The organism is uncultured Comamonas sp. (genome assembly GCF_964277875.1).
In the GTDB taxonomy this organism is placed as follows: domain Bacteria; phylum Pseudomonadota; class Gammaproteobacteria; order Burkholderiales; family Burkholderiaceae_C; genus Comamonas; species Comamonas sediminis.
Genome location: NZ_CAXYJV010000001.1, coordinates 1 through 226,650, shown reverse-complemented (window position 1 = coordinate 226,650; position 226,650 = coordinate 1). Strand labels below are relative to the sequence as shown.

Sequence of the window (226,650 nt, the reverse complement as noted above, 5' to 3'; positions counted from 1 at the left end):
GTGGTGACCGGGCCCAGCGGCTCGGGCAAGTCCAGCCTGGTGTTCGACACGCTGTATGCCGAAGGGCAGCGCCGCTATGTCGAGACCTTCAGCGCCTATGCGCGCCAGTTTCTCGACCGCATGGACAAGCCTGCGGTCGACAAGGTCGAGGGGGTGCCGCCCGCCATCGCGATTGACCAGACCAACCCGGTGCGCAGCTCGCGATCGACGGTGGGCACGATGACCGAGCTCAACGACCACCTGAAGCTGCTGGTGGCACGCGCCGGCCACCTGTTTGACCAGCAGACCGCGTTGCCGGTGCAACACGACACGCCCGAGAGCATTTACGAGCAGCTGCTGCAGCGCACCCAGGCGGACGATCCGCGCATCGTCGTGACCTTCCCCGTCGAGTTGCCGGCCAACACCAGCGCCGAGCAGCTCGAGCAATGGTTGTCGGCCAGCGGCTTTACCAAGGTGCAGGCCGAGCGTGAGGTCGATGCCGTGCGCCACGCCGCTGCCGTGGACAGCAGCAAGAAAAAGCCCAAGGCCGGCAAGCAGGCCGCGTCGGAGGCGCCCCAGCGGGTCAAGCTGCTCGATGTGGTGGCCGACCGTTTCCGCCTCAGCAAGGCCGAGAAGGCGCGTGTGATTGAAGCCATCGAGGTGGCTTTGAAGCGCGGCAGCGGCCATATGACGGTGTATGCCATCGCCGAGGCGGATGCCGACGGCAACACCGCCGAGCCCGCGCTGTGGAAGTTTTCGTCTGGCCTGCACTGCCCGGAAAGCGGTCTGCGCTACCGCGAGCCGACGCCGTCGATGTTCTCGTTCAACTCGGCCGTTGGGGCCTGCGATGCCTGCCGGGGCTTTGGCCGGGTCATCGGTGTGGACTGGGGCCTGGTGATCCCCAACGACAAGCTGACCTTGCGCACCGGTGTGATCAAGCCGATCCAGACGCCGGCCTGGAAAGAGATCCAGGACGATCTGATGCGCCATGCCGAGGCGCAGGGCATTCCCCGCGATACCGCCTGGGCCAAGCTGACCGAGGCGCAGAAGGACTGGGTCATCAACGGCGAAGAGGGCTACAAGGATGGCAACTGGAGCCGCCAGTGGTATGGCATCCGCCGGTACTTCGAGTACCTGGAAACCAAGTCCTACAAGATGCATATCCGCGTCTTGCTGTCCAAGTACCGCAGCTACACGCCTTGCCCGGTCTGTGGCGGTGCACGTCTCAAGACTGAGAGCCTGCTGTGGCGCGTGGGCTCCAAGGCCGCTGCCGATGCGGCCCTGCCGCCTGCGCAGCGCTTCATGCCGCGCGGGGTGGCCTGGAGCCGCGAGCAGCTCGAAGCCCTGCCAGGCCTGAGCCTGCATGACCTGATGCTGCTGCCGATCGTGCGGCTGCGCCAGTTCTTTGCCAGCATGGACATCCGCCGCAGCAACGATGGCGACGCACAGGCGCTGCGGCTCTTGCATGAAGAGATCAGCAACCGCCTGCAATACCTCTGCGATGTCGGCATCGGCTACCTGACCCTGGACCGCCAGAGCCGCACCTTGAGCGGCGGCGAGGTGCAGCGCATCAACCTGACCACGGCGCTGGGCACCTCCCTCGTCAACACCTTGTTCGTGCTCGACGAGCCCTCGATCGGCCTGCACCCGCGCGACATGGAGCGCATCACCGTCGCGATGAAGCGGCTGCGCGACGCCGGCAACACCTTGGTGGTGGTCGAACACGACCCGGCGGTGATGTTCGCCGCTGACCGCATGATCGACATGGGCCCCGGCCCGGGCGAGAAGGGCGGCCAGATCGTGTTCGACGGCACCACGGCCGAGCTGCGCCATGCCGACACCCTGACCGGCGCCTACCTGGGCGGCCGCAAGCAGGTGGGCATGGGCGCCAAGCGCATGGTCACCGAGAGCACGCCACGCCTGATTCTGGAAGGCGCGACCGAGCACAACCTGCAGAACGTGTCGGTGGATTTCCCGCTGCAGCGCATGGTGGTGGTGACTGGCGTGTCGGGCTCGGGCAAATCCACCCTGATCCAGGATGTGCTGGCGCCGGCCCTGATGCGCCATTTTGGCAAGCCGACCGAGCTGGCAGGCGCCCACCAGCGCCTGCTGGGGGCCGACCACCTGTCCGATGTCGTCTTTGTCGACCAATCGCCGATTGGCAAGACCGCGCGTTCCAACCCGGTCAGCTATGTGGGCGCCTGGGATGCCATCCGCGAGCTGTTTGCGACGGCGCCGCTGTCGCTGCAGCGCGGATACACCGCCGGCAAGTTCAGCTTCAACAGCGGCGATGGCCGCTGCCCCACCTGTGGCGGTTCGGGCTTTGAGCATGTGGAGATGCAGTTCCTCTCGGACGTCTACCTGCGCTGCCCCGATTGCGATGGCAAGCGCTACCGCGCCGAGATTCTGGAGGTGCGCATCGAGCGCGACGGCCGCTTGATGAATGTGGCCGATGTGCTGGAGCTGACCGTCAGCGAAGCGGCGACCTTGTTCGCCAAGGACCGCGAGGTGATCCGTGCGCTGCAGCCCATCGTCGATGTGGGGCTGGAATATGTGAAGCTCGGCCAGCCGGTGCCCACGTTGTCGGGCGGCGAGGCCCAGCGCCTGAAGCTGGCCGGTTTCCTGGCCGAGGCCGCCAAGAGCGCCTCCAAATCCAAGCAGACCCTGGCGCGCAAAGGCAGCCTGTTCCTGTTCGACGAGCCCACCACCGGCCTGCATTTCGAGGACATTGCCAAGCTGATGCGCGCGCTGCGCAAGCTGCTGGAGGCCGGCCATTCGTTGATCGTCATCGAGCACAACCTCGATGTGATCCGTGCCAGTGACTGGCTGATCGACCTGGGGCCCGATGCCGGCGAAGACGGCGGCAAGGTGGTGGAAGAGGGCACGCCCGAAGAGGTGCGCAAGTCCGGCCGCTCCTACACCGCGCAGGCGCTGCGCGATTACGAAGTGGCGATGCTGGGCGGGCGTACCGACGGCCAGCCCCATGAGGTGCGCGAGCCGCGCGCCGGCTATGCGCTGGAGCGCAGTGCGCCGGCTACCGCAGCCGTGGCGCCCAGCGACAGCATCCAGATCATCAATGCCAAGGAACACAACCTGAAGAACCTGAGCGTGGACATTCCGCGCGGCAAGTTCAACGTGGTCACCGGGGTGTCAGGCTCGGGCAAGTCGACGCTGGCGTTTGACATTCTGTTCAACGAGGGCCAGCGCCGCTACCTGGAATCGCTGAACGCCTATGCGCGCTCGATCGTGCAGCCGGCCGGCCGGCCCGAGGTCGATGCGGTCTACGGCATTCCGCCGACGGTGGCGATCGAGCAGCGCCTCTCGCGCGGTGGCCGCAAATCGACGGTGGGCACCACGACCGAGGTCTGGCATTTTCTGCGCCTGCTGTATGTGAAGCTGGGTGTGCAGCACTGCACCAAGGATGGTGCGGCGGTGCAACCGCAAACGCCCGAGAGCATTACCGCGCAGCTGATGACGCAGTACCGGGGCCAGCTGATTGGCCTGATGGCGCCGCTGGTCGTCGCCCGCAAGGGCGTCTACACCGAGCTGGCGGACTGGGCGCGGCCCCGTGGCTATACGCATCTGCGCGTCGATGGCCAGTTCCTGCCGACCACCGGCTTTCCGCGCCTGGACCGCTTCAAAGAGCACACGGTCGAGCTGCCGGTGGCCAGCATCGAGATCAGACCCGAGAACGAGGCCCTGCTGCGCGACAAGCTGGCCACGGCGCTGGAGCTGGGCAAGGGCGTGCTGCATGTGCTGTCGGCCATCGACACGCTGGAGGCGGCGATGCTGGCCGGCAGCGACACGGCAGCCATTGGCCGGCTGCAGGTGTTCTCCACCAAGCGCGCCTGCCCCGTGTGTGCGACCAGCTATGCCGAGCTGGACCCGCGCCTGTTCTCGTACAACAGCAAGCATGGCTGGTGCCCCGATTGCGTGGGCACCGGCGTCAAGCTCACCAAGGACCAGCGCAAGGTCTATGACGACTCGGTGATGAGCCAGGACAACCGGGGCCGCGAGCAGAGTTTTGAAGAACCCGAGGCCGAGGACGTGGGCGAAACCACTTGCCCGACCTGCCAGGGCACGCGTCTCAATGCCACCGCGCGGGCGGTGCTGTTCTATGGCCAGTCGATCTCGTCGATCGCGCGCCTGTCGGTCACCGATGTGCGGCTCTGGATCGAGGGGCTGGCACTGTCGGGCCGCGAAAGCGATATTGCCCGCGACCTGGTGCCCGAGATCCACAGCCGCCTGGCCTTTCTGGAAGAAGTGGGCCTGGGTTATCTGACCCTGGACCGGGGCGCGCCGACCTTGTCGGGCGGCGAGGCGCAGCGCATTCGCCTGGCCGCGCAGCTGGGCAGCAATCTGCAAGGCGTCTGCTATGTGCTCGACGAGCCCACCATTGGCCTGCATGCACGCGACAACCACATCCTGCTCAATGCGCTGCACAAGCTGGGCGCCAAGGGCAATACGCTGGTGGTGGTGGAGCATGACGAAGACACGATCCGACGTGCCGACCATGTGATCGACATCGGCCCCAGCGCCGGCAAGCGCGGTGGCCGCCTGGTGGCCCAGGGCACAACCCAGGATGTGATGGACGCGGCCGATTCGCAGACCGGCCGCTACCTGCTGCATGCGATGCGCCATCCGTTCCAGCCGCGCCGCCTGGTGCATTGTGTGGCCGATGCGGTGGCTGTGCCCGCCGAGGAGGCCAAGCCGGTCGCCAAGAAGCGCACCAAGAAGCAGATCGCCGCCGATGTGGCTGCCGCCCTGGCGGCCGACAGCGCCGAAGCCAATGCCGCGCTGGCCGCACCGGCCCGGGCTGATGCGATGGCGCCGTTGCACTGGCTGACGGTGCTGGGTGCCAACCTGCACAACCTGCAGAACGTGGACGCACGCGTGCCGCTCAAGCGCCTGGTCGCGGTGACGGGGGTGTCTGGCTCGGGCAAATCGACCCTGGCGCGCGATGTGCTGCTGACCAATGTCGCGGCCTGGGTCGCCCAGCGCGCGACCAAGGCCGGGCGTGACGACATGGATGCCGGCAAGGCCCCGGCGCTGACGGGCTGCAAGGGCCTGCAGGGCTTTGAAGGCATCGACCGGGTGCTGGAAGTGGACCAGACACCGATTGGCAAGACGCCGCGCTCCTGCCCTGCCACCTATATCGGGTTCTGGGACACGATCCGCAAGCTGTTTGCCGAGACCCTGGAGGCCAAGGCCCGCGGCTATGCGGCCGGGCGCTTCTCCTTCAACACCGGCGAAGGGCGCTGCCCTGCGTGCGAGGGCCAGGGCATGCGGACCATCGAGATGAGCTTTCTGCCCGACGTGAAAGTGCCTTGCGAGGTCTGCCATGGTGCCCGCTTCAATGCCGAAACCCTGGCGGTGACCTGGCGTGGCAAGAGCATTGGCGAGGTGCTGCAGATGGAGGTGGATGAGGCCGTGGCCTTTTTCGCCAGCATGCCGAGCATCGCCCATCCGTTGCAGCTGCTGCAGGATGTGGGCCTGGGCTACCTGACCCTGGGCCAGCCTTCGCCCACCTTGTCGGGCGGCGAGGCGCAGCGCATCAAGCTGGTGACCGAGCTGACCAAGGTGCGCGATGACATCACGCGCCGTGGCAACAAGGCACCCCACACCTTGTATGTGCTCGATGAGCCCACCGTTGGCCTGCACATGGCCGACGTGGACAAGCTGATCCATGTGCTGCACCGCCTGGTCGATGCCGGCCACAGCGTCGTGGTGATCGAGCATGACCTGGACGTGATTGCCGAAGCCGACTGGGTGATCGACCTCGGACCGGAAGGCGGCAATGCCGGTGGCCGCATTGTGGCCGCTGGCACGCCTGAAGACCTGGTGCAGGCGGGCACGCATACCGGCAAGGCGCTGGCGCCTGTGCTGGCGCGCTGAGCCGGTGCCGGGCTGCCAGGGCAGGGCGTTTGCTGACAGCGCGCCCTGCCGGGCCTGGGCACAATCGCAGCATTGACCTGCAAGGAGCCCAGAATGCATATAGACCCCCGGCACCCGGAAGCCCCGCCTGTGAAAGACCCCGCCCCGGTGCAACCCCCACCGGTGCCCACGCCTGGCATTCCGTCACCCATCCAGGAGTAGCGCTGGGCATGGCGTGCCCGTGCAGCGGCCACTTGGGCGTATGATCGCGCTCTTTGTGGGTCTACGGGCGGGCGACAACGATGCGCATATTGCTGATTGAAGACGAGCAGGAGATGGCCGCCTGGCTGGTGCGCGCCCTCAAGCAATCGAATATCGAAGCCGTGCATGCCTCACAGGCTGCGATGGCCACGCGCCTGCTGCCCGATGGCCGCTTTGACGTGGTGGTGCTCGATCTGCAGCTGCCCGACCAGCATGGCTTTGACTGGCTGTCGGCGATGCGAGCGCAGGGCCACCGTGAGCCGGTGCTGGTGCTGACCGCGCAAGGAGCGGTGCAGGACCGGGTCGAAGGCCTGCACCGGGGCGCCGATGACTACCTGACCAAGCCATTTGAAGTGGCCGAGCTGGAGGCGCGCCTGGCCGCGCTGCACCGGCGCAGCCAGGGGCGGGCCCAGGCGATGCAGCAATGCGGCTCGCTGCGCTATGACAGCAACCACCGCACCTTCTGGCTGGCCGAGCAGATGCTGGCGCTGACCCCGCGCGAGCATGCGGCACTCGAAGCGCTGATGGCGCGCACTGGCGCGCCGGTGGGCAAGTCCAAGTTGACAGCCAAGGTCTTCCCGCAGGACAGCAGCGTGAGCCCCGATGCCATCGAGCAGGTGCTGCACCGGGTGCGGCGCAAGCTGGCGGGCGGTGACGTGCATATCGTGACGGTGCGCGGCCTGGGCTATATGCTCGAAACCCTGGTGCCCAAGGGCCCGGGCAGCACACTTTCTTCCTGAATCCGATGCGCCCGCGCCTGCGCTCCTCCAACGGCCTGCGTCTGCGCCTGCTGTGGGTGCTGGTGCCCGTGCTGATGGGCCTGCTGGTGCTCGACAGCTGGCGCGACAGCGTCAGCCTGGCGCGCGAGCTGGAGCGGGCCTATGACCAGAGCCTGCTGGAGCCCGCCCAGGCGCTGTCGGACAACCTGCGCTGGGACAACGACGGCCAGCTGAGCCTGGACGAGCCGCTGCACATCATCTCGATGTTCGAGGTGCTCAGCAGCCGGCGCAAGTTCTTGCGCGTGCAGCTGCAGACGCCCGACGGCACGCAGCAGCGCCTGCTGCTGGGTGCCGCCGAGTTCCCCGAGCCCGCGCATGACCCAGCCGACCCCAGCCGCCCCTTTCGCGCTGCCGACGATGGCACGCGGGTGTCGTATGCCGCCGAGGTGGACCACCAGCCGGTGCGGGTGCTGGCGCTGCTGCGGGTACTGCACGACCAGTCGGGCCAGGAGTGGCGCGTGCTGATCCAGACCGCACAGACCAGCGCCGGCATCGAGCGCACGGTGCGCAGCCTGATGTGGGACAGCCTGCTGCGCGATGGCCGCACCTTGCTCGTCCTGGTGCTGGTGGTGTGGCTGGGTGTGGCCTGGGGCCTGCGGCCGCTCCAGGCGCTGCGCCGGGCCGTGCAGCAGCGCCGCAGCGATGACCTGCAGCCGCTGGCCACCGAGGCCGTGCCCGGCGAGGTGCGGCCCCTTGTCGATGCGATGAACCTGCACCTGGCGCAGCAGCGCGATGCACTGGCCCAGCAGCGCCAGTTTCTGGCCGATGCCTCGCACCAGCTGCGCACGCCGCTGGCCATTCTGAGCACGCAGGCCGGCTATGCGCTGCGTGAGACGGACCCCGACGCCGTGCAGGCCACGTTGCGCAGCATGCTGCAGCAGCTGCAGCGGGGCCGCCGCGTGTCCGAACAGTTGCTGGCGCTGGCCCATGCCAGCCAGCCGGCATCTCCCCAGGCGCTGGACGGCGCGGTCTGCGACGCCAATGCGGTCGCGCGCGAGGTGGTGCTGGCCTACCTGCCACTGGCGCTCGACAAGCAGCAGGACCTGGGATGGACCGATGTGCGCGGCCAGGATTTTGAAGGCGATGCCGAAGGCGAGACCGACCCGGGCGCGGCGATGGCTGCACCGGTGCAGGCAGCGGCCACCGCTGTCTATGAGCTGCTGGCCAACCTGGTGCACAACGCGATTGCCTACACACCTGCCGGTGGCCGCATCAATGTGTCGGTGCAGCGCGAGGGTGCCTGGGTGGAGATCCGTGTGCAGGACAACGGCCCCGGCATTGCGCCCGAGGACCGCGAGCGCGCCTTTGCGCGCTTCAGCCGCTTGCAGGCCGATGCGGCGTTGGCGCCGGGAGGATCGGGCCTGGGACTGGCCATCGCCCGGGCCTATGTGCAGCGCTTCCATGGCGACTTGCTGCTGCAAGATGGCGATGCCAGCGATGGCGCGGCTGGCCGGGGGCTCACCGCGCTGGTGCGCCTGCCGCTGGCTCCCGATCCGGCCTGAGCGCACTGTCCTTTGCGGGACTGTTTTCGCTAAGTAGATTTACGTATTTTGAGGCGCTGCCTGGCGTTTGGCAGCTGTTTGGCAGCTTCGTTTTCTAGACTTTCCGCGCAAGTTGTAAGAAAAGGAGACGAATATGGGTCAACACAGGTCCACCCTTGCGGGTGTGCAGGGGCGCCAGGCGCCCGCCAAGGAGCGGCCATGAGCACCGGCGGCAAGAGCTACAACAAGGATTACTACGGCGGCGCGCTGATGGTCCTGATCGGTGGCAGCGCTGCCTATGCGGCACAAGGCTACAACATCGGCTCGCTGGCCCACATGGGTCCGGGCTACTTCCCATTTGCGGTCGGCGTTCTGCTGGCGCTGACGGGCGTGCTGATCGCGCTGAACGCCAAGAAAAAAGGCCCCGGTGACGATGCGGCACTGGTCGGACACAAGCACGAGATTCCGGATTTCCGGGGCGCTGCCTGCATCATTCTGGGCACCATTGCCTTCTACTTCTGTGGCGAATACCTGGGCCTGCTGCCGGCGACCTTTGCCATCGTGTTCATCTGCGCCCTGGGTGACCGCAGCAACAGCGTGATGGCCTGCTTTGTGCTGGCCATGTCGATGATGATCGTCGCCGTGTTGATTTTCTGGTGGGCGCTGCAGGTGCAGATGCCGCTGGTCAGGTGGGGGATGTAAGCCATGGGACAAGCACTGCAAGACCTTTGGTACGGCTTTGGCATCGCCTTCCAGGGCCATAACCTGATGTGGTCGTTCTTCGGCGTGCTGGTGGGCAACCTGATCGGCGTGTTGCCGGGCATGGGCGCGCTGTCGGCGATCTCGATTCTGCTGCCACTGACCTACACCATGCATCCGGTGCCTGCCATCCTGATGCTGGCCGGTATCTTCTATGGTTCGCAGTACGGTGGCGCCATTGGCGCGATCTTGCTGAACCTGCCATCGCACCCGCCCCATGCCGTGACCTGCCTGGACGGCTACCCGATGACCAAGAAGGGCAAGGGCGGAACCGCGCTCGGCATCACGATGATCTGCTCGTTCTTTGCCGCGTCGGTCGGCATCATCGTGATGATCTTCGCCTCGCCGCTGCTGACCACGATCGCGTTCAAGTTCGGCCCCGCCGAGCTGTTCTCCATCATGCTGCTGGGCCTGCTCGCGGGCTCGACGATGTCGCGCGGCTCGCCGCTCAAGGGTGTGGCGATGACCTTGTTCGGCCTGCTCTGCGGCGTGGTCGGTACCGACGTGAACAGCGGCACCTTCCGCTTCGCGTTCGACCTGCCTGATTTGAGCGATGGCCTGGAGATGGTGGCCGTGGCGATGGGCTTGTTCGGTATTGCCGACTTCCTGCTCAACGTCAACAAGATGAAGGCGATCACCAGCAACACCAAGATGCGCATCCGTGACATGCGGCCCTCGATGGCCGAGCTCAAGGAGGCGTTCTGGCCGATGGTGCGCGGCACCACGGTGGGCACGCTGTTTGGCGCCATGCCCGGCACCGGTCCGACGATCACCACCTTCATTGCCTACGCGCTGGAGCAAAAGGTGGCCAAGGACCCGAGCCGTTTTGGTACCGGCATGATCGCTGGCGTCGCAGCCCCCGAGGCCTCGGCGCACTCGAAGACCCAGGTGGACTTCATCCCGACGATGAGTCTGGGCATCCCTGGCGACGCCGTGATGGCGCTGCTGCTGGGCGCGCTGCTGATCCAGGGCATCCAGCCCGGCCCGCAGCTGATCACCGAGCATCCGGACATTTTCTGGGGCCTGATTGCCAGCTTCTGGATTGGGAATGTGATCCTGATGATTCTGAACGTGCCGCTGATCGGTGTCTGGGTCAAGATGCTGGCGGTACCCTACAAGTACCTGTTCCCGTCAGCAATGTTCTTCATTGCGGTCGGGGTATTCACCACGCAGAACAGCCTGTTCCATATCTGGGAGGTGCTGGCCTTCGGCATCATCGGCGCCATTTTGATGGTGCTGGACTTCTCGGTCGCGCCGATCATGCTGGGCTTTGTGCTCGGCCCGATGATGGAAGAGAACTTCCGCCGCGCGCTGCTGCTGTCCCGTGGTGACATGATGGTCTTCATGCAGCGCCCCATCAGCGCGACCTTTGTCTGCATCAGCCTGTTCCTGCTGGCTGCCGTGACCTGGTCGGCCTGGCGCAAGCGCTCCAGCGTGGGCAAGGTGGCGCAGGCCATCGCGCAAGAGACCTCTGGGGCGGGCGTCGTAGCGGCCAAGTAAGCCTCTGCTGCCCCTGCCAAAACCGCTCTCAGGAGCGGTTTTTGCATTTTTACGCTGGCGGAAATCAGCGCTGCAGCTGGGAGAATTCGCGCTCCACATCGGCATGGGCCTGCTGCATCGTGGCCGACGGTGGCGGCCCCATGCGGCTCACGGCTACGGCGGCGATCCATGCAAACGCAAAGCCCGGGATGATCTCGTACAGACCCAGCCAGCCAAGCTGCTTCCAGACCAGCACGGTGACAGCGCCAACGATGATGCCGGCCAGTGCGCCGCCTCGCGTCATGCGGCCCCAGAACAGCGACAGGATGATGACCGGACCAAAGGCCGCACCAAACCCCGCCCAGGCATAGCTCACCATGCCCAGCACCTTGGCTTCGGGATTGCTGGCGATGGCAATGGCAATCAGCGCCACGAGCAGCACCATCGCGCGGCCCACCCAGACCAGCTCGCTCTGGCTGGCCTGCTTGCGCAGGAACACGCGGTAGATGTCTTCGGTCAGCGCGCTGGAGCAGACCAGCAACTGGCAGGACAGGGTGCTCATCACGGCAGCCAGAATGGCGGCCAGCAGCGCACCCGCAATCCAGGGGTTGAACAGCTGCTTGGTGATCTCCATGAACACGGTCTCGGCATTGGCGTTCACGGCGGCTGCACCTTCAGGGTGGGCCGCGAAGTACGGAATGCCGATGAAGCCCACGGCCACCGCACCGCCCAGGCACAGCACCATCCAGGTCATGCTGATGCGGCGCGCCGCCGGAATGGTCTGCACCGACGAGGCGGCCATGAAACGCACGAGGATATGCGGCTGGCCAAAGTAGCCCAGGCCCCAGGCCAGCAGCGATACGATGCCCGCAACACTGGCACCGCGCAGCAGGTCGAACTTCTCGGCGCTGACGATGGCATGCAGATCCTGCCCCGGTTGCAGCTGGCCCTGCACCGCCAGCCAGGCGATCACCGGTGCCAGCAGCAGCGCGGTGATCATCAGCGAGGCCTGGATGGTGTCGGTCCAGCTCACCGCCAGAAAGCCGCCAATCAGCACATAGGCGATGGTGCAGGCAGCACCCACCCACAGCGCGGTGGTGTAGGGCATGCCGAACATGTTCTCGAACAGGCGCGCGCCTGCCACGACACCGGAGGCGCAGTACAGGGTGAAGAACACCAGGATCACCAGCGCGGTGACGATGCGCAGCACATTGCTGCGGTCCTCGAAACGGTTGGCCAGGTAGTCCGGCAAGGTCAATGCATTGCCGGCGCGCTCGGTATAGAGGCGCAGGCGCCCCGCCACAAAAAACCAGTTGAGGTAGGCGCCGAAAATCAGGCCGACGGCGATCCAGGACTCGGACAGCCCGGTGGCATAGATGGCACCGGGCAGGCCCATCAGCAGCCAGCCACTCATGTCGGACGCGCCCGCCGACAGCGCCGTGACAAAACTGCCCAGGCTGCGGCCGCCGAGGATGTAGTCGGACAGGTTCTTGGTGCCCAGGTAACCGAGCCAGCCGATGGCGAGCATGGCCACCAGGTAGATGGCGAACATGATCGCCGTGGGATCGTTCCAGGAAAATTGCATCACTGAGCCTCCATGGTGTTGTGGTATTTCGGGTTTGAAGAGCGAGCGCGTTTCTTGGCGAAAAGCCGGGTCCGCCGGTGCCATGGGCTTGGAATGCTCCCCAGACGGAGGCCGTCAAAGGAAGTCGCCACTGGCCTGGGCTGGTCAACGCGCCCGGCCTGCAATATGGCACGGTTGCCCGGTGAAATTAAGCCGGGTTATCTATTTTGATGTGACGATAGGTAAGAAAAAGCCCCTGGCTGGCAGGCCAGGGGCTGACGGCGAAGCAGGCGCCGTGGGGATCAGGCCGGCAGGAAGCCGTCCACCGACAGGTAGCGTTCGCCGGTGTCATAGGCGAAGCCCAGCACCTTGGCGTTGGGCGGCAGATCGGGCAGTTTCTGCGCGATGGCAGCCAGGGTGGCGCCCGACGAGATGCCGACCAGCAGGCCTTCTTCGCGCGCCGCGCGGCGTGCGTATTCACGGGCGGGCTCGGCATCGACCTGGATCACGCCGTCGAGTACGCTGGTGTCGAGGTTGCGCGGGATAAAGCCGGCGCCAATGCCCTGGATCGGGTGCGGAGCAGGCTGGCCGCCAGAGATGACGGGCGAGGCGGTGGGCTCGACCGCATAGACCTTGAGCTGGGGGAACTTGGCCTTGAGCACATGGGCCACGCCCGAGAGGTGGCCGCCGGTACCGACGCCGGTGATCAGCACATCCAGGCCATCGGGGAAATCGGCCAGCACTTCCTGCGCGGTGGTGCGCTCATGCACGGCGGTGTTGGCGGGGTTCTCGAACTGCTGCGGGATCCAGGAGCCAGGGGTCTGCGCGGCCAGTTCCTCGGCGCGGGCGATGGCGCCCTTCATGCCCTTTTCCTTGGGGGTCAGGTCAAAGCTGGCGCCATAGGCCAGCATCAGGCGGCGGCGCTCGATGGACATGCTCTCGGGCATCACCAGGATCAGCTTGTAGCCCTTGACCGCGGCGACCAGCGCCAGGCCCACGCCGGTGTTGCCGCTGGTGGGCTCGATGATGGTGCCGCCGGGCTTGAGCGCGCCGGACTTCTCGGCATCTTCGATCATCGCCAGCGCGATGCGGTCCTTGATGGAGCCGCCCGGATTGCTGCGTTCGGACTTGATCCAGACCTGGGCGCCAGCGCCGAACAAACGGTTGATACGGACCACCGGCGTATTGCCGATGGTGTGCAGAATATTCTCAACTTTCATGGTGCCTCCAGCAGATCAGGATGAACAAGGGGGTGGAAATTGCCGAACCATTGTGACGCAGTTGATCATTCCATCTGGAATATCAATATGCCTAGGATGTTCTTAGCGTCGCCGGCCGCATTCCTTGACGGGCATCAATACCGCCTCCGGCCTCTGGGGCGAAGATGCCTGTGCATGTTACTGCTGCGCAAGGAGGCGGTTTGCTGAGTTTCAACACCACCCTGGTCTTACTGGCCATCTGCTGCGTCAGCCTGTTGCTGGGTTTTTCCTGGCGCGACAAAGGCTGGGCGCCCTGGCTGATGCTGGTATCGGTCTGTGGCCTGCTGGCGCTGATGGCCAGGATCATCTACGACCTGCTGGCGATGGGCTGAGCAGGCCCTGGTTCGCCACCAGGTTCCCTGGCGTCAGGCCGCTGTGCTGGCGCGCGGTTTGGCGCGGCGCAGCGGCGTCTTCCACAGCTCGGCCAGCAGCACACCCAGGATGGTCATCGCGCCGCCGATCCACAGGTAGCTGTGCAACTGCTCCTTGGCCCAGGCCGAGGCGATCAGCGCGGTCAGCAACGGGGTCAGGTTGAAGAACATGATCGAGCGGCTGGGCCCGAGCTTGGCGACGGCCGTCATCCACATCCAGGTGGCCACGATGGACGCCATCGTGCCGGCATAGGCAACCAGGTACCAGTTGTCGGCATGGAGGCCGACCTTGGGCGAGGCCAGGTAGAACGGCAGCTGCGCGACCATGGCCACCACCATCTGCAGGTAGAGCAACTGCCAGCTGGGCACGCGCGGCATGGCCCAGCGCTTGAGCAGAATGTTGTAGGCCGCATAGGCCAGGCAGGCCAGCAGCATCAGCAGATCGCCCCGGTTGATGCCCTGGTCCAGCAAGGACCCGGGGTGGCCTTCGCTGATCACCAGCACCACACCGGCAAAGGCCAGCACCGAGCCGAGGGCGCCACCGGCCGTCAGCACCTGGCCGAGCAGGCCCACGCAGATGCCCAGCACCACCAAGGGCGACAAGGTCAGGATGATGCCCATGTGCGTGGCGGTGGTGTAGGCGGCGGCAAAGTACGCGCAGCTTTGGTAGACCACCATGCCGAGTACGCCCAGCACCAGGATCTGGCCGGCATGGCCCCGGATGGCCTCGCGGTTGCGCCAGACTGCCGGCAGCAGCACGGGGGTGACCAGCAGCACCGCCAGCACCCAGCGCAGAAAGCCGATTTCAATCGGCGCAATGGCGCCAGCGGCCTGTTTGCTGACAACGGTGTTGCCCGACCAGATCAAGACCGCCAGCAGCGGATACAGGTATTGCATATCTCAAGCATTCAAAAACATCTGGCTGCTATCATCGCCGTGGCGGGTTTAAAGCCTATAGCTGAAATCAGACATTTAAAGCACCAAGCCAGACATATTGCGCGGTGCGGCAGGCAAGGAGGCCGCGATGGCGACAGGCCAGGCACTGAAAATTTACGACGTGGATGCCGAGACGGCGCCCTATCTGGTGCGCTATGACGAGTTTGCCGCCGGCAGTTTTGCCGATGCGCACAGCCACCGGCCCGGCCACCTGAACTACACATCGCATGGCACGATGACCATCGTCACCCAGGGGCGGAGCCTGGTGGCACCGCCGCAGTACGGCATCTGGATTCCGCCGGCGGTGGAGCACAACTGCTATGTGCCGCAGGCGGCCGTCTACCGCTCGTTTTATGTGCAGCCGGCGCTGTGCACAGGCCTTCCCGAGCAGGCCTGCATCATCCGCATCAGCGCCATTGCGCGCAGCATCCTCGCCGATCTGGCACAGCGCGACATACGCCGGCCATCAACGGCCGAGGACCTGCGCCTGGCCGAGGTCATGGTGGACCAGCTGCGGCTGGCGCCGCCCGAGCACAGCTTTCTGCCATCGGCCCAGTCCAAGGCGCTGGTGGCCGTGCTCGATGCCCTCAAGGCCGAGCCTGGCAGCCGCCGCACGATGGCCGATTGGGCGGCTTCGGTGCATATGACCGAGCGCACCTTGGCGCGCCACTGCCACCAGGAGCTGGGCATGGGCCTGGCCGAATGGCGCCAGCGCCTGCGCCACCTCTGCGCGGTGGATGCGCTGGGCCAGGGCCGGACGGTGCAGGAGATCGCCTTTGACCTGGGCTACAGCACGGCCTCGGCCTTTATCGCGATGTTCCAGCGCGCTGCGGGCATGCCGCCCGAGCAGTTCCGGCGCGAGTTCGGCAACGCGGTGGCCGAATAGGGCGGCGGTTGGCCGTTTATCCTGGCAGCGGCCTGCAGTTTTTGCCCGGCTGGCGCGGGCGGCTGCCATTCGGTGGAATAATCACGCCTGTGAAGCCTGCCAGACCGCCGCTGGTGCTAGTGCCGAAAGGCCGCACTGGAGGAACGTCCGGACTGCACAGGACAGCGTAGCAGCTAACGGCTGCCCACCGTGAGGTGAGGATCAGAGCAACAGAGACGAGTCCGGGGGGCGTACCGCAAGGTAAACCACCCGGGGTGAAACGGGCAATCTCTACGCGCAGCAATACCAAGTAGGCCAGCGTTGATGTGGTTCCGCAGAGTTGGCGGGTAGGTAGCGTCGAGCCGTGGTGGTGACACCCGGCCCAGAGTAATGGCGGTCACGCCTGGGGCAACCCGGGTGCACAGAATCCGGCTTATCGGCAGACTTCACACCTGATCGCGCACAGCGGCCACCGATGCCCTTCGGTGGCCGTTTTGCTTTCCGCTCAGTCCTTTTTGCGGGCGCGCGGATGGGCCTGGTCGTAGACCTGGGCCAGGTGCTGAAAATCGAGCCGGGTGTAGACCTGGGTGGTGGTAATGCTGGCGTGTCCCAGCAGCTCCTGCACCGCGCGCAAATCCTGGCTGGACTGCAGCACATGGCTGGCAAAGGAATGGCGCAGCATGTGCGGGTGCACCGGCGTGGTCATGCCGGCGACCAGGCTGCGCTCGCGCAGGCGCTGCCAGACGCTGGCGGCCGACAGGCGGGCGCCGCGCACACCGATGAACAAGGCCGCATCGCAGGGCGCGACCTGGTCACGCACGGCCAGCCAGGCCTGCAGCGCCACCAGCGCCGCCTTGCCCACGGGCACCACACGGCGCTTGCTGCCCTTGCCCAGCACATGGGCCTCGGCTGCCTCCATATCGATCCAGCCCAGCGCCTGCACGCTGGCAGCGGTATCCAGGCCCACGAGCTCGCCCACGCGCAGTCCGCTGCCATACATCAGCTCGACCATGGCACTGTCGCGGGTCTGCACCCAGGGGTCGCCCTGCGCATGGCTGGCTTCGGAAAAGCGCACCGCATCGTCGACGGACAAGGCCTTGGGCAAGGGCTTCGGAGATTTAGGGGCGCGCACATCCTGCACGGGGTTGCGCTCGACCAGGCCTTCGCGGCCAGCCCAGTTGAAAAAGCCGCGCCAGCCGCTCAGGATCAGCGCAATGCCACGGCCGCTGCGGCCTGCGGCATGCATCTGCGCGACAAAGCGGCGGATATGCTGGGGCCCCAGTTGCAGGACCTCGGTGTGGGCCTCGGCGGCCATGGCCGACAGGCGCTGCAAATCCAGCGTGTAGAGCGTGTGTGTGCGCGGCGCCAGCCGCTTTTGCACGCGCACATGCTCCAGGTACTGGAGCATGGGGGCGCTGAGCGCGGCGCTGTCCATGGGCCTAGCGCAGGCGGCAGAGCACGCTGGCGGCAATCTCGCCCATGCGCTCGAGCAGATCGGTGTCCATGTCGGCCTGGAAGCGGGCCGGATCGGGAGAGCCCAGCACCAGCAGGCCCCAGGCGGGGGTGTCACCCAGGATGGCGCCGTCGCGCAGCGGCAGCAGCACCACCGACTGCACCTGCGCGCTGTCGGGCAGCCAGCCGGCCGGCTCGACGCCGACATTGGGGCCGCAGTAGGGGGTGGACAGCGAGCTCGCAAAGCTGCGCGCATCGGCGCTCACGCCCTGGGCGAAGGGCTCGTTCAGGTAGGTTTCGGCCACATCCCAGAGCCGCAGTGCGACCTGGGGCACCTCGAAGTGCTGCATCAGGCTGTCGGCAATCACCTCGGGCAGCTGCAGCGGGTTGCGGGTCTTGACGACATCGCAGGTCCAGTGGTGGATGCGGTCAATCGTGTGGTGGTTCTGGCTGCCGTTGCGCATCATGTCCATGATGCGGTGCTCCAGGCCCTTGATCTTGTCGCGCAGCATCTCGGCCTGGCGCTCCTGCAGGCTGACGGTGCGGTTGCCATAGGGGCTGACCATGTGCACGCCGGTCAGCACCTGGGCCTGGCGCTCGAAGAAATCCGGTGTCTGCACCAGGAACTCGGCGATGTCTTCTTCGGTAATGGGGGGAACCTGGTTGTTGTTTGCGCTCATCGGTCTCTCTCGTATCGGCTGCTCGCCGTCTCCTCAATCGGTAGCCGCAAGGTGCAGCGCCGTGCCTAGTCCGGAATGCGGATCTCACCTTCGAACACGGTCGTGGCCGGGCCGGTCATCATCACCGGGTCGGCGGCCTGGCCGCTCCAGGCGATGGTCAGCAGGCCGCCCCGGGTCTGCACATCCACCGGGCTTTGCAGCAGGCCCAGCTCGATGCCGGCCACCACCGCCGCGCAGGCGCCGGTACCGCAGGCCAGGGTCTCGCCGGTGCCGCGCTCAAACACCCGCAGCCGCACCTGGTGCGCCGTCTGCACCTGCAGAAATCCGACATTCACGCGTTCGGGAAAACGGGGATGGGACTCCAGCACGGGGCCCTGGGAGGCGACCGGCGCAGTGTCCACATCGTCGACCAGCATCACCGCATGCGGGTTGCCCATGGACACCGGTACGACGAACACGGTGGTGGGATCGGCCGGCACTTGCAGCGCCAGCGGCCATTTCTGGGTGTGGTGCTGGGCCACCGGCGTGAGGCCGCTGGTGTTGAAGGGCACGTCTTCGGGCACCAGGCGGGGCTGGCCCATGTTGACGGTGACGCGGCCGTCCGCCATCAGCTCGGGGGCGATCACGCCTTTTTGGGTCTGAACCCGGATCGCGCGCTTGTCGGTCAGGCCCTTGTCGTAGACAAAACGTGCAAAACAGCGCGCGCCGTTGCCACATTGCTCCACCTCGCCGCCATCGGCGTTGTGGATGATGTATTCAAAATCGATCCCAGGGGCGGGCGAGGGCCGCACCGTCAGGATCTGGTCGGCACCAACGCCAAAATGGCGGTCGGCCAGAAAGCGGTACTGGTCGGCACGCAAACCCAGCGGGCCGGCGGTCTCGTCGAGCACGACAAAATCATTGCCCGCGCCCTGCATCTTGGTAAAACGGATGTCCATCTGCGTATTATCGCTTTTTGGGCCCGGCCGGCTGCACTGCGGGACAGAGGGCCTCATTACCCGCACCGCGCCCCGAGGTTGCAGATGCGGACAGTCTGGGGCAATGCCGTCCTTGCCGGCCCTGCGCGTGACACGGGCCAGCCATGCAAGTGTTGATAATGGGCCCATGACCCGTACCAGCCAGCTCCTCCATGTGCAACGCGAGCCCGCGCCGGCCCGCGCAGCCGCCACGGCCCTGTTCTTGCGCGATGCGCCCGATCCTGATGCGGGGCCCGGCGCCACCCGGCTGGAGGTGCTGATGTCGCGCCGCTCCGACCAGGCGCGCTTTGCCGCCGGGCACTATGTTTTCCCCGGAGGGGCTGTGGATGCCAGCGATGCCCAGCACCACGACCTGTTGGCGCGCCGCACGGCGCAAACCACCGAGGAGCTGACCTACGCCCAGGCCGCCATCCGCGAGAGCATGGAGGAGATGGGCGTGCTGCTGGCCCGCCACGCCGATGGCCGCTGGGCCAGCCAGGCCGAGGTGGCCAGCATTGACCGCAGCCAGCCTCTGCTGCCGCAGTGCGCGGCGCTGGGCTTGACCTTGGCCGCCGATGTGTTGTGGCCGTTGGCACGCTGGACGGCGGCGCAGGAAATACCGATCCGCTTTGACGTGCCTTTTTTGGTGGCGCGCATGCCGCAGGGGCAGGAAGCGGTGACCGATGACACCGAACAGTTCGAGCCGCTGTGGGTGCACCCGGCACAGGCCTTGCAGCGCGCGGCCGACGGGCAAATGACGGTGATGTTCCCCACCCGGGTGACGCTGGAGCGCCTGGCCGCCTACCCCACGGTGCAGGCGCTGCTCGATGTGCTGCAGGCGCTGCAGCAGGTGCAGCCCGGCCAATGGCTCTGGCAGTCGATGCCGCGGGGCGCGGTGGTGAACGGCGAGGTGCGCCGATTCATGGAGCATGAGACCGCCTATGGCGAGCTGGCCCTGGTCTGCCCCGATGGCCAGCTGCACCATGCGCTGGGCTGGCAGAGCGCACAGCCGGTGCCGCTGCTGAAGAACGTGCAGCGCCTGACGGCCGACAACGGCGGCACGATGACCGGCCCCGGCACCAACACCTACCTGGTCGGTGACGCCGAGACAGGCTATATCGTCATCGACCCCGGCCCCAGGCCGCAGCCGCAGGACGACCCGCACCTCAGCCGCATCATGGCCGCCACCGGTGGCGATATCCGCGCCATCGTCTGCACCCATTCGCACGCCGACCATTCACCCGGTGCAGCGCCGCTGCAGGCGCTGGTTGCGCAGGCAGGCCGCAGCAAGCCGCTGATCTGGGGCCTGTCGTCTGCCTGCACGGCGCGCGCGGGCAGCCAGTTCACGCCCGACCAGGAACTTCAGGACGGCCAGGTGCTGCGATTGGCGCACCCGGGCGATCCCGCAGGCAGCCACAGCCTGCGCGTGGTGCACACGCCCGGCCATGCGGCCAACCATGTCTGTCTGGTGCTGGAAGAGGACGGCCTGCTGTTCAGCGGCGACCATATATTGAACGGCAGCACCACCGTGGTGGACCCGCCGGATGGCAATATGCGCCTGTACCTGGCCTCGCTGGCCAAGCTGGCCCAGGTATGTGAACAGGGGGAGATCGGCTTCATCCTGCCAGCCCATGGCTATGTGCTGGCCCAGCCGCTGCAGGTGATTGCCAAGCTGCAGGCACACCGCATGGCGCGCGAAGAGAAGGTGCGCCAGGCCATGGCGCAAGCGCCCGGTGGCACGCCGGAGGACTGGGTGGCGATCGCCTATGCCGACACGCCCGAGCGGCTGTGGCCGGTGGCCAAGCGGTCACTGCTGGCCCACGTCGAGCATATTCGCGGGATGTGATCGGGACGTGGGCGCGAGGCCCAGGCTCTTAAAGCTTGGGGATCTTGATGCGGCTGATCATCAACGAGCCCGACACGGCAAACAGCAGCACCAGCGGGTGCAGGGTGAAGCCGCCGATCAGCACCTTGCCGAACCACAGATCGGCCCGCACCGCATTCATGGCGGCGGCCAGTGCCAGCAGCGCGACCAGCACGATCGACGTGGGGATGGGGGTGCCTTCAAAGTACTTCACCTTGCCCGAGGGACCGTCCGACAGGGACTCTGCGGTGACGTTGTAGCGCGCCAGGCGCGAGACGCCGCAGGCCACAAAGTAGCCCAGCACGATGCGGTCCCACATGCCTTGCATGCCGCAGGCATAGGCAATGATGGCAGGTGCCACACCGAAGGAGATCACATCGGCCAGCGAATCGAGCTCGCGGCCCATCGCCGATGATTTTTGCCGCCAGCGTGCAATGCGGCCATCAAAGATATCGAAGATCAGCGCGGCCAGCACCAGGGCGGCGGCAAAGTAGATATGCCGGCGGTCCGAGGTTTCCAGAAAGGTCATCGCCGAGAACAGTGCGCCTACGCCGCAGACGGCATTGCCCAGGGTGAACCAGTCTGCGAGGTGGAACTCGCGAATCATCGAAAAGCGTTTGTGTGGACTATTCATGGAAGATGGTGTCTGCGGCTCAAATGCACGGGCCGCCTCTGGGGGCGCCCTGGTTGCCGACCATGGTACACCCTGTATGGGCCAGCGCCAAACCAGGCAGCCGCCATGCTCCATCAAGCGGGCAAGATCTCCATCAATCCTACAAACAATGTAGGCGGAGCCACAACATTGCAGGGCCAGACTGGCGGCACACAAAACTGGAGCCCTCCGCCGTGACTTTCAATACCGAACAACTGCTGGCTGATGAAGCCCAATACTGCTCTTTTGGCGACACCGTTCACTACGTCAATCCCCCCAAGATCTTCAGCGGCTGCGAGGGCAGCTACATGGTTGACCAGGAAGGCACGCCTTACCTGGATCTGCAGATGTGGTATTCGGCCGTGAACTTCGGCTACAAGAACAAGCGCCTGGAAGACAAGATGATCGAGCAGCTGCGCGAGCTGCCCCAAGTGGCCAGCCAGTACCTGCACCCGACGAAGATCGAGCTGGCCAAGTTCATTGCGCAGGATGCCGAGAAGAAATGGGGCATGCCAGGCCGCGTGCACTTCAACGTGGGCGGCGCCCAGGCGATTGAAGACTCGCTCAAGGTGGTGCGCAATGCCACCCATGGCAAAAGCCTGATGTTCGCGTTTGAAGGCGGCTACCACGGCCGTACCCTGGGTGCCTCGAGCATCACCTCCAGCTACCGCTACCGCCGCCGCTTCGGCCATTTCAGTGACCGCGCGCAGTTCATTCCCTTCCCGTATCCTTTCCGCCGCCCCAAGGGCATGACTGCGGAAGAGTATGCGGATTCCATCGTGCAGGAGTTTGCGCGCAAGTTCGAGAACGAGTACCACGCCGTCTGGGACCCCAAGACCCAGCAGTGCGAGTATGCGGCCTTCTACATCGAGCCGATCCAGGGCACGGGCGGCTATGTGGTGCCACCGCCCAATTTCTTCAAAGGCCTGAAGAAGGTGCTCGACGACCATGGCGTGCTGATGGTGGTCGACGAAATCCAGATGGGCTTCTGGCGCACCGGCACCCTGTGGTCGGTGGAGAACTTCGGCGTCAAGCCCGATGTGCTGGTGTTCGCCAAGGCGCTGACCAATGGCCTGAACGCGCTGTCCGGTCTGTGGGCCCGTGAGGAGCTGATCAACCCCACGGTGTTCCCGCCAGGCTCAACCCACTCGACCTTTGCCTCCAACCCGCTGGGCACGGCGCTGGGCCTGGAAGTGATGAAGATGACCCACGAGATGGACTTTGGCCGCCAGGTGCGCGAGTCGGGTGCCTATTTCCTCGATGGTCTGCAACAGCTGCAAAAGCGCCATCCAGAAATCGGCGATGTCGATGGCATGGGCCTGGCGCTGCGCGCCGAGATCTGCACGGCCGATGGCTTTACCCCCAACAAGGCGCTGCTGGACAAGATGGTCGACCTGGGCCTGGAAGGCAAGCTCACCTACCAGGGCCAAAAACGGGGTCTGGTGCTCGACGTGGGCGGCTACTACAAGAACGTGATCACCTTCGCGCCGTCGCTGATGATCAGCCGCAGCGAGATCGATGAAGCGCTGGTGCTGCTCGACCAGCTGATCACCCTGGCCAAGGCGTCCTGAACTTGAGTGAATCCTTGCGCCCCTCGCGCAACCAGTTGGAGCCCTCTGCGCTGATCCGGCAGTTTGCCGCGCATCCGCCCGAGGGCTTTGCGGTGTTTTCGGACCGGCCGTTCCCGGCCTTTCGCGCGCCCTTTGACCTGCTGACCACCGCTGACGAGGCCGTCAAGCGCTGGGTGCTGCAGCTGCCCGGCGGGGCCTGGCTGGCGCAGCGCTTGCGGCTGCGCACCGATTTTGTCGGCTCCACCTTGAGCGAGTACCTGGTGCTGCCCCCGGATGTGGCGATGGACAAGCTGGCCAGCCAGCTGTGCCGCTACGCCGGCCGCTGCATGCTGACCATCGTCAAGGACCTGCCGCAGGCATCGCCGCTGCTGCCGCCGGCCGACAATGCCGATGCCCATCGCTTGGCCCAGGCGCTGCAGCATGAAGGCTTCATCCTGGTGGAAGGCCAGGCGCTGGCCTATGTGCCTATCGATTTCGACAGCATTGACGGCTACCTGGCGCGGCTGTCCAAAAACCGGCGCTCCGACCTGCGCCGCAAGCTCAAGAGCCGCAGCCAGCTGCAGATCCGGCGCATTCCCACCGGCCCGGCCTTTGCCGACGAGGCCCTGGTCGATGCCTACTATGCGCTGTTCGAGGCCGTGTATGCACAAAGCGAGCTGCATTTTGACAAGCTCAGCCGCAGCTTTTTTGCCGCAGTGCTGCGCGATGCCGCCAACCAGGGCCTGGTGTTTGAGTACCGCGATGCGCAGGATGGCAGCTTGCTGGGCTGGAACCTGTGCTTTGCGCATGATGGGCGGCTGGTCGACAAATACATCGGCCTGTCCTACCCGCGTGCGCGCCAGACCAACCTGTACTTCGTCAGCTGGATCGTGAACCTGGAATATGCGCTGGAATGCGGCCTGTCACACTATGTGGCCGGCTGGACCGATCCCGAAGTCAAGGCGCAACTGGGCGCCAGCTTCACTTTTACCCAGCATGCGGTCTACATCCGCAACCCGCTGCTGCGGGCCTTGGGGCGGCGGTTTTCCCGGCATTTTGAAAGTGACCGCGCATGGCAGGAACAGCGATGACCCCGTTGGTGTTGGATGTCGATGGCTCCGTCGGCCCATTGGCGGGTGAGCTGCGCCTGCCGCTGGGCGACTGGCAGGAGGCGATCCGCTTTGGCGCATCGCTGGGCCGCTACCAGCAGTTCCGCCGCCATCTGCAGGCCCAGCTGCCGCCGCAGCATGGCACGGCCTGGATGGGCAGTGGCGATTATCACCACCTGTCCTGGCTGCTGATCGAGCACTGCATCGCCCGCCAGCGCTTCAGCCCCGCGCGCCCGTTGCGGGTGGTGGTGCTGGACAACCATCCGGACAACATGCGCTTTCCCTGGGGTGTGCATTGCGGCTCCTGGGTGCGGCGCATCGCCATGCATCCGGCGGTATCGCATGTGCATGTCGCGGGCATCACCTCGCCCGATATTGGCGCCGGCCATGCCTGGGAGAACTACCTGCGTCCGTTGCATGCCGGCAAGCTCAGCTACTGGAGCTGCGGCGTGGACACCGGTTGGGCGCGGCGCCTGGGCATGTCGGCCGCCTTTCGGGCTTTTCCCGGCCTCGATGCCTTGGCCGATGCCCTGACCGCCACCCTGGCCAGCGAGCGCCAAAGCACCTACCTCAGCATCGACAAGGATGTGTTTGCCAGTGACGTGGTCACCACGAACTGGGACCAGGGCCAGATGCGCGAGGCACAGGCGATGGGCATCATCGCGGCCTTGGGCGGCCAGCTGGTGGGCAGCGACATCACCGGCGATGTCTCGTCCTGGCAATACAGCACCTGGTGGAAGCGCTGGCTCAGTGCGGGTGACGGCCAGGACACGGCCATCGATGCCCCGGCGCTGGCGCAGGCACAGGCGGGCCAGCATGCGCTCAACCAGCGGCTGATGGCGGCATTGTCTGCCGCAACGCATCCAGCAACTGGCCAAACAACGCATCACTGAGCCAGGCGCTGTTGCTGATGGCCAGCAGGCGCTGTGCCCAATCGCGGGCCTGCGGCACCGGGTCATCCATCGCCTCGCCCAGGACGGGCGCATAGCGCTCGTAGTCGGGCAGCACCCGGCTGAAGGGCAGTGACAGCCCCCAGCCGCTGGCCCAGTGCGCCTGCATCAGCGCATCGCGCTGGGCGGCACTGGGCAAGCGCAGCAGAATCACCGGCCAGATGCCTTGCGCCTGGGGCGGGGAGTCCTCCACCACCTCCAGACCGGACAGCGTGCGCAGCTGGGCGATGCGCTGCTGCGCCTGCTGCTGCGCCTGCGCCCAGTGCGCATCCAGCCGGGCCAGCGCACGCAGGCCAACGCGCTGGCGCCAGGCGCCCAGGCTGTGCTGCGGGATGTGGCTGCCGAAGTCATCGCCAGCGGCTGTCACCCAGTCGCCCCGCGCCAGGCTGCGGCGCAGCGGTGCGCCGTAGACCCGGTCGAGCAGCGCCGGGCGGAAGGCTGCGGCATAGCCGAGCAGCTCCAGGCTGCGGCGCAGCTCCCAGGCCAGGTGGGGGCGTATCGATGCCTGGTGCTGTGCTCGCAGCGCCGCCATCAGCGCCGGGTCGCGGGCCAGCAGCACGCCGCCTTCGTAGGTGCTCAGGCCCTTGCCCACTGCCAGGCTGAACAGCGCGATGTCGCCCTGCAGGCCCACGCTGCGGCCGTGCACCCGGGCGCCCAGGGCCTGGGCGGCATCCTCGATCACATAGGCGCCGCAGGCCTGGGCGCGGGGCAGCAGCCGGGCGACATCGGCCACCCGGCCGCCCAGGTGGGTGGGCACCAGTGCGAGGGTGCGGTGGCTGAGCAGCGCATCGAGCGCATCGCCATCCATGTCCAGGCAGTCAGGTGACAGGTCGCAGAGCCGCAGCTGCAGGCCACACTGCGCGACGGCCAGCGCCACCAGCGGGCAGGTGTAGGCGGGCACCACCACCTCGCAGCGATCGGGAGCCCACTGCTGCAGCGTGCGCAGTGCCAGCACCAGCGCGGAGGTGCCCGAGCACTCCAGCAGCACCTCGTCCACTTCCAGCCAGGCGGCCAGCGCCCGGTCCAGGCGCTTGTCACCCCAGGGGCGCAGATCGGCGCAGCGCAGCGCCAAGCCTGCGGTGGGAGGCACGGAGATGCGGCGCGCAGTCATCGGCGGTGGCCCGGGCTGTGGCGCGCCATCAGCGTGCAGCGGCGCTGGCGCCGGTACCGTCCACCGGGTTCTCCGCCGGCTTGGCGGCACCATGGTCCCGGGCTTCGCTCAGGGCCAGGCAGGCAATGCCGGCCACGATGAACATGCAGCCCAGAATCTGGGGCAGGCCGATGGTCTCCTGGAACAGGTAGTGGGACAGCACCAGCACCGAGATGATCTCCAGGTGCGAGGCGGCAAAGGCGGGGCCGACGGGCGCGCGCCGCAGCAGATGCATCCAGGTGAAGAAGGCGCCGATGTAGCCGATCAAGGCTCCATAGATCCAGGGCTGGGCAAACACGCGCCAGAGCCAGGAGGGGCTGAACTCCAGCGGCAGTGCGGCATCGCCCGCCTTTTTGAAACTCAGCTGGGCCAGCGTGTCGAAGGCCATCAGCACCAGAAAGCCGACCAGGTAGAAGCGCTTCATGCCGTTACCCCTTGAGCCCGACGACGGCCACACCGATGGAGACCAGCACGATGCCTGCGACCCGCAGCGGTGCCAGCTTTTCCTGAAAGAACAGGCGCCCGGCCACCATGATGGCCACAATGTTGATGCTGCCCAGCAGTACGCCATCGGACAGCGGGACCAGCGACAGAAAGGCCAGCCAGGCGACGAATTCCACCACGTAGCAGGCACCGCCGATCCAGATCCAGGGGCGTGCCAGCATGAAGCGCCAGTGGGCCATGCCGGTGGCCGTGCTGGGGGTCTGGCTGGCAGCGGCCTTGAACGCCAGTTGCCCGCCGCTGTCGACCAGGATATTGATCAGCCACAGGCTGACCACCAGCGGCGTGATGTCAGCGCCCATGTGCCACTGCCTGTGTGCGTGCGCCGCCGATACGGGCGACAAAGTCATGCACCTTGGCGATCACCGTGCGGCGCTCGCGGTCGATCGTGATCATGTGGTAGCAGTTGTCGAGCAGCACGACCTCGACCCTTGCATGGACCGCGCCGGTGGCGATGTCCTCGGCATTGGAGCGGTGGGAGATGTCGTCCTCCCTGGCATGGATGGCCAGGCAGGGCGCGCGCAAATCCCGCAGGTGGCTGCGAACATGGGCCGAAAGCCTGCGCAGCTCGATGATGGACCACCAGGGATTGCCAGGCAGGCCGGCAGCAGCGCTGTCGCCGCTGTGCATCTGCGCCACCACCCTTGCGCGCAGGGCCTCGTCCTTGATGCCGTAAGGGGGGGCTTCCATGAACACGCGGTCGCGGCCGATGCCCAGCAGCCGAAACAGCGGCAGCAGAAAGGCCAGCCTGGTGTAGCGCGGAATGCTCCAGCCGTCATAGCGGAAGGTGGTGGACAGCGCCGCCACCCCGGCGACCTGGCGCGGGTGCGAGGTGGCCACCGCCAGCGACAGCAAGGCGCCCATCGACAGACCGCCGACGACGACCCGGTCCACATGGGGTGCAAAGCGCAGCAGCGCCGATTGCACGCTGGCGAGCCAGTCGGTCCAGCGCGTCTGGACCAGGTCCTGCATGCTGCCGCAATGGCCCGCCAGCTGCACCGCGTAGACGGTAAAGCCTTCGCGGTTGAGGCCCTTGGCCAGCAAGCGCATCTCGGCCGGGGTGCCGGTCAGGCCGTGCACCAGCAGCACGCCGGTGCGTGCGGCCGTGCCGGAGCCGGGCAGGGCGAATTCGTGGGGTGTCAGACACAGGGTTTGCAAGGCTGCTTCAGCGGCCCTTTCCTGCGGTTGGCCCGCCAGATGCTGGGCGAGTGCGTCATGGGGATTCATACGAGGGCCTCCTGCTGCTGCATGAACTGCTGCAGCCACGGGGTGGCGTCACTGAAACCGAGGAACGGTGCATGCGCAATGCCATGCCGCTCGCAGTGGCCGATCAGCCGGTACTTGGCCAGCACATAGTCGGCCTCATGGGAGACGCAAAAGTCCGACGTGCTGTCGCCCACATAGAGCACGCGCCCGGTGATTGCCTGCTGCGCCGCCAGGCGCTCGCACTTGCAGTTGCCGCTGGCACGCTTGCAGTGCGGGCTCGCCCAGGGGGCCTCCAGTGCCCAGCGCCGGGTGTCTTTCTGCACGAGGCGGTTGGCAATGACCTCCAGATGGCCCAGGCCGTGGCGTGCCAGCACGCGCTGGATCGCATAGTCGATTCCGTCGCTGACCACCTGTACCCGCAGACCCAGCACTTGCGCTGCCTGCACAAAGCCGGGGAAGCCGGGGTCGATGGCGATGCCGTCCAGGTGGGCGTCCAGCTCCTGCTGGTCCATGTCCAGCAGCGCGACCTGGCCTTGCATGCAGTCACGCGATCCGATGTCGCCACGCTCCCAGGCGTCTTCCAGACCGGTCCAGCCAGGCAGGCCAAAGCGCTGCAACAGGCTGTCGGTGACATCGACCAGGCTGATCGTGCCGTCAAAGTCGGACTGGATCATCCAGCCAGCGGCGTTGTGGCAGGCAGGCGCCTGCGCAGGCAAGTGTTTATTCATGGAAGCTCACTCTCACGTTCTGGCCCACACGCACATTGCCGGGAGCCGTCTCGAACTCGAGCACGCACTCGACCACGCGCAACGGTCCGCGCTGGGCGTCGTCCTGCAGGGTGGAAGGCCCATACATGGGGTTGATGCGCAGCACCCGGGCCTCGGGCAGCGCGGTGCTGCTGTCGTTGTCCAGCACCACGCTGGCGCGCATGCCTTTTTGCACCGTGCCGGCAAAGCTCTCGTTGAGCTCTGCGCGGATGCGCAGCGGGCGCAGCGGCAGCAGCCGCATCGCCGCCTGGCTGGTGTGTACCTGGCTGCCGACCTGGGCGCGCAGATGCACCACGGTGGCGGCCTCTGGCGCATGCAGGGCATACAGGCGCTGGCGCTCGCGCAACTGCTGGGTCTTGGTTTGGGCCAGCTTCACCTCGGCCTGTGCCACCTCGGCCTCGGACTGCGCATTGCGCAGCGCGGCCTGGGCGTTGTCCACCTCCTGCAGATCGGCCGCGCCATCGCGGGCAGCGGCCTGCAGGCGCTTGAGCTGGGTCTGCAGCAGCGGCAGCTTGGCGGCCAGCGCCTTGTGCCTGGCCTGGGCCAATTGGTACGAGGACTGGGCCACGGACAGCTCGGCACGCAGGTCCTCGTCATGGACCTTGAGCAGCAGCTGGCCGGCCTGGACCTGCTGGCCTTCGCGGACGGCAATTTGCTGCACGGTGCCGTCGACGGCGGTGGCCAACTCCAGCAGACCGCCGTCGACCTCGATCTTGCCCCGGGCCACGGCCACCGGGTTTTGGTGCTGCTGGGTGGTGTTGGCAACGGCCGGGCTATCGGCTGCCGGTGTGCAGCCTGCGAGCCCGCCGCCTGCCAGGCACAGCAGGCCCAGCAGATGCCAGGCATGCGGAACGGGCCAAGAGGTTGTGTGGGTCTTGGTCAAGTTGGGTTCTCCATCATGGTGTTTTGGCGCCGGTCGCGGTACACGGCGCCGTCTTCCATATCCAGTACGCGATCGGCATGCCCCACCAGGCGCGGATCGTGGCTGACGCAAAGCACCGTGGTGCCGTGGCTGCGGGCTACGCGGTGGAGGATGTCGATCACGCGTTGTCCGCTTTCGGCGTCCAGCGCGCTGGTGGGCTCATCGGCAAACAACAGCTGCGGGGCCTTGGCCAGCGCGCGGGCGATGGCGACGCGTTGCTTTTCGCCGCCGGACAGCTCGGCCGGCCGCATGTGCGCGCGGTGGGACAGGCCGACTTCCTCGAGCGCGTCCTGCGCCCGTTTCAAGGTCTCGGCGCGCCGTATGCCGAGGTACCCCAGCGGCAGCTGGACCTGCTCCAATGCCGTCAGCGCCGGAAACAGGTTGAAGCCCTGGAACACAAAGCCGGTGTGCAGCAACCGAAAGCGCTCCATCTCGCGGGCGGGCATGGTCGTCAGGTTCTGGCCCAGTGCAAACGTCTGGCCTTCATCGGGCGTGAGCAGGCCCGACATCAGCGACAGCAAGGTGCTTTTGCCGCAGCCCGAGGGGCCGGAGATCAGCGTCAACTCGCTGGAATACAGATCCACCGAAAGGTCCTGCAGAACCTGGATGCGGATGGCGCCGGACACATAGCTTTTGCGCAATCCGACGGCCTGCAGCGTGGGGGTGGAGCGGGGGGTATGGGTCATCGCACCACCTCTCATCGCAGCAGGGTGGCCGGATCGGTGCGCAAAAGCACACGCATCGCGCCGAGGCCCGACAACAACGCCAACGTAGCGACCAGTGCGGCGCAGGCCAGCACTGCTTGCAGATTGAGCGCGACAGGCACCCGGTAGACTTGGGCCAGCGAGACCAGCGCCACGCTGGCGATGGTGGTCAGCAGCAGGCCGGCGGCGCCGATCCAGCATGCCTGCTCCACGACCACCCGGCCCAGCGCTGCACGGCTGACGCCCAGCGCATTGAGCACCGCATATTCGCGCACCGACCCCGCGATCACGCTCTTGAGTGACTGGCTGGTGACGACAGCGCCGACCAGGCAGACGACGATGGCCATGAACAGCACGCCGGCACCGGCGCCGGTATCGAGCATCCAGTAGCGCTGGGAGCGGTGCGCAAAGCTGTCGGCAGTCCAGACTTCGTGCGGGCCGAAGCTGCGCGACTCGCTGCTCAGGCGCTGTTGCACGGCGTGGTTGTCCACCCCTTTGCGCACGCGCGCCAGCAGGTAGGTGCTGCCCTGGCTGGGTGCACTGCCCGCGATCTGGTGTGCGCTCTCCAGCGAGGCCAGTACATTGACGCCTCCCAGACCCCGCAAGCCATCGACGGCGGCCACCACCCGGACGCGGTGGTTGTTGATCCAGGCGGTGCCGCCCTCATGGGTGGCCAGACTGGCCAGATCGGCGCGGTCCACGATGACGGCGCCGGGCTCGCGCAGCAGCTTGCGCTGCCACGGCGCAATGACCCGGTCGAACACCATGGCGGTGCCGGAGGTGGAGATGCCCGAGAGGTAGACCGATACTGCACCGGCGGCCTGGCCCGTGCCCTGGTCGGCGCGCCAGTCGCCATCCACCCAGACATACGGCTCGACCGCGCGGATGTCCGGGTCCATGCGCAGGCGCATTTCCACATCCGGGCCGATGTTGCGGCCAAAGTTCACGCTTTGGGTGCCGGGGTAGCCGACCCACAGATCGGCCGAGCTGGCGGTGATGTAGATCGCCGCCGAGCTGAAAATGCCCAGCACCAGCGCAGCCTGCATGACCAGCAGCACACCGGCAAAGCCCACCGCGAAGACCGACGGGACAAATCGGCGCCACTCGTAGACCAGGGTTTTGCGCGCCAGGGCAATCATCGTGTGGCTCCCGGCGTGTCAGGTGGGGCTTGCGCTGGCAGCGGGGCGCCGCCCAGCGCCTGGAACAGGGCCACAAAGGCCAGTGCCTGTGCGGCCTGGGCCACGCTTTGCTGGCTTTGGTGCAGCAGCAGCTGGCGGCGCGGCTCCAGGGTATCCAGCTCGCTGGCCAGGCCCAGCTGCTGGCGGCGCTGCAGCTGCTGGGCGCGGCTGCGCAGCAGCGGCGTCTGGGCATCGAGCGATTGCTGGCGCAGCTGTTGTGCGCTCAAGCCTGCCAATGCGGTTTCCACCTCGGCCACACCGTCCAGCACGCTTTGCCGGTAGGCCTTGACGGCGTTGTCCATCTGCAGCGCGTCGGCATCGGCCTGCGCACGCCGGCGGCCCCAGTCGAACAGTGGAATGTCGATGACCGGGCCGAGCATGGGCTCGTGGTTGGAGCTGGAGCGGCGGTTTTGCGTCAGGTTGTAGGAGAACAGCAGCGAGCCACCCAGCGCAAAGCGGGGGTAGAGCGCCGAGTTCGACAGGCCCGCAGCGGCAGCGGCGCGCTGCACCGCGGCTTCGGCCGCGAGGATGGCCGGGCGGCTGCGCAGCAGCTCGGCCGGCAGCACCTGCAGCTTGAGCGCTGCTGCGCTGGGGATGTGGGGGGTGCTGGAGGCGGCCAGCCAGGCGGCGTCGGGCTCGCTGCGGCCCAGCAGCGCCGCCAGCGCATGCGCGGCGCGCGCCTGGTGCTGCAGCAGTTCGGCCTCCTGGCCGCGGCTGCGGTTGAGCTCCAGGTGGGCCTGCTGCACCTGCTCGGTGCTGCCCATGCGCTGCTGCACCCGGACCTGCTGCAGCTGCAGCCGGCGCGTATCGAGCTGCAGTTGCTGGTCCAGCCCAAAGCGTTGCTGCTGCGCTACGCAGATCTCCAGATAGCGTTGCACCACATTGGCGACGAGCTGGATTTTGGCTGCTTGCAACTGCGCCTGGGCATCGAGCAGCTGGCCCTGGCCATCGAGCGCGGTGGATTCAGCAGCGCCAAACAGGCCGAGGTTCCAGCTCATGTCCAGGCTGGCATGGAAGTAGGAGTCGAGCGCGGCCACGTCCTGCAGCGTGCGCACGCCCGCAGTGAGCTCTGGCTTGTAGGCGGCGGTGGCCGTGCCCAGCAGAATGCGCTGGGCCTGCAGCCGGCCTTGGGCCTGGGCCAGGTCCAGGTTCTGGGCCAGCGCCTGCTCCACCAGCTTGTCCAGGGCCGGATCGCCCAGGAGTTTCCACCAGGCGGCCAGATCGGCAGCCTGGATGGCGCGCGCATCGGCCGCGCTGGTGCCAGCCTGGCGCCACTGCGCCGGGGTGTCAGGCTGGAGCGAGGGCTGCGGCGGCGTCATGCAACCGGCCAGCAAAGCGGCGGGTGCCAGTGCCAGCAGTGTTTTGCAGAACAAGGGTTTCACGTGCAATGGAGTCGGTTCTTGGCCGGTGGCGGCCGTGGCGGCCTGGCCGCGCAGGCAGGACAAATATGCGGTCCATTCAACCCTGCCAAGCTTGCGCAAGCTTGCACAATTGATGGAGGAAACATGGAGGCCGCCCAGGCGTGCAGCAGGCAGTCGGCACGGTCATAATGGCTTGTTTCAACAGCGTGCGGGCCTCTTTTTGATGGTGCCGCTGGAGCCTATTTGTGAATGCGTCCGCGATGAAACTACCTACGCCACCTGTGGCGGCTCCGCTGGTGCTCGTCGTGGAGGACGAGCCCGGCATCGCCACGATCTTGGTGGCCTACCTGGAGCGCGATGGCCTGCGCACCTTGTTTGCGCGCGATGGCGAGCAGGCCGTGCAGCTTTTCCGTCAGCACCAGCCCGACCTGGTGCTGCTGGACATCCATCTGCCCGGCATGGATGGGGTCGATGTACTGCGCTTTATCCGCGACCAGGGCCAGACCCCGGTGATCATGGTGACGGCACTGGCTGACGATGTGGACAAGCTGGTGGCCCTGCGCCTGGGTGCGGACGATTACGTGGTCAAGCCTTTCAACCCCGCCGAAGTGGTGGCGCGCGTGCGTGCGGTGCTGCGCCGCAGCCAACCCAAGGCTGCGTCCGTGCCGATGGCGCCGATCCGCGTAGGCGCGCTGGAGATCAACCCGGCCGAGCACAGCGCCCGGGTCTATGACCTGGCCGGGCAGGCCATACCGTTGCCGCTGACACTGACCGAGTTCCGCCTGCTGGCGTTGCTGGCCTCGCAGCCCCGGCGCTGCTTTTCCCGTGCGCAGCTGATCGAGCATTGCCTGCCCGAGAGCGATGCGCTGGAGCGGGTCATCGACTCGCACCTGTCCAAGCTGCGGCGCAAACTGCAGCTGGCCGGCCAGGAAGAGCTGATCGAGACCGTGCGCAGCATTGGATACCGTCTATGGCCCGGGGACTGAACCGCATCTGGGTCCGCTTTGGCTTCTGGATTGCCGGCACCCTGCTCAGCACGATTGCACTGCTGAGCGCCTGTGCCTGGGCCTTCAACGCGGTGCAGTACAACCAGTTCTACCAAAGCCTGCCCACATCGGTGCGGGTAGAGCTCGATGACCTGATCGAGCGCGACCTGGACAACAGCCCGCGCGCGATGCAGATCTATGGTGAATACTGGCGCGGCGAGGTGTTCTTTGGCGAGCAGGTGTCGCTGTTCATCGGCCTGCTGGTCTGCCTGCCGTTTGGCCTGGCGATGGGCTTTTTTGTATCGCGCTACATCACGCGGCCGCTGGCATCGATGGTGGAGGTGGCGCAGCGTGTGGCGCACGGGGATTTCAGCTCGACCCGGGTGGTCGAGGAGGGCGCGCACGGCGAGCTCAAGGAGGTTGTGCATACCTTCAACGCGATGATCGATGCGCTGCAAAAGCTCAATGCCGAGCGCCAGGCCTCGGCCGCGTCCATCTCGCATGAACTGCGCACGCCGCTGTCGGTGCTCAAGACCCATCTGCATGCGATGTGCGATGGCGTCATTGTCCCCAGCGAGCTGGAGTTTCGGCTGCTGCTGGCGCAGACCGAGCACCTGGGCCGGCTGATTGACGACCTGCATACCTTGGCGATGGCCGAAGCGGGCGAGATGTCGCTGCGCAAGGAGCGCCTGAGTCTGGGCGCGCTGGTGCGCGAGAGCCTGCAGGAGCTCCAGCCTCAGTTGCAGCAGGCCGAAATGGCGCTGTCGCAGGTACTGCCCGAGGACGATGCCCTCAGCGTGATCCGCGCCGACCCTTTGCGCATGCGCCAGATCATTGCCAACCTGGTCGGCAATGCGCTGCGCCACGCGGCCAGCGGGCACTGGCTGGAGGTGGAGGTGCGCAGTACGCGGGATGCGCAAGGGCATGTCTGGGTGGAGCTGCTGGTCAGCGATGCCGGCCCTGGCCTGCCGCAGGAGTTGCGGGCCCACCCTTTCCGGCGCTTTGCGATGGCGCCGGGGCGGCGCAAGCGGGAGGGCTCGGGCCTGGGGCTGTCCATTGTGCAGGCGCTGACCGAGTTGCAGGGCGGCGTGGCGCATGCCGAAAGCTCGTCCCGAGGCGGTGCACGGTTCCGTTTGCGTTTTGCGCCCGCTTGAGCCGGCCCGGGCTCGCAGTACCCGCGCAGGGCGCTGGCGATGGCAGACGCTTAAAATAGCCCATGTGCTCTGCAGCTGCAGAGCTTTGCTATTTTTGAAGGAGCGGATGGTGCGGTACCGTGCCACGCCGCAGTGTTGCTGCCCATGCAAGCCCAAGACCCACAAGCCATTCGCCTGTCCAAGCGCCTGGCGAGCGACATCGGTTGCTCGCGCGCCGAGGCCGAGCACTATATCGATGCCGGCTTTGTGACCGTGGATGGCCAGATCCAGGACACCCCGGGTGCCCGTGTGTTGCCCAGCCAGACCGTCGTGTTGCAGCCAGGCGCCGATCTGCGTCCGATCCAGCCGGTGACCTTGCTGCTGCACAAGCCGGCGGGCTACAGCCTGCGCGCGCTGGAGCCCGGCCGCCCCGGCCTCAGTGCGCTGGACCTGCTGACGCCGGAGAACCTGGCTGAGGTAGACACACCGCAGCCCGTTCGGCCTTTGCCGCGCCATTTTCGCCACCAGCAGTTCTTGCTGCCCATTCCCCGCGCTGCCAGCGGCCTGGTGGTCTACAGCCAGGATCCACGCATCATCCGCCACCTGAGCGACGAGGCCGACTTGCTGGAGCAGGAATTCCTGGCCGAGGTACAGGGCGAGATGATCGAGGAGGGCCTGGCCCTGCTGGCCAATGGTCTGTATGTGGATGGCGAGCGCCTGCCTCCTCTCAAGGCCAGCTGGCAAAACGAGACCCATCTGCGATTTGCGCTCAAACGCGTAGCCCCCGAATGGCTGCCCGCCATCTGTGCCGCGCTCGGACTGGAGCTGGTGTCGCTCAAGCGTTTGCGGATCGGCAGGATATCGCTGAGCAAGCTGCCCCCAGGGCAATGGCGCTATCTGCAGGGTTACGAGCGGTTTTAAAGGGCCCAGAGCGGGAATACGCCCGCAGTGTGCAGCTGGCTGGAGGTTGGTATTAATTTGATAGCAAATTGCATCGATCTCACAAGGCTTTGATGAAGGCCAATGCCAGCGGCCTGGCCGCAGGCAAAACATGCCACAATAGCCCGCTTCTGGCATGGCCACAGAATTTACTGCAGCGGTCTTGATATTGCCTGGCATGGCCCTACATAACGGTGTTTGATACAAAGGCCTGTGCTTGCGCGATGGGCCGGTGGGCGGACAGGCCGGGCGCGTGGCGCGGCTTGCGATGGCCACCTTATGTGTAACTATCAGGGGTCCTATGTCACTCATTCCAGTCACCATCCTCACGGGCTTTTTGGGCTCGGGCAAAACCACGCTGCTCAAGCGCGTGCTGCATGAGTCGCACGGCATGAAGATCGCCGTGATCGAGAACGAGTTCGGCGAAGAAAACATCGACACCGACATCCTCAAGACGGAATCGAAAGAGCAGATTCTGCAGATGAGCAACGGCTGCATCTGCTGCACCATCCGTGAAGACCTGCGCGAAGCGCTGCAGCTGCTGGCCGCCAAGCGCCGCAAGGGCATGGTGGATTTCGAGCGCATCGTGATCGAGACCACGGGCCTGGCCGACCCGGGCCCGGTTGCGCAGACCTTCTTCATGGATGAAGAGATCGCCGAAACCTATTTGATCGACTCCATCATCACCCTGGTGGATGCCAAGCATGCCGGCCAGCAGCTCGATACCCGTCAGGAAGCACGCCGCCAGGTGGGCTTTGCTGACCAGATCTTCCTGTCCAAGACCGACTTGGTGAGCGAGGCGGACAAGGACGCGCTGGTCCACCGCCTCAAGCACATGAACCCGCGCGCACCGATCCGTGCGGTGCATTTTGGCGATGTGCCGCTGAAGGATGTGTTCGATCTGCGCGGCTTCAACCTGAATGCGACGCTCAACATCGACCCGGACTTCCTCAAGGAAGAAGGCCATGACCACGCGCATGTGCATGACGAGCATTGCGGCCACGACCATGACCATGTGCACGACGAAAACTGCGGTCACGACCATGGCCACGACCACGAGCATGGCGAACACTGCAACCATCCGCACCACCACCACCATGACGACGACGTCAAGAGCTTTGTGTACCGTGCCGACAAGGCTTTTGACCCGGCCAAGCTGGAAGACTTCCTGGGCGCCATTGTGAACATTTATGGCCCGCGCATGCTGCGTTACAAGGGCGTGCTGGCGATGAAGGGAACCGACCGCAAGGTCATTTTCCAGGGCGTGCACCAGCTGATGGGCAGCGATCTGGGACCCGAGTGGGGTGCCGACGAGCGCCGCCAGAGCAAGATGGTCTTCATTGGCATCGATCTGCCGCAGGACATCCTGCGCCAAGGTCTGGACCAGTGCGTGGTCGAGGCCTGATCCCCGGCCGCAGGCTTTGCCAGCGCTAGCCCTCGGGGAAACCCCGCGTTGCATCGGGGCTGCAATCACTTGTTGCCGTGCCGCGATGCCATATACAATCGCGGCCCGAAATGCAGCAAAGCAGGCAAGCGGTAAGGCACGGGGCCGTGCTTGACCCAAGAGATGTCGATGAGAGGGCGCTGTGGCGCAGGGGCAGGGGCCCGTGCACAGCGTTGATGGAGAAGGAGGCTTGTGCAAGCGAGCTGAACGCTGCCAGCGAGTGGCGTCGGCCTGCAAGATGACGGAGATGCGGGCACCTGCCCGACTTCATAGATGTGCCAGGATCCTGCCGGATCCGGGCGAGTTGATCAGGGGGCTGAGCCTGCCGGGCTTGGCACCTTTTGTAACGAGACGGACATCCGTCGCATGTAAGAACTGCGCTAGCCAGTCGAGAGAACTATGCCTACCACTACGCAAACCATCCCTAAACGCGACGCCAAGCTGGCCAATGCCTGGAAGTCCAAGACGGTAGACACCCTCACTGACGATGAGGTGCTGTCCATGCCGGAGAGCGAATACATGAACGACATCCAGTTGGCGTTCTTTCGCAAGAAGCTGGTGGAACTGAAGACCGGTATCCACCTCAATGCCGATGCCACGACGGAAAACCTGCGCGAAGACACCGTCGTCGTGCCCGATCCGGCAGACCGCGCTACCATTGAGGAAGAGCATGCGCTTGTCTTGCGTACGCGCGACCGCGAGCGTAAGCTCTTGAAGAAGATCGACCAGTCGATCAGCCGCATCGATGCGGGTGACTATGGCTATTGCGACGAGACGGGTGAGCCCATTGGTGTGGGCCGTCTGCTGGCGCGTCCTACAGCCACGTTGTCACTGGAGGCGCAGCAGCGCCGCGAACTGAAGCAAAAAATGTTTGGTGACTGAAGCTGAGGCAGCGCACCGGACACATAAGGGGAGGGAGTAACCATGAGTGAGGCTCAGAAGCCAAACAAGGGTTTGTTGTCCAAAGTGGTGCGCTTTGTTACCAAACCCACGACACAGTGGTCGGAGCTGGACAAGACGCCGGAGCCGGAGAATCCAGAGGCGCAGTTTTCCAAACAGGCGCTCAAGGAGATCATGGAGCGCAAGCGCCGCAACGACTTTGTGCGCAAGCTGGAGTTTGACCAGCTGCGCAAGATCCGGCGCGAGGCCAACAAGTCCAGCAGCGCAGGCGCCGATGGCCTGGGCGCTGCCAGCTCGGCAGCGATGCTCGAAGGCGGCGCCGCGCCCGATGGCGCTGCCATTGCGGCGGGCAAGCCTGCCCATCCTTCGCACACCATCGAGAAAATCAACCAGATCGAGCGGCAGATGTCCAAGCAGTGGTGGTCGGGCGACAGCGCCAGTGCGCCGGCGGCCGCGCCCAGCGCTACGACTGATACTGCACCTGCCAGTGCCCCTGTGCCGGTTGCGCCTGCTGCTGCACCGCTGGCCGCAGAACCCGCCGAGGCTGCCGCAGTGCCTGCGGTGGCTCCTGCGCAGGCCACCTTGCCTCCGGCCGCTTTCGATGCGCAGGTCGAATCCGCCCGCTTCATCCACGATACCGACCTCGAAGAGGCGGCAGTGCTGTTTGCCAATGGTGATGCAGCGGGCGCCGAGGCATCACTGCTGGCGCTGGTGCAGCAGCGCCGAGGCGACCTGATGGGCCAGCTGACGATCTGGTTGACGCTGTTCGACCTCTACCGTGCGACCGGCGACCAGACCAAGTTTGACTTCCATGCGATCGAGTTCGCCAGCAAATACGGCCGCTCGGCACCGGTGTGGTTTTCGATGCCGCAGGAGCTGGGCGCCAAGGCCTTGCAAGGGGGGGATGCGCCGGCAGAAGAGGTGCGGCTGCTCAACTGGCAGGCTCCGCCGGTGCTCAGTGTTGCTGCACTCAATGGCCTGTTGGGCAACCTCAAGCGCTTTGCGCCACCCTGGACCTTGAACTGGTCCCGCGTGACCGAGGTGCGCGACGAGGCGGTAGTGCCGTTGCTGGCACAGTTTCGCGCCTGGGCGGACAAGCCGGATGTGCGCCTGGTGTTTGCCGGGGCAGACCAGTTGTTGTCGGTGCTCGAAGCGCAAACACCTGTTGGTGACAACCAGGTGCGCCAGGACCTGTGGTCGCTGCGCATGGCGTTGCTGCGATTGCTGCGGTTGGAGCAGGACTTTGAAGCCGCTGCGCTCGATTACTGCATTACCTATGAGGTATCACCACCGTCCTGGGTGCCACCTCGTGCAGAGATGAGCAGTGACAGCACCCGCTCTGGCGCACCGTTCGCCCCCGATTTGTCCATGGTGCTCGATCTGCCGGAGAGAAAGCCAGCGGTTGCCGACAGCCCGCAGGCCGTGCTCGAAGGCGTTGTCGAAGGGGACGTCTCCCGGCAGTTGGACACCTTCAGCCCGATGGTGCAGCCCGACATGCCGTTCACCGTGCGCTGCGACCGCCTGATGCGCATCGATTTTGTGGCCGCCGGCTCGGTGCTGAACTGGGTGGCCGAATGCCAGCAGAAGAATGTGCTTGTGCGCTTTGGCAATCTGCACCGCCTGAATGCCGTGTTCTTCAACCTGATTGGCATCAACGAGCATTCCATCGTCAACCAGCGCGAGAACTGAAGGGGCTGCGATGCCTCGCGACGAACGCACCCTCGGGTGCGTTTTTTAATTTGCGCCCGCTCTGCCGCTGGCGCCTTGGAAAACGGGTGCATGGCTCTATATAGGCAGAACTATGGAACAGTATCACGGCACAACCATTCTCAGCGTGCGGCGCGAAACCCCGCAAGGCATCCAGGTCGCCATCGGCGGCGACGGCCAGGTCACCCTGGGCAACATTGTGGTCAAGGGCACCGCGCGCAAGGTGCGCAAGCTCTATGGCGGCAAGGTGCTGGCCGGCTTTGCCGGCGCCACGGCCGACGCCTTTACCTTGTTCGAGCGTTTTGAGGCCAAGCTCGACCAACACCAGGGCCAGTTGACCCGTGCAGCGATTGAGCTGACCAAGGACTGGCGCACTGACCGGGTGCTGCGCCGTCTGGAAGCGATGCTGGCGGTGGCTGACCACTCGGCCTCGCTGATCATCACTGGCAATGGCGATGTGCTGGAGCCCGAGCAAGGCATTGTGGCCATTGGATCCGGAGGCGCCTATGCCCATTCGGCGGCCAAGGCGCTGCTGAACAACACCGAGCTGTCGGCCGAAGAGGTGGTGCGCAAATCGCTGGGCATCGCCGGTGAGCTGTGCATCTACACCAATATGCACCACACCATCGAGACCCTGTAAGCGCCTTGCAGGCCGCTGCACCCCTGCCACCCGCTCCTACTGATCGACAGCTGCACCCGTTGCCCGGCGGGTGCCAACCGGAATTTGCACTATGTCCTCGATGACACCCCAGGAAATCGTTTCCGAACTCGACAACCACATCGTTGGCCAGGCCAATGCCAAACGCGCAGTCGCCATCGCGCTGCGCAACCGCTGGCGCCGCCAGCAGGTCGCCGATGGCCTGCGCCAGGAGATCACCCCGAAAAACATCCTGATGATCGGCCCCACCGGTGTCGGCAAGACCGAAATTGCCCGCCGCCTGGCCAAGCTCGCCGATGCGCCTTTCATCAAGGTCGAGGCGACCAAGTTCACCGAGGTGGGCTATGTGGGCAAGGATGTGGATGCCATCATCCGTGACCTGGCTGAAGTGGCGGTCAAGCAAACCCGTGCATCGGATGTGAAGAAGCTGCGCGTGCGTGCCGAGGATGCCGCCGAAGAGCGCATCCTGGATGCGCTGCTGCCGCCCGCGCGCACCGGCGAGGCCGCATCCGATACCGGCACGCGCCAGGTATTTCGCAAGAAACTGCGCCAGGGCGAACTCAACGACAAGGAGATCGAGATCGAAGTGGCCGAGGCCAAGCCGCAGCTCGAGATCATGGGACCCCAGGGCATGGAGGAGATGGCCGAGCAGCTGCGCGGCATGTTCAGCCAGATGGGCCAGGAAAAGCGCAAGGTCCGCAAGCTCAAGATCAGCGAAGCGCTGCAGCTGATCACCGATGAGGAGGCGGCCAAGCTGGTGAACGAGGACGATGTCAAATCCCGCGCGATCGAGAACCTGGAGCAGAACGGCATCGTCTTCATCGACGAGATCGACAAGGTGGCGACGCGCCAGGAAACCAGCGGCAGCGATGTTTCCCGCCAGGGGGTTCAGCGCGATCTGCTGCCCCTGGTCGAAGGCACGTCGGTGTCGACCAAGTACGGTATCGTCAAGACGGACCACATTCTGTTCATTGCCTCCGGCGCTTTCCACCTGGCCAAGCCCAGCGACCTGATCCCTGAGCTGCAGGGGCGTTTTCCGATCCGGGTGGAGCTCGGTTCGCTGTCGGTGCAGGATTTCGAGGCCATTCTGACGCAGACCCATGCTTCGCTGATCAAGCAGTACGAAGCGCTGCTGGCCACCGAAGGCGTGAAGCTGCAGTTCGAGGCCGAGGGCATCACGCGCCTGGCGCGCATTGCCTTTGATGTCAACGAGCGGACTGAAAACATCGGCGCTCGCCGTCTGGCGACGGTGATGGAGCGTCTGCTCGAAGAGATCAGCTTCGATGCCGTCAAGCTGGGCGGGCAGACCGTGGTGATCGACGCTGCCTATGTCGACCAGCGCCTGGGTTCCCTGAGCCAGAACGAAGATTTGTCTCGTTACATTCTCTAACGCTGATTGCGCTTTGTGGCGCCGTTTGCTGCAAGTGCCCGCCCTGGTTGGCGGGCACTTGCTTTTGGGCCAAGCGCCACATGTGGGCGTGTAGGAGAGCTTCTACTTTTGTAACAAAAGGCCGGAAGCTGCTCCTCGCCGGTTCTGCCAATTTTGCTAAGAGTCTGGATATAGAGGCGATTGTAAGTGCCTATCAAATAAAGAGAATTTCATAGCGGATTTTACGTGAAGTACGTTATAAGTTATTGATTTACTTGTATTTTCATTGCAAATCATTGTGGTGGAGTGTGGCGCGATCAGGAATTCCTGATACAGTGGGGAAAAGTGCAGTTTTGTGGGAAATCGTGCACTTGCTTGTCCTCCGAAACCCCAACCAGAGTCCACGCCGTGTTTCAAGGAGCTTCTTCACTCAGTCTCGATGCGAAAGGTCGGTTGTCGATACCGACCCGGCATCGTGACGCGCTGACCAAGCCCGGACCGACCCTCACGATTACCCGCCACCCCCATGGTTGCCTGATGATTTTCCCCCAGGATGAATGGGCGGTTTTCAGCGCGCGCATTGCGCAGGTGAAGATGGGTGAGCAGGTGCTCAAGCGGATTTTTCTCGGCAGTGCGATGGATGTGGAGATGGATGGAACTGGCCGTGTACTGGTCTCTCCCGAGCTGCGCGCTGCTGCCAACATCACCAAGGACGCCATCCTGATGGGGATGGGCAGCCATTTTGAATTGTGGGACAAGGCGACATACGAGAAGCAGGAGGCGGAAGCCCTGCAGAATCTGCCGCCCGATGCCCTGGATAACTTTGCATTCTGAGGTGCATGTGGAAACCAAGAACTACCTGCACACGACCGTCCTGCTGAACGAGGCCGTGGACGCCTTGTTGGAGGCCAGGGTTGCGATGGACCCGGTCTTTGTCGATGGGACTTTTGGCAGAGGCGGGCACTCCCGCCTGGTGCTGTCCAAGTTGCCGGCCGAGGGCCGGCTCATTGCTTTTGACAAGGACGTCGAAGCGATTGCCGAGGCCGGCAAGATTGCGGACGCCCGTTTTTCCATTCGCCATGAGGGCTTCAGCCACATGGCACAGCTGCCCGCCGCTTCGGTGGCAGGCGTGCTGCTGGATCTGGGGGTCAGCTCCCCGCAGATCGACAGTCCCGAGCGCGGCTTCAGTTTCCGCTTCGATGGCCCGCTCGACATGCGCATGGATACCACCCGTGGCCAGAGTGTGGCCGAGTGGCTGCAAGAGGCGGAAACACAGCAAATAGCGGAGGTGATACGTGACTTCGGTGAAGAACGGTTTGCTGGGCCCATTGCAAAGGCGATTGTTGCGCGGCGGGAGGCTGGCTCGCCAGTCGCCACCACTGCCGATCTGGCCGAGCTCGTGGCTGGCACAGTCAAGACCCGCGAGGCTGGGCAAAACCCTGCCACGCGGACATTCCAGGCTCTTCGGATTTTCATTAATGCCGAGCTTGAAGAGCTCGAGCAGGCGCTAGAGGCCAGCCTGCGCGTGCTGGCGCCCGGCGGCCGTCTGGTGGTGATCAGCTTTCACTCGCTGGAAGACCGCATCGTCAAGCAGTTCATTGCCAAGCATTCCAAAGAGGTGTTCGACCGCCGCGCACCCTTTGCCGCGCCCAAGCCGATGCTGCTCAAGGCGCTGGACCGCATCAAGCCGAGCGAGGCAGAAGTGACCGCCAATCCACGCGCCCGCAGTGCGGTGATGCGCGTGGCCGAACGCACCGAGGTGGCTGCATGACCACGCGCCGCCTGCCCGGACGATGCCACAAGGAGGCGCCGTGCTGCTGCGCCTGAACATTCTGCTGCTCATCGTGACAATCGTCAGCGCGATGGCGCTGGTGCAGTCGCAGTATGAATCGCGCAAGCTGTTCACCGAGCTTGACCGTGCGCTGGCCGAGTCGCGCCAGCTGGAGACCGACCACCAGCGGCTGCAGGTGGAAAAGCGGGCACAGGCCACGCCGCTGCGGCTGGAGCAACTGGCCCGCGAGAAATGGGGCATGCAGACGGCCACCCCTGCGGTCACTGTCTACGTGTCTGAGCCGGGCGCTGGAGCGGTGGCGCCATGAGCAAGGACATGCGCTATTCCACCAGTCCCTTGCTGGCCGAGCGCACGCCGATGTGGCGCAGCCGCTTCATCATGATCGGTCTGGCATTGGCCTTTACCGGTCTGATCGGCCGCGCCGCCTATGTCCAGGTCATCGGCAATGATTTCTTCCTGCGCCAGGGCGAGGTGCGCTTTGCCCGCACGATCGAGCTGCCGGCCAACCGGGGCCGCATTCTGGACCGCAATGGCCTGATCCTGGCCTCCAGCGTGCCTGCGGCCAGCATCTGGGCGATTCCGGAAGATGTGGACCAGCACGACCCGGCCATCAAGGGCAAGCTGGCCGAGATTGCGAAGCTAATGGGCATGCCCAAGGCGCAGTTCGATGCGAAGCTGGCGGACGAGGACAAGTCCTTTGTCTGGATCAAGCGCCAGCTTGACTGGGACATCGGGCAGAAGATCAAGGCGCTCGATGTCAAGGGCATCTACCTGCGCAAGGAATACAAGCGCCAGTATCCCGAAGGGGAATCAGCCGCCCACGTGGTGGGCTTCACCAATGTGGAAGACCAGGGCCAGGAGGGCATGGAGCTGGCCTTCAATACCGAGCTGGGCGGCAAGGCCGGTTCGCGCCGGGTGATCAAGGACCGCCTGGGCCGCATTGTCGAGGGCGTTGGTGTCGAGACACCGCCGCAAGAAGGCCAGGACATCCAGCTGTCCATCGACAGCAAGGTGCAGTTCTTCGCCTACCAGAAGCTGCGCGACCAGGTAGCGGCCTTCAAGGCCAAGGCCGGCAGCGTGGTGGTGATGGACGCCCACACGGGCGAAGTGCTGGCGCTGGCCAACTACCCCAGCTATGACCCGAACAACCGCTCGCGCCTGACCGGCGAGCAGCTGCGCAACCGCGCGATCACCGACACCTTCGAGCCCGGCTCGACCATGAAGCCCATCACCGTGGGAACGGCGCTGGAGCTGGGCCGGGTCAAGAACAACACCATCATTGACACCACGCCCGGCCGCTATGCGATCGGCGGTTTCACGATCAGCGACACCCACAACTATGGTGCGTTGACGGTGGACGGTGTGATCCAGAAATCCAGCAACGTCGGTGCGTTGAAGGTGGCGCAGAAGATGTCGGCGCAGGAGATGTGGAATGTGCACTCGGCGCTGGGCTACGGGCAAAAGCCCCAGATTGCCTTCCCCGGCGCGGCCAGTGGGCGTCTGCGTCCCTGGAAGAGCTGGAAGCCCGTCGAGCAGGCCACCATTTCCTATGGCTATGGCCTGTCGGCCTCGCTGTTCCAGATGGCGCGCTCGTACACGGTATTCTCGAACGACGGCAATGTGATTCCGGCAACCATGCTCAAGCGCAGTGGCCGCCCCGCAGGCACGCCGGTGTTCTCCAAGAAGACGGCCGAGCTGGTGCGCCACATGCTGTGGCTGGCCGCTGGCCCAGGTGGCACGGGCCAGAAGGCGCAGACGGTCGGCTACTCCATCGGCGGCAAGTCGGGCACGGCCCGCAAGCAGCAGGGCCGGGGCTATGCCGCAGGCAAGTACCGCGCCTGGTTCACCGGCATTGCGCCGATTGAGAACCCGCGCATCATCGTCGCCGTGATGGTTGATGAGCCCAGCCAGGGCAGCTTTTACGGTGGTACCGTCGCCGGCCCGGTCTTCAGTGAAGTGGTGCAGCAGACCTTGCGCCTGATGGGGGTGCAGCCCGATATGTCGGTCAAGCCGCAGATCGTGGCCAACGATGTGGAGGAGCCGCTATGAGCGCCACCACGACCGTGACCACTGTCCACAGCACCGCCGCCGCCGTTGAATGGCTGCGCGAGCGTGTGACCAGCGGCACCTTGCAAACCGACAGCCGGCAGGTGCAGGCCGGCGATGCCTTCATCGCCTGGCCGGGTGGCGTCAACGATGGCCGCGCCTATGTGGCGCAGGCCGTGCAGCGCGGCGCCGCTGCGTGCCTGGTGGAGCAGGCGGGCCTCGATCAATTTGATATGCAAGGTATGCCGGTTGCGGCCATGCCGGGTTTGAAGGCCGCCACCGGCCCGATCGCCAGCGCCTGGTTTGGCCAACCCAGCGAGCAGCTGGATGTGCTGGCCGTGACGGGTACCAATGGCAAGACCAGCATCAGCTGGTGGCTGGCCCAGGCGGTCAGCCACCTCTGCGAAGCCGGCGTGCTGCAGCACCGGGGCTGCGCCATGGTCGGCACCCTGGGTGTCGGCATACCGCCGCACCAGCTGGATGTGACCGGCATGACCACCCCCGATCCGGTGCTGCTGCAACGCGCCTTCCGCGGCTTTGCCGATGCCGGCTACGGCGCTTGCGCGATCGAGGCCTCGTCCATTGGCATTGCCGAGCACCGCCTGGCGGGCGCCCGCATCCGGTTGGCCATCTTCACCAATTTCACCCAGGACCACCTGGACTACCACGGCAGCATGGATGCCTATTGGGCCGCCAAGGAGGCGCTGTTCCACTGGTCGGGCCTGCAATCGGCCGTGGTCAACCTGGACGACGCCCGGGGCGCGGCGCTGGCGGCCTCGTTGGCCGGTGGCGCGCTGGATCTGTGGACTGTCTCGGTGGATAACCCCACCCAGGCCCGTCTGTCTGCCCGGTCCATCCGCGCGGGCGACCGTGGCCTGGTGTTCGACATCGTAGAGGCCGGCGCCGAAGGTGCTGCCGTGACCCTGCACAGCCAGGTGATTGGCCAGTACAACGTGCTCAACCTGCTGCAGGTGATGGCCAGCCTGCGGGTGCTGGGAGCGAGCTTGGAGCAGGCTGCGCAGGCCTGCGCGGTGCTGGCGGCAGTGCCGGGCCGCATGGAGCAGGTCGGCCAGCCCGGTGCGCCGCTGGTGGCCATCGACTATGCCCACACCCCCGATGCACTGGACAAGGCCTTGCAGGCGCTGCGCCCGCTGGCTGCGCAGCGCGGCGGACGGCTGTGGTGTGTGTTTGGCTGTGGTGGCAACCGCGATGCCGGCAAGCGCCCGCTGATGGGCCGCATTGCCCAGGCAGGTGCAGACGAGGTGGTCGTGACCAGCGACAACCCGCGCGGTGAGCAGCCCCAGGCCATCATTGACGACATTCTGCGCGGCATGACGCCCGATGCGCATTGGCATGTCCAGGCCGACCGGGCAGCCGCCATCGATGAGGTGGTGCTGCGCGCGGCCAGCCAGGATGTGGTTTTGCTGGCCGGCAAGGGCCATGAGGATTACCAGGAAGTGGCCGGCGTGAAGCTGCCCTTTCTCGATGCCGCGCAGGCCCGTGCTGCGTTGGCCAAGCGGAAAGAACCCCTATGAGCATGATGACCCTGCAGCAGGCGCTGGGCTTCATTGAGCCCCTTGTTCCCCAGGCCCGCCTGGTGGGCGATGGTGCCGTGCCGCTGCTGCGCGTGCACTCGGACTCGCGCAGCCTGCAGGCGGGCGATTTGTTTGTGGCGCTCAAAGGCGAGCGCTTTGATGCCAACCAGTTTCTGGCCCAGGCCCAAGCGGCCGGCGCAGCGGCTGCGCTGTGCCATGCCGACCCTGCCGACGCAGGCCTGCCCGGCATTGTGGTGCCCGACACCTTGGCCGCGCTGGGGGCGTTGGCCACCGGCTGGCGTGCCCAGTTTGCGCTGCCGCTGATCGCAGTGACCGGCAGCAACGGCAAGACCACGGTGACCCAGATGCTGGCGTCCATCCTGCGCGCCCACGCCGGCGATGCCGCCTGGGCCACGCGTGGCAACCTGAACAACGAGATTGGCGTGCCGCTGACCCTGCTGGGCCTGACGGCTGCGCACCGCGCTGCGGTGGTGGAGCTGGGCATGAACCACCCTGGCGAAATCGCCGTGCTCGCCGCGATGGCGCAGCCCCGGGTGGCCCTGGTCAACAATGCGCAGCGCGAGCACCAGGAGTTCATGCACACGGTGCAAGCCGTGGCCCGTGAAAACGGCAGCGTGCTGGCCGCGCTGCCGGCCGATGGCGTGGCCGTGTTCCCTGCCGGCGATGTCTATACCCCGCTGTGGCAGGAACTGGCAGCGGGCCGGGCGACCTGTTTGTTCGGCGAACAGGCCGATGGTGCCCAGGCCTATGCCAGCGATGTGCTGTGGCGTGATGGCGCCTGGCAGCTGCAGCTGCACCTGCCCGATGGCGCAGCGCCGGTGGTGCTGCAGATTGCCGGCCGCCACAACGTGCGCAATGCGCTGGCAGCGGCCGCCTCGGCCCATGCTGCCGGTGTGCCGCTGGCGGCCATTGCCCGGGGCCTGTCGGCGTTCGAGCCGGTCAAGGGCCGCTCGCGTGCGCTGGCGATACCCGTCGCGGGCCGCAGCCTGACGGTGGTCGATGACAGCTACAACGCCAACCCGGATTCGGTCAAGGCCGCGATCGAGGTGCTGGCCGAGCTGCCCGCAGCCCGGCTGCTGGTGCTGGGCGACATGGGTGAGGTGGGCGACCAAGGACCCCAGTTCCATGCCGAAGCCGGCGCGCTCGCCCGCGAGCAAGGCATTACGCAGTTGTTTACGCTGGGCGCCCAAAGCCAGTCGGCCGCCGAGGCCTTTGGCGATGGCGCTCAGCATTTCGAGAGCATGCCTGCGTTGCAGGATGCGGTGTGCAAATTGATGCCTCAATGGGGCAGTGTGTTGGTCAAAGGTTCGCGGTTCATGAAGATGGAGCAAGTGGTGCAGGCGATGCAGTCGTGCGCAGACAAGGGGCCCTGCGCCCGTGAGGGGGCCGCATGCTGATTGTGCTCGCCAGCTGGTTGCAAAGCCTGTCGCCCGAATTCGGCTTTCTGCGCGTCTTCCAGTACCTGACCTTCCGCGCCGTGATGGCGGCGATGACGGCGCTGGTGATCGGCCTGGTGGCAGGTCCCCGCGTCATCCGTACCTTGTCGGCGCTGAAGATCGGCCAGCCCATCCGGGGCTATGCGATGCAAAGCCATTTGAGCAAGAGCGGCACCCCGACGATGGGCGGCGTGCTGATCCTGCTGGCGATCACGATCTCGACGGTGCTGTGGTTTGACCTGTCCAACCGCTTTGTCTGGATCGTGCTGATTGTGACCTGGGGCTTTGGTGCGATTGGCTGGGTGGATGACTGGCGCAAGGTGGTCAACAAGGACCCCGAAGGCATGCGCTCGCGCGAAAAGTATTTCTGGCAGTCGGTGCTGGGTCTGGCTGCAGCGCTGGCCCTCGTCTTCTGCATCTCGGAGAACACCAATGCCGAGGTCTGGAGCCTGTTCGTCAGCTGGGTGCAATCGGGCTTCTCGCTGGATCTGCCACCCAATGCCGGCCTGATGGTGCCCTTCTTCAAGCAGGTGAACTACCCGCTGGGCGTGCTGGGCTTTGTGATCCTGACCTACCTGGTCATCGTCGGTGCCAGCAATGCAGTCAACCTGACCGATGGGCTCGACGGTCTGGCCATCATGCCGGTGGTCATGGTCGGCTCGGCACTGGGCGTGTTCGCCTATGTGACCGGCAGCGTCAATTTCTCGCGCTATCTGTTGTTCCCGCACATTGGCGGCACCGGTGAGTTGCTGGTGTTTTGTTGCGCGATGACCGGCGCGGGCCTGGCCTTCCTGTGGTTCAACACCCACCCGGCCCAGGTCTTCATGGGCGATGTGGGCGCGCTGGCCTTGGGCGGCGCGCTGGGCACGATTGCCGTGATCGTCCGGCAAGAGATTGTGCTGGCCATCATGGGCGGCATCTTTGTGGCCGAGGCCGTGTCCGTGATGATGCAGGTGGTCTGGTTCAAGTACACGAAGAAGCGCTATGGCGAAGGCCGCCGCTTGTTGAAGATGGCCCCATTGCACCACCACTTCGAAAAGAGCGGCTGGCGCGAGACCCAGGTCGTTGTGCGTTTCTGGATCATCACGATGCTGCTGTGTCTGATCGGTCTGTCTACCCTGAAGCTGCGGTGAGCACCATGTCAACCGAGCACCTCCACCCCCTTGATCCCTCGGCAGAGGCCGCGGCTGCGCCATTGACGCCGGCAGTGGCGCCGGTGGCTGCGGCAGGCGTGGCCCAGCCTGACGGGCTGCAGCCTGAAGCGGCAGCACCTGGCGCCGATGCACCACCGCTGGAGCAGCCTTTGCCGGCGGATGGCATGCCGGTGGAGGCTGCTGCAGATGAGTCAGCCGCTGTCGCCACCGATGCTGCAGATGCTGCAGCGGCCCCGGCTGCCGAAGCGCCGGCGGTGGATATGGCGCCGGTTCCCGATGTGTCGACCTTGACGGCCGCCAAGGACGCGGCCGCCTTTGTGGCGCAGATTTTTGCCGATCCTGGCGTGTCCGATGCGGCCAGCAGTGAAGTGACCGCCGTGGATATACAGCCGCAGGAGGCCGAGGTGGTTTATGCCCCGGTGCCTGCGCAGTGGCCGCAGGGGCAGGAGCATGCGCTGCAAGGACAGCATGTGCTGGTGCTGGGCCTGGGTACTTCCGGTCTGGCGATGGCGCGCTGGTGTGCGCGCTGCGGCGCCCAGGTGACGGTGGCCGATACGCGCGAGGCTCCGCCCCAGTTGGCACAGCTGCGCAGCGAGCTGCCCGATGTGCGCTTTGTCGCGGGCGCTTTGACCGCCGCGCTGGTCGATGGCCAGCCGGTGCGCGTGGTCTACCGCTCGCCCGGCCTGAGCCCCGAGACGGTGGCGCCTGTCGTCGATGCGGCGCGCGCCATTGGCTTGCCGGTCAGCGGTGAGCTGGATCTGTTCAGCCTGGCCCTGCAGTCGCTGGCCCAGGCGCATGGCTATGTGCCCAAGGTGCTGGCGATCACGGGGACCAATGGCAAGACCACGGTGACCTCGTTGACGGGACAGCTGCTGGCCCATGCCGGCATGTCCACCGCTGTGGCCGGCAATATCGGCCCCAGCCTGCTTGACACGCTGTCGCAGCACATCGATGCGCAAAGCCTGCCGCAGGCCTGGGTGCTGGAGCTGTCCAGCTTCCAGCTCGAAGATGCGCATGCTTTCAACCCGACGGCAGCGACGGTACTCAACCTCAGCCAGGACCACCTGGACTGGCATGGCAGCATGGCGGCCTATGCGGGTGCCAAGGCCAAGATTTTCGGCAGCGATGCGCTGATGGTGCTCAACCGCGACGACCCGGCCGTGATGGCCATGCTGCCGCCACCGGTGCGCATCAAGCTGCAGCGCCCCCAACTGCGCCCGCACATCAGCTTTGGGCTGGATCTGCCCACCCAGCCAGGCGACTATGGTCTGGAAGTGGTCAACGGCATGGCCTGGCTGGTGCGTGCACAGGACGATGGCAACAGTGCCAGCAACAAGCGCAACCAGACGGCAGCGGACGATGTGTTCCTGCAGCGGCTGATGCCTGCTGACGCGCTGCGCATCCGGGGCCGCCACAACGCGATGAATGCGCTGGCTGCGCTGGCGCTGGGCCATGCCGCAGGCGCTGGTTTTGCGCCGATGCTGTTTGGCCTGCGCGAATACCGGGGCGAGCGCCACCGGGTCGAGCCCATCGGCATCGTCAGCGATGTGGAATATTTTGACGACAGCAAGGGCACCAATGTGGGTGCCACCGTGGCCGCGTTGATGGGCCTGGGTGCCGAGCGCCGCATCGTGCTGATCCTGGGCGGCGAGGGCAAGGGCCAGGATTTCTCGCCACTGGCCGCGCCTGTGCTGCGCTATGCGCGCGCCGTGGTGCTGATCGGCCGCGATGCGCCGCTGATCGAGGCTGCACTGGCCGATACTGGTGTGCCCCTGCTGCACGCGCCCAGCATGGACGAAGCCGTGCTGCTGGCCAGCCAGAAGGCCGTCGCCGGCGACGCGGTGCTGATGTCGCCCGCCTGCGCCAGCTTTGACATGTTCCAAAACTACGGCCACCGCGCCGAGGTGTTTTGCCAGGCCGTGGCGGCGCTGGCCGAAGAGCGCGGCACCAGTCTGGAGGTGCAGCCATGAGCACCGAGACCGGACTGCGCGGCAGGTTTTCGGGCTGGTTCAAACCGGCCGGGGAAAAGCCTGTCGATATTTTGCCGGTGCGTGTCGGCGGCAATGAATACCGCCAGACCCCATCGAACACGACCAATATCTTTGGCGCCGACCAGGTACTGATCTGGCTGGTGGTGGCCATCCTGTCCTGGGGCATCGTCATGGTGTTCTCGGCCTCGATCGCGATGCCGGACAACCCGCGCTTTGGCAAGATTGCCCATTACTACTTCTTCCAGCGCCACCTGATGAGCGTGGGCCTGGGCTTTGTCGCAGCGGTGCTCACTTTCCAGATTCCGATGAAGGTCTGGGAGCACTGGGCGCCCTGGCTGTTCATTGCGTCGATCCTGTTGCTGATTGCGGTGCTGATTCCGCATGTGGGCACGGTGGTCAATGGCGCGCGCCGCTGGCTGTCGCTGGGCATCATGAACTTCCAGCCGTCCGAGCTGGCCAAGATCGCGGTGATCATGTATGCCGCCGATTACATGGTGCGCAAGATGGAGGTCAAGGAGCGCTTCTTCCGCGCCGTGCTGCCGATGGGGCTGGCCGTGGGCATTGTCGGTGCGCTGCTGCTGGCCGAGCCCGACATGGGCGCCTTCATGGTGATCGCCGTGATCGCCATGGGCATCCTGTTCCTGGGTGGCGTCAACGCCCGCATGTTCTTCCTGATTGCGCTGGTGCTGGTGGCCGCCTTTGCGCTGATCGTGATGACCTCGGAATGGCGGCGCGAACGTATCTTTGCCTACCTCGACCCCTGGAGCGAAAAGCATGCGCTGGGCAAGGGCTACCAGCTCTCGCATTCGCTGATTGCCATTGGCCGGGGCGAGATCTTTGGCGTGGGCTTGGGTGGCAGCGTCGAGAAGCTGCACTGGCTGCCCGAAGCCCATACCGACTTCCTGCTGGCCGTGATCGGCGAAGAGCTGGGCCTGGTCGGCATCATTGCGCTGCTGGGTCTGTTCTTCTTCATGATCCGCCGCATCGTGGAAATCGGCCGCCAGGCGATCCGCATGGACCGCATTTTCTCCGGCCTGGTGGCGCAAGGCATTGCGATCTGGCTGGGATTCCAGACCTTCATCAATGCCGGTGTGAACCTGGGCGCCTTGCCCACCAAGGGACTGACCTTGCCGCTGATGAGTTTCGGCGGGTCGGCGATTCTGATGAACCTGGTGGCGATTGCCATCGTGCTGCGCATCGACTGCGAAAACAAGGCCATGGGTGCCGGGGGGGCGCGATCATGAGCGGCAAGACGGCACTGATCATGGCGGGCGGCACCGGCGGCCATATCTTTCCCGGCCTGGCCGTGGCCCAGGAGCTGCGCAGCCGAGGCTGGACCGTCCACTGGCTGGGCGCGCCCGACAGCATGGAAGAGCGCCTCGTGCCGCCCCAGGGCTTTGCACTGGAGCGGGTGGCGTTCTCGGGCGTGCGCGGCAAGGGCCTGCGCTCCCTCGCCGGCATGCCGCTGCGCCTCTTGAAGGCATTGCAGCAGGCGCGCGCCGTGCTGCGCAAGGTCCGTCCCGATGTGGTTGTGGGCATGGGCGGCTATATCACCGTGCCAGGCGGCCTGGCGGCCAGGCTGGCCGGTGTGCCGATCGTGCTGCATGAGCAGAACTCGGTGCCCGGCATGGCCAACAAGCTGCTGGCCCGCATGGCCCAGCGGGTGTTCAGCGCCTTCCCGAATACGATTGCCGGCGGCCAGTGGGTGGGCAATCCGCTGCGCGCCGAGTTCCTGCAGCAGCCCGAACCTGCACAGCGCTTTGCCGGCCGCAGCGGCCCGCTGCAGCTGCTGGTGGTGGGCGGCAGCCTGGGTGCCAAGGCCTTGAACGAGGTGGTGCCCCAGGCGCTGGCGCTGATGGCGCCCGAGACCCGCCCGGTGGTCACCCACCAAAGCGGCGCCAAGCAGATCGATGCGCTGCAGGCCAACTATGCGGCCGCTGGCGTGCAAGCCAGCCTGACCCCTTTCATCGACGACGCAGCCAAGGCCTATGCGGATGCCGATGTCATCGTCTGCCGCGCAGGCGCCAGCACGGTGACCGAGCTGGCCGCCGTGGGCGCTGCGGCGGTGTTTGTGCCGTTTCCCGCGGCGGTCGATGACCACCAGACGGCCAATGCGCGCTTTTTGGTGGATGCCGGCGCCGGCTGGTTGGTGCAACAAAGCGTTCTGACCCCGGAAAACCTGGCTCAGATGCTAGAGAATATGCAGCGGACGGGCCTGGTGGACATGGCCCAAAAGGCGAAGAAAATGCAGAAATTGGAAGCCGCCCAGGTGGTGGCGGATGCCTGCGCGGAGGTGGCACGATGAAACACGCCATCCAGCGCATTCATTTTGTAGGTATTGGCGGTGCAGGCATGAGCGGCATTGCCGAAGTGCTGCACAACCTGGGCTATGCCGTCTCGGGCTCGGACCTGTCGGACAGCAGCACCATGGCGCATCTGCGCGATGCGGGCATCACCACCTTTGTGGGCCACGATGCGGCGCATATCGCCGGTGCCCAGGCGGTGGTGACATCGACGGCCGTGCAGGCCGACAACCCCGAAGTCGTGGCCGCGCGAGCCATGGGGATTCCGGTGGTGCCGCGCGCGCTGATGCTGGCCGAGCTGATGCGCCTGCGCAAGGGCATCGCGATTGCCGGCACCCATGGCAAGACGACGACCACCAGCCTGGTGACCAGCGTGCTGGCCGAGGCCGGCCTGGACCCGACCTTTGTCATTGGCGGCAAGCTCAACAGCGCCGGCGCCAATGCGCGCCTGGGCAGTGGCGAGTACATCGTGGTTGAGGCCGATGAGTCCGATGCCTCGTTCCTGAACCTGCTGCCGGTGATGGCCGTGGTCACGAACATCGATGCCGACCACATGGACACCTATGGCCATGACTTTGGCCGGCTTAAGACGGCCTTTGTCGATTTTCTCAACCGCATGCCCTTTTATGGCAATGCCGTGGTCTGCATCGACAGCCCGGCCGTCGGCGACATCATCGAGCGCGTGGCCTGCAAGGTCACGACCTATGGCCTGGGCGAAAACGCCCAGATCCGCGCCGTGAACCTGCAGGCCGACAACGGCCAGATGCGCTTTACCGTGCAGCGCCGCCTGGCCCAGCCCTTGCCCGATCTGGAGGTGGTGCTGAACCTGCCTGGCGAGCACAACGTGCTCAATGCACTGTCGGTGGTCGGGGTGGCCGCTGCCATCGGCATTGATGACGCGGCCCTGCAGCGGGCGCTGCAAGGCTTCAAGGGCGTGGGACGCCGTTTTCAGCGTTATGGCCAGGCCCGGCTGCCCCATGGCGGCGAGTTCACGGTTATTGACGATTACGGCCATCACCCTGTCGAAATGGCTGCCACCATTGCGGCCGCGCGCGGCGCGTTTCCGGGGCGCCGGCTGGTGCTGGCCTTCCAGCCGCACCGCTACACCCGCACGCGGGATTGTTTTGAGGACTTTGTCCAGGTGCTGGGCGGCGCCGATGCGGTGCTGCTGGCCGAGGTCTATGCCGCCGGTGAAACACCGATCGTGGCAGCCGACAGCCGTGCGCTGGCACGCGCGGTGCGTGTGGCTGGCAAGGTGGAGCCGGTGTTTGTCGAGCAGATCAGCAGCCTGCCCCAGCAGATTCTGGACCAGGCGCAGGACGGCGATGTGCTGCTGTGCATGGGCGCGGGATCGATTGGTGCGGTGGCTGCCAAGGTGATGGCATTGGCCGATGGGCAAGAGCGTGTAGCGCCGCAAGGGAGCGCGGTATGAGTGAAACCATGAACAATATTGATGTGAAGGCCTTGGGCAAGGTCGCGGTGCTGATGGGCGGGAGCTCGGCAGAGCGCGAGGTGTCGCTGATGTCCGGCAAGGGCGTGCTGGCTGCGCTGCAGTCCAAGGGCGTGGACGCGCATGCGTTTGACCCGTCGCAGCAGGATTTGGGCGAGCTGCGCAAGCAAGGCTTTGCGCGCTGCTTCATCGCGCTGCATGGCCGCCATGGCGAAGACGGCACGGTGCAAGGCGCGCTGGAGCTGCTGGGCATTCCCTACACCGGCCCTGGCGTGATGGCCTCGAGCATCGCGATGGACAAGATCATGACCAAGCGCATCTGGCGCTTTGAAGGCCTGTCCACCCCCGAGTGGCGCATGGCCGCCAGCGAGCAGGACACGCGCGATGCGCTGGCCGCGCTCGGCGCGCCGATGATCGTCAAGCCCGCACGCGAGGGCTCGACGATTGGTCTGTCCAAGGTCAGCAGCCCTGAAGAATGCGCCCAGGCCTATGCGCTGGCCTCCCGCTATGACCCCGAAGTCCTGTGCGAGCAGTTCATCGAGGGCATGGAAACGACGTGCGCGGTGCTGGGCCAGGGCCGCAGCGCCAAGGCGCTGCCGGTGATCAAGATCGTCGCGCCGGACGGCAATTACGACTACCAGAACAAGTATTTCACCGACACCACCCAGTACTTCTGCCCCAGCGGGCTGCCTGCAGAGATGGAGGCGGCGATCCGCGACCTGGCGGAAAAGGCGTTCCGCACCCTGGGCTGCCGGGGCTGGTCGCGTGCCGATGTGATGGTGCGCTCCTCGGACCAGCAGCTGTTCCTGCTGGAGATCAATACCTCGCCGGGCATGACCAGCCATTCGCTGGTGCCGATGGCCGCCCGTGCCACCGGCATGAGCTACGAAGACCTGTGCTTGCACCTGGTGGCCCATGCATCGACCGATGCGGCCCAAGGCGCGGAGCTGTAAGACAAGGAGATGCGATCCATGGAGCAGACCATGCCAGTCCCCTTCGACGTCAAGCTGATGAACATGCTGGCCACGGCATTGTTCCTCGGCTGCGGCGCGTTGCTGGTGCTGGCAGGGGTGCGCTGGGCCATCCACCATCCGGCGCTGAGCATTGCACGCATCGTGGTGCAGGGCGAGATGGAGCACAACAGCGCGGTGTCGCTGCAGGCCAATGTGATGCCATCGCTCAAGGGCAACTTCTTCACGATGGACCTGGATGAGACACGCCGCATCTTCGAGCAGGCGCCCTGGGTGCGCCAGGCGCGGATCAAGCGCGAGTTTCCGAGCACCTTGGCGGTGACGATCACCGAGCAGGACGCGGCCGCGATCTGGGGCGCCGAAGGCGAGTCCCGCCTGCTCAACAGCGAAGGCCAGATGTTCGAGGGCGATTCCACCGACCCGGATCTGCTGCATCTGCCGCACTTGTCGGGCCCGGCAGGCCGCTCGCAAGAGGTGCTGGCCATGTTCCGGGCGCTGGCGCCGATCTACGCCAAGCTGGACAACGCGCTGGTGGCGCTGGCGGAGTCGAACAGCGGCAGCTGGAAGGCCACCTTGCAGTCCGGCGCGGTCATCGAGATGGGCCAGGGCCGGGAGGAGGTCCTGAGCGAGCGGGTACGTAAATTTGTTGAATCTTTGCCTGAAGTCACCGGTACCTACAGGCGCAGCGTGGCATCGCTGACGTCGGCGGATCTGCGCCATGCCGGGGGCTATGCGGTACGCATGCAGGGGGTGACCACGGGTACCCCGACATCGGGCCGGGCGCCAGTCAAAAAATAGAACACAGAGATGCGAAACATGAACCATACCAATCACTTGATCAGCGAGGGCAACTGACTATGGCGCGAGATAGCAAAGACGTGGTAGTCGGCCTGGACATCGGCACCGCCAAGATCATGGTGGTCGTCGCCGAGGTGCTGGGCAATGGCGAGCTCAAGCTGGCCGGGCTGGGCGTTGCGCCCAGCAACGGGCTCAAGCGCGGTGTGGTGGTGAACATCGATGCCACGGTGCAGAGCATCCAGCAGGCGCTCAAGGAGGCCGAGCTGATGGCCGACCTGAACATCCAGCGGGTCTACACCGGCATCACCGGCAGCCATATCCGTGGCATCAATTCCAGCGGCATGGTGGCCGTCAAGGACAAGGAAGTCTCGGCCGCCGATGTGGCACGCGTGCTGGACACCGCCAAGGCGATCAACATCCCTTCGGACCAGCGCCTGCTGCTGGTGGAGCCGCAGGAGTTCGCGATCGACGGCCAGGATGTGCGCGAGCCCATCGGCATGAGCGGCCTGCGCCTGGAGTCCAAGATCCACATCGTGACCGGCGCGCAGAGCGCAGCCGAGAACATCATCAAATGCGTACGCCGCTGCGGCCTGGAGGTGGAGCAGCTGCTGCTCAACCCGCTGGCCTCCAGCCAGGCGGTGCTGACCGATGACGAGCGCGAACTGGGTGTGGCCGTGGTCGATATCGGCGCGGGCACCACCGATGTGTCGATCTTCACCGGTGGCGCGATCCGCCATACGGCGGTGATCCCGATTGCCGGTGACCTGATCACCAGCGACATCGCGATGGCGCTGCGCACGCCGACCAAGGATGCCGAGGACATCAAGGTCGAGAGCGGCTGCGCCAAGCAGCTGCTGGCCGATCCCGATACGCAGGTGGATGTGCCCGGTCTGGGTGACCGGGGCCCGCGCCTGTTGAGCAAGCAGGCGCTGGCGGGCGTGATCGAGCCGCGCGTCGAAGAAATTTTCTCGCTGGTGCAGCAAGTCATCCGCGAGTCTGGTTATGAGGAGGTGCTGTCGTCGGGCATTGTGCTCACCGGCGGCAGCGCGGTGATGCCGGGCATGGTCGAGCTGGGGGAAGACATCTTCCTCAAGCCGGTGCGGCGCGGCATTCCGAAGTATTCCGGCACCCTGGCCGAGATGGTGGCGCAGCCCCGTGCTGCCACCGTCATGGGCCTGCTGGAAGAGGCCCGCATGGCCCGCATGCGTGGCTACAAGGTGGCCCAGAAGTCCGGTTCGGTGAAATCGGCATTTGGGCGTTTGAAGGACTTTATTGTGGGGAACTTTTAACCATGCATGACACCACTTGTTGGCTGGCGCAAAGCAGCCCTTCAAGGCTCAAAGGGTATGACCCTTGGAGACCTAAAGGGCCACCAAGCAACCAATGTTCATTAAAGAGTGAATTATTCGTAACCCATTTTTCTCATGTTGACGCGAGAGCGAGAGGAGCAGGCAATGACCATCGAAATGTATGAAGGCAACACATTCAACCAAGGCACCCAGATCAAGGTGATCGGCGTCGGTGGCGGTGGCGGCAATGCGGTCGAGCACATGATCGCCAACAGCGTGCAAGGTGTCGAATTCATTTCGGCCAACACCGATGCGCAAGCGCTGGAGCGTTGCCATGCCCACCGCGTGATCCAGCTGGGTGAAACCGGCCTGGGCGCGGGCAGCAAGCCTGAGAACGGCCGCGAGGCTGCCGAATCCGCGATCGAAGACATCCGCGCTGCGATCGTGGGCTCGCACATGCTGTTCATCACTGCCGGCATGGGGGGTGGCACCGGCACCGGCGCTGCGCCGGTGATCGCTCGCGTGGCCAAGGAGATGGGCATCCTGACCGTGGGCGTGGTGACCAAGCCTTTCGAATGGGAAGGCAAGCGCCGCATGTCCAATGCCGATGGCGGCCTGAGCGAGCTCGAGGCCAATGTCGACTCGCTGATCGTGGTGCTCAACGAAAAGCTGCTCGATGTGCTGGGCGATGACATCACCCAGGACCAGGCCTTTGCGCATGCCAACGATGTGCTGAAGAACGCCGTGGGCGGCATCTCCGAGATCATCAACGACCACGGCTACATCAACGTCGACTTTGCCGACGTGAAGACCGTGATGAGCGAGCCCGGCAAGGCGATGATGGGTACGGCAACGGCCAGCGGCCCGGACCGTGCACGCATCGCGGCGGAACAAGCCGTTGCCTGCCCGCTGCTGGAAGGCATCGATCTGTCGGGTGCCAAGGGCATCCTGGTGCTGGTGACCGCGACCAAGGGCAGCCTGAAGCTGGCCGAATCGCGCCAGGCGATGAGCACCATCAATGCCTACGCCTCGCCAGAGTCGCACGTGATCTTCGGCGCGGCTTACGACGAGACGCTGGGCGACGAGATCCGCGTGACCGTGCTGGCCACTGGCCTGTCGCGTCCCGTGGCCAAGCGCCAGCCGATCTCGGTGATCCAGGGCAGCGCCGGTCTGCGTACCGGTACCGACGATATCGCCTACACGCCCCAGTCGGTCAACAGCCCCGTCTCGGGCCTGGGTGTGCAAAATGCGGTGCCGATGGGGAATGCCTTTGCCAACGACTTTGCCGACAAGAAGACCCCATCGGTCTGGCGCACGGGCCGCAATGCGGCTTCGGCCCGCGTCGATGCGATGTCGTCGAGCGGCATGGAAGACCTGGAGATCCCTGCGTTCCTGCGCAAGCAGGCGGATTGATTGCCTTGCAGGGCTTTTGCAAAAGCCGGTCCAGACCTTGAGATGGACCGGCTTTGAATACGACGCGCTGAAACCTTTCGGGGGTTCAGCGCGTTGTTATTTAAAACCTGTTTAAAGTCTTCTCGCGCCGCGACAGTGTTTGAACAGGTTCTTATAGGGCTGCGTGGTTGTTCGCTGTCCGCCGCCTGCCGTGGCAGTTACTGCATGGGCGGCGTTGTGCACAGATTGGCCGACAAGGCAAGTGTTTGTCCTACAAGGCTTGCGCTATCTGGGTGATTGACATATTTACGCGTCCCGAGTGGACGTACGGCGTAAAATCAACAAGTTATGCTCCAGCAACGAACCATCAAGTCTTTAACCCGTGCCGTCGGCGTGGGCCTGCACAGCGGCCAGCGGGTCGAGCTCACCCTGCGCCCGGCCCAGCCCAATACGGGCATTGTGTTTCGCCGGGTCGACCTGCCCGAGCCGGTGGATATCCCGGTCAACGCCGAAGCGGTGGTGGACACCCGTATGGCTTCGACCCTGGGCAAGGGCGATGTGCGCATCCATACGGTCGAGCATGTGATGTCGGCCTGCGCCGGCCTGGGCATCGACAACCTCTATATCGACGTGACGGCCGAGGAGATCCCGATCCTCGACGGCTCGTCCGCCTCCTTTGTGTTTTTGCTGCAGAGCGCTGGCATTGAGCTGCAGAATGCGGCCAAGCGCTTTTTGCGGCTGACCAAGCCGGTCGAGATCCGCCAGGGCGAGGGCGCTGCCGAAAAGTGGGCGCGCCTGGACCCCTACCATGGCTACAAGCTGCGCTTCGAGATTGATTTCTCGCACCCGGCGGTGGATTCCACCGGCCAGACCTATGAGTTCGACCTGGGCATCGGCAACTACAGCCGCGATATCGCCCGGGCCCGCACCTTCGGTTTTACCAAGGATGTGGAGATGCTGCGCTCCAACGGTCTGGCGCTGGGCGGTGGCCTGGACAATGCCATCGTGATGGACGATTACAAGGTGCTCAACAGCGACGGCTTGCGCTATGACGACGAGTTCGTCAAACACAAGATCCTCGATGCCATTGGTGACCTGTACATCGTGGGCTATCCCTTGCTGGCCGCCTACAGCGCGTTCCGCTCGGGCCATGGCCTCAACAACCTGCTGCTGCGCGAGCTGATGCAGCGCCAGGATGCCTGGGACATCGTCACCTTCGACCATGTGCGTGAAGCCCCGCAGGGCTTCGCCCAGTCTGCGCTGGCCTGGTAAGGCGGCTGGCACCGATGCTGCTGTTCCGCTGGGTCTTCATGCTGCTGGTGCTGCTGGCGGCCCTCAGCTTTTGCTTTTACCTGGGCACGGGCCAGCGCCGCTACCGGCAGTGGTCGCTGCTGCTGATCAAATGGACCGTCGTCGCGGGCCTGGCCTTCTTTGCTGTGCTCTTTGTGGGCCGCATGGTCTGAGGCCGCAGGCCGTTTTTTGCAGGTGCGCGACAGGTAAAGTGCGGTAAACCCCGGGCGGCAGCAGGCGCGTGCATTCCCGCCCCAGCCCTCTGCCCATGCGGTTTTCCCATCCTCCCCAACTTTACAAAGGGCGCCGGCGGTGCCTGTGCGCCCTCGGCGGGTAAACGGTGGCGCGCTGAAGGGCGTTAAACCTCCATGGGGGCACCTTGCCGCTCGCACCAGCCACTGCTGGTTCACCTGAAAGGATTCCGTCATGATCAACCACCAAAGCCGTTTCAGCCGCCTGGCAGGCCTGGGCAGCCTGGCCCTGGCATTGGCCGGTGCGCTGGCCTTCAGTGCGCCCGTACAGGCCCAGCCTGATGGCCGCCATGGTGACCGCCATTACCAGCGCGATGACCGCCGTGGCCACGGCGATCACCGCCGCTGGGAGCGCGAACGGGAGCGGGACCGCCGCTACCATGAGCAGCGCCGGGACTACCGCCATGACCACCGTCCGCCTCCCCGCGTCGTGGTCGTTCCAGACCGTGGCCGTGGCGTAGGTCCGCGCAACGACTGGTACCGCGGCGGCTATGTGCCAGCTCCGTACCGGGGCTATAGCTATGTCGTCGGTGACTGGCGCGGCCACCGCCTCAGTGCACCACCCCGTGGCTACCAATGGATCCAGTATGGCGGTGACTACCTGCTGATCGCCATTGGCACCGGGTTGATCGCCAATATTGTCATCAATGGTTATTGAGGCGCTGCGAAGTCGCGATAATTGAGGGTTTGCATGGCGCCATCAACGAACCTTTAGAGGGCGCCTTACTCCAAAGCTTACTTTGGTGGTTGCACCTTATGCCGAGCGCTGCTTCACGGAGCGCACGGATCCACGCATAAGGAGCCTGTAGCCGGCCAGACCTGTGCACGCTAGCGATGCACAGGTTTTTTTTTGCCTGCGCGCTGCGGGCGGTGAGGGTTGCCGGGCCGCTCTGGCTGGGGCCGTCTCCGCTAGTAGCTGCGCCCGGCCTTGTACATCGCGTGCTGGCGGCGCTGCAGGGGGCTGGCCTCGGCCACGCGCGCCATCGCCAGACCGGCATGGGCGTGGGTAATGGCCAGGCCCAGCGCATCGGCCGCATCGGTGCCGGGCAGGCCCGGCAGCTGCAGCAGGCGGCGCACCATCTCCTGGATCTGGTTCTTGGCGGCACGACCATGGCCGACCACGGCCTTTTTCATCTGCAGCGCCGTGTACTCGGCAACCGGCAGGTTTTGCGACACCAGCGCCGTCAGCGCGCAGCCCCGGGCCTGGCCCAGCAGCAGGGTTGATTGGGGATTGACATTGACGAACACGATTTCCACCGAGGCCATGTCCGGGTGGTAGCGCTGGCTGACTTCGCAGATACCGTCAAAGATCATCTTCAAGCGGCCGGGCAGGTCGCCCAGGTTCAGCGTGGTGGTGCGGATGGTGCCGCTGGCCACATAGGACAGGCGCTGGCCATCGACGTCGATGACGCCAAAGCCGGTGGTCTGCAGGCCAGGATCGATACCGAGGATTCTCATGCGGTTCAAAAGGGGTAGCGAAGGTGTCGCCGGTCAGGGGAGCTCAGCATAGCGCATGCGTGCAGCAATGGTGGCGGTGCGGCGGTTCAGGTAGGCGGAGTTGGGGTTCTTGTCCGCGCCCTTGGGGTTGGGCAGCATGACGGCCAGGCGCGCTGCCTCGTAAGCATTCAACTGGGCGGCCGATTTGCCAAAGTAGCGCTGCGCAGCGGCCTCGGCGCCAAAGATGCCATCGCCCCATTCGGCATGGTTCAGGTACAGCTCCAGAATGCGCTGCTTGGTCAGCAGGAACTCCAGGCTGTAGGTCAGCAGCAGCTCCTGGCCTTTGCGCAGCAGGCTGCGCTCGGACGACAGCAGCAGGTTCTTGGCCAGCTGCTGGGTGATGGTGGAGCCGCCCATGATCTTGACCGGCGGGCCCGCTTGCACCGAGCTCGGGTCAAAAGCCTCACCGCGCCGCTCAGCCTGGGCCTGGGCGCGTGCCACCGCTTTTTCCTGGCGCTGCTCGGCACGCTCCATGGCCTTGGCATTGCGCGCGCGGGCCTTTTCAATCGCATCCCAGAGCACGCCGTCGTGGTTGACAAAGTCGTCGTCCTCGGAAGCGATCACGGCGCGCTGCAGGTTTTGCGATATCTGCGCCAAAGGCCGCCATTGCTGGCGCCAGTGCAGCTGCCCGTCCTGGCGCAGCTGGCGCCAGGCTTCGCTGCGCTCGAAGGCGGTGGAGGCCGGATCCACGCTGGCCATCACCGCGATGCGTGCGATGAAGAACAGCTGCAGCGCGATGCCCAGCAGCAGCGCCCATCCGATCCAGCGCGCAATCGCTTTCATGGATGGGGCCTGCCGGGAAGAAAGTGGGTGGGCATCGGCGCTTGCGCTCAGTGGGCGTCCAGTTCGCTGCGCAGCTGCGCCAGCACGGGCTGCGACGGAGGGCGCATGCCGCGCCACAGCGCAAAGGCTTCGGCCGCCTGCTCGACCAGCATGCCCAGGCCATCGCGGCCCTGGGCACCGTGTTGCGCGGCCCATTGCAAAAAGGGCTGGGCAGCGGGGCCGTACATCATGTCGTAGGCCAGCGCGCCGGGGCGCAGCACATGGCCAGCCACCGGAATGGCCGCGCCCTGCAGGCTGCTGGCAGTGGCGTTGATCACCACGTCGAAGGGGCCTTCGAGTGCGCCGGCTTCCAACGCCAGCAACTGGGTGGCCGAGTTCTGGACCAGGTCGGCATGCTGGGCCACCAGATCCTGGGCCTTGGCATGGGTGCGGTTGCAGACCACGAGCAGCGCCGGTGCCTGTGCGATCAGCGGTGCCAGCGCACCGGCAGCGGCGCCGCCGGCACCCAGCAGCAGCACGCGTTGGCGGGCCAGTGCCACACCCGCATTGCGCACGATGTCGGCCACCAGGCCCAGGCCATCGGTGTTGTCCGCATGGACGCGGCCATCTGCGCCCACCACCAGGGTGTTGGCTGCGCCCGCGCGGCGCACCCGGTCGCTGCGGCTGTCGGCCAGGCGTGCGGCGTCCAGCTTGAAGGGCACGGTCACATTCATGCCGCGGGTGCCTGTTTGCACCAGCTGGCGCAGGGCCGCGTCAAATTCGTCCAGCGCCACCAGCTCGGCCTCATAGACCAGCGCCTGGTCGGTCAGCTGTGCAAACAGCGTGTGGATGCGGGGGGAGCGGCTGTGGGCAATCGGGTTGCCCATCACGCAATAGCGGTCTGGAAGGGGCATGGTGGTAGGGGCCTGGGCCATGGCGGCTGCGCATTGAGGACGCTGGCCGCGCATCGCATAAAAAGGGCATGCGCTTGGGGATACCGTGGCGACCTGTCGACGCCTGTCAGGATGCCGCTCAAGCGCCTGCCACTTTACTGCAAATTGGCCGTTTCCAATGTCTGCTCGCGGGTGAAGCGGAATTTGGAGACCACGGCAATCTGGTCGGCCTTGGCGCGCAGCGCGGGCCCGAAGTGGCCAAAAGGCCCGCTGCTGACGGCAATGGCCTCGGCCCGGCGGTCCAGCTGCTGGTTGCCCGAGCTTTTGTAGACCTCGGTGCCCAGCACGCGGCCGTCATGGTTGACGGTCATGATCATCACCAGCTCGCCATAAAGCTTGCGGCCACCGGCTTCGGGGAAATTGCTGGTACCCCGGTCCTCGACCTTGCGGCGCAGCTGGTCGTAGTAGATGGCAAACACCTCTTCACGCGTGGCGGGGCTGATGTAGCGCTTCTTGGGGCGGGCGTTTTCTTCGTGGATGCGCTTTTCGATCTCGGCCAGCATCTTGAGCAGCTGCTTGTGCTTTTCTTCCTGCTCGATGTCGGCCTGCGTTGCGCTGGCCTTGCGCGTATCGGGCGGCTGGTACTGGGCCAGCTGGTTGCGCAGGTCGGCGAGCAGCTGCATCTGCTGCGCCTGCATCGCATCGAGCTGGCGCTGGCGCTCTTCAAAGTCATCCCCCATGTTGGTGATGGCCGAGTAGGGCATGGGGCTGGTGGCGCGCTCCTGGCTGTTGGCCGATTCGCCGCCGCCGGCCAGGTTGGCCTGGGCGACGGCCTGGGCCTTGTCAGGAGGCGCGTCGTTGGACTTGGCGTTGACCAGAATCACTTCGAGCGGGGTGTCCTCGAACACCCGGTCAAAGGCCTGGGGGTCGACAAAGCGGATGCTCAGGATGGCAGCGTGCACCAGCACAGACACGGCCAGCGCCAGTTGCAGCGTGGACAGCGATCGAAGAAATTGCAAAAACTTCACGGTTCCGGGTTAATCGGTTTTTGTGGTCGCCGCGTCCTCACCGTCGCTCATGTCCACCGCGATTGCGATGGGCCCAGCCACAGCCTCCTCCTCGTCTTCTGGCGACTCTGTCTCGGCCTGGTTGGCCTGTTCGTCGTCCAGTCTCTCCAGCACCGTTCCTGTCACATCCAGCGTGATCTCGTCGATCTCGCCGAGCTTGACCCGGACCTGGGCACCACGCGGCAGACTCTGCGCACCCAGCACCGGAAACACCAATGGTAGTTCATCTGCGCGCACCAGCATGCTGCCCGCCGGGCCTTCCTTCATAACTGTTGCGGTGAGGTCACTGATGTGGTTCTGGGTCAGGTACTTCAGGGTCCAGTAGCGCTCCATGCCGGCCTGGTAGCCGTTGTAGGCACTGTAGGCGGCGTCAAAGCCGCTGATGATCGAGAACAGCTCCGCATCCTTGGGCTTGAACGGTGCAACCAGGGCAGCGGTGGCGCCGTGGCGGGCACAGGCAATGATTTGCCACTGGTTGACCAGGTCGGTGTAGCGGCGCAGCGGCGAGGTGGCCCAGACATAGCTCTTGACGCCAATGCCCGCGTGCGGCAGCGCCTTGGTGGACATGCGCACCTTGATGCCCGGTGCCAGACTGGCCTGGCTGCGGTAGATACCGGGCACACCATAGTCGGCCAGCAACTGGCCCCAGCTGCTGTTGGCGACGATGGCTGCTTCCGCCACGATCAAATCGAGCGGTGCGCCGCGCTTGCGCACGGAGATCTGCACGGTCTCGGTGCCGTCGGGCACCTGGTCGCCATGGCCTTGCAGGCGGAAGTTGTAGTCGGGGCGGTTGAAGTTCTCGGGCTTGCCGCGCACCTCTTCGCGGCCCGCCTTGAGGTGGCGCGAGAGGCGGTAGAGAAAGCTCAGCTCGGCGCGCTTGTCCAGCAGGGACTGGGGCGTGTCTTCGACCTGCAGCGCCGGATCAGTCAGCCAGGCTTCGGTGGCGATATGGTCGAGCTTGTCGTAGCGGAAGTTGGTGACGACGGGCACGCGCTCCAGGCGCGTTTCCTTGTTCAGCACTTCCAGCGTTGCTTCGTCATAGGTGACGTAGAGCGACACTGCCGGGTTGGCGCGGCCTTCATCCAGCGTGTAGATCTGCACCACTTCGTCGGGCAGCATCGTGACCTTGTAGCCCGGCATGTAGACGGTGGAGTAGCGGCTGCGGCCCAGGTGGTCGAGCGCCGAGCCGGGCTCGATCGCCAGACCAGGCGCGGCAATGTGCACGCCGACGATCACCTGGCCAGAGCCCAGGCCCTGTACCGACAGCGCATCGTCGATTTCGGTCGTGGCCGAATCGTCGATGGAGTAGGCCTCCACCGTGGCCAGCGGCAAATCGGCCGGTGGCAGCGGCGCCGTGACCGCGGGAAAGCCCGTGCCCTTGGGAAAGTTGTCAAACAGGAAGCGCTGCCAGTGGAACTGGTAGGACGAATCGATGGCGCCGGCCTTTTGCAGCAGCGCCAGCGGTGCCAGCTGCGCCTTGCGGCTGGCCTCGACGACCGCCTTGTACTCCGGCGCGTTCTTGTCGGGGCGGAACAGGATCTTGTAGAGCTGCTGCTGCACCGGGGCCGGGCACTGGCCATTGACGAGCTCGACCGCCCAGGCGTCGATCTGCGCCTGGAGCTGGGCCTTTTTCTCGATCGCGGCCAGCGCTTGCTGCACGATCTCGGCCGGCGCCTTCTTGAAGCGGCCCTTGCCCGCGCGGCGGAAGTAGTGCGGTGCCTCGAACAGTTTGAAGAGCGCGGCCACCTGTTCGGTGATCGAGGCGTTCTCGGAGAAGTAGTCGCGTGCCAGGTCGGCAAAGCCAAACTCCTGCTCGGGCGCAAACTCCCAGGCGAGCTGGGGGTCGATGTCGTCCGACAGGGTTTGCGCCTGTGCGATCAGCTCGGCAGGCGTGGGCTTGTCAAATTTGAGAAGCAGGTTCGCGGCCTTGACCTTGACCCGTTTGCCGGAGTCCAGTTCAATTTGTGCAGAGCTTTCAGCTTCGGAGAGGATACGGCCGGCCAGAAATTTGCCAGCGTCGTCGAACAGTGCATACATAACCGCGCATTTTCCCATGCGGGATGGTCCCGGGGCGCGGCCGCAGGTTTTTTTGCGTGGGGGTTCTGGCCGGCCCCCTGCGGGCGGGCCAGCCGGCGCGGGTTTTACCAGCCCAGGAACTTGTCGATCTGCGGCAGGTAGCTCTCAAAGTTGGACAGCGCGTGGTCGCTGCCCTCGTCCAGCAGCAGCTGTGCGGCAGGGTAGCGCGCCACCATGTCCTGCCAGTGCAGCACCTCGTCACCCATCGCAGCGATCAGCAGCTGGGCAGCGGCCGGGGGCTGGCCGCCGACATTCAGCGCCTGCAGCTCGTCCAGGTATTCCGGACGGAAGAAGAAAGATTCCTCCGGCTTGTGCCAGGCGGTTTGCTCGCCCAGGTGCTGCTCGAGCGTGACCCAGGGCGTTGTCGACGGGTTGATCATCACGCTCTTGCAGCGCAACTGCTGGGCCACCCAGCTGGCATAGAAGCCGCCGAGCGAGGAGCCGACGACTGCCAGGCTCTCGGGAGGCAGGCCGGCCCAGCTGCGGGTGGTCTCCAGCAGCAGATCGGCCGCCTGCCGGGGCGAAGGGGGCAGCTGTGGTGCGCACCACACGACATGCGGGCGGGTGTCTGCTATATGGCGCTGCAGGCGCTGGGCCTTGGCCGATTGGGGGGAGGAGCGAAAGCCGTGCAGATAGAGCAAGTGGGTGGTCGTCATGCACAAATGATAGCGCGCAGACCGCCACCGCTAAGGCATTGACAACCTTAGTTGTTTTGTTGAATGGATGTGGTTCGGGTGACACATGTAAAACCGGTCTTTACCGCTAGCGCTTTCGGGCGTTCTGTGCCAAGCAGGGATAATGGCGGCCATGTCCGAAGTTCTTGATAAACCGAATCTGTTCCAGCGTCTGTTGCCGATGCTGCGCGGTTATGACTGGCCACTGATCTTCATCATCGGCATGCTGGCCGCCATCGGACTGACGGCCATGTATTCCGCCGGATTCGACCATGGCAGCCGCTTTTCCGACCATGGCCGCAACATGCTGCTGGCGCTGGGCATCTTGTTGGTGGTCTCGCAGATCCCTCCGCACCGGCTGGCCAGCTTTGCATTGCCGTTGTATGGCTTGGGCGTTGCGTTGCTGGTTGCGGTGGCCCTGTTCGGTATCACCAAGAAAGGCGCGCAGCGCTGGGTGAACCTGGGCATTGTCATCCAGCCCAGTGAGCTGCTGAAGATTGCGATGCCGCTGATGCTGGCCTGGTGGTTCCAGCGCCGCGAAGGGGCCTTGCGCCCGGCCGACTTTGTCGTCGCGTTTGCGATTCTCATCATCCCCGTTGGGCTGATCATGAAACAGCCGGATTTGGGGACCTCCTTGCTGGTCATGGCCGCCGGCCTGGCGGTGATCTATTTTGCCGGCCTGTCGTGGAAGCTGATCATCCCGCCGGTGCTGGTGGGCGTGGTCGGGCTGCTGCTGATCGCCATCTATGGCCACCACCTGTGCGAAGACGGCATGGACCTGGTGGTGCTGCATGAATACCAGCGCCAGCGCGTTTGTACCTTGCTGGACCCGACCCGGGATCCGCTGGGCAAGGGATTTCACATCATCCAGGGGATGATCGCGATTGGCTCGGGGGGCTTCATGGGCAAGGGTTTCATGGCAGGCACGCAGACCCATCTGGAGTTCATTCCCGAGCGCACCACCGACTTCATCTTTGCTGCGTTTTCCGAAGAGTTCGGTCTTGCCGGCAACCTGCTGCTGATCTTTTTCTTTCTGCTGCTGGTCTGGCGCGGGCTGGCCATTGCGATGCGCGCGCCGACCTTGTTTGGCCGCCTGATGGCCGGTGCGGTGGCGATGATCTTTTTCACCTATGCCTTTGTCAACATGGGCATGGTCAGTGGCATCCTGCCGGTGGTGGGCGTCCCCTTGCCCTTCGTCAGCTACGGGGGCACGGCCATGGTCACCCTGGGGCTGGCGCTGGGCATCCTGATGTCGGTCGCCAGATCGCAGCGCCAGTTGGCGCGGGAGCAGGCGCCGCGCCTGTGAGCCCCTTTGGGCAGGGGTGCCAGGGGCTCCGCCATTGAAAATACCCCCGTCAGCCGCAGATGCTGGGGAGGCAGCGGCTGCGTTGCTGGCCGCCACAAATCAACGCATGGGCCCACGGCCATTGCGCAAGCCCTAAAATCTCCGTTATGAATGCACCTTTTGACCTTGCTGTGGCCCAGCCGCTGGCGGCTTCCACCGAACAACGACTGGAGATGGCGCGCAGCCTGCTGCTGACGCCCTTTGGTCTCGATGAAAGCCACCTCACGCGTGCGCTGGCGGACATCCGCGCCCACAAGGTGGACGATGCAGACCTGTACTTCCAGTACACCCGGGCCGAAGGCTGGAGCCTGGAAGAGGGCATTGTCAAGACGGGCTCTTTCTCGATCGACCAAGGTGTGGGCGTGCGTGCCGTCGCCGGGGAGAAGACGGCCTTTGCCTATTCGGATGACATCTCGCTGGCGTCGCTGTTGGACGCCGCCCATACGGTGCGCAGCATTGGCGCGCAAAGCCAGTCGCGCCAAGTGCGTGTGCCGGGCAGGAAGATTGCACTGAGCCGCTCGCTCTACCCGGATCTGGACCCGATTGCCAGCCTCGACAGCAACGCCAAGGTGGCCTTGCTGGAGAAGGTCGAGAAGCTGGCCCGCGCCAAGGACCCGCGTGTCAAGCAGGTGATGGCCGGCCTGGCAGCCGAGCACGATGTGGTGCTGGTGGCCCGTGCCGATGGCACCCTGGCGGCCGATGTGCGCCCGCTGGTGCGCCTGTCGGTCACGGTGATTGCCGAGAGCAAGAGCCGCCGTGAAGTGGGCTCGGCCGGCGGCGGTGGCCGTTTCGGTCTGGCCTATTTTGACGATGCGCTGGTGCAGCAGTATGTGGACGAGGCCGTCAAGGCGGCGCTGGTCAACCTGGAATCGCGCCCTGCGCCTGCCGGTGTGATGACCGTGGTACTGGGCCCGGGCTGGCCCGGCGTGCTGCTGCATGAGGCGGTGGGCCATGGCCTTGAAGGTGACTTCAACCGCAAGGGCTCGAGCGCCTTCAGCGGCATGATCGGCCAGCGCGTGGCGGCCAAGGGTGTGACGGTGCTGGACGACGGCACGATCGCCGACCGCCGCGGCTCGCTCAATGTGGACGACGAAGGCCAGCCCACGCAGCGCAATGTGCTGATCGAGGACGGCATTCTGAAGGGCTATATCCAGGATGCGATGAATGCACGCCTGATGAAGGTCAAGCCGACAGGCAACGGCCGGCGCGAGAGCTATGCCCACATCCCCATGCCGCGCATGACCAATACCTACATGCTCGGGGGCGACAAAGACCCGCAGGAGATCATCGCGTCGATAAAAAAGGGCTTGTACGCGACCAATTTTGGTGGCGGCCAGGTCGACATCACCAGCGGCAAGTTTGTGTTCTCGGCCAGCGAAGCCTACTGGGTGGAAAACGGCAAGATCCAGTACCCGGTCAAGGGCGCCACCATTGTGGGCAGCGGCCCCGAGTGCCTCAAGCATGTCAGCATGATCGGCAACGACATGCGCCTGGACAGTGGCGTGGGCACCTGCGGCAAGGAAGGCCAGAGTGTGCCAGTCGGCGTGGGCCAGCCGACCATGCGCATCGATGGTTTGACAGTCGGCGGTACGGCCTGATGGCCCACGCCAGCCGCTTGATGGTCTGCGGCTAAAAGCCAGATGCAACCCAGCGCCTGCGCGGCTTCTGCCGCGCAGGCGTTTGTTTTTAGACATCTTTCTTCAGCGTGTCTTTCTGAGGGTTGCAATAAAACTGCGTATAACGACAAATCGGCAATATATTGATGTGATTTCAATGTAGAAATCGGGATTTTTGCAATTTTTGTGCGTTTTGTACAGAATGATGAATTACGCCGCCCGCGGATGTGGTACATTGAAAAACATGCAAGCACGTAGCGCTTTTACCTTTTACTTTTGGTTCTCTGTCCCAGGCGGACGAGAGGTCTAAGAGCGCGCGAGCACCTAAACCTCCCAGACAACCGCCGAAGCTGCAAAGCCCGGCGGTTTTTTGTTGCATAAACCACCCACACATTCAGGATCCTCAGATGACTCAGCAAGCCCAACCCACAAGCGATGCTTGGTATCGCGGTGTCGAGAAAACCAGCCAAACCGACGACCAACGTATCAAGGACATTACTGTGCTGCCGCCACCCGAGCATCTGATCCGCTTCTTCCCCATCAACGGAACGCCCGTTGAATCGCTGATCAGCAACACCCGCCAAAACATCCACAACATCATGTCCGGCACCGATGACCGCCTGCTGGTCATCATCGGCCCTTGCTCGATCCATGATCCGCAGGCTGCGCTGGAATACGCCCGCCGCCTCAAGGCCGTGCGCAAGCAGTACGAAGGCACGTTGGAGATCGTCATGCGGGTCTACTTCGAAAAGCCCCGCACCACGGTCGGCTGGAAGGGCCTGATCAACGACCCCTACCTCGATGAGAGCTACCGCATCGACGAAGGCCTGCGCATTGCGCGCCAGCTGCTGATCGAGATCAACCGCCAGGGCGTCCCGGCCGGCAGCGAGTTCCTGGACATGATCTCGCCCCAGTACATTGGCGACCTGATCAGCTGGGGTGCGATTGGCGCGCGCACCACCGAAAGCCAGGTGCACCGCGAGCTGGCCTCGGGCATCTCGGCACCGGTGGGTTTCAAGAATGGCACCGATGGCAATATCCGCATCGCCACTGATGCGATCCAGTCGGCCAGCCGCCCGCACCACTTCCTGTCGGTGCACAAGAATGGCCAGGTCGCCATCGTGCACACCAAGGGCAATACGAACTGCCACGTGATTCTGCGTGGCGGCAAGACGCCCAATTACGATGCCGCCCACGTCGCTGCGGCCTGCAAGGATCTGGAGGCCGCACACCTGCCCGCGACTTTGATGGTCGACTGCAGCCATGCCAACAGCAGCAAGCAGCACGAGAAGCAAAAAGAGGTCGCGCGTGATATCGCGCAGCAGATCGAAGGCGGCTCGCGCAGTGTGTTTGGCGTGATGATCGAGAGCCACCTGCAGGCCGGTGCGCAAAAGTTCACCCCGGGCAAGAACGACCCGGACAGCCTGGAATACGGCAAGAGCATCACCGACGCCTGCCTGGGCTGGGACGATTCGTTGGCCACCCTGGCTGAGCTGTCCGACGCCGTGCAGGCGCGCCGGGTGCGCGCAAATACCGAGGAGACCGCCGCTGCAACGGTGTAAGCTGGCGACTTTGGGGGCCGTTGCTTGCCCCTCAGCACCACCAACAAGGGATTGTCATGCGCAATGAGGTACGGGTTCTGCTCGAGGATGGACAAGAGTTTGTCCATGGCTTTGACAGTGACGAGGCGATGTCCAACGAGGAGGGCCGCCGCTGGCTGGACCAGGAGTTTCTGCGCATGGACTGCGAGCCATTGCGCGCCAGTGGCAAGGTGCTGATCGTCGACAAGGTCGTCGTCGTTGCCAAGGCGGCCGGCGCGCAGTTGCTGGGCGATGCCCAGTGGCTGGCCCAGTTTGCCCGTGCCAGCGTGGGTGCGGTAGGCCGCCCCACGGTGGTGGTGAATACCAAGGCGATGACGGCCTCGTTCTGAGCCCTCGGGTGTCCGGTATGCGCTGACGTGCAAAAGCGGGGCTGCCAACGCCCGCTGGTGTGTCCAAAAAAACCTGCTTGTCTCCAGCAGGTTTTTTCTATTGTGGAGAATGTTTCGTTAAACAGCCGCTATCGATTGGGCTGGGAAGGGTGTCATTCGCATCAGCAGTGTCATCTGGTCAATGGCACTGGGAGAAAAGCCGATGCGAATACTGTTGGTGGAGGATGAACAAGACCTGGCGCATTGGCTGGCCAGGAGCTTGGCGCAGCAGTCCGGCATCCTCGTGGACTGGGCAGGCGATGGGCAGATGGCCGATCTGCGCCTGCAGCAGGAGGATTTTGATGCCGTGGTGCTCGATCTGGGTCTGCCCGGCATGGATGGCCGCACTGTGTTGGAGCGCATGCGCGGGCGCGATGACCGCACGCCGGTGATTGTGCTGACCGCGCGCGATTCCTTGACCGAGCGCGTAGGCACGCTGAAAAACGGCGCTGACGACTTTCTGGCCAAGCCCTTCCTGCTGGATGAATTGGAGGCGCGCCTGCAGGCGCTGGTGCGTCGCAGCCGGGGGCGGGCCCATCCCCGGCTGTCCTGTGGACCTTTGCTGTTCGATGTGGCAGCGCAGCGCTTTTCGATGGCCGGGGAGACCCTGCCGCTGACGCCGCGAGAGCATGCGGTGCTGCTGGCCCTGATACAGCGCAGCGGGGAGCCGGTGGGCAAGCAGAGTATTTTGGACCGCGTGTTCAACGGAGACCGCGATGTGAATCTCCAGGTCATTGAGGTTCTGGTGTTTCGGCTGCGCAAGAAGCTCGTTGGCCGTGGCGTTCAGATTGTCACATTGCGAGGAATGGGCTACTGCCTTGAAGAAGTGCACAGCCGCTTGATGGCCAGCGCCGCCATGCCGCAAGCATGATCTGGCAGAAGGCGGATTTTCTTGAGCTGGCGCAGTGGGGCACGCAGTCTCTCAAGGCTGCGCTGCTGATGTGGCTGGTGCCGGGCTTGCTGGTGGGCATGGGCGGCAGTCTGCTGTGGTCTGTCTACAGCCAGCGCACCCAGGTCGATGAGGCCTATGACCGCGCGCTGGCCGGTGCACTGCGCGCGATCAACTACAACATCTCCACGGCCAGCGGCGGCCTCAGTGTGGAGCAGCCCTATTTGTTGTTGGAATTCTTCGAGTTGACTGTCAATGGCCGGGTCTACTTTCGGGTCGCGACCGAGGACGGGCTGGTCGAAATTGGCAATCCTGGACTGCCTTTGCTTGATGGCGAACTGGAACCCGATGTGCCCCAGTTCTATGACGCCATGTACCTGGGCGAGCCGATTCGCGTGGCCGCCTGGGCGCGCCTCGCAAACCCGCCGGTGTCTGGCAACCCGCAGGGCCGCATCATCGTGCAGGTGGCAGAAAATCTTCAGCAGCGCGCGCTGGTGGAGAGGCGCATGGTGGCGAATGCCATCCTGCGCGACATGCTGCTGGTCGCCATCAGTGTGGTGCTGCTGGTCGCTGGTGTGGTGCGCGCACTCAGGCCTTTGAAGCACCTGCGCCAGCGTCTCGATGCGCGTGCCTGGGATGACCTGTCGCCTATCGACGCCGCCAGCTTGCCGGCAGAAGTGCGGCCACTGGTGCAATCGCTGAACCTCCTGGTGGAGCGCTATGCGCACAGCGCCGCCGCCCAGCGGCAGTTTCTGGATGATGCCTCTCACCAACTGCGGACACCGCTGGCGTTGCTGCGCACACAGATGGGCTATGCATTGCGTGAGCGAGACCCGGCCGAGATACGTGCTGCATTGCATGCGATGCAGGACGGTCTCGGACATGCTGAACGTCTGACCCAGCAGATGCTGGCGCTGGCGCGCGCACGGGATGCCGGGGCGGCCAACAGTCTCCGGTCGCAGTTTGCCCATGTCGATGTCGTGGTGCTGGCGGAAGAGGTCGTCGCGACGCTGTGGCCGCTGGCACGCGCCAAGCAGATTGACCTGGGGCTGGAGCTGAACGGTTTTGCAGACGGCCAGGAGCGCCGGCTGCTGTCTGTGGAATGGCTGCTGCGCGAAGCCATCAGCAACCTGGTGGATAACGCGATTCGCTACACACCCAGGCATGGCCAGGTCACGCTGCAGGTAATCGGCCATGCCACATCGATCAGCCTGGTCGTCATCGACAGTGGCGGGGGGATGAGCGATCACGACAGGGAACGGGCCGGCAGCCGCTTCCGGCGTGGCGCGGCTGGAAAGCACCAACAAGGCGCAGGGCTGGGGCTCGCCATTGTGCAGACCATTGCAGGCATGCATGGCGCGGAGTTGACGCTGAGCAATGGACACGATGCGCAGGGAAAGCTGGGTTTGCATTGCCGCTTCCGATTGCCACGGGCGGCATCAGACCTAGGAATAACCCCAAAATGAAAGGCTATTGAAAGCCATATCTATTTAGTCTTTGTCTACCTTGAAGGTGATTCCTTTGCCAGGCAAGGTTTCGCGTGCCGTCCGTCCTGCGTGTCGTGACCGGTACCGCAGCAACGGCGCTCAAGCGTTCATTCCAGTTCAGGAGACAAAGCATATGTTTACCAGCCGTTTATCAGGCCAGGCCTTGCGCCTCTTCACCAGCGCCGCCCTTGCAGCGGGCACGGTGGCGCCCGCGATGGCGCAGACCGAGCCCCGCCGTCCGGAGTGCATTGCCCCGGCCCAGCCCGGCGGTGGATTTGATCTGACCTGCCGCCTGGCGCAGACCGGCATGCGCGAGTCCAAAGCGCTGCAGCGGCCCATGCGCATCGTCTACATGCCGGGCGGCATCGGTGCGGTGGCCTACAACAGCATCATCACCCAGCGTCCTGCCGATGGTGGAGCCATCGCGGCGTTCTCCAGTGGTTCACTGCTCAACCTGGCACAGGGAAAATTTGGCAAGTACAGCGTCGACGATGTGCGCTGGCTAGCCACCGTCGGCGCCGATTATGGCGTAGCGATGGTGCGCGCGGATTCACCTTACCAGGACCTTCCGAGCCTGATGGCGGCCTTCAAGGCGGACCCTGCGAAGATCGTGCTGGGCGCCGGTGGCTCCATCGGCAGCCAGGACTGGATGAAGGCCGCGCTGACCGCCCGTGCCGCCGGCGTCGATTACAAGAAGATGCGCTTTGTCGCCTTCGAAGGCGGCGGCGAAGCGGTGACCGCATTGCGGGGTGGCCATATCCAGGCCTTCATGGGCGATGCGGCAGAGGCCGTCACGATGCTGGAAGGGGGCGCTCCGATTCGGGTGCTCGCGGTCTACCACTCGGAACGTTTGCCCGGTGCGCTTGCCCAGGTACCCACCGCGGCAGAGCAGGGCTTCAACATTGAATGGCCCATCATCCGTGGCTTCTATGTGGGCCCCAAAGTGTCGGATGCAGATTACCGCTGGTGGCAGCAAGCCTTTGACAAGGCCATGGCCACCCCGGAGTTCGGCAAAGCCCAGGCACAGCTGGGGCTCATGCCTTTCAATAAAACCGGCGCCGAGCTGGAGGCTTATGTGAAAGACCGCACACGGCATTACAGCGAATTGGCCCGCTCGTTCGATCTGCTCAAGTAAGGCCTTGTCCTATAGGGCGGCGCAATGGTCTTGCTTCGGCACGGGCCTGCAGGCAGGGGCTCTTGCCCCTCGCGGCGCAGCGACAGGTGTTCGCGGCCGCCACTCATCCGGAGATATACCGATGGTTCTCAATGATCGCGTTCTTGGCGTGGCAGCACTGCTGCTATCTGCTTTCTTGGCATGGTTCGGGCATGGACTAGAGGCGCCTTTTGCCTACGAGCCCGTGGGCCCACGGGCATTTCCGCTGTTGCTGGCGGCCGTGATTGCGCTGTGCGGTCTGCGCCTGGTCCTCAAGGGCGGCAACCCGGCAGCGCCTAACCCGATGGGCGCCAACATGCGCATCGCCTGGATGGTGGTGCTCGTGGTGGTGTATGCCGGGTTGTTCCAGGCCGTCGGCTTTGTCGTGGCAACGGCTGTCACGGCCGCTTGCGTGGGCCGGCTCTTCGGCGGCAGTTGGATGCAGTGCGGCATCGGCGGCGCCAGCCTGAGCCTGCTTTTCTATTTTCTTTTTGACCGCGTGCTGGACGTCGTGCTGCCGCTGGGATGGTTGGAGGGCCTGTTATGAGTTCGATGCTGGACAACCTGTCGCTGGGTTTTGGCGTTGCCTTTTCAGGCACCAACCTGCTGGTCGCACTGATCGGCTCCTTTTTTGGCACCATCGTCGGGGTGCTGCCCGGCCTGGGTCCCACCAACGGTGTGGCGATGCTGGTGCCGATCGCCTTTGCCATGGGCCTGCCGGCAGATACCGCGTTGATCTTGCTCGCCGCAGTCTATGTGGGCGCTGAATATGGGGGCCGGATCACGTCGATTCTGATCAATGTGCCGGGCGAAGCCGCAGCGGTGATGACGACTTTGGATGGCTATCCGCTGGCGCGGCAGGGTCTGGGAAGCGTGGCCTTGTCGCTGTCGGCCTGGTCCTCCTTTGTCGGCTCGCTCATCGCGATCGTCGGCATCGCGGCGTTCGCGCCCTTTCTGGCGCAGTGGGCGTTGGCCTTTGGTCCGGCAGAGTATTTTGTCCTGATGGTGTTTGCCTTTTGTGCGCTGACCAGCCTGCTGGGTGAGCAGCCTGTCAAAGGCGTTTTGGCGGCTGCCATCGGCCTGTCAATTGCGACGATCGGCGTGGATGCCAACTCGGGCGTCTACCGCTACACCTTCGGAATTCCGCACCTGACCGATGGCCTGGATTTTGTGGTGGTCGTCATTGGCTTGTTTGCCGTCGCTGAAATGCTGCAGATGCTGGAGAACAAGCTGTCGGGCCAAAGCGTCGAAGTGCCGCCGAGCCAACGCAAACTTTTCAATCTGCGTGAGCTGCGTTTGACCTCGGGCAGCACCGCACGGGGCAGCCTGCTCGGTTTTGTGCTCGGCGTGCTGCCCGGCGCTGGCGCCAGCGTCGCATCGGCCGTGGCCTACGCCAACGAGAAGCGCTATATAGAAGACAAGGACCCGAACGCCAAATTCGGCCAGGGGGATATGCGCGGCCTGGCTGCACCCGAGGCGGCCAACAACAGTGCAGCGACCGGCTCCTTCATTCCGATGCTCACCCTGGGCGTGCCCGGCTCGGGTACGACGGCGGTGATGATGGGCGCGCTCACGCTCTACAACATCACGCCCGGGCCGGTGCTGTTTGAGCAGCAGCCCGCGCTGGTCTGGGGTCTGATTGCCTCACTGCTGATTGCCAATGTGATGCTGCTGGTGATGAACATCCCGATGGTGCGGGTGTTTGCCGCGATGCTGTCCATCCCCGGCTGGCTGCTGGTGCCGGGCATCCTGGCGATCAGCTTCATTGGTGTCTACGCCATCAGTGCCACGACCTTCGACCTGATGGCGGTGGTCGCGATCGGCGTGGTCGGTTACCTGCTGCGCAAGCTCCACGTTCCGATGGCGCCGATGGTGTTGGGTGTCGTTCTGGGCACGATGATGGAGCAAAACCTGCGGCGCGCGCTGTCCATCACCAATGGCGATGTGTCCATTCTTTGGGCCAGCACGGTCTGCATGGTCCTCTGGGTGCTGGCTGCGGCCGTGGTGCTGGGGCCCATGGGCTACCGGTGGCTGGTAAAGCGCCATCGAGCGCAGGAGGACGCTGCCTGAGGCGGGGCAGCGGGCCTCGTGCGGAGACACCGCTATCCAGACCAAGGCGAGCACCGGAGGCTCGCCTTTTTCTTGGGGAGGGCGGTCGCGCCGGCCGATCAGTGGCGGGCGGCGAGCGCCTTCAGCAGTTTGTCGTGGATACCGCCAAAGCCGCCATTGCTCATGCCAACGATCACATCGCCCGGCTGGGCTGCCTGCAGCACCTGGGCGATCAGGCTGTCGATGTCGCCCGCAGTCTGCGCGCGTGCGCCCATGGGGGCCAGCGCCTGCGCAGCGTCCCAGTCCAGGCCGGCGGTGTGGCAAAAGGCCAGATCGGCCGATTCCAGCGACCAGGGCAGTTGCGACTTCATCGTGCCGAGCTTCATCGTGTTGCTGCGCGGCTCGAACACCGCAAGAATGCGGGTTTGCGCACCCACCTGCTGGCGCAGGCCATCCAAGGTGGTGCGGATGGCCGTCGGGTGGTGGGCAAAATCATCATAGACCTGGATGCCGGCGGCACTGCCGCGCAGTTCCATGCGCCGCTTGACATTCTGAAAGCGCGACAAGGCTTGGGCTGCCTCAGCGGGCGCCACGCCCACATGCTGGGCGGCGGCCATGGCGGCGAGCGCATTCATCTGGTTGTGCACACCGCTCAGGCTCCACTGCACCTTGCCGGCGGGCGCATCTTTGTAGAACACCTCGAAGTTCGACGGGTCACCCTCGGCGCGCATATCGTCGATGGCCGCGCCAAAACGCACGACCTCGCTCCAGCAGCCTTGGTGCAGCACGCGGGTCAGGCTCTCCTCGACGCCATTGGCCACCACCCGGCCGCTGGCGGGCACGGTGCGTACCAGGTGGTGGAACTGGCGCTCAATGGCAGCCAGGTCATCAAAGATGTCGGCGTGGTCGAACTCCAGGTTGTTCAGCACGGCCGTGCGGGGGCGGTAGTGCACAAACTTGCTGCGCTTGTCGAAAAATGCGGTGTCGTACTCGTCGGCCTCGATCACAAACACGGGGCGCGGGTCGCCATCGCCGGGCCGGGTGGGCGCACCCAGACGGGCGGAGACGCCAAAATCCAGTGGCACGCCGCCGACCAGAAAGCCTGGCTGCAGGCCGGCAGCCTCCAGAATCCAGGTGAGCATCGAGGTCGTCGTGGTCTTGCCATGGGTGCCAGCCACGGCCAGCACATGGCGGCCCTGCAGCACATGCTCGGCCAGCCATTGGGGGCCGCTGGTGTACGGGGCACCGGTATCCAGAATGGCTTCCATCAGCGGAAACTTGGGCGAGCCATCATCCAGGCGGGCCCGGCTGACCACATTGCCCACCACATACATGTCAGGCTGCAGTGCGAGCTGGTCGGCGCCAAAGCCTTCGATCAGCTCAATGCCCAGCGCGCGCAACTGGTCGCTCATCGGCGGGTAGACGCCGCTGTCGCAGCCCGTTACCTTGTGCCCGGCCTCACGTGCTAAGGCGGCCACACCACCCATGAAGGTGCCACAAATACCCAGAATATGAATGTGCATGGAGATCGATTCTACGGCGCGCCCAGGCAGAACCCGCGCTGATGGCGGCCGTAATTGCAAGCAAGTGCCGCGCAGCCCGCGCAAATCCGACACAATGGAATGCATGAAGACTGATGCAAGCTGGGAAATCGCCAATACCGCCGCACGCATGGTGGTGGAAGAAGGCCTGGAATGGGGGCCGGCCAAGAAGCGCGCCGTCAAGCAACTGGGGCTGCCGGGCCGCACCGCGCTACCCGACAATGATCTGCTTGAAGCAGCGGTGCGCGAGTACCTGGAGCTGTTCTGTGGTGATACCCAGCCCACCGAACTGCGTGCATTGCGCGAGCTGGCCGTACTGTGGATGGAGCGCATGGAGGCCTTCCGGCCCTATCTGGCGGGGGCGGTCTGGAATGGCACCGCCACGCGGCTGTCTGACATATATATACAGTTGTTCTGTGATGACTCCAAATCCGCTGAGATTGCGCTGATTGACCATGGCGTGCGCTATGAGGTATCGTCGATCAACGGTTTCCACGGCGAGACCGTCGACGCCTTGTCGATCAGCAGTTTTTGCAAGCCGCTGAACGAAAACATTGGCGTGCACTACCTGGTCTATGACCTCGATGACTTGCGTGGTGCCTTGAAGCCTGATGCGCAGGGGCGCACCCCGCGTGGCTCGCTGGAGGCGGTGCGCCGCCTGTTGATCCCCGCCACGGAGTGATGCCTGATGCCGACACCTGAACGTCCACCTGTCGATACCCCGCAAACCTTGCCATTACCGCCTGCCAGCGCTGGTCGCAGGCGGCTGCTGACCGGAGGCGTGGCCGCAGCGGCCTTGGCCGCGGGAGCGGGCTGGGCCTGGTGGCGCCACCGTTTGTCCGAGCCCAGCAGCCCGGCGCTGGACGGGCTGTGGAACCAGACCTTTGCCGCCCCGGGTGGCCAGACCGAGGTACGCATGCAGGCGTTCCAGGGCAAGCCGCTGCTGCTTAATTTTTGGGCAACCTGGTGCCCGCCTTGTGTGGAAGAGTTGCCGATGCTCAACGCATTCTATGCAGCGCAACAAAGCAAGGGCTGGCAGGTTCTGGGTCTGGCCGTGGACCAGGATGCTGCAGTGCAGCGCTTTTTGCAGCGTCTGCCCCTCGCGTTCCCCGTCGGCATCGCGGGCCTGAGCGGCACACAACTGTCACGCGACCTGGGCAATTCTGCCGGCGGCCTACCGTTCACTGTGGTATTTGGTAGGCAAGGTAACGTACAGCATCGTAAAATGGGGCAACTTCTTGCATCTGACTTGCAAAATTGGGCAAGTCTATAAGGCATGCAAGCCGGGATGGCAGTGTTGCCGTTGATCAAAAATCGAAGATATTGAGTCAAATAGGGCGAAATTGGAGTAAATTTGCGCCCTGTTTGATTTTTAGCCGTTGGAGCTCCCATGGATTTACGCAAGCTGAAAACCCTGATCGATCTCGTGTCCGAGTCGAATGTATCGGAGTTGGAAATCACCGAAGCAGAAGGCAAGGTTCGCATTGTGAAGGGCGGCGGCGCTGTGGTGCAGCAAGTGATGGCTGCGCCCGTGCTGCCCGCTGCGGCCCCGGCAGCGACAGCGCCTGCTGCAGCCGCTGCGCCGGCCGAGGCAGCTCCGGCTGCAGCGCAAGGCCATACGGTGAAGTCGCCGATGGTGGGTACGTTCTACCGCTCGTCGGCACCGGGCGCCAAGGCCTTTGTCGAAGTGGGCAGCCAGGTCAAGGAAGGCGATACCGTGTGCATCATTGAAGCGATGAAGATCCTCAATGAGATCGAAGCCGACAAGTCCGGCACGATCAAGCAGATCCTGGGTGAGAACGGCCAGGCCGTGGAATTTGGTCAGCCTCTGTTCATCATTGAATAAGGCCTCGCCCATGTTCAAGAAAATTCTGGTTGCCAACCGCGGAGAGATCGCACTGCGTGTGCAGCGCGCGTGCCGCGAGCTGGGCATCAAGGCCGTGATGGTCTATTCAGAGGCGGACCGCGACGCCAAGTATGTGAAGCTGGCCGATGAGGCGGTTTGCATTGGCCCGGCGCCGTCGGCCCAAAGCTACCTGAACATGCCTGCGATCATCTCGGCTGCCGAGGTGACCGACGCCGAGGCGATCCACCCTGGTTATGGCTTTCTGTCCGAGAACGCCGATTTTGCCGAGCGCGTGGAAAAGAGCGGTTTCCAGTTCATTGGCCCGACGCCCGAGTCCATCCGCATCATGGGTGACAAGGTGTCTGCCAAGCAGGCAATGATCAAGGCTGGTGTGCCTTGCGTGCCTGGTTCGGACGGCGAACTGCCCGACGACCCGGCGCTGATCCGCCGCATTGCCAAGGCCATCGGCTACCCGGTGATCATCAAGGCCGCTGGCGGCGGTGGTGGCCGGGGCATGCGTGTGGTGCATACCGAGGCAGCGCTGGTCAATGCGGTGCAGATGACCAAGGCGGAAGCCGGTGCTGCATTCGGCAATCCTGCGGTGTACATGGAAAAGTACCTGCAGAACCCGCGCCACATCGAAATCCAGGTGATGGCCGACAAGTTCAAGAACGCCGTGTATCTGGGCGAGCGCGATTGCTCGATGCAGCGCCGCCACCAGAAGGTGATCGAAGAGGCGCCGGCCCCAGGCATTCCACGCCGTCTGATCGAAAAGATTGGCGACCGCTGCGTGGCCGCCTGCAAGAAGATCGGCTACCGCGGTGCGGGCACGTTCGAATTTCTGTACGAAAACGGCGAGTTCTACTTCATCGAGATGAACACCCGCGTGCAGGTTGAGCACCCGGTGACGGAATGGATCACTGGCGTCGACATCGTCGGCACCCAGATCATGGTCGCCGCTGGCGAAAAGCTGCCGTTCACGCAGCGCCAGATCAACGCACAGATGCGCGGTCATGCGATCGAATGCCGGATCAACGCCGAAGATGCCTACAAGTTCACGCCGTCGCCTGGCCGTGTCACCACCTGGCACATGCCCGGCGGCCCTGGTGTGCGGGTCGATTCGCATGTGTATGCGAACTACTTCGTGCCACCGAACTACGACTCGATGATTGGCAAGCTGATCGTCTATGGCGACACCCGCGAACAAGCCATTGCCCGCATGCGCACTGCGCTGCTGGAGACGGCGGTCGAGGGTATTTCGACGAATATTCCGCTGCACTCGGAACTGATGGTGGATGCCAAGTTCAATGCCGGCGGCACCAATATCCACTATCTGGAAGAGTGGCTGGCTGCGCGCAAGCGTTGATGCACCCCCTTTCATCGTGATAGATGCTGGCATTTCCAAGGGAATGCCAGCTTTTTGCATTAAGGAAACCCTGTCATGTACGAACTGTGCCTGATGTGCCCGGAAGACCGGGTCGAGAGCGTGAGCGAAGCGCTGGATGCGCTCGATGCGCTCAGCGTCTCGGTCGAAGATGCCGATGCCCAGACCGATGCCGAGCAGGCGCTGTTTGGCGAGCCCGGCATGCCGCCGCCCAAGGATGGCTGGCAGCGCAGCCGCATCGTGGCGCTGTTCCCGCAGCGCGCTGCAGCCGAAGAGGCGCAGAGCCTGCTGCAGCTGCAGGATTTCTTTGCAGGCTGCAGCCTGCTGGGCATCCGTGAAGTGGCCGAGCAGGACTGGGTGCGCCTGACCCAATCGCAGTTCGCGCCGGTGGACATCACGCCGGATTTCTGGATTGTGCCCACCTGGCACGAGCTGCCGGCAGCTGCCACCCGCAGCATCCGCCTGGACCCGGGCCTGGCCTTTGGCACCGGCACCCACCCCACCACCCGCATGTGCCTGCGCTGGATTGCGCAGCGCGGCGCCGAGGGGCAGGATCTGGGCCGCGTGCTGGATTACGGCTGCGGCTCCGGCATTCTGGCCATTGGCGCCGCCAAGTTTGGCGCGCTGGACATCGACGCGGTGGACATTGACACCGCTGCCGTGGAATCGACCGAGTACAACGCCCAGGCCAACCACGTGCAGTTGCGCGCCGGCTTGCCCGATGCCGCACAGGGCGTATACCAGACGGTGCTGGCCAACATCCTGGCGACGCCGCTGAAGGTGCTGGCCCCCTTGCTGTGCGCCCATGTGGCCGAAGGCGGCCACCTGGTGCTGGCCGGTATTCTGGAGCGCCAGACCGATGAGCTGAAGGCCGCCTATGCGCCTTATCTGCAACTGGACGTGGCCGATAGCGAAGACGGTTGGGTGCTGATGACGGCACGGCGCGCAGCAGATTCCGCCACCGGGACAGGCCGCTGAGTTTCTGACCCTACAATCCACTGCGATGAGCCAGATAACGCGTTGCCCCCAGTGCCAGACCCGCTTCAAGGTGGTGGATGACCAGCTGCGCATCTCCGATGGCTGGGTGCGCTGCGGCAAATGCAAGGCGGTATTTGACGCGCTCACGCACCTGGTAGCCAGCGCGCCGGCGGCAGCGCCTGCCGGCCCGCAGGCGCCGTCTGTGGAACAGGCCGCTGTTGCAGCGCAGGCCCCGGTGGCGGCTCCGTCCATGGAGGCGGCGCTCAACCTCGAGCCCACGCAGGACGGGGCGGCGGTGCTGCGGACCGAGAACTCGCTGCAGGTCGACCCCCATGCCCAGGTGCCCGAGCTGTCGGTGCTGGTGTTTCCTCGCCGTGCCAATGCCAGCGGGGATTCGGGATATGTGGACTCGTCCTGGATGCAGGCTTATGGGGACGAGGCCGAAGCGCAGACCCCCGCCGCGCCACCTGCAGCGCAGGACCGCAGCGGTCTGGAAAGCGAATGGCAGCCGATGGCCGACCAGCGCCCGGAATCGCTGCGCAGCAGCCGGGTGGATTTTTCGGCGACCGACGATCTGGCAGAGCTGCAAGCCCGCGAGGGCCGCTTGCTGGAGGCCATTGCCGAGCGCCAAAAGCCTGCAGCTGTGGCTGCGCCGCCAGCGCCCGTGCAGCCCGCTGCTGTGGATGATGCCCCGCTGCCCGTCGCTGCGGAGGTGGTGGCACCTGTTGCCCCTGTTGACCCCGTCGCAAACGACCGGCATGTCCAGGAACCTGCTTCTCCTCCGCCGTATTTGCGGCAGAGCAGCGCCCATGGTCTGTCCGACCCCGCCCCGGTAGCGCGGCAAGAGGATGAACTGCTGCTGGCGCCCGAGATGGCGGGCAGAAGCCTGCATGCGGGCAAGGTAGAGCCCTCGCTGTCCGGGCCGACCAACTATGTGGCGCAGATGGATGAGGCCGTTGCGGCGGCCGATGCCGCGGCGGCCGATGCCGCGGCTGCCGTTGGCATGGATAGGGCCGCCGAGCCCGGCTTTGTGCGCGCTGCCAAACGCAAGGCGTTCTGGCGCAAGCCCTGGGTGGTGGTGCTGTCACTGCTGCTCAGTCTGCTGCTGTTGGCGGCCTTGCTGCTGCAGATGGCGCTGACCCAGCGGGACCGCCTGGCGCTGGCCCAGCCCCAGTGGCGGCCAGCACTACAAGCGGCCTGCCGCCTGGCGGGTTGCGAGATAGCGCCGCCTCGGCAACTGCAGTCCGTCTCTATCGACAGCACCAGTTTCAACGCCGTGGGGCCACGCCAGTTCCGGCTGCGGGTGGTGTTGCGCAATGGGGCGGACTATCCGGTGGCAGTCCCTGCGCTGGAGTTGAGCCTCAACGACGCGGCAGAGAAGCTGGTGCTGCGCCGCGTGCTGCGCCCGCAGGAGCTGCAGGCACCAGACGCGCTGCAAGCGCATGGCGAGTGGGCGGCGGAGATGGTCATCCAGGTGGCAGAGGCTGCCGGCGATGTGGTGGGCTACCGCGTACTCGCGTTCTACCATTGAAATTTTGATAACAGAAAGAATAGCTTTATGGCTTCGCTGATCTGCGGCTCGCTCGCGTTTGACAACATCATGACCTTCTCTGGCCGCTTTGCCGACCAGATCATGCCCGATCAGATTCATATCCTGAACGTGTCCTTTCTGGTGCCGACCCTGCGGCGGGATTTTGGCGGCTGCGCCGGCAATATCGCCTACGCGCTGAACCTGCTGGGCGGCAAAGCCCTGCCGATGGCCGTCGTCGGTCATGACGGTGATGGCTACGTAGCGCATTTCAAGCAGCTGGGCATCGACACGCGCTTCATCAAGAAGCTCGACGACCATTACACTGCCCAGTGCATGATCACCACCGACATGGACAACAACCAGATCACCGCCTTCCACCCCGGCGCGATGATGCAGGCCCATCAAAACACCATCACCAAAGACTGCGGCGCAGCCATTGGCATCGTGGCGCCCGATGGCCGTGACGCCATGCTCCAGCACGCCGAGCAGCTGCATGCCGCCGGCATTCCCTTTGTGTTTGACCCCGGCCAGGGCCTGCCGATGTTCGATGGCAATGACCTGCGCCACTTCATCAGCCTGGCCACCTGGGTGACCGTGAACGACTACGAAGGCAAGATGCTGAGCGAGCGCACTGGCCTGTCGTTTGCCGATATCTCGACCCAGGTGCAGGGCCTGATGGTGACCCTGGGCGCCGAGGGCTGCGATCTGTGGGAGAACGGCGAGCGCACCCATGTGCCTGGCATCCAGGCCGCTGCGGTCGTCGATCCGACCGGCTGTGGCGACGCCTGGCGCGGTGGTTTGTTGTGGGGCCTGGAGCATGGCCGCCCGCTGCGCCAATGCGTGGAACTGGGCAACCGCATGGGCTCGCTGAAGATCGCAGCACGCGGGCCGCAAAACTACCAGCTGGATTTTGACCCTGCAGCGGTCTGAGGCGGCGGCGCAAACCCCCTGGGTTGCGCCTTGCCGTCACGCTGGTTCAACGGGGGCCCAACGCGGGAAATGCGCCCGATGGGCTGAGGCGGGGCAAGCGCTCCTCTGAGCGGGCTCGAGCATCAACCCTTCGCAAAGGCCTCCAGCGCCTCGCCGGTCATCCGGTATTTGATCCATTCGCTCTGCGGCTTGGCACCCAGGCTGTCATAGAACTGGATCGATGGGGTGTTCCAGTCCAGCACGCTCCATTCGAAGCGCCCGCAGTCCTTGTCCAGCGCGATGCGCGCCAGGTGGCGCAGCAAGGCTTTGCCCGCGCCGCTGCCGCGGTGGCTGGGGTCCACGTACAGGTCTTCCAGGTACAGGCCATTGCGCCCCTGCCAGGTGGAGTAATTGAAGAAATACACCGCAAAGCCGATGGCCAGGCCATCCTCCTCGCAGATCAGCCCATGCGCGGTGGCACCTGCACTGAACATGGTCTTGTGCACATGGGCCGGTGTGGAGAGCACCTCGTGCTCGGCGTTTTCATAGACCGCCAGATCGCGCACAAAGCGCAGGATGGTATCGGTGTCGTCGATGGTGGCGGGGCGAATGGTCAATGGCATACGGAAAAGCCGCGTAGGGCGCTGGCAAGCAAAAGCTCAATCGTACAACGGCAGCCAGGCGTGCACGGCCCAGGCCAGCACAATGCCGCAAACCACGCCACCCAGAATCTCGGCAAGGCTGTGGCCCATGCGTTCGCGCAGTGCAGTGGTCGCCGCCGCCGGGGCCTGCTGCTGTAGACGGTTGATGGCCTGCGCATGCTTGCCTACCTGCCGGCGCAGGCTGCTGGCATCCAACACGACGATGAATGCCAGGGTCAGGGCAACGCCAAAAGCCGGGTGGTCAATACCATGCTTGAAAGCAACCAGCGCAGCCATGCTGCTGACGATCGCGCTGTGGTTGCTGGGCATGCCGCCATAGCCAATCAAGCCAAAGGCGGGCTTGCCCGCGCGCCAGCTGTTGATCAGAAACTTCAGTGAGCCGGCCACCAGCCAGGCCAGCAGCGGGGTCAGCAGATAGGACAGATCCATGCTTATCCTTTCAGTCCCGCCAGCGCCCACAGGCACACCAGCACCCATGCCAGTACCGTCAGCAGCAGCGGCAGATCGCTGAGCAAGGCATCGGTGGGCGACTCACCGCCGTCGAGCTTTTCCACCACATACCAGTAGCGAAACAGCCCGAACAGGACCAGCGGAATCGACACCACGAGTTGCGGGCGGACCGACATCACAAACATGCTGTAGAACAGCAGGGCACCGGTCGCAGCGATCTCGGCATAGCGCTCCACCAGCGACACCGAATATTTCTGCAAGACTGCCCGGGCTTCGGTACCCGTTTGCAGCAATTCCTGGCGCCGCTTGAGCGCCGCAAGATACAGCGCCAGACACAAGGTGGTGACAAACATCCAGGAGCTGATTGGCACCTGCAGCGCCTGCGCGCCGCCCCATACGCGCAGTACAAAGCCGATGGCGATCGTGAAAATATCCAGGACCGGCTGGTGCTTGAGGTAGTAGCTGTAGGCCAGATTCAGCACCAGGTAGGCGGCAATCACTGGCAGCACCTGCGGGGCCCATGGCCAGGCGGCCAGCAGCAGCGCATACAGCACCAGCAGCAGCAGCAGCGCCTGGCGCACCGTGACCAGGCCCGCGGCGAGGGGGCGGGTCCGGGATTTGCGGGGGTGCTTGCGGTCCTGATCGATATCACGCAGGTCGTTGACGATGTAGGTAGCCGAGGAGGCCACACAAAACAGCAGCATGGCCAGCAGCGCCTGGACTACGGCATGCCGGTCGGTGAACGAGCCGGTGAATACCAGCGGTGCCAGCACAAAACCGTTCTTGATCCACTGGCGTGGCCGCATCAGGCGCAGCAAGCCGAGCAGGCGTTGAGAGGGCGAAGCAGTGGTCGCGGGCATGGCGCTATCTTGCAGCACGCAGACGCTCTAGTACGCCAAAAATGGCACCTAACCAGAGCAGGATAAAGCCCGGCAGGAAGACGGCTGCATGGCGCTCTACCTCGACCATACCGTCGCCAAACACCGAGCTAAAGATGCTGTAGAAGCACAGCAAGCCGCCGATCCAGATGGCATGTGCCCACAGGGATTGGCGACCACGAGGCAGGAGCGCATAGACAAATGCCGCTGCTGCCAGCATGGCCATGACAGCAACCATTGCCAGGTACAGACCTCGTGGGGCACTGACGATCAGAGATGAGGGCGAACTGGCATACATGCCCGGAGACAGCTCACTGGCACGGTAAGGATAGAGTTGCGGGAAAAAGCCATAGACCGGTTTGTAGGCCTCCACGCCCGCGAGCAGCGTCTTGGCAATAGTCGCTGGTTGCTTGACTGCCAGGTTCAGCAGCTTTAAGCGGCTGATGCTGGCAACCTCCGGGCAGATATTCTGTTTGAGGCCATGGTTGAAGGCATGCGCGCCAATGCCGGCCATCTGGGCGCATTCAGGGCGCAGACCCAGGCTGACTGCAGCTTCTTCAGGGTTGCGGGAGTGCATCAGCACGCCATAAAAGATGGTGTCGGTGCGGTTGACGCGGTCGATGCCAGCATAGAACTCCTGGCTTTGTGCGGGGCGCAGATAGCTATGGCACAGGCTGGCCAGCAGTACAGCGCAAAGCATCGCGGTGCTGTGCAGGCGGTACTGCCTGCCATTGAAGAGCAGGAAGAAGGCCGTCAGCACGATGGCCAGGTAAAAGTACTGCTGGTTGGAAAACCCGAGCATGAAAGTCAGCAACGCGAGCAGCAGCGAGGCCCAGGGACTGCGCGAGAACGCATCCAGGCGGCAGGCCAGCAAAGCCGTGACGACAAATAACGAGAAGAACAGGCTGCTGAAGACCGGGTAGAGCGACTGGAAATACAGCAAGGTGCTCATGTCCCACCACAGCAGCACAAAACAGGCACTGAGAAACACGCGCAGGCGCATGCTGCGCAAGGCCCACATCAGCGCGGTATAGGCCAGCAGCACGATGACCCATTTGGCATAGGCCAGGTGCTGGATGGGGAAGGTGTCGCCCACGCTGTGGCCCAGCTTGAGTGCGCTGAGGTAAATGGTTTCAGCCGTCGGATTGCAAAACTGCCACAGCCTTTCGCCGTTGTAGTGCAGCTGCGCGACCACCCGGTCAGGCGCAGGGCTGTGGAAGGCTTCGGACTGGGCATCAAAGTTCCAGATGCCTACGCAGCCGGAGGTGCGCAGGAAATCGAAATTGTTGGGGTAGCCGAGCACAGGCGAGTGCGCGCTGAACACCAGAAAACGAACTGTACCCAGCAGCACTAGCACGGCAATGAGCAGCCAGGGCCCGCGGGCACCTGGGCGGTTGGAGACAAAGGCTTGCATGGGCGCTATTGTCCGTTGCCCGCCAGCACTTTCTGCACGATCTGGAAATGGTCCTCAAAAAACTCGGCCTCGCGGGCGCGTATCGCATCGATGCTGAGCCAGAAGGCCTCGGCTGCATCATCGTCGGCACGCACCGCAGGCTTGGGGCTGCGCTGCAGGTCGAAATAGTGCACATGGGTGATGGTGCGGCCACGCTGGCTGCGGTCCGGGTGGTCGAACACGGTGACCGACTGCAAGCTGGCCTGCAACTGGGCCTCATTCAACGCGCAATGCGTCTCTTCCTGGAGTTCGCGCAGGCACGATTGCCAGAGGCTGTCGCGCGGCTCGACAAAGCCGCCGGGCAAGGCCAGCAGACCCTTGCCGGGCGCATGGCCACGGCGAATCACCAGCACATCATTGCCGCAGCGCAGCAGCGCATCGACGGTCACGAAGACCGGCGGGTAGGGCGCTGCCGCCCAGGAGGCCTGGTAGCGGCGCAGCATCTGCCATTCGGTTTGCAGTGCGGCGTATTCGGGGGTGGCGCGGAACTGCTGCAGAAATTGCAGCGAGCTGGCCGGCAGCATGCCGGCCAAGGCGGCCAGGCCTGCTGCGGAATCATTGCCTTGCAAGCCAAAGTAGGCGTCGCGGATGGGGGTGGCGTCAATGCTGTTCTGGCGCGGCAGGCTGACCAGCTCCCAGCCGGGAAAGTGGGCCAGGTAGCTGCTGCTCTCGTCCTTGAAGTGGCCCACCAGGCCAATGCGGGCGCCGGGCTGGCTATGGCTGGTGACGGCTTCGCGCACGGCCGTGACCCAGCGCGGCTCGTCGTAGTAATCGCGGATGGGCACAAACACCAGGCGCGCCGCATCGGCCGGGCTCAGTGCTGCGGCAAACATCTGCGCACGCTCTTGCCAGGTGAAGGGGTTTTTCGGGCTGCGGGCCTGCAGTGCCGATCCCAATACCACCACCACCTTGCTGGCGCGGGCAAGCGCGTGCTGCAGCAAGGCCAGGTGGCCCAGGTGCGGCGGCTGGAAGCGGCCAATCAATACCGCCAGGTCATAGTGCTCGTTAGCTGCGCTCATATCTCGTTGTCTTGGTGCCTGCTGGTGTGCTGGTTGGGGATTATGCGCTGGGCATGCGCCGGCTCGCTTCAGGGGTAGTAGGCCGCAATCGGCATTTGCCGGCCGGTGCCAAAGGCGCGGGGGCGCAGGCGCAGAATGGGCGGCGCCTGGCGGCGCTTGTATTCGCTGCGGTGGACCATGCGCTGCACCTTGGCGACGGTCTGGCGGCCCGCGTCCGTCTGCGCCAGCCGCTCGACGAACTGCTGGGCGGCGTTGAATTCCAGGGTCGACAGGCGCTGGCCTTCAATCAGGATCTTGAGGATCTCGTCGAGCACCGCATAGGGCGGCAGGCTGTCCTCGTCCTTCTGGTCGGGGGCCAGCTCGGCCGATGGCGGCTTGTCGATGATGGCCTCGGGGATCAACTCGCGCCCGGCGCTGGCGTTGAGGTGGCGCGAGAGCGCGAAGACCTCCGTCTTGTACAGGTCGCCCAGCAGCCCCAGGCCACCATTGGTGTCGCCATACAGGGTGCAATAGCCTACGGAGATTTCGGACTTGTTGCCCGTGGTCAGCAGCAGATGGCCGAAGGCATTGCTGTACTCCATCAGGATGGTGCCGCGAATGCGGGCCTGAACGTTCTCCAGCGGCAGGCCCTGCAGTGGCGCGCCAAAGCTGGTCTCGAACTGCCGGGCATAGCCCTGTACCAGGTCGGCAATCGGGTGGGTGTGCAGCGCAATGCCCAGGTTGCGGCACAGTGCCACCGAGTCGTCCACCGAGCCGCTGGAGGAGTAGCGCGAGGGCATGGTGATGCCGACCACGTTCTCGGGGCCGAGTGCCTCTGCTGCCAGCGCCAGGGTGAGCGCGGAATCGATGCCGCCCGAGCTGCCCACGACGACCTGGCGAAAGCCGCAGCGGCGCGCATAGTCGCGCAGACCCAGAATGATCTGCTGGCGGTAGAACTCCATCGTCGGCAGGCCTTCTGCCGGTGGGCGGGCAGGTGGCGTGCCATCGGGCAGGCAGAAGCCGCCGTTGTCAAAGCCCAAGGTGCAGACGGTTTGCACAAAGCGCGGCGCTTCCCAGACGATGCCGCGCTCGGGCTGCACCGCAAACGATGCACCATCGAACACGATCTGGTCCTGGCCCCCGATCTGGTTGACATACAGGATCGGCAGGCCGTGGCGGCGCGCGGCCTGGCTGAAGATCTGGTGGCGTTCCTCGCGCTTGCCCAGGTGGCTGGGGCTGGCGTTGATGCTGACGACCACATCGGGGGCCGCATCGGCCATGCGCTCGAACGGGTTGGTCGCGTAGTCGGCACCGCTGTCGTTCCAGCCGTCCTCACAGATCAGAAAGCCGACCTGCATCTGGCCGATGCGCAGCACCTTGGCCACATCGCGGCCCGGCTCGAAGTGGCGGCGCTCGTCAAAGATGTTGTAGGTGGGCAGCAGCTGCTTGTCGTACTGCAGGCGGATGGCGCCGTTGTGCAGCACCAGCAGGCTGTTGTGCAGATGCTTGCCCGGGCCGGCGGCGCGGGTAGGCGCGCCCAATACCCAGTGCAGATCGGGCAGCTGCTGGCTCTCTTGCAACAGGCGCGCAATGCCGGCATCCACGCGGGCCAGAAAATCGGGCTCGTCGAGCAGATCGCCGGGGTAGTAGGCGGTCAGTGACAGCTCGGCAAAGACGACCAGCTGCGCGCCTTCGGCCTGCGCCTGGCGGGCGGCGGCCACCATCTGGTCGATATTGCCATCCATGTCGCCGACGGTGGGGTTCAGTTGGGCCAGGGTGATCTTGAGCATGGCGGCTCCTTAATGCGTCACATGGAACACTTGCTTGAGGTAGGCGAGGTAGGTCTCGTCGTCGCACAGGGTCTTGCCTGGGCTGTCACTGAGCTTGGCCACCGGTTGGCCATTGGCGTGGGTGAGCTTCATCACGATGTTGAGCTGCTTGAGACCCATGTCATTGGCAAGTTGCGTACCTATGCCAAAACCGCACTGGATGCGATCGGCGAAGTGCTGGTAGAGTGCCAGCGCGCTGTCCAGGGTCAGTCCATCGGAGAACACCAGGCGCTTGGAATGCGCATTGATGCGCAGCTTGGCGTAGTGGGCCAACGCTTTTTCGCCCCATTCATAGGGGTCACCGGAGTCATGGCGCAAGCCGTCGAACAGCTTGGCAAAGTACATGTCGAAATCGGCGAGGAAGGCATCCATGCCCACCGTGTCGGTCAGTGCGATTCCCAGGTCGCCCCGGTACTCTTGCACCCAGTCTTCGAGCGCGGCGATCTGGAAATCGCGCAGCCGCACGCCGTGGGCCTGGTAGCTTTGCAGGTATTCATGGGCCATGGTGCCGATCGGCACCAGGTTCAGGTCACGGGCCAGCAGCACATTGGAGGTGCCCTTGAACCACTGCGCCGTCTGCGTGGCAAAAGCCTGCACCACCTCGCGCTGCCAGGGGGCCGAAAAGCGCCGGCGCACGCCAAAGTCAAACAGCTCAAAAGGGTGGCGGTGCTTGGCCTCTTGCGCCAGCTCCTGCAGCCGCACGATCTTGGCGCCCAGGCGCTTGCGCCCTTCGGCCAGCGCGCTGGCCTGGTCAAAGCGGCGGAAGTACAGCTCGTTGACGATGGAGAGCACAAAGATCTCGAAGCCCATCACATGCACCTGGGGGCCATGGGCGACGATATGCAGGCCATCGCCATCGCCATCGGGCTCGACCTCGATGAAATCACGCTGGAACTGGAAGATGCGCAGAAAGTCGATGAAGTCGCTCTTCATGAAGCGCAGGCTGGCCAGGTAGTCGAGCTCATCCTTCTTGAACTTCAGCGCGCACAGCGCGTCGATCTCGGCGCGCACCTCGGCCAGCAGATCGACCAGCGGAAACTCGGTCTGCGAGCGGCAGACAAAGCGGTAGGTGGACTGGGTCTGCGGATGGCGATGGAGCATGGCCTGCCACATCGTGAACTTGTACAAATCGGTGTCGAGCAGGCTGGTGATGATGGGCTGCATACCGCGTCTTTCTCTGTCAAAAATGAGAGCTGCCAGCGCCAGTTCAGTCCGTGCTGGCGCTGAAGTATTTATAAATGGAAAGCAGTGCTGGTGCAGCAGCGTACACCGATGGCGCGCATCTGCTGCAAAAAGGTTTCTTGGGCCGCTTCAAAGCCAGCGACGGGGCTCATGCAGTCGGTCAGCAGGACGATGCGCGAGAAATCCTCGGCACCCCAAAGCGGCCCCATATGCTGCACGATGTGCTCGGTGGTGGCACGCACGCAGTGGCTGCCCGCCTCACCGGCAATCACCAGCGTATCGGCCTGCGCCAGCTGCTGCAGCAGGGCGGTGTTGAGTCCGGTGTCCGCATCCTGCGGATCGGGCACCTCGGCGCAGATGGCGCTGTAGTGTTCGGTGTAGGGGTTCATGCCCTTGAACACATGCTTGACGGCGCGTTGGCGCTGGCTCTGCCATTGGCGGCAGGCATTCAGGATGCTGGCGTGCACGCCGTGGCCGATGCTGCCGATTTCGCAGTGCAGCGGCCAGACCATCAAGGTGTAGCGGCCCTGCGCTTCCAGTGCATCCAAATAGGCGAGGCTGCGGTCCTGCTCGTCCGGGTTGCGGGGCCTGAAGCTGCCGTCGCGCAGCTGCGCGGCCGTGATGGCGGTAAAGGGCTGCACCGGGCTGCCATCGCCTTGCTGCCAGAAGGCGGGATGCGCAATGTCGTAGGCCTGGTGGGAGTCGAGCGTGACGGTGATGCCATCGAGCTGAGAGGCATGCTGCAGCAGCCATTGCGCCAGGCGTTGCATGTCTGCATGGGCGCCCGCCACAGGCAGGCTGGGGGCAAATGGCGAGGGGTTTGCCGCACTGCTGGGGCGCCAATCTGGCGGCAGGTCGCAAAAGTCGTTTTGCGGGTCGATGATGAGCAGCTGTGTGCGTTGGCGCATGTCTTTCTCCTTCAATGAATGCCAGTCTACGCCTGTTAAAATAATTTTGCAACTAACTGATTGTGGGGCCGGCAGCAAATCCTTGGCCTGAAGCCTATGTTTGTATTGATTCCGGGTAGCTGCGGCGGCATACTTCCCTTTATGAGAAAGACTTGGTACAGAAATGATGCAAAGTGAAACCGCCTTGGGCCAGGTGCTGACCACCGTGGATGTGGTGGTGCTGACCTTGGTGGACGGGGTGTTGAGCGTCGTGCTGGTGCAGCGCGAGCGCGCGCCGTTTGCCGGGGTGTGGGCTTTGCCGGGCGGCTACATCCATGCGCAAGAAGACGCCGATGCCCATGCCAGTGCCGCCCGTGTGCTGCGCAGCAAGGCGGGGATTGAAGACGCTTATCTGGAGCAACTGGCCACGTTTACCGGCCCGGCACGGGACCCGCGCGGCTGGTCGGTCGCCATCAGCTATTGCGCCCTGATCCCGCAGCAGAAGCTGCCGACCCATCGGCCCGGGCTGAAGCTGGTGCCGGTCACTGCCACCGGCCAGTTGCCGTTTGACCATGCACAAATCCTGCAGGCCGCAGTGGCGCGGGTGCGCAGCAAGAGCCAGTACTCCTCGCTGCCGGTGCATTTCTTTGGCGAGAGCTTTACCTTGCCGCAGTTGCAGCAGGTCTATGAAAGCATTTTGGGCGAGCCGCTGAACAAGGTGAGTTTTCGGCGCAAGATGGACGAGCTGGGCATGCTCGAGCCCGTGCCCGGCGAAATGCAGGCTGGTGGCGCGCACCGGCCTGCACAGCTGCACCGGGTGCGGCCGGAGTTCAGGCAGCAGCTGGCGCTGAGTGCTAGAGGACTGTGAGTGCGTTGCCTTGGCTGACGAGTACCCATAAAAAAATCCGCTGGATCACTCCGAGCGGATTTCTTGTGAAGACAGACCTGAATTACTTCAGACCGGCAGCAGCACGCAGCAGCGCAGCCTTGTCGGTTCGTTGGCTTCGGCCGGGCCTGACGGCCCTTCACATCGCAAGCGATGTGAGCCTGCGCCGAAGAACCGACAAACGCGCTACGCTCAGGGCCTTACAGGCCCGCAGCAGCGCGCAGCACTGCTGGCTGTCAGCGGTCTTTGGCTTCGGCCGGGCCTGGCGGCCCTTCACATCGCAAGCGATGTGAGCCTGCGCCGAAGAACCGACAAACTCGCTGCGCTCGGGGGCCTTACAGGCCCGCAGCAGCGCGCAGCACTGCTGCCTTGTCGGTTCTTTCCCAAGTGAACTCCGGCTCCTCACGGCCAAAGTGGCCATACGCCGCCGTCTTGCTGTAGATCGGGCGCAGCAGGTCCAGCATCTGGATGATGCCTTTGGGACGCAGGTCGAAGTGCGCGGCCACCAGCTTGGCGATGTCGGCATCGGGGATCACGCCGGTGCCTTCGGTGTAGACGGTGATGTTCATCGGGCGGGCCACGCCGATCGCGTAGGCCACCTGCACCTGGCACTGGCGCGCCAGACCGGCAGCGACGACGTTCTTGGCGACGTAGCGGGCAGCGTAGGCGGCAGAGCGGTCCACCTTGGTTGGGTCCTTGCCGGAGAAGGCGCCGCCGCCGTGGGGGCAGGCACCGCCGTAGGTGTCCACAATGATCTTGCGGCCGGTGAGGCCACAGTCGCCCTGCGGGCCGCCCACGACGAAACGGCCGGTGGGGTTGATCAGGTACTTGGTGTCCTGCAGCCATTCGGATGGCAGCACGGGCTTGATGATCTCTTCGATGATGGCTTCGGTGAAGCTGGCCTTCATCTTGGTAGCGGTTTCCGACTGGTCGGGGCTGTGCTGGGTGGACAGCACCACGGTGTCGATGCTGTGGGGCTTGCCATCCACATAGCGCATGGTGACCTGGCTCTTGGCGTCAGGGCGCAGGAAAGGCAGACGGCCATCCTTGCGCAGCTGGGCCTGGCGCTCGACCAGACGGTGTGCGTAGTAGATCGGCGCGGGCATCAGCTCGGGCGTTTCGTCGCAGGCATAGCCGAACATCAGGCCCTGGTCGCCAGCACCGGTGTTCAGTTCATCATCGCTGGCCTTGTCCACGCCCTGGGCGATGTCCTGGCTCTGCTTGTCATAGGCCACCAGCACAGCGCAACCCTTGTAGTCGATGCCGTAATCGGTGTTGTCGTAGCCGATGCGCTTGATGGTGTCGCGGGCCACCTGGATGTAGTCCACGTTGGCGCCGGTGGTGATCTCGCCTGCCAATACCACCAAACCGGTGTTGGTCAGTGTCTCCGCAGCCACCCGGCTGTGCGGATCTTGGGTGAAAATAGCGTCCAAAATCGCATCAGAGATCTGGTCGGCTACTTTATCGGGGTGGCCTTCGGATACCGATTCCGAGGTGAACAGAAAATCGCTGTTTGCCATAAACAAAAAACTCCTTCGTTAACTTGGGCAATTGCGTTGCCCGAGCCTTGAGGGAGCCTGGCGAACGCTTTAGCAGTTTGTTTTTAACGTCGCCCTGCAAGTTGCTCTTTAACTCAGCGACCGACATATTCTAATGCCATTCTTGTTTCGACTGTTTGCTGCGCTGCCGTTGTGGCTATTGCATGGCCTGGGCGCTGTCCTGGGCTGGCTCACCTTTGCCGCCTCCCCCACCTACCGCCGGCGCTTTGTGGCCAATGCCCGGCAGGCAGGCTACCGCTTTGCCGATGTGAAAAAAGCGGTGGCCCATGCCGGCCGCATGGTGGCCGAGGTGCCGCGCCTGTGGTTTGGTGCCCCGCTGCCCTGTGACATCCATGGCGCCGAAGTGATCGAGCAGGCACTGGCCGATGGCAAGGGCATTGTGTTCTTGACCCCGCACATGGGGTGTTTTGAGCTCTCGGCCCAGTACATGGCACGGCGCTGGGGCGTGGTGCATGGCCCCATCACCGTGCTCTACCGCCCGGCGCGCCAGACCTGGTTGGCCAAGCTGATGGAGACGGCGCGCGCGCGTCCTGGCCTGGCCTCGGCACCGACGACGATGGCGGGGGTGCGGCAAATGATCAAGGCCTTGCGCCAAGGCCATAGCGTGGGTCTGCTGCCTGACCAGGTACCGCCCGACGGCCAGGGCATGTGGGTGCCGTTTTTTGGCAAGCCGGCTTACTCGATGACCTTGGCCGCCAAGTTGGCCCAGCAGACCGGTGCGGCTGTTATATTGGCGCGCTGTGTGCGCCGGCCTCTGGGCCGGGGCTTTGATCTGTATGTGCGCGGCCTGCAGGCCCCGCTGGCCCAGGAGGCCGAAGCCGCCGTGCTGCAGATCAACCAGGAAATGGAGCGTCTGATCCGCGAGAGCCCCGAGCAGTACCTGTGGGGCTATGCGCGCTACAAGCAGCCGCGCAGTCTGGCTGCCGCTCCCTCGGAAGGTCAAAAGCATGGGTAAGTTGTTTATCGGTTGGATGTGGCTGATGTCGCACCTGCCTTTGTCGGTGTTGCGCGGCCTGGGCTGGTTGATGGGGCGCGTGCTGTTCTATCTGGTGCCATCGCGCCGCCGCATTGCGCTGCGCAACCTCGAGCTGTGCTTTCCCGAGACCACTGCCGCGCAGCGGCGCGACTGGGCCAAGCAGAGTTTTGTGGTGTTCTGCCAAACCTGGCTGGACCGCAGCTGGCTGTGGTTCGCGCCGCAAAAGACCTTGGAGAAACGCACCCGCATGACGGGCGCGCTGCAGGAGCTGGAAGGCGATACGCCGACCATCATCTTTGCGCCGCACTTCTACAGCATGGATGCCGGGGGCACGGCGCTCACCATCCACTGCAACCGGCCCTTCACCAGCATCTTCTCGACCCAGCCCAATGCCGATGTCGATGCCTGGATCCGCAAGGGCCGCCAGCGCTTTGGCGATGTGCGCATGCTCAACCGCGACGATGGCATCAAGCCCATCATTGCCAGCCTGCGCAAGGACCATGGGTTGTTGTACCTGCTGCCGGACATGGACTTCGGCCCGAATGACTCGCTGTTCGTGCCCTATTTCGGCCAGGTGGCCGCGACCATTCCGTCGCTGTCGCGCTTTGCGCGGCTGGGCAAGGCTAAGGTGATCGGCATGTACACCCGGCTGACGCCCCAGGGCTACGAGGTCACCATCTCGCCGGCCTGGCAGGACTTTCCCAGCGACGATGTGGTGGCTGACACCACGCGCCAGAACCGCGAGCTCGAAGCCCAGATCCGCACCATGGTGCCCCAGTACTACTGGGTGCACAAGCGCTTCAAGACCCGGCCGGAAGGCGAGCCCTCGCTCTATGCATAAACAACCAAGGCCCTTTCGGGCCTTGGTAGTGTTGTGCCTTGGCGGGCGTTTGGCTTATTGATCGTCCGCAGGGGCCTCTGGCGCCGCAACAGCGGCCTCGGGGCTGGCCAGCCCTTCCGGGTGCGACCACTGCCACAGCAGCTGGGCCACCTTGTCCACATTCTGCTTTTTCAGCGCGCTGAACAGCATCACCTCGCCACCACCGGCATTGAGCTTGGTGATGGACAGGATCTTGGCCTGCTCGACGCGGGTCAGCTTGTCGGCCTTGGTGAGCAAAATCAAGAACTTGAGGCCTTGCTCCACCCGAGGGCGGATGATGTCGAGCAGCGCTTCGTCGAGCTCGGTCAGGCCCAGGCGCGGGTCGCAGAGCAGCACAATGCCGGTCAGGCTGGGGCGGCTGACCAGGTAGTTCACCATGACCTGCTGCCAGCGTTTCTTGTCCTCGCGTGAGACGGCCGCATAGCCGTAACCGGGCAGGTCGGCCAGCACGGCATCCATGACGCCTTTCTTGCCCAGCGAAAACAGGTTGATGTGCTGGGTGCGCCCGGGCTTTTTCGACGCAAAGGCCAGCTGGTTCTGCTGGGTCAGCGTGTTGATCGACGTGGACTTGCCGGCATTGGAGCGGCCCACAAAGGCGAACTCGGGCACATCGACGACAGGCAATTGGTGCAGTTGCGCAGCGGTGGTGAAGAAGCGGGCGGTGTGCATCCAGCCCATAGCCGCCTTGCCATCGATGCCTGGGCTTGGCGTGTCTGCAACGGCTTGGGGGGTACTAGGTGTTGTCGTCATGTGCGTTCGAGTCTATCTAAGGCATCATTGTAGAATCTGGCCGCTTTGGCCTTATACCCATAAACCAGACAAAGACCCACGATATGAAGTTGCTCGCCCCTTTGCTGACAACGGCTGTACTGGCTTTCTGTTCCGTTTCTGTGTATGCGGCGTCCGAGACGCCCAACCGGTCGCCCAAGCCAGACCTGGTCAAAGGGGAGGCCAGCTACACCGCCGTCTGCGTGGCCTGCCACAATGCCGATGGCAACGCCTCCATTGCCATCAACCCCAAACTGTCGCAGCAGCATCCCGAGTACCTGCTCAAGCAGCTGCAGGAGTTCAAATCCGGCAAGCGCAAGGACCCGGTGATGCAGGGCATGGTCGCAGGTCTGTCGGATGCGGACATGCTCAACATCTCCGCCTGGCTGGCCAGCAAACCCGGCAAGCTGGGTTTTGCCAAGGACAAGGAGGCCGTTGCGTTGGGCGAGCGCATCTACCGCGGCGGTGTGCCTGACCGCCAGATTGCTGCCTGCGCGGGCTGCCACAGCCCCAATGGGGCTGGCATTCCGGCCCAGTACCCGCGCCTGGCAGGCCAGAACGCCGATTACGTCAGCAAGACCTTGCATGATTTCCGCGATGGCAAGCGTGGCAACAGCTTGCAGATGACGGGGGTCACCGCCAAGATGAACGACAAGGAAATCAAGGCAGTGTCAGACTATATTGCGGGCTTGCGTTAGGCTTTTTCTGGGGGCTTGTGTCCGCGCCAACACATTGATGGCGCTGCGGGGCATTTTCTGGACCTCCGGGCTATCCCTAGGTGGGCCTACTAAACTTACGCGTTCTGCGAACTTGTACCCGGGTGGTGACTCCATGGTGTGCGGACTGGCAGCGCAGCAGCGGTCCTGCCCCTGCTTTTCACCGATAGCGTCGTACCATGTCTGAATCTTCTCCCCCGCCAGCGCAACTGCAGCCCCAATTGGCCCCTCGGGCTGTCTATGAGATGCTGTCGTCGATGCGCTTTGCGATTGCGCTGCTGTCGATCATCTGCATTGCCTCGGTCATTGGCACCGTGCTGCGCCAGCATGAGCCGGCCGTCAACTATGTCAACCAGTTCGGTCCTTTCTGGGCGCAGCTGTTTCTCGTGCTCAAGCTCAATGCCGTCTACAGCGCCTGGTGGTTCCTGCTGATTCTGGCGTTCTTGGTGACCAGCACCAGCCTGTGCATTGCCAAGCATGCGCCTAAATACCTGGCTGATTTGCGCCACTACAAAGAGAATCTGCGGGTGCAAAGCCTGCAGGCCTTCCACCACCAGGCCAGCGCCCATCTGGCAGAGACCCCGGCGCAAGCAGCGCAGCGGGTGGGGGCGCAACTGGCCGGCAATGGCTGGAAGGTGCGCTTGCAAGAGCGCAGCGATGGCTGGATGGTGGCGGCCAAGGCCGGTGCTGCCCACAAGATAGGCTACCTGGCCGCGCACAGCGCCATCGTGCTGATTTGCCTGGGCGGCCTGCTCGATGGTGATTTGATGGTGCGCGCGCAAATGTTGCTGGGGGGCAAGACCACCTTCAGCGGCAGCGGCATGATTGCCGATGTGCCCGAGCAGCACCGGCTGTCCGTCCGCAACCCGACGTTCCGGGGCAATCTGATCGTGGCCGAAGGCGCACAATCGGGCACGGCCATCCTCAACCAGTCGGATGGCATCCTGCTGCAGGATCTGCCGTTTTCGGTGGAGCTGAAGAAGTTCATTGTCGAGTACTACTCGACCGGTATGCCCCGGCTGTTCGCCAGCGAAGTGGTGCTGCATGACAAGGAAACGGGGGCCTCGGTCGAAAAGCGCATCGAGGTGAACCATCCCGCCAGCTACCAGGGCATCGAGATCTACCAATCGAGCTTTGAAGACGGCGGATCGCGGCTGCAACTGCGCGCAGTGCCGCTGGTGCCCGGCATGAAGAGCTTTGAGGTCAAGGGTGAGGTGGGGGCGTCCACGCAGATCACGATGGGAGAGGGGCAGGCGCCGCTGGAGATGGAGTTCACCGGCCTGCGCACCATCAATGTGGAGAACATGGGCGCCAACCCGGGCGATGCAGTGCAAGGCGGCACCGATGTGCGCAAGGTGGATTTGAGATCCAGCCTGGACAACCACCTGGGCGCCGGCAACAAGGTAACCACGCCGCGCGATCTGCGCAATGTGGGTCCCAGCGTCAGCTACAAGCTGCGCGACGCCGCCGGCCAGGCGCGCGAGTTCAACAACTACATGCTGCCCGTTGACATGGGGGATGGCCAGCCGGTGTACCTGTGGGGTGTGCGTGAAACCTTGGCCGACCAGTTCCGCTATCTGCGTATTCCCGCCGATGAGCAATCGAGCTACCGGGGATTTTTGCGCCTGAAGGCGGCACTGCAAACGCCCGCGATGCGCGAGCGGGCCGTGCAGCAGTATGTGGAGGGCGCCGTCGAAGCAGGCCGCCCGGCGTTGCGCGAGCAACTGTATGCCTCGGCCCTGAAAGCGCTGGTGATTTTTGCTGGCGATGGCCAGACAGGCGCGAGCAGCGTCACCGGCTTGCAGGCGATTTCGGCCTTCATGGAGCAAAATGTGCCCGAAGGCGAACGCGCCAAGGCCGGCGAGGTGCTGGTGCGCATCTTGAACGGTGTGCTGTTTGAGCTGATGCAGGTGGCGCGGGCTGACGAAGGCCTGGCACCGCTGGAGCCCAATGCGCAGACGCAGCGCTTCATGACCCAGTCGGTGCTGTCGCTCAGCGACGCGCTGCTGTACCCGGAGCCGCTGGTGTTTGAGCTGACCCAGTTTGACCAGGTGCAGGCGAGCGTCTTTCAGGTGGCCAAGGCCCCGGGCAAGCTGGTCGTGTACCTGGGATGCCTGTTTCTGATTCTGGGGGTGTTTGCGATGCTGTATGTGCGCGACCGGCGCCTGTGGGTCTGGCTGGCGCCGCGTGCCGATGGCAGTGCGGACGCGCGCATGGCGTTGTCGACCAACCGCCGGACCCTGGATGTGGACCGTGATTTTGAAGGCCTGAGCCACAAGCTTCTGGGCACCAGCCCTAGCGGAGAACAACGATGAATACTGCTTCCACCCATCTGCCGCCTGCCCAGGCGGGCACCGTGGTCCAAACGGTGCAACTGAGCCCCGGCTACTTCAGCAGCCGGTCGGTGTGGGACTGGCTGTTTGCGTTGGCCCTGGCAGTGGGCGGCGGTTTTGCGCTGTTTTTGTATGGCCACCATATGGATGGTTATGAAAAAGGCATCCTGATCGCATCGGTGCCGTTTTTCATCTGGCTGGGCTGGTTCTGGCGGCCCTTGCAGCTGTTGATGGTGGTGGTGGCTGCGCTGTCGCTGCTGGCTATTGGCCTGTACCGGGTCGATGGTGCAGGGCAGATCGCGCGCTCGGAAACGGTGTTTGGGCTCAAGTACTTCCTGTCCAGCCAGTCGGCCATTCTATGGATGAGCGTGCTGTTCTTCATGAGCACGGTGTTTTACTGGATCGGACTGCTCTCCAAGGGCGAAGGATCGACACTGACGACGGTGGGCAGCCGCCTGACCTGGCTGGCCATCGTGATGGCCTTGGTGGGCACGATGGCGCGCTGGTATGAGAGCTACCTGATGGGGCCGGACATCGGCCATATCCCTGTCAGCAATCTCTATGAGGTGTTTGTGCTGTTTGCCTGGATGACGGCACTTTTCTACCTCTACTTCGAGGCGCATTACCAGACGCGGGCGCTGGGCGGCTTTGTGATGCTGGTGGTCAGTGCCTCGGTCGGATTTCTGCTGTGGTACACGGTGGCCCGCCAGGCCCATGAGATCCAGCCACTGGTGCCCGCGCTGCAAAGCTGGTGGATGAAGCTGCATGTGCCGGCCAATTTTGTCGGCTACGGCACCTTTGCGCTGGCTGCGATGGTGGCACTGGCCTATCTGCTGAAGGCGGCCACGCAGCGGGCGCTGTGGATCGGCCTGGTGCTCGTGCCTATGCTGGTGCTGGTGCTGCCGTTGGCGGCCTTCCGTGTCTGGGGTGATGAAAGCCTCTACCCCTCGCTCGACAAGACCTTGCGCATGGCCTTGCCGCTGGAGCTGTTCTTTGCGCTGATGATCGGGTTGCGCCACTGGATCAACCGGGGCACGCCGCGCCTGCAGATCATGGATGACCTGATGTACAAGGCGATCGCCGTGGGCTTTGCGTTCTTCACGATTGCCACCGTGCTGGGGGCGCTGTGGGCGGCCGAGGCCTGGGGCGGTTACTGGAGCTGGGACCCCAAGGAGACCTGGGCGCTGATCGTCTGGCTGAACTATGCTGCCTGGCTCCACATGCGCCTGGTCAAGGGCCTGCGCGGTGCAGTCTCGGCCTGGTGGGCACTGGTGGGCCTGGTGGTGACGACCTTTGCCTTCCTGGGGGTGAACATGTTCCTGTCCGGCTTGCACAGCTACGGTACGCTGTAAGCGGTACGGACCAGGCTTACTGCGGGCGTTGCGGCTGCGGCGAGATCGCCTGCTGGGGCAGGGTGTAGTTCTGGTTGTCCATCAGATCGACCCCGCACATCAGGTGGTCGAGCCAGTCAAAGAACTGGGCGATGGCCGGGCCCATGATGGGTGCGCCGTGCTGGGGCACGATCAATGAAATATCCAGCTGGCGCGCCATGGCCACCCACAGGCGCAGCACCTTGTTGGACACCATGTAGCGCCGGTGAAAGCCTTCCATGCGCGGAATATGGGGGGCCAGATCGGTCACCGGCGTGCGTGCGATATAACCATCGGTCATCGAGACACCCAGGTCCCCGGTGAACAGGATGCGGCTGATCGGGTCGTAGAAGTGGAAGTTGCCTTCCGCATGCAGAAAATGCGCGGGCAGGATGTGCAACTGGCTCTGGCCCAGCGGCAGAATGCCACCGGGGTCCTGCACAGGAATGACCCGGTTTTCCGTCTTGCCGACCTTGGTGAAATGCGGCACAAAGCGCTCCCAGACGCGGGAGATCACCAAGGACGCACGGGTGGAGGTGAGCCAGCGGTCCAGTGAGGCGATGATGTCCGGGTCGGCATGCGATGCGATCAGGTAGGACAGCTTGTGCGGCGAGAAATAGCGCACCATGCCCATATACAGTTCATTGAAGGCGAGGTTGCCGCCCGGGTCGATGATGGCGCCGGTGCCATGGTCGACAATCAGGAACTGGTTGGCCTGCACGGCCTGCGCATCCTCTTCCACCAGATCGGTGAACATCAGACAAGCATGCTGCTCGTCACGGTACAGTTCCACAGGTTCCAACGCCATCTCTTCCGCCCACATATCAATTGCAACGGGCGTGACTGTAACGGGGTGTAGTGGATTGGACCTTGAGGTGGATCAAGGATGCAGGCGGGGTGGGCTGGATTGCCGCCGCCGCTTTCATCAGGGCCTGGCAGGGGCCTGCATCACCGGGGACGGCTGCAACTGGGGCTCAGGCCGGTCCGGTGCACTGGGGTCCAGCGTCTGCGGCAAGGTCGCCCGGTTGGCTGCTGCAGGCTCGGTCGGCAGGTACAGAGGCCCACGCTGGCCACAAGCTGCCAATAGTGCCGCACCGGTGGCAAGGACAAAGGTCCTGCATACAATTTGGTAAATACTCCACATTGAAGCATTGTAATGAACGAACTCGAATACCTGGATGCCGCGGAAAAACTCTTGCTGGCGGTTGAGCAGACCTGCGACCGCATCAATGATGAGACCGATGCCGATATCGACGCCCAGCGCGTGGGCGGCCTGCTGACCCTGGTCTTTGCCAACCGCAGCCAGATCATCATCAACCTGCAGCCTCCGCTGCATGAGGTATGGCTGGCGGCCAAATCCGGCGGCTACCACTACAAGTGGGATGGCAGCGTGTGGCGCGATACCAAGACCGGTAACGACTTCTTCGCCGACCTGACGCGCGATGCCGCAGTCCAGTCAGGTCTGCCGCTGGTCTTCAAGGCCTGAAGCGGATCGCCCGCAAAAAAGGCCAGTTCGTAGCGATACGGACTGGCCTGGTGGCTGGGTGCTGCTGCGTCAGTTGCGGAACAGGTCCAGAATCTTGTTGCGCTCATCAGCGTTCGGTGGCGGCACCATGGTGTCGGAGGCGGGCGCCGGCGAGTCCAGTCCCAGATTAGGCGCGCTACGGGCGTACTCTTCGTAGAGCCAGTCACCGCCGACGTTGACCAGTCCGCTGGGAGGCGTCATCTTGGCCACCGGCACATCCTTGAGCGCGTGCTGCATGTAGTTGATCCAGATGGGCAGACTGAGGCCCCCACCATATTCGCGCGCACCCAGACTGCGGGGGTTGTCATATCCCATCCAGACAACGGCCGCATTGGTGGGCTGGAAGCCCGCAAACCACGCGTCCACCGAATCATTCGTGGTACCGGTCTTGCCATAGATGTCAGGGCGCTTGAGTTGGGCCTGGGCCTTGGCAGCCGTTCCGTAGCGGGCAACGTCCTGCAGCAGCGAGTCCATCACGAACGCATTGCGGGCATCAATGGCGCGGGGCAGGTCGTCGGTAGCGGGCGGCGTGAATTCGGACAGCACATTGCCCCGGTGGTCGGTGATTTTGGCAATCAGATAAGGATTGACCCGGTGCCCGCCATTGGCGAATACCGAATAGGCAGCCACCATCTGCATCGGTGTGACCGAGCCGGCGCCCAGCGCCATGGGCAGGTAGGGGGGCTGCTTGTCGGCATCAAAGCCGAACTTCGTGACCCATTCCTGGGCTTTTTTCGGGCCCACCGACTGCATCACGCGGATGGTCACCAGGTTTTTGGAACGGGCCAACGCCTGGCGCATCGTCATGGGGCCATCGAAGCGCCCATCAGAATTTTTGGGCTCCCAGGGCTGTTGCCCTGCCGATCCGGGGAAGCTCAGCGGAGCGTCATTGATCACGGTCGTGGGCGAAAAACCTTTTTCCAGCGCTGCAGAATAGATAAAGGGCTTGAAGCTGGAGCCCGGCTGGCGCCATGCCTGGGTCACGTGGTTGAACTTGTTCTTGTCGAAATCGAAGCCACCGACGAGTGCCTTGATGGCACCGCTGCGCGGATCGAGAGAGACGAACGCGCCTTCGACCTCGGGCAGCTGGGTCAGCTCCCAGGTTTTCTTGGCGGTTTCCATGATGCGCACCACAGCGCCGGGGCGCAGCTTGGTGTTGGGTGGCGCCTTGTCGCTCAGACCGGATTGCACCGGCTTGAGGCCCTCACCGGTGATCTCGATCGGATCACCATCGGCGCGGATCACCACGACCTTGCGCGGTGCGGCTTCCAGCACGACGGCAGAGAGAATGTTGCCATTGTCCGGGTGCTGGGCGAGCACCTCGTCGATCGCCTCGTCGCGCTCCTGGCCTGCTGCGGGCAAGGTGATGAATTTCTCCGGACCGCGATAGTGCTGGCGCTTTTCATAGTCCATGATGCCCTTGCGCAGCGCGTCATAGGCAGTTTCCTGGTCGCTGGCGATCAGCGTGGTGTAGACATTGAGGCCACGGGTGTAGGCTTCGTTGCCATACTGCGCAAAGATCAGCTGGCGCGCCATCTCGGCCACATACTCCGCATGCACCCGGTTGTCTGCATAACTGGAGCGGATCTTGAGCGGCTCCTCGCGTGCCTGGCTGGCCTGGGCCGGCGTGATGAACCGGTTTTCTTCCATCCGGTCGATGATGTAGAGCTGGCGAATGCGGGCGCGCTTGGGGTTGCTGATCGGGTTGTAGGCTGACGGCGCCTTGGGCAGGCCTGCCAGCATCGCTGCTTCGGCCACGGTCACATCCTTGAGCGGCTTGCCGAAGTAGGTCTCCGATGCGGCGGAGAAGCCATAGGCGCGGTTGCCCAGATAAATCTGGTTCATATAGATTTCCAGAATCTGATTCTTGCTCAAGGTGTGCTCAAGCTTCAGGGTCAGCAGGATCTCATATATCTTGCGGGTATAGGTTTTTTCAGACGATAGATAGACATTGCGGGCTACCTGCATCGTGATCGTCGATGCACCCTGGGCCTTTTCACGCCCCAGGTTGGCGAGCAAGGCACGCGCCATACCCTTGTAGTCCACACCGCTGTGCTCGAAGAAGCGCGTGTCCTCAATAGCCAGCACGGCATCCACCATCACCTTCGGAATTTCGCTGATGGGCGTCAAATTGCGGCGTTCTTCACCGAACTCGCCCAACAAGGCGCCTTCTGAGGAGTAGACCCGCATCGGCAGCTTGGGGCGGTAGTCGGCCAGTTCCGAGACATCAGGAAGGTTGGGGTAGGCCATGGCCAGGCCCACGGCGACGACCGCAGCACCGGCAATGGCACCTGCGACCAGCAAGGCCAGCAGCCAGCCAAAAAACTTCAGCGTTTTGGTGGCAAAGCTCGAGGGCTTGGACTGCTTGGGGGACTTGGGAGGTTTCTCAGGCGTTCTGCGCGAGATCGGAGCGTCTGGATTCATGGGGTCAGACCGTCGAGGGGAGCTTGCATAAGCAGGGGATGCTATCACGCGCCTGCTTCGCGTGGCGTTGGCGCCGGTTTTGATTTAGCTTGTGACAAATGTCATGCGGCGTCCAATGTTTCCCTTGTATCGTATTGTTTTGACAACGAATCGGCGCGGCGAGCAGGTGGTTCTTTGCTGGGCGACTATCTTGCTGATAGCATTCATAAGGGGTGTTAAGTTTTGTAGCTCAATATAGAGCAAATTAGGGAGGAGCCCATCTTGGTCTCAATGGGATCTTTGTTCCGACGCCAGCCGCCTAGCCTCTTGGGGATAGATGTGAGCGCGTCGAGCATCAAGTTGGTTGAATTGGGGAGGAGTGGTAGCGGTCAATTCATTGTTGAACGCTGTGCGCAAGAGCTGCTGGAGCCAGGCTGGGTGACCGAGTCGGGCATCGAGCGCTTTGACGAAGTGGCCGATTCCTTGCGCCGCTTGGTCAAGAAAAGCGGCACCCGCACCAAGCAGGCGGCACTGGCGTTGCCGCTTTCTGCCGTTATTCAGAAAAAAATCGTGCTGCCATCGGGGCTGTCAGAGCTCGAGATGGAGTTTCAAGTTGAATCAGAAGCTAACCAATACATACCATTTTCCCTCGACGAGGTGAACCTGGACTTCTATGTGATCGGTCCGTCCTCCAATTCGGTAGGCGATGTCGATGTTCTCATCGCGGCCGCACGCAAAGAGACGGTACAGGACCGGCAAGGCCTGGCCGAAGCGGCAGGCCTCAAGCCCGTGGTGCTGGAGATCGAATCCAATGCCACCGCGCTGGCTGCCCGGCGCTTGATCGGCAACATGCCCAGCAAGGGCAAGGATGCATTCATTGCCATTTTCGAGATTGGGGGCAGTGCGTCGTTCCTGCAGATCATCCACAACAACCAGGTGATCTATGAGCGCGACCAGTCTTTCAACGGCGGCCAGCTCACGCAGATGATCATGCGCCAGTATGGCTTCTCGCAAGAAGAAGCGGAGCAAAAGAAGCGCGGCAATGACCTGCCCGCGGATTACAAGCAGGTGGTGCTGCGGCCTTTTGTCGAGAGCATCGGGCAGGAGATCAACCGCGCCCTGCAGTTTTTCTTCACCAGCACCCCCCACAACCGCATTGACCATATCTTGCTGGCTGGTGGCTCGGCGGTGCTCAGTGGTCTGACGGATGCAGTGATCGATGCGACCGGCTTTGCAGCCTCTGCTGCCAATCCGTTTGAAGACATGGTGATGGATGCGGCAGTGCGCACGCGCAGCAAGAGCAAGGACTTCACGACCTATCTCACCGCCTGTGGACTGGCGTTGCGGAGGTATGCGGCATGATCTTGATCAATCTGCTTCCGCACCGCGAAGCTGCGCGCAAGAAGCGCAAGGAAAGTTTCCAGGCATCGATGCTGGCCGCTGCGCTGGTCGGCGCGCTGGTCTGCGGCGCCGTCTACATGTTCTACCAGTACAAGATCGACCTGCAAGGCCAGCGCAACGCGCTGTTGACGCGCGAGATCAAGGCACTGGATGTCAAGATTGCCGACGTTGCCAAGATCGACGCGGAGATCGCTGCATTGAAGGCCCGGCAAAAGGCCGTTGAAGATCTGCAGTCCGATCGCAACCTGCCTGTCCATTTGCTCAATGAGCTGGTGCTCCAATTGCCAGACGGCGTCTACATCGAGAGCCTCAAGCAACAAGAGCAGACCGTGCAGATCCAGGGCATTGCCCAATCCAACGAGCGGGTGTCCGAATTGCTCAACAGCCTGGCCACCAAGACGCCGTGGCTGTCCAAGCCTGAGCTGGTCGAGGTGGTAGGTACGACCACACAGATCAATACCCGTGAGAGAAAGCGGGTCGCTGGCTTCAACCTGCGTTTCGGCTTGGTGCGCTCCAGTGATGTGGAGCAGGCCCACAACGCGCAGGCGCTGAAAAAGTAAAGGCGACCATGGCAACGAAAAAAAATATGCAAGTGGGAGAGGCGCTGCAAGGCTTTCAGCGCCAGTTTCAAAACCTCGATCCCAAGGACCCCTCTGTCTGGCCGGCTGCTCCTCGCGCGGTCTTGTTGGTGTTTATTGCGGCACTGGTGATTGGTTTGGGCTGGTATGCCTATTTGAGCAGCTTTGAGGACGAGCTGTCTGTGGCGCAGGCCGAAGAGCTCAAGCTCAAGGAAGACTACAAGACACGTCTGCGCAAGGCGGTCAATCTGGATGCGCTGCGCAAACAGCGCGAGCAGGTGTTGCAGTACGTGACCCAGCTGGAAAAACAATTGCCCAGCAAGGCGGAAATGGCTGCGTTGTTGTCCGATATCAACCAGGCCGGTATTGGCCGCAGCCTGCAGTTTGACCTGTTCAAACCGGGTCAGACCGTGGTGCGGGACTATTACGCCGAGTTGCCAATCACCTTGCAGGTCAATGGCAGGTACCACGATATTGGCTTTTTTGCGGCGGACGTCGCCAATCTCTCGCGCATCGTGACCTTGAACAACATTGCGCTGGCGCCCGCCAACAAGGAAAGTGCGACGTTGGTGCTGAACGCTACCGCAAGAACCTTCCGCTATCTGGATCCGCAAGAGCTCCAAGAGCAGCAAGCGGCGAAATCCAAGCAGAACGCGAAGAAGTAAGGTGGATATGCATACTTTGTCTAAATGGATAGGCGCTGCGTTGGCGGTGTCGCTGTTGGCAGCCTGTACTGACGAAGGCGATGACCTGCAGCAGTGGATGCAGCAGGAGCAGGCGAACACCCGGCCTTCGGTCAAGCCCATCACGGCGCCCAAGGAGTTTGTGCCTCAGGGCTATGTGGCCAGTACGACGCTCGACCCTTTCAGCAAGGAGCGTCTTGCTGCGTTGCTGGGTGGCAGTGCCAACGCGCCTGCGACCATCTCTGACGCCCTGGTCGCGCCTGAACGGGCGCGGCGCAAAGAGCAGCTCGAATCATTCCCGCTGGACACCATCTCCATGGTGGGTTTTTTGAAGAAGGGCGGACTGGATGTCGCCTTGGTCAAGGCTGATGGCTTGATCTACCAGGTCAGCAAGGGCATGTACCTGGGCCAGAACTACGGGAAGATAAAAAGCATCAGCGAAAGCGCGGTCACCCTGCGGGAGATTGTGCAAGATGGTGTGGGTGAATGGATAGAGAGAGATGCAGTGCTTGAGCTGCAGGAGGCCAAAAAATGAAGAAATTCAGCGTATTAATCCCTCTGATGGCCATGCTGCTGCCATCCTGGGCGCTGGCGCAGGGGCGTATCAACAAGGTGTCGACGCTGGTGCGGGATGGTGTCGAGCTGGTCAAGATCGAGACCGAAGGTGCGCCTCTGGTATTGCCCGAGACCTTCAGCATCCAGTCGCCTGCGCGCGTGGTGCTGGACCTGCCGGGTTTCAAAAGCGCCATGCCCAGTAACCGGGTGGAACTCAACCAGGGCAACCTGCGCTCGTTGAATGTTGTGGAAACGGACACCAAGGCCCGCGTGGTGCTGAATCTCAAGGAAAGCACCAGCTACAAGACCGAGATCAGCGGCAGCGATTTGCTGGTGTCACTGGAGCCTGCGGCGAAGGCTGTGCCCACCGCCGCGGCGCAAAACACGCAGTTTGCCGAAGACGGCAACAATTATTCGCAGCCACTGTCAGATCTGGATTTCCGCCGGGGGAGCGATGGTGCGGGTCGGCTGGTCATCACGTTGCCCAACAACAAGGTGGGCGTGAATATCTCCAAGCAAGGCGATGGACTGACGTTGGAGCTGCAGCACACCTTGTTGCCCGAGGCCCTGCGTCGCCGGCTGGATGTCGCCGACTTTGGTACGCCCGTCGGCATGATCTCTGCACGCCAGGCAGGCAGCACCGTGTTTGTGCAGCTGAAAAACGCGGGTGAATGGGAGCACAGCGCCTACCAGAGCGACAACCAGTTTGTCGTCGAAGTGCGCCAGCGCAAGAGCGATCCGAACAAGCTGGGCTCCTCGGGCACGTTCACGGGCGAGAAGCTCTCGCTGAGCTTCCAGAATATTGAAGTGCGGTCGCTGCTGCAAGTGATTGCCGATTTCACCAACTTCAATATCGTGACTTCGGACACCGTCAACGGCGCGCTGACCCTGCGTCTGAAGGATGTCCCCTGGGACCAGGCGCTGCAGATCATTCTCGATGCCAAGGGGCTGGGCATGCGCAAGTCCGGCACGGTGCTGTGGATCGCGCCCAAGGATGAGATTGATGAGCGCATCCAGAAAGACTTCGATGCCGTTGCCAAGCTGGAGGAGAAGGTCCCGCTGCAGACCCAGGCTTTCCAGCTCAACTACGCCAAGGCGACCGAACTGCTCAAGCAAATCACCACCAATTCAGGCAGCGGTGGTGGTACAGGCGGCACCCAAAGCCGCTTTCTGACGGCACGCGGTTCGGCCATCGCTGAGCCCCGTACCAACCAGTTGTTCGTGACCGACGTGCCCGCCAAGCTGGAGGAGCTGCGCCGCCTGCTGGTGACCCTGGACATTCCCGTGCGCCAGGTGCTGATCGAGGCGCGCATCGTCGAAGCCCGTGACACCTTTGGCCGTGCGCTGGGTGTGCGCCTGGGTGGCGGCGATATGCGTGCCGCTAACGGTGGTGATGGCGGCTACAGCATTGGAGGTGGCAACCGCGTGGGCTTTGGTACCAGCTATGACAATGCGGTGGGAACCACGGGCATGGGTGGTACCAACACCTCCAACGGCAGCTTTGTCAATCTGCCAGCAGTCCTGTCGACAGGTGGCGGCAGTGGCTCTTTTGCCCTGTCCATTTTCAACTCGGCTGCAAACCGATTTCTGGCGCTGGAGCTGTCGGCCATGGAGGCCGATGGCAAAGGCAAGATCGTCTCGAGCCCGCGGTTGATCACGGCTGACCAGACCAAGGCATTAATTGAGCAAGGTACGGAAATCCCCTACCAGAACTCGGCCCAGAATGGTGCGACCACGGTGGAATTCAAAAAAGCAGTGCTGAAGCTGGAAGTTGTGCCACAGATCACGCCAGAAGGCAGCATCATTCTTGACTTGGACGTGTCCAAGGATTCCCAAGGAGCGAATACCACGGCGGGCCCGGCGATCGACACCAAGCACATCAAGACCCAAGTATTGGTGGAAAATGGCGGCACTGTGGTGATTGGCGGTATTTTTGAGCTCTCAGAGACATCCACCACCAACAAGATTCCTTTGTTGGGGGATGTGCCAGTGCTGGGCAATCTGTTCAAGAGCAATGTTCGCGAATCGGAAAAGCGTGAAATGCTGGTGTTCATTACGCCAAAGATGATTTCAGACCGCGGTGAAATGCGTTAATTAAGATAGACAGGGAGAGTTATGAGAAATTTGTTGAAGCCCTTGGCGCTGGTGGCGCCGCTGTTGTTGGCAGCTTGTGGTGGCGGTGGTGGCAGCGGTGGTGAATCGCAGCAGCAGTACAGCATCAAGCTGACGTCTTCTAAAACGTCAGTTCCGGTGAATGTCGCGTCGTCCTTGCCGGGCTATCCTAATTCTGCGGACTATTACCCCTATATGTCCACGCTCTACATCCAAGCGAATGCAGGCAACAACCCTATTCCTAATCAGGAAGATGGCGCCTTTTCCTGCAATATTACCTCGGGGCTGGACTCCGGAGCGTTGTACTACCTGGATGGCAAGGACGAGCATTCTGTAGAGGTACCGTATGGAACGGAGAAGATCAAAGTGCCCGGTGCCTACCGCAATATCACGCTGGGCTCCAACGCCGGCGGTGCATCGTTCCACATCATCTCGCATGGCATCGCTGGCGATGTGACCGTGCAATGCAGCGTGACCGATCCGCGTGACAACAAGATCTATACTGACCGTGCCACTGTCAAAGTCGGTGGTGGCAGCACGGCGACTCCTGCAACCGTCGTCCTCGCGAAAGAGGCCGAGTATGTGGGATCGCGTGACAACGTGAATAACATTCCCAATAGCGTTGTGGTTCAGGCGACTCTCAAGAACGACAATGACCAGCCTGTGAGCAGTTCAGGCAATGCCAATCTGCAGATCAGCATCGTGCCGAATGCCGCATCGGATGGAGCTCGACTCTTTGCTGGTGGTCAGACCAACAGCGGTTCTATACAGATCAACACGGTCAATGGTATTGGCCAATTCTCGGTTGCCGCTGGTCCGGCGTCAGGTGTCTTGTTGCTTCGCTTAACAGTGGATCGCGCTGACAACGACCTCACCAATGGCATACAGCAGCCTATTACCCAGTACGCCGTGATTCCGGTGGTGCATGGGCTGGCCTCCAGTGCTTTGACCATTCCAGATTCGGAGCTGGCGCTGAGTGTGCAGAATGCCCAACCATACGCCCACGCTCTGGTTGCCGAAGGCGGTGTAGCACCGTTCTTGTGGTCCACCAGTTCTGCCCTGCCTACCGGTCTGAGCCTGAGTTCTAATGGTCTGATCTCTGGTACGCCGAATGTCCAAGGTCCTGGCGAATACTTGATTGTGCTGAATGTGCGCGATGCCAATGGCGTGGTGGTGAGCAAGAATCTGGTGCTGACCGTTGTGGGCAATCTGCCTGACAATCCAGTGGCCTTCACCATCAATGGTTGCACGGGGTCGACTGCCTCTCCTTGCCCAATTGCCTCAGTTGAAGTGGGAACCTCCTACACCTACACCTTCTCGGCCACTGGCGACAATGTGACCTGGGCGCTGGAAGGCGCACCGAGCTGGCTGCAAGTGGTGGGCCAAGGCTCCACCGGCCGTATCGCTTCGGGCGCTCCACTGACCTGTGCAGATGTGGCTACCTACCGCATGTTTGTGACTGCCAAGAACGCGACGAATTCGGTGAGCCGTGAGGTCACCTTCCGTGTGACCTCGACGGGGGATGCTTGCAAGCCCGCCGACGCTACGTGATAAAGCCTTCTCAGACCTTTCACCAGGTCTAGCCCCAAAAACCTCCGGCAACCCCGGAGGTTTTTTTATGCCCGCCATTGCCGCTATCATGTGCAGTCCGTTTTCAGGATGTAGCGCAATGGCACCTTCCGTGTGTTTGATTGGGCTGCCCGGCAGTGGTAAATCCACCATTGGCCGGCAGCTGGCACGCCTATGGGGTGTGGATTTTGTCGATTCCGACCATGTGATCGAGGCGCAGCTGGGCTGCACGATCAAGGAGTACTTCTCGGCCCAGGGCGAGCAGGCTTTCCGCGATGTCGAGGCCCAGGTGATTGCCGCATTGGCGACACGGGAGCGGGCCTGCATCCTGTCCACCGGTGGCGGTGCGGTGCTGCGGCCCGAGAACCGCACCGTGCTGCATGCCCACACAACGGTGTTCTACCTGCATTCCAGCCCCGAAGACATTGCCCGGCGCCTGCGCAACGATACTGGGCGCCCCTTGCTGCAAGGTGATGACACGCTCAAACGCCTCAAGGACCTGCTGGCCGAGCGCGCGCCGCTGTACGAAGAGACAGCGCACTACACGATCGACACCTTGCGCTGCGGCACGGGCCAGGTCATGCGCAAGGTCAGCATGCAGGCCGAGTTGGCGGGCCTGGTGCCGCAGCCGGGCGCCACTTTGGCAACTCCCCGATAATGGACGAGCGATATCCATACAACTTTCCGACGCAAACGCTGTGACCGACACTGTTCATATTGACCTGGGCGACCGCTCCTACCCCATCCTGATTGCTTCGGGCTTGCTTGCCCAGGCGGACACCTTTGCACACTGCCCCAAGGCGTCGCAGGCGCTGATCGTCAGCAACGACACAGTCGCGCCGCTTTACGCCCGCCAGTTGCAGGCCGCACTGGCGCCGCACTACCCCAAGGTGGAGCTGGTGGTGCTGCCCGATGGCGAAGCGCACAAGAACTGGACGACCCTGCAAGGCATTTTTGATGCACTGATGCACAACGGCGCCGACCGCAAGACGGTGCTGTTTGCACTGGGGGGCGGTGTGGTGGGTGATATGACCGGCTTTGCCGCTGCCAGCTTCATGCGCGGCGTGCCTTTTGTGCAGGTGCCCACCACCTTACTGTCGCAGGTGGATTCGTCTGTCGGCGGCAAGACCGGCATCAACCACCCGCTGGGCAAGAACATGATCGGCGCCTTCTACCAGCCCCAGCTGGTGGTGTGTGATCTCGACACCTTTGACACCTTGCCCGCGCGCGAGCTGAGCGCTGGCTTGGCCGAAGTCATCAAGTACGGCCCGATTGCGGACATGGCGTTCATGGACTGGCTGGAGGCCGAGATGCCTGCGCTGATGGCCGGCGACAAGCGGGCGCTGGGCCATGCCGTGCGCCGCAGCTGTGAGATCAAGGCCGATGTGGTCTCCAAGGACGAGCGCGAGGCAGACCTGCGCGCCATCCTGAACTTTGGCCACACCTTTGGCCATGCGATCGAAGCCGGCATGGGCTATGGCGTCTGGCTGCATGGCGAAGGCGTGGGGGCCGGCATGGTGATGGCCGCCGAGCTGTCCCAGCGTCTGGGTCTGGTCGATGCCGCCTTTGTGCAGCGCCTGCGTGCGCTGGTGGCCCGTGCCGGTTTGCCGGTGCGCGGTGCCATGTTGGATAGCCAGGACAATGCAGGCCGCTATCTGGAACTGATGCGCCACGACAAGAAATCCCAGGCCGGCGCGATCCGCTTTGTGCTGATCGATGGGCCGGGCAAGGCGGTAGTGCGCGAGGCGCCCGATGCGCTGGTGCGCGAAGTCATCGACCTGTGCTGCGCCGAGGCAGTGCAGGCCTGACCGGATGGACCGCCCCGCGCCGCTGATGCAGCCAGCCGAGCCCCAGCAAGTCTGGACCGAGCTGGGCCTGGCGCCTTATGCCTGCTTCTCCCACCGCAGCCAGGGCCGCCTGCATGCACAAGAGGCGGCGCCCACGCGCAGCGCTTTTCAGCGTGACCGCGACCGGATCGTGCATTCCACCGCTTTCCGCCGTCTGGTCTACAAAACCCAGGTTTTTTTGAACCACGAGGGCGACCTGTTCCGCACCCGCCTCACGCACTCGATCGAGGTGGCGCAGCTGGGCCGCTCGGTGGCGCGGGCACTGCGCATCAATGAAGACCTGACCGAGGCGATCTGCCTGGCCCATGACCTCGGCCACACGCCTTTTGGCCATGCGGGCCAGGATGTGCTCAATGACTGCATGCAGGACTTTGGCGGCTTTGAGCACAATATGCAGAGCCTGCGCGTGGTCGATACGCTCGAAGAGCGTTACCCCGACTACAGCGGGCTGAACCTGTGCTTTGAAACCCGGGAAGGGATTCTGAAACACTGCTCCGCCAAGCATGCGCGGCAGCTGGAGGCCCGCGAGCCGGGCGGCGTAGGCCAGCGTTTCCTGCTTGGCCAGCGGCCGGGTCTGGAAGCCCAGCTGGCCAATCTGGCCGATGAGATCGCCTACAACGCCCATGATGCCGACGACGGCGTGCGCTCCGGCCTGATCAGTCTGGAGCAGCTGATGGGCGTGCCGCTGTTTGCCCGCTATGCCCACGAGGCGCTGGCCGAGTACCCGCAGCTGCAGGAGCCGCGCTGGCAGCGCAAATGGCTGTACGAGGCCACGCGCCGCATGCTCAGCGAGCAGATCTACGACGTGATCCGCCACACCAGCGCCGGCCTGCAAACCGCGCAGCCAGCCGACGTGGATGCCGTGCGCCAGTTGCCCGCCCTCGTCGGTTTCAGCCGCACGATGGCGGCCGAGTCGGCCGAGCTCAAGCGCTTTTTGTTCAAAAACCTGTACCGCCATCCGCAGGTGGTGCAGACCACCGGCCAGGCCAAGGCCGTCGTGCGCGAGCTGTTTGACATTTATCTGGGCGACCCTGTGCAGATGAAGCCGCGCTTTGCCGCCCGTGCCGCCGGTCTGGATCGGGTCGCTTGCGCCCGGGTGGTGGCCGATTTCATCGCCGGCATGACGGACCGCTATGCACTGCGCGAGCATGAGCGCCTGACGGGCCAACGCGTCCTCGTTCCCTGAATACCGGGCTTCTGCGGGGGTGCCATGGCTTAGTGCAGGCACTGGCCAAGCCACCCTCGCTACAATGGAAGCCCCAGCGTCAGCCTCTGCCCGCCCTCGGCCCCGCGCCGCCATGGCGCCCAGCGCCCACCCCTCTGCTGGGTGAAGGCCCGCAGACAGCCCCCGCTGGCCACCTATAACTCCACCAGAAAGCCCCACGATGACCGATACCCGTGCTGCACCTGCGCCTGCAGATGAGGCCTTGCACCAGGTGGTGATGGCCGACACCGTGAACTGGCTGGAAAAAGCCGTCATCGGTCTGAACCTGTGCCCGTTTGCCAAGGGTGTGCATGTCAAGGACCAGATCCACTATGTGGTGAGCGATGCGCAGGATGCCGAAGCGGTGGCACACGACTTGCACCGCGAGCTCGAAGCGCTGGCCGAAGCCAATCCGGACAAGCGCGATACCACCTTGCTGATCCTCCCTTATGCGCTGCATGATTTTCTGGATTTCAATGATTTCCTCGAGATCGCCGACGACATGATCGAAGAGCTGGATCTGGGCGGCATCCTGCAGGTGGCCTCTTTTCACCCCTTGTTCCAGTTCGAGGGCACGACGGTCGATGACGTGACCAACTGCACGAATCGCTCGCCATACCCCATCTTGCACCTGCTGCGCGAAGAGAGCGTTGACAAGGCGGTCGAAGCCTTCCCCGAGGCGGATGCGATTTACGAAAAGAACATGGAGACGCTCGATGCGCTGGGCCTGGAAGGCTGGCTGGACCTGGGCGTGGGCCCGCGCTGCCCCTTCCCGCACCAGGATGCTGCCAGCGGCAAGACCAAGGAATGAAAACGATGAAAGCACCGCGCGCCGCAGGCCGTAGCACTACCAAGCCCGCCGCCCCCGATGTTGCCCAGCAGCTGGAGCTCAAGCCCGGACAGTCGATCGAGCTGCTCAAGGCGCTGCACATCCTCACGCGCGATGGCAAGCTGAACCAGGATTCGCGCCGCAAGCTCAAGCAGGTCTACCACCTCTACCAGTTCATCGAGCCGTTGCTGACCGAGCTGTCGGCGCAGGATCACCCGGTCAGCCTGGCCGACCATGGCGCCGGCAAGTCCTACCTGGGCTTCATCCTCTACGACCTGTTCTTCAAGAACCTGGGCCGTGGCCATATCTACGGCATCGAGACCCGTGCGCCGCTGGTCGAGGCCTCGCAGCAGCTGGCGGCTGATCTGGGTTTTGAGCGCATGTCGTTCCTGAACATGTCGGTCGCCGATTCCACCCGGACCGATGCGGTGCCCGAGCGCTTTGATGTGGTCACGGCGCTGCATGCCTGCGATACCGCCACCGATGACGCCATCGCCTTTGGTCTGGAAAAGCGGGCCCGTGCGATGGTGCTGGTGCCTTGCTGCCAGGCCGAAGTGGCGGCATGCCTGCGCCAGAACAAGGCCATGAACCTTGCGCGCACTCCCTTGGCAGAGCTGTGGCGCCACCCCATCCACACCCGTGAGATGGGCAGCCAGATCACCAATGTGCTGCGCTGCCTTTACCTGGAAAGCCAGGGCTACCAGGTCACCGTGACCGAACTGGTTGGCTGGGAACACAGCATGAAGAACGAGCTGATCCTCGCCAGGTACACCGGCCACAAAAAGCGTGCGGCGGCCGAGCGGCTGCAGCAACTGTTGGCGGAGTTCGGTCTGGAGCAGTCGCTGCAGCACCGCTACCGCTTGGAACCAGTCGCTGCCTGAGAAGGCCTTGCATGCGCCTATAGCGCACCAAGGTATCGCATTCGTGACGATGCGGTGACGTCATCGGATATTCATGGAGCCGTCATTTCCGCTTCCTAGACTGGGCCCTTCCCAACGGTGGTCCCACAATCAGGAGAGTCGAAGCGATGAGCAAATCCATTTCCGACAAAGTCGTCCGCAACACGGAAGGCAACACCCCATTCAGCACCATCCTGGAGACGCATATGTCGCGTCGCCTGGTGATGCGCGGCAGCCTGGGCTCGGCGCTGGCGCTGTTTGCCGGGGCCAGCATCTCCGCCTGCGGGGGCGGCAGCGATGGCGATGACGACCAGGGCGTCAAGCTGGGTTTTGCGTCGCTGCCCAACTCGATGACGGATGCCTGCGTGGTGCCCGCCGGCTATGTGGCCTCGGTCATCGGAGCCTGGGGCACGCCGCTCAACGACCAGGCAGCGCCCTGGAGCAATGAAGGCCGCAACAGCTCGCAGGACCTGTTGCACTCCACCGGCATGCACCATGACGGCATGCATTACTTCCCGCTCGCCGGCAGTTCCAGCGAAGGCCTGCTGGTGGTCAATCACGAATACATCGACGAGAAAGCCTTGCACCCGAACGGCCCCACCTCGGTGGACGGCAAGCGCCCGGCAGAAGAGGTGCGCAAAGAGGTCAATGCCCATGGCGTGGCCGTCATGCATGTGCGCAAGCAGGGCAGCCAGTGGGAGATCATCAAGAACTCGCGCTACAACCGCCGCTTCACCTCGGCCACGCCGATGAACCTGTCGGGCCCTGTGGCGGGCACGGACTGGGTCAAGACGCCGTTCTCCACGGCCGGCACCCAGGTGCGCGGCACCAACAACAACTGCGGCAACGGCACCACCCCGTGGGGCACCTACATCACTGCCGAAGAAAACTGGGCCGCCTGCTTTGTCAACACCGGTGAGGTGACTGCCGCCCAAAAGCGTGTCGGCGTGCAGACCAAGGCCGGCCGCTACCAGTGGGAGACGGCTGCGGGCGATGCGACCGAGCAGCAAGGCGAATTTGCCCGCTTCAACATCACCGCCAGCGGCGCTGATGGCCTGCAGGACTGGCGCAACGAGGTCAACGGTTTTGGCTACCTGGTCGAGATCGATCCGTATGACCCTGGCAGCACGGCCACCAAGCGCACGGCGATGGGCCGCTTTGCGCACGAAGGCGCGGCCTACGGCATCCCGGTGGCGGGCAAGCCGCTGGCCTTCTACAGCGGCGATGATTCGCGCTTTGAGTACATCTACCGCTTTGTGTCCGAAGCGCTGTGGGACCCCAAGGATGGTGCGCGCAGCGACCGCATTGCCGTGGGACACAAGTACCTGGACAAGGGCACCCTGTACGTCGCGCGCTTCGATGCCGACGGCAAGGGCGAGTGGCTGGCGCTGACCCCCGCCACCAAGGGCAAGGACGGCCGCAGCCTCGGCGAGGCCTTCGGCACTATCGATGCCATCCTGATCAATACGCGCGGTGCGGCAGATTTTGTGGGCGCCACGCCGATGGACCGCCCCGAGTGGACCGCCGTGCACCCCAGCAATGGCGATGTCTACCTGACCTTGACCAACAACACCAGCCGCAATGCCGAACGCGGCACCAACCCCGCCAACCCGCGCCTGAACAATGTCAACGGCCACATCGTGCGCTGGCACGACGATGCCGGTGCCAACACCTTCCGCTGGGACATCTTTGTCTTTGGCTCGGACGCCGCCTCCAACGCCGACACCAACCGCTCGGGCCTCACCGAGCTCAACCAGCTCGCCAGCCCCGATGGCATTGCGTTTGATGACCGTGGCATTCTGTGGATCCAGACCGACAACGGCATCGACGGTGGCCGCAACAACGCCGTCGCCAAGGCCACGAACGACCAGATGCTGGCCGTCGTGCCCGGTGCGCTGAAGGATGCCAAGGGCACGGGCCCGGTCATCAACGCCGCCAACCAGGCCGAGCTGCGCCGCTTCTTTGTCGGCCCGAACGAGGCCGAGATCACCGGCTTCGCCTATACCCCGGACCACACCAGCATCTTCCTCAACATCCAGCACCCGGTGAACTGGCCTGCCTATGGCACGGCCGACGCCACCCGCGCGCCCGATGGCAAGGTGCGCCCACGCTCGTCGACGGTGGTGATCCAGAAAGCGGACGGCGGCCCGATCGGCGTCTGATCCTCTAGCTGCGCTGCATAGAAAAAGCCGCCGGTCCTGGACTTCCAGGATCGGCGGCTTTGCTCTGTGCGCTTGGACGGATTAGCCTGCGGTCGCGCCCGAGGTTTTCACCACTTGCTTCCACTTCTCGTTTTCAGCGGCGATGAACTTGCCAAACTCCGCCTGGGACTCGGTCACCACTTCGCCGCCCTGGTCGCCGATCTTTTTGATCACGTCAGGCTTTTGCAACACCTTGATGATCGCAGCATGCAACTTGGCCTGCACATCGGCAGGCGTCTTCGTGGGGGCGAACAGGCCAAACCAGGAGGTGGCTTCGTAGCCGGGCACGCCTGCTTCGGCAACGGTTGGCACATCGGGCAGCTCGGGCGAGCGCTTGGCGGTGGTCACCGCCAGCGGGCGCAGCTTGCCCGAGCGCACATGCTGGATCGCAGAGGGCATGTTGTCGAACATGATCGCAATCTGGTTGCCCAGCAGGTCGGTCACGGCCGGTGCGCTGCCCTTGTAGGGGATGTGGATCATGTCGACCTTGGCCATCATCTTGAACAGCTCACCCGACAGGTGGATGGAGCTGCCGCTGCCCGAGGAGCCAAAGTTCACCTGGCCGGGATGGGCCTGGGCGTAGCTGATCAGTTCCTTGACGTTCTTGAAAGGCTGCGCCGGGTTGGCCACCAGCAGGTTGGGCACATTGGCCACGCGGGTCAGCGGTGCAAAGTCCTTGTTGGGGCTGAAGGGCATCTTCTTGTAGAGCCATTCATTGATCGCGTGGGTGCCCACGGTGCCCATGAAGATGGTGTAGCCGTCGGCCGGCGCACGTGCGGCGAACTGGCCGCCGATATTGCCACCGGCACCGGCGCGGTTGTCGATGATCACCGGCTGGCCCAGCTCCTCGCCCAGCGACTGGCCGACGATGCGGGCCAGGATGTCGGTGGTGCCACCAGCCACGAAAGGCACGACCATCGTGATGGGCTTGTTCGGGAAGGCCTCGGCCGCAAAAGCGGCAGGCACCAGGGCGGCGCCCAGGCTGGCAGCGGCGATGGCTTGCAGCACGGTGCGGCGGGCGTTGAAACGGGTGGTGTTCATGGGTATCTCCAAAGCAAAGTGAAAAAGGCTGCCACTTGTTTTGTCAGTGCTTGTTGGGTCTCGCGTGACAGCCGGAGGAAGGGAAGGTCTGGCGTGTTGTTCTGAGCCGCTAACACGGCCCAGCAAACCGCAGGTTTGCGATTGAGGCTTGGCGCCCCCGACGAGGCGTCAAGCCGCAGGCATTACAGGCGTAAGACAAGGCTTGGTGCGGCCGGCCAGGCAACGACGTATCAAGGGTTGGGTTAGCGGCGTTTATGGCCAGAAGAGGGAGGAGCCGATATAGATGGCCCCCACAACGAACATCGAGACCACGGTGTAGCCCATGATGTCCTTGAGCTTGAGCTTGGACAGCGCCAGCGCAGGCAGGATCCAGAAAGGCTGCACCAGGTCATTCCAGCCATTGCCCAGCATCACCGACATGGCGGTGTGGGCCTGCGATGCGCCCAGGGTCTTGGCCGCTTCGATCATGAACGGGCCTTGCAGCACCCAGTGGCCGCCGCCCGAAGGCGCAAAGAAGTTGATGAAGAAGGAGCTCACCAGGCCCCACAGCGGCAGGGTATAGGCGGTCGAGAAGCTGACGAACACATGGGCGATCGATTCGACCAGGCCCGAGGCATGCATGATGGCCATGATGCCGGCGTAGAACGGGAACTGCAGAATGATGCCGCCAATGGTCTTGACACCCTCATTGACCTTTTCCACATACTTCATCGGCGTGCCCAGCAGCAAGATGCCCAGGAACAGGATGAAGAAGTTGATCATGTTCAGATCGAGGCTGCCGTTCTGCATGAAGTGCATGGCCACAAAAGCCATGCCGGTCAGGCCGATCAGCCAGCTCAGGGTGCGGCTGTTGTTCAGGCGGCCGGCAAAGGTCTTTTCGTCGCCCAGCAGGTTCGCGGCCGATGGGCCCTTGGACTCTTCGTTGCTGGCCAGCTCGGCACTGATCTCGGTGACTTTTTCACCGGCTTTCGGATGCATCGCCGCATTGATCAGCGGCAGCACGATCAGCACGGCCAGCGCGGTCAGCAGGATGTGGGGAGAGAAAATGGTTTCGCTCAGCGGGATGATGCCCATCTGCTTTTCAAAGCTGTGGCCCTTGGTGGAGATCAGCACCGGAATGGTGGCCGACAGCCCCAGGCTGTACATCGTGAAGCCGGTGTAGGCCGAGGCGATGATCAGCGGGTAGTGCACGCCCTTGACGCGCAGCGCCAGCTTCTTGGCCATGATGCCGCCGATCACCAGACCAAAACCCCAGTTCAGGTAGCTGCCCACGCAGCCCACGACGGTGGCCATGATGATGGCGCCACGCGGCGTATGCACCATACCGGCAATGCGGTTGAGGAAGCGGTCCACCACCGGTGCGGCCGCCAGCACATAGCCCATCACCAGAATCACCGCCATCTGGGTGGTGAAGGCCAGCAGGCTCCAAAAGCCCTTGCCCCAGTCCTGCACCACCAGGTTGATGGGCCGGCTCTCCACAGCAAAGGCCAGCACCATGGTCAGCAAGGTCAGCAGGATCGCGAACACGAAGGGGTCGGGCAGATACTTGCGCATCAGCTCGGTGAAGAAAGCGGTGATTTTTGACATCGATGTCTCTTGTTATCAATGGAAGGAGCAAAGCGGGGCCTGCAACCGACAGGCCCACGAAAAAGGGCTAGACCGGTGCCACGCCCACGGTCATGCCGCCACAGACATAGAGCGCCTGGCCGGTGACAAAACCGCTGCGCTCGTCGAGCATATAGGCCACGGCATGGGCCACGTCGTCGGGCGTGCCCACGCGCTTGACGGGCACGGACTGGATGATCTTTTGCGTGCGCTCGGCGCCCGGTGGGTTGGCCTTGTCGAACAGCTCGGTGCGGATGGGGCCGGGGCCGATGGCATTGGCGGTGATGCCCCATTGGCCCAGCTCCAGCGCCCAGACACGGGTCATGCCGATCAGGCCGGCCTTGGTGGCGGCGTAAGCCGTGCGCAAGTCCTTGCCCAGCGCCGCGCGCGAGGACATGTTGACGATGCGGCCAAACTGCGCCGCTTGCATGCCGGGCAGCAAGGCCTGCATGCACTGGAATGCGCAGCGCAGGTTCAGCGACACGGCGAGGTCGAACTCGGCCAGCGTCTGGCTGGCAGCGTCGTTGGGCACCACGATGCCGACGTTGTTCACCAGGCGGGTGATGGGGCCGCCAGCGAGCGCTTCGTTCAGCGCGCGGGCCGTGTCTTCGGCACTGCTGAGGTCGGCCTGGATCGCGACAAAACCGGCGGGCACCTGGTCGATCTGGCGGTCGATGATGACGGGGTCATAGCCATCGGCATGGCAGCGCAGCGCAGCGGCTGCACCAATGCCGGCGCCGCCGCCGGTGATGAGCACGCGGGGGCGTGCAGAGGTCGATGGAGTCGATGGAGTGGACATAGCGGTTTCCAAGAAAGGCGTCACAGGCAGCACTGGCCGGCGACATAGGCCTTGCGCCAGCGCGTGATGCGCACCTGGGCAAACAGATCGGCCTGGTAGAAGGGATCGGATTCGATAAAGGCCTGGGCCGCCTCGCGCGTGTCCAGGTCCACCACATAGAGGCCACCGCCCATGTCGCTGCCGTCGTCCTGCAGCTTGGCGCCGCAGGCCAGCAGCAGCTCCGCGTTGCGCGCCAGAAAGTCCAGGTGCGCCGGGCGGTGGGCCTGGCGCACGGCCTGGTGTTCGGGCTTGTCGAAAGTCTCAATGATGTAGGGCATGGTGGCTCCGGGGTAGGGTGCGGCAGGCGAGCCTGGGGCTGCTGCCGCGGTAAAGCGGTTCTCTGAAGGCCGGTCTCAGACCGTGGCAATCGGGGTCACGGGCGAGGCAATGGCGCCGGGCAGGTTCAGCGGTGGGGCGGTCAGCAGAAAGCGGCTGCGGCCATGGGCACGCAGCCACTGCGCCAGCGGTGTCAGATGCCAGAGCTCGCCCAGGTGTAGGCCCAGCTTGAACAGGCAGTGTTCATGCAGCGGCAGCGCCGCGCAGCAATCGGCACCGGGCTGCGCCGGGTGCGCTTCGACGGCATAGTTGTCGGCCGCAATCACGGCGATCTGGCTGTCGCTGATCCACTGCAGCAGCTTCTCGTCGCGGCCATTGAGCACCGCGCAGCGGTTGTTCAGCACCACCGGGTCGGGGTTCTTCTGCATCGCCAGCACGGCCTGGGCAAAGCCGGTGTGCAGGCAGAGCATGTCGCCGGGCTCGATCTCCAGCCGGTCGGCCTCGATCACGCGCATCCACTCGTCGTAGCCGATCAGGCTGCGGGCATCGCCGTAGTGCGCATGCAGGTCCATCATCACGCCCCGGCCTTGCACGCCGTTCTGCGCCATGCCCTCGATGCCCAGCGCCTTGGCGCAGCTGGTGCTGCCGCTGCTCTCGGCCGTGGGCATGCCGGTGTCGCTGACCAGCAATGGCCCCAGCACATCGCGGCCAGCGGCAAAACCGTTGTAGTAGAGCGGCTCGGGAACACCATCGCCATTGGCATCGAACAGCTGGCCGGCATGGGCCAGGCCATCCCACTGGGTGGAGTACTGCAGCGACAGCACGGCCATGTCGTCGGACAGCACATCGGTGCGGCCGGGCTCCAGATCGCCGAGCAGGCAGTTGAAGTTGACCAGGCCTTTGCGCTGCAAGGGGCGCAGCACGGGCGGCTTGCGGTTCGGGTTGAGCGCGCTGCCGCCGGGGTAGTCCAGCGGCAGGCTGAGCGAAAAGCGCAGGCCTTCCTGCACCTCGGCAACACCCTGGCGCACCTTGGCGGCCGTCAGCAGGTTGAGGCGGCCGAGTTGGTCATCGGGGCCGAAGTCGCCCCAGGTCGATCCTGCAGGGCGCTGCTTCCAGCGTGGATTGGCATCGGACATGCTTGTCTCCTTGGTTGAGGAAGGGCTGCAGCGGGCGGTTGTTGTTCTTGGTGCCCGTCTGCCTGGTTCAAGGCGGCTGCCTCAGTGTTTCTGCAAAAAGCTGCCCAGTGCCAGGTCAAAGGCCTGGGGCACTTCGAGGTTGGACAGGTGCGAGGCCGGCACCGTCGCCAGCTCCGAGCCGGCAATGGCGGCATGCATCGCTTCGGCATCGGCCACCGTGGTCACCGGGTCGGCGCTGCCGCCAATCAGCAAGGTGGGGGTCTGGATGCGGGCGATATCGGCGCGCAGGTCTTCCACGGCCAGGGCCTCGCAGCAGCTGGCATAGCCTTCGGGGGCAATGCCGGCAATCCAGGCCTGGGCGGTCTGCACCACCTGGGGCTGGCTGGCGATGAAGCCTTCAGTGAACCAGCGGCTGGGCGATGAATCGGCCAGGGTCTGCATGGCTGCCGCGCCATTGGCACGCACCAGGGCCGCGCGGTCACGCCAGCCCGCTTCGGCGCCAATCTTGGCGGCGCTGTTGGCCACGGTGATGCTGCGCATGCGTGCGCCGGCATGCACGCCCAGCCACAGTCCGGTGAGGCCGCCCATCGAGATGCCGCAGAAATGGGCCTGGTCGATGCCCAGGCTGTCCAGAATGGCCAGCACATCACCGCCCAGTTGGGCGAACTGGTAGGGGCCAGGGCTCACGACGCTGGCGCCGTGGCCACGGGTGTCGTAGCGCAGCACGCGGTACTGGCTGCTGAAAGTGCGGGCCTGGGCGTCCCACATATCCAGGGTGGTGCCCAGCGAGTTGGAGAAAACCAGCACCGGCGCGCCCTCGGGGCCTTGCAGATCGATGTTGAACATGCCGGTCGCAGTGGTGATTTGTTGTGTTGCCATGGCGTTCTGTCCTTCAAAAAGTGCCCCTGCATCGCTGCGCGGGCAAGGCTGCGCCAAGGTGGCCGAGGCAGCAGCGCTGGTGTTTGGGGGGAGGGTGTCGGGGGATGCGGGGCAAGGCGCGGCCCTTGCAGGCCCGCGCTTGCCGCCGCAGTGGGACGTCAGACTTTTTCGAGCACCACGGCAATGCCCTGGCCCACGCCGATGCACATGGTGCACAGCGCGTAGCGGCCGCCCAGTGCATGCAGCTGGTTGACAGCGGTGGTAGCGAGGCGTGCACCCGATGCGCCCAGCGGGTGGCCCAGCGCAATCGCGCCGCCCCATTGGTTGACGCGCTGGTCGTCGTCCGCAATGCCCAGGTCGCGCAGCACGGCCAGGCCTTGGGCGGCAAAGGCTTCGTTCAGCTCGATGACATCGATGTCGGCCAAGGTCAGGCCGGCCAGCGCCAGCACCTTGCGCACGGCAGGTGCCGGGCCAAAGCCCATGATGCGCGGCGCCACACCGGCAGTCGCCATGGCCACCACACGGGCGCGCGGGGTCAGGCCGTATTGCTGGGCAGCTTCTTCATTGGCCAGCAGCAAGGCGCAGGCGCCGTCGTTCACACCCGAGGCATTGCCGGCCGTCACGGTACCGCCTTCGCGCACCACGCCCTTGAGCTTGGCCAGCGCTTCGATCGTGGTGGCGCGGGGGTGCTCGTCCTGGCTGATCACCAGCGCCTCGCCCTTTTTCTGCGGAATGGTCACGGCCACGATCTCGCGGGCCAGGTGGCCGGCAGCGATGGCCGCTGCAGCCTTTTGCTGCGAGGCCAGGGCCATGCGGTCCTGGGCGTCACGCTCGATCTTGAAGTCGTCGGCCACGTTCTCGGCCGTCTCGGGCATGGAGTCCACGCCGTACAGCGCCTTCATCTGCTTGTTGACAAAGCGCCAGCCAATGGTGGTGTCGTAGACGGCATTGTTGCGGCTGAAGGCGGATTCGGCCTTGGGCATCACAAAGGGTGCGCGGCTCATCGATTCCACACCACCGGCGATCATGAGGCGCGCTTCGCCCGACTTGATGGCGCGGGCAGCGGAGCCCACGGCATCCAGACCCGAGCCGCAGAGGCGGTTGACCGTGGCGCCAGGCACCTCGATGGGCAGGCCCGCGAGCAGGCTGGACATGCGGGCCACATTGCGGTTGTCTTCGCCGGCCTGGTTGGCACAGCCGTAGATCACATCGGTGACGGCCGTCCAGTCCACACCGGGGTTGCGCTCCATCAGCGCCTTGATGGGCACGGCGCCCAGGTCATCGGTGCGCACACCGGCCAGCGCGCCGCCGTAGCGGCCAAAGGGGGTGCGCACGGCGTCGCAGATATAGGCATGGGTCATGTTGGTCTCCTGGGATGAATACCGATCGGCGTTGCGCTTACAGCAGGCGCAGGCCAATCATTTTTTCGAGTTCGGCCTTGTCCAGACCGTCAACGGTGTCGATGAGCTTGAGGCCCTGGTCGGTGACCTCGATGGTGGCCACATCGGTGTAGATGCGCTTGACGCAGCCAATGCCGGTCAGCGGGTAGCTGCATTGCTTGACGATCTTGCTCTCGCCCTTCTTGGTCAGCAGGTCCATCATCACCCAGGTCTGCTTGGCGCCGATGGCCAGGTCCATCGCGCCGCCCACGGCGGGAATGGCGCCGGCCTCGCCGGTGCTCCAGTTGGCCAGGTCGCCGTTCTCTGCCACCTGGAATGCGCCGAGCACGCAGATGTCGAGGTGACCGCCGCGCATCATTGCAAAGCTGTCGGCATGGTGGAAGAAGCTGCCGCCTGCCAGCAAGGTGACGGGCTGCTTGCCGGCATTGGTGAGGTCATAGTCTTCCTCACCAGCGGCCGGCGCCGGGCCCATGCCCAGGATGCCGTTTTCCGACTGCAGGATCACTTCGCGGTCCTGGGGGATGTGGTTGGCCACGGCCGTCGGCTGGCCAATGCCCAGGTTCACGTAGGCGCCGTCATGGATGTCCTGCGCCACGCGGGCGGCCAGTTCGTCTTTCGTGCGTTTTTGGTAGCTGCTCATGGTCTTGTCTCCTGCTTCAGGCTGTTTTCTTGAAGCCACCGGCTTGCGTGGCAACGCGCTCGATCTTGATGACCTGGTTGACATAGATGCCAGGGGTGACCACGGCTTCGGGGTCGAGCTGGCCCAGCTCCACGATCTCATGCACGGTGGCAATGGTGTACTTCGCAGCGGTGGCCATTACCGGGCCAAAGTTGCGTGCCGATTTGCGGTAGGTGAGGTTGCCCCAGCGGTCGCCTTGCTCGGCCTTGATCAGCGCCACATCGCCATAGATGGGGTACTCCAGCACATAGTGCTTGCCATTGATCTCGCGCGTTTCCTTGCCGGCGGCCAGCTCGGTGCCGTAGGCGGTGGGGCAGAAGAAGGCGCCGATGCCGGCACCGGCAGCGCGCATGCGCTCGGCCAGGTTGCCCTGGGGCACCACTTCGAGTTCGATCTTGCCGCTGCGGTAGAGCTCGTCGAACACATAGCTGTCGACCTGGCGCGGGAAGCTGCAAATGATCTTGCGCACAGCACCGGTCTTGAGCAGGGCAGCCAGGCCGGTGTCGCCATTGCCGGCGTTGTTGTTGACCACCGTGAGATCGCGCGCACCCTGTGCGATCAGGCCGTCAATCAGGGCCGCTGGAATGCCGGCGGTGCCAAAGCCGCCGATGAGCACGGTCGAGCCATCCTGGACGCGGCTGAGGGACTCGGCAATCGAGTCCGAAATCTTGTTGATCATCTTGTCTCCTGGTTCTGAACACGGGTCGCAACAGGCTGCTGATCCCGCTGCGGCATGGTCGCGCTGCGCTGTAGCAGCGCCTGTACCGCGTGCGACAAATGCCTTTCACGGCCTGTCTATGCAAGGTCTGGCACTGCATCAGCGAGGATCAGCGGCCCTTAGGGAGTTTCTGCACAACTCCCTCCCGTGGTCTGCAGGCGGGCTCGGGCGATCTGCTGCGTTGTCTTTCTTGTCAATAGCTGGCTATTGACTGCAAAAGACGCCTTGCATCTCATCCCGATCCGCGTCCATCCCGCTTGGCGAGGGTTTTGCAGAACCTCCCAGAGGCTCTTGGTAAAAATGTTCGTATATAGAACATTAGTTCGCTAAAAGAATTATAGACTGCCGGATAATCCGCTACCCGATGTCCCTGCGATTTGCTTTTGTATTGCCAGGGATCCGCTCCACGCCAACGACCACGATTGCGGCCTATGAAAGAAGAAGACCCGACCCTCCGCCCCAGTGACAGCTATGTGCAGTCCTTCGCGCGCGGGCTGGAGGTCATCCGCAGCTTTGGCGCTGCCGCGCCGCGCCAGACCTTGACGGAAGTGGCCGAGGCCACCGGCATGACGCGTGCCGGCGCGCGCCGCATCCTGCTGACCTTGCAGACCCTGGGCTATGTGCGGGTGGAGGGCCGTTTGTTTGCGCTCACGCCGCGCATCCTGGATCTGGGCTTTGCCTATCTGTCATCGATGCCGGTCTGGAATCTGGCCCAGCCGGTGATGGATGCGCTGGTCGAGCAGACCCATGAGTCTTGCTCCATCGCCGTGCTCGATGGCCAGGATGTCGTCTACGTTTTGCGCGTGCACACGCACAAGATCATGAGCACCAACCTGGGCATGGGCTCGCGCCTGCCCAGTTTCTGGACTTCGCTGGGCCGGGTGCTGCTGGCCGAGCTTCCGCCCCAGGAGCTGCAGCCCTTGCTCGAGGGCCGTGACCGCACGATGTTCACCCGCTTCACCCTCCAGGACGAAGCCCAGCTGCTGGCCGAGCTGGCCCAGGTGCGTGCACAGGGCTGGTGCCTGCTCAACCAGGAGCTCGAAGAGGGGCTCACCTCGGTCGCTGCCCCCATCCGCAATGCCAGCGGCCAGGTGGTGGCGGCCATGAATATCAGCGGCCAGGCGAACCGCACCACGCCCGAGATCATGCAGGGCGAGCTGCTGCCCCAGCTGTTGCAGGCGGCGGGGCGCGTTTCGGGCCTGTTGGGCTACCAGGCGGGCCGGGGTATCGGCGGCAAGCTGGCGCCACGTTAAGCCGCAGACGCGGCTCGGCATTTCCATTTCATGGCTTCCCTGGCGCCGCCGGGTGCCGGCTTGGGTACGTCCTGTTGCAGTCCGGGTAGCCCTCGCCTGAGGGCGGGATTCGATGGCTTTGCGCCGCGCCGTTCCAGCGCTTCGATCGCGCGCAGCCTGCCTGCGTACTGTGTTTCAGCCATTTCTTAAGAAAACCTGAAGAAGGCTTAAGAAACCGCCTGCTGTGGCTTTGTCGCCTCTGTGTATCCCATTCTTAAAGATATGTAAATGAGAACCATTTTCCTCTTTAAGATGTGCGAGCTTTTTCACGGTGGTAGCCAACCAGAGTGCGGATTTCCCATCCGGTATAGCCAGACCGAACACATACCAAGGCATTAAAAGGAACTGGAATGGCTTTCAAAACCCAACCTGTGGTGGCAGCAGTGGCGCTGCTGTGCGCGGGCTATGCAGCGGCGCAGCAAGCGCCGGCCGAGACGACCTTGCAGGAAGTGCGCGTGCAGGCAGATACTGCGGCGGACGTGGGCTACGCAGCGCCCACGGCCAAGAGCGCCACGAAGATTGAAGCGCCTTTGCGCGACATTCCGCAAACCGTCAACGTGGTGCCCCAGCAGCTGATGCGCGACCAGGCCGTGCAGTCGATGCAGGACGTGCTCAAGGCCGTTCCCGGCATTGGCCTGTCGCATGGCGATGGCCAGCGCGACCAGGTGACGATCCGGGGCTTCACGGCGATTGCGGACCAGTTCGTCGATGGCGTGCGCGATGACGCGCTGTACTTCCGCGACCTGTCCAATGTCGAGCAGGTCGAAGTGCTCAAGGGCCCGGCATCGGTGCTGTACGGCCGGGGGTCTTCGGGCGGTCTGATCAACCGCATCACCAAGAAGCCCGGCATCGACCGCAGCGAAGTGGGCCTGACCCTGGGCAGCTGGAACCAGCGCCGGGGCGAGTTTGACCTGGCGCGTGCGCCGCAGGACAGCATCGTCTCCTACCGCCTGACCGGCGCCATCGAGCGCGCCGACAGCTACCGCGACCAGCAGTTTCTGGACCGCAAGGCGCTGGCCGGCTCGGTGCAGTTCAAGTTCAGCGCGGACACGCAGCTGCTGCTGCAGGCCGACTACCTCCAGGACAGCCGCCTCACCGATTTTGGTATTCCCGCCTTCCAGGGCCGCCCGGTGAATGTGCCGCCCCGCACCTACTATGGCGCGGCCAATGCACGCGATACCGATGTGAGCACCTCGGAGGTGTACTCGGCCTCGGCTACGTTGAGCCACCGCTTCAACGACAGCCTGAGCCTGCGCAATGTGCTGCGCTACTACGACTACAGCCTGGACCGCAGCAACACCCTGGTCGGCGCGGTCAACGAGAAGGCGCAGACGGCGACCCTCAACCGTGGCCATCTGGAGCGCGACGAGCACGGCTTTTTCAACCAGCTGGAGCTGACGCAGAAGCTGGAGCTGGCGGGCATGCAGCACCAGCTGCTGTACGGGCTGGAGCTGGGCCGCCAGAACAAGGGCTTGCTGAGCATCAACCAGAGCAATGTGGGGACGGTGTCGCTGTTCAACCCGGTGCTGCCGGTCGTCTCGCCGGTGCTGACGGCTGCACCTTCGGCCAACAACGACAGCGTCTTCAGCGTGGCCAGCGCCTATGTGCAGGACATGGTCACCCTGGCCCCCGAATGGAAGCTGCTGGCTGGCTTGCGCTATGACCGCTTCCGCCAGGAAACCGACAACTACACGCCAGGCAGCGTCAACCTGGGCCGCACCGATGTGGCATGGAGCCCGCGCGTCGGCCTGGTCTACCAGCCCAGCAATGCGCTGTCGTACTACGTGTCGCTCAGCAAGTCTTTCCAGCCCTCGGGCGAGACCTTTGCGCTGGCAGCCAACAATGCCCAGCTGGCGCCTGAGAAAACCACCAGCCGTGAGGTCGGTGTGAAGTGGGATCTGCTCGACGGCAAGGCCAGCGCCAATGCGGCGCTGTTCGAGATCGAACGCACCAACATCAAGAGCGTCGACCCCGTCAGCAACACCCTGGTGCCGCTGGGCGTGCAGCGCACCCGGGGCCTGGAGCTGAGCTTTGCCGGCGACCTGTCGCAGGGCTGGCAGATCTGGTCAGGCTATGCCTACCTGTTGAGCGAGATGACCTCGTCGCCCGCTGTCGATGCCGGCCAGCCCGTAGAGGGCAAGCGCGCCACCTTGACGCCCAAGCACAGTGCCAATGTCTGGTTGACCAAGGCCCTGGGCCATGGCTTTGGCGCCGGGGGCGGCATCAGCTATGTCGGCGCGCGTTTTGCCAACCCTGGCAACACCGTCGTACTGCCGGGCTACGCCACCTTGGATGCCATGGCCTACTACCGCCTGAACCAGGTGGACCTGCAGCTCAAGCTCAACAACCTCCTGGACAAACGCTACATCGTGGCCGGGCACGGCTCCTCGCCCAACCTGAACCTGCCGGGCGCGCCGCGCTCGGTGCAGTTGGTGGCGCGCTACCGCTTCTAAGCTGCAAGGCGGGATAGAGAAAGGCCATCTGCCCAGGGGCGGATGGCCTTTTGTCGTAGTTGGTATTGCGGTGAGAGGCTCAGTCGATATTGCCCAGGCCTTGCAGGTTGCCGAAGCGGTCGCGGATCTGGATCCAGGTGCTGCCCTGGTTCAGAAGGGGCAAGTCAAAAGTAGCTGTGCCGGCAACGGTCTCGCCAGCGGTCTTGGTGCAGGTGATGCGGTCAGGGTTGTCTGGGTATTTCTGTTCGCAACGGATGGCGCCATCAGATGACAGCACCGCGCCATCCTTCTCTTTGTTGAATACCAGATGCGTTTGCATGGGCAGTGAGTACCATTCGCCAAACAGCTTGTCGGCCAGCGAAGCCGGATCGTCCAGTCGCATGCGTACGATGGTCTTGGGCGCTTCTCCCGGGAAAGTCACGGTACCTCGCTGTGAAAAGTGGGGCGTGGGCTGCTCGCGGTTGACTGCCAAATCGATACGCACTGGGCCCGCTTCCGCAATCTGGTGTGCTGACTGGGCCGCACCGCCCAGGCTGCGTCCACCCGCATACTGGTTCAGCGCAAATTCGGCCCGCGATGCCTGGGTATCTGGGCCAGTGCTGCCGTAGGTGCCGCTGCCCATATGGAAGGTGGGTTGGCCATTGGCGCCGTAGTTGAAGACCTGCAGCACCATGGTGGAGTTCTGCACGTCCAGCGCCAGTCCGCGACCGGGCTTGCCGGTGAGCTCATCTTGCACAATCCAGGTGCCGTTGATGGGCATCAGTTGGTGTGTGTGCCGTGTTGGAATGCCGGTCACGGTTGAGCCGGGAAGCGCGATGGACCAATAGTTTTGCTGCTGTAGCTGCTGGTTGGCGAAGTTCATTGCAGAATCACTCTGCCCGATTAAGGGGAGCACCTGCCCAGGTGCCTCTTTCATCGTGGCATGGCCTGCAATCTGGCCCCCCGAGATTTGAAAGCGCAGGCTTTTGATATTGCTTCCGCTGGTGGCAGAGTTGCACAGGATCTGCGCTTTCTCGGCATCCACGGAACAGGGCGAAATGTAGCTGGGTACGTTCCCGTCCACATACTCAGCAAGCTCAAGCTGGTCCTTGCTATTGCGCTGAAGTGTCGCGCTGCGGTATTGCTTGAACTGCAAATTCTTGTCCAATATCATCAGACGCAGCACGCGTTGGCCCAGCTGTGCGAGAGGATTGCTGATGCTCGGCGTGAATTCTTTGATCGCAAAGCGCTCTATCGCCGCGGGTGCTTCGCCGGGAAACTGCACCGTACCCTTCAAACCATTGCTGAAGGACACCGTCACATCACCGGGTGAGCTGTCTTCTACGGCATCCCGCGCTGCGCTGCCAAAGCTGCGCCCGCCGGTATAGCGGACGAGTGGGGCAGTGACGCTGTTGCCGTCCAGTTGCCCGGTGGCCGTGTAGAAAGTGGCATCGCCATTTTTCTCGTAGCCAAACACCTGCATGAAAAAAGTGTTGCCTTGCACATCGATGGCCAGGCCACGGCCAGGTTTGCCATCCAGCTCGCTGCTGACGATCCAGGTGCCCGCTTGGGGTGTGAAATTGCGTGCGGCCCAGCTGTTGGCGCTGCAGGCCAGAAGGCTTGCCACGATCAAAGAAGATAAGCGCATAGTGATTCAATCTCCCGGGTTATTGTCATAGTTGCCTGTTAGATCATAGCGAAGAGGCGTGCAAGCTAGCTGTCAGGGAAGCGTTGATAATGGTGCCGCCTCTCCACCCGCTGTCCTCGCCCCTTACGTCCATGGCCCGCCTTCCCCGACTCAGTCTTCCCGACATGCCGCACCATGTGCTGCACCGGGGCAACAACCGGCAGACGGTCTTTGTCGATGATGAGGATTTCCAGCACTTCAGCGATTTGCTGCGCCAGCTGGCGCAGACCCACCTGGTGGCAGTGCATGCCTTTGTGCTGATGCCCAACCACTTCCATCTGTTAATCACACCCCAGACCGAGCAGGGCCTGCCGCTGTTGATGCAGGCGCTGGGCCGGGCCTATGTGCGCTATTTCAATGCCCGCCACGGGCGCAGCGGTACTTTGTGGGAAGGGCGCTACCGCTCGACGGTGGTCGAGCCGGCCGAGCCGTTGCTGCAATGCATCATCTATATCGATTCCAATCCGCAGCGCGCAGGCCTCGTCGCCAAGGCGGAAGACTACCCCTGGTCCAGCTGTGCGCACCATTTAGGTGCAAAACCAATGGCGTGGTTGCGCGATCCGGCGGCCTTCTGGGCCTTGGGCAACACCCCCTTTGCGCGGGAGGCCCGCTATGCCCAGATGCTGGCTTATGGCCTGTCGCAGCGTGAGTCAGGTGCGCTGACCGCTGCGGTACAGGGCGGCTGGGCGATGGGCAGTGAAGACTTTGTGCAATCCCTGCAGTCCAAAACGGTGCGCAGGCTGCACAAAAAGAGTGCGGGCCGTCCCCGTTTGGCCACTCCTTCCGACGAGTGAAGTAAAAATTCCATATATATCAACGATTATTTGGCTATTTTTAATATGACCCTAATTAATTGTTGAGAAAAATCATTTGAAAATAATTGGTATCTGACCCTAAATAAAATACTTGCTCGGGTATGGGCAGCTGCTCTACATTGACCTTCCCGCGATAGATTATTTGAAGGATTGCGCCATGTCGGCTACCGCACGCGAGCAGATGCAAGCTCAGGGTCTGTATGACCCGACTCTGGAACACGATGCCTGCGGCGTCGGTTTTGTGGCCCACATCAAGGGCCAGAAGAGCCATGCCATCGTGACCCAGGCTCTGAAGATTCTGGAGAACCTGGACCACCGGGGTGCGGTGGGTGCCGACAAGCTGATGGGTGATGGCGCCGGTATCCTGATCCAGCTGCCTGACGCGCTCTACCGCGACGAGATGGCCGCCCAGGGCGTCAAGCTGCCGCCGTTTGGTGAATACGGCGTGGGCATGGTGTTCCTGCCCAAGGAACATGCATCGCGTCTGGCTTGCGAGGAAGAGCTGGAGCGCGCCATCAAGGCCGAAGGCCAGGTGCTGCTGGGCTGGCGCGATGTGCCGGTCAACCGCGAGATGCCGATGTCGCCTACGGTGCGCGAGAAAGAGCCGGTCATCCGCCAGGTGTTCATCGGCCGTGGCGCCGATGTGATCGTGCAGGATGCGCTGGAGCGCAAGCTGTATGTGATCCGCAAGACCGCCAGCGCGGCGATCCAGAACCTGCAGCTCAAGTACAGCAAAGAGTACTACGTGCCCAGCATGAGCAGCCGCACCGTGATCTACAAGGGTCTGCTGCTGGCTGATCAAGTAGGTACCTACTTCCGAGATTTGGAAGATGAGCGCTGCGTCTCCGCGCTGGGCTTGGTGCACCAGCGCTTCTCGACCAACACCTTCCCCGAGTGGCCACTGGCCCACCCTTACCGCTATGTGGCGCACAACGGTGAAATCAACACCGTCAAGGGCAACTACAACTGGATGCGCGCCCGCGAAGGCGTGATGAGCTCGCCCGTTCTGGGCAACGATCTGCAAAAGCTCTACCCGATCAGCTTTGCGCACCAGTCCGACACGGCCACTTTCGACAACTGCCTGGAGCTGCTGACCATGGCGGGCTACCCGCTGGCCCAGGCGGTGATGATGATGATTCCCGAGCCTTGGGAGCAGCACGCGACGATGGATTCGCGCCGCCGCGCTTTCTACGAATACCATGCCGCGATGATCGAGCCCTGGGATGGCCCCGCGTCGATCGTGTTCACCGATGGCCGCCAGATCGGCGCTACCCTGGACCGCAATGGCCTGCGTCCGGCCCGTTACTGCGTGACCGACGATGACTTCGTCATCATGGGCTCCGAATCGGGCGTGCTGCCCGTGCCCGAGCACAAGATCGTGCGCAAGTGGCGCCTGCAGCCCGGCAAGATGTTCCTGATCGATCTGGACCAGGGCCGTCTGATCGACGACGAAGAAGTCAAGTCCTCGCTGACCAATGCCAAGCCTTACATGCGCTGGATTGAAGACCTGCGCATCCGCCTGGATGACGTGGTCAAGCCCGTGGCCGGCGAGTCGCAGATCGACCAGCAGGCCAAGGCCTCGCAAGAGTTCGGTGCGATTGCCGAGGAGCAGAAGTCCCCGGAGCTGCTGGACCTGCAGCAGGCCTTTGGCTACACCCAGGAAGACATCAAGTTCCTGATGAGCCCGATGGCCGCGAACGGCGAAGAGGGCATTGGCTCGATGGGCAATGACAGCCCGCTGGCCGTGCTGTCCGACAAGAACAAGCCGCTGTACAACTACTTCCGCCAGATGTTCGCGCAGGTGACCAACCCGCCGATCGATCCGATCCGTGAAGCGATTGTGATGAGCCTGGTGTCCTTCATCGGCCCCAAGCCCAACCTGCTGGATATCAACCAGGTCAACCCGCCGCTGCGCCTAGAAGTGACCCAGCCGGTGCTGGACTTCAGCGACATGGTGAAGCTGCGCAACATCCGCTCGCACACCGCTGGCAAGTTCAGCTCGGCCGTGCTCGACATCACCTACCCGCTGGAATGGGGCAGTGAAGGCGTGGAAGCGCGCCTGGCGTCGCTGTGTGCACAAGCCGTTGATGCGATCAAGACCGGCAACAACATCCTGATCATCAGCGACAAGGGCGTCAGCAAGGACCGCGTGGCCATCCAGGCACTGCTGGCGCTGTCTGCCATCCACCAGCATCTGATCCGCGAAGGCCTGCGTACGGCCTGCGGTCTGGTGGTGGAGACCGGCACCGCCCGCGAAGTGCACCACTTCGGCGTGCTGGCCGGCTACGGTGCCGAAGCCGTGCACCCCTACCTGGCGCTGGAGACGATCACCTCGATCCACAAGCACCTGCCCGGCGATCTGTCGGCAGACAAGGCGATCTACAACTACATCAAGGCCATCGGCAAGGGTCTGTCCAAGATCATGTCGAAGATGGGTGTGTCCACCTACATGTCCTACTGCGGTGCGCAGCTGTTCGAAGCGGTCGGCATCAACAGCGAAACCATCGACAAGTACTTCACCGGCACCTCCAGCCGTGTTGAAGGCCTGGGCGTGTTCGAAATTGGCGAAGAAGCCATCCGCCGCCACAAGGCTGCCTTTGGCAACGACCCGGTGCTGGCCACCATGCTGGACACCGGTGGCGAATACGCCTGGCGTGCCCGTGGTGAAGAGCACATGTGGAGCCCTGATGCGATTGCCAAGCTGCAGCACTCGACCCGCGCCAACAGCTTCAACACCTACAAGGAATATGCGCAGCTGATCAACGACCAGAGCAAGCGCCACATGACCTTGCGCGGCCTGTTCGAGTTCAAGATCGATCCTGCCAAGGCCATCCCGGTCGAGCAGGTCGAATCGGCGGCCGAGATCGTCAAGCGCTTTGCGACCGGCGCCATGTCGCTGGGCTCGATCAGCACCGAAGCCCATGTGACCCTGGCCGTGGCGATGAACCGCATCGGCGGCAAGAGCAACACCGGCGAGGGCGGTGAAGACCCCGCCCGTTACCGCAACGAGCTCAAGGGCATCCCGATCAAGCAGGGCGAGTCGCTGGCGTCGATCATCGGCAAGGACCAGATCGAATCGGACTACGTGCTGCAAGACGGCGACAGCCTGCGCTCGCGCATCAAGCAAGTGGCATCGGGCCGCTTTGGTGTGACGGCCGAGTACCTGGCCTCTGCGGACCAGATCCAGATCAAGATGGCGCAGGGCGCCAAGCCCGGTGAAGGCGGCCAGCTGCCAGGCGGCAAGGTGACCGAATACATCGGCAAGCAGCGCTACTCGGTGCCCGGCGTGGGCCTGATCTCGCCCCCGCCGCACCACGACATCTACTCGATCGAGGACCTGGCCCAGCTGATCCACGACCTGAAGAACGTCGCCACGCATTCGTCGATCAGCGTCAAGCTGGTGTCCGAAGTCGGTGTCGGCACGATTGCCGCCGGCGTGGCCAAGTGCAAGGCCGACCACGTGGTGATCGCCGGCCATGATGGCGGCACGGGCGCATCGCCGTGGTCGTCGATCAAGCATGCGGGCTCGCCATGGGAGATCGGCCTGGCCGAAACCCAGCAGACCCTAGTGCTCAACGGCCTGCGCAGCCGTATCCGTGTGCAGGCAGACGGCCAGATGAAGACCGGCCGCGACGTGGTGATCGGTGCGCTGTTGGGTGCCGATGAGTTCGGCTTTGCCACCGCACCGCTGGTGGTCGAGGGCTGCATCATGATGCGCAAGTGCCACCTCAACACCTGTCCGGTGGGTGTGGCCACGCAAGACCCCGAGCTGCGCAAGAAATTCAGCGGCAAGCCCGAGCATGTGGTGAACTTCTTCTTCTTCATCGCCGAAGAAGCGCGCCAGATCATGGCCCAGCTGGGTATTGCCAAGTTCGACGACCTGGTGGGCCGTGCCGACCTGCTGGACATGAAGGCCGGTATCACCCACTGGAAGGCCAAGGGCCTGGACTTTGGCCGCCTGCTGGCGCGTGCCGAAGTGGCGGGCGATGTGCCGCTGTACCACACGCAGAACCAGGACCATGGTCTGGAAAAGGCTTTCGACAACATCCTGATCGAGAAGTCGCGCCCCGCCATCGACAAGGGCGAAAGGGTCAAGATCCTGGAGACCGTGCGCAATGTGAACCGTACCGTGGGCGCGATGCTCTCGGGCGCAGTGACCAAGGTGCATCCCGAAGGCCTGCCTGACGACACCATCCACATCCGTGTCGAGGGCACCGGTGGCCAGTCGTTTGGCGCCTTCCTGTGCAACGGCATCACCCTGTACCTGGTCGGTGACGCGAACGACTACACCGGCAAGGGCCTGTCCGGCGGCCGCGTGGTGGTGCGCCCGAGCCTGGATTTCCGTGGCGAAGCGCACAAGAACATCATTGTGGGCAACACCGTGATGTACGGCGCAACCACCGGTGAGGCCTTCTTGAGCGGCGTGGCCGGCGAGCGCTTTGCAGTGCGCCTGTCGGGTGCCACGGCGGTGGTCGAGGGCACCGGTGACCATGGTTGCGAATACATGACTGGCGGTACCGTGCTGGTGCTGGGCAAGACCGGGCGCAACTTTGCAGCCGGCATGAGTGGCGGTGTGGCCTACGTCTATGACGAGGACGGCCAGTTCGCCAGCCGCTGCAACACCACGATGGTCACGTTGGACAAGGTGCTGAGCCAGTCCGAGCAAGAGGCCAGCATCGACAAGGGCATCTGGCACAACGGCCAGACGGACGAAGCACAGCTCAAGCGCCTGCTTGCCGACCACCTGCGCTGGACGGGCAGCAAGCGTGCCCGTGACCTGCTGGACAACTGGGCGGAGGTGCGCAGCAAGTTCGTCAAGGTCTTCCCGACCGAGTACAAGCGCGCGCTGGGTGAGATCCACGCCCGCGCCGAAGCCAAGGCGCAAGTCGCCAAGGCCAAGACCTCGGCCAAGAAGAGCGTGGACGCCGCCGCGAAGTGAGGCCGCTGGCGGCCCTGCCGCCAAGCACCCCGACCCTTATTAATGACCACGATTGCTGTCCCCGCCAACGCGGCGCGGGCAGCAGCCAAGCAAGAGATCCGATCATGGGAAAAGTCACAGGCTTTATGGAATATGCGCGTATCGACGAGGGCTATGCCCCCGTTGAGGACCGCCTCAAACATTACAAGGAATTTGTTGTTGGCCTGAACTCGCAGCAGGCCAAGCAGCAAGGCGCCCGCTGCATGGACTGCGGCACGCCGTTCTGCAACAGCGGTTGCCCGGTCAACAACATCATTCCGGATTTCAACGATCTGGTGTACCGCGCCGATTGGGCGGCAGCCTTTCATGTGCTGGATTCGACCAACAACTTCCCCGAGTTCACCGGCCGCATCTGCCCCGCGCCTTGCGAAGCGGCCTGCGTGCTGAACATCAACAGCGATCCGGTGGGTATCAAGTCCATCGAACATGCCATCATCGACCGTGCCTGGGAAGAGGGCTGGGTGCAGGCGCGTCCTCCCAAGCACCAGACGGGCAAGAAGGTAGCAGTGGTTGGCTCCGGCCCTGCCGGCATGGCGGCAGCCCAGCAATTGGCCCGTGCGGGCCATGCGGTGACCTTGTTCGAAAAGAACGACCGCATCGGCGGTCTGCTGCGCTACGGCATCCCTGACTTCAAGCTCGACAAGGTCCACATCGACCGCCGTGCCGCTCAGCTGCAGGCCGAAGGCGTGACCATCCGCACCGGCGTGCTGGTGGCTGGCAAGGACGGTCTGGGCAAGGACAGCAAGGTCACCAACTGGGCCAAGGAAACCGTCTCGCCCGAGCAGCTCAAGTCCGAGTTCGACGCGGTGCTGCTGACCGGCGGCTCCGAGCAGTCGCGCGATCTGCCGGTGCCCGGCCGCGACCTGGACGGCGTGCACTACGCGATGGAGTTCCTGCCCCAGCAAAACAAGATCAATGCCGGCGACAAGCTCAAGGGCCAGATCCGTGCGGATGGCAAGGACGTCATCGTCATCGGCGGTGGCGACACCGGCAGCGACTGCGTGGGCACCAGCAACCGCCACGGCGCCAAAAGCGTCACCCAGTTCGAGGTGATGCCCATGCCGCCCGAAGAGGAAAACAAGCCGCTGGTCTGGCCTTACTGGCCGATCAAGCTGCGCACCAGCTCCAGCCACGAAGAAGGCGCTGTGCGTGAGTTCGCGATCTCGACCAAGACGTTCAACGGCGACAAGGGCAAGGTCAAGAGCCTGACCACCGTGCAGGTCGAGTTCAAGGACGGCAAGCTGAGTGAAGTCAAGGGCACCGAAAAGGAATGGCCTGCCGACCTGGTGCTGCTGGCCATGGGTTTTGTGAACCCCGTCTCGCCGGTGCTGGAAGCCTTTGGCGTCGACAAGGATGCCCGTGGCAACGCCCGTGCGACCACCGACTTCACCGGCGGCTACGCCACCAATGTGAACAAGGTGTTTGCCGCTGGCGACATGCGCCGTGGCCAGTCGCTGGTGGTCTGGGCCATCCGCGAAGGCCGCCAGGCCGCGCGCGCCGTCGACGAGTACCTGATGGGCTGGAGCGATCTGCCGCGCTAAAACCGGTAGCCACTCACCCACCCAAGACCGCAGCCGAGGCTGCGGTCTTTTTTTGTGCCTGCTCGGCCTGAGTGCATCCTAGATATCCGGTATACCCCCAGGGGGTACCTGGGGTTTTCATATATTTTTCATATGTAATTTTTATAAATTGCATTTATACTCTGTCCCAGTACCTGAGTTTGGCGTGCTTTTGCGCCGTTGCGAACACCGCCTGCCATGCCCCATAACGCTGAAGACAAGCACCGCGCCATCACCCGCCTGCGCCGCATCAAAGGCCAGGCGGAGGCCCTGGAGCGAGCGGTGGAGGCGGGCAGTGATTGCGCCCCCATCCTGCAGCAGCTCGCCGCCATGCGCGGGGCCGTACACGGCCTGATGGCCGACTTGCTCGATGGCCATATGCGCGAGACCATGGCCAAGCAGCCGGCGCCATCTCAGGCGGACATTGACGAAATGCTGTCGCTGCTGCGTTCGTACCTCAAATAGGCCTGTGGTCGTGACCGCGCCTGACTGTTTTCCCCCGTTTTTGACCCAAGGAGTCCACCCATGAAATCCCGCGCCGCTGTTGCCTTCAAAGCCGGAGAGCCTTTGCAGATTGTCGAGATCGACGTTGCGCCACCCCAGAAGGGCGAAGTGCTGGTCAAGATCACCCACACGGGCGTGTGCCACACGGATGCCTTCACCCTGAGCGGTGATGACCCCGAAGGCATCTTCCCGGCGGTGCTGGGCCATGAGGGCGCCGGCATCGTGGTGGAAGTGGGCGAGGGCGTTACCAGCGTCAAGCCAGGCGACCATGTGATTCCGCTGTACACGGCAGAGTGCGGCGAATGCCTGTTCTGCAAGAGCGGCAAGACCAACCTCTGCGTGGCGGTGCGCGCCACCCAGGGCAAGGGTGTGATGCCCGATGGCACCACGCGCTTCAGCTACAACGGCGAGCCGATCTACCACTACATGGGCTGCTCCACCTTCTCCGAGTACACCGTGGTGGCCGCAGTGTCGCTGGCCAAGGTCAATCCCGATGCCAACCCCGAGCAGGTCTGCCTGCTGGGCTGCGGCGTGACCACCGGCCTGGGCGCTGTCAAGAACACCGCCAAGGTGCAAGAGGGCGATACCGTGGCCGTGTTCGGCCTGGGCGGCATCGGCCTGGCGGTGATCCAGGGCGCGCAGCTGGCCAAGGCCGGCCGCATCATCGCCGTCGATACCAATCCTGGCAAGTTCGAGCTGGCCAAGACCTTTGGCGCAACCGACTGCATCAACCCCAAGGATTTCGACAAGCCGATCCAGCAAGTGATCGTCGAGATGACCGGCTGGGGCGTGGACCACAGCTTTGAATGTATCGGCAGCACCCAGGTGATGCGTGCGGCGCTGGAGTGCGCGCACCGTGGCTGGGGCCAGAGCGTGATCATCGGTGTGGCGGGTGCGGGCCAGGAGATTTCCACCCGTCCTTTCCAGCTCGTTACCGGCCGCAAATGGCTGGGCACGGCCTTTGGCGGCGTCAAGGGCCGCAGCGAGCTGCCCGGCATGGTGGAAGACGCGATGGCCGGCAAGATCCAGCTCGAGCCTTTTGTCACCCACACCATGGGCCTGGCCAAGATCAACGAGGCTTTCGACCTGATGCATGAAGGCAAGTCGATCCGCTCGGTGGTCAATTTCGCCAGCTAAGCACTGCTGGCCGAACCTGGCCAGTGCTGGCTGCCAGCATGCGCTGCAATAGTCCTGCGCAGCGCTGGCAGCGGTGCCAGGGGCGACAATGCGAGGCTTGTTGTCCCTGCGGCCCCACCCGCACCATTGAAATCCATGTCTTTTACCTCTCTTGGCCTTGCTCCGTCGCTGGCCCACGCTGCCCAGGCCCATGGCCTGATTGCACCCACGGCCATCCAGACCCAAGCCATTCCGGCCATTCTGGACGGGCGTGACCTGCTGGGCTGTGCGCCGACCGGCTCGGGCAAGACGGCGGCCTATGTGCTGCCCCTGATGCAGGCCTGGATGCTCAGCGATGCAGCAGGCCAGGCGGGCCGCCATGAGACGCAGGCCTTGATCCTGGTGCCTACCCGCGAGTTGGCCACCCAGGTGGCCGAGCTGGTCTACTTTGTCGGCGAGGCGCTGGGCCGCCGCCCCAAGGTGGCCGTGCTCACCGGCGGTGTGTCCATCAACCCCCAGCTGCTGGCCTTGCGCGGCGGTGTGGATCTGGTGATTGCCACGCCCGGGCGCTTGCTCGATGTGGTGGCGCACAGCAAGCTGCGGCTGGACACCATCAGCACCCTGGTGCTGGACGAGGCCGACCGGCTGATGGACCTGGGCTTTGCCGAAGAACTGCAAAGCGTGCTGGCCCTGGTGCCGCCGCGCGAGCAGCGCCAGACCCTGCTGCTGTCGGCCACCTTTGCGCCGGCGGTGCAAGCGCTGGTGCCCACCTTGCTGCGTGCCACGCATGAGAAGGTGGAGATCGCCTCGACCCATCTGCAGGATGCCACCATCGTGCAGGAGGCCTACTACCTCGATGCCGCCAAGCGCACCGCCTGGCTGCGTGAGCTGGTGACCCAGTACGCCGGCCAGCGCATGCTGGTGTTTGTGGCCAGCCGCTACAGTGCCGAGCATGTGGCCAACAAGCTTTATGACAAGGGCATCAGCGCCACCGCCTTCCATGGCGAGCTGAGCCAGGGCGCACGCCAGCAGGTGCTGCAGGAGTTCCGCAGCAGCCAGTGGCAGGTCCTGGTGACCACCGACCTGGCCGCGCGCGGCATCCATGTCGAGGCACTGCCCCTGGTCATCAACTACGACCTGCCGCGCTCGCCCACTGATTACACCCACCGCATCGGCCGTACCGGCCGGGCCGGTATCTCGGGCCTGGCCATCAGCCTGGTGACCCCCGCCAGCCTGGCGCACTGGAAGCTGATTGCCAAGCGCAATGGGCTCGATGTGGCGCTGCAGAGCCTGGACCAGTACCCGGTCACCGAAGCCGTGCCCGCGCATGCGCCCTCTGAAGATGCCGGCAATGGCGGCATCAAGGGCAAGCGCATGAGCAAGAAAGACAAGCTGCGTGCAGCGGCCGCCCAGGCCGCATCCCTGCCAGCCCCTACCGAAGGAAATTCCGATGTCTGATGCCCAAGCCAGCCTCAAGCTGCAGGCAGCCCATGCCTGCTTTGGCGGCGCCCAGCGTTTTTATGAGCATTTCTCCAGCCAGATCGGCCTGGCGATGAAGTTCTCGGTGTTTCTGCCGCCCAAGGCGGTGGAGGGCGAGAAAGTGCCGGCGCTGCTGTACCTGGCGGGCCTGACCTGTACCGAAGAGACTTTCATGACCAAGGCCGGCGCGCAGCGCCTGGCGGCTTCGCTGAACGTGGCCCTGGTCACCTGCGACACCAGCCCGCGCGGCGCGGGCCTGCCTGGCGAAGCGCAGAGCTGGGATTTTGGCGTGGGTGCCGGTTTCTACCTGGATGCCACGGCCAAGCCCTGGGCACTGCACTGGCGCATGGAAAGCTACATCGTCGACGACCTGCTGCCACTGCTGGGCGCCAAACTGCCAATCGACCTGCAGCGCCTGGGCATCTTTGGCCACAGCATGGGCGGCCATGGCGCGCTGACCCTGGCGCTGCGCCATCCCGGCGTGTTCAAGTCGGTCTCGGCCTTTGCGCCGATTGCCAATCCCATTAACTGCCCCTGGGGTCAGAAAGCCTTTGCCGGCTACCTGGGCGACAACCAGGCCGAATGGGCGCAGCACGATGCCACCGCCTTGATGGCCGCGCAAAAGCAGCCGCCTTACCCGGCCGGCATCCTCATCGACCAGGGCTTGGCCGACAAGTTCCTGCTCGAAAAGCAGCTGCTGCCCGACGCCTTTGAAGCTGCCTGCGCCCAGGTCGGCCAGCCGCTGACCCTGCGCCGCCATGGCGGTTATGACCACGGCTATTACTTCATCCAGAGCTTTATCGACGAGCACCTGCGCTTTCATGTGAGCCAGCTGTAGACAGGAGCCGATACGCGGGTTCTGCCAGGTGCTGCCGCCCACCCCGGGCTGTGGCGCCTGTTTTATTTGCGCGCCTCGGTCAGCATGCGCAGCGCCAGGCCTGCGAGCACGGTGCCCATCAACCAGCGCTGCACCTGCACCCAGCGGGGGCGGCTGGCCAGAAACCCGGCGATCGAGCCGGCCAGCATCGCGATGGCGGCATTCACGCTGACGCTGACCACGATCTGCGTGAAACCCAGCACCATCGACTGGGAAAAAACGCTGCCTTGCGCCGGGTCGATGAACTGCGGCAGCAGCGACAGGTACATCACCGCGATCTTGGGGTTGAGCAGGTTGGTCAGAAAACCCATCGCAAACAGCTTGCGCGGGCTGTCCTGCGGCAACTGGCGCAGCTCGAAGGGCGCGCGCCCGCCGGGCTTGACCGCCTGCCAGGCCAGGTACAGCAGGTACAACGCGCCGCCAATGCGCAGTGCATCGTAGGCGTAGGGAATGGCCATCACCAGCGCGGTGATGCCCAGCGCCGCGCACAGCATATAGAAGACAAAGCCCAATGCCACACCGCCCAGCGAGATCAACCCTGCGCTGCGCCCCTGGCATATCGAGCGGGAGATCAGATAGACCATATTGGGCCCGGGCGTCAGGACCATGCCCAGGGAAATGAGGCCAAAGGCGAGCCAGTTGTGGAGTTCAGGCATGGGGCGGGCGCAAATCGCAGTGCAAGAGGGTGGTGGGAGAGGGCGGCGCCCGCTGACCATCAGGTGCTGCGTGGCGCTCCCACATCATAGACGCGCAGAGCGCGGTCGCCTATCTCCAGCGCAGGCCATGCAGCGCGCCAGGCCTGGATATGGCTGGACGCAAAATGCGCATCCAGCGCAGCCTGGTCGCTCCACAGCTCTTTGACGTGGATCAGCCCGGGCTCCAGTACATCCTGGGCATAGCCATATTCCAGGCAGCCTGCCTCGGCGCGTGAGGCTTCCACCATCGCCCGCATGGCGGGCAGCGCGCGTTCCAGGTTGGCGGCGGGCAGGCGAACGGTACCAACGATCAACAGCATGGCTTCTCCTATCAGCGGGCCATTTTAGGGTCAGCGCATCCAGCCAGGCACCTTGGTTTCCAGCAGCTGGGGCACCATGTCGGCGCTGGTCCACACCACCGCCAGCTGCTCCCACTGCGCCGCCCAGCGCTGGGCATCGTCGCGGCCCAGACCGATGACCAGAAAGCCCGGTTCAGCCGGCCAGCCATTGGCGGGGTGCTGGGCGACCGCAGGCAGCGCGGCCAAGCCGGCGGCGCCCAGCGCGCGGCCCAACTGGGCATGGCGTTCGATATTTTCGTCCTTGTCCAGCAGCTCACCCATGGGGTTGAAGGCGGTGATGAAGCAGCTGCAATCGGTCTGGTGCTGCCGGTACAGTGCGCCGAGCGCCGCCTGGGCCTGGCCCACCTGCAGCAGGAACGGAGCCTGGATCAGCACGTGGTACCGGGTTTCTTCAAAGGCCTTGCGCAGTTCGGGCGAGAGGGTGGTCATAAATGAGGGGACGCCAGTGTTGTAAATCATTCACTCGCGGTATAGAAGACCGTGAAATGTAGATGCCCTGGTCTCTGTATGGCGACCAGGGCAGCCATCGTAGCGGCTTGCTGACGTCCGACTAGGCCGGCGGAGTTTTCCCCATAAGCGACACGAAATTCGTGTGATCGGAGACAATACGCGATTCGCCCGCACTCTGATGCTTGTAAAAATCAAGTCAAGTGCTCTTACTTTGTCTTTCTCTTTGGTTGAGACACATGAAAAAACGTTCTTTCGTTGCCACCCTGGCGCTGACTGCCTTGCTCACCGCTTGCGGCAAGAATGATGCGCCCAAGCCTGCGGCTGAAGCACCCGCGCCTGCGCCTGTTGCTGCAGCGGTGACCAAGCTGGTGGTCGGTCTGGACGACAACTTCCCGCCGATGGGTTTCCGTGACGAGAAGAACGACATCGTGGGTTTTGACATCGACATGGCCCGCGAAGCGGCCAAGCGCGCTGGCATCGAAGTGGAATTCAAGCCAATCGACTGGAACGCCAAGGAAGCCGAGCTGCTGGGCAAGCGCGTCGACGCCCTGTGGAATGGCCTGACCATTCTGGAAGAGCGCAAGGAAAAGATCCTCTTCACCGACCCCTACATGGTCAACAAGCAGATCATCATCGTGAAGGCGGGCTCGCCGATCAAGACCAAGGCCGACATGGCTGGCAAGATCGTGGGCGCCCAGGAAGGCTCCAGCGCCGTGACCGCGATGGAAAAGGACAAGGAACTGTCCTCCCAATTCAAGGAAACCAAGCTGTTTGGCGACAACATCGCTGCACTGATGGACGTCGAAGCCGGCCGCCTGGATGTCGTGGTGGTGGACGAAGTGGTCGGCCGCTACCTGGTCTCCAAGAAGCCTGACAACTACGTGGTGCTGGCCGACGACTTTGGCACCGAGGACTATGGTGTGGGCTTCCGCAAGGACGACGAAGCCACGCGCAACAAGATCAACGACGTGCTGGCCGAGATGAAGAAGGACGGCAAGGCCGAAGAAATCGCCAAGAAGTGGTTTGGCGCCGACGTGATCAAGCACTGATCTGCAGGTGACTTCGCACCGGGCCGGCACAGCGTGCCGGTCTTGTGCTTTTGGGCATGGCCCATGGCCGCCGCAGCGCTGGGCGCTGCCCGGCGGCCAGAACGGATTTTTATGACAGGAGTGCCAGACCGGGAGCGCCAACGCGTTCCAAGGCACTCGTGCCTGTGGCAACCAGGCCCGCGGAGCCGGTGCCACCCTGAAGGCCATCGATGGATTATGTAATTTCAATGCTGGGGCCGCTGTCAAACGGCGCCCTGGTGACTCTCAAGCTGTTCTTCATCACCCTGGCGCTGTCGGTGCCGCTGGGTCTGGCCTTGGCGTTGGCGCGCATCTCGCGCTTCAAGGCGCTGGCGCGCTTTGTCGAGGCCTATATCTGGCTGATGCGCGGCACACCGCTGATGCTGCAGCTGCTGTTCATCTACTTCGCGCTGCCCTTTGTGCCGGTGATCGGCGTGCGCCTGCCGGACTTCCCGTCGGCCGTCGTGGCATTCGCGCTCAACTACGCAGCCTATTTTGCGGAGATTTTCCGCGCCGGTATCCAGAGCGTGGACCGGGGCCAGTACGAGGGCGCCAAGGTGCTGGGCCTGTCCTACAGCCAGACCATGCGCCGCATTGTGCTGCCCCAGATGGTGCGCACCATCCTGCCGCCGGTCAGCAACGAGACCATCACGCTGGTCAAGGACACGTCGCTGATCTATGTGCTCGCCCTCAATGACCTGCTGCGCGCGGCGCGCGGCATTGTGCAGCGCGACTTCACCACCACGCCCTTTGTGGTGGCGGCCGCCTTCTACCTGCTGATGACGCTGGTGTTGACCTGGGGCTTCAACCGCCTGGAAAAGCGCTATGCCAGGTATGACGCCTAAACAGTGCGTAACGATGAATCGGCACGAAGCAGTAGCAGCGAACAGCGCAGGAGAATGGCAATGACAGGCAATGACATGGGCACCCCGGTAATGGTGCAGGCGCGCGACATCCGCAAGGCCTTCAATGGCAATGAGGTGCTCAAGGGTGTCTCGCTGGATATCCACAAGGGTGAGGTGATGGCGGTGATCGGGCCATCGGGCTCGGGCAAGAGCACCTTTTTGCGCTGCTTGAACCACCTTGAAGTGATCGATTCGGGCGCGGTGGTGGTCGAGGGCCAGACCCTCGTCAGCACCGATGCGCAAGGCCATGCCCAGTACGCACCGGAGGCCCAGATGCGTGCGATTCTGCGCCGCATGGGCATGGTGTTCCAGGGCTTCAACCTGTTCCCGCATCTGTCGGTGATTGACAACATCACCGAGGCACCGATGGTCGTTAAGGGCCTGACGCGCGAGCAGATCATGCCCAAGGCCCAGGAGCTGCTGCGCAAGGTGGGCCTGCTGGAGAAGGCCGATGCGTATCCGGCGCGCCTGTCGGGCGGCCAAAAGCAGCGCGTGGCCATTGCCCGGGCGCTGGCGATGGAGCCCGACATCATGCTGTTTGACGAGCCCACCTCGGCGCTCGATCCGGAGCTGACGGGCGAAGTGCTGCGCACGATGCGCCAGCTGGCCGAGGAGCACATGACCATGCTGGTCGTCACGCACGAAATGGGCTTTGCCCGTGAGGTGGCCCAAACTGTTGTTTTCATGGACCAGGGCGCGCTGATCGAGGCCAAGCCGGCGCGGGCATTTTTCGAAGACTGCAGCCATCCGCGCATTCGTTCCTTTCTGGACAATATGCTCTAATTACGGGCGCTTCTCACCGTTGTTGACGCTGCAGGCAAGCCGCGTCAACGCCTTCTGTGCGATGCTGAAGGCTGGCTTGATGGCACAGGCCGCAACAATAGCCTGCGGCCTTGCGGGGCTTAGGCAGTCCGGGTTACGATCAGGCGATTTAAATACATTCATGAATGTTTGTTACAAGCCGTAAGCCGCTCTCCTGCGCTGCGGCAACTGACTACAGAAAAGAGCCCTGCCCCCTCTTATGATGACGATGCCGGATGTTGCCGGCTTTTCTATGCAATCTTCTGCTTCACCACCTCTTGTCGAACTGCGCAATGTCACCTTTGGCTATGGTGACCGCACCATCCTGCGCGATGTGTCGCTGACCATCCCGCGTGGCAAGGTGACGGCGCTGATGGGGGCGTCCGGCGGTGGCAAGACCACGGTGCTGCGGCTGATCGGCGGCCAGGCCCGTGCGCAGGCCGGTCAGGTGCTGCTCGATGGCCAGGATGTGGGCGCGATGAGCCAGGCGCAGCTGTACGCCGCGCGGCGCCGCATGGGCATGCTGTTCCAGTTTGGCGCGCTGTTCACCGATATGACGGTGTTCGAGAACGTGGCCTTTCCGCTGCGCGAGCACACCGATCTGTCCGAAGGCCTGGTGCGCGACATCGTGCTGATGAAGCTGCAGGCCGTGGGCCTGCGCGGTGCACGTGATCTGATGCCTTCGCAGATTTCCGGCGGCATGGCGCGGCGCGTGGCACTGGCCCGCGCGATGGCGCTGGACCCCGAATTCATCATGTACGACGAGCCTTTCGCCGGTCTGGACCCGATTTCGCTAGGTACATCGGCCCAGCTGATCCGCGAACTCAACGATGCATTGGGCCTCACCAGCATCATCGTCTCGCACGATCTGGAAGAGACGTTCAAGCTGGCCGACCAGGTCATTATTCTCGGCCCCGGCGTGGTGGCGGCGCAGGGTACGCCCGATGAGGTGCGTGCCAGCAGCGATCCGCTGGTGCATCAGTTTGTCCACGCACTGCCGCAGGGCCCCGTGCCTTTCCATGTGCAGGGCCCCAGTCTGGATGCGGATTTTGGCGTGGATGCACTGAAAGGAGGCCGCTGATGCGTTGGTGGCACCCTGCTGATATTGGTTTTGCGCTGCGTTCCAAGGCGGCCGCAGTGGGCCAGGCCACACGCTTGCTGCTGCGCCTGCTGGCCGGGCTGGGCTATGTGCTCAAGCGCCCCGGTCTGCTGCGCGACCAGATCCATTTTCTGGGCAACTACTCGCTGGCCATCATTGGCGTGTCGGGCTTGTTTGTCGGCTTTGTGCTGGGTCTGCAGGGCTACTACATCCTGCAGCGCTACGGCTCAGCCGAGGCGGTGGGCATGATGGTGGCCCTGACCCTGCTGCGCGAGCTGGGCCCGGTGGTGACGGCGCTGCTGTTTGCCGGGCGTGCCGGCACCGCATTGACGGCCGAGATCGGCCTGATGAAGGCGGGCGAGCAGCTGTCTGCGATGGAGATGATGGCCGTCGATCCGGTCGAACGCATTCTGGCACCCCGCTTTTGGGCGGGCCTGATTGCGATGCCATTGCTGGCTGCGGTGTTCAGCGCCATCGGCATCATGGGGGGCTGGATCGTCGGCGTGCTGCTGCTCGGCATTGATGGTGGCGCCTTCTGGGGCCAGATGCAAAGCGGCGTCGATGTATTCAAGGATCTGGGCAATGGCGTGATCAAGAGCGTGGTGTTCGGCATCACGGTGACCTTTGTCGCCTTGCTCCAGGGCTTTGTCGCCAAGCCCACCCCTGAAGGTGTCTCGCGTGCCACCACGCGCACCGTGGTGATGGCCTCGTTGTCGGTGCTGGCGCTGGATTTCATGCTCACCGCGATGATGTTCAGCATCTGACGCCTACCTATCGATAGAAAAGAGAAACGGATTCGCATATGCAGCCCTCCAAAACCGATATCTGGGTTGGCCTGTTTGTCATGCTGGGCGCTGCCGCGCTGGTGTTCCTGGCGCTGCGCGCAGGCAACCTGCTGACCTTGGATTTCAACAAGGGCTATGAGGTGACCGCCCGCTTTGACAATATTGGCGGCCTCAAACCCCAGGCCGCAGTGCGCAGCGCCGGGGTCAAGGTGGGACGCGTCAAGAGCATTGGCTTCAACGACCAGACCTTCCAGGCCGATGTCCATATCGAGCTGACCAATGGCTATGCCTTCCCCAAGGACAGCTCCTTCAAGATCCTGACCAGTGGACTGCTGGGCGACCAGTATGTGGGGGTGGAGGCCGGCTTCGACGAAAAGCCCTTGGTCAGTGGTGATACCGTCACCAATACACAATCGGCTATCGTGCTGGAAAATCTGATCGGCCAGTTCCTCTATGGCAAGGCATCGGAGAGTTCCGCTCCCAAACCTACCGAATAACACAAGCAAAAAAAGAGAACGATGATGCGTTATCCAACCAAGCAACCCCATGCACGTGCCCGCAGCTGGCTGCTGGCCTCCTCCCTGGGTCTGGCGGCGGTGCTGAGCGGCTGTGCCAGCGGGCCCGGCGCCAACCCGCGCGACCCGCTGGAGCCCTACAACCGCGCGATGTTCAGCTTCAACGATGCGGTCGACAGCGCAGTGCTCGAGCCCGTGGCCACCGGCTACCGCGATGTGACGCCGACCGTCGTGCGTACCGCCGTGACGAACTTCTTCGCCAACCTGGGTGATCTGTGGTCGGCGGTGAACAATGCATTGCAGCTCAAGGGTGAAGGTACCTACAACAGCGTGGTGCGCTTTACGACCAACACCGTGTTCGGTCTGGGCGGTCTGATCGATATCGCCAGCGAGATGGACATCGAACGCCACAAGCAGGACTTTGGCCTGACGATGGCCCGCTATGGCATGCCTGCAGGCGCTTATATCGTCTGGCCATTGCTCGGCCCCTCGACCATCCGCGATTCTGCGGGCATGGTGGTGGACTGGCAGGGCAACGTGGTCAGCTCGATCAACGATGTGCCGGTGCGCAACTCGCTGACCGGCCTGCGCATCGTCAATACCCGCGCCAATCTGCTGGGCACGACCTCGCTGGTGCAGTCCGCTGCGCTGGACAAGTACAGCTTTACCCGTGATGCCTATCTGCAGTTGCGTGAAAACGCGACCCGTTCGGGTGACGAGGAGGACGAAACCCAGTGGATGAACGAATCGGCTGCTGAACCTGCTGCTCAAGGCAACGGGAAGTAAGCGAAACGTTATAAAGCCTTACAACAAACAGGACGGTGCATGCAACTGCGTGCCGTCCTCAGTATCTAAAAACGCTCAGGTCTGCAGTGCAGACGCGGGTAGAAAAGGACACATTATGATGAATCGTCGAGCATGGGGGCAGTATTGCGCTGCCTGGGCGCTGGTGGCTGGCATGGCTTCGGCCCCTTTGGTGGCAAGCGCCGCAGACATGGCACCGGACGCAATGATCAAGCAGCTCTCGGACGAGGTGCTCAACACCTTGAAGACCGACCAGGCGATCCGCAGTGGCGATGTCTCGAAGATCACCTCGTATGTCGACAGCGTCGTGATGCCGAATGTGGACTTTCGCCGCATGATGGCGTCGGCCGTGGGCCCCAAGTGGCGTACCGCGACGGCGGCGCAGCAGCAGCAACTGCAGGATGAATTCAAGAAGCTGATGGTCAACACCTATGCCGGTGCGCTGCACCAGGTGAGCGACCAGACCATCAGCGTCAAGCCCGTGCGCATGCAAGCCGGTGACAAGGAGGTGGTGGTGCGCTCGGAGATCCTGGGCCGTGGCGACCCGATCCAGCTGGACTACCGCCTGCAGAAAACGCCTGGCCAGGGCATGGGCTGGAAGATCTACAACCTGAACGTGATGGGTATCTGGATGGTGGAAACCTACCGCAACCAGTTCCAGGAAGAGCTCAACAAGCCCGGAGGCAGTCCTCAGACCTTGATCGACTCCATCGCCGCCCGCAACAAGGCCAATGCGGGCAAAAAGTAAGCGATGGCCGTGCTCAGCCTCCCGTCGACCCTGACCCATGACCAGGCCCAGGCCTGCCTGCAGCAGTTGCAGGCAGGCCTGGCACAGCTGCCCGCAGGCGCTGCGGTGCAGATCGACGCCAGTGGGTTGGCGGTGTTCGACTCATCGGCGCTGGCCGTGCTGCTGGGCTGCCGCCGCGCGGCAATGGCGGCGGGCCGGCCCTTGCAGATGCGCGGTCTGTCCGCGCCGGTACTGTCGCTCGCGCGCCTCTATGGCGTCGATGGCCTGCTGCAAACCGCCGGCTGATCACTGAATCCCCAGGACAGCGCCATCTGGCCGCTGCGCCTACAATGGCCGACTCATGTCCGCCATCGCATTCCAATCCGTCTCCAAGGTCTACCAGACCGCCAAGGGGCCCTTCCAGGCATTGAACAACGTCAGCCTCGATATCGAGGAAGGGGAGTTCTTTGGCCTGCTTGGCCCCAACGGCGCGGGCAAGACCACCATGATCAGTATTCTGGCCGGCCTGGCCCGCGCCAGCAGTGGCTCGGTCAAGGTGCTGGGCAGCGACGTGCGCGAGGACTATGCCAACGCGCGGCGCAAGCTCGGTATCGTGCCGCAGGAACTGGTCTTCGATCCCTTTTTCAATGTGCGCGAGTCGCTGCGCATCCAATCGGGCTATTTCGGTGTGAAGAACAACGATGCCTGGATCGACGAGCTGCTCGAAAGCCTGGGGCTGGCCGACAAGGCCACCGCCAATATGCGCCAGCTCTCGGGTGGCATGAAGCGCCGCGTGCTGGTGGCCCAGGCGCTGGTGCACAAGCCGCCGATCATCGTGCTCGATGAGCCCACGGCCGGCGTCGATGTGGAACTGCGCCAGACCTTGTGGCAGTTCGTCAGCAAGCTCAACAAGCAGGGCCACACGGTGCTGCTCACCACCCACTACCTGGAAGAGGCCGAGGCGCTGTGCAACCGCATTGCGATGCTGCGCTCGGGCCATGTGGTGGCACTGTCGACGATGGCCGAGCTGCTGCAGGGCAGCTCCTCGAACGTGCTGCAGTTCAAGACCGATGGCCTGCTGCCGGCGGACCTGGCGGCCCAGGCGCGCATCACCGGCCGCATTGTGCAGCTGCCCGCCAGCAGCGCCGCGGACGTGGAGCGCATCCTTGCGCAGCTGCGCACTGCCGGCGTGGTGGTGGAAGACCTGGAGATCCGCCGCGCGGATCTGGAGGATGTGTTCTTGCAAGTGATGGCGCGCGATGCCGTGGTGGACCATGCCACGACGCAGCTGGGTGCGGGAGTGGCACGATGAGCGGCTGGCAAACCCTGTTTTACAAAGAAGTGCTGCGTTTTTGGAAGGTGAGCTTCCAGACCGTAGCCGCGCCGGTGCTGACCGCCGTGCTCTATCTGCTGATTTTTGGCCATGTGCTGCAAGGCCGGGTGACGGTGTTCGGCGATGTCAGCTACACCGCCTTCCTGGTGCCGGGCCTGGTGATGATGAGCCTGCTGCAGAACGCCTTTGCCAACAGCTCGTCGAGCCTGGTGCAAAGCAAGATCATGGGCAGCCTGGTGTTTGTGCTGCTGACGCCGCTGTCGCACTGGGGCTGGTTCTTCGCGTTTGTCGGTGCCTCCATCGTGCGCGGTCTGGCCGTGGGCCTGGGCGTCTATGTGATCACCTTGTTCTTTGCGCCGCCGCATTTTGCGTCGCTGCCCTGGGTGCTGATGTTTGCGGTGCTGGGTGCCGGGCTGATGGGAACCCTGGGCCTGCTCGCCGGCCTGTGGGCGGACAAGTTTGACCAGATGGCGGCATTCCAGAATTTCGTGATCGTGCCGATGACCTTTCTGTCGGGCGTGTTCTATTCGATCCAGTCGCTGCCCCCGTTCTGGCAAAAGGTCAGCCACCTGAACCCGTTCTTCTACATGATCGACGGCTTCCGCTACGGCTTTTTTGGCCAGAGCGATACCTCCCCCTGGCTGAGTCTGGGTATTGTGGCCGTCGCCTGGCTGCTGGTGAGTGCGCTGGCCGTGCAGCTGCTGCGCACCGGCTACAAGATCCGCAACTGATGACTACCTGCTGCAGCCCGCGTGGCTGCAGCCGCCTGGCCAGCGTCCCGCCCCACGGCGCGGCTGGCAGGCATTTAGAACCGAACAAGTGAGAGCATGCAATGACTGCTGAGGACCTCAAAGACATCATCACCGCCGGCCTGGCCTGCGAGCATATCGCGCTCGAAGGCGATGGCCGCCACTGGTTTGCGACGATCGTGTCGCCTGCCTTCGAGGGCAAGCGCCTGATCCAGCGCCACCAGCTGGTCTATGCCACGCTGGGCCAGAAGATGCATACCGATGAAGTGCATGCGCTGTCGATGAAGACCTACACCCCTGCCGAGTGGGCTGCCCAGCAGGCCTGATTTTTCTTGTTTCAACCCAGGCTGGCCCAGCCCCATCCGGCGCGGATGCACAGGCTGCCGCTGGCGAAAGTGCCCCATGGACAACACCACCATGATCACCTTGGCCCTCTCCAAAGGCCGCATTTTTGACGAAACCCTGCCACTGCTGGCAGCCGCAGGCATCGAGGTGCTGGAAGACCCCGAAAAATCGCGCAAGCTGATTTTTGCCACCACCCAGCCCGATGTGCAGGTGGTGCTGGTGCGCGCCTCCGATGTGCCCACCTATGTGCAATACGGCGGTGCCGACCTGGGCGTGACCGGCAAGGACACCTTGCTGGAGCATGGCGGTGACGGCTTGTTCCAGCCGCTGGACCTGCAGATTGCCAAGTGCCGCGTGAGCGTGGCGGTGCGCAATGATTTTGACTATGCCCAGGCCGTCAAGCGCGGCGCGCGCCTGCGCGTGGCCACCAAGTACCCGCAGATTGCCCGTGAGTTCTTTGCGCGCAAGGGCGTGCATGTGGACCTGATCAAGCTCTACGGCAGCATGGAACTGGCGCCGCTGACCGGCCTGGCCGATGCCATCGTTGACCTGGTGAGCACCGGCAATACGCTGCGCGCCAACCACCTGCAGGAAGTCGAGCACATTATCGACATCAGCTCGCACCTCGTGGTGAACCAGGCGGCGCTCAAGCTCAAGCAAAAGCGCCTGCGTCATATCATCGATGTGTTTGCAGCCGGTGTGGGCCAGAACAGCTGAGCCACGCCCACCATCCCCAGGCGGGCACCTGCCTGTTTGAAAAGTGTCTGAGTCAGAAGGTAATCACTATGGAATTCGTCGCCGCTCCCGCCCGTCTGTCAACCACCGATGCCCAGTTTGCGCATGACTTTGCGCAGCGCCTGCATTGGTCGGCAGACACGGATGCTGCCATTGAGCAGCGGGTGGCCGACATCCTGGCCGATGTACAAAAACGCGGCGATGCCGCCGTGCTGGACTACACCGCGCGCTTTGATGGCCTGCAAGCGGACAGCATGCAGGCGCTGGAGCTGAGCAAGCAAGAGCTGCGGGCTGCATTTGACGGCTTGCCCGCCGACCAGCGCGAGGCGCTCGAATCCGCCGCGCGCCGCGTGCGCAGCTACCACGAGGCCCAGAAAAAGGCCAATGGCGAGAGCTGGAGCTACCGCGACGAAGACGGCACCTTGCTGGGCCAGAAGGTCACGCCGCTGGACCGCGTGGGCATCTATGTGCCCGGTGGCAAGGCCGCCTACCCCAGCAGCGTGCTGATGAACGCCATCCCCGCCCATGTGGCCGGTGTGGAGGACATCATCATGGTGGTGCCCACGCCCCAGGGCGTGAAGAACCCGCTGGTGCTGGCCGCTGCCTATGTGGCTGGCGTCCACCGCGCCTTCACCATTGGCGGTGCGCAGGCCGTGGCCGCGCTGGCCTACGGCACTGCGACCATCCCCAAGGTCGACAAGATCACCGGCCCGGGCAATGCCTATGTGGCCAGCGCCAAAAAGCGGGTGTTCGGCCTGGTCGGCATCGACATGATTGCCGGCCCCAGCGAAATCCTGGTGCTGGCCGACGGCACGACGCCGCCGGACTGGGTCGCGATGGACCTGTTCTCGCAGGCCGAGCACGACGAGCTGGCGCAGTCGATTCTGCTGTGCCCGGATGCCGCCTACCTGGATGCCGTGCAGCGCGAGATCGACCGTCTGCTGCCCGAGATGCCGCGCAAGGCCATCATCGCCAAGAGCCTGTCGGACCGGGGTGCGCTGATCCTCACGCGTGACATGGAAGAGGCCTGCGTGCTGAGCAACCGCATTGCGCCCGAGCATCTGGAGGTCTCCAGCCGCGATCCGCACCGCTGGGAGCCGCTGCTCAAGCATGCGGGCGCGATCTTCCTGGGCGCCTACACCAGCGAAAGCCTGGGCGACTACTGCGCCGGCCCCAACCATGTGCTGCCCACCAGCGGCACCGCCCGTTTCTCGTCGCCACTGGGTGTCTACGACTTCCAGAAGCGCTCCAGCCTGATCGAGGTGAGCGAGGCCGGTGCCCAGGTGCTGGGCAGGACCGCCGCGGTACTGGCCTACGGCGAAGGCCTGCAAGGCCACGCGCGCGCAGCCGAGATGCGCATCAAGCGCTGAGTACTGCACGCCTGCTGCCCTGGCTCACAATGGCCGGGGCACGGGCTGATCAGCGGCGCTCGCAGGCGGCAGGTACGTAGGCGCGCCACTGCACCACCAGCTGGGTACGGCTTTGGCCCCGGGGCCAGGGAATGCTCCACGCACCCTCATGCACGCGCATGCCTTGCAGACCGTCCAGCACTGGATACGGCCCGGTAGGCGCATCCCGATCCGCATCCTCTTCCAATTGCCAGATCCGCAGCGCGCCATGCTGCTGCAGGCGCTCGGCCGTGGCCCAGGGCGAATGGCGCGGATCACCGGGTATCAGCACCGACGGTTGGCTCTTGGCGCCGATGGCGACCAGGCCGCCCGTCCAGGCATCGCTGGCCACGGTATCGAGCGGGCAGCTGGACAGCGCGTTCCAGGTGGCTTCGGCCTGTTGCGCCAGCGCAGCCGAGGGCCAGTCGCTGCGCACGGGGCTCCTGCGGAAGTCCGAAATCTTCCACAGGTACAACCCACAGAGCACGGAAATCACCGTGAGCCACACGATGATGCCGCGCAGCAGATAAGGGCGCATGGGCGCCAGCCAGGCGCTGGGAATCAGCGCTGCAGCCAGCACGCCGCTGAAAGGCCACATCGGCACGCCCCACATATCACGCAAACGCAAGCCCAGCGCAGCCGCAAAAAGCCAAACAGCAACACCAGCAGCAGCGGCAGGTGGTTGAGCAACTGGGTCAGCAAAAAGCCCAGCGCGCCTGCGCGGGCGGATTCGCCATAGTGGTTGGAGGAGCGGTCCTTGGCATAGGAGAAGGGCAGCCAGTCGTTGTTGTGCAGCCAAAGCAGATGCGGTGCAAATACCAGCCCCATCACGGCCAGCGCCAGCCAGGGGCCTGGGCGGCGCATCAGGCTGCGTGCGGGGCTCAGCACGGTAAACAGCCCCAGGCAGAGCAGCAGCAGGCCGATGGAATACTTGCTCAGCAGCCCCAGTCCCGCCATCAGGCCCAGCATCAGCCACTGCCAGCGCTTGTCGTCCTGCCAGGCGGCCAGGTAGAAGTAGCAGATGCCCGCCCAAAAGGGCATTTGCGCAATGTTGTGGTTGAACTCCAGCGCGGGCCGGGTGTAGAAGGCCACGCCCATCGTCAGCACCGTGCCAATAAAGGCGCGCTCGCGCCCCACGAGGCGGCAGGCCGTGAGCCAGACCAGCCACAAGGTCAGCGCCACGCAGAGCTGGCTCAGTGCAAACGGGCCCCAGCGGCCCAGTGCCAGAAAGGACACATGCAGCGCAATGGGCGGCAGCGGCGGGTGCTTGTAGTAGCCCCATTGCCATTCACGGCCCCAGCCCAGGCTCTCGACCACATCGAGCGGAAAGCTGGGGGCCAGCAGCGGTGGAAAGAGGGTCCAGGCCAAGGCATACAGGCAGGCACAGGCCAGCACGAGACGCAGCGTTTTCTGGTGGTCGTGCGGCTGGGATGGGGGTGAAACGGCAGGAGACATGCAGTGGAGCGAGAGAAGGCTTCACAGCGCGGAGGCTGGTCGAGAGCTATGTAAAGCCCGCTAGTGTAGCTGCAGGCTATCGGCCGCATCCCCCGTGGGCGGTGCATCGCCGCAGGTATTGGTTACTGAAAATATCAGCCGCTGCGGGCCGGCGCGAGCCATTCGGCCAGACTGCGCAGCGCGGGCGCGCAGGGCTGTGCCAGCTTCAGGTCCAGCAGCGCGTCATCGCGCATCTGGCCCAGGTTGATGGCCGCCACCGGCATGCCGGCCTGCTTGGCGGCATGCACAAAGCGCAGGCCGGAATACACCATCAACGAGCTGCCCACCACCAGCAGCGCGCCGCTGGCGGCCAGATGCTCCATGGCCTCCTGCCTGCGCGCGGCCGGAACATTTTCGCCATAGAAGACGACATCCGGCTTGAGAATGCCGCCGCAGGCGGGGCAAGCCGGCACCTGGAAAGCGGCAAAGTCCACACCGGCCAGATCGGCATCGCCATCGGGGGCGGCGCGGGCACTCAAGTGGCGCCAGTCGGGGTTGGCGGCGATCAGCTGGTGCTGGAAGTCCGCGCGCGCCAGGTGCTGGCCGCAGCCCATGCAGACCACCTGGTCCAGCCGGCCATGCAGGTCCACCACCCGCTGGCTGCCCGCGCGCTGGTGCAGCCCATCGACATTCTGGGTGATGAGCGCCTGGACATAACCGGCTTGCTCCAGCTGGGCCAGCGCCTGGTGCGCGGCATTGGGCTGGGCCTGCGAGAACACCGGCCAGCCGATCAGGCTGCGCGCCCAGTAGCGCTGGCGCGTGAGCGTCTCGGCCATGAAATCCTGAAAGCGCACCGGGGCTGGGCGCTTCCAGGCGCCCTGCGCATCGCGGTAGTCGGGGATGCCGCTGCCGGTACTGACGCCAGCGCCGGTCAGCACGGTCCAGGGGCGGTGCTGCTGCAGCAAGTGCGTCAAAGCCGCCAGATCGGTCGATGCGGCGGCTTGCGGGAGGAGGTCGGTGAGAAGTGGCATGGCTCAGACCTTGATGATAGTGGCCGCAGCGCCCGATTGCTGCAGTCTGGATTAGCGACACGAAATTCGTGTTGCACGAATTTCGTGTAAAATCAGCGCCATGAAAAATCTCACCATCACTGTGGAAGACAGCGTGCTGGAATGGGCCCGGGTCGAGGCCGCGCGGCGCGGCACCAGCGTCTCGCGCATGGTAGGGGATTTTATGGCCGAGCTCCAGCAGCGCGAGGACGCCTATGAACGCGCCTATCTCGCCTGGCGCACGGACGAGCGCAGCTGGCAAGGCGGCGCCATGCCCCCGGCCGGCGCAGCTGCGGCACGCACCATCGGCGGCCGCCGCAAGACCGGGCAGGAGGGCGCATGAGCACCGTGTTTGTCGATACCTCGGTGCTGGTCGCCGCAGAGAATGTCTCGGACGCCGCGCTCTACCAGGCCACCTTGGACTGGCTGGATGTGCTGTGGAGCAGCCGTACCGGCCGCACCGGCAACCAGGCGCTGAGCGAGTTCTACGACCAGGTCACGACGGCGGCGAACCCGATGCCCCAGGGCGATGCACGTGCTGCCATCCGCCGCTACCAAAGCTGGACGCCGTGGAAGACCGATGCCGCCACGTTGGAGACCGCGTGGGCGGTGCAGGCGCGCCATGCGTTGGACTTTGGTGATTGTCTGGCGGTGGCCTGCGCCCAGCACAGTGGCTGCCAGCAGATGCTCAGCCTCTACCTGCCCCATGGCGCCGAGTTTGGCGGGGTCACCATCGTGCACCCGTTGCGGCAAGCCGCACCGGCCCACGGCCAGGGCTGAATGTTTCTGATGTGAAAGAGTGATCCGATGACGTCTCAAGACAAGTCTCTGCAGGCCTTGCAACGCATCCGCGCCGATGTGCGCGCCATGCAGGCCTACCATGTGCAAGATTCCAAGGGTCTGCTGAAGATGGACACCATGGAGAACCCCTACCGTCTGCCGGATGCACTGCAGCGCAAGCTGGGCGAGCGGCTGGGCGCGCTGGAGATCAACCGCTACCCGGGCGAGCGCCTGGAGACGCTCAAGAAAATGCTGGCTGACTATGTGGGCGCGCCCACGGGCACGGCCGTGCTGCTCGGCAATGGCTCCGACGAGATCATCACGTTGCTGGCGCTGGCCACGGCCCAGCCCCATGCCGGCGGACGCGCCAAGATGCTCGCGCCGATGCCAGGTTTTGTCATGTACCCGATGTCGGCCCAACTGCAGGGGCTGGACTTTGTCGGCGTCAACCTGACGGCAGACTTTGACCTCGATGTGCCTGCGATGCAGGCCGCCATTGCTGCGCACCAGCCCGCCATCACCTATATCGCCTACCCCAACAACCCGACTGCCACCTTGTGGGATGACGACAAGGTGCAGGCTGTCATCGATGCGGTGGCCGACGTGGGCGGCCTGGTGGTGATGGACGAGGCTTACCAGCCCTTTGCCAGCCGCAGCTGGATCGACCAGATGCGCGCCGATCCTGTGCGCAACGCCCATGTGCTGCTGATGCGCACCCTGTCCAAGTTCGGCCTGGCCGGTGCGCGCCTGGGCTACCTGGTGGGGCCGGCGGTCATCGTCAACGAGATCGACAAGGTGCGCCCGCCCTACAACATCAGCGTGCTCAACTGCGAGACGGCGATTTTTGCGCTGGAAAACGAGGCGCTGTATGCCGAGCAGGCGCGCGCCATCCGGGCAGAACGCCAGCCGCTGATCGACGCGCTGCAGGCGCTCAGCGGCGTGCGCAAGGTCTGGCCGTCGGAAGCGAACATGGTTCTGATGCGCGTGGACGATGCGGGCAAGACCCAGGCGGCGATGAAGGCGCGTGGCGTGCTCGTCAAGAATGTATCGGCCATGCACCCGCTGCTGGCCCAGTGCCTGCGGCTGACCGTCGGTACCCGTGAAGAAAATGCCCGCATGCTGGCGGCGCTCAAGGAGTCTCTATGAACCATCTGGTGCCCACCCCATCGTCCGCCACGCCGCTGCACCGCACGGCCGAGGTGGCGCGCAACACCGCCGAGACCCGCATCCAGGTGCGTGTCGACCTCGACGGTTCGGGCCAGGCCCGTCTGAACTCGGGCATCGGCTTTCTGGACCACATGCTCGACCAGATCGCGCGCCATGGCCTGATCGATCTGTACATCGAATGCGCAGGGGACCTGCACATCGACGGCCACCACACCGTTGAGGACATCGGCATTACGCTGGGCCAGGCCTTTGCCAAGGCAATCGGTGATAAAAAAGGCATCCGCCGCTATGGCCATGCCTATGTGCCGCTCGATGAGGCGCTGAGCCGCGTGGTGATCGATTTCTCCGGCCGCCCGGGTCTGCACATGGATGTGAAATTCACCGCCGGCAGCATTGGCCAGCTCGACACGCAGCTGGTGTACGAGTTCTTCCAGGGCTTTGTGAACCATGCCGGTGTGACCTTGCACATCGACAACCTCAAGGGTTTCAACGCCCACCACCAGTGCGAGACCATCTTCAAGGCCTTTGCGCGCGCACTGCGTTTCGCATTGGAGCATGATCCCCGCATGGCTGGCGTGATACCGTCGACCAAGGGCTCGCTGTAAGCTGCCGTTGGCGGCAGTTGCTACACTCCATTCTTGCTATGACAACTTCATCCAATACCGTTGCCGTGGTGGACTACGGCATGGGCAATCTGCGCTCGGTGTCACAGGCCGTGCAGGCGGCGGCTGCGGGCTCGTCCGTGGCCGTGGTGGTGACGGCCGACCCCGACGTGGTGCGTGCTGCCACTCGCATCGTGTTGCCAGGCCAGGGCGCCATGCGCGACTGCATGGCCGAGCTCAAGGCCTCCGGCCTGCAGGACAGCGTGCTGGAAGCGGCCCGCAACAAGCCGATGTTCGGCGTCTGCGTGGGCATGCAGATGCTGCTGGACCACAGCGAAGAGGGCAACACCCCGGGCCTGGGCCTGATTGCCGGCCAGGTGCGCAAGTTCCAGCTGGCGGGCCGTACCCAGGCCGATGGCAGCCGTTACAAGGTGCCGCAGATGGGCTGGAACCAGGTGCAGCAACAAGCCCATGGCGGCCAGCCGCATCCGGTCTGGCAGGGCGTGCCCGACCAGTCCTATTTCTATTTTGTCCACAGCTTTTATGCGGCCCCCGCCAGTGATGCCCAGTGCCACGGCTGGGCTGAATATGGCGAGCGCTTTGCCTGCGCCATCGGCCGCGACAACCTCTTCGCGACCCAGTTTCATCCGGAAAAAAGTGCGGACCAGGGCCTGGCGCTCTACCGCAACTTTCTGCACTGGAACCCTTAATCCTTTCACCGACAACCGCCAGCCTCACTACCATGCTGCTCATTCCTGCGATTGACCTCAAGGACGGTCACTGCGTGCGCCTCAAGCAAGGCGATATGGACCAATCCACCACCTTTGGTGAAGACCCGGTTGCGGTCGCGCGCCGCTGGTACGATGCCGGCGCGCGCCGCCTGCATCTGGTGGATCTCAATGGCGCCTTTGCCGGCCAACCGAAGAACCTGCCGGTCATCAAGGCTATCCTCAAGGAGTTCGGTGACGAGCTGCCCGTGCAGCTCGGCGGCGGTATCCGCGATCTGGACACCATCGAGAAGTACATCGATGCCGGCATGCAGTACGTGATCATCGGCACCGCTGCCGTGAAGGACCCGGGCTTCCTGCAGAACGCCTGTACGGCTTTCGCCGGCCACATCATCGTCGGCCTCGATGCCAAGGACGGCATGGTCGCGACCGACGGCTGGAGCAAGATCACCCAGCATTCGGTCATCGAGACCGCCAAGCGCTTTGAGGACTGGGGGGTGGAATCCATCATCTACACCGACATCGGCCGTGACGGCATGCTCAGCGGCATCAATATGGAAGCCACCATCAAGCTCGCCCAGTCGATCAAGATTCCGGTCATTGCCTCCGGAGGTCTGTCGGGCATGGCGGATATCGAAGCGCTGTGCAAGGCCGAACCCGAAGGGGTGGAAGGCGTCATCTGCGGCCGCGCGATCTATACCGGCGATCTGGATTTTGCAGCGGCACAGGAGCGGGCTGACGAGCTCAGCGACAGCCTCTGACCAGGGGCGGGCCCCGCGTCAGCGGCGCTGTTTTGCGAGGCCACCGACCGGTGGCCTTTTTTATGGCTGTGTCAATTGAAACAGTTTGTATACTGCCTCAGTGGTTTGCTGGTGTTGGGGCTGTGGGACCTGGACTACACCCCGCTTTTAAGTCGATGTGTTGACTACAAATTTGAAGAATGTCAACAAATGCTAGTTGTTACCGGCAGCAGCTTATGTTGACCGGTAAGCGATTTACATAAGTTTGGCTTATTGGACAATGTACGCTTGGTCAGGATGCCTGCAGCTATAGGAGCCTTGGATAGCGCATTCTGCGAGACCTCTTTGAAAGCCCCCTGTGATACTCGTGACTGGCGGAGCCGGCTATGTTGGCTCTCATATCTGCATTGCGCTGGCCGAAGCCGGCATGCCGTTCTTGATTCTGGATAACTTCAGCAATGCCAGGCGTTCGGTCATTACGCGGCTGGCCAAAATCCTGGGGTTCACACCGCCGTGCATCGATGCCGATGTGCGTGATGTGACCGTGCTCGAGCAGCTGTTCGACGAGCAGCATTTCGATGCCGTCATCCACAGCGCCTTTCTCACTGCATCAGCGGATGCCGCGCGTGAGCCGCTGCGCTACTACGACAACAATGTCTCGGGCACGATCGGCCTGTTGCGCGCGATGCAGACCGCAGGGCTGCGAAATCTGATCGTCTCGTCGTCGTCGGTGATCTACGGCGATCCTGCGCCGGTGGCTGTGCGAGAGGATGCACCGCTGTCGGTCAGCACCGCCTACGGCCAGACCGCATTGATGGTCGAGCAGGTGCTCAGCAGCCTCGATGAGGCGTCGCCCAAGCGCTGGCGCATGGCTTTGCTGCGCAGTTTCAATGCGGTGGGCTGCCATGACAGCGGCCTGATCGCCGAAGACCCGCCGCGCATGTCCTCCCATGTTGCGCCTTACCTGGCCCAGGTCGCTGCCGGCAAGCGCGATGGTCTGCGCATCTACGGCGGCGATTACCCCACACCGGATGGCACGCCCATACGCGACTATCTGCATGTGATGGACCTGGCCCGGGCCTATGTGGCGACCTTGCCGTACCTGCGCAGCCATCCGGGCCTGTCGCGCTTCAACATTGGATCGGGCCAGCCTACGTCGGTGCTGGGTCTGGTGCGCGCTTTCGAGCATGCCAATGGCCGTGCGGTACCTTTCCGCATTGGTGCACGCCGGGCAGGCGATGCGGCCCACTGCTGGGCTGATATTTCGCGCGCCCGCGCCGAGCTGGGCTGGCAACCCCAGCTGGGGCTGGACCGCATGATGGAAGACGTCTGGCGCTGGCAGATTGGTGTAGGCCGCAGCGTGCATTGACAGGCGCTGCAGGACCAGCCTGGCCGCACCCAGCGCCAGGCTTTTTTCTTGCCCGCAGGCTGCGTCCCGGCGCTGGGCGTGTTATTGTTTTGCCCGTCTGGCGCCATCGCCACCGCTTCCATCTGCAACGAGATCCTCCATGCTTGCCAAACGCATCATTCCCTGCCTGGACGTCACTGGCGGCCGCGTCGTCAAAGGTGTCAATTTCGTCGAACTGCGCGACGCCGGCGACCCGGTGGAGATCGCAGCGCGCTACAACACGCAGGGCGCCGATGAGCTGACCTTTCTCGACATCACCGCGACCAGCGATGGGCGTGACCTGATCTTGCCGATCATCGAAGCGGTGGCCAGCCAGGTCTTCATTCCGCTGACCGTCGGCGGTGGTGTGCGCACGGTGGCCGATGTGCGACGCCTGCTCAACGCCGGCGCCGACAAGACCAGCTTCAACTCGGCGGCCATTGCCGACCCGGCCGTCATCAATGCGGCCAGCGACCGCTACGGCTCGCAGTGCATCGTCGTGGCCATCGATGCCAAGCGCCGCCAAGGCCAGGATGTCATCGAACGCGGCGAGGGCTGGGATGTTTACAGCCATGGCGGACGCAAGAATACCGGCCTGGACGCCATCCGCTGGGCCAGTGACATGGCCGCGCGCGGTGCCGGGGAGATTTTGCTCACCAGCATGGACCGTGATGGCACCAAATCCGGTTTTGACCTGGCCTTGACCCGTGCAGTCGCCGATGCCGTCGGTGTGCCGGTGATTGCTTCCGGTGGCGTTGGTAATCTCGACCACCTGGCCGATGGCGTGCAGCAAGGCGGCGCCGATGCCGTCCTCGCGGCCAGCATCTTTCACTACGGCGAATTCACCGTGCAGCAGGCCAAGGAGCGCATGCGCGAGCGCGGTATTCCCGTGCGTCTGTAAGGCTGACAAGCCCCTTCTGCTTTCAACGCCGGTCCCCGCAGCGTTGCAATGCCCTCGGCGCGCTCGGGGAATGGCGTTCCCCAGGGTAGGTAGTTAGATCTGGCCGGGAAGGTCCGGCCGGGGAGGTCCAGCCGCGCAGAACCGGCCTGGGGGGCTACACCGACTCGGATTCGGGTGCTCGCCAGAGGCTCTTCGGCCCGCATCCCTGGCGTGCACCGGCCCCCTAGCCATGCTTGAAAGCGGGCTCTTTTCCGGTATACGCGCTCGCCAGCAGCCCTGCAGCAGCGGAGCGCCCATCGGCCGCGCTGCGCGTTTCCACGCCCGTCCACGTTCACCAGTCAAGCGCGGCTGACAGCTGCGCCATCAGATCTTCCCGGGTTTTTCCTGCGTGCTGGGACGGCAGTGTCGGGCCAGGGCCCGGCATCTCCGCAAGCCGGACCGATGCCTGCATTTTTCCGGTCCTGCGCCGTGAACGTCCCTTGCCCGCTGCGCAGGGCCGTTCGTCATTAATGATCTGCAATTCTATAAAAATGATTGATTTTCTCGATCACAAACCTTGATTTGCAATGTTTGACAATGTTTCTAAAGTTGACACACACTCATTAAACGCAAGATGCTATAAACCCGATCTATCTAATTTTGGTCACAGTTTGTTTCGGTTGTCTGGGAAGATTCGTATATCAAGACCGTCGGCAATTGCAATTGAACTATGAAAAGTGTCGCTAACTGTATCTAGCGGCGCTGTCTAAGGGCTGGGGAGTCGTCGGCTATGTCGGTGTTTGGGATATGCGTTGCGCAGGGATCGTCCTGCCTGTCTCACTTTCGTTGGTTGCACGCACGCGCGGTGCTGCTGGTGGTATCGCTGCTTCTGCCATTCGGCGTCTGGGCGCAGATGTGCGCGGCACCTGGCAACGATGGGGCAGGGGCGGCCACCGGGGTGGTGAATGATTACTTCCCGGGCGCCGGCGCTTCGACACTGGCTGCTGGCAGCACCAGCCTGACCTTGGGCACCCAGCGAACCGGTGCCGCCAACAAAACCCTGGCCGCCAATGATTTGTTGCTGGTCATCCAGATGCAGGATGCGAGCATCAATGCGGTCAATTCCAGTGCCTATGGCAGTGGTGGCAGCGGCGGCCAGGGCTCGACCAGTGTCGGCAGCACCGGCCTGTATGAATTTGTCCGTGTCGTCTCGGTGTCGTCCGGGGTGGTGAGCTTTTCGCCCGCACTGACCAACACCTACCGCAATGCGGCGGCGACCGCCACCTCCGGTCAGAAGACCTACCAGATCGTGCGCGTGCCGCAGTACACCAGCGCGTCCGTCAGCGGGGTGACTGCGCCGCCATGGAACGGCGCTACCGGCGGGGTCGTGGCCATCGATGCCCGTGATGTGCTGACGCTCAACGGCGCAACGGTGGAGAACCAGGCCAACCGGGCGATCTTCCTTGCAGGCAAAGGCTTTCGCGGCGCCGTAGGCAGCAATGGCGCCAGCCGTGGCTCGCGCGATGACTGGATGGGTGACTACAGCAGCGCAGGCGGTGGTGGTGGCAAGGGGGAAGGTATTGCCGGCACTCCGCGGTATCTGGCCAACAAGGTCACGGCTTATGGCTCCAAGCTGGTCAACGCAGTGGCTTCGGGGGGGATTGGTTCGGTAGAGAACACTGTCGAAGGCTATCCCGGCGGTTCACGTGCACGAGGCGCCCCCGGCAATGCCGGTGGTGGCGGAGCCGATGGTGCTCCGGCTGGCACCAACAACAACCAGTACAACTCCGGCGGCGGAGGCGGCGGTAACTATGCCGCCGGTGGCGTGGGCGGCCGGCCCTGGAACTACCCGCTGGTCGACAGCGGTGGCCGAGGCGGCGGTGGCTATGTGGGCACCACCGCTTTCAACCGCATTTTCCTCGGCGGCGGCGGCGGCGCTGGTGGCACCAACGACGGCACTGCCGATAACAATGCCTATGGCAACAACGGCATTGCTTGCGCGGACACGGGCGGGCACTGCTCTTCCGGCGCTTCGGGCGGCGGCATCGTCATCTTGCGTGCGCAGAGCGTTACCGGCACTGGTGTGATCGACGTGCGTGGTGCCAATGGCTACAACGTGCAAAACGATGCCGCCGGCGGCGGCGGTGCGGGTGGCTCGGTCATCATCCACTCGGTCGAAGGCGGATCTGCGGTGATCGATGCCAGTGGTGGGGATGGCGGCAACGCCTGGGCGGGCAACCAGACCAATGCTGCCAACCGCCATGGCCCTGGCGGCGGCGGTGGTGGCGGCTTCATCGCCTTCTCTCCGTCCAGCATGTCGGTCACTACCACGATCAATGGCGGTACACCCGGCTACACCACCAATGGCACCACCGACAACTACGGCGCCTTTGGCAACCAAGGGGGCATCGCTTCGTTCCAGTCGCCGAACGTTCCTGGCACCTTGCCGGGTGCCTCCTGTGCGGTTGACCTGCGCCTGACCAAAAGCAATGGCGTCAACATCGTCAATGCGGGCGGGCAAACCACGTACACGCTGACGGCCAGCAATGTGGGCGCGTCCCCCACCACAGGCACGGTCACCATCGTGGACAAACTGCCCCAAGGCGTGACCATTCCAGCCGGCTCCCTGCCGTTGACGGGCGCCAATGCCGCCAACTGGAGCTGCTCTGGCGCTGCAGGATCGCGCCTGATCACCTGTACCAGCGCTACCGCGATTCCCGCTGCAGGCAGCAGCGTGTTCGGGGTGACCGTCAATATCGGACTGCTCTCGGCGACGGGCCCCACGGCTACCAACAAGGCCAAGATCGGCGGCGGAGGCGATCCCCTCAACAGCACGGCGCCCACCGAAGCTGCCGTGGATGCCTGTACCGGCAACCAGTCCCCCGCAGGCTGCGCGCTGGATGTGGATGCGGTGAACTCGCCGCTGCTGAGCCTGACCAACACCGACAACACCGACGTGGTGCTGGCGGGCGGCACCACAACCTATACGCTGACGGTCAACAACGTGGGCAATGCGCCCACGGCCGGCACCGTCACCGTGGTGAATGCACTGCCCACCGGCATGGCCTACACCGGCGCGGCGAGCTTTACCAGCGGGGTGTTCAGCTGCAGCTACACCTCGTCGAGCAACAGTGTCAGCTGCACGACCAGTTCGGTGATCGCCGCAGGTGCCAGTGCCGCGATATCGCTGCCGGTGTCGATTGCGAGCACGGCGCCCAGCGCTTTGGTCAATCTCGCCAGCGTTGGCGGTGGCAGCGATTCGAGCAAGCCCAACGCGCCGACGGTCGCGTCCACGCAAAGCTGCTCTCCTGCGATCGCATCGGAAATCGCGACGGGCTGCGCTGCCGACACCGATGCGGTCAAGCGCGTGCAGCTGTCCTTGACCAAGGACGATGGCCGTTTCGGCATCTACGTCGGAGGCACGACCACGTATGCATTCCGCGTCAGCAACACCGGCGATACCGCCTCGGTGGGCACCATCAACTTCCGCGATGTGCTGCCGGGCCCGATGAACTGGCCCGCAACGTTGACCAAGACGGGCGCCAATGCGGCGGACTGGACCTGCACGCGCCTGAGCGCCACCGAAGTGAGCTGTACATCTGCCGCGCCGATTGCGGCCGGTGGTGTGAGCCAGTTCAGCCTGCTCGCCAATGCGGGCGCGATGACCAGTGGCACCCAGTACATGAACAAGGCGCGCGTCGGGGGCGGTGGTGATGCCACGCTGGCCACCGCTGCGCCCACTGCGGACCAGGTCAATGCCTGTACCAACAACAGCATCCCGGCGGGTTGCGCGATTGATCTGAACACGGCGCAGACACCGCCGACGCTGCGGCTGACCAAGACCCATGCTGATCCGCAATCCAAGGCGCCTGGGGCGGCGGTCGCCTTCACGCTGGCGGTTGCCAACACGGGCGCGGAAGCCCTGGCCAATACCGTGCGGGTGGTGGATGTGTTCCCTGCCGGGCTCAGCAATGTCACGGTCGCTGCGACGCAAGGTATTTTTAGCTGTGCAATGGGCTCCGGCGCCGACAGCAATGTGCTGACCTGCAACAACACGGCAGGTGCCTTGGCCGCCAATGCGTCGGCCAGCATCGCGGTGACGGCGACGGTCTCGGCTACGACCAGCACCACCTTGGTCAACAAGGCGCAGGTGGGTACCGACAATACCGATCCCAGCACCAGCAGCTACCCCACCAGCACCACCGCCGCCGCCTGTACGGCGCTTAACACGCCTACCGCAGGCTGTGCCACCGACTCCGTTCCGGTGGTGCCATCGGCCACGTTGACGGTGGTCTCCAGTGTCAATGCCCGCGCTGCCAGCACGGACCAGTTCACCGTCGGCATCAGCAATGGTGGCCCCAGTGCGACGACGGCGGGCACCGCCACCAGTGTAAGCACTGCCGGCTTTGCGGTGACGCCGGGCACCAGCTACGCCCTGAGCGAGACCGCTGCGGGCACGACCAATCTGGCGCGCTACACCACCAGCTACGCCTGTACCAATGCCACGGCCGGCGGCACTGCGGTAGCGCCAGGCACTGGCACGACGCTGACGCTGACGCCGCAGGCGGGCGATGCCATTACCTGTACGTTCACGAACACGCCGATTGCGCCCCGTCTGACGCTGGCCAAATCGATTGTTTCGCGGGCCTTGGCGTCCGACCAATTCACGGTGGCCATCAGCAATGGCGGCCCCTCGGCGTCCACCACCGGCACCAGCACGACGGCCAGCACCACGGTCTTCACAGCGACCGCCGGCACCAGCTACACGCTGAGCGAATCCGTGCTGGCCGGCGCCAATCTGTCGCGCTATACCAGCAGCTACAACTGTAGCAATGCCGGCGTTGCAGGTACCGTGATGCCGTCGGGCACGGGCACCAGCTTCAGCCTGGCGCCCCAGGCGGGCGACAACATCAGCTGCACCTTCAGCAACACCGCCATTGCGCCCAGACTGACGGTCAATACGGTGGTCGCCGGCCGCCTTCTCAGCACCGACCAGTTCACGGTCGGCATCAGTAACGGTGGCCCCAGTGCGACGACCACCGGTACGCAAACCACGGCCTCGGCAGGCCCGACCACTGCGACGGCAGGCACCAGCTACCTGCTGACCGAAACCGCTGCCGGCACGCCTGCCACCAATCTGGCCCGCTACACCACGACCTACAGCTGCACCAATGCCACTGCGGGTGGCACCAGCGTCGGATCGGGCACCGGTACCTCCATCACCGTGGTGCCCCAAGCCGGCGATGACATCAGCTGCACATTCACCAATACGCCGGTCTATCCCAAGCTCAGCGTGACCAAGGCCGCATCGCCGGGCAGCTTTGTCGCCGGTGCCAGCGGCCAAAGCTACCGCATCACCATCGGTGTGGCCAATGGCCCCACCACCGCTGCCATCAGCATTGCCGACAGCCTGCCCACCGGTGTGACCCTGTCCGGCGTGCCCACCGTCAGTGGCGGTGCCACATTGAGCGGTTGCAGCACCAGCGGCAGCACCATTGGCGCGTGCCAACTGGCCAGCGGCTTGGCCAACGGCAGCTATGTCGTGACCATTCCCGTCTCTGTCGCACCGTCGGCCACCAGCACGGGCGCTGCCAACACCGCCAACCTGGGCGGAGGTGGTGACCCCAGCTGTACTGCGGCCGCTACGACGGAAGCATGCGATCCGACCACAGGGGCGGTGGCTGTGAAGACGCCCGCCAATGTCGGCCTGGTCAAATCCGGCGCTGCTACCGCCGTGGCTGGCAACAGCTATGTCTACACGCTGGCGCTGAGCAACAGCGGCCAGACCGCCACCGCCTCCAACCTGGTGGTGCGCGACCAGTTGGCCCCTGGCATGGTGGCTACCGCCGTCACCGGTGCCAACTGCGGCACCTTGCCCAGCGCTGCTGGCGCGTTGCTGAGCTGCACCGTGGCCGATCCGGTTGCGGCCGATGGCGGCACTGCCAGCATCCAGCTGACGGTGACCATGCCCAGCGGCGGCGGCAATGTCGTCAACTATGCGGCCACCCATCCATCGGGTAGCGGCAACCCCGGTGTGGATCCTGGCCCGGCCTGTACCAATGCCGCCAATGTGGTATGTGCCAGCGCGACCACCGCATCCAGCACCCCTGCCAATGTCAGCCTGAGCAAGACCGGTGCGGCCACCGCGCTGACCGGCTCGAGCTACGTCTACACGCTGACCCTGAGCAACAGCGGCCAGCTCGCTACCGGCAGCAACCCGATCATCAAGGACCAGCTGCCTGCAGGCGTGGTAGCTACCTCGGTCAGCGGTGCGAGCTGCGGCACGCTGCCCAGCAGTGCCGCAGCCCTGCTGACCTGTACCTTGGCGGGTCCGGTCGCCGCAGGTGCATCTGCCACTGTCCAACTGACCGTCACTTTGCCAAATGCCGGCGGAACCTTGGTCAACAACGCGGCGACCAACCCCACGGGCTCAGGCGCCCCTGGCGTGGATCCCAGTGCCACTTGTGTGAACAGCGCCACCACCTTCTGCGCAAGCCATAGCCTCGCGGTCAACACACCGGCAAGCCTGGCAACCACCAATGTGCTGACATCGGTCAATGGCAGCCCGGTGCCAGCCGGCTACCTGGCCAAGCCCGGCGATGTGCTGACCTACACGGTGACCGTCGTCAACAGCGGTGGCACGGCAGGCTCCACCGACGTGGGCCAGACCGTACCTGCCGGTACCACCTATACGGGCAGCGGCCAAGGCTGGAGCGCAGGCTGCACGGATGCGGGCACGCAGTGCACGCAAACCGTGCCAGTCGGAGCAAACCAAACCAGCACCGTGCAGTACACCGTCACCGTCGCCAGCCCAGGCAGCACGGCAACGATTGTTGATACCGCCACCAGCTCGGTAGGCACCTGCACCGCTTGCCAGGTCAGCACCGATACACAGCGGGCAGACATGCAGGCGAGCATCTCGGTCAGTCCAGGCACCACCAGTGCGACGGGTGTGGAGCTGACCTACACCAGCATCTGCAAGAACAATGGCCCGCAAACGGCCCTGAACGCCGCATGCACGGTGAGCGCTCCTGCTGGCGCCGCAACGACCTGTACACCCGCCAGTCCGGCTGCAACGCTCGCTTCCGGCTCCAGCATCACCTGCACCACCAAGCTCACACCGGGTGTGGTGGGTGACTACGCTGTGAGCGTTGCCACCAGCAACACCTTGTTCGACCCCGCAACGGGCAACAACAGCGCAACGGCGACCGTCAAGGTCAACACGCCAGCAGCCCTGCGTATCGTCAAGAGCCTGGCGCAAGTCAACGGCGCGGCTGTGCCTGCCAATTACGCAGCCAAGATCGGCGATACGCTGACCTATGCGATGGTGGTGACCAACACCGGCGGCACCGCTGGCACCACGGTCTTGACCGAGACCGTGCCGGAGGGCACCCAGTTTGTCGGCGGCAACGCGCCAGACCTGAGCCAAGGCTGGAGCCAGGCTCCGCAAGCTTGCGACGCCGCAGCCAGCATCTGCACGCAAACCGTGTCGGTCCCTGCACAGAGCACGGACGGTGTTCCCGGTCAGCAGACGGTGCAGTTCACCGTGAAGGTCCTGGCCCCAGCGACCAGCAACGGCAAAATCACGAACACCGTGGCGAGCGACGTGGCTGCCGCCTGTGCTTCCGGTACTTGCGCGGTCGAGACGGCCAATGCAGTGGCTGATATGCAAGCGCAGATCAGCTCCATCCCCGCTACGGCAGTGGTCGTGGGTCAAAGCGTCACCATCACCGGCACCTGTACCAACAACGGCCCCGCCGATGCGGTGAACGCCAGTTGCGCCATGGCCGTGAACAATGCCGGCACCAGCATTGCCGGCACCTGCGCTGCCAATGCCGAGCTGGCAATGGGTGCGAACCTGAGCTGCTCTGCGACCTTTGTCGCAGCCGAAGGTGCGATCAGCGCCACCATCCATGCGACTACGCAAAGCTACGAGAGCAACACGGCGAACAACACAGACACCAAGTCCACGGTGGGCAATACGCCAGCAAGCCTGGCAACCACCAATGTGTTGACCGCAGTGAACGGCAGTCCAGTGCCGGCAGGCTACCTGGCCAAGCCCGGTGATGTGCTGACCTACACCGTCAGCGTTACCAACAGCGGCGGTACCGCTGGCTCCACCGAAGTGGGTCAAACGGTACCAGCAGGCACGACCTATACCGGTACCGGCCAAGGCTGGGGCGCAGGATGCGCGGCAGCGGGCACGCAGTGTGCGCAGCCAGTCACTGTTGCCGCAGGCCAGACCAGCACGCTGCAGTACACGGTGACCGTGGCAAGCCCAGGCTCGATTGCAACTATCGTGGACACGGTTAGCAGCTCGGTGGGCACCTGCACGGCTTGCCAGGTGACTACCGGCACGCAGCAGGCAGATATGGCGGCAACTGTGACCGTGACGCCAGGCGCGACCAGCACCACAGGGGTGGAATTGATCTACACCAGCGTGTGCAAGAACAATGGTCCGCAAACGGCTTTGAACGCAGCTTGCGCAGTGACCGCTCCAGCTGGCGCTCAAACCATCTGCACGCCAACCAGCCCAGCGGCTACCTTGGCTTCTGGCACCAGCATCACCTGCACCACCAAGTTCACGCCAAGCGTGGCTGGTGACTATGCTGTGAGCGTGGCTACCAGCAATGATCTTTACGACGCGGCACCAGGCAACAACACGGCCAATGCCACTGTCAAGGTCAACACGCCAGCAGACCTGCACATCACCAAGACCTTGGCGCAAGTCAATGGCGCGGCTGTGCCAGCGAACTATGCAGCCAAGATCGGGGACAAGCTCACCTATGCGATGCTGGTGACCAACACGGGTGGTACTGCTGGTACGACGGTGCTGACCGAGACCGTGCCAGAGGGCACCCAGTTTGTGGGCGTCAGCAGCGATCCAACCCAAGGCTGGAGCGAGGCGCCCGCGGCTTGCCTGGCAGCAGCCAGCACCTGCACGCAAAGCGTGACGGTGCCAGCGCAAAGTGCCGAAGGTGCTGCTGGTGAGAAGACCGTTGAGTTCACCGTGGAAGTGATTGCGCCTGCGACCAGCAACGGCAAGATCACCAATACCGTGCTGAGCGATGTGGCGGCTGCTTGTACCGGCACCAGCTGCTCGGTGGAGACCAACAACGCAGTGGCAGACATGCAAGCGCAGATCACAGACATCCCAGCTACGGCGGTGGTGGTGGGTCAAAGCGTGACCATCACGGGCGTCTGTACCAACAAGGGCCCCGCTGACGCTGTAAATGCCAGCTGTGAGATGACCGTGAACAACGGCGGCAACAGCATCCCGGCAAGCTGCGGTGCCAATGTGAATCTGGCATTGAACGAAAGCATCAGCTGCACGGCCAGCTTCACGGCTGTAGAAGGTGCCATCAGCGCAAGCATCCGCACCGCTACACAAAGCTACGAGAGCAATACGGCCAACAACACCGACACCAAGTCCACAGTGGGAAACACTGCGGCTAGCCTGGTAACCACCAATGTGTTGACCGCAGTGAACGGTAACCCTGTCCCTGCTGGTTATCTGGCCAAGCCCGGCGATGTGCTGACCTACACGGTGACGGTTGCGAATACCGGCGGCACCGCAGGCAGCACTGATGTGGGCCAGACGGTGCCAGCAGGCACGAGCTACACGGGAACGGGCGAGGGCTGGAGCGCCGGTTGTGCAGCAGCATCGAGCACCTGCAACCAGACGGTAGCGGTGGGCGCGGGCCAAACGAGCTCGGTGACCTACACCGTCACCGTGGCGGGCCCTGGCAGCACTGCCACCATTGTCAACACGGCCACCAGCAGCGTTGGCAGCTGCAGCGCTTGCCAGGTAACGACCGGCACGCAACGTGCAGACATGCAGGCCACCGTGGCTGTGACGCCAGGACCGACCAGCACCACCGGTGTGGAACTGGTCTACACCAGCGTGTGCAAGAACCAGGGCCCACAAAGCGCGCTCAACGCATCTTGCATCGTGACCGCGCCAGCCAATGCGGTAACCACTTGCGCGCCTGTGAGCCCAGTCGCCACTTTGGAGTCTGGTGAGAGCATCACCTGCACCACCAAGTTCACGCCAAGTGATGCGGGTGACTACGCAGTCAGCGTTGCGACCAGCAACACCTTGTACGACCCGGCTGCAGGTAACAACACGGCAACGAAGACCGTCAAGGTCAATACGCCGGCCGAGCTGAACATCGCCAAGACCCTGGCGCAAGTCAACGGTGCTGCAGTCCCTGACAACTATGCAGCCAAGATCGGTGACACGCTGACCTACCACCTGCGGGTGACCAATGCGGGCGGTACCGCCAGCACCCTGGAGCTGACCGAAACCGTGCCGGAAGGTACCAGGTTTGTCGGTGGCGCTGCCGCTAACCCTGACCAGGGTTGGAGCCTGGCACCCCATGCCTGCGACGCAGCAGCCAGCACGTGCACGCAAAGTGTGACCGTTCCCGCGCAGAGCGCAGGCGCATCGGGCGAGCAGACCGTGCAGTTCACGGTGGAAGTGCTGGCGCCAGCGACCAGCAGCGGCAAGATCATCAATACGGTGACCAGCGATGTGCCAGCCGCTTGCGCGGCCGGTGGCTGCACGGCGGAAACGGCCAATGCGGTCGCGGACATGCAAGCGCAGATCACGACGATTCCATCTGGCGCCGTGGTGGTTGGCGACAGCGTGACCATCACCGGCCAATGCACCAACAATGGCCCGGTGGAGGCGGTGAATGCCAGCTGCGTGATGACCGTGAACAACGGCGGCAACAGCATTGCAGCGACTTGCGGTGCCAACACCCAGCTTGCAGTGGGCGAAAGCATCAGCTGCACAGCGACCTTCACGGCCGCTGAAGGATCCATCAGCGCCAGCATGACGGCGGCAACCGATAGTTATGAGAGCGACACCGCAAACAACACGGCCACCCAGGCTGTCAACGGCAATACGCCTTCGGCAGTGACGGTGCGCAATGTGCTAGTGAAGGTCAACGATGCGCCCGTGCCTGCCGGCTATGTGATCAAGCCCGGTGACAAGCTGACCTACCAGGTCCTGGTCAGCAACACGGGCGGTACGCCGGGCTCGACGGTGCTGACGGAGACGGTGCCTGTGGGCACCCGCTATGCCGGTACCGACGAAGGGTGGACGGCGGGTTGCGGCGCATCGCGCAGCACCTGCAACCGTTCCGTGACGGTGCCCGGCGGTAGCGCTCAGGCACCGGGCACGGTGGCTTTCGAGTACACGGTGCGCGTGGAGGACACGGTCAGCAGCCCGAATGTGGTCAATATTGTGGACAGCAGTGCACCAGGCAGTTGCAGTGCAGCCTGCTCGGTGAGCACGCCGACGCAAGCGGCCGATATGCAGGTGAGCATGCCTGCGACCATCGATGCCAAGGTGGGCGTGGAGTTCACGCTGACCTCGGTCTGCCGCAACGCAGGCCCCGCCACGGCAAGCAATGCCCGCTGCGATGTGAGCGGCGCACCGGCCGGTGCGGTCACCGTGTGTACGCCGACCCCGCCGATCGCTTCGCTGGCGGTGGGTGAGTCGGTCACCTGTACCACCAGGTTCACGCCGAGCTCGACGGCTGCCATCACGATCACCACGCGCGCCAGCAGCGATGTGTACGACCCTGTCGCGGCCAATAGCGAGGCCTCCGCGTCCGCCGTGTTCACCAGCACACCGCCAGCTGCCGTCAAGGCAGTGCCTGTGAATGCTGCATGGGCGACGGGTCTGGTGGCCTTGTTGCTGATGCTGTTGGCAGGCAGGGCCCTGCCGCATCGCCAGGGCCGTGGTCGGCAGGACTGACCATTTTTGACCCTCAACCCCACCGGCCCGGCTGCATTCGCTGCACCGGGCCGGTTGCATTGGCGGCTGTTTTCTCCCTGCAGTGCGCACAACTGCATTGAATGCGAGACAATTCCCCGCATGAACTGGCTCGATCAAGTGAAATGGGATGCGCAGGGCCTGGTGCCCGTGATTGCGCAGGAGCAGCACACCAAGGATGTGCTGATGTTTGCCTGGATGAACCGCGAGGCGCTGGCCCACACGGCCGAGCTGGGCCGGGCGGTGTACTTCAGCCGTTCGCGCGGCAAGCTGTGGTTCAAGGGCGAAGAGTCCGGCCATGTGCAGACCGTGCACGAGATCCGCATTGACTGTGACAATGATGTGGTGCTGCTGAGCGTGACCCAGACGGGGCATGAGCCGGGCATTGCCTGCCACACAGGCCGCCACAGCTGTTTTTACAGCGTGTTGCGTGATGGCCAGTGGCAAGCGGTCGATCCGGTCTTGAAAGACCCGGAATCGATCTACAAATAATCCCTGTCCAGCATCCGCCTTCCTCTGCAGCCCTTTGCGGCTGCTTCGCTATATTTCCGATATGACCGATACCTCCCCCTCTGCTGCCATGTCCTCGACGGATGCCTTGATGCGTCTGGCCGAAGTGCTGGAGTCGCGCAAACCTGCCAATGGCGGTGATCCCGAGGCCAGCTATGTGGCCCGTTTGCTGCACAAGGGGCCCGACGCCTTTTTGAAGAAGGTGGGAGAGGAGGCGACCGAGGTGGTGATGGCTGCCAAGGATGTGGACCACGGGGCGCCCGCCTCCAAACTGGTGTACGAAGTCGCCGATCTGTGGTTTCATACGATGGTGGCGCTGACCCACTATGGCCTGAGCCCCGCTGATGTGGTGAATGAACTGGTACGCCGGGAAGGCCTCAGTGGCCTGGAAGAGAAGGCGATGCGCAAGGTAAAAGACCGTGAAGCTGAAGAAGGGAGTTCCGCATGAATGATGTCGTTGACGTGAAGACTGTGGATTCGGCCGCGATGGAAAGCCTCAAGACCTGGGGCTGGGTGAGCTACCTGCTGCACCTGATCGTGGCAGTGGCGGCGGTGGTGCCCAGCGCGCAGGCCAGCATCGTGCTGCTGCTGATTGCGCTGGTGATCGACCTGGTCAAGCGCAGCGATGCGCAAGGCACCTGGCAGCAAAGCCACTTCTCCTGGCGCATTCGCAGCGTCATCTGGGCCGGCATCCTGTATGTGGTCACCGCGCCGCTGTGGATCCTGTTCCTCGTCCCTGGCTGGATTGCCTGGACGCTGATTTCGCTGTGGTTTCTCTATCGCATCGTGCGCGGCATGCTGGCAATGAACAAAGACCAGGCCATCCATGGCTAGCGCCGAGCCGCAGCCCGAAGCGCCAGCGCTGCCGGGAGAGCCGGTGCCCGTCGAAGCCGAAGCGCCCAAACGCCTGCCGCGCTCCAAGGGGGTGGACGAAAACACCCCTCCGATCAGCCTGGCCTTGCAAGGCGGCGGCTCGCATGGTGCCTTCACCTGGGGGGTGCTCGATGCCTTGCTGGCTGACCGCAGCCTCTGGGCCGAGGGCATCAGCGGCACCAGTGCCGGCGCGATGAATGCCGTCGTGATGGCCTATGGCTATGGCAAGGCGGCAGCGACCCAGACAGACCGGCGCAAGGCCCATGAGGCCGGCTGCGAATCGGCCCGGGAGAGCCTGACCCAGTTCTGGGAAGGCGTGGGTACCATGGGCAGCCTGATGGCGGGCGTGCCGATGGCTGGCAAGGCCATCTGGGACATGATGAGCCAGTGGCTCTCGCCCTACCAGACCAATCCCCTCGATATCAACCCGCTGCGCCGTCTGCTTGAGAAAGTGGTGGATTTCGACTTTTTGCAGTACGAGCAAGGCCGCAATGCCCCCCGGGTGTTTGTCTGCGCGACCAATGTGCGCACCGGCAAGGGCGAGGTGTTCAGTGGCAAGCGCTTGTCCGCCGATGCGGTGATGGCCTCCGCCTGCCTGCCGATGATGTACAAGGCGGTCGAGATCAAGGACCAGCACTACTGGGACGGCGGCTACTCCGGCAATCCCTTGCTCTACCCGCTGATCTACCAAACCGGCAACAGCGATGTGCTGCTGGTGCAGCTCAACCCGATTGAGTACAACGAGGTGCCCACCAACGTCCAGGAAATCATGGACCGCATCAATGAAATCACCTTCAACGCCAGCTTGCTGGCGGAGTTGCGGGCGATGGGCTTTGTGCGCCGCCTGCTCGATGAAGGCAAGCTGGACCGTGAACGCTACAAGTACATGCTGATGCACCATGTGGATGGGGGTGCCGTGCTCAAGAGCTATGGCGCGTCCAGCAAGAACCGCTCCGATGCGCCCTTTGTGCGCGAACTGTTTGAGCGGGGCCGTGTGTCCGGCGAGAACTGGCTGACCCAGCACCGCGCCGATGTCGGTGTGCGTTCTGGCTTCAAGGTGTAATTTACTGATGGTTGGCACGGTTGCTGCTTGTACCGTGCCCAGTGCTGGTGGCTGCCCGCTGCGGCGCCGCCGTTGTTTTGAGAGATAAGAATTTTATGCACGATCCCGACTGCCTTTTTTGCAAAATCATCGCCGGCCAAATCCCGTCGAGCAAGGTTCATGAGGACGAGGACATGCTGGTGTTCAAGGACATCCACCCGGCCGCTCCCGTGCATTTGCTGATGGTGCCCAAGCGGCACATCCCGTCGATGGCGCAGGTCGGTGCCGAAGATGCTCCGTTGCTGGGCCGCATGCTGGCCAAGGCACCGCAACTGGCGCTGGACAACGGCTGCAACCCCTATCCGCAAGGGGGTTTCCGGCTGATGGTCAACACCGGCGAGGAGGGCGGCCAGGAAGTGCACCACCTGCACATCCACCTGCTGGGCGGCCCCCGGCCCTGGAAAAAGGGCTGAGCGCTGGCTCCGCCCAACGGCGATGACCTCGCCCTGTGACAGTATTACGAAACTGGTAGATGCCCAAGGCGTCTAAAATGTGCATATTCGCTAGGAGAATTTCATGGGTTCCTTTTCTGTTTGGCATTGGCTGATTGTTCTGCTCATCGTGGTGCTGGTGTTTGGCACCAAGAAGCTCAAGAACATCGGCACCGATCTGGGTGGTGCGGTCAAGGGCTTCAAGGATGGCATCAAGGACGGCAGTGACTCGGCCTCGCCCGCTGCCCCCACGACGACCACGGCACAGCAGGTGGGCCAGTCGCCCGTCGCTGACAAGAACTCCACCATCGACGTAGAAGCCAAGAACAAGGGCTGATATGCGCGCCGCTGGGGCTGCGGGCAAGCCGCAGCAACCGTTGCTGTGCATTCGATGGGACTGGAATGTTTGATCTCGGTATCTCCAAAATGGCCTTGATCGGTGCGGTGGCACTGATCGTCATCGGCCCTGAAAAACTGCCGCGCGTTGCGCGCACGGTGGGCACCTTGCTGGGCAAGGCGCAGCGCTATGTCAACGACGTCAAGTCCGAGGTCAACCGCTCGATGGAGCTTGACGAGCTGCGCAAGATGAAAGAGAACGTCGAGTCAGCCGCGCGGGATGTGGAAAACACCATCCGCACCAATTCGGCAGACTTCGAGAAAAACCTCAACGACCAGGCCAATGGCCTGGCTTCATCGGCTAGCGACGACAGCTTTTACACCGCAGATCCCTATGCCGAGAGCTATGACAGTGGCTCGGCATCGGCGGTGGCGCCGGTCTACCACCACCCGCGCAAGAACTGGCGCGTAAAGCGCGGCGCGACGCCCCAGTGGTACAAGCACCAAGCGGGTGTGCGCACCCATGTGCAATCGGGCGCGGCACGCGTGGCACGTTTCCGGCCCAAAAAGCCATCGTCCGGCCTGTGATGGCGCCCGCAACGCATCAGGCTCCAGGGGCAGGGCGTTGGCATGTTTTCTCCCTGGCATTCCACCGGTCCGCGATGGTGCAGCCTGCCTCCAGGTGCTGCACGCCGGTGATGCATTGATCCGCAACTGATATCCCCATGTCCGAAACCCCTTCCAAAGAAGACGAGCTGGCCGGCACCGAGCAGCCCTTTGTGCAGCACCTGATGGAGCTGCGCGATAGGCTGCTCTACAGCATTGGCGGTGTGCTCGTCGCCGTGGTGCTGCTGGCCATCTGGCCGGGGCCTGATGGCTTGATGAATTTCATCGCCCATCCGATCAAGATGCACATGCCGCCCGACGCCAAGCTGATCGCGGTTGGCGTGTTCTCGCCTTTCATCGTCCCGCTCAAAGTGCTGGGCATGGCAGCGATCTTGCTGGCACTGCCCTGGATCATGTACCAGCTGTGGGCCTTTGTGGCACCGGGCCTGTACATGCATGAGCGCAAGTTTGCGTTGCCGCTGATCTTCTTTGGCAGCCTGCTGGCATACGCCGGCATTGCCTTTGTGCAGCTGTTCGTGCTTGACCGCATGTTTGGCTTCATCCAGCACTTCACGCCGTCGAGCGTGGCTGCCACGCCCGATATCGCCTCGTATGTCGAGGCCATCTTGTCACTCTACCTGGCCTTTGGCCTGGCCTTCCAGGTCCCGATTGTGGTGATTCTGCTGGTGCGCCTGGGCCTGGTGGAGATTGCCAAGCTCAAGTCGTTCCGCGGCTACTTCATCGTGCTGTCGTTTGTCATCGCGGCGGTGGTGACCCCGCCGGATGTGCTGTCGCAGATTTCGCTGGCCGTGCCCATGTGCATTCTGTACGAGGTCGGCATCCTGGGCGCCACCTGGTTCTCGCGCAACCAGCCCAAGAAGGAAGAAGAGAGCGACGCTGACGCAGCAGCCTGATTACTGCCAGCCCGCCAGATACACCAAAGCCCCATGCTGACCTGGGTTCAGCCGGGGCTTTGGTATTTGTGGGGTACGGGGGGCTGGAGCGGCTTGGCCGCAGCGGTAATGCTCGGCGGCCTGGTTCCACATCGGTGGGATGCATGACCCTGGCGAGGGCGCAGCCAGCGCACCCCGCCAGCGCTTAACGCCGGCCTTGGGGCATCGCGCGGTTGTTGACCGGGCGGGTGCCGGGAGTGATCGGCAGGGTCAGGCTCTGGTCCCCCCGGCGCAACTGCACTTCGGACGTGGTGCCGGGCACCAGCGCGGCCACGGCCGTCAGCAGGCTTTGCACATGGTGCACCGGCATCGCGCCGATCTGGGTAATCACATCACCGGGGCGGATGCCAGCATTGGCGGCAGGGCCGCTTTGCAGCACGCCGGTGATGATCACACCGGTGTCGGCCTTGACGCCAAAGGTGTCGGCCAGCTCGGGTGTCAGGTCATTGGGCTCGACGCCGATCCAGCCGCGGGTGACCTTGCCATCGCGCACGATGCTGTCGAGCACGTTCTTGGCCAGCGCGATGGGGATGGCAAAGCCAATGCCCATGCTGCCTCCCGAGCGCGAATAGATGGCCGTGTTGATGCCGACCAGGTTGCCGTTGACATCGACCAGCGCGCCGCCCGAGTTGCCGGGGTTGATGGCCGCATCGGTCTGGATGAAGTTCTCGAAGGTGTTGATGCCCAGCTCACTGCGGCCCAGCGCGCTGATGATGCCGCTGGTCACCGTTTGGCCCACGCCAAAGGGGTTGCCAATCGCCAGTACCTGGTCGCCGACCTCGGCCGAATCCGAATTGCCCAGCACGATGACCGGCAATTTGTCGAGGCTGATCTTGAGAATGGCGAGGTCCGTCTCCGGATCGGTGCCGATGATCGTGCCCTTGGCTTTGCGGCCATCGGTCAAGGTCACTTCGATATCGTCAGCGGCCTCGACCACATGGTTGTTGGTGAGCACATAGCCGTCAGGGCTGACGATCACGCCGCTGCCCAGGCCCGCCTGGTTCTGCACGCCCTGGTCGCCAAAGAAGAACTGGAACCAGGGGTCATTGGCGCGCGGGTGGCGCACTGCCGTGCTGGTGTTGATGCTGACCACCGCCGGCGACGCTTTTTTGGCAGCGGGGCTGAAGCTGCTGGTCGCGACGCTGGCCCGGTTGGCTTCGCTTTGCGGCGCCTCGATCAACGCGATGCCGGCATTGCTGCGTACCGCGTTGTTGCGCTGCAGCCAGCCGGGCTGCAAGGTGGCGACGATAAAGTACAAGGCCAGCAAGACGGTGACCGATTGTGCGAAAAAAAGCCAGAGGCGTTTCATAGAACCTGGGATAGGGTGAAGGTGGCCGCGCCTGGCTGACAGCCAGCAACGGCGTTGGGCATTGCTATTGATTATGGCACCGGGCCTGGCAGCGAGGCGCTGCGGTGCCGTCTGATGCGCTGCGGCGCAGGCGCCGCGCGGCGGTTGACGGGCGCAGCAGGGGCCACGGGTATTCTGGCGCATCTCGCGGCCATCTGCGATGCAATCCATCGTATTTGACGATGTCATGGCCGCGACATTGTTCTCCAAATCGGACCAATCCCAGAGATTCTCGAAGAATGCCTCTAAAAACCGTTGCTGGCGGAACGATGTCATTGCGGCACAGATAGGATGGCGCCGTTGCAAGCCCCAGCAGAGAGGGATACTTTTCGTGACACTGACCGAGGCCAAAGGGTAAGTACCTAGAATGGCCTCCCAACCTTTTGACTGCGCTCCTGCGCTCATCGTGGTTCCCTGCGAAGGGGTCCATCTCTCCTCTCGCTTGCGCTGACTTCCGCCATCCCGGGTCTCGCCGAACCCCTTGATATGCGCCCACAATGCGCTGCGTTTTGCGCTGTCCTGCTCTGATATGTAGAGGACACATGACTTCGCTGACTGCTGACCAAGGTGGGGCTTCCGCTGCTTCGCCTGCCAACCGCCCCTTGAACCGGGACGATTACAAGACCCTGGGCCTGTCGGCCCTGGGCGGCACCCTGGAGTTTTATGACTTTGTGGTGTTTGTATTCTTTGCCAACGTACTGGGATCGCTGTTCTTCCCGGCCTCGATGCCGGACTGGATGCGCCAGCTGCAGACGCTGGGCATCTTCGCGGCTGGCTACCTGGCCCGCCCCATTGGCGGGATCTTGATCGCCCACTTTGGCGACATTCTGGGCCGCAAGCAGATGTTCACCTTGTCGGTGTTCCTGATGGCCGTGCCCACCTTGGTGATCGGCCTGCTGCCGACCTATGAAACCATTGGCTTGGCCGCGCCCATCCTGCTGCTGGCGATGCGCGTGCTGCAAGGCGCTGCGATTGGCGGCGAGATGCCCGGTGCCTGGGTGTTTGTCGCCGAGCACGCACCGGCCAAACGCTATGGCTTCGCGATTGGCTCGCTGACCTCCGGCATCACGGGCGGCATTTTCCTGGGCTCGATCATTGGCGTCTGGCTCAACAGCGTCTACAGCGCGGCCGAGATCCACGACTGGGCCTGGCGCATTCCGTTCATCCTGGGCGGCGTGTTTGGCCTGGTGTCCGTGTACCTGCGCAAGTTCCTGCATGAGACCCCCATCTTCCAGGAGATGCAGGCCCGCAAGCAGGTGGACCGCGAACTGCCGCTGAAGACCATTCTGCGCGACCACCGCGAAGCCAGCGTGGTCGTGGCGCTGATGACCTGGATCCTGTCCACCGCCGTGGTGGTGGTGATCCTGTTCACGCCTTCCTATCTGCAAAAGGTGTTCCATATCGCCCCAGCGGTGGCCCTCAAGGCCAATGCCGTAGCGACTGTGACCTTGACCCTCGGCTGCGTGTTCTGGGGCTGGCTGTCGGACCAATGGGGCACGCGTGCCGCGATGGTGCTGGGCTGGGGCGGCATGGCCGTTACCGCCTATCTGTTCTACCTGAACCTGCCTGGCACCGAGGTCTCGCTGGTTTGGACCTATGCGCTGGTGGGCTTTTTTGTGGGTGCGATCTCGCTGCTGCCCGTCGTTGGTGTGCGCGCCTTCCCGCCCGAGGTGCGCTTCACGGGACTGTCCTTCTCGTACAACATGGCCTATGCCGTGTTCGGTGGTTTGACGCCGATGCTGGTGTCCGTCTGGCAACAGGCCGATGTGATGGCGCCTGCCCACTATGTGGCCGCGATGGGCGTGCTGGGCGTGGCCATGGGCTTCTGGCCGCTGGCCGTCAAGGGCTGGGTCGCCAAGAAGTAAAGCTGCTTCTGGCTAATCGCCCCTCGAACCCGCTGCATGCCTGGCATCAGCGGGTTTTTTGATTCCGGGGTGGCGCGCCGCACAGGTCTGAGACAATCGGGCATGACTACGACCCGCCAAGACATGCTGCAAGCCTTTGATGCGCTGCTGCAGCCCGCCCGCTTCAAAGACTATGGCCCCAATGGTTTGCAGGTGGAGGGCAAGGCGGAGATCCGCAAGCTGGTCAGCGGTGTGACGGCATCGCGGGCGCTGATCGAGGCGGCCATTGCCGCCCAGGCCGATGCGATCTTTGTGCACCATGGCTTGTTCTGGCGTGGTTACGACGGCCGCATCACCGGCTGGATGAAGCAGCGCATCGAACTGCTGATCAAGCACGACATCAATCTGTTCGCCTACCACCTGCCGCTGGATGCGCACCCGGAGCTGGGCAACAATGCCCAACTGGGCGTGCAGCTGGGCTGGCAGGCCGACGCCCGTTTTGGCGACCAGGAACTGGGCTTTATCGGCAGCCTGGATGCGCTGCCACCTGCGCAAGTGGCTGCGCACATACAACAGACCCTGGGCCGCTCCGTCACCGTGGTGACGGGTGAGACGCCACGCCCCATCCGCCGCATGGCCTGGTGCACCGGGGGCGCGCAGGGCTTCTTTGAGGCCGCGATGGCTGCCGGTGCTGATGGCTTTCTGACCGGCGAGATATCCGAGCCCCAGGCCCACCTGGCGCGCGAGACCGGCGTGAGCTTTTTTGCGGCCGGCCACCATGCGACCGAGCGCTACGGCGCGCCCGCCGCTGCGGCCGCCGTGGCCCAACAGTGGGGCGTGGCGCATCACTTTATCGACATCGACAATCCCGCCTGACGTTTCTCCGAAGGACATCCCCGTGCACTCCGCTCCCTTGCTCGCCATCACCCAGGGCGACCCCGCCGGCATTGGCCCGGAAATCGTGGCCAAGGCCTTTCGTGATGCGCCCGAGCAGATGCTGGGCTGCTTTGTCGTCGGCGAGCTGCAGACCCTGCGCCGCGCAGCGCAGATGCTGCAGGGCCCTGGCCGCTGCGCGCTGCCGGTGGCCGAGATTGCGGATCCGCAAGAGGCCTGGAGCGTGCCGCCGCGTTGCATGCCGGTGCTGTCACTGCCAGGCTTGCCCGGGCCTTTGCCTTTTGGCCAGGTGCAGGCCGAGGCCGGGCGCTCTGCTGCCGAGTGCGTGCGCTGGGCAGCGCGCCAGGCCTTGCAAGGCCGGATTGCCGGGTTGGTGACGGCGCCCTTGAACAAGGAGGCGCTGCACCTGGCCGGGCTCCCGTTCCCCGGCCATACCGAATTGCTGCAGGCCGAAGCGGCCCAGCATGCCGGGGTAGCACTGGCACAAATGCCGGTGCGCATGATGCTGGCCAATGAAGCGCTGCGTACCGTGCTGGTCAGCATCCATGTATCGCTGCGCGATGCCATTGACGCAGTGACCAAAGAGCAGGTGCTGGAGACCATCCGCATCACGCACGAGGCCTTGCTGCGTGCGCTGGGGCGGCCCCCGCGGATAGCGGTGGCGGGGCTCAATCCCCATGCCGGTGAAGCAGGGCTGATGGGCCGTGAGGAGCTGGAGCACATAGCGCCCGCCGTGGCCGCTGCGCAGGCGCTGGGCATGCAGGTGGTCGGCCCCGAGCCGCCCGATACCGTCTTCATGCGCGCCCGCCACAGTGCCGAGCATCCCGGCGCGTTTGATGTGGTGGTGGCCATGTACCACGACCAGGGCCTGATCCCCGTGAAGTACCTGGGGCTGGACGAGGGCGTCAACGTGACCCTGGGCCTGCCGCTGGTGCGCACCAGCCCGGACCATGGCACAGCCTTTGACATTGCCGGCCAGGGCCTGGCCGATGCGGCCAGCCTGATTGCGGCAGTGCAGATGGCACGCCGCTTGGCCGCAGGGCAGCCGCAGGCATAAAAAAGCAGCCTCCAAAGGCTGCTGTGGTGTCGGTGCAAAAGAAGCAGAATTTCTGCTTCCTTGTTGCAAAAAATCAACGCTTTTGCTGCAGACTGTCGCGGATTTCGCGCAGCAGCACCACGTCTTCCGGGGTGGCGGCGGGCGCAGGTGGTGGCGTGTCGCGCTTGAGGCGGTTGATCTGCTTGACCATCAGGAAAATGATGAAAGCCAGGATCGCGAAGTTCACCGCGACGGTGATGAAGTTGCCATAAGCAAACACCGGAATGCCCGCTTTTTTCAGTGCGTCCAGTGTGCGCGGTACGCCATCAGGGATAGTGCCCAGCACCACGAAGAGATTGGAGAAGTCCAGCTTGCCAAAGACCAAACCGACGATAGGCATGATCAGGTCATTGACGACCGAATCGACGATCTTGCCAAAAGCGGCGCCGATGATCACACCAACGGCCAGATCCATCACATTGCCCTTGACCGCGAACTCGCGGAATTCCTTCATGAAGCTCATGCGCTGCTCCTGTCAAATAAACATGACGCCTAGTATCGCTCAGCTTCAAGGGTTTCGGCGCATTGCATGATGGGCAAGACACTTCGTACAATCCGCCAAAAACCGAGATATAAGCGTTGACCAAGGAGCCCCATGAGTGATTCTTCCATCGACTCCAGTAAAAGGACGTGGCTGATAGCGTCGGGATGCGCAGGTGCTGTCGGAGGAGTCGCCACTGCGGTTCCGTTTGTCAGCTCCTTCAATCCTTCAGAAAAGGCCAAGGCCGCCGGCGCTGCCGTTGAAGTGGATATCTCGGACCTCAAGCCTGGCGAGAAAATCACCGCCGAATGGCGCGGCAAGCCGATCTGGATCCTGCGCCGCACGCCTGAGCAGATCGCCGAGCTGCCCCAGCTCGATGGCCAGCTCGCCGACCCCAAGTCGGAGCGCACCGCCTATCCGACACCGGCCTACGCCAAGAACGAAACCCGCTCCATCAAGCCCGAGGTGCTCGTCGTGATCGGCATCTGCACCCACCTGGGCTGCTCCCCCACCGACAAGCTGCAGCCCGGCCCCCAGCCTTCGCTGCCCGACGACTGGAAAGGCGGCTTTCTCTGCCCCTGCCACGGCTCGACCTTTGACCTGGCCGGCCGCGTATTCAAGAACAAGCCCGCGCCCGACAACCTCGAAGTGCCAGCGCACCAGTATCTGAGCGATACCAAGCTGCTGATTGGCGAAGACAAAAAAGCATAAGGAGGCGCGATGGCACACGAATTCAAGGAGATATCGCCGAACGCCACCTTGGGCGCCAAGGCCGGCAACTGGCTGGAGAACCGCTTTCCCACGGCATTTGAGGCCTACCGGGTCCATATGTCGGAGTACTACGCACCGAAGAACTTCAACTTCTGGTACATCTTTGGCTCGCTGGCGCTGCTGGTGCTGGTGATCCAGATCGTCACCGGCATCTTCTTGGTGATGCACTACAAGCCCGATGCCGAGAAGGCCTTTGCCTCGGTCGAGTACATCATGCGTGATGTGCCCTGGGGCTGGCTGATCCGGACCATGCATTCCACCGGTGCGTCGGCGTTCTTTGTCGTGGTCTATTTGCACATGTTCCGGGGCCTGTTGTACGGCAGCTACCGCAAGCCGCGTGAGCTGGTCTGGGTGTTTGGCTGCGCCATCTTCCTGTGCCTGATGGCCGAGGCCTTCATGGGCTACCTGCTGCCCTGGGGCCAGATGTCGTACTGGGGCGCCCAGGTGATCGTCAACCTGTTCTCGGCCATTCCCTTCATCGGCCCGGACCTGGCCCTGCTGATTCGTGGCGACTATGTGGTGGGCGATGCTACCTTGAACCGCTTCTTCAGCTTCCACGTGATTGCCGTGCCGCTGGTGCTGCTGGGCCTGGTCGCCGCGCACTTGCTGGCCTTGCATGACGTGGGCTCGAACAACCCCGATGGCATCGAGATCAAGGGGCCTAATGCGCCCAAGGATGCGCAGGGCCGGCCGCTCGATGGCGTGCCCTTCCACCCGTACTACACGGTGCATGACCTGTTTGGCGTGGCGGTGTTCCTGTTTATCTTCTCGGCCATTGTGTTCTTTGCGCCGGAGATGGGCGGCTACTTCCTCGAGTACAACAACTTCATCCCGGCCGACCCGCTCAAGACGCCCAACCACATCGCGCCGGTCTGGTACTTCACGCCGTTCTACTCGATGCTGCGTGCCATCACCGGCGAGATGATGGTGGCCCTGTCGGTGATCCTGGTCGCGGCGGTTGCCTATGTCTGCATCAAGACCCGCTTGGCGACCATCCTCAAGGGGCTGCTGGTGCTGGCAGGCCTGGTGGTGCTGGCCATGTTTGGCGCTTTTGCGTTCACCGGCATTGCCGCGCTGGGCGGTATCGACGCCAAGTTCTGGGGTGTGGTGGTGATGGGCCTGGCGGTGATCATCCTGTTCTTCCTGCCCTGGCTGGACCACAGCCCCGTGCGCTCCATCCGCTACCGCCCGCACTGGCACAAGTATGTGTATGCGGTGTTTGTCGTGAACTTCGTGGTGCTCGCCTATCTGGGGGTGCAGCCGCCATCGCCGATTGGCGAAAAGGTCTCGCAAGTGGGTACCTTGTTCTACTTTGGCTTTTTTCTGCTGATGCCGTGGTGGAGCCGCAAGGGCACCCCCAAGCCGGTGCCTGAGCGTGTCACCTTCCATGCGCACTGAACCAGAAAGCATCCCACGATGAAAAAGATCATTCTCTCCGCATGCCTGGGTCTGGGCGTGCTTTTGGGGGCCGGCGCGGTGCAGGCGGCCGAAGGCGGTGTCGCTTGGGACAAGTTCAAGCCCGACACCACCAACACCACCTCCTTGCAAAACGGCGCCAAGCTGTTTGTGAACTACTGCCTCAGCTGCCATTCGGCCGCTTTCATGCGCTACAACCGGCTGCAGGACATTGGCCTGACCGAGCAGCAGATCAAGGACAACCTGCTGTTCACCACCGACAAGGTGGGCGAGACGATGAAGGCGGCCATCGATCCCAAGCAGGCCAAGGAGTGGTTTGGCGCCAATCCGCCGGACCTGACCTTGGTGGCACGCTCGCGCGCCGGCCACCAGGGCAGCGGTGCGGACTACCTCTATACCTTCCTGCGTGGCTTTTACAAGGACGACACCAAGGCCACCGGCTGGAACAACATGGCCTTCCCCTCGGTGGGCATGCCCCATGTGCTCTGGGAACTGCAAGGTGTGCGCGTGCCGGTCTACAAAGAGGTCGAAGAGCATGGGCACAAGACGCAGGTGTTCAGCGGCTGGCAACAGGTCACGCCGGGCAAGCTGAGTTCCACCGAATTCGATAAGAGTGTGGGTGATTTGGTGAACTATCTACAATGGATGGGTGATCCCAGCCAGAACACCCGCATGCGCGTCGGCGTCGGGGTGTTGATATTTTTGCTGGGCCTGATCCTCATCACCTGGCGTCTGAATGCGGCGTTCTGGAAAGATGTGAAGTAAACGTATTTTGCGTGCAGCCGGTTCAGGCCCTGTGAGCAGGGCTTGAATTTGGGTAGCCGATTTGTGTAGAGTGGGCGGCATTGACTGCAGTCCACTCTTTTTTGATTTTGAGGAGCCTCTCACCATGATGGTGCTTTATTCGGGAACGACCTGCCCTTTCTCCCACCGCTGCCGCTTTGTGCTGTTTGAAAAAGGGATGGATTTCGAGATCCGTGATGTGGACCTGTTCAACAAGCCCGAAGACATCAGTGTGATGAATCCCTACGGCCAAGTGCCTATCCTGGTCGAACGTGATTTGATCCTGTACGAATCGAACATCATCAACGAGTACATCGACGAGCGCTTCCCCCATCCACAGCTGATGCCCGGCGATCCGGTCGAGCGCGCCCGCGTGCGCCTGTTCCTGCTGAATTTCGAAAAAGAGCTGTTCACCCACGTGCACACCCTGGAAGAGCGTGCCGTCAAGGGCAATGAGAAGGCGCTGGAAAAGGCCCGTGCTCAGATCCGCGACCGCCTGACCCAGATGGCACCGGTGTTCCTGAAGAACAAGTTCATCCTGGGCGAGAACTTCTCGATGCTGGACGTGGCCATTGCGCCGCTGCTGTGGCGCCTCGATTACTACGGCATCGAGCTGTCCAAGAACGCCGCTCCGCTGCTCAAGTATGCAGAGCGCATCTTCTCGCGTCCTGCATACATCGAGGCGCTGACGCCTTCCGAAAAGGTCATGCGCAAGTAAAAGGCCCCGTGCCTGCCGCAGCGCGGGCAGCGTCTGCGGAGCCCTGCTCCGTGGCGCGGGAGCGCGCAGAAAGTGTCCAATGAGTGAAATCCAGACAACATCCACCCAGCCGTACCTGATCCGCGCCTGGGTGGAGTGGTGCAATGACAATGGCCTGACCCCGTACCTCAGTGTCCGTGTGGACAAGACGGTGCTGGTGCCGCGCGAATTCGTCAAAGACGGCGAAATCGTGCTCAATATCAGCTACGACGCGACCAGCGCGCTCAAGCTGGGCAATGACTACATTGAGTTCACCGCCCGTTTTGGCGGCGTGCCGCGCGACATCATGGTGCCTGTCAGCCGTGTGGTCGCAATCTTTGCCCGTGAAACGGGGCAGGGCATGGGCTTTCCGCCACCCGAAGATCTGCTCGATGACGATGCCGACATTGCGATGGCAGCGCTGGAGGCGGGCAGCGACAAGGGCGAGGAGACCGCCGCGGACGCTGCGCCGCCGGTCATGCAGGTCGTGACCTCCAGTGACGAACCGCCCGCGCCCGATGGCAATGCCCCCAGCCGCAGCGGCAAAGGCGGCAAGCCGTCCCTCAAACTGGTCAAATAGGACCCATTTGGCTTTGCTGCGGGCAATCCCGTATAGAATGCCGAGTGTTGCCGGTTTAGCTCAGTTGGTAGAGCAACCGCCTTGTAAGCGGTAGGTCATCAGTTCGATTCCGATAACCGGCACCAGATTCCAGAGCCGTTCTCAGCCCCGTGCTGCGAACGGCTTTTTTGCGTCCCGACTGGCCGGGCCTGGATGGGGTCAGTCAGCGCAGTACTTTGAGGCGAATGTCAGCCGTTGGGTAGCCTTTGACGCGCAGATGGGCAGCCATGGCCGGCAGCAATTGCTTCATCTTGGCCGCGCAGGCATTGTTGGCCACCAGCAGGCACCACTGGTCGCCGTCGATGGGGCCAGGCTTGATCGAGGCGCGCAGCATCGGCGGAATCAGTGGCTCCACCAGCTTGAAGCGGGTGGCGGACTCGCGCGTCAATGCCACGAGGCTGGCCAACGTGGGCGCTTCGCTCGCGGCTTGTTCTACGGTGACGGCGAAATGCCGGCGTTGGGGCTGGATCATGGCTGGGAAGGGGTGTCAGGGGCGGGCCAGGGGCGATAGCCATACATTGCAATGCACCTGCCACAACGCATTCTATTCAGGGTTGTAGAATGTTTTATTCGGCAGGCCTCGTTCCCGGTATTGAAGCCGGGGTCATTGCCTCCATCTGACACAACACTAATCACTAGGAATTCCGGTCGCATGGCAGGGGTGGACGAGAGTGCACTCCCTGGTTGTGTGGTTCTGTTCGCATGGCAACCAATTTCTTCACCAAAATTTTTGGCAGTCGCAATGATCGCCTGCTCAAGCAATACCGCAAGGTCGTCGCTCGCATCAATGCGATGGAGCCAGAGTACGAAAAGCTCAGCGACGAACAATTGCGCGAGAAGACGCAGGAATTCAAGAACCGCATTGCTGGCGGCGAGTCGCTGGACAACATCCTGCCCGAGGCATTTGCCGTGGTGCGCGAAGGCTCCAAGCGTGTGATGAAGATGCGCCACTTCGACGTGCAGATGCTGGGCGGCATGGCCCTGCATTACGGCAAGATTGCCGAAATGCGCACCGGTGAAGGCAAGACCTTGACGGGTACCTTGCCGGTGTACCTGAACGCGCTGAGCGGCAATGGTGTGCACGTCGTGACGGTCAACGACTACCTGGCCACGCGTGATGCGACCTGGATGGGGCGCCTGTACAACTTCCTGGGTCTGTCGGTGGGCATCAACCTGTCGCAACTGCCCAAGCATGAGAAGCAGGCAGCCTACAACTCCGACATCACCTACGGTACGAACAACGAATACGGCTTTGACTACCTGCGCGACAACATGGTGCAGGATGCGAGCGAGCGCGTGCAGCGCCGGCTCAATTACGCGATTGTCGACGAGGTGGACTCCATCCTGATCGACGAGGCGCGTACGCCGCTGATCATCTCCGGCCAGGCCGAAGACCATACCGCCGCCTACCTGGCGATGCGCGAAGTGGTGCCGCTGCTGACCCGCCAGGAAGGCGAAGCCGACCCCCGCACCGGTGAAGGTGTGACCAAGCCCGGCGACTTCACGGTCGACGAAAAGGGCCACCAGATCCACCTGACCGAGCAAGGCTACGAAGCGGCAGAGCGCATTCTGGCCGAAAAGGGTATGCTGGCCGAAGGCGCATCGCTGTACGACCCGGCCAACATCACCCTGGTGCACCAGCTGTACGCCGCACTGCGCGCCCAGCACCTCTACCACCGCGACCAGCACTATGTGGTGCAGGGCGGCGAGGTCGTGATTGTCGACGAGTTCACCGGCCGCCTGATGTCGGGCCGCCGCTGGAGCGAAGGCCTGCACCAGGCCGTGGAAGCCAAGGAAGGCGTGGAGATCCAGGCCGAGAACCAGACCTTGGCATCGATCACCTTCCAGAACTACTTCCGCCTGTACAACAAGCTCGGTGGCATGACGGGTACCGCAGACACCGAGGCCTATGAGTTCCAGGAAATCTACGGTCTGGAGACCGTGGTGATTCCGCCCAACCGCCCCAGCAAGCGCGATGACCAGCTGGACCGCGTCTACAAGACCACGCCCGAGAAGTATGCGGCGGCGATCCAGGACATCCGGGAGTGCTACGAGCGCGGCCAGCCGGTGCTGGTGGGCACGACCTCGATCGAGAACTCCGAAATCATCGACGAGATGCTGAAGAAGGAGAACCTGCCTCACCAGGTGCTCAACGCCAAGCAGCACGAGCGCGAGGCCGACATCATCGCCCAGGCAGGGCGCCCCGGCGTCATCACCATCGCGACCAATATGGCCGGTCGTGGTACCGACATCGTGCTGGGTGGCAATATCGAAAAGCAGGTCGCTGCGATCGAGGCCGACGAGTCGCTGTCCGAGACCGAGCGCCGCAACAAGATCGATGCCCTGCGCGCCGAGTGGAAGGTCGAGCATGACAAGGTGACCGAGCTGGGCGGTCTGCGCATCATCGCGACTGAGCGCCATGAATCGCGCCGTATCGACAACCAGTTGCGTGGCCGTGCCGGCCGCCAGGGTGACCGGGGCTCCTCGCGTTTTTACCTGTCGCTGGACGACCAGCTGATGCGCATCTTCGCGGGCGACCGTGTCAAGGCCATCATGGAACGCCTGAAGATGCCCGATGGCGAAGCCATCGAAGCGGGCATCGTGACCCGCTCCATCGAGAGCGCCCAGCGTAAGGTGGAAGCGCGCAACTTCGACATGCGCAAGCAGCTGCTCGAATACGACGATGTCGCCAATGACCAGCGCAAGGTGATCTACCAGCAGCGCAACGAGATTCTCGATGCGGCCGATCTGGCACCGATGATCGATGGCATGCGCGACAGTGCACTGGCTGACATCGTGCGCCAGTATGTGCCTGAGCAGTCGATGGAAGAGCAGTGGGACCTGCCCGGCCTGGAGAAGGTATTGCGTGAGGAATGGCATATCGACCTGCCGCTGCAGCAACTGCTCGAAGGCGCGGAATCGATCACCGACGAGGAAATCGAAGAGAAGGTGGTGGCCGAAGGTGCACGCCTGTTCAATGACAAGCTGGAGCAGGCAGGCAAGGAAAACTTCATGCAGTTCATGCGTGCGGTGCTGCTGCAGACGCTCGACTCCAGCTGGCGCGACCACCTGGCCGCGCTGGACTATCTGCGCCAGGGCATCCACCTGCGTGGCTACGCGCAAAAGCAGCCCAAGCAGGAATACAAGCGCGAGGCATTCGAGCTGTTCAGCCAGCTGATCGACCAGGTCAAGACCCAGGTCACCCGGGTGATGATGTCGGTGCAGATCCGCTCGCCCGAACAGCTCGACGAAGCCACCGAGCAGCTGGAACAAAGCAATGACCGCACGGCCCACGTGACCTACAGCGGCCCCGATGAATCGGGGGATGCCGAGGCCAGCGAGCCACTGGCCCTGCCCGAAGGCGTGCGCGTGGCCCGCAATGATCCATGCCCCTGCGGCAGCGGCAAGAAATACAAGCTCTGCCACGGTAAACTCGCGTAATTACCGGATCGCTTCACCACAACGGGCTTTGACTGGTTCATCGCCCGTTTTTTTCATGGTTCCAAGGAAAAGACTGATATGCCCGTCAATTTGAAAGCCCCCGTAGCGCAGGACCTGGCCCCTGTCGCCGGTATTCGCATTGGTGTGACGGAGGCCGGCGTGCGCAAGGCCAACCGCAAGGATGTGACGGTGTTCTTGCTGGACGAGGGCAGCCATGTCGCTGGCGTGTTCACAAAGAACCGCTTTTGCGCTGCGCCCGTGCAGATCTGCCGTGAGCACCTGGCCAGCCACAGCCAGTCCATCCGCGCCATTGTCATCAACACCGGCAATGCCAATGCCGGCACCGGCGCCGATGGCCTGGCCCGTGCGCACGCGACCTGTGATGCGCTGGCAGGTCTGCTGAAGATCGATGCCCAGCAAGTGCTGCCGTTCTCGACGGGCGTGATCATGGAGCCGCTGCCGGTGGACCGCATCACTGCGGGCCTGCCTGCAGCGATTGCCGATGCGCAGCCGGACCACTGGGCCAAGGCGGCCGAGGGCATCATGACCACCGACACCCTGCCCAAGGCGTTTTCCGCCTCGGCCACCGTTGCTGGCAAGACGGTGCAGGTCACCGGCATCAGCAAGGGCGCGGGCATGATCCGCCCCAACATGGCGACCATGCTGAGCTTTCTGGGCACCGACGCGGCCATCAGCCCTGAGCTGATGCCAGCGCTGGCCAAGACTTTGGCTGACCAGTCTTTCAACCGTATCACGATCGATGGCGACACCTCGACCAATGACTCCTTTGTCGTGGTCGCGACCAACCAGGCGGGCAATGCCCCGATCACCGACTGGAACACCGCCGATGGCCAGGCCTTGATGGCCGCGCTGCGCGAAGTGGCCCAGAAGCTGGCGCAGGCCATTGTGCGCGACGGCGAAGGTGCCACCAAATTCATCCAGATCGATGTGGAGCAGGGCCGTACTGAAGAGGAATGCCGCCTGGTGGCCTATGCGATTGCGCATTCGCCGCTGGTCAAGACGGCGTTTTTTGCCAGCGACCCCAACCTGGGCCGCATTCTGGCTGCTGTGGGTTATGCCGGTATCGACGACCTGGACCAGACCCAGATCGAGCTGTACCTGGACGATGTGCATGTCGCGACCAAGGGCGGCCGCAACCCGGCCTACCAGGAGGCCGATGGCCAGCGCGTCATGAAGCAGCAGGAGATTGTGGTGCGTGTGCAGCTGGGCCGTGGCAACGCATCCACCCAGCTGTGGACCTGCGACCTGAGCCACGACTATGTGAGCATCAACGCGGACTACCGCTCCTGATCCCACTGGGCCAGCGCGCCGCCCCCCCCCGAAGCCGGGTGGGTGCCGGCCTTACTGGCATTCCAACCTTGAGCCTCTGGATACCATGACCGAGTCTTCCAACTCCCCTTTTTCTCCGCTTGAACGCCTGGTGCAGCGCGCCGAGCAGCTGATGCAGCGCATCGAATCCGTGCTGCCTCAGGCGCTGCAGGCGCCGGCCGACTGGAGTGACGCGATTGCCTGGCGCTACCGCAAGCGGGCCAACGGCTGCGGCGTGCTGGAGCCTGTGCGCCATGTGGGAGCCATGGCCTTGTCCGATCTGCAGAACATCGACGGGCAAAAGGAAAAGATTGCGCGCAACACCGAGCAGTTTGTGCAAGGCAGCACCGCCAACAATGTGCTGCTGACGGGCGCGCGGGGGACTGGCAAGTCGTCCTTGATCCGCGCCTGTCTGCATGCCTACGCGCCCCAGGGCCTGCGCCTGATCGAGGTGGACAAGGCCGATCTGACCGATCTGCCCGATATCGTCGATGTGGTGGCCGGCCGGCCCGAGAAATTCATCATCTACTGCGATGACCTGAGCTTTGAAGAAGGCGAACCCGGCTACAAGGCGATGAAGTCGATTCTGGATGGCTCCGTGTCTGCAGCAACCCCGAATGTACTGGTCTATGCGACCAGCAACCGCCGTCACCTGCTGCCCGAGTACATGACCGACAACCTGGCCCAGCAAAAGGGCGAGAACGGTGAGATCCACCCCGGAGAAGTGGTCGAGGAAAAGATTTCGCTGTCCGAGCGCTTTGGCCTCTGGGTGAGCTTTTACCCATTCAGCCAGGACGAGTACCTGCGCGTGGTGGGCCAATGGCTCTCGGCGCTGGGCGTGGCCGAGGCCGATATCGAGGCCGCCAGGCCCGAGGCGCTGGTCTGGGCGCTGGAGCGCGGCTCGCGCAGCGGCCGGGTGGCCCACCAGTTTGCCCGCGACTGGGCGGGCCGCAGCCACCGCGAAGTGCAGGGACGCCAGAAGATTGCCGATGTAGCCGACCTGGGTGAAGAGGCCCAGGATTGACGATACCGGGCTGCCCGCGCAGCCCATGAAGACCTATGAGCCAGACTGACACCACCGAGACCCGCAGCCATACCGACGTGGCGGTGGGCGTGCTGATCCGCGAAAGCGACAATGCGCTGCTGATAACGAGCCGCCCCCTGGGCAAGCCCCGTGCGGGCTGGTGGGAGTTCCCCGGCGGCAAGCTGGAGGCGGGCGAGACCGTCGAAGAGGCGCTGCGCCGTGAGCTGGTCGAAGAGCTCGGCATCCGCATCGACAACTGCATCGCCTGGAAGGTGACCGAGCATGACTACAGCCATGCGCTGGTGCGCTTGCACTGGTGCAAGGTGACGCAGTGGTCGGGTGAATTCGAGATGCGTGAAGGCCAGCAGATGTCCTGGCAGCAACTGCCGCTGACGGTGAGCCCGGTGCTGGAGGGATCATTCCCCGTGCTGCAATGGCTGAGCGAGGAGCGGGGTCTGCCTTTTGACCCCGCCATCTATATCCAGGCGGCAGAGGCTGCAGCGAAATAAGGCCGGGGTGCTCAGTCTTCCAGGCGCGGATCGCCGTAGGGCTGGTCCAGCGGTGGCGATTGCGCCGGCACCCGAAAATCCTCGTTGCCCCAGGCGCCCAGGTCAATCAGCTTGCAGCGCTCGCTGCAAAAAGGGCGAAACCGGTTGCTGCGTTCAAAGCTGGAGGGGCCGCCACACTGGGGGCACTGGATGCTGGGGAGCGCGTTGTCTGCGGAAGAACTCATCCGGCCATTGTAGGGCGCCTGTACTGACCGCCTCATCTGCAGGCGTTTAGCCGATCAAGCGCAAAGCACCATCTCGTACTGGCCGTCCTGCGTGGTGAGGCCCAGCTGACCGCTCTCGGTCTTTTGCAGCATGCGGATCGAGATCATCAGGCGGTTGCCACTGATCTCGGGCACCAGGCTGGAGCTGGGATCCATCTTGAGGCGCAGCAGCTGGTAGATGCGGCCCTGGGGAAGGTTCTGCTGGAACTGGCCACGCACCGTCGCAATGCGCTGGGGGGCACCGGCATCCCGGAACAGCCGCAGCAGCAGAATAAGGGCGCTGGCCAGCGGCGCAAAACACGACGTCCAGCTTTGCAGATCGGCACGGCGGCTCTGGCTGTCCGCATGCAGCCAGGCGTGGTAGCTGGGCAGGTCAAATGTGCAGGTGCCACCGGGAATGCCGGTACGGTTGCGGATGGCCATCAGCCATTCGTTCTCGATCAGCAGCTGGCTGGGCTTGCCGTTTTGGGCACGCAGTTCGCTATGGGCAGCGTCGATCTGGCCAATCACCTTGTCGAGCATGTCGACGGCGATCATCGGGTTGTCGCGGTAGGCATTGAACTGCTGGCGCTGGCGCTCCAGGTCCTTGAGCAGGTCGGTCTTCAGGTCGCTGCGGGAGGCGACATCCATCACCTCGAACAAGGTGGTGATGGCGAAATGGTGGTCGATGTCCGTGTCGCGCTGCAGGAGTACGTCAAGCCTGCGCAGCAGATACTCCAGGCGGAGATAGGCGCGCACGCGTTCGTTGAAGGGGTACTCGTAAACTATCACGGATCAGTCGGGCTGCAGAAGGCGGTAGTGGGCTATCAATTCATTGTATAGGTCGAATACGGCCTCGCCTAGCGCTTGTAACGACAGCGTTTCATTCCACAGCACCCAGTCGGCCTTGCGCAGGCGCTGCAAACGGGTGGCCTGCTGGGCCATGATGGCCTCGATCGCTGCCTGGGGCAGCTGGTTGCGCTGCTGCACCCGTGCGATTTGGGTGCGCTCAAGACAATCGACGACGATGACCTGGTCCAGCCTCGGGCTCCATTGGCCGGACTCAGCCAGCAAGGGGATATCAAAGATCACCAGCGGCGCGTTGGTGTCACAGGCATGCTGGTACTGCTGGTCGATCTGCTGGCGGATGAGCGGGTGCAGGATGCCTTCGAGCTGGGCCTTGTAGCCGGGATCGCGGAAGGCAGCGTCCCGCATCCGTGCACGGTCCAGAGCGCCGTCTGCGCCGATGAAATGGGCACCCATCCGGGCCGCGATGGGCGCGATGGCCGCACCGCCCGGCAGCGTAAGCGTGCGGGCAATGCGGTCGGCATCGATCACATAGCAGCCCTGCTGGGCAAAGCCTTGGGCCACCGTGCTTTTGCCACTGCCAATGCCCCCGGTGAGACCAATGCGCGGGCGCATATCAGGGCTGCAGCAGGCGGTCGACGATGCCGGTGCCGAACCACATCACCAAAAAGCCGGCGCCCGCCAAAAAGGGACCAAACGGGATGTAGCCACCTTCGCGCAGGTTGGAGAATATCTTCAACGCGATGCCGATGACTGCGCCGACGACCGACGAGAAGAGTGCAATCGGTATCAGCGCCTGCCAGCCAAACCAGGCGCCCAACGCCGCGAGCAGCTTGAAATCGCCGTAGCCCATGCCTTCCTTGCCGGTCAGCAGCTTGAAGGCCCAGTAAATCAGCCAGAGCACCATGTAGCCGATGGCGGCACCAAACAGCGCATCTTTGAGCGGTACCGCAATCCATCCCATCGCACTGCACAGCAAGCCTGCCCAGAGCAGTGGCAAGGTCAGGTCATCGGGGAGCAGGGTCGTGTCCCAGTCAATCAGCGCTGCGGTCAGCAGCACCGATGCGAAAAAACACCAGGCCAGCCCCGTGGGGCCCAGGCCCCAGCGGTGGATGCAATAGGCCCAGAGCAGGCTGTTGGCGATTTCCACGACCGGGTAGCGTACAGAAATACGTGCGCGGCACTGGCTGCAGCGCCCGCCCAGAAACAGCCAGCTGAACACGGGCACATTCTCGTACCAGCGGATCTGGTGGCTGCAATGCGGGCAGCGCGAGGCGGGGGTCCAGAGGTTGAAGCGGTCTGCCTTAGGTTCGGCCGCAGGCACTGCCTCTGGCGTCTGCACGCTGTCCGCTGCGGCCAGCATGTCCTGCGCATCACGCCGCCATTGGCGCTCCAGCATCAGCGGCAGGCGGTGCACCACCACATTCAAAAAGCTGCCCACCAGCAGGCCCAACAGGGCAAACAGCCCTGTGTTCAATTGCGCTTCGGACATGCTTAAACCACCTGACCGAGCTTGAAGATCGGCAGGTACATCGAGACCACGATGCCGCCGATGATGGTGCCCAGAAACACGATGATGATGGGCTCCATCAGGCTGGACAGGCCAGCGACGGCCTCGTCGACCTCGGCTTCGTAAAAGTCGGCCGCCTTGCCCAGCATATGGTCGATCGATCCCGATTCCTCACCGATCGCACACATCTGCAACACCATCGACGGGAACACATGCGCATCCGACATGGCGACCGTCAGGCTGGTGCCGGTGGATACTTGTGCCTGGATTTTCTCCGTGGCCACCGCAAATACGGCATTGCCAGAAGCGCCGCCTACCGAATCAAGTGCTTCCACTAAGGGCACACCAGCGGCAAACATCGTCGACAAGGTGCGGGTCCAGCGCGCCACACAGGATTTCTCAATCAGCGGGCCGAAGATGGGTACCTTCAGCAGCCAGCGGTCCATCGTGCGCTGCATTTTTTCGCTGCGCTTCCAGGCCTGCAGAAAGAAATAGATGCTGCCACCAATGCCAAAGAAGATCAGGTACCAGTAGCTGACAAAGAAATCACTGATACCCATCACGATGAGGGTCGGACCGGGCAGATCGGCTCCAAACGAGGTGAACACCTCCTTGAATGCCGGAATCACGAAGATCATGATGATGGCCACCACGACGAAGGCCACGATGATCACTGAGGTCGGGTACATCAGCGCAGAGCGGATCTTGCTCTTGATGGCCTCGGTCTTTTCCATGTAGGTGGCCAGGCGGTCGAGCAGGCCTTCCAGAATACCGGCGGCTTCACCGGCCTCGACCAGGTTGCAGTACAGCGCATTGAAGTACATCGGGTGGCGGCGAAAGGCGGTGCTCAGCGAAGAGCCCGATTCCACGTCACTGCGCACATCGTTGAGCAGCTTGGTGACGCTGGGGTTGGTGCTGCCCCGGCCCACGATGTCAAAGGCCTGCAGCAAAGGCACACCGGCCTTCATCATCGTGGCCAGCTGGCGCGTGAACAACGCAATGTCCTTGGGCTTGATGCGTTTGCCAGAACGCATGCGGCGCTTCTTGATCTTGGACGGAAGAATGCCCTGGCGGCGCAGCGACGCGATGACCTGGTTTTCTCCGCCCGCGCGGGATTCGCCGCGCACGATCTTGCCGTTGCGGTCCTTGCCTTCCCACTCATAAACGGCTTCGTTCGATGTTTTCTTATGGACTGTAGTTGCCATTTATCCCTGCCCTCATTGCTTTATTCGTTGGTGACGGCTAAGACCTCTTCGAGGGAGGTCAGTCCCTTTTTGACTTTGTGCAGACCCGATGCGCGCAAGGAGCGGACATTTTCGAGGTTGGCTTGCTCCGCAATTTCCAGTGCGCTGCCATCACGCAGGATGATGCGCTGTGTTTCTTCAGAGATGGGCATCACCTGGTAGATGCCCAAACGGCCCTTGTAGCCGTTGTTGCAGGCATCGCAACCCACAGGCTCGTAGGGCATCCAGGTGCCATCGAGATCCTCTTCCTTGAAGCCGGCTTCCAGCAGCGCTTCATGCGGAATCTCCGTGGGCCGCTTGCAGACAGGACACAGCTTGCGTGCCAGGCGCTGCGCGGTGATCAGGATCACGCTGGAGGCAATGTTGAACGGCGCAATCCCCATATTGCGCATACGCGTCAATGTGGTGGGCGCGTCGTTGGTGTGCAAGGTCGACAGCACCAAGTGGCCCGTCTGCGCGGCCTTGATCGCAATGTCTGCGGTCTCCAGGTCACGGATTTCACCCACCATGATGATGTCGGGATCCTGGCGCAGGAACGACTTGAGCGCCGTCGCAAAGGTCAGGCCGGCCTTTTCATTGACATTGACCTGGTTGACGCCGGGCAGGTTGATTTCCGACGGGTCTTCCGCGGTGGCAATATTGACCGCTGGTGTATTGAGAATGTTCAGGCAGGTATAGAGTGACACGGTCTTGCCCGAGCCGGTGGGGCCGGTGACCAGAATCATGCCGTAGGGCCGCTTGATGGCGCTGAGCAGACGCTCCTTCTCTTCCGGCTCATAGCCCAGCGCATCGATGCCTAGCTTGGCGCTGCTCGGATCCAGAATACGGATCACGATCTTTTCGCCGAACAGGGTTGGCAAGGTGCTGACCCGGAAGTCGATCACCCGGTCGGCGCCGATCTTGAGCTTCATGCGGCCATCCTGGGGCACGCGCTTTTCGGAGATGTCCAGGCGCGAAATGACCTTGATGCGCGATGCCAGCTTGTCCTTGATGCCGGGAGGCGGGGAGGCGATTTCGCGCAGCTCGCCATCGATGCGGAAGCGGATGCGGTATTGGTGCTCGTAGGGCTCGAAATGCAAGTCCGATGCGCGCATATTGAATGCGTCGATCAGCATCTTCTGCAGGAACTTGACGATGGGCGCGTCTTCAACTTCGGTCTCGTCGCTGCTGCTGCTTTCCGTGTTCACCGATTCGTCGTCAATCTCGAACTCGTTGAGATTGACGTCGCCGGTGATCATGTCCTGGATGCTGTCACCGCCCTTTTTGGCGACGGACTCCAGGGCCTTGAGCAGCTTGGCATGCTCGGCAATCACCCAGTCCACGCTCAGCTGTGTGGAGAACTTGATCTGCTCGGCCACCGAATGGTCGGTGGGATCGGCGGTAACGACCACCAGGCGGTTGCCCCGCTTGGCCAGCGGGATGATCTTGTTGGTCAGGGCCAGCTTGGTATCGAGCAGGCCGCTGGCCAGCCGGGTCAGGTCGATCGCATCCAGGTCGACCATCGGCGCGCCATAAACCGTCGAGATGATACTGGCTACATCACTGCCGGAGACGGCTCCGCTGGCCACCAGCTCGCCAATGAAGCTGTTCTTGCTCTTGAGACTTGTCGCATACAGCGCCTCTGCCTTGGCAACAGGAAGCTTTCCGCTGGCCACCAGCGCTCTGGCGATGCCGGGAAGGGCGACGGCTTTTTGGGGGGTGTTGATGTCAGCCATGTAAACGGGGACGCCTATCGTCGATAGCCTCGCTGCGTAATCCGGCAAACTGTAGCAGTTGTTCGGAGATTTAACAAAGAAATGCACCCGCCATCTGTGCCAGTGCAGTCGATCTGCGACAGTCTGTGGGGTACGCCAGCCGATGCCCGACGACCGCCGCGTTACTCCCGGCGCGCCAGAAGTTGTGATGCCAGCGTAGTCAGGGCGTCGGTATAGGCATTGCGGGGCAGCAGCGCCAGGCAGTCGATGGCTTCCTGGGCCTGCAGTGCCGCGGCTGCCCGGGTGGCCTCCAGCGAGCCGGTGTCCTTGACCACCTGCACGATATGGGCCATGTGGGGCGTGGAGCCTTGCTCGATGGCGTCCACGATCATCTGCCTATCATCGGCGTTTGCGCGCTGCATGGCAATGATCAGCGGCAAGGTGACCTTGCCTTCGCGCAAATCATCGCCAATATTCTTGCCCATCACGGTCGTGTCACCGTCGTAGTCGAGTGCATCGTCGATCACCTGGAAAGCGGTGCCCAGCGAGCGGCCATAGTTGGCGCAGGCTTCTTCCAGCGCAGCAGGTGCCTCGGTCAGGACAGCGGCCAGGCGGGCGCTGGCCTCGAACAGCTTGGCCGTCTTGGAGCGGATGACGGACAGGTAGCCGGCCTCGTCCAGATCGACATTGTGGGTGTTAATCAGCTGCTGCACCTCACCCTCGGCGATGATGTTGGTGGCCTCCGACAGGATCTGCATCACACGCATGCTGTCGGCGTCAACCATCATCTGAAACGCGCGCGAGTGCAGGAAGTCCCCGACCAGGACGCTGGCGGCGTTGCCAAAGCTCTCATTGGCGGTAGGTTTGCCGCGCCGCATCGTGGATTCGTCCACCACATCGTCGTGCAGCAGGGTGGCGGTATGGATGAACTCGACCACGGCCGCCAGATTGAAATGCTGCTCGCCCCGGTATTCCAGTGCACCGGCTACCAGCAGCAGCAGCGCGGGGCGCAGACGCTTGCCACCGGCCGAGATGATGTAGTGGGACACCTCCCCGATCAACGGAACGGAGGAGCTCAGGCGCCTGGCAATCACGGCGTCAACCTGTCGCATATCGCCAGCGACGAGGCTCAAGGGGTTGGACGGGTTGGGAGTGTTGGACTCGGACAAGGCGGCTATCTCGGCATTTTATGGATACTGCATTATAGAAACGAGAGCAGTGCGACTTGCAGACATGGCCGCTTGTCCGTCTTCGGCATGCGCATTCTGGCCGGTGTTGTGGCGCAAAAACGTGCAGGGTTTGCGTCGTTCATAGCCTCGTGCTACAATCTTCGGCTCTTGCGAAATTTCTTTGCAAGCTATCCCCTTTTAGAGGTTCTTATGTACGCGGTCATAAAAACCGGTGGCAAACAGTATCGTGTTGCTTCCGGCGAAAAAATCAAGGTAGAACAGATCGCTGCGGACGTAGGCCAAGAAATCGTGATCGACCAGGTTCTGGCAGTCGGCAACGGCGCAGAGTTGAAGGTTGGTACGCCCTTGGTGTCCGGAGCAACTGTGACGGTTACGGTAGTAGCCCACGGCAAGCACGACAAGGTGCGCATTTTCAAGATGCGTCGTCGTAAGCACTATCAAAAGCGCCAAGGCCATCGCCAGCAGTTCACTGAGCTGCAAATCGGTGCGATTGCAGCTTAACAGGAGCTATATCTCATGGCACAGAAAAAAGGCGGCGGCTCTACGCGCAACGGACGTGATTCCAAGCCAAAGATGCTGGGTGTGAAGGCTTTCGGTGGTCAACTGATCAGCGCCGGTTCGATCATCGTGCGTCAACGCGGCACCAAGTTCCACCCCGGCACCAATGTCGGCGTGGGCAAGGACCACACCTTGTTTGCTCTGGTGGACGGCCACGTGTCGTTCGAAACCAAGGGCGCTTTGTCCAAGCACACGGTGAGCATCACCAAGGCTGCTTAAGACAAGACAAGTGTCTTGAAGGCCTTCCATGGCCTTGTCCAAAGCCCCGCGCAGTCGGGGCTTTGGTGTTTTTGGGCTGACCCGCTTGGCGCCCCGGTGCGACAATAGCGGTTTTGGCAGGGCTGCATGTATCGGCATGCAGCAGAACAATTCCCGTAATTCCTGTACCAGGACGGGTGGATAACGACCATGAAATTCGTAGATGAAGCGTTTATTGACATTGCAGCTGGCGATGGTGGCAATGGCTGTGTGTCGTTCCGCCATGAAAAGTACAAGGAATTCGGCGGCCCCGATGGGGGCGATGGCGGCCGTGGCGGCCATGTGTACGCACTGGCCGACGTCAACCTCAATACCTTGATCGACTACCGCTATTCGCGCCGCCATGAGGCTGAGCGCGGTGAACATGGCAAGGGCTCGGACATGTTTGGCTGCGCCGGCAAGGACATCACCCTGCACATGCCGGTGGGGACCATCATCACCGATGCACAGACCGGTGAGGTGCTGTTTGAGTTGCTGAACCCGGGCGAGGTCATCACCATCGCCAAGGGCGGTGACGGCGGCTTTGGCAACCTGCGCTTCAAAAGCGCGATCAACCGCGCGCCGCGCCAGAAGACCCCCGGCTGGAAGGGTGAGCGCCGCAGCCTGAAGCTGGAGCTGAAGGTGCTGGCTGACGTAGGCCTGCTGGGCATGCCCAATGCCGGCAAGTCGACCTTCATTTCGGCAGTGTCCAACGCCCGCCCCAAGATTGCGGACTACCCGTTCACCACCTTGCACCCCAACCTGGGCGTGGTGCGCGTGGGGCCGGAAAAGAGCTTTGTCGTTGCCGATATCCCGGGCCTGATCGAAGGCGCTTCGGACGGTGCGGGCCTGGGCCATCAGTTCTTGCGCCATCTGCAGCGTACGCGCTTGCTGCTGCACATTGTCGATCTGGCACCGTTTGACGAAGGTGTGGACCCGGTCGCGCAGGCCAAGGCGATTGTCGGCGAGCTCAAGAAATACGACGAAGAGCTCTACAACAAGCCGCGCTGGCTGGTGCTCAACAAGCTGGACATGGTGCCCGGTGATGAGCGCGCCGCCAAGGTCAAGGACTTTGTCAAGCGCTACAAGTGGAAGGGTCCGGTCTACGAGATCTCGGCGCTGACCCGTGAAGGTTGCGAGCCGCTGATCAAGGAGATCTTCCAGTTCGTGCACAAGATGCAAAAGGCCGAGCAGGAGCCGCAAGAGGTCGATCCGCGCTTCGCAGCCGGCGCAGAGCTGGAGCAACCCGACTACTCGGACGATCCCCGCTTTTCGTCGCCTGACTGAGCGACAGGGCCTGCACCGTAGATTTCTCATGGATGGATAGCTGCTTGCGCTTGCGAGACGGGCGCAATGCCGGAAAAAGCAAAAATGGCATCGAATGTTCTGCGCGACGCACGTCGCATCGTCGTCAAAGTCGGCTCCAGTCTGGTCACCAACGAGGGCAAGGGCCTCGATGAAGGGGCCATCACCGAATGGAGCCGCCAGCTCGCCGCCCTGGTGCATGGTGAAGGGGGCGCCAAGCGCGAAGTGATCATGGTCTCCAGTGGTGCGGTCGCAGAAGGCATGAAGCGCCTGGGCTGGCACCAGCGGCCCAAGGAAATCCATGAGCTGCAGGCCGCTGCCGCCGTCGGCCAGATGGGCCTGGTCCAGATGTACGAGACCAAGCTGCGTGAACAGAACCTGGGCAGCGCCCAGGTGCTGCTGACCCATGCCGACCTGGCCGACCGCGAGCGCTACCTCAATGCGCGCGTCACCTTGCTGACCTTGCTGCAGCTGGGTGTCGTGCCGGTGATCAACGAGAACGACACCGTCGTCAACGACGAAATCAAGTTCGGTGACAACGACACCTTGGGGGCGCTGGTGGCCAACCTGGTCGAGGCCGATGCGCTGGTCATTCTGACCGACCAGAAGGGCCTGTACACCGCCGATCCCCGCAAGAACCCCGGCGCCGAATTTGTGCACGAGGCGCAGGCTGGCGACCTGAAGCTGGAGGCCATGGCCGGCGGCGCAGGCTCGGGCATTGGCAAGGGCGGCATGCTCACCAAGATCCTGGCTGCCAAGCGCGCTGCGGGCTCAGGCGCGTCCACGGTGATCGCCTGGGGGCGTGAGCAGAATGTGCTGCTGCGTCTGGCTGCCGGCGAGGCCATTGGCACGCTGTTGGTGGCCGATACCCACAAGAACCAGGCACGCAAGCAATGGATGATGGACCACTTGCAGATGCATGGCTATGTCACGGTGGATGAGGGTGCCGCTCAAAAGCTGCGCCGTGACGGCAAGAGCCTGCTGCCGATTGGCATGGTGAGCGTGCATGGCGAGTTCTCGCGCGGTGAGGTGATTGGCGTGCGTGATCCGCAAGGCATTGAGCTGGCGCGTGGCCTGGCCAACTACAGCAGTGCGGAAGCGCGGCGCCTGTGCCGCAAGCCCTCGGCCGAGTTCGAGCAGCTGCTGGGCTATACCGGTGAGCCGGAGATGCTGCACCGTGACAACATGGTGTTGACCGGGCATTGACCCGGCCGTCTGTGGCCTGCCATGCACCTGTGGCTCAAAGCACAAAGCGTCCCGAGGGACGCTTTGTGCTTTGGATCGCTCATCCGCCTTTGGGTTGCGGATCGCGCCCGGCATTGCCCGGGTCCGGGTCAAAGCTGGCACCCGGTGGCAGCTCCATCTCCTGCATCATGCGCAGCGGCGAATGGTAGCTCACCACCGTGGTGGTGGTCACCGATACCTGCAAGGTCTCGGCAGTGCTGCCGTCAGGCTCATGCAGCTCACCGTCACGCGCGCGCGCATTGCTGCGCAAGTAGCGGTTGCGCGGATCGTGGCGGGGCACAAAACGCGACAGCTCGGTCAACGCCATCTCGTAGACGCCCCGCTTGAACTCCACCACCACATCCAGTGGCACCCAGTAGTCATTCCAGCGCCAGGCATCGAACTCCGGATGGTTGGTGGCACGCAGATTCAGGTCCCAGTCATGCCCCGTTAACTGGAGCAAAAACCAAATCTGCTTTTGTCCGCGATAATAGCCTCTGGCATCGCGGCGGATGAAGCGTTCTGGCACCTCGTACCGTAGCCAATCCCGCGTTCTAGCCACAATACGTACATGCTCCGGTCGCAAGCCCACTTCCTCATGCAGCTCTCGAAACATCGCCTGCTCGGGGGTTTCTCCACGGTCGATACCGCCCTGCGGAAACTGCCAGCTATGGGTGCGGATGCGCTTGCCCCAAAACACCTGATTGCGCTGGTTGAGCAGGATGATGCCGACGTTTGGCCTAAAGCCATCTCGGTCCAGCATAATCTAACCCCAATTTTTTAAACTGTGTCCATTATGCCTGTGCCTTGAAGCCATCTTCAAGGGGGCAACTACTAGGTCCATTGTCATAGACTATGAAAGCTTCGCAATTTCTCATCTCGACCCTGAAAGAAGCGCCTGCGGACGCTGAAATCGCCAGCCACCAGCTGATGACCCGCGCCGGCATGATCAAAAAGCTCGGCGCCGGCATCTACAACTACATGCCGATGGGCCTGCGCGTGATCCGCAAGGTCGAGGCGATCGTGCGCGAAGAGATGAACCGCGCTGGCGCCATCGAAGTGACGATGCCCGTGGTGCAGCCTGCCGAGCTGTGGCAGGAGACCGGCCGTTTCGACAAGATGGGTGCCGAGCTGCTGCGCATCCAGGACCGCCACTCGCGTGACTTCGTCATCCAGCCCACCAGCGAAGAGGTGGTGACCGACATCGCGCGCCAGGAGTTCAAGAGCTACAAGCAGCTGCCCAAGAACCTCTACCAGATCCAGACCAAGTTCCGCGACGAGCGCCGCCCCCGCTTTGGCCTGATGCGTGGCCGCGAGTTCATCATGAAGGACGCCTATTCCTTCGACAAGGACCGCGACGCCGCCCAGATCAGCTACCAGACCATGCGCGCTGCCTACAAGCGCATCTTTGACCGTTTCGGCCTGCAATACCGTGCCGTGCGCGCAGACAGCGGCGCCATCGGTGGCGATCTGAGCGAAGAGTTCCAGGTGATTGCCGCGACCGGCGAGGACGCCATCGTCTACTGCCCCAACAGCGATTACGCGGCCAACATCGAAAAGGCCGAAAGCCTGGCGCCTACCCAGCCCCGTGCTGCTGCCGCGCAGGCCATGGCCAAGACGGCCACGCCGGGCAAGAGCACCTGCGCCGATGTGGCCGAGCTGCTGAACCTGCCTTTGGCCAACACCGTCAAATCGCTGGTGCTGGCCACCGACGAGACCAATGACAAGGGCGACATCCTGAGCTCGCAGGTCTGGCTGCTGCTGCTGCGCGGTGACCATGACATGAACGAGATCAAGGTCGGCAAGGTCGAGGGCCTGGCCAACTTCCGTTTTGCGACCGTCAGCGAGATTGAAGAACACTTTGGCTGCCAGCCCGGTTACCTGGGCCCGATCGGCCTGAAGAAGCCCGTCAAGCTGGTGGTGGACCGCGACGTGGCCGTGATGGCCGACTGGGTCTGCGGTGCCAACGAGGCCGACTACCACTTGACCGGTGTGAACTGGGGCCGTGACCTGCCCGAGCCTGCGCTGGTCGCCGATCTGCGCAATGTGGTCGCCGGCGACCTCTCGCCAGACGGCCAGGGCGAGCTGGCCATTGAGCGCGGTATCGAGATCGGCCACGTGTTCTACCTGGGCACCAAGTACTCCAAGGCGATGAAGGCCACCTTCCTGGCCGAGAACGGCAAGCCCAGCGAGTTCGAAATGGGTTGCTATGGCATTGGCGTGACCCGCCTGCCCGCTGCGGCTGTGGAGCAAAACCACGACGAGCGCGGCATCATCTGGCCCGATGCGATTGCGCCTTTCACGGTGGTGATCTGCCCAATCGGCATGGACCGCAGCGAAGCGGTCAAGACTGCGGCTGAAAAGCTACACGCAGACTTGTTGGCCGCCGGCGTCGATGTGATACTGGACGACCGCGGCGAGCGCCCGGGCGCGATGCTGGCTGATTGGGAGCTGATTGGCGTGCCGCACCGTGTAGTGCTGGGCGACCGGGGCCTGCAAGAAGGCATGGTCGAGTACCAGCAGCGCCGCGACACCGCAGCCACCAAGGTGCCTGTGGACGAGGTGTTCAGCTTCATCACCAGCCGCTTGGCCTGATGCGGGCATGGGCTGCAAGTGCAGCCCGGCCGGCCAGGCGCCGCAAAAAATATTCACCAGAGGGATTGATCCAGGATGTCAGGCTCACGCATTGCTCTACCTGCGGGCGTATCACGCCGCGCGGCCATGGCATCGCTGTTGGCGGGGCCCGGCGCCTGGCTGGCAGCGCCGCAGGCTGCGCATGCCGGTGGCCAGCTGGAGGAGCCGCTGATCGATTCGGTGCGCTCGGCGCTGACGGCCGCCATTGGCAGCGCGGCGCCACCGGAGCCCGTGTTTGTCTCGACCGAGGCCAAGATCGTCTACCTGCGCTGGCTGGGCGCGATGAGTGACCGCCTGCGCCGGCGCAAACCCGAATGGGAAGTGCGCCGCGATTTTCTGCAGACCGTCTGGTATGAGGCCCGGCGTGCGCGCCTCGATGAATCGCTGGTGCTGGGCCTGATCCAGGTCGAAAGCGGTTTCCGCAAGTTCGCCATGTCCAATGTCGGCGCCCGGGGCTACATGCAGGTGATGCCATTCTGGACCCGGGTGATCGGTGATGGCGACCCTGCCAAGCTTTTCCACATGCAGACCAATCTGCGTTTTGGCTGTGTGATTCTGCGCCACTACCTGGACCGCGAAAAGGGCGATCTGTTCATGGCACTGGGCCGCTACAACGGCAGCCGCGGAAAGGATACCTACCCCAACCTGGTCTACGGTGCCCAGCGCCAGTGGCTGTTCGAGAACAAGGTGGAAGCCTGAAGCTTGGGCCCGTGGCAGCTGCCAGCACTGCGACCACAACATAGCCACCGCATGCGGTGGCTTTTTCATGGGCCCGGGTGTGGGTTGGACCGGTGTTCAGGCCAACAGGCTGCCCGGGGCTGGCGGCACCGGCGAATCCGGCACCTTGTTGGGGTCCACGACGGTGACCAGCACCTGGTCGATGCGGTAGCTGTCCACATCCATCACCTCGAACTGGTACTTGCCCCAGCCCACCTTGTCGGTGCGGCGGGGGATGCGGCGCAGCATCACCATCAAGAAGCCGCCGAGGGTCTCGTACTCATCGGCGTGCGGCAGGTCATCGAGCAGCAGGGCACGCTCCACATCCTCGATCGGCGTGATACCGTCGATCAGCCACGAGGTCTCGTCACGGCGCACGATCAGCTCCTCGTCGACCGGGCCCATCAGGTCGCCCATGACGGTGCTCATCACATCGTTGAGCGTGACCACGCCGACCACGAGGCTGTATTCGTTGACGATGATCGCAAAGTCCTCATGCGCCTGGCGGAACTGCTGCAGCACCTCGGCCAGGGTCAACCGGTCGGGGATGACCAGCGCCTTCTTGACCAGGCCTTCGTCGTGCAGCTTCATCGGCAGGTTGTTCAGCGCGCGCTGGAACAGGTCCTTGGCATCCACATAGCCGACCACATGGTCGATATCCCCGGCGCAGACCGGGTAGGTCGAAAATGGCTCTTCGGCAATGCGGGCGCGGATGATGTCGTCGCTGTCGTCCTGGTAGAAGAAGGCGATGCGGTCGCGCTGCGTCATCGCCGAGCCGACGGTGCGCGTGTCGAGCTCGAACAGGTTGGCAATCACCTGCTGCTCCTGCGCGGCCAGCACACCAGCCTTGGCGCCCGCCTCGGTCATCGCCAGAATGTCTTCGTAAGTGATCTTTTCATCGCGGATCGTCGACAGGCCGAGCACACGGAACAGTGCATCGGCCGCCTTGCTGTAGAACCAGACCACCGGCTTGAAGATCGTCATGCACCACTGCATGGGCCGCAGCACCCGCAGCGCCAAGGCTTCGGGCTCGGCCATCGACAGGCGCTTGGGCAGCAGGTCGGCCAGCAAAATGAACAGCGAGGTGACCACGGTGAACGAAAACAGGAACCCGATGGTTTGCGCGGTGGCTGGTTCCAGCCAGCGGCTGGCGATGCCCGCGACAAAGGGGCTGAGTGCCCCTTCGCCAACGATACCGCCCAGAATGGCCACCGCATTCTGGCCCACCTGCACGACGGTGAAGTACTCACCGGGCTGCTCCTGGACCTTCATCACACGTTCTGCACGCGGGTCTCCGTCATCCACCATCTGCCGCAAGCGCAGGCGGCGCGAGGCGGCCAGCGCTATCTCCGCCATGGAGAAAAAGGCGCTGAAGCTGATCAGCAAGGCAATGACAAAGAGACTCTGCGTAAGATTCATAGACGTTCTTGTAGGAGCAGTGCAGACCGGCTGCTCACATTTTTCGGCAAAAGCGGGGTCAGCGCGCGGGGCGCCGCCGGATTGAATCCGTGTTCAATGGTCGCATGCCCGTCTGGAGACTGGCAAGTGCTTTTGGCAGCAGGCGCCCAAAGCCCACAGCGGGCGGGCGGGGCGCGGTTGGTGCTGCGGTGCCAAGCTTACCCCAGCAGCCTGGCTATGGCGGCTGGCGGGGCCATTGTGTGCCGCCATCAAAGGGCCGCGCAGCGCAGCCAGCAGCCGCGCACAGGCGCAAAAAAGCCGCCTCAAAGGCGGCCTGGGCACATCCGGCAAGCCGGGTGCAGCGCAATCAGAGCGTCGCCACGAGTTGCTGCAGCTCGCCCGATTCGTACATTTCCATCATGATGTCCGAGCCACCGATGAATTCACCTTTGACATACAGCTGCGGGATCGTGGGCCACTGGCTGTAGTCCTTGATGCCTTGGCGGATCTCGGGGTCTTCGAGCACATTGACGGTGGTCAGACCACGGGTCTCCACGCCGCTGGCTTTGAGAATCTGAATGGCACGGCCGGAGAATCCGCATTGCGGAAAGCTGGCTGTTCCCTTCATGAACAGCACGATGTCATGGCCTTTGACCAGTTGGTCGATGCGTTGTTGGGTATCGCTCATGGATGGGCTCCGTCGGGGCGTGTGGGTTGCTATGTAATCGGATCAGCGCTGGGATCAGCTTCCCAGATGTGGGCGGTTTGCCACATATCAAGCGCGGACAGGGTTGCCATTATTTCATGGAAGCCCATTGCCCGCCGCTGGCTCGCTCGATGCCAGCGAGGTCGTTGCGGCTTTGCACCTGGGCAAAGCCGCGCTGTGCCAACAGCGCGCGCACCCCGTCCGCCTGGTCCCAGCCATGCTCGATCAGCAGCCAGCCGCCGTCACGCAGGTAGCGGGGGGCGGCATCAATGATATGGCGGATGTCGTCCAGCCCATCGGCGCCGCTGGTCAGCGCCTGGCGCGGCTCATGGCGTAGCGCAGGCATGTGCGGGTCATCGTCGCGGATATAGGGCGGATTCGTGATGATGGCGTCAAACGGGCCTTGCAACGCCGACAGCCAGTGGCTGTGCGCCAAGCGCAGCGGCAACTGCAGCCGCTCTGCATTGGCCTGGGCCACCGCCAGCGCATCGCTGCTGGCATCCACCGCCCAGACCTCGGCTGCAGGCCGCGCATGCTGCAAGGCCAGCGCAATCGCGCCGCTGCCGGTGCCCAGGTCGGCCAGGCGCAAGGCTGGCTGGCCCGGTGCCGCATCGGGCAGCAGCTCCAGCGCCCAGTCCACCAAGGTTTCGGTGTCGGGGCGCGGGTCCAGCACGCGGGCGTCCACGGCCAGGTCCAGCCCGTAAAAGCCTTTATGGCCAGTCAGATAGGCCACCGGCTCGCCATCGGCGCGGCGCTGCAGCCATTGCTGCCACTGCGCGGTCTGCGCGCTGCTCAGGCTGTCGCCGTCATGGGTGATGAGCCAGGCGCGCGCATGGGTCGGTTGGCCGCAGAGCTGCAGCAGCAGCATCTGCGCATCGATGCGGGCGATGCCCAGCGCAGCGGCTTGCGCCAGTGCCTGGGTGACCGTGATGGGGGTGTCGGGGGTGGGAGCATTCATGTCGCTGCGCGGTTCGCTGTGGCTGCGGGCTAGGGGTTGGCGGCCTGCACAAAGGGCCGCGATTGCAGGATCAGGACCTGGTCGCCAGCAACCGCCCATTCAATATCCTGGGTGCGGCCGCCAAACTGCTTTTCGACCGCAGCAGCGGCATCGGCCAGGCGTTGGACCAGTGCATCGCTCAGCACCTGGCGCTGCGCAACGGCCACTTCCTGCACGCCGCCGCCAGGTGCCAGCCGCAGCTCGGTGTCTTCGGCCGAGCGGCTGAGGACCTGCACGGCCTTGCTGCGGCGCGAATACAGCACCTGCTCTGCGACCCGCCGGCCTTCCACCACGCGGATGCCGATGCCGCGCTTGGCGGCGATGAAGACGCTGTGCGGGGTGTTGCCCAGCGGATCGCGCGTGACCATCACACCCGAGGCATCGGAATCCACCGCCTTTTGCACCAGCACGGCCATTGCAACAGCGTCCTGCGCAATGCCGGCGGCGCGGCGCGCCTCCCAGGCTTCGAAGTTGAAGACCGAGGCCCAGACCTTGCGTACGGCATCCTGCAAGGCCGCCTCGCCCTTCACATGGGGCACGGTGGTGTAGAGGCCGGCGCCGCTGAAGCCGGGCAAATCTTCCGAGCTGGAGGAGCTGCGCACAAACACGCCAGCCTGCTGCAGTTGGCTGGTCCAGCGCGCTTGCAGCTGGCTGGCAAAAGCGGCATCCAGCGGCATCTGTTCGATCTCGGCACGCAGCGCGGCCAAGGCACTGCGGCGCAGCGCGGCATCGCTGTCAAAGCCCGGCTGCTGCCGCATGCGGGCCACTTTTTCCGCCAGGCCAAAACGCTGCATCGCGCTGGCATAGGCGCCAAAGGGCAGGCAGAAACCGTCGGGCACCTGGACCCCGGCAATGCCTGCATGCCGCACTTCGCCGAGGTTGGCGGCCTTGGCCCCGCACTGGCGGCGGTGGCTGGCGCGCAGTGCCGCCAGCGGCTGCAGCGCGCCGCTGCGCGTGTCGGTCTGGATGCTGGCGCCCGCCAGGCTGCGTTTGAGGGCCGTGCGCTCCAGGACCTGGCTGCGTTCGGCACTGGTGGCGGCCCGCAGCTGGTAGTCCTTGGCGCTGACCGTCAGGTGCACCCATTGGCCGTTGTGTGCTGCCAGCAGCTGGCTGGCATCGCGCACATAGGCATTGGGTACGCCCCAGCCCCTGGCCAGCAGGTTGACATGCGACACCATGGTCGATGGCTGCTCGGTCACCACGCCCGCCACCGGCGGCAGCGCAATCGGTACCTGGCGCAGCACCACGATGTCGCTGGGCTGCAGGTCCTGCACCTGGTCGATATCCTCCACGAGGCGCAAGCGGCCCACGGCCTGGCCGGGGTTTAGCGGCAAAAAGGGCTGCTGGCCGATCAGCGCGCTTTGCGTCACAGCGGGAATGCCTGCGGCGGCTGCCACCTGCTCTTGCGCGCTGGCATTGGCCTTGAACTGTACGGGCGCAAAAAAATGGCTGCGCAGCTGGGCTTGGGTTTCGCGCAGCAAGGCGCCTGTCAGCTGGTCGCCTTCCCAGAATTCGTAGACATAGCCGTCGATCTGCGGCTGCCAGCTCAAGGTGCCCAGGATGAAGCGGCGCCCCGCGTCGCGGTAGTTGCGGTTCAGCGCGTCCTTGCCGCCGCGCAGCAAGCCCTGGGCGCGCAGGAAGTGGTCGTGCAGCTGGTAACGCGGGGTGTTGATGAAATACAGCCGGGCCGCAGGTTGGGCCTGGCGGTCCACCACAAAGATCACATGGGGCTGGGCCAGCGGCGTGCCGGCGTTGTAGACGCGGGCCAGCTGGTCAAAGGCGGCCTGGCTGGGCAGATCGGCGGCAAAGGGCAGGCTGCTGTGGTGGGCCATGGCCTGCGCGGGTGCGCTGCTGCCTGGCCTGGCGATCAGCTCCTGCGCTGCGCGTCCATCCTCATACATCGAGGGCTTGCGCGCCAGCTGTGCCGATGCGCTGCTGGTGGCCAGGGCCAGCGCGATGCAACCCGCCGCACGCCAGGCAGCGCGCAACGCCAAACCGGGGTGGGGGCGGCTGGGCATCGCAGGCCTTATTGGTTGACTTCCAGCTCGGCCAGCAACTCGGCCTCGCGTTCGGACTGCAGCGCTTCCATCAGCTCGCTGAGGTCGCCGTCCATGATGAAGCTGAGCTTGTACAAGGTCAGGTTGATGCGGTGGTCGGTGACGCGGCCCTGCGGGAAGTTGTAGGTGCGGATGCGGTCGCTGCGGTCGCCCGAGCCGATCAGGCCCTTGCGCATCGCTGCCTCTTTGGCGGCACGCTCGCTGCGTTCCTTTTCCTGGATGCGGGCCTGCAGCACCTGCAAGGCCTTGGCCTTGTTGCTGTGCTGGCTGCGGCCGTCCTGGCATTCGGCGACGATGCCGGTGGGCAAGTGGACGATGCGCACCGCCGAATCGGTTTTGTTGATGTGCTGGCCACCGGCGCCGCTGGCGCGGAAGGTGTCGATGCGCAGGTCAGCCGGGTTCAGCGTGATGGCCTGCTGCTCATCGGGCTCGGGCATCACCGCCACCGTGCAGGCGCTGGTGTGGATGCGGCCCTGGGTTTCGGTGGCGGGCACGCGCTGCACGCGGTGGCCGCCGGATTCAAAGCGCAGGGTGCCGTAGACGTTGTCGCCCCCGTCGATGCGCAGCACCACTTCCTTGTAGCCGCCCAGTTCGGCCTCGTTGGCGCTCATGATCTCGACCCGCCAGCCCATGCGCTCGGCGTAGCGGGTGTACATGCGGGTGATGTCGCCGGCAAACAGCGCCGATTCATCACCGCCGGTGCCGGCCCGCACTTCGACGAAGGCGGGGCGGGCATCGTCCGGGTCCCTGGGCAGCAGCATGCGTTGCAGCTGGGCGGCGAGCTGCTGCAGCTCGGCCTCGCCATTGCTGATTTCCTCGCGCGCCATGTCGGCCATGTCCGGGTCGGCCAGCATCTCCTTGGCCCCTTCGATATCGGATTCGACCTGCTGGTAGCGCGCATAGCGCTCGGCCACTGCGGCGACATCGGTGTGCTCACGCGAGAGCTTGAGGAACTGCGGCATGTTGGCCATGATGTCCTCGCGCGAAAGCAGAAAATTCAGCTCGTTGAGGCGCTCGGCATAGCGTTCCAGCTGTTGGCGGAGAAAGTCTTTCATGGCGGTCTGGTAGGCAGGGCCTGCGCCGGGGCTGCCGCAAATGCAGCGATCAAACAGGCAGGCCGAGAAAAGGAGGAGCGGGGGAGCAAGCAGGGGCGGCAAGCCGCGCAGCGTCGCTACAAACCCGATTGGTGGCCGTTGCCACCGCCGCGCTGGCTGCGCAGGAACAGGCGCGACACCATGTCTGCAGTCTGGGCACGCGCCTGGGCATCGCCCGCGTGCAGCTCGGCCATCGTGCCATGCAAAATCTTTTGCGACAGGCCACGCGTCAGCGCATCGAGCACCGCGTCCATGTCTTCACCCTTGGCCAGGCGCTTCTTGGCGCGCTCGATCTCCAGCGCACGCCAGACATCGGCCTGCGCGTTGATCTGCTGGATCAACGGCACGGCGCCGCCCTCTGGGGCGCGCTGGTCCATCCAATGCATGAAGCGCTGCACGCCGGCATCGATGATGGTTTCGGCCTGCACCACGGCAGCCTGGCGCTGCTCCTGGCCGGCCTTGACCACATGGGCCAGGTCATCCACGGTGTAGAGGTAGATATCGCCCAGGTTCTTGACCTCGGCCTCGATATCGCGGGGAACGGCCAGGTCCACCATGAAGATCGGGCGGCGCTTGCGCTTTTTCAGTGCGCTCTCGACGGCACCCAGGCCGATGATCGGCAGGCTCGATGCGGTGCAGCTGATGATGGCATCGTATTCGTGCAAGTGGTCGGGCAGATCGGCCAGGCGCATCGTGCTGGCGCCAAAATGGCCGGCCAGTTTTTCGCCGCGCTCCAGCGTGCGGTTGGCCACCGTGATGTGGGCGGGCTGCTTGGCTGCGAAATGGGTAGCGCACAGCTCGATCATCTCGCCGGCGCCGACAAACAGCACGCGGATCTTGGTCAGGTCTTCAAACAGCTGGCCCGCCAGGCGCACGGCAGCGGCGGCCATGCTGATGCTGTGCGCGCCGATCTCGGTGGCACTGCGCACTTCCTTGGCGACGGCAAAGCTGCGCTGGAACAACTGGTTCAGCGTGGTGCCCAGCGAGCCGGCTTCTTCAGCGGCGCGCACGGCGTTCTTCATCTGGCCCAGAATCTGGGCCTCGCCCAGCACCATCGAGTCCAGACCGCTGGCCACGCGAAAAGCGTGGCGGGCGGCCAGGTCGTTCTGCAAGGTGTAGGTGTAGTGCTTCAGCGCATCGGCTGGCAGGTCGCCGCTCTGGGCGAGCCAGCGCAAGGTGTGGTCAAGCGCCGGCTCTTGGGCGGCGCAATAGATCTCGGTGCGGTTGCAGGTCGACAGGATCGCGGTTTCCACACCGGCGTGGCTGTGCACACCCGAGATCGTGCTGCGCAAACTCTGCAAAGTTGGCGCAATCTTGTCGAGTGCAAATGCAAACCGGCCGCGAATGTCGACCGGTGCCGTCGTGTGGTTGATGCCCAGGGCCCAAACTGCCATGTCACAGATTATAAAATCTCTGTAAATCCATTGCTTGTCGTATCAGTACCAGCTTGACTTATATCAACCTGCCCGCTCCATGACTGCTAGCACCAGCCTCTGGCACCTGCTGAATTTCTGCGCACCCGCCGCCTTTTTGGCGCTGTTGCTGGTGTTGGCCCGCTGGGTGTTTGCACGCAAGGCCACGCCCTTGCTGCCCTGGTATGGCCAGCTGGCACTGCATTTTCTGGTGGGCTGTGCCGCCCTTTTTGCCGCCCTGCTGTGGCAGGGCCGCGATGGCAGCCTGGCGGGCTATGCGCTGTTGGTGCTGGCGATGGCCAGCAGCCAATGGGCGGTGCTGGGCAACTGGCGGCGCTGAGGCCGGCGACTGCAATTATTTCTGAGGCAGGAGCTATACGTTTCTTTACAATTCAGACATAATTGTGGGATGACTACCACAACGACCTTGGCAGGCCACCGCTCCCGGTGGCTTTTCTGTATCTGCTTTCTGGCGGTGGGCGTTGTAGCGGCGGCGCTGGTCTGGGGATCGCAGGCCTTGCTGTTTGCCGACACCAATGATTTTCAACGCGTGGTGGGCCATCTCTACCTGACGCCTCTGGGCGACGGCATCCACTGGACGCTGCCCGAGCGCGCGTTCCGCACGCCGGGCAATCCGGAACTGGCCTCGCATATGTTCACGTTCGCGGGCTGGGTGCAGCGCTTCATGCCGGGGAACCTGTTTGACCTGTCGCGCACGGCGCTGGCGGCCAAATTGCTGCTGCTGGCCTATGCCGGTGTGCTGGCCTGGCAATGCGCTGTGGCGCTGCAGCGCGGTGCGCTGGGCTGGGCGGGGCTGGCGCTGGCCTGGTTGGCGGCGTTCTTCATGGCACACAACATCGGTATGGCGCAGTCGTTCTATGCCGAATACGCCTGCCTGATCGCGCTGCCACTGCTGCTGCTGGGCATGCTGGCCTCGCGCCGCGCAGTCCGGCTGGCCGGTCTGGGCCTGGGGGCACTGGTGTGCGGCCTGGCCAAGGTGCAGTATTTTTATGTTCCGCTGCTGGCGCTGTTGTGCGTCTGGGCCGCGGGCCGCTGGCAGCGCAGCCCGGCCGACAGGGGGCTGCTCAAGCTGCTGCTGGCGGTGCAGGTGCTGTGCCTGGTGCCGCTGTTGATCGGCAAGAACGCCAGTCTCAATGCCTACCATGGCGTCTACCTGGGCTCCTACATGGTGCTCAGCCCGGCGCAGCTCGATGGCCTGGGCGTGCCGGCCGAGCGCCGGGACTGCATCGGTGTCGATGCCTGGGGCAATGCGCTTTCGGGCCCCGGCGGCACCCAGGTGCAGCACACGGACCGCGATTGCTACCCGGTGACACCCAAGCTGGGCAAGGGCGATGTGCTGCGGCCCTATCTGCACTACCCGCTGACCCTGTGGCGCCTGGCCCGCTTTGCGCTGCCCAGCCATTTCACGGTGCAGTACTTCCATGTGTTTCCCGGTAACTTCTACCTCCACCGCCACGAGGTCGGTGCCCAGCCGGTGACCGATCTGTTGCAGCAGCTGACGCTACTGCGCGACCGCAGCATCACGCCGCTGGCGCCGCTGTTTCTGCTGGCCGCGCTGGCGCTGTTTGCCGCCAGCCGCTGCCGCCAGGCCGCCCGCATGCGCCCGCTGGCTGCTGGCGGCCTGCTGCTGGCGCTCTTGGTGGTGTCGCAGGTGATCATTGTGCTGCTGGGCGAAGGTGTGCGCGACATGAGCAAGCACCTGTGGGCGGCGCAGCTGGCGCTGGACATGCTGGTGGTGCTGACGGCCGTGCAAGGCCTGGGCTGGCTGTGGCTGCTGTGGCGGCGCAAGTCCGCGCCCACTGCCCAGGCGGCGGCAGCTACTGTCTGAAGGCGGCGGCGTCAATCCGAAAAAATGCGAGACAGGGGCCGGTTGTAGAAGCGGGGTGCGCCGGTCATCATGCGGTGCACAGGCCGCGCTTGCGCTGCCCGCCGCTCAACCGATAACAACCCAAGGAGACCCTCCATGAAGCACATTGCACACGCCTGCCTGGCAGTCGTCGCCGGGCTGGCGCTGACTGCTGCCGCCCAGGCCCAGCAACCTTTTCCGACCAAGCCGGTGCGCGTGGTCATCGGCTTTCCCGCAGGAGGCCCGCTGGACCAGCATGCCCGCTTGTTGACCGACAAGCTCCAGGGCGTGCTGGGCCAGCCGATCATCGTCGACTACAAACCCGGTGCCGGTGGCGCGGTGGGCGCGCAGGATGTCATGAAAGCGCCGCCCGATGGCTACACGCTGATGCTGGCCAATACCGGGGTGATGGTGATCAACCCCGCGCTCTACCCCAAGCTGCCCTACAGCACCTTGCGCGATTTCACGCCGGTGGCGCGCACGGCCATGCAGCCCCTGGCCTTGCTGGTCAACAACAAGGTACCGGCCAAGAACCTGCAGGAGTTCATCGCCTACGCCAAAGCCAACCCGGGCAAGGTCAACTTTGGCTCGGCCGGCAATGGCGGCATCAGCCACCTGGTGCCCGAGATGTTCAAGAGTGCGACCGGGCTGGACCTGGTGCACATTCCCTACAAGGGCAGTGCGCCGGCCTTTACCGATCTGGTGGGAGGCCAGGTGCAGTTCATGGCCGAGAGCATTCCGCTGGCTGCCGCCTACCACAAGCAGGGCAAGGTGCGTGCGCTGGCCGTCACCAGCAAGGAGCGCAACCCGGCGCTGCCCGAGGTGCCCACCGCCATTGAAAGCGGGCTCAAGGGCTTTGAGGTCGTGGGCTTCTATGGCTTTCTCGCGCCCGCCGGAACGCCCAAGGACGTGGTGGACAAGCTCAGCGCCGCGTTTGGCCAGGTGATGCAGATGCCCGATGTGCGCGGCCGCATGGTGGAGCAGGGCGCTGACCCGGCCTTTCTCGGTGCCGAGGCCTTCCAGCAGTTCCTGGCGGCGGAGACGCCACGCTGGGCCGACGCGGTGAAGGCCTCGGGCACCAAGATGGACTGAGGCGCAGCGCGCACCCAAAAAAGCCCGGCATGGCCGGGCTTTTGTCTGGCGGTTGACCCGTCCGTATTAGCGTTGACACCTTGGACTTACCCAAAGGGATAAGCAAGATGGAGTCTAGGACTAAGCGGACGCAGAGCGATTACACGCTGGCTTTTAAGCTGGCCGTTGTCGAGCAGGTAG

201 protein-coding genes, 1 tRNA gene, 1 other RNA gene and 1 pseudogene (1 of these 204 only partly in view) are annotated in these 226,650 nt (G+C 63.7%); 135 read left to right on the top strand and 69 right to left on the bottom strand.

Features of this window, described 5'->3' with window-relative positions; genetic code table 11:
* The 5 genes from uvrA to ACHWUQ_RS01000 all read left to right on the top strand — a co-directional run.
* Positions 1 to 5,874, top strand: the 3' portion of a protein-coding gene (uvrA, locus tag ACHWUQ_RS01020) for an excinuclease ABC subunit UvrA (protein ID WP_394680075.1). Its footprint begins 87 nt before the window's first position; the window shows 5,874 of its 5,961 coding nt (coding positions 88–5,961); the start codon falls outside the window, past its left edge; the stop codon is at positions 5,872 to 5,874.
* 281 nt (positions 5,875 to 6,155) lie between these two features.
* On the top strand, positions 6,156 to 6,854 hold the full coding sequence (locus ACHWUQ_RS01015) for a response regulator (RefSeq protein WP_239810644.1): 699 nt from the start codon (positions 6,156 to 6,158) through the stop codon (positions 6,852 to 6,854).
* Between the two features lie 5 nt (positions 6,855 to 6,859).
* The gene (locus ACHWUQ_RS01010) at positions 6,860 to 8,395 is read left to right on the top strand and encodes a sensor histidine kinase (RefSeq protein WP_394680074.1); all 1,536 of its coding nucleotides are present in this window, start codon (positions 6,860 to 6,862) and stop codon (positions 8,393 to 8,395) included.
* Between the two features lie 198 nt (positions 8,396 to 8,593).
* Positions 8,594 to 9,076, top strand: coding sequence for a tripartite tricarboxylate transporter TctB family protein (locus tag ACHWUQ_RS01005; RefSeq protein WP_373450542.1), 483 nt, complete (start codon positions 8,594 to 8,596; stop codon positions 9,074 to 9,076).
* A gap of 3 nt (positions 9,077 to 9,079) precedes the next feature.
* Positions 9,080 to 10,633, top strand: a complete 1,554-nt coding sequence (locus ACHWUQ_RS01000; protein WP_394680073.1) for a tripartite tricarboxylate transporter permease — start codon at positions 9,080 to 9,082, stop codon at positions 10,631 to 10,633.
* A gap of 64 nt (positions 10,634 to 10,697) precedes the next feature.
* Here ACHWUQ_RS01000 and putP read toward each other — a convergent pair whose 3' ends face one another.
* Both putP and cysK read right to left on the bottom strand, forming a co-directional pair.
* Positions 10,698 to 12,197 (bottom strand): sodium/proline symporter PutP, encoded by a 1,500-nt coding sequence (gene putP / locus ACHWUQ_RS00995; protein ID WP_394680072.1) that lies wholly within the window; start codon positions 12,195 to 12,197, stop codon positions 10,698 to 10,700.
* A gap of 281 nt (positions 12,198 to 12,478) precedes the next feature.
* Complete coding sequence (cysK, locus tag ACHWUQ_RS00990; RefSeq protein WP_239810649.1) at positions 12,479 to 13,396, bottom strand: cysteine synthase A; 918 nt, start codon at positions 13,394 to 13,396, stop codon at positions 12,479 to 12,481.
* A gap of 200 nt (positions 13,397 to 13,596) precedes the next feature.
* Between cysK and ACHWUQ_RS00985 the strand changes: the two genes are divergently transcribed.
* Positions 13,597 to 13,767, top strand: coding sequence for a hypothetical protein (locus ACHWUQ_RS00985; protein ID WP_239810650.1), 171 nt, complete (start codon positions 13,597 to 13,599; stop codon positions 13,765 to 13,767).
* 33 nt (positions 13,768 to 13,800) lie between these two features.
* Here ACHWUQ_RS00985 and ACHWUQ_RS00980 read toward each other — a convergent pair whose 3' ends face one another.
* Positions 13,801 to 14,703, bottom strand: a complete 903-nt coding sequence (locus ACHWUQ_RS00980) for a DMT family transporter (protein WP_239810651.1) — start codon at positions 14,701 to 14,703, stop codon at positions 13,801 to 13,803.
* A 127-nt stretch (positions 14,704 to 14,830) separates the two neighbouring features.
* Here ACHWUQ_RS00980 and ACHWUQ_RS00975 point away from each other — a divergent pair, with 127 nt between their 5' ends.
* A complete protein-coding gene (locus ACHWUQ_RS00975) occupies positions 14,831 to 15,628 on the top strand; it encodes a helix-turn-helix domain-containing protein (RefSeq protein WP_239810652.1) in 798 nt (265 codons plus the stop codon).
* Positions 15,629 to 15,719: 91 nt separating this feature from the next.
* Positions 15,720 to 16,059: RNase P RNA component class A (rnpB, locus tag ACHWUQ_RS00970), an RNA gene on the top strand.
* Positions 16,060 to 16,112: 53 nt separating this feature from the next.
* On the opposite strand, the gene ACHWUQ_RS00965 is transcribed toward rnpB, so the two are convergent.
* The 3 genes from ACHWUQ_RS00965 to dapF all read right to left on the bottom strand — a co-directional run bounded on the left by ACHWUQ_RS00965 (position 16,113) and on the right by dapF (position 18,677).
* A complete protein-coding gene (locus tag ACHWUQ_RS00965) occupies positions 16,113 to 17,042 on the bottom strand; it encodes a tyrosine recombinase XerC (protein ID WP_312417457.1) in 930 nt (309 codons plus the stop codon).
* Positions 17,043 to 17,046: 4 nt separating this feature from the next.
* Positions 17,047 to 17,739 (bottom strand): DUF484 family protein, encoded by a 693-nt coding sequence (locus tag ACHWUQ_RS00960; RefSeq protein ID WP_312417456.1) that lies wholly within the window; start codon positions 17,737 to 17,739, stop codon positions 17,047 to 17,049.
* Positions 17,740 to 17,804: 65 nt separating this feature from the next.
* Positions 17,805 to 18,677, bottom strand: coding sequence for a diaminopimelate epimerase (gene dapF, locus ACHWUQ_RS00955; RefSeq protein ID WP_312529239.1), 873 nt, complete (start codon positions 18,675 to 18,677; stop codon positions 17,805 to 17,807).
* A 166-nt stretch (positions 18,678 to 18,843) separates the two neighbouring features.
* On the opposite strand from dapF, the gene ACHWUQ_RS00950 reads away from it, so the two are divergent.
* On the top strand, positions 18,844 to 20,541 hold the full coding sequence (locus ACHWUQ_RS00950) for an MBL fold metallo-hydrolase (RefSeq protein ID WP_394680071.1): 1,698 nt from the start codon (positions 18,844 to 18,846) through the stop codon (positions 20,539 to 20,541).
* A 28-nt stretch (positions 20,542 to 20,569) separates the two neighbouring features.
* Here ACHWUQ_RS00950 and pssA read toward each other — a convergent pair whose 3' ends face one another.
* Complete coding sequence (gene pssA, locus ACHWUQ_RS00945; RefSeq protein WP_394680070.1) at positions 20,570 to 21,193, bottom strand: CDP-diacylglycerol--serine O-phosphatidyltransferase; 624 nt, start codon at positions 21,191 to 21,193, stop codon at positions 20,570 to 20,572.
* A gap of 212 nt (positions 21,194 to 21,405) precedes the next feature.
* On the opposite strand from pssA, the gene ACHWUQ_RS00940 reads away from it, so the two are divergent.
* The 3 genes from ACHWUQ_RS00940 to ACHWUQ_RS00930 are packed head-to-tail and all read left to right on the top strand — an operon-like array spanning position 21,406 to position 24,763.
* Positions 21,406 to 22,782, top strand: a complete 1,377-nt coding sequence (locus tag ACHWUQ_RS00940) for an aspartate aminotransferase family protein (RefSeq protein ID WP_394680069.1) — start codon at positions 21,406 to 21,408, stop codon at positions 22,780 to 22,782.
* A 2-nt stretch (positions 22,783 to 22,784) separates the two neighbouring features.
* Positions 22,785 to 23,852, top strand: coding sequence for a GNAT family N-acetyltransferase (locus ACHWUQ_RS00935; RefSeq protein WP_313332722.1), 1,068 nt, complete (start codon positions 22,785 to 22,787; stop codon positions 23,850 to 23,852).
* A complete protein-coding gene (locus tag ACHWUQ_RS00930; protein ID WP_394680068.1) occupies positions 23,849 to 24,763 on the top strand; it encodes a hypothetical protein in 915 nt (304 codons plus the stop codon). Before ACHWUQ_RS00935 ends, ACHWUQ_RS00930 begins: the two co-directional genes overlap by 4 nt.
* On the opposite strand, the gene ACHWUQ_RS00925 is transcribed toward ACHWUQ_RS00930, so the two are convergent.
* Genes ACHWUQ_RS00925 through ACHWUQ_RS00885 form a run of 9 tightly spaced genes read right to left on the bottom strand, consistent with a single transcriptional unit; the run spans position 24,693 to position 32,630 of the window.
* Complete coding sequence (locus ACHWUQ_RS00925; RefSeq protein WP_394680067.1) at positions 24,693 to 25,931, bottom strand: DegT/DnrJ/EryC1/StrS family aminotransferase; 1,239 nt, start codon at positions 25,929 to 25,931, stop codon at positions 24,693 to 24,695. The genes ACHWUQ_RS00930 and ACHWUQ_RS00925 overlap by 71 nt on opposite strands.
* Positions 25,932 to 25,959: 28 nt before the next feature.
* Positions 25,960 to 26,394, bottom strand: coding sequence for an EamA family transporter (locus tag ACHWUQ_RS00920; protein WP_312417446.1), 435 nt, complete (start codon positions 26,392 to 26,394; stop codon positions 25,960 to 25,962).
* Positions 26,395 to 26,398: 4 nt separating this feature from the next.
* Positions 26,399 to 26,773, bottom strand: a complete 375-nt coding sequence (locus tag ACHWUQ_RS00915; RefSeq protein ID WP_239810662.1) for a hypothetical protein — start codon at positions 26,771 to 26,773, stop codon at positions 26,399 to 26,401.
* Entirely contained in the window at positions 26,763 to 27,698 is a 936-nt protein-coding gene (locus ACHWUQ_RS00910) for a carboxylesterase (protein ID WP_239810663.1), read from the bottom strand. Before ACHWUQ_RS00910 ends, ACHWUQ_RS00915 begins: the two co-directional genes overlap by 11 nt.
* Entirely contained in the window at positions 27,695 to 28,405 is a 711-nt protein-coding gene (locus ACHWUQ_RS00905) for an MtnX-like HAD-IB family phosphatase (protein ID WP_394680066.1), read from the bottom strand. The genes ACHWUQ_RS00910 and ACHWUQ_RS00905 overlap by 4 nt, the downstream gene beginning before the upstream one ends.
* Positions 28,398 to 29,327, bottom strand: coding sequence for an efflux RND transporter periplasmic adaptor subunit (locus ACHWUQ_RS00900; protein ID WP_394680065.1), 930 nt, complete (start codon positions 29,325 to 29,327; stop codon positions 28,398 to 28,400). The genes ACHWUQ_RS00905 and ACHWUQ_RS00900 overlap by 8 nt, the downstream gene beginning before the upstream one ends.
* Positions 29,324 to 30,052, bottom strand: a complete 729-nt coding sequence (locus ACHWUQ_RS00895) for an ABC transporter ATP-binding protein (RefSeq protein WP_239810666.1) — start codon at positions 30,050 to 30,052, stop codon at positions 29,324 to 29,326. Before ACHWUQ_RS00895 ends, ACHWUQ_RS00900 begins: the two co-directional genes overlap by 4 nt.
* Before the next feature lie 11 nt (positions 30,053 to 30,063).
* Positions 30,064 to 31,209, bottom strand: coding sequence for an FtsX-like permease family protein (locus tag ACHWUQ_RS00890; RefSeq protein ID WP_312417440.1), 1,146 nt, complete (start codon positions 31,207 to 31,209; stop codon positions 30,064 to 30,066).
* Positions 31,206 to 32,630 carry a TolC family protein gene (locus tag ACHWUQ_RS00885; RefSeq protein ID WP_394680064.1) on the bottom strand — a complete coding sequence of 475 codons (1,425 nt, stop codon included), beginning with the start codon at positions 32,628 to 32,630 and terminating at the stop codon, positions 31,206 to 31,208. Before ACHWUQ_RS00885 ends, ACHWUQ_RS00890 begins: the two co-directional genes overlap by 4 nt.
* Before the next feature lie 239 nt (positions 32,631 to 32,869).
* On the opposite strand from ACHWUQ_RS00885, the gene ACHWUQ_RS00880 reads away from it, so the two are divergent.
* The 26 genes from ACHWUQ_RS00880 (at position 32,870) to ACHWUQ_RS00755 (ending at position 62,122) form a co-directional block, all read left to right on the top strand.
* Positions 32,870 to 33,595 (top strand): response regulator, encoded by a 726-nt coding sequence (locus tag ACHWUQ_RS00880; RefSeq protein ID WP_239810669.1) that lies wholly within the window; start codon positions 32,870 to 32,872, stop codon positions 33,593 to 33,595.
* Positions 33,580 to 34,749, top strand: a complete 1,170-nt coding sequence (locus ACHWUQ_RS00875) for an ATP-binding protein (RefSeq protein ID WP_394680063.1) — start codon at positions 33,580 to 33,582, stop codon at positions 34,747 to 34,749. The genes ACHWUQ_RS00880 and ACHWUQ_RS00875 overlap by 16 nt, the downstream gene beginning before the upstream one ends.
* A gap of 144 nt (positions 34,750 to 34,893) precedes the next feature.
* The gene (locus tag ACHWUQ_RS00870) at positions 34,894 to 35,649 is read left to right on the top strand and encodes an RNA pseudouridine synthase (RefSeq protein ID WP_394680062.1); all 756 of its coding nucleotides are present in this window, start codon (positions 34,894 to 34,896) and stop codon (positions 35,647 to 35,649) included.
* Positions 35,650 to 35,968: 319 nt separating this feature from the next.
* Positions 35,969 to 37,072: a GTP-binding protein gene (locus ACHWUQ_RS00865; RefSeq protein WP_312458312.1), complete on the top strand. Its 1,104-nt coding sequence runs from the start codon at positions 35,969 to 35,971 to the stop codon at positions 37,070 to 37,072.
* A gap of 438 nt (positions 37,073 to 37,510) precedes the next feature.
* Positions 37,511 to 37,993: an RNA polymerase-binding protein DksA gene (gene dksA / locus ACHWUQ_RS00860; RefSeq protein WP_027010726.1), complete on the top strand. Its 483-nt coding sequence runs from the start codon at positions 37,511 to 37,513 to the stop codon at positions 37,991 to 37,993.
* Between the two features lie 42 nt (positions 37,994 to 38,035).
* Positions 38,036 to 39,700, top strand: coding sequence for a hypothetical protein (locus tag ACHWUQ_RS00855; protein ID WP_394680061.1), 1,665 nt, complete (start codon positions 38,036 to 38,038; stop codon positions 39,698 to 39,700).
* 112 nt (positions 39,701 to 39,812) lie between these two features.
* On the top strand, positions 39,813 to 40,358 hold the full coding sequence (gene hslV, locus ACHWUQ_RS00850) for an ATP-dependent protease subunit HslV (RefSeq protein ID WP_239810674.1): 546 nt from the start codon (positions 39,813 to 39,815) through the stop codon (positions 40,356 to 40,358).
* A gap of 91 nt (positions 40,359 to 40,449) precedes the next feature.
* The gene (gene hslU, locus ACHWUQ_RS00845) at positions 40,450 to 41,766 is read left to right on the top strand and encodes an ATP-dependent protease ATPase subunit HslU (RefSeq protein WP_239810675.1); all 1,317 of its coding nucleotides are present in this window, start codon (positions 40,450 to 40,452) and stop codon (positions 41,764 to 41,766) included.
* A gap of 387 nt (positions 41,767 to 42,153) precedes the next feature.
* A complete protein-coding gene (gene mraZ, locus ACHWUQ_RS00840; RefSeq protein ID WP_312417427.1) occupies positions 42,154 to 42,579 on the top strand; it encodes a division/cell wall cluster transcriptional repressor MraZ in 426 nt (141 codons plus the stop codon).
* A 7-nt stretch (positions 42,580 to 42,586) separates the two neighbouring features.
* A complete protein-coding gene (gene rsmH, locus ACHWUQ_RS00835; protein ID WP_394680083.1) occupies positions 42,587 to 43,516 on the top strand; it encodes a 16S rRNA (cytosine(1402)-N(4))-methyltransferase RsmH in 930 nt (309 codons plus the stop codon).
* Positions 43,517 to 43,559: 43 nt separating this feature from the next.
* Positions 43,560 to 43,844 carry a cell division protein FtsL gene (gene ftsL / locus ACHWUQ_RS00830; RefSeq protein ID WP_239812616.1) on the top strand — a complete coding sequence of 95 codons (285 nt, stop codon included), beginning with the start codon at positions 43,560 to 43,562 and terminating at the stop codon, positions 43,842 to 43,844.
* Positions 43,841 to 45,586, top strand: coding sequence for a peptidoglycan D,D-transpeptidase FtsI family protein (locus ACHWUQ_RS00825; protein ID WP_394680060.1), 1,746 nt, complete (start codon positions 43,841 to 43,843; stop codon positions 45,584 to 45,586). The genes ftsL and ACHWUQ_RS00825 overlap by 4 nt, the downstream gene beginning before the upstream one ends.
* Positions 45,583 to 47,118, top strand: a complete 1,536-nt coding sequence (locus tag ACHWUQ_RS00820) for a UDP-N-acetylmuramoyl-L-alanyl-D-glutamate--2,6-diaminopimelate ligase (protein ID WP_394680059.1) — start codon at positions 45,583 to 45,585, stop codon at positions 47,116 to 47,118. The genes ACHWUQ_RS00825 and ACHWUQ_RS00820 overlap by 4 nt, the downstream gene beginning before the upstream one ends.
* A 2-nt stretch (positions 47,119 to 47,120) precedes the next feature.
* Positions 47,121 to 48,536 carry a UDP-N-acetylmuramoyl-tripeptide--D-alanyl-D-alanine ligase gene (gene murF / locus ACHWUQ_RS00815; RefSeq protein WP_394680082.1) on the top strand — a complete coding sequence of 472 codons (1,416 nt, stop codon included), beginning with the start codon at positions 47,121 to 47,123 and terminating at the stop codon, positions 48,534 to 48,536.
* A complete protein-coding gene (mraY, locus tag ACHWUQ_RS00810) occupies positions 48,530 to 49,708 on the top strand; it encodes a phospho-N-acetylmuramoyl-pentapeptide-transferase (protein WP_239810679.1) in 1,179 nt (392 codons plus the stop codon). Before murF ends, mraY begins: the two co-directional genes overlap by 7 nt.
* Positions 49,709 to 49,713: 5 nt before the next feature.
* On the top strand, positions 49,714 to 51,699 hold the full coding sequence (gene murD / locus ACHWUQ_RS00805) for a UDP-N-acetylmuramoyl-L-alanine--D-glutamate ligase (protein ID WP_394680058.1): 1,986 nt from the start codon (positions 49,714 to 49,716) through the stop codon (positions 51,697 to 51,699).
* The gene (ftsW, locus tag ACHWUQ_RS00800) at positions 51,696 to 52,964 is read left to right on the top strand and encodes a putative lipid II flippase FtsW (RefSeq protein WP_239810680.1); all 1,269 of its coding nucleotides are present in this window, start codon (positions 51,696 to 51,698) and stop codon (positions 52,962 to 52,964) included. Before murD ends, ftsW begins: the two co-directional genes overlap by 4 nt.
* On the top strand, positions 52,961 to 54,025 hold the full coding sequence (gene murG, locus ACHWUQ_RS00795; protein WP_394680057.1) for an undecaprenyldiphospho-muramoylpentapeptide beta-N-acetylglucosaminyltransferase: 1,065 nt from the start codon (positions 52,961 to 52,963) through the stop codon (positions 54,023 to 54,025). Before ftsW ends, murG begins: the two co-directional genes overlap by 4 nt.
* Positions 54,022 to 55,455 (top strand): UDP-N-acetylmuramate--L-alanine ligase, encoded by a 1,434-nt coding sequence (gene murC, locus ACHWUQ_RS00790; protein ID WP_239810682.1) that lies wholly within the window; start codon positions 54,022 to 54,024, stop codon positions 55,453 to 55,455. Before murG ends, murC begins: the two co-directional genes overlap by 4 nt.
* Positions 55,452 to 56,426, top strand: coding sequence for a D-alanine--D-alanine ligase (locus tag ACHWUQ_RS00785; RefSeq protein ID WP_394680056.1), 975 nt, complete (start codon positions 55,452 to 55,454; stop codon positions 56,424 to 56,426). Before murC ends, ACHWUQ_RS00785 begins: the two co-directional genes overlap by 4 nt.
* Positions 56,427 to 56,456: 30 nt before the next feature.
* Positions 56,457 to 57,242, top strand: a complete 786-nt coding sequence (locus ACHWUQ_RS00780) for a cell division protein FtsQ/DivIB (protein WP_239810684.1) — start codon at positions 56,457 to 56,459, stop codon at positions 57,240 to 57,242.
* A 59-nt stretch (positions 57,243 to 57,301) separates the two neighbouring features.
* Positions 57,302 to 58,531, top strand: coding sequence for a cell division protein FtsA (gene ftsA, locus ACHWUQ_RS00775; RefSeq protein WP_230770449.1), 1,230 nt, complete (start codon positions 57,302 to 57,304; stop codon positions 58,529 to 58,531).
* A 165-nt stretch (positions 58,532 to 58,696) separates the two neighbouring features.
* Positions 58,697 to 59,944, top strand: a complete 1,248-nt coding sequence (ftsZ, locus tag ACHWUQ_RS00770) for a cell division protein FtsZ (protein ID WP_021026171.1) — start codon at positions 58,697 to 58,699, stop codon at positions 59,942 to 59,944.
* Between the two features lie 327 nt (positions 59,945 to 60,271).
* Positions 60,272 to 61,195 (top strand): UDP-3-O-acyl-N-acetylglucosamine deacetylase, encoded by a 924-nt coding sequence (lpxC, locus tag ACHWUQ_RS00765; protein ID WP_394680055.1) that lies wholly within the window; start codon positions 60,272 to 60,274, stop codon positions 61,193 to 61,195.
* Positions 61,196 to 61,209: 14 nt separating this feature from the next.
* On the top strand, positions 61,210 to 61,386 hold the full coding sequence (locus ACHWUQ_RS00760; RefSeq protein WP_239810686.1) for a hypothetical protein: 177 nt from the start codon (positions 61,210 to 61,212) through the stop codon (positions 61,384 to 61,386).
* A 253-nt stretch (positions 61,387 to 61,639) separates the two neighbouring features.
* Complete coding sequence (locus tag ACHWUQ_RS00755; RefSeq protein WP_312417419.1) at positions 61,640 to 62,122, top strand: RcnB family protein; 483 nt, start codon at positions 61,640 to 61,642, stop codon at positions 62,120 to 62,122.
* Between the two features lie 251 nt (positions 62,123 to 62,373).
* Here ACHWUQ_RS00755 and ruvC read toward each other — a convergent pair whose 3' ends face one another.
* From ruvC to ACHWUQ_RS00725, 6 genes are all read right to left on the bottom strand, one after another.
* Positions 62,374 to 62,922: a crossover junction endodeoxyribonuclease RuvC gene (gene ruvC, locus ACHWUQ_RS00750; protein WP_394680054.1), complete on the bottom strand. Its 549-nt coding sequence runs from the start codon at positions 62,920 to 62,922 to the stop codon at positions 62,374 to 62,376.
* A 33-nt stretch (positions 62,923 to 62,955) separates the two neighbouring features.
* Complete coding sequence (locus ACHWUQ_RS00745) at positions 62,956 to 63,744, bottom strand: transglycosylase domain-containing protein (protein WP_312529275.1); 789 nt, start codon at positions 63,742 to 63,744, stop codon at positions 62,956 to 62,958.
* 47 nt (positions 63,745 to 63,791) lie between these two features.
* A complete protein-coding gene (gene aroE / locus ACHWUQ_RS00740) occupies positions 63,792 to 64,637 on the bottom strand; it encodes a shikimate dehydrogenase (protein WP_394680053.1) in 846 nt (281 codons plus the stop codon).
* Between the two features lie 134 nt (positions 64,638 to 64,771).
* Complete coding sequence (locus ACHWUQ_RS00735) at positions 64,772 to 65,644, bottom strand: energy transducer TonB (protein ID WP_239810690.1); 873 nt, start codon at positions 65,642 to 65,644, stop codon at positions 64,772 to 64,774.
* Between the two features lie 9 nt (positions 65,645 to 65,653).
* The gene (locus ACHWUQ_RS00730) at positions 65,654 to 67,720 is read right to left on the bottom strand and encodes a ribonuclease catalytic domain-containing protein (RefSeq protein ID WP_239810691.1); all 2,067 of its coding nucleotides are present in this window, start codon (positions 67,718 to 67,720) and stop codon (positions 65,654 to 65,656) included.
* A 104-nt stretch (positions 67,721 to 67,824) separates the two neighbouring features.
* A complete protein-coding gene (locus ACHWUQ_RS00725) occupies positions 67,825 to 68,415 on the bottom strand; it encodes a YqiA/YcfP family alpha/beta fold hydrolase (protein WP_394680052.1) in 591 nt (196 codons plus the stop codon).
* 151 nt (positions 68,416 to 68,566) lie between these two features.
* On the opposite strand from ACHWUQ_RS00725, the gene rodA reads away from it, so the two are divergent.
* The 9 genes from rodA (at position 68,567) to ACHWUQ_RS00680 (ending at position 78,962) form a co-directional block, all read left to right on the top strand.
* Positions 68,567 to 69,739: a rod shape-determining protein RodA gene (gene rodA, locus ACHWUQ_RS00720; RefSeq protein ID WP_312833772.1), complete on the top strand. Its 1,173-nt coding sequence runs from the start codon at positions 68,567 to 68,569 to the stop codon at positions 69,737 to 69,739.
* 146 nt (positions 69,740 to 69,885) lie between these two features.
* Positions 69,886 to 71,376 carry a metalloprotease TldD gene (gene tldD, locus ACHWUQ_RS00715; protein WP_312529284.1) on the top strand — a complete coding sequence of 497 codons (1,491 nt, stop codon included), beginning with the start codon at positions 69,886 to 69,888 and terminating at the stop codon, positions 71,374 to 71,376.
* 425 nt (positions 71,377 to 71,801) lie between these two features.
* Positions 71,802 to 72,956, top strand: a complete 1,155-nt coding sequence (locus ACHWUQ_RS00710; protein WP_373450519.1) for a 3-deoxy-7-phosphoheptulonate synthase — start codon at positions 71,802 to 71,804, stop codon at positions 72,954 to 72,956.
* A gap of 56 nt (positions 72,957 to 73,012) precedes the next feature.
* Positions 73,013 to 73,324 carry a hypothetical protein gene (locus ACHWUQ_RS00705; protein WP_239810696.1) on the top strand — a complete coding sequence of 104 codons (312 nt, stop codon included), beginning with the start codon at positions 73,013 to 73,015 and terminating at the stop codon, positions 73,322 to 73,324.
* 202 nt (positions 73,325 to 73,526) lie between these two features.
* The gene (locus ACHWUQ_RS00700) at positions 73,527 to 74,234 is read left to right on the top strand and encodes a response regulator (protein WP_394680051.1); all 708 of its coding nucleotides are present in this window, start codon (positions 73,527 to 73,529) and stop codon (positions 74,232 to 74,234) included.
* The gene (locus tag ACHWUQ_RS00695) at positions 74,231 to 75,718 is read left to right on the top strand and encodes a sensor histidine kinase N-terminal domain-containing protein (RefSeq protein WP_394680050.1); all 1,488 of its coding nucleotides are present in this window, start codon (positions 74,231 to 74,233) and stop codon (positions 75,716 to 75,718) included. Before ACHWUQ_RS00700 ends, ACHWUQ_RS00695 begins: the two co-directional genes overlap by 4 nt.
* A 154-nt stretch (positions 75,719 to 75,872) precedes the next feature.
* Complete coding sequence (locus ACHWUQ_RS00690) at positions 75,873 to 76,874, top strand: Bug family tripartite tricarboxylate transporter substrate binding protein (protein WP_394680049.1); 1,002 nt, start codon at positions 75,873 to 75,875, stop codon at positions 76,872 to 76,874.
* A gap of 121 nt (positions 76,875 to 76,995) precedes the next feature.
* A complete protein-coding gene (locus ACHWUQ_RS00685) occupies positions 76,996 to 77,439 on the top strand; it encodes a tripartite tricarboxylate transporter TctB family protein (protein WP_312529296.1) in 444 nt (147 codons plus the stop codon).
* Positions 77,436 to 78,962 (top strand): tripartite tricarboxylate transporter permease, encoded by a 1,527-nt coding sequence (locus ACHWUQ_RS00680; protein ID WP_394680048.1) that lies wholly within the window; start codon positions 77,436 to 77,438, stop codon positions 78,960 to 78,962. Before ACHWUQ_RS00685 ends, ACHWUQ_RS00680 begins: the two co-directional genes overlap by 4 nt.
* A 98-nt stretch (positions 78,963 to 79,060) precedes the next feature.
* Here ACHWUQ_RS00680 and mpl read toward each other — a convergent pair whose 3' ends face one another.
* On the bottom strand, positions 79,061 to 80,464 hold the full coding sequence (gene mpl, locus ACHWUQ_RS00675) for a UDP-N-acetylmuramate:L-alanyl-gamma-D-glutamyl-meso-diaminopimelate ligase (RefSeq protein ID WP_394680047.1): 1,404 nt from the start codon (positions 80,462 to 80,464) through the stop codon (positions 79,061 to 79,063).
* A gap of 103 nt (positions 80,465 to 80,567) precedes the next feature.
* Here mpl and ACHWUQ_RS00670 point away from each other — a divergent pair, with 103 nt between their 5' ends.
* From ACHWUQ_RS00670 to ACHWUQ_RS00640, 7 genes are all read left to right on the top strand, one after another.
* On the top strand, positions 80,568 to 81,164 hold the full coding sequence (locus ACHWUQ_RS00670; RefSeq protein WP_312529303.1) for a hypothetical protein: 597 nt from the start codon (positions 80,568 to 80,570) through the stop codon (positions 81,162 to 81,164).
* 153 nt (positions 81,165 to 81,317) lie between these two features.
* Positions 81,318 to 81,755 carry a TlpA disulfide reductase family protein gene (locus ACHWUQ_RS00665; RefSeq protein WP_394680046.1) on the top strand — a complete coding sequence of 146 codons (438 nt, stop codon included), beginning with the start codon at positions 81,318 to 81,320 and terminating at the stop codon, positions 81,753 to 81,755.
* Between the two features lie 117 nt (positions 81,756 to 81,872).
* Entirely contained in the window at positions 81,873 to 82,328 is a 456-nt protein-coding gene (gene accB, locus ACHWUQ_RS00660) for an acetyl-CoA carboxylase biotin carboxyl carrier protein (RefSeq protein ID WP_394680045.1), read from the top strand.
* 10 nt (positions 82,329 to 82,338) lie between these two features.
* Entirely contained in the window at positions 82,339 to 83,694 is a 1,356-nt protein-coding gene (gene accC, locus ACHWUQ_RS00655) for an acetyl-CoA carboxylase biotin carboxylase subunit (protein ID WP_021026145.1), read from the top strand.
* A gap of 75 nt (positions 83,695 to 83,769) precedes the next feature.
* On the top strand, positions 83,770 to 84,690 hold the full coding sequence (gene prmA / locus ACHWUQ_RS00650; protein WP_312417393.1) for a 50S ribosomal protein L11 methyltransferase: 921 nt from the start codon (positions 83,770 to 83,772) through the stop codon (positions 84,688 to 84,690).
* Positions 84,691 to 84,715: 25 nt separating this feature from the next.
* On the top strand, positions 84,716 to 86,221 hold the full coding sequence (locus ACHWUQ_RS00645) for a zinc-ribbon and DUF3426 domain-containing protein (RefSeq protein ID WP_394680044.1): 1,506 nt from the start codon (positions 84,716 to 84,718) through the stop codon (positions 86,219 to 86,221).
* 27 nt (positions 86,222 to 86,248) lie between these two features.
* The gene (locus ACHWUQ_RS00640; protein ID WP_239810707.1) at positions 86,249 to 87,151 is read left to right on the top strand and encodes a carbohydrate kinase family protein; all 903 of its coding nucleotides are present in this window, start codon (positions 86,249 to 86,251) and stop codon (positions 87,149 to 87,151) included.
* A gap of 122 nt (positions 87,152 to 87,273) precedes the next feature.
* Here ACHWUQ_RS00640 and ACHWUQ_RS00635 read toward each other — a convergent pair whose 3' ends face one another.
* The 8 genes from ACHWUQ_RS00635 to ACHWUQ_RS00600 form a co-directional block, all read right to left on the bottom strand.
* The gene (locus ACHWUQ_RS00635; protein ID WP_312417389.1) at positions 87,274 to 87,753 is read right to left on the bottom strand and encodes a GNAT family N-acetyltransferase; all 480 of its coding nucleotides are present in this window, start codon (positions 87,751 to 87,753) and stop codon (positions 87,274 to 87,276) included.
* A 36-nt stretch (positions 87,754 to 87,789) separates the two neighbouring features.
* Positions 87,790 to 88,221, bottom strand: coding sequence for a divergent PAP2 family protein (locus tag ACHWUQ_RS00630; RefSeq protein ID WP_313329986.1), 432 nt, complete (start codon positions 88,219 to 88,221; stop codon positions 87,790 to 87,792).
* A gap of 2 nt (positions 88,222 to 88,223) precedes the next feature.
* The gene (locus ACHWUQ_RS00625; protein WP_312833768.1) at positions 88,224 to 89,102 is read right to left on the bottom strand and encodes a decaprenyl-phosphate phosphoribosyltransferase; all 879 of its coding nucleotides are present in this window, start codon (positions 89,100 to 89,102) and stop codon (positions 88,224 to 88,226) included.
* A gap of 4 nt (positions 89,103 to 89,106) precedes the next feature.
* On the bottom strand, positions 89,107 to 90,534 hold the full coding sequence (locus ACHWUQ_RS00620) for a hypothetical protein (RefSeq protein ID WP_394680043.1): 1,428 nt from the start codon (positions 90,532 to 90,534) through the stop codon (positions 89,107 to 89,109).
* A gap of 5 nt (positions 90,535 to 90,539) precedes the next feature.
* A complete protein-coding gene (locus ACHWUQ_RS00615) occupies positions 90,540 to 91,592 on the bottom strand; it encodes a bifunctional nicotinamide-nucleotide adenylyltransferase/Nudix hydroxylase (protein WP_312458471.1) in 1,053 nt (350 codons plus the stop codon).
* Positions 91,593 to 91,660: 68 nt separating this feature from the next.
* Positions 91,661 to 93,361 carry an NAD+ synthase gene (locus ACHWUQ_RS00610; RefSeq protein ID WP_394680042.1) on the bottom strand — a complete coding sequence of 567 codons (1,701 nt, stop codon included), beginning with the start codon at positions 93,359 to 93,361 and terminating at the stop codon, positions 91,661 to 91,663.
* Between the two features lie 9 nt (positions 93,362 to 93,370).
* The gene (pncB, locus tag ACHWUQ_RS00605) at positions 93,371 to 94,564 is read right to left on the bottom strand and encodes a nicotinate phosphoribosyltransferase (RefSeq protein WP_394680041.1); all 1,194 of its coding nucleotides are present in this window, start codon (positions 94,562 to 94,564) and stop codon (positions 93,371 to 93,373) included.
* 68 nt (positions 94,565 to 94,632) lie between these two features.
* Positions 94,633 to 95,490 (bottom strand): cysteine hydrolase, encoded by an 858-nt coding sequence (locus tag ACHWUQ_RS00600; RefSeq protein WP_394680040.1) that lies wholly within the window; start codon positions 95,488 to 95,490, stop codon positions 94,633 to 94,635.
* Between the two features lie 166 nt (positions 95,491 to 95,656).
* On the opposite strand from ACHWUQ_RS00600, the gene ACHWUQ_RS00595 reads away from it, so the two are divergent.
* Positions 95,657 to 96,337 (top strand): NUDIX domain-containing protein, encoded by a 681-nt coding sequence (locus ACHWUQ_RS00595; RefSeq protein ID WP_312458491.1) that lies wholly within the window; start codon positions 95,657 to 95,659, stop codon positions 96,335 to 96,337.
* A 353-nt stretch (positions 96,338 to 96,690) separates the two neighbouring features.
* Here the strand turns inward: ACHWUQ_RS00595 and metK are convergent, their stop codons facing one another.
* Positions 96,691 to 97,875 carry a methionine adenosyltransferase gene (gene metK, locus ACHWUQ_RS00590; protein WP_021026133.1) on the bottom strand — a complete coding sequence of 395 codons (1,185 nt, stop codon included), beginning with the start codon at positions 97,873 to 97,875 and terminating at the stop codon, positions 96,691 to 96,693.
* Between the two features lie 133 nt (positions 97,876 to 98,008).
* On the opposite strand from metK, the gene ACHWUQ_RS00585 reads away from it, so the two are divergent.
* Together ACHWUQ_RS00585 and ACHWUQ_RS00580 are read left to right on the top strand one after the other, a co-directional pair.
* The gene (locus tag ACHWUQ_RS00585; RefSeq protein WP_239810718.1) at positions 98,009 to 98,869 is read left to right on the top strand and encodes a lysophospholipid acyltransferase family protein; all 861 of its coding nucleotides are present in this window, start codon (positions 98,009 to 98,011) and stop codon (positions 98,867 to 98,869) included.
* Complete coding sequence (locus tag ACHWUQ_RS00580) at positions 98,862 to 99,731, top strand: lipid A biosynthesis acyltransferase (protein ID WP_312416650.1); 870 nt, start codon at positions 98,862 to 98,864, stop codon at positions 99,729 to 99,731. The genes ACHWUQ_RS00585 and ACHWUQ_RS00580 overlap by 8 nt, the downstream gene beginning before the upstream one ends.
* A gap of 54 nt (positions 99,732 to 99,785) precedes the next feature.
* Here ACHWUQ_RS00580 and yihA read toward each other — a convergent pair whose 3' ends face one another.
* Complete coding sequence (gene yihA / locus ACHWUQ_RS00575; protein ID WP_394680039.1) at positions 99,786 to 100,520, bottom strand: ribosome biogenesis GTP-binding protein YihA/YsxC; 735 nt, start codon at positions 100,518 to 100,520, stop codon at positions 99,786 to 99,788.
* Positions 100,521 to 100,603: 83 nt separating this feature from the next.
* Between yihA and ACHWUQ_RS00570 the strand changes: the two genes are divergently transcribed.
* The 3 genes from ACHWUQ_RS00570 to ccsB all read left to right on the top strand — a co-directional run bounded on the left by ACHWUQ_RS00570 (position 100,604) and on the right by ccsB (position 104,939).
* Positions 100,604 to 101,236 (top strand): c-type cytochrome, encoded by a 633-nt coding sequence (locus ACHWUQ_RS00570; RefSeq protein ID WP_312833763.1) that lies wholly within the window; start codon positions 100,604 to 100,606, stop codon positions 101,234 to 101,236.
* Positions 101,237 to 101,433: 197 nt separating this feature from the next.
* Entirely contained in the window at positions 101,434 to 103,569 is a 2,136-nt protein-coding gene (locus ACHWUQ_RS00565; RefSeq protein ID WP_394680038.1) for a cytochrome c biogenesis protein ResB, read from the top strand.
* Positions 103,566 to 104,939, top strand: coding sequence for a c-type cytochrome biogenesis protein CcsB (gene ccsB / locus ACHWUQ_RS00560; protein ID WP_239810722.1), 1,374 nt, complete (start codon positions 103,566 to 103,568; stop codon positions 104,937 to 104,939). Before ACHWUQ_RS00565 ends, ccsB begins: the two co-directional genes overlap by 4 nt.
* A gap of 16 nt (positions 104,940 to 104,955) precedes the next feature.
* On the opposite strand, the gene ACHWUQ_RS00555 is transcribed toward ccsB, so the two are convergent.
* Together ACHWUQ_RS00555 and ACHWUQ_RS00550 are read right to left on the bottom strand one after the other, a co-directional pair.
* On the bottom strand, positions 104,956 to 105,765 hold the full coding sequence (locus tag ACHWUQ_RS00555; RefSeq protein WP_239810723.1) for an MBL fold metallo-hydrolase: 810 nt from the start codon (positions 105,763 to 105,765) through the stop codon (positions 104,956 to 104,958).
* Positions 105,766 to 105,882: 117 nt separating this feature from the next.
* Complete coding sequence (locus ACHWUQ_RS00550) at positions 105,883 to 106,101, bottom strand: lipoprotein (protein ID WP_239810724.1); 219 nt, start codon at positions 106,099 to 106,101, stop codon at positions 105,883 to 105,885.
* A gap of 12 nt (positions 106,102 to 106,113) precedes the next feature.
* Here ACHWUQ_RS00550 and cyaY point away from each other — a divergent pair, with 12 nt between their 5' ends.
* Positions 106,114 to 106,443 (top strand): iron donor protein CyaY, encoded by a 330-nt coding sequence (cyaY, locus tag ACHWUQ_RS00545; RefSeq protein WP_239810725.1) that lies wholly within the window; start codon positions 106,114 to 106,116, stop codon positions 106,441 to 106,443.
* A gap of 69 nt (positions 106,444 to 106,512) precedes the next feature.
* Here cyaY and ACHWUQ_RS00540 read toward each other — a convergent pair whose 3' ends face one another.
* On the bottom strand, positions 106,513 to 108,906 hold the full coding sequence (locus ACHWUQ_RS00540; RefSeq protein WP_394680037.1) for a penicillin-binding protein 1A: 2,394 nt from the start codon (positions 108,904 to 108,906) through the stop codon (positions 106,513 to 106,515).
* Positions 108,907 to 109,167: 261 nt separating this feature from the next.
* On the opposite strand from ACHWUQ_RS00540, the gene ACHWUQ_RS00535 reads away from it, so the two are divergent.
* The 12 genes from ACHWUQ_RS00535 (at position 109,168) to ACHWUQ_RS00480 (ending at position 122,724) form a co-directional block, all read left to right on the top strand.
* Entirely contained in the window at positions 109,168 to 110,247 is a 1,080-nt protein-coding gene (locus ACHWUQ_RS00535; RefSeq protein ID WP_312529338.1) for a pilus assembly protein PilM, read from the top strand.
* The gene (locus ACHWUQ_RS00530) at positions 110,244 to 110,846 is read left to right on the top strand and encodes a PilN domain-containing protein (protein WP_239810727.1); all 603 of its coding nucleotides are present in this window, start codon (positions 110,244 to 110,246) and stop codon (positions 110,844 to 110,846) included. Before ACHWUQ_RS00535 ends, ACHWUQ_RS00530 begins: the two co-directional genes overlap by 4 nt.
* Before the next feature lie 8 nt (positions 110,847 to 110,854).
* Positions 110,855 to 111,529 carry a type 4a pilus biogenesis protein PilO gene (locus ACHWUQ_RS00525; RefSeq protein WP_239810728.1) on the top strand — a complete coding sequence of 225 codons (675 nt, stop codon included), beginning with the start codon at positions 110,855 to 110,857 and terminating at the stop codon, positions 111,527 to 111,529.
* 7 nt (positions 111,530 to 111,536) lie between these two features.
* Positions 111,537 to 112,082, top strand: a complete 546-nt coding sequence (locus ACHWUQ_RS00520; protein ID WP_239810729.1) for a pilus assembly protein PilP — start codon at positions 111,537 to 111,539, stop codon at positions 112,080 to 112,082.
* Positions 112,079 to 114,196 (top strand): type IV pilus secretin PilQ, encoded by a 2,118-nt coding sequence (gene pilQ / locus ACHWUQ_RS00515; RefSeq protein ID WP_239810730.1) that lies wholly within the window; start codon positions 112,079 to 112,081, stop codon positions 114,194 to 114,196. Before ACHWUQ_RS00520 ends, pilQ begins: the two co-directional genes overlap by 4 nt.
* A gap of 21 nt (positions 114,197 to 114,217) precedes the next feature.
* On the top strand, positions 114,218 to 115,765 hold the full coding sequence (locus ACHWUQ_RS00510; RefSeq protein WP_312529341.1) for an Ig domain-containing protein: 1,548 nt from the start codon (positions 114,218 to 114,220) through the stop codon (positions 115,763 to 115,765).
* Between the two features lie 118 nt (positions 115,766 to 115,883).
* Positions 115,884 to 116,441, top strand: coding sequence for a shikimate kinase (locus tag ACHWUQ_RS00505; RefSeq protein ID WP_239810732.1), 558 nt, complete (start codon positions 115,884 to 115,886; stop codon positions 116,439 to 116,441).
* 40 nt (positions 116,442 to 116,481) lie between these two features.
* Entirely contained in the window at positions 116,482 to 117,591 is a 1,110-nt protein-coding gene (gene aroB, locus ACHWUQ_RS00500) for a 3-dehydroquinate synthase (protein WP_394680036.1), read from the top strand.
* A 25-nt stretch (positions 117,592 to 117,616) separates the two neighbouring features.
* Positions 117,617 to 118,816 (top strand): deoxyguanosinetriphosphate triphosphohydrolase, encoded by a 1,200-nt coding sequence (locus ACHWUQ_RS00495; protein WP_394680081.1) that lies wholly within the window; start codon positions 117,617 to 117,619, stop codon positions 118,814 to 118,816.
* Positions 118,817 to 119,015: 199 nt separating this feature from the next.
* Positions 119,016 to 119,645, top strand: a complete 630-nt coding sequence (locus tag ACHWUQ_RS00490; protein ID WP_394680035.1) for a DUF1415 domain-containing protein — start codon at positions 119,016 to 119,018, stop codon at positions 119,643 to 119,645.
* Between the two features lie 5 nt (positions 119,646 to 119,650).
* On the top strand, positions 119,651 to 120,544 hold the full coding sequence (locus ACHWUQ_RS00485) for a class I SAM-dependent methyltransferase (protein WP_394680034.1): 894 nt from the start codon (positions 119,651 to 119,653) through the stop codon (positions 120,542 to 120,544).
* 146 nt (positions 120,545 to 120,690) lie between these two features.
* Positions 120,691 to 122,724: a PhoX family protein gene (locus ACHWUQ_RS00480; protein WP_394680033.1), complete on the top strand. Its 2,034-nt coding sequence runs from the start codon at positions 120,691 to 120,693 to the stop codon at positions 122,722 to 122,724.
* An 81-nt stretch (positions 122,725 to 122,805) separates the two neighbouring features.
* Here the strand turns inward: ACHWUQ_RS00480 and ACHWUQ_RS00475 are convergent, their stop codons facing one another.
* From ACHWUQ_RS00475 to ACHWUQ_RS00435, 9 genes are all read right to left on the bottom strand, one after another.
* Positions 122,806 to 123,804 (bottom strand): Bug family tripartite tricarboxylate transporter substrate binding protein, encoded by a 999-nt coding sequence (locus ACHWUQ_RS00475; protein WP_369460412.1) that lies wholly within the window; start codon positions 123,802 to 123,804, stop codon positions 122,806 to 122,808.
* 252 nt (positions 123,805 to 124,056) lie between these two features.
* A complete protein-coding gene (locus ACHWUQ_RS00470; RefSeq protein WP_394680032.1) occupies positions 124,057 to 125,391 on the bottom strand; it encodes a short-chain fatty acid transporter in 1,335 nt (444 codons plus the stop codon).
* A gap of 67 nt (positions 125,392 to 125,458) precedes the next feature.
* Positions 125,459 to 126,208 carry an SDR family oxidoreductase gene (locus tag ACHWUQ_RS00465; RefSeq protein ID WP_239810738.1) on the bottom strand — a complete coding sequence of 250 codons (750 nt, stop codon included), beginning with the start codon at positions 126,206 to 126,208 and terminating at the stop codon, positions 125,459 to 125,461.
* Between the two features lie 20 nt (positions 126,209 to 126,228).
* Positions 126,229 to 126,525, bottom strand: a complete 297-nt coding sequence (locus ACHWUQ_RS00460; RefSeq protein ID WP_230770513.1) for a YciI family protein — start codon at positions 126,523 to 126,525, stop codon at positions 126,229 to 126,231.
* Positions 126,526 to 126,600: 75 nt separating this feature from the next.
* The gene (locus tag ACHWUQ_RS00455; protein ID WP_312452072.1) at positions 126,601 to 127,659 is read right to left on the bottom strand and encodes a cyclase family protein; all 1,059 of its coding nucleotides are present in this window, start codon (positions 127,657 to 127,659) and stop codon (positions 126,601 to 126,603) included.
* 81 nt (positions 127,660 to 127,740) lie between these two features.
* A complete protein-coding gene (pcaD, locus tag ACHWUQ_RS00450; RefSeq protein ID WP_133856900.1) occupies positions 127,741 to 128,538 on the bottom strand; it encodes a 3-oxoadipate enol-lactonase in 798 nt (265 codons plus the stop codon).
* A 158-nt stretch (positions 128,539 to 128,696) separates the two neighbouring features.
* Entirely contained in the window at positions 128,697 to 129,899 is a 1,203-nt protein-coding gene (gene pcaF / locus ACHWUQ_RS00445; protein WP_394680031.1) for a 3-oxoadipyl-CoA thiolase, read from the bottom strand.
* Positions 129,900 to 129,936: 37 nt separating this feature from the next.
* Positions 129,937 to 130,578 carry a 3-oxoacid CoA-transferase subunit B gene (locus tag ACHWUQ_RS00440; protein ID WP_239810742.1) on the bottom strand — a complete coding sequence of 214 codons (642 nt, stop codon included), beginning with the start codon at positions 130,576 to 130,578 and terminating at the stop codon, positions 129,937 to 129,939.
* 16 nt (positions 130,579 to 130,594) lie between these two features.
* Positions 130,595 to 131,296 (bottom strand): 3-oxoacid CoA-transferase subunit A, encoded by a 702-nt coding sequence (locus ACHWUQ_RS00435; RefSeq protein WP_133856897.1) that lies wholly within the window; start codon positions 131,294 to 131,296, stop codon positions 130,595 to 130,597.
* A 470-nt stretch (positions 131,297 to 131,766) separates the two neighbouring features.
* Between ACHWUQ_RS00435 and ACHWUQ_RS00430 the strand changes: the two genes are divergently transcribed.
* Together ACHWUQ_RS00430 and ACHWUQ_RS00425 are read left to right on the top strand one after the other, a co-directional pair.
* Positions 131,767 to 132,588, top strand: a complete 822-nt coding sequence (locus ACHWUQ_RS00430; RefSeq protein ID WP_394680030.1) for an IclR family transcriptional regulator C-terminal domain-containing protein — start codon at positions 131,767 to 131,769, stop codon at positions 132,586 to 132,588.
* A 389-nt stretch (positions 132,589 to 132,977) separates the two neighbouring features.
* Positions 132,978 to 135,080, top strand: a complete 2,103-nt coding sequence (locus ACHWUQ_RS00425) for a TonB-dependent receptor (RefSeq protein ID WP_394680029.1) — start codon at positions 132,978 to 132,980, stop codon at positions 135,078 to 135,080.
* 79 nt (positions 135,081 to 135,159) lie between these two features.
* Here ACHWUQ_RS00425 and ACHWUQ_RS00420 read toward each other — a convergent pair whose 3' ends face one another.
* The gene (locus tag ACHWUQ_RS00420; RefSeq protein WP_394680028.1) at positions 135,160 to 136,563 is read right to left on the bottom strand and encodes a hypothetical protein; all 1,404 of its coding nucleotides are present in this window, start codon (positions 136,561 to 136,563) and stop codon (positions 135,160 to 135,162) included.
* A 275-nt stretch (positions 136,564 to 136,838) separates the two neighbouring features.
* On the opposite strand from ACHWUQ_RS00420, the gene ACHWUQ_RS00415 reads away from it, so the two are divergent.
* The 7 genes from ACHWUQ_RS00415 (at position 136,839) to fghA (ending at position 148,035) form a co-directional block, all read left to right on the top strand.
* Positions 136,839 to 137,540, top strand: a complete 702-nt coding sequence (locus ACHWUQ_RS00415; protein WP_394680027.1) for a transposase — start codon at positions 136,839 to 136,841, stop codon at positions 137,538 to 137,540.
* A 178-nt stretch (positions 137,541 to 137,718) separates the two neighbouring features.
* Complete coding sequence (locus ACHWUQ_RS00410) at positions 137,719 to 142,500, top strand: glutamate synthase-related protein (protein ID WP_239810748.1); 4,782 nt, start codon at positions 137,719 to 137,721, stop codon at positions 142,498 to 142,500.
* A 104-nt stretch (positions 142,501 to 142,604) separates the two neighbouring features.
* Complete coding sequence (locus ACHWUQ_RS00405; protein WP_394680026.1) at positions 142,605 to 144,080, top strand: glutamate synthase subunit beta; 1,476 nt, start codon at positions 142,605 to 142,607, stop codon at positions 144,078 to 144,080.
* A 216-nt stretch (positions 144,081 to 144,296) separates the two neighbouring features.
* Positions 144,297 to 144,563 (top strand): metal/formaldehyde-sensitive transcriptional repressor, encoded by a 267-nt coding sequence (locus ACHWUQ_RS00400; protein WP_021026096.1) that lies wholly within the window; start codon positions 144,297 to 144,299, stop codon positions 144,561 to 144,563.
* A 60-nt stretch (positions 144,564 to 144,623) separates the two neighbouring features.
* A complete protein-coding gene (locus ACHWUQ_RS00395) occupies positions 144,624 to 145,739 on the top strand; it encodes an S-(hydroxymethyl)glutathione dehydrogenase/class III alcohol dehydrogenase (RefSeq protein ID WP_394680025.1) in 1,116 nt (371 codons plus the stop codon).
* Between the two features lie 135 nt (positions 145,740 to 145,874).
* Positions 145,875 to 147,176 (top strand): DEAD/DEAH box helicase, encoded by a 1,302-nt coding sequence (locus tag ACHWUQ_RS00390; protein WP_394680024.1) that lies wholly within the window; start codon positions 145,875 to 145,877, stop codon positions 147,174 to 147,176.
* Positions 147,169 to 148,035: an S-formylglutathione hydrolase gene (gene fghA / locus ACHWUQ_RS00385; RefSeq protein ID WP_394680023.1), complete on the top strand. Its 867-nt coding sequence runs from the start codon at positions 147,169 to 147,171 to the stop codon at positions 148,033 to 148,035. The genes ACHWUQ_RS00390 and fghA overlap by 8 nt, the downstream gene beginning before the upstream one ends.
* A gap of 62 nt (positions 148,036 to 148,097) precedes the next feature.
* Here fghA and ACHWUQ_RS00380 read toward each other — a convergent pair whose 3' ends face one another.
* Genes ACHWUQ_RS00380 through ACHWUQ_RS00370 form a run of 3 tightly spaced genes read right to left on the bottom strand, consistent with a single transcriptional unit; the run spans position 148,098 to position 149,557 of the window.
* Entirely contained in the window at positions 148,098 to 148,730 is a 633-nt protein-coding gene (locus ACHWUQ_RS00380) for a LysE family translocator (protein ID WP_373449771.1), read from the bottom strand.
* Between the two features lie 59 nt (positions 148,731 to 148,789).
* A complete protein-coding gene (locus ACHWUQ_RS00375; RefSeq protein ID WP_239810754.1) occupies positions 148,790 to 149,089 on the bottom strand; it encodes a putative quinol monooxygenase in 300 nt (99 codons plus the stop codon).
* A gap of 30 nt (positions 149,090 to 149,119) precedes the next feature.
* The gene (locus tag ACHWUQ_RS00370) at positions 149,120 to 149,557 is read right to left on the bottom strand and encodes a DUF3293 domain-containing protein (protein WP_239810755.1); all 438 of its coding nucleotides are present in this window, start codon (positions 149,555 to 149,557) and stop codon (positions 149,120 to 149,122) included.
* Between the two features lie 257 nt (positions 149,558 to 149,814).
* Between ACHWUQ_RS00370 and ACHWUQ_RS00365 the strand changes: the two genes are divergently transcribed.
* The 14 genes from ACHWUQ_RS00365 (at position 149,815) to hisD (ending at position 160,813) form a co-directional block, all read left to right on the top strand.
* Complete coding sequence (locus ACHWUQ_RS00365; RefSeq protein ID WP_312833740.1) at positions 149,815 to 150,627, top strand: amino acid ABC transporter substrate-binding protein; 813 nt, start codon at positions 149,815 to 149,817, stop codon at positions 150,625 to 150,627.
* A 209-nt stretch (positions 150,628 to 150,836) separates the two neighbouring features.
* On the top strand, positions 150,837 to 151,490 hold the full coding sequence (locus tag ACHWUQ_RS00360) for an amino acid ABC transporter permease (RefSeq protein WP_239810757.1): 654 nt from the start codon (positions 150,837 to 150,839) through the stop codon (positions 151,488 to 151,490).
* A gap of 54 nt (positions 151,491 to 151,544) precedes the next feature.
* Positions 151,545 to 152,333 carry an amino acid ABC transporter ATP-binding protein gene (locus ACHWUQ_RS00355; protein ID WP_305852709.1) on the top strand — a complete coding sequence of 263 codons (789 nt, stop codon included), beginning with the start codon at positions 151,545 to 151,547 and terminating at the stop codon, positions 152,331 to 152,333.
* 271 nt (positions 152,334 to 152,604) lie between these two features.
* Positions 152,605 to 153,432, top strand: coding sequence for an ABC transporter ATP-binding protein (locus tag ACHWUQ_RS00350; RefSeq protein WP_312416553.1), 828 nt, complete (start codon positions 152,605 to 152,607; stop codon positions 153,430 to 153,432).
* Entirely contained in the window at positions 153,432 to 154,214 is a 783-nt protein-coding gene (gene mlaE, locus ACHWUQ_RS00345) for a lipid asymmetry maintenance ABC transporter permease subunit MlaE (protein WP_239810759.1), read from the top strand. The genes ACHWUQ_RS00350 and mlaE overlap by 1 nt, the downstream gene beginning before the upstream one ends.
* A 38-nt stretch (positions 154,215 to 154,252) precedes the next feature.
* On the top strand, positions 154,253 to 154,732 hold the full coding sequence (gene mlaD / locus ACHWUQ_RS00340; protein ID WP_239810760.1) for an outer membrane lipid asymmetry maintenance protein MlaD: 480 nt from the start codon (positions 154,253 to 154,255) through the stop codon (positions 154,730 to 154,732).
* Between the two features lie 24 nt (positions 154,733 to 154,756).
* Positions 154,757 to 155,536 carry a VacJ family lipoprotein gene (locus tag ACHWUQ_RS00335; protein WP_239812624.1) on the top strand — a complete coding sequence of 260 codons (780 nt, stop codon included), beginning with the start codon at positions 154,757 to 154,759 and terminating at the stop codon, positions 155,534 to 155,536.
* A 115-nt stretch (positions 155,537 to 155,651) separates the two neighbouring features.
* Positions 155,652 to 156,302: a phospholipid-binding protein MlaC gene (locus ACHWUQ_RS00330; protein ID WP_239810761.1), complete on the top strand. Its 651-nt coding sequence runs from the start codon at positions 155,652 to 155,654 to the stop codon at positions 156,300 to 156,302.
* Positions 156,303 to 156,305: 3 nt separating this feature from the next.
* The gene (locus tag ACHWUQ_RS00325; protein ID WP_394680022.1) at positions 156,306 to 156,587 is read left to right on the top strand and encodes a lipid asymmetry maintenance protein MlaB; all 282 of its coding nucleotides are present in this window, start codon (positions 156,306 to 156,308) and stop codon (positions 156,585 to 156,587) included.
* 55 nt (positions 156,588 to 156,642) lie between these two features.
* Positions 156,643 to 157,593 (top strand): ABC transporter ATP-binding protein, encoded by a 951-nt coding sequence (locus tag ACHWUQ_RS00320; RefSeq protein WP_021026080.1) that lies wholly within the window; start codon positions 156,643 to 156,645, stop codon positions 157,591 to 157,593.
* The gene (locus ACHWUQ_RS00315) at positions 157,590 to 158,345 is read left to right on the top strand and encodes an ABC transporter permease (protein ID WP_239810764.1); all 756 of its coding nucleotides are present in this window, start codon (positions 157,590 to 157,592) and stop codon (positions 158,343 to 158,345) included. The genes ACHWUQ_RS00320 and ACHWUQ_RS00315 overlap by 4 nt, the downstream gene beginning before the upstream one ends.
* Before the next feature lie 101 nt (positions 158,346 to 158,446).
* The gene (locus tag ACHWUQ_RS00310) at positions 158,447 to 158,689 is read left to right on the top strand and encodes a BolA family protein (RefSeq protein WP_369460425.1); all 243 of its coding nucleotides are present in this window, start codon (positions 158,447 to 158,449) and stop codon (positions 158,687 to 158,689) included.
* 91 nt (positions 158,690 to 158,780) lie between these two features.
* Positions 158,781 to 159,425, top strand: coding sequence for an ATP phosphoribosyltransferase (gene hisG / locus ACHWUQ_RS00305; protein ID WP_239812625.1), 645 nt, complete (start codon positions 158,781 to 158,783; stop codon positions 159,423 to 159,425).
* 68 nt (positions 159,426 to 159,493) lie between these two features.
* The gene (hisD, locus tag ACHWUQ_RS00300; protein ID WP_394680021.1) at positions 159,494 to 160,813 is read left to right on the top strand and encodes a histidinol dehydrogenase; all 1,320 of its coding nucleotides are present in this window, start codon (positions 159,494 to 159,496) and stop codon (positions 160,811 to 160,813) included.
* Positions 160,814 to 160,862: 49 nt separating this feature from the next.
* On the opposite strand, the gene ACHWUQ_RS00295 is transcribed toward hisD, so the two are convergent.
* The 3 genes from ACHWUQ_RS00295 to ACHWUQ_RS00285 form a co-directional block, all read right to left on the bottom strand.
* Entirely contained in the window at positions 160,863 to 161,429 is a 567-nt protein-coding gene (locus tag ACHWUQ_RS00295) for a hypothetical protein (protein ID WP_394680020.1), read from the bottom strand.
* Positions 161,393 to 162,286, bottom strand: coding sequence for a glycosyltransferase family 39 protein (locus ACHWUQ_RS00290; protein ID WP_394680019.1), 894 nt, complete (start codon positions 162,284 to 162,286; stop codon positions 161,393 to 161,395). The genes ACHWUQ_RS00295 and ACHWUQ_RS00290 overlap by 37 nt, the downstream gene beginning before the upstream one ends.
* Positions 162,287 to 162,420: 134 nt before the next feature.
* A complete protein-coding gene (locus ACHWUQ_RS00285) occupies positions 162,421 to 163,296 on the bottom strand; it encodes an NAD-dependent protein deacetylase (protein WP_394680018.1) in 876 nt (291 codons plus the stop codon).
* A gap of 100 nt (positions 163,297 to 163,396) precedes the next feature.
* On the opposite strand from ACHWUQ_RS00285, the gene ACHWUQ_RS00280 reads away from it, so the two are divergent.
* The 17 genes from ACHWUQ_RS00280 (at position 163,397) to tatC (ending at position 186,155) form a co-directional block, all read left to right on the top strand.
* Positions 163,397 to 163,657, top strand: coding sequence for a DUF6364 family protein (locus tag ACHWUQ_RS00280; RefSeq protein ID WP_239810768.1), 261 nt, complete (start codon positions 163,397 to 163,399; stop codon positions 163,655 to 163,657).
* Positions 163,654 to 164,094, top strand: a complete 441-nt coding sequence (locus tag ACHWUQ_RS00275; RefSeq protein ID WP_394680017.1) for a PIN domain-containing protein — start codon at positions 163,654 to 163,656, stop codon at positions 164,092 to 164,094. The genes ACHWUQ_RS00280 and ACHWUQ_RS00275 overlap by 4 nt, the downstream gene beginning before the upstream one ends.
* A 27-nt stretch (positions 164,095 to 164,121) precedes the next feature.
* Complete coding sequence (gene hisC, locus ACHWUQ_RS00270; protein WP_312416516.1) at positions 164,122 to 165,240, top strand: histidinol-phosphate transaminase; 1,119 nt, start codon at positions 164,122 to 164,124, stop codon at positions 165,238 to 165,240.
* Positions 165,237 to 165,866: an imidazoleglycerol-phosphate dehydratase HisB gene (gene hisB, locus ACHWUQ_RS00265; protein WP_394680016.1), complete on the top strand. Its 630-nt coding sequence runs from the start codon at positions 165,237 to 165,239 to the stop codon at positions 165,864 to 165,866. The genes hisC and hisB overlap by 4 nt, the downstream gene beginning before the upstream one ends.
* Before the next feature lie 38 nt (positions 165,867 to 165,904).
* Positions 165,905 to 166,573: an imidazole glycerol phosphate synthase subunit HisH gene (gene hisH, locus ACHWUQ_RS00260; RefSeq protein ID WP_312452014.1), complete on the top strand. Its 669-nt coding sequence runs from the start codon at positions 165,905 to 165,907 to the stop codon at positions 166,571 to 166,573.
* Between the two features lie 32 nt (positions 166,574 to 166,605).
* Positions 166,606 to 167,352: a 1-(5-phosphoribosyl)-5-[(5-phosphoribosylamino)methylideneamino]imidazole-4-carboxamide isomerase gene (gene hisA, locus ACHWUQ_RS00255; protein WP_312452012.1), complete on the top strand. Its 747-nt coding sequence runs from the start codon at positions 166,606 to 166,608 to the stop codon at positions 167,350 to 167,352.
* Positions 167,353 to 167,689: 337 nt separating this feature from the next.
* Positions 167,690 to 168,700 (top strand): UDP-glucose 4-epimerase GalE, encoded by a 1,011-nt coding sequence (gene galE / locus ACHWUQ_RS00250; RefSeq protein ID WP_394680015.1) that lies wholly within the window; start codon positions 167,690 to 167,692, stop codon positions 168,698 to 168,700.
* 139 nt (positions 168,701 to 168,839) lie between these two features.
* Positions 168,840 to 169,619, top strand: a complete 780-nt coding sequence (gene hisF / locus ACHWUQ_RS00245) for an imidazole glycerol phosphate synthase subunit HisF (RefSeq protein WP_312416508.1) — start codon at positions 168,840 to 168,842, stop codon at positions 169,617 to 169,619.
* Between the two features lie 829 nt (positions 169,620 to 170,448).
* The gene (locus ACHWUQ_RS00240) at positions 170,449 to 181,365 is read left to right on the top strand and encodes a beta strand repeat-containing protein (protein ID WP_394680014.1); all 10,917 of its coding nucleotides are present in this window, start codon (positions 170,449 to 170,451) and stop codon (positions 181,363 to 181,365) included.
* A gap of 111 nt (positions 181,366 to 181,476) precedes the next feature.
* Positions 181,477 to 181,875: a phosphoribosyl-AMP cyclohydrolase gene (gene hisI, locus ACHWUQ_RS00235; RefSeq protein WP_182328367.1), complete on the top strand. Its 399-nt coding sequence runs from the start codon at positions 181,477 to 181,479 to the stop codon at positions 181,873 to 181,875.
* Between the two features lie 88 nt (positions 181,876 to 181,963).
* Complete coding sequence (locus tag ACHWUQ_RS00230) at positions 181,964 to 182,341, top strand: phosphoribosyl-ATP diphosphatase (RefSeq protein ID WP_312529640.1); 378 nt, start codon at positions 181,964 to 181,966, stop codon at positions 182,339 to 182,341.
* Complete coding sequence (locus tag ACHWUQ_RS00225) at positions 182,338 to 182,727, top strand: hypothetical protein (protein WP_239810777.1); 390 nt, start codon at positions 182,338 to 182,340, stop codon at positions 182,725 to 182,727. The genes ACHWUQ_RS00230 and ACHWUQ_RS00225 overlap by 4 nt, the downstream gene beginning before the upstream one ends.
* Positions 182,728 to 182,818: 91 nt before the next feature.
* A complete protein-coding gene (locus tag ACHWUQ_RS00220; protein ID WP_394680080.1) occupies positions 182,819 to 183,829 on the top strand; it encodes a patatin-like phospholipase family protein in 1,011 nt (336 codons plus the stop codon).
* A 95-nt stretch (positions 183,830 to 183,924) separates the two neighbouring features.
* The gene (locus ACHWUQ_RS00215; protein ID WP_239810779.1) at positions 183,925 to 184,281 is read left to right on the top strand and encodes a histidine triad nucleotide-binding protein; all 357 of its coding nucleotides are present in this window, start codon (positions 183,925 to 183,927) and stop codon (positions 184,279 to 184,281) included.
* Positions 184,282 to 184,384: 103 nt separating this feature from the next.
* Positions 184,385 to 184,636 carry a Sec-independent protein translocase subunit TatA gene (gene tatA, locus ACHWUQ_RS00210; RefSeq protein WP_239810780.1) on the top strand — a complete coding sequence of 84 codons (252 nt, stop codon included), beginning with the start codon at positions 184,385 to 184,387 and terminating at the stop codon, positions 184,634 to 184,636.
* 65 nt (positions 184,637 to 184,701) lie between these two features.
* Positions 184,702 to 185,223 carry a Sec-independent protein translocase protein TatB gene (tatB, locus tag ACHWUQ_RS00205; protein ID WP_239810781.1) on the top strand — a complete coding sequence of 174 codons (522 nt, stop codon included), beginning with the start codon at positions 184,702 to 184,704 and terminating at the stop codon, positions 185,221 to 185,223.
* A 137-nt stretch (positions 185,224 to 185,360) separates the two neighbouring features.
* Entirely contained in the window at positions 185,361 to 186,155 is a 795-nt protein-coding gene (gene tatC / locus ACHWUQ_RS00200; protein ID WP_239810782.1) for a twin-arginine translocase subunit TatC, read from the top strand.
* Between the two features lie 184 nt (positions 186,156 to 186,339).
* On the opposite strand, the gene ACHWUQ_RS00195 is transcribed toward tatC, so the two are convergent.
* Positions 186,340 to 187,503: a trypsin-like peptidase domain-containing protein gene (locus ACHWUQ_RS00195; RefSeq protein WP_312416491.1), complete on the bottom strand. Its 1,164-nt coding sequence runs from the start codon at positions 187,501 to 187,503 to the stop codon at positions 186,340 to 186,342.
* A gap of 581 nt (positions 187,504 to 188,084) precedes the next feature.
* Here ACHWUQ_RS00195 and ACHWUQ_RS00190 point away from each other — a divergent pair.
* The 3 genes from ACHWUQ_RS00190 to pdxA all read left to right on the top strand — a co-directional run bounded on the left by ACHWUQ_RS00190 (position 188,085) and on the right by pdxA (position 191,337).
* The gene (locus ACHWUQ_RS00190; RefSeq protein ID WP_239810785.1) at positions 188,085 to 189,407 is read left to right on the top strand and encodes an MFS transporter; all 1,323 of its coding nucleotides are present in this window, start codon (positions 188,085 to 188,087) and stop codon (positions 189,405 to 189,407) included.
* Positions 189,408 to 189,509: 102 nt separating this feature from the next.
* On the top strand, positions 189,510 to 190,262 hold the full coding sequence (locus ACHWUQ_RS00185) for a Nif3-like dinuclear metal center hexameric protein (protein ID WP_394680013.1): 753 nt from the start codon (positions 189,510 to 189,512) through the stop codon (positions 190,260 to 190,262).
* 22 nt (positions 190,263 to 190,284) lie between these two features.
* Complete coding sequence (pdxA, locus tag ACHWUQ_RS00180; RefSeq protein WP_373449760.1) at positions 190,285 to 191,337, top strand: 4-hydroxythreonine-4-phosphate dehydrogenase PdxA; 1,053 nt, start codon at positions 190,285 to 190,287, stop codon at positions 191,335 to 191,337.
* Between the two features lie 73 nt (positions 191,338 to 191,410).
* Here pdxA and mscL read toward each other — a convergent pair whose 3' ends face one another.
* Positions 191,411 to 191,839, bottom strand: a complete 429-nt coding sequence (gene mscL, locus ACHWUQ_RS00175; RefSeq protein ID WP_394680012.1) for a large conductance mechanosensitive channel protein MscL — start codon at positions 191,837 to 191,839, stop codon at positions 191,411 to 191,413.
* A 132-nt stretch (positions 191,840 to 191,971) separates the two neighbouring features.
* On the opposite strand from mscL, the gene petA reads away from it, so the two are divergent.
* From petA to ACHWUQ_RS00145, 6 genes are all read left to right on the top strand, one after another.
* The gene (petA, locus tag ACHWUQ_RS00170) at positions 191,972 to 192,568 is read left to right on the top strand and encodes a ubiquinol-cytochrome c reductase iron-sulfur subunit (protein ID WP_239810788.1); all 597 of its coding nucleotides are present in this window, start codon (positions 191,972 to 191,974) and stop codon (positions 192,566 to 192,568) included.
* 9 nt (positions 192,569 to 192,577) lie between these two features.
* Positions 192,578 to 194,026, top strand: coding sequence for a cytochrome bc complex cytochrome b subunit (locus tag ACHWUQ_RS00165; protein WP_239810789.1), 1,449 nt, complete (start codon positions 192,578 to 192,580; stop codon positions 194,024 to 194,026).
* A gap of 18 nt (positions 194,027 to 194,044) precedes the next feature.
* Positions 194,045 to 194,809 (top strand): cytochrome c1, encoded by a 765-nt coding sequence (locus tag ACHWUQ_RS00160; RefSeq protein WP_239810790.1) that lies wholly within the window; start codon positions 194,045 to 194,047, stop codon positions 194,807 to 194,809.
* A gap of 124 nt (positions 194,810 to 194,933) precedes the next feature.
* Complete coding sequence (locus tag ACHWUQ_RS00155; RefSeq protein WP_116927111.1) at positions 194,934 to 195,545, top strand: glutathione S-transferase N-terminal domain-containing protein; 612 nt, start codon at positions 194,934 to 194,936, stop codon at positions 195,543 to 195,545.
* A 79-nt stretch (positions 195,546 to 195,624) separates the two neighbouring features.
* Positions 195,625 to 196,143, top strand: coding sequence for a ClpXP protease specificity-enhancing factor (locus ACHWUQ_RS00150; RefSeq protein ID WP_312529430.1), 519 nt, complete (start codon positions 195,625 to 195,627; stop codon positions 196,141 to 196,143).
* A gap of 49 nt (positions 196,144 to 196,192) precedes the next feature.
* Positions 196,193 to 196,268 (top strand) — tRNA-Thr (locus tag ACHWUQ_RS00145).
* 77 nt (positions 196,269 to 196,345) lie between these two features.
* Here ACHWUQ_RS00145 and ACHWUQ_RS00140 read toward each other — a convergent pair.
* Complete coding sequence (locus tag ACHWUQ_RS00140; RefSeq protein ID WP_021027801.1) at positions 196,346 to 196,654, bottom strand: hypothetical protein; 309 nt, start codon at positions 196,652 to 196,654, stop codon at positions 196,346 to 196,348.
* Positions 196,655 to 196,884: 230 nt separating this feature from the next.
* On the opposite strand from ACHWUQ_RS00140, the gene secA reads away from it, so the two are divergent.
* The 4 genes from secA to ACHWUQ_RS00120 all read left to right on the top strand — a co-directional run bounded on the left by secA (position 196,885) and on the right by ACHWUQ_RS00120 (position 202,485).
* On the top strand, positions 196,885 to 199,623 hold the full coding sequence (gene secA, locus ACHWUQ_RS00135) for a preprotein translocase subunit SecA (protein WP_239810792.1): 2,739 nt from the start codon (positions 196,885 to 196,887) through the stop codon (positions 199,621 to 199,623).
* A gap of 78 nt (positions 199,624 to 199,701) precedes the next feature.
* The gene (gene argJ / locus ACHWUQ_RS00130) at positions 199,702 to 200,934 is read left to right on the top strand and encodes a bifunctional glutamate N-acetyltransferase/amino-acid acetyltransferase ArgJ (protein ID WP_394680011.1); all 1,233 of its coding nucleotides are present in this window, start codon (positions 199,702 to 199,704) and stop codon (positions 200,932 to 200,934) included.
* An 85-nt stretch (positions 200,935 to 201,019) separates the two neighbouring features.
* The gene (locus ACHWUQ_RS00125; RefSeq protein WP_394680010.1) at positions 201,020 to 201,976 is read left to right on the top strand and encodes an ATP-binding protein; all 957 of its coding nucleotides are present in this window, start codon (positions 201,020 to 201,022) and stop codon (positions 201,974 to 201,976) included.
* A gap of 35 nt (positions 201,977 to 202,011) precedes the next feature.
* Positions 202,012 to 202,485 carry an NUDIX domain-containing protein gene (locus tag ACHWUQ_RS00120; RefSeq protein WP_313332120.1) on the top strand — a complete coding sequence of 158 codons (474 nt, stop codon included), beginning with the start codon at positions 202,012 to 202,014 and terminating at the stop codon, positions 202,483 to 202,485.
* A gap of 11 nt (positions 202,486 to 202,496) precedes the next feature.
* Here the strand turns inward: ACHWUQ_RS00120 and ACHWUQ_RS00115 are convergent, their stop codons facing one another.
* The 7 genes from ACHWUQ_RS00115 to ACHWUQ_RS00085 all read right to left on the bottom strand — a co-directional run bounded on the left by ACHWUQ_RS00115 (position 202,497) and on the right by ACHWUQ_RS00085 (position 209,094).
* Positions 202,497 to 202,709, bottom strand: coding sequence for a DNA gyrase inhibitor YacG (locus tag ACHWUQ_RS00115; RefSeq protein WP_021027806.1), 213 nt, complete (start codon positions 202,707 to 202,709; stop codon positions 202,497 to 202,499).
* A gap of 54 nt (positions 202,710 to 202,763) precedes the next feature.
* Positions 202,764 to 203,519 carry a cell division protein ZapD gene (gene zapD, locus ACHWUQ_RS00110; protein ID WP_312529437.1) on the bottom strand — a complete coding sequence of 252 codons (756 nt, stop codon included), beginning with the start codon at positions 203,517 to 203,519 and terminating at the stop codon, positions 202,764 to 202,766.
* 3 nt (positions 203,520 to 203,522) lie between these two features.
* Positions 203,523 to 204,149: a dephospho-CoA kinase gene (gene coaE, locus ACHWUQ_RS00105; protein ID WP_312451976.1), complete on the bottom strand. Its 627-nt coding sequence runs from the start codon at positions 204,147 to 204,149 to the stop codon at positions 203,523 to 203,525.
* A gap of 1 nt (position 204,150) precedes the next feature.
* Positions 204,151 to 205,026 (bottom strand): prepilin peptidase, encoded by an 876-nt coding sequence (locus ACHWUQ_RS00100; protein ID WP_394680009.1) that lies wholly within the window; start codon positions 205,024 to 205,026, stop codon positions 204,151 to 204,153.
* 2 nt (positions 205,027 to 205,028) lie between these two features.
* Entirely contained in the window at positions 205,029 to 206,249 is a 1,221-nt protein-coding gene (locus tag ACHWUQ_RS00095; protein WP_312833724.1) for a type II secretion system F family protein, read from the bottom strand.
* A gap of 20 nt (positions 206,250 to 206,269) precedes the next feature.
* Entirely contained in the window at positions 206,270 to 208,003 is a 1,734-nt protein-coding gene (gene pilB / locus ACHWUQ_RS00090; protein ID WP_312529445.1) for a type IV-A pilus assembly ATPase PilB, read from the bottom strand.
* Between the two features lie 161 nt (positions 208,004 to 208,164).
* A complete protein-coding gene (locus ACHWUQ_RS00085) occupies positions 208,165 to 209,094 on the bottom strand; it encodes a polyprenyl synthetase family protein (protein WP_312416684.1) in 930 nt (309 codons plus the stop codon).
* Between the two features lie 267 nt (positions 209,095 to 209,361).
* Here ACHWUQ_RS00085 and rplU point away from each other — a divergent pair, with 267 nt between their 5' ends.
* From rplU to proB, 4 genes are all read left to right on the top strand, one after another.
* On the top strand, positions 209,362 to 209,673 hold the full coding sequence (rplU, locus tag ACHWUQ_RS00080; RefSeq protein WP_092832020.1) for a 50S ribosomal protein L21: 312 nt from the start codon (positions 209,362 to 209,364) through the stop codon (positions 209,671 to 209,673).
* A gap of 15 nt (positions 209,674 to 209,688) precedes the next feature.
* A complete protein-coding gene (gene rpmA, locus ACHWUQ_RS00075) occupies positions 209,689 to 209,949 on the top strand; it encodes a 50S ribosomal protein L27 (protein WP_021027814.1) in 261 nt (86 codons plus the stop codon).
* 189 nt (positions 209,950 to 210,138) lie between these two features.
* Positions 210,139 to 211,254: an Obg family GTPase CgtA gene (cgtA, locus tag ACHWUQ_RS00070; protein ID WP_230770598.1), complete on the top strand. Its 1,116-nt coding sequence runs from the start codon at positions 210,139 to 210,141 to the stop codon at positions 211,252 to 211,254.
* An 84-nt stretch (positions 211,255 to 211,338) separates the two neighbouring features.
* Positions 211,339 to 212,478, top strand: a complete 1,140-nt coding sequence (proB, locus tag ACHWUQ_RS00065; protein ID WP_312529447.1) for a glutamate 5-kinase — start codon at positions 211,339 to 211,341, stop codon at positions 212,476 to 212,478.
* A 234-nt stretch (positions 212,479 to 212,712) separates the two neighbouring features.
* Here the strand turns inward: proB and ACHWUQ_RS00060 are convergent.
* Positions 212,713 to 213,259: pseudogene (locus ACHWUQ_RS00060) on the bottom strand (RNA pyrophosphohydrolase); the annotation flags it as partial.
* Positions 213,260 to 213,351: 92 nt separating this feature from the next.
* Between ACHWUQ_RS00060 and ACHWUQ_RS00055 the strand changes: the two are divergent.
* Entirely contained in the window at positions 213,352 to 215,091 is a 1,740-nt protein-coding gene (locus ACHWUQ_RS00055) for a proline--tRNA ligase (protein WP_239810804.1), read from the top strand.
* 126 nt (positions 215,092 to 215,217) lie between these two features.
* Positions 215,218 to 215,829 (top strand): lytic transglycosylase domain-containing protein, encoded by a 612-nt coding sequence (locus ACHWUQ_RS00050; protein ID WP_394680008.1) that lies wholly within the window; start codon positions 215,218 to 215,220, stop codon positions 215,827 to 215,829.
* 96 nt (positions 215,830 to 215,925) lie between these two features.
* On the opposite strand, the gene ACHWUQ_RS00045 is transcribed toward ACHWUQ_RS00050, so the two are convergent.
* The 6 genes from ACHWUQ_RS00045 to hemA all read right to left on the bottom strand — a co-directional run bounded on the left by ACHWUQ_RS00045 (position 215,926) and on the right by hemA (position 223,493).
* On the bottom strand, positions 215,926 to 217,266 hold the full coding sequence (locus ACHWUQ_RS00045; RefSeq protein WP_394680007.1) for a hemolysin family protein: 1,341 nt from the start codon (positions 217,264 to 217,266) through the stop codon (positions 215,926 to 215,928).
* 346 nt (positions 217,267 to 217,612) lie between these two features.
* Positions 217,613 to 217,933, bottom strand: a complete 321-nt coding sequence (grxD, locus tag ACHWUQ_RS00040) for a Grx4 family monothiol glutaredoxin (protein ID WP_021027821.1) — start codon at positions 217,931 to 217,933, stop codon at positions 217,613 to 217,615.
* Between the two features lie 109 nt (positions 217,934 to 218,042).
* The gene (prmC, locus tag ACHWUQ_RS00035; protein WP_312833719.1) at positions 218,043 to 218,909 is read right to left on the bottom strand and encodes a peptide chain release factor N(5)-glutamine methyltransferase; all 867 of its coding nucleotides are present in this window, start codon (positions 218,907 to 218,909) and stop codon (positions 218,043 to 218,045) included.
* Between the two features lie 29 nt (positions 218,910 to 218,938).
* The gene (locus ACHWUQ_RS00030) at positions 218,939 to 220,966 is read right to left on the bottom strand and encodes a PEP/pyruvate-binding domain-containing protein (RefSeq protein ID WP_394680006.1); all 2,028 of its coding nucleotides are present in this window, start codon (positions 220,964 to 220,966) and stop codon (positions 218,939 to 218,941) included.
* A gap of 8 nt (positions 220,967 to 220,974) precedes the next feature.
* Positions 220,975 to 222,060: a peptide chain release factor 1 gene (gene prfA, locus ACHWUQ_RS00025; RefSeq protein ID WP_239810809.1), complete on the bottom strand. Its 1,086-nt coding sequence runs from the start codon at positions 222,058 to 222,060 to the stop codon at positions 220,975 to 220,977.
* 116 nt (positions 222,061 to 222,176) lie between these two features.
* Entirely contained in the window at positions 222,177 to 223,493 is a 1,317-nt protein-coding gene (hemA, locus tag ACHWUQ_RS00020; RefSeq protein ID WP_230770608.1) for a glutamyl-tRNA reductase, read from the bottom strand.
* A gap of 79 nt (positions 223,494 to 223,572) precedes the next feature.
* Between hemA and ACHWUQ_RS00015 the strand changes: the two genes are divergently transcribed.
* From ACHWUQ_RS00015 to ACHWUQ_RS00005, 3 genes are all read left to right on the top strand, one after another.
* The gene (locus ACHWUQ_RS00015) at positions 223,573 to 223,851 is read left to right on the top strand and encodes a hypothetical protein (RefSeq protein WP_312451955.1); all 279 of its coding nucleotides are present in this window, start codon (positions 223,573 to 223,575) and stop codon (positions 223,849 to 223,851) included.
* Positions 223,852 to 223,920: 69 nt separating this feature from the next.
* Positions 223,921 to 225,360: a hypothetical protein gene (locus ACHWUQ_RS00010; protein WP_394680005.1), complete on the top strand. Its 1,440-nt coding sequence runs from the start codon at positions 223,921 to 223,923 to the stop codon at positions 225,358 to 225,360.
* A gap of 135 nt (positions 225,361 to 225,495) precedes the next feature.
* On the top strand, positions 225,496 to 226,470 hold the full coding sequence (locus tag ACHWUQ_RS00005; RefSeq protein ID WP_394680004.1) for a Bug family tripartite tricarboxylate transporter substrate binding protein: 975 nt from the start codon (positions 225,496 to 225,498) through the stop codon (positions 226,468 to 226,470).
* Positions 226,471 to 226,650: the final 180 nt, after the last annotated feature.

What these genes read in the sequence shown, in the direction of transcription:
- ACHWUQ_RS00965 (WP_312417457.1), bottom strand. Translation starts at nt 17,042, where the DNA reads ATGGACAGCGCCGCGCTCAGCGCCCCCATGCTCCAGTACCTGGAGCAT.
- ACHWUQ_RS00890 (WP_312417440.1), bottom strand. Translation starts at nt 31,209, where the DNA reads ATGATTGCCCTGGCGCGCAAAACCCTGGTCTACGAGTGGCGCCGATTT.
- ACHWUQ_RS00630 (WP_313329986.1), bottom strand. Translation starts at nt 88,221, where the DNA reads ATGGATCTGTCCTATCTGCTGACCCCGCTGCTGGCCTGGCTGGTGGCC.
- mraY (WP_239810679.1), top strand. Translation starts at nt 48,530, where the DNA reads ATGCTGATTGTGCTCGCCAGCTGGTTGCAAAGCCTGTCGCCCGAATTC.
- ACHWUQ_RS00670 (WP_312529303.1), top strand. Translation starts at nt 80,568, where the DNA reads ATGAAGACTGATGCAAGCTGGGAAATCGCCAATACCGCCGCACGCATG.
- ACHWUQ_RS00870 (WP_394680062.1), top strand. Translation starts at nt 34,894, where the DNA reads ATGCAAGCCCAAGACCCACAAGCCATTCGCCTGTCCAAGCGCCTGGCG.
- ACHWUQ_RS00395 (WP_394680025.1), top strand. Translation starts at nt 144,624, where the DNA reads ATGAAATCCCGCGCCGCTGTTGCCTTCAAAGCCGGAGAGCCTTTGCAG.
- ACHWUQ_RS00410 (WP_239810748.1), top strand. Translation starts at nt 137,719, where the DNA reads ATGTCGGCTACCGCACGCGAGCAGATGCAAGCTCAGGGTCTGTATGAC.
- pilQ (WP_239810730.1), top strand. Translation starts at nt 112,079, where the DNA reads ATGAAGAAATTCAGCGTATTAATCCCTCTGATGGCCATGCTGCTGCCA.
- argJ (WP_394680011.1), top strand. Translation starts at nt 199,702, where the DNA reads ATGCCCGTCAATTTGAAAGCCCCCGTAGCGCAGGACCTGGCCCCTGTC.
- ACHWUQ_RS00275 (WP_394680017.1), top strand. Translation starts at nt 163,654, where the DNA reads ATGAGCACCGTGTTTGTCGATACCTCGGTGCTGGTCGCCGCAGAGAAT.
- ACHWUQ_RS00475 (WP_369460412.1), bottom strand. Translation starts at nt 123,804, where the DNA reads ATGAACACCACCCGTTTCAACGCCCGCCGCACCGTGCTGCAAGCCATC.
- ACHWUQ_RS00745 (WP_312529275.1), bottom strand. Translation starts at nt 63,744, where the DNA reads ATGAAAGCGATTGCGCGCTGGATCGGATGGGCGCTGCTGCTGGGCATC.
- ACHWUQ_RS00530 (WP_239810727.1), top strand. Translation starts at nt 110,244, where the DNA reads ATGATCTTGATCAATCTGCTTCCGCACCGCGAAGCTGCGCGCAAGAAG.
- ACHWUQ_RS00510 (WP_312529341.1), top strand. Translation starts at nt 114,218, where the DNA reads ATGAGAAATTTGTTGAAGCCCTTGGCGCTGGTGGCGCCGCTGTTGTTG.
- ACHWUQ_RS00755 (WP_312417419.1), top strand. Translation starts at nt 61,640, where the DNA reads ATGATCAACCACCAAAGCCGTTTCAGCCGCCTGGCAGGCCTGGGCAGC.
- pcaF (WP_394680031.1), bottom strand. Translation starts at nt 129,899, where the DNA reads ATGACCCATGCCTATATCTGCGACGCCGTGCGCACCCCCTTTGGCCGC.
- ACHWUQ_RS00920 (WP_312417446.1), bottom strand. Translation starts at nt 26,394, where the DNA reads ATGAAGCGCTTCTACCTGGTCGGCTTTCTGGTGCTGATGGCCTTCGAC.
- ACHWUQ_RS00115 (WP_021027806.1), bottom strand. Translation starts at nt 202,709, where the DNA reads ATGAGTTCTTCCGCAGACAACGCGCTCCCCAGCATCCAGTGCCCCCAG.
- ACHWUQ_RS00570 (WP_312833763.1), top strand. Translation starts at nt 100,604, where the DNA reads ATGAAGTTGCTCGCCCCTTTGCTGACAACGGCTGTACTGGCTTTCTGT.
- rodA (WP_312833772.1), top strand. Translation starts at nt 68,567, where the DNA reads ATGTCCGAAGTTCTTGATAAACCGAATCTGTTCCAGCGTCTGTTGCCG.
- ACHWUQ_RS00695 (WP_394680050.1), top strand. Translation starts at nt 74,231, where the DNA reads ATGATCTGGCAGAAGGCGGATTTTCTTGAGCTGGCGCAGTGGGGCACG.
- ACHWUQ_RS00055 (WP_239810804.1), top strand. Translation starts at nt 213,352, where the DNA reads ATGAAAGCTTCGCAATTTCTCATCTCGACCCTGAAAGAAGCGCCTGCG.
- ACHWUQ_RS00045 (WP_394680007.1), bottom strand. Translation starts at nt 217,266, where the DNA reads ATGAATCTTACGCAGAGTCTCTTTGTCATTGCCTTGCTGATCAGCTTC.
- ACHWUQ_RS00625 (WP_312833768.1), bottom strand. Translation starts at nt 89,102, where the DNA reads ATGCCCGCGACCACTGCTTCGCCCTCTCAACGCCTGCTCGGCTTGCTG.
- ACHWUQ_RS00095 (WP_312833724.1), bottom strand. Translation starts at nt 206,249, where the DNA reads ATGGCAACTACAGTCCATAAGAAAACATCGAACGAAGCCGTTTATGAG.
- ACHWUQ_RS00615 (WP_312458471.1), bottom strand. Translation starts at nt 91,592, where the DNA reads ATGAGCGCAGCTAACGAGCACTATGACCTGGCGGTATTGATTGGCCGC.
- ACHWUQ_RS00725 (WP_394680052.1), bottom strand. Translation starts at nt 68,415, where the DNA reads ATGACGACCACCCACTTGCTCTATCTGCACGGCTTTCGCTCCTCCCCC.
- ACHWUQ_RS00355 (WP_305852709.1), top strand. Translation starts at nt 151,545, where the DNA reads ATGGCAATGACAGGCAATGACATGGGCACCCCGGTAATGGTGCAGGCG.
- hisD (WP_394680021.1), top strand. Translation starts at nt 159,494, where the DNA reads ATGGAATTCGTCGCCGCTCCCGCCCGTCTGTCAACCACCGATGCCCAG.
- hisH (WP_312452014.1), top strand. Translation starts at nt 165,905, where the DNA reads ATGACAACTTCATCCAATACCGTTGCCGTGGTGGACTACGGCATGGGC.
- ACHWUQ_RS00190 (WP_239810785.1), top strand. Translation starts at nt 188,085, where the DNA reads ATGACTTCGCTGACTGCTGACCAAGGTGGGGCTTCCGCTGCTTCGCCT.
- murF (WP_394680082.1), top strand. Translation starts at nt 47,121, where the DNA reads ATGATGACCCTGCAGCAGGCGCTGGGCTTCATTGAGCCCCTTGTTCCC.
- hisA (WP_312452012.1), top strand. Translation starts at nt 166,606, where the DNA reads ATGCTGCTCATTCCTGCGATTGACCTCAAGGACGGTCACTGCGTGCGC.
- ACHWUQ_RS00030 (WP_394680006.1), bottom strand. Translation starts at nt 220,966, where the DNA reads ATGCCCAGCCGCCCCCACCCCGGTTTGGCGTTGCGCGCTGCCTGGCGT.
- rplU (WP_092832020.1), top strand. Translation starts at nt 209,362, where the DNA reads ATGTACGCGGTCATAAAAACCGGTGGCAAACAGTATCGTGTTGCTTCC.
- ACHWUQ_RS00470 (WP_394680032.1), bottom strand. Translation starts at nt 125,391, where the DNA reads ATGTCAAAAATCACCGCTTTCTTCACCGAGCTGATGCGCAAGTATCTG.
- ACHWUQ_RS00520 (WP_239810729.1), top strand. Translation starts at nt 111,537, where the DNA reads ATGCATACTTTGTCTAAATGGATAGGCGCTGCGTTGGCGGTGTCGCTG.
- prfA (WP_239810809.1), bottom strand. Translation starts at nt 222,060, where the DNA reads ATGAAAGACTTTCTCCGCCAACAGCTGGAACGCTATGCCGAGCGCCTC.
- ACHWUQ_RS00390 (WP_394680024.1), top strand. Translation starts at nt 145,875, where the DNA reads ATGTCTTTTACCTCTCTTGGCCTTGCTCCGTCGCTGGCCCACGCTGCC.
- tldD (WP_312529284.1), top strand. Translation starts at nt 69,886, where the DNA reads ATGAATGCACCTTTTGACCTTGCTGTGGCCCAGCCGCTGGCGGCTTCC.
- ACHWUQ_RS00760 (WP_239810686.1), top strand. Translation starts at nt 61,210, where the DNA reads ATGCTGCTGTTCCGCTGGGTCTTCATGCTGCTGGTGCTGCTGGCGGCC.
- ACHWUQ_RS00930 (WP_394680068.1), top strand. Translation starts at nt 23,849, where the DNA reads ATGACCCCGTTGGTGTTGGATGTCGATGGCTCCGTCGGCCCATTGGCG.
- ACHWUQ_RS00705 (WP_239810696.1), top strand. Translation starts at nt 73,013, where the DNA reads ATGCGCAATGAGGTACGGGTTCTGCTCGAGGATGGACAAGAGTTTGTC.
- ACHWUQ_RS00580 (WP_312416650.1), top strand. Translation starts at nt 98,862, where the DNA reads ATGGGTAAGTTGTTTATCGGTTGGATGTGGCTGATGTCGCACCTGCCT.
- ACHWUQ_RS00330 (WP_239810761.1), top strand. Translation starts at nt 155,652, where the DNA reads ATGATGAATCGTCGAGCATGGGGGCAGTATTGCGCTGCCTGGGCGCTG.
- ACHWUQ_RS00415 (WP_394680027.1), top strand. Translation starts at nt 136,839, where the DNA reads ATGGCCCGCCTTCCCCGACTCAGTCTTCCCGACATGCCGCACCATGTG.
- ACHWUQ_RS00505 (WP_239810732.1), top strand. Translation starts at nt 115,884, where the DNA reads ATGGCACCTTCCGTGTGTTTGATTGGGCTGCCCGGCAGTGGTAAATCC.
- ACHWUQ_RS00700 (WP_394680051.1), top strand. Translation starts at nt 73,527, where the DNA reads ATGCGAATACTGTTGGTGGAGGATGAACAAGACCTGGCGCATTGGCTG.
- ACHWUQ_RS00565 (WP_394680038.1), top strand. Translation starts at nt 101,434, where the DNA reads ATGTCTGAATCTTCTCCCCCGCCAGCGCAACTGCAGCCCCAATTGGCC.
- ACHWUQ_RS00315 (WP_239810764.1), top strand. Translation starts at nt 157,590, where the DNA reads ATGAGCGGCTGGCAAACCCTGTTTTACAAAGAAGTGCTGCGTTTTTGG.
- ACHWUQ_RS00350 (WP_312416553.1), top strand. Translation starts at nt 152,605, where the DNA reads ATGCAATCTTCTGCTTCACCACCTCTTGTCGAACTGCGCAATGTCACC.
- cysK (WP_239810649.1), bottom strand. Translation starts at nt 13,396, where the DNA reads ATGAAAGTTGAGAATATTCTGCACACCATCGGCAATACGCCGGTGGTC.
- ACHWUQ_RS00430 (WP_394680030.1), top strand. Translation starts at nt 131,767, where the DNA reads ATGAAAGAAGAAGACCCGACCCTCCGCCCCAGTGACAGCTATGTGCAG.
- ACHWUQ_RS00585 (WP_239810718.1), top strand. Translation starts at nt 98,009, where the DNA reads ATGCCATTCTTGTTTCGACTGTTTGCTGCGCTGCCGTTGTGGCTATTG.
- dksA (WP_027010726.1), top strand. Translation starts at nt 37,511, where the DNA reads ATGCCTACCACTACGCAAACCATCCCTAAACGCGACGCCAAGCTGGCC.
- dapF (WP_312529239.1), bottom strand. Translation starts at nt 18,677, where the DNA reads ATGGACATCCGTTTTACCAAGATGCAGGGCGCGGGCAATGATTTTGTC.
- ACHWUQ_RS00875 (WP_394680063.1), top strand. Translation starts at nt 33,580, where the DNA reads ATGGCCCGGGGACTGAACCGCATCTGGGTCCGCTTTGGCTTCTGGATT.
- ACHWUQ_RS00335 (WP_239812624.1), top strand. Translation starts at nt 154,757, where the DNA reads ATGCGTTATCCAACCAAGCAACCCCATGCACGTGCCCGCAGCTGGCTG.
- ACHWUQ_RS01005 (WP_373450542.1), top strand. Translation starts at nt 8,594, where the DNA reads ATGAGCACCGGCGGCAAGAGCTACAACAAGGATTACTACGGCGGCGCG.
- cyaY (WP_239810725.1), top strand. Translation starts at nt 106,114, where the DNA reads ATGAACGAACTCGAATACCTGGATGCCGCGGAAAAACTCTTGCTGGCG.
- prmC (WP_312833719.1), bottom strand. Translation starts at nt 218,909, where the DNA reads ATGAATGCTCCCACCCCCGACACCCCCATCACGGTCACCCAGGCACTG.
- ACHWUQ_RS00680 (WP_394680048.1), top strand. Translation starts at nt 77,436, where the DNA reads ATGAGTTCGATGCTGGACAACCTGTCGCTGGGTTTTGGCGTTGCCTTT.
- ACHWUQ_RS00325 (WP_394680022.1), top strand. Translation starts at nt 156,306, where the DNA reads ATGGCCGTGCTCAGCCTCCCGTCGACCCTGACCCATGACCAGGCCCAG.
- hemA (WP_230770608.1), bottom strand. Translation starts at nt 223,493, where the DNA reads ATGGCAGTTTGGGCCCTGGGCATCAACCACACGACGGCACCGGTCGAC.
- ACHWUQ_RS00610 (WP_394680042.1), bottom strand. Translation starts at nt 93,361, where the DNA reads ATGCTCAAGATCACCCTGGCCCAACTGAACCCCACCGTCGGCGACATG.
- ACHWUQ_RS00915 (WP_239810662.1), bottom strand. Translation starts at nt 26,773, where the DNA reads ATGGGCGCTGACATCACGCCGCTGGTGGTCAGCCTGTGGCTGATCAAT.
- ACHWUQ_RS00155 (WP_116927111.1), top strand. Translation starts at nt 194,934, where the DNA reads ATGATGGTGCTTTATTCGGGAACGACCTGCCCTTTCTCCCACCGCTGC.
- hslV (WP_239810674.1), top strand. Translation starts at nt 39,813, where the DNA reads ATGGAACAGTATCACGGCACAACCATTCTCAGCGTGCGGCGCGAAACC.
- ACHWUQ_RS01015 (WP_239810644.1), top strand. Translation starts at nt 6,156, where the DNA reads ATGCGCATATTGCTGATTGAAGACGAGCAGGAGATGGCCGCCTGGCTG.
- ACHWUQ_RS00140 (WP_021027801.1), bottom strand. Translation starts at nt 196,654, where the DNA reads ATGATCCAGCCCCAACGCCGGCATTTCGCCGTCACCGTAGAACAAGCC.
- ACHWUQ_RS00635 (WP_312417389.1), bottom strand. Translation starts at nt 87,753, where the DNA reads ATGCCATTGACCATTCGCCCCGCCACCATCGACGACACCGATACCATC.
- rpmA (WP_021027814.1), top strand. Translation starts at nt 209,689, where the DNA reads ATGGCACAGAAAAAAGGCGGCGGCTCTACGCGCAACGGACGTGATTCC.
- tatC (WP_239810782.1), top strand. Translation starts at nt 185,361, where the DNA reads ATGTCCGAAACCCCTTCCAAAGAAGACGAGCTGGCCGGCACCGAGCAG.
- ACHWUQ_RS00550 (WP_239810724.1), bottom strand. Translation starts at nt 106,101, where the DNA reads ATGTGGAGTATTTACCAAATTGTATGCAGGACCTTTGTCCTTGCCACC.
- ACHWUQ_RS00685 (WP_312529296.1), top strand. Translation starts at nt 76,996, where the DNA reads ATGGTTCTCAATGATCGCGTTCTTGGCGTGGCAGCACTGCTGCTATCT.
- yihA (WP_394680039.1), bottom strand. Translation starts at nt 100,520, where the DNA reads ATGACGACAACACCTAGTACCCCCCAAGCCGTTGCAGACACGCCAAGC.
- ACHWUQ_RS01000 (WP_394680073.1), top strand. Translation starts at nt 9,080, where the DNA reads ATGGGACAAGCACTGCAAGACCTTTGGTACGGCTTTGGCATCGCCTTC.
- tatA (WP_239810780.1), top strand. Translation starts at nt 184,385, where the DNA reads ATGGGTTCCTTTTCTGTTTGGCATTGGCTGATTGTTCTGCTCATCGTG.
- ACHWUQ_RS00525 (WP_239810728.1), top strand. Translation starts at nt 110,855, where the DNA reads ATGGCAACGAAAAAAAATATGCAAGTGGGAGAGGCGCTGCAAGGCTTT.
- ACHWUQ_RS00865 (WP_312458312.1), top strand. Translation starts at nt 35,969, where the DNA reads ATGTCACTCATTCCAGTCACCATCCTCACGGGCTTTTTGGGCTCGGGC.
- ACHWUQ_RS00280 (WP_239810768.1), top strand. Translation starts at nt 163,397, where the DNA reads ATGAAAAATCTCACCATCACTGTGGAAGACAGCGTGCTGGAATGGGCC.
- ACHWUQ_RS00365 (WP_312833740.1), top strand. Translation starts at nt 149,815, where the DNA reads ATGAAAAAACGTTCTTTCGTTGCCACCCTGGCGCTGACTGCCTTGCTC.
- accC (WP_021026145.1), top strand. Translation starts at nt 82,339, where the DNA reads ATGTTCAAGAAAATTCTGGTTGCCAACCGCGGAGAGATCGCACTGCGT.
- metK (WP_021026133.1), bottom strand. Translation starts at nt 97,875, where the DNA reads ATGGCAAACAGCGATTTTCTGTTCACCTCGGAATCGGTATCCGAAGGC.
- grxD (WP_021027821.1), bottom strand. Translation starts at nt 217,933, where the DNA reads ATGAGCGATACCCAACAACGCATCGACCAACTGGTCAAAGGCCATGAC.
- ruvC (WP_394680054.1), bottom strand. Translation starts at nt 62,922, where the DNA reads ATGAGAATCCTCGGTATCGATCCTGGCCTGCAGACCACCGGCTTTGGC.
- ACHWUQ_RS00310 (WP_369460425.1), top strand. Translation starts at nt 158,447, where the DNA reads ATGACTGCTGAGGACCTCAAAGACATCATCACCGCCGGCCTGGCCTGC.
- murC (WP_239810682.1), top strand. Translation starts at nt 54,022, where the DNA reads ATGAAACACGCCATCCAGCGCATTCATTTTGTAGGTATTGGCGGTGCA.
- ACHWUQ_RS00880 (WP_239810669.1), top strand. Translation starts at nt 32,870, where the DNA reads ATGAAACTACCTACGCCACCTGTGGCGGCTCCGCTGGTGCTCGTCGTG.
- ACHWUQ_RS00960 (WP_312417456.1), bottom strand. Translation starts at nt 17,739, where the DNA reads ATGAGCGCAAACAACAACCAGGTTCCCCCCATTACCGAAGAAGACATC.
- mlaE (WP_239810759.1), top strand. Translation starts at nt 153,432, where the DNA reads ATGCGTTGGTGGCACCCTGCTGATATTGGTTTTGCGCTGCGTTCCAAG.
- ACHWUQ_RS00005 (WP_394680004.1), top strand. Translation starts at nt 225,496, where the DNA reads ATGAAGCACATTGCACACGCCTGCCTGGCAGTCGTCGCCGGGCTGGCG.
- ACHWUQ_RS00380 (WP_373449771.1), bottom strand. Translation starts at nt 148,730, where the DNA reads ATGCCTGAACTCCACAACTGGCTCGCCTTTGGCCTCATTTCCCTGGGC.
- ACHWUQ_RS00150 (WP_312529430.1), top strand. Translation starts at nt 195,625, where the DNA reads ATGAGTGAAATCCAGACAACATCCACCCAGCCGTACCTGATCCGCGCC.
- ACHWUQ_RS00015 (WP_312451955.1), top strand. Translation starts at nt 223,573, where the DNA reads ATGACTGCTAGCACCAGCCTCTGGCACCTGCTGAATTTCTGCGCACCC.
- hisG (WP_239812625.1), top strand. Translation starts at nt 158,781, where the DNA reads ATGATCACCTTGGCCCTCTCCAAAGGCCGCATTTTTGACGAAACCCTG.
- ACHWUQ_RS00620 (WP_394680043.1), bottom strand. Translation starts at nt 90,534, where the DNA reads ATGCAAGCCTTTGTCTCCAACCGCCCAGGTGCCCGCGGGCCCTGGCTG.
- ACHWUQ_RS00405 (WP_394680026.1), top strand. Translation starts at nt 142,605, where the DNA reads ATGGGAAAAGTCACAGGCTTTATGGAATATGCGCGTATCGACGAGGGC.
- ACHWUQ_RS00600 (WP_394680040.1), bottom strand. Translation starts at nt 95,490, where the DNA reads ATGCGCCAACGCACACAGCTGCTCATCATCGACCCGCAAAACGACTTT.
- ACHWUQ_RS00285 (WP_394680018.1), bottom strand. Translation starts at nt 163,296, where the DNA reads ATGCCACTTCTCACCGACCTCCTCCCGCAAGCCGCCGCATCGACCGAT.
- prmA (WP_312417393.1), top strand. Translation starts at nt 83,770, where the DNA reads ATGTACGAACTGTGCCTGATGTGCCCGGAAGACCGGGTCGAGAGCGTG.
- ACHWUQ_RS00980 (WP_239810651.1), bottom strand. Translation starts at nt 14,703, where the DNA reads ATGCAATACCTGTATCCGCTGCTGGCGGTCTTGATCTGGTCGGGCAAC.
- mscL (WP_394680012.1), bottom strand. Translation starts at nt 191,839, where the DNA reads ATGAGCTTCATGAAGGAATTCCGCGAGTTCGCGGTCAAGGGCAATGTG.
- proB (WP_312529447.1), top strand. Translation starts at nt 211,339, where the DNA reads ATGGCATCGAATGTTCTGCGCGACGCACGTCGCATCGTCGTCAAAGTC.
- ACHWUQ_RS00320 (WP_021026080.1), top strand. Translation starts at nt 156,643, where the DNA reads ATGTCCGCCATCGCATTCCAATCCGTCTCCAAGGTCTACCAGACCGCC.
- pssA (WP_394680070.1), bottom strand. Translation starts at nt 21,193, where the DNA reads ATGAATAGTCCACACAAACGCTTTTCGATGATTCGCGAGTTCCACCTC.
- ACHWUQ_RS00440 (WP_239810742.1), bottom strand. Translation starts at nt 130,578, where the DNA reads ATGAGCAGCTACCAAAAACGCACGAAAGACGAACTGGCCGCCCGCGTG.
- ACHWUQ_RS00125 (WP_394680010.1), top strand. Translation starts at nt 201,020, where the DNA reads ATGACCGAGTCTTCCAACTCCCCTTTTTCTCCGCTTGAACGCCTGGTG.
- pcaD (WP_133856900.1), bottom strand. Translation starts at nt 128,538, where the DNA reads ATGGCAACACAACAAATCACCACTGCGACCGGCATGTTCAACATCGAT.
- mlaD (WP_239810760.1), top strand. Translation starts at nt 154,253, where the DNA reads ATGCAGCCCTCCAAAACCGATATCTGGGTTGGCCTGTTTGTCATGCTG.
- ACHWUQ_RS00490 (WP_394680035.1), top strand. Translation starts at nt 119,016, where the DNA reads ATGACCGATACCCGTGCTGCACCTGCGCCTGCAGATGAGGCCTTGCAC.
- ACHWUQ_RS00425 (WP_394680029.1), top strand. Translation starts at nt 132,978, where the DNA reads ATGGCTTTCAAAACCCAACCTGTGGTGGCAGCAGTGGCGCTGCTGTGC.
- ACHWUQ_RS00160 (WP_239810790.1), top strand. Translation starts at nt 194,045, where the DNA reads ATGAAAAAGATCATTCTCTCCGCATGCCTGGGTCTGGGCGTGCTTTTG.
- ACHWUQ_RS00645 (WP_394680044.1), top strand. Translation starts at nt 84,716, where the DNA reads ATGAGCCAGATAACGCGTTGCCCCCAGTGCCAGACCCGCTTCAAGGTG.
- ACHWUQ_RS00370 (WP_239810755.1), bottom strand. Translation starts at nt 149,557, where the DNA reads ATGACCACCCTCTCGCCCGAACTGCGCAAGGCCTTTGAAGAAACCCGG.
- ACHWUQ_RS00225 (WP_239810777.1), top strand. Translation starts at nt 182,338, where the DNA reads ATGAATGATGTCGTTGACGTGAAGACTGTGGATTCGGCCGCGATGGAA.
- ACHWUQ_RS00290 (WP_394680019.1), bottom strand. Translation starts at nt 162,286, where the DNA reads ATGTCTCCTGCCGTTTCACCCCCATCCCAGCCGCACGACCACCAGAAA.
- ACHWUQ_RS00100 (WP_394680009.1), bottom strand. Translation starts at nt 205,026, where the DNA reads ATGTCCGAAGCGCAATTGAACACAGGGCTGTTTGCCCTGTTGGGCCTG.
- ACHWUQ_RS00085 (WP_312416684.1), bottom strand. Translation starts at nt 209,094, where the DNA reads ATGCGACAGGTTGACGCCGTGATTGCCAGGCGCCTGAGCTCCTCCGTT.
- ftsZ (WP_021026171.1), top strand. Translation starts at nt 58,697, where the DNA reads ATGACCATCGAAATGTATGAAGGCAACACATTCAACCAAGGCACCCAG.
- ACHWUQ_RS00855 (WP_394680061.1), top strand. Translation starts at nt 38,036, where the DNA reads ATGAGTGAGGCTCAGAAGCCAAACAAGGGTTTGTTGTCCAAAGTGGTG.
- hisB (WP_394680016.1), top strand. Translation starts at nt 165,237, where the DNA reads ATGAACCATCTGGTGCCCACCCCATCGTCCGCCACGCCGCTGCACCGC.
- ACHWUQ_RS00820 (WP_394680059.1), top strand. Translation starts at nt 45,583, where the DNA reads ATGAGCGCCACCACGACCGTGACCACTGTCCACAGCACCGCCGCCGCC.
- ACHWUQ_RS00975 (WP_239810652.1), top strand. Translation starts at nt 14,831, where the DNA reads ATGGCGACAGGCCAGGCACTGAAAATTTACGACGTGGATGCCGAGACG.
- ACHWUQ_RS00910 (WP_239810663.1), bottom strand. Translation starts at nt 27,698, where the DNA reads ATGAATCCCCATGACGCACTCGCCCAGCATCTGGCGGGCCAACCGCAG.
- ACHWUQ_RS00640 (WP_239810707.1), top strand. Translation starts at nt 86,249, where the DNA reads ATGGCTTCGCTGATCTGCGGCTCGCTCGCGTTTGACAACATCATGACC.
- murG (WP_394680057.1), top strand. Translation starts at nt 52,961, where the DNA reads ATGAGCGGCAAGACGGCACTGATCATGGCGGGCGGCACCGGCGGCCAT.
- ACHWUQ_RS00595 (WP_312458491.1), top strand. Translation starts at nt 95,657, where the DNA reads ATGCAAAGTGAAACCGCCTTGGGCCAGGTGCTGACCACCGTGGATGTG.
- hisC (WP_312416516.1), top strand. Translation starts at nt 164,122, where the DNA reads ATGACGTCTCAAGACAAGTCTCTGCAGGCCTTGCAACGCATCCGCGCC.
- ftsW (WP_239810680.1), top strand. Translation starts at nt 51,696, where the DNA reads ATGAGCACCGAGACCGGACTGCGCGGCAGGTTTTCGGGCTGGTTCAAA.
- aroE (WP_394680053.1), bottom strand. Translation starts at nt 64,637, where the DNA reads ATGCCCCTTCCAGACCGCTATTGCGTGATGGGCAACCCGATTGCCCAC.
- ACHWUQ_RS00460 (WP_230770513.1), bottom strand. Translation starts at nt 126,525, where the DNA reads ATGCCCTACATCATTGAGACTTTCGACAAGCCCGAACACCAGGCCGTG.
- fghA (WP_394680023.1), top strand. Translation starts at nt 147,169, where the DNA reads ATGTCTGATGCCCAAGCCAGCCTCAAGCTGCAGGCAGCCCATGCCTGC.
- ACHWUQ_RS00435 (WP_133856897.1), bottom strand. Translation starts at nt 131,296, where the DNA reads ATGATCAACAAGATTTCGGACTCGATTGCCGAGTCCCTCAGCCGCGTC.
- ACHWUQ_RS00050 (WP_394680008.1), top strand. Translation starts at nt 215,218, where the DNA reads ATGGCATCGCTGTTGGCGGGGCCCGGCGCCTGGCTGGCAGCGCCGCAG.
- lpxC (WP_394680055.1), top strand. Translation starts at nt 60,272, where the DNA reads ATGCTCCAGCAACGAACCATCAAGTCTTTAACCCGTGCCGTCGGCGTG.
- putP (WP_394680072.1), bottom strand. Translation starts at nt 12,197, where the DNA reads ATGCAATTTTCCTGGAACGATCCCACGGCGATCATGTTCGCCATCTAC.
- ACHWUQ_RS00480 (WP_394680033.1), top strand. Translation starts at nt 120,691, where the DNA reads ATGAGCAAATCCATTTCCGACAAAGTCGTCCGCAACACGGAAGGCAAC.
- ACHWUQ_RS00215 (WP_239810779.1), top strand. Translation starts at nt 183,925, where the DNA reads ATGCACGATCCCGACTGCCTTTTTTGCAAAATCATCGCCGGCCAAATC.
- tatB (WP_239810781.1), top strand. Translation starts at nt 184,702, where the DNA reads ATGTTTGATCTCGGTATCTCCAAAATGGCCTTGATCGGTGCGGTGGCA.
- ACHWUQ_RS00400 (WP_021026096.1), top strand. Translation starts at nt 144,297, where the DNA reads ATGCCCCATAACGCTGAAGACAAGCACCGCGCCATCACCCGCCTGCGC.
- ACHWUQ_RS00295 (WP_394680020.1), bottom strand. Translation starts at nt 161,429, where the DNA reads ATGTGGCCTTTCAGCGGCGTGCTGGCTGCAGCGCTGATTCCCAGCGCC.
- ACHWUQ_RS00360 (WP_239810757.1), top strand. Translation starts at nt 150,837, where the DNA reads ATGGATTATGTAATTTCAATGCTGGGGCCGCTGTCAAACGGCGCCCTG.
- ACHWUQ_RS00785 (WP_394680056.1), top strand. Translation starts at nt 55,452, where the DNA reads ATGAGTGAAACCATGAACAATATTGATGTGAAGGCCTTGGGCAAGGTC.
- ACHWUQ_RS00375 (WP_239810754.1), bottom strand. Translation starts at nt 149,089, where the DNA reads ATGCTGTTGATCGTTGGTACCGTTCGCCTGCCCGCCGCCAACCTGGAA.
- secA (WP_239810792.1), top strand. Translation starts at nt 196,885, where the DNA reads ATGGCAACCAATTTCTTCACCAAAATTTTTGGCAGTCGCAATGATCGC.
- ACHWUQ_RS00825 (WP_394680060.1), top strand. Translation starts at nt 43,841, where the DNA reads ATGAGCAAGGACATGCGCTATTCCACCAGTCCCTTGCTGGCCGAGCGC.
- ACHWUQ_RS00120 (WP_313332120.1), top strand. Translation starts at nt 202,012, where the DNA reads ATGAGCCAGACTGACACCACCGAGACCCGCAGCCATACCGACGTGGCG.
- mpl (WP_394680047.1), bottom strand. Translation starts at nt 80,464, where the DNA reads ATGCACATTCATATTCTGGGTATTTGTGGCACCTTCATGGGTGGTGTG.
- petA (WP_239810788.1), top strand. Translation starts at nt 191,972, where the DNA reads ATGAGTGATTCTTCCATCGACTCCAGTAAAAGGACGTGGCTGATAGCG.
- ACHWUQ_RS00905 (WP_394680066.1), bottom strand. Translation starts at nt 28,405, where the DNA reads ATGAATAAACACTTGCCTGCGCAGGCGCCTGCCTGCCACAACGCCGCT.
- ACHWUQ_RS00230 (WP_312529640.1), top strand. Translation starts at nt 181,964, where the DNA reads ATGTCCTCGACGGATGCCTTGATGCGTCTGGCCGAAGTGCTGGAGTCG.
- murD (WP_394680058.1), top strand. Translation starts at nt 49,714, where the DNA reads ATGTCAACCGAGCACCTCCACCCCCTTGATCCCTCGGCAGAGGCCGCG.
- ACHWUQ_RS00485 (WP_394680034.1), top strand. Translation starts at nt 119,651, where the DNA reads ATGAAAGCACCGCGCGCCGCAGGCCGTAGCACTACCAAGCCCGCCGCC.
- ACHWUQ_RS01010 (WP_394680074.1), top strand. Translation starts at nt 6,860, where the DNA reads ATGCGCCCGCGCCTGCGCTCCTCCAACGGCCTGCGTCTGCGCCTGCTG.
- ccsB (WP_239810722.1), top strand. Translation starts at nt 103,566, where the DNA reads ATGAATACTGCTTCCACCCATCTGCCGCCTGCCCAGGCGGGCACCGTG.
- ACHWUQ_RS00730 (WP_239810691.1), bottom strand. Translation starts at nt 67,720, where the DNA reads ATGTATGCACTGTTCGACGACGCTGGCAAATTTCTGGCCGGCCGTATC.
- ACHWUQ_RS00690 (WP_394680049.1), top strand. Translation starts at nt 75,873, where the DNA reads ATGTTTACCAGCCGTTTATCAGGCCAGGCCTTGCGCCTCTTCACCAGC.
- ACHWUQ_RS00710 (WP_373450519.1), top strand. Translation starts at nt 71,802, where the DNA reads ATGACTCAGCAAGCCCAACCCACAAGCGATGCTTGGTATCGCGGTGTC.
- accB (WP_394680045.1), top strand. Translation starts at nt 81,873, where the DNA reads ATGGATTTACGCAAGCTGAAAACCCTGATCGATCTCGTGTCCGAGTCG.
- hisF (WP_312416508.1), top strand. Translation starts at nt 168,840, where the DNA reads ATGCTTGCCAAACGCATCATTCCCTGCCTGGACGTCACTGGCGGCCGC.
- ACHWUQ_RS00010 (WP_394680005.1), top strand. Translation starts at nt 223,921, where the DNA reads ATGACTACCACAACGACCTTGGCAGGCCACCGCTCCCGGTGGCTTTTC.
- ACHWUQ_RS00555 (WP_239810723.1), bottom strand. Translation starts at nt 105,765, where the DNA reads ATGGCGTTGGAACCTGTGGAACTGTACCGTGACGAGCAGCATGCTTGT.
- ACHWUQ_RS00925 (WP_394680067.1), bottom strand. Translation starts at nt 25,931, where the DNA reads ATGACTGCGCGCCGCATCTCCGTGCCTCCCACCGCAGGCTTGGCGCTG.
- coaE (WP_312451976.1), bottom strand. Translation starts at nt 204,149, where the DNA reads ATGCGCCCGCGCATTGGTCTCACCGGGGGCATTGGCAGTGGCAAAAGC.
- ACHWUQ_RS00495 (WP_394680081.1), top strand. Translation starts at nt 117,617, where the DNA reads ATGCAGCCAGCCGAGCCCCAGCAAGTCTGGACCGAGCTGGGCCTGGCG.
- pncB (WP_394680041.1), bottom strand. Translation starts at nt 94,564, where the DNA reads ATGCAGCCCATCATCACCAGCCTGCTCGACACCGATTTGTACAAGTTC.
- hslU (WP_239810675.1), top strand. Translation starts at nt 40,450, where the DNA reads ATGTCCTCGATGACACCCCAGGAAATCGTTTCCGAACTCGACAACCAC.
- ACHWUQ_RS00950 (WP_394680071.1), top strand. Translation starts at nt 18,844, where the DNA reads ATGACCCGTACCAGCCAGCTCCTCCATGTGCAACGCGAGCCCGCGCCG.
- ACHWUQ_RS00195 (WP_312416491.1), bottom strand. Translation starts at nt 187,503, where the DNA reads ATGAAACGCCTCTGGCTTTTTTTCGCACAATCGGTCACCGTCTTGCTG.
- ACHWUQ_RS00540 (WP_394680037.1), bottom strand. Translation starts at nt 108,906, where the DNA reads ATGAATCCAGACGCTCCGATCTCGCGCAGAACGCCTGAGAAACCTCCC.
- ACHWUQ_RS00185 (WP_394680013.1), top strand. Translation starts at nt 189,510, where the DNA reads ATGACTACGACCCGCCAAGACATGCTGCAAGCCTTTGATGCGCTGCTG.
- pilB (WP_312529445.1), bottom strand. Translation starts at nt 208,003, where the DNA reads ATGGCTGACATCAACACCCCCCAAAAAGCCGTCGCCCTTCCCGGCATC.
- ACHWUQ_RS00455 (WP_312452072.1), bottom strand. Translation starts at nt 127,659, where the DNA reads ATGTCCGATGCCAATCCACGCTGGAAGCAGCGCCCTGCAGGATCGACC.
- ACHWUQ_RS00780 (WP_239810684.1), top strand. Translation starts at nt 56,457, where the DNA reads ATGCCAGTCCCCTTCGACGTCAAGCTGATGAACATGCTGGCCACGGCA.
- ACHWUQ_RS00165 (WP_239810789.1), top strand. Translation starts at nt 192,578, where the DNA reads ATGGCACACGAATTCAAGGAGATATCGCCGAACGCCACCTTGGGCGCC.
- ACHWUQ_RS00465 (WP_239810738.1), bottom strand. Translation starts at nt 126,208, where the DNA reads ATGTCCACTCCATCGACTCCATCGACCTCTGCACGCCCCCGCGTGCTC.
- ftsA (WP_230770449.1), top strand. Translation starts at nt 57,302, where the DNA reads ATGGCGCGAGATAGCAAAGACGTGGTAGTCGGCCTGGACATCGGCACC.
- cgtA (WP_230770598.1), top strand. Translation starts at nt 210,139, where the DNA reads ATGAAATTCGTAGATGAAGCGTTTATTGACATTGCAGCTGGCGATGGT.
- ACHWUQ_RS00895 (WP_239810666.1), bottom strand. Translation starts at nt 30,052, where the DNA reads ATGACCCATACCCCCCGCTCCACCCCCACGCTGCAGGCCGTCGGATTG.